This is a genomic window from Halosimplex rarum (assembly GCF_047715405.1).
Classification (GTDB): Archaea; Halobacteriota; Halobacteria; order Halobacteriales; family Haloarculaceae; genus Halosimplex; species Halosimplex rarum.
The window spans coordinates 2230771-2452661 of sequence record NZ_CP180412.1; the positions used below are offsets into that span (position 1 = coordinate 2230771).

The window sequence follows — 221891 nt, forward strand, 5'->3', positions numbered from 1 at the left end:
CCTCGGCGGTCTACCGCTCCACCGATGGTGGCGACTCGTGGGAGTCGCTGCCGCCGCTGACGGATCTCCCCTCCGAATCTGAGTGGTCGTTTCCGCCGCGGCCGCACACCCACCACGTGCGATGGCTGGAGGTCGACCCGCACGACTCCGAGCGGCTATACGTCGCGATCGAAGCGGGCGCGCTCGTCCGGACCGACGATGCACTGGCGAGTCGCGCGGGCGAAGCCGACGGCACGGAGACGTGGCAAGACCGACCCGACGGGGCGCGCCGCGACAACCACACGCTGGCGACCCATCCCGACGCCGAGGGGCGCGTCTACACCGCCGCCGGCGACGGCTACGCGCAGTCCGAGGACGGCGGCGACACCTGGACGTATCCGCAGGACGGGCTCGACCATCGCTACGTCTGGGGCATGGCCGTCCCGCGCTCGGACCCCGACACCGTCGTCGTCTCCGCCGCCAGGGGCGCCCGGAGCGCCCACTCCGTCTCGGCCGCCGAGGCGTACGTCTACCGGACGACGGGTGCGGCCGGCGGGCACGGAGACGAACGCGCCGACCGCGGTGATGAGACGGAGTGGTCCCTCGCGATGGACGGGTTGCCAGAGGCCGAGGGGACCGTTCGGTCGGTACTGGCCGCCGCAGGCGGGCCGGTCTTGCTCGCCCTCAACAACCGCGGGCTCTACCGCTCGGCAGACGCCGGCGAGTCCTGGGATCGGCTCGGCGTCGAGTGGCCGGACGAGTACGAGTCGCAGACGCCGCGCGGACTCGCCGTGGTCTGAGAGACGCCAGGGCGCGGAACGCCCTCACAGCGCCGTCGCGACGCCGTAGACGAGCATCGTGGTGACGACCGCCGCCGCCGTCGACACCGCGAGGACCTGGAACGCGCGCACCCGGTCCTGCTTGACCGCTTCTGCCTCGTCGATGGACCCCGCGTCGCCGCCCGACCCGGAGAGGTCGTAGCGCGCCAGCGCCCCGAAGGCGGCGCAAAAGCCCATCCGGTCCTGGACGATGCCGACGAAGCCGCCGAACAGCAACGGGAACGCACCCAGCAAGAGTCCCGCGGGTTGCCCCGTCCCGAGGACGAATCCCACGTACGCCGCGGCCGCGAGGAACGAGAGTGCGCCGGCTCTCCGGCGCTTCCGACGCTCGTCGCGCCCGATGTTACAGACGCCCGGCTGATACTCATTCATGGTCAGATCTGCGGGGTAGTCCCGGATAAAGCCACCAGCAAACAGCGCTGGAACCGCCCTCGACGGGACCGAAAGTTCCGTCGTCGCCGGGACGCGACCGACGGCCGCACCCCGGACTGAAAGATATTTCATCGCGACGCGCGACACCACGTCTATGTACGATTTCGTCGTCGTCGGCTGTGGCCCCGCGGGATCGCGGTTCGCCCGCCGCGCCGCCGAGCGGGGCCGCGACGTGCTCGCCTTCGAGCAGGGCGAGATCGGGAAACCGCTCGCCTGCTCGGGCCACGTCTCCACCGATATCTGGGACTACACACCCGAGGGAGCCCGCGACCGACTCCTCCAGAACGTCGTCTACGGCGCCCGGTTCCACCTCGGCGGCCCGCGCGGCGACCCGCCGGGCGACCCCAGGCGGAACGGCCACGCCGCGTCGGTTGCCGACGGCGACGCACGGACGTCCTCCGCCGACGCCCGAACCACTACCTATCCCTTCTACAAGGACGAACAGGTCTCGAACGTCATCGACCGCGTCGGACTCGACAAAGAACTCGCCGACGCGGCCCGCGAGGCCGGCGCCGACGTCCGCGAGAACCACACCGTCGTCGGCGTCGAGGAGCGCCCCGACCGCGTCCGCGTCGAGGTGAAGGGACCGGACGGCGTCGAGACCCACGAGGCCCGGATGGTCGCCGGCTGCGACGGCCCGAAGTCGCGCGTCCGCCGCGAACTCGACATGCCCGAACCCGACGAACTGCTTCACGGCGTGCTCGGGTTCTCCGACGAGGACGACGACACGGACTTCGTCGACGTCCACCTCACCGTGCCGGACTTCTTCGCGTGGCGCATCCCGCGCGGCGATGCCGGCGTCGAGTACGGCCTGGCGACCCCGCCCAGCGCCGACGTTCGCGAGCGGTTCGACCGCTTCACCGCCGACTACGGTGTCGAGACCGACCACCGGTGTTCGGGGCTGATCCCCGTCGGCCCGCCGGAGTCGGTGACGAGCGAGCGTGCGTTCCTGATCGGCGACGCGGCCGCCCAGACCAAGCCGTTCACCGGCGGGGGCATCCTCTACGGGATGACCGCCGCGAACCACGCCGCCAGCGAGATCGACCCGCGTCGGCCGGGGAGCCTGGCCGACTACGAGGACGCCTGGCGCGACGACCTCGAACGGGAGATCGAACTCGGCCACTGGCTCCGGCGGGCCTACTCGCTCCCGGAACCCGTCCAGCGGGCCGGACTCCGCGCCTTGTCCGGTGAGATCGGCGTCCACATGGACCGCCCGACCTCGCTGTTCTCCGTCGACCAGTTGAAGTCGCTGCTGCGCGGGTAGGCGGCCCGTCGTCGACCGCCGGCGCTCGGCGTCGACACCGCTCCCGCGCGGTCGGAACCGTCGAAATCCTCATTTGACAGCACTCCGAAGCGCCGCCATGGAATTCGACCTACCGAAGACGGCCGCGTTGTTCACCCTCGTTGTCATAGTCGGCGTTGGCGCACTGATCGGCGCGCCGATCCCGATGGAAACGTCGACCATCCTGATGATGGTCGCCCCGTCGATGGTCGCGTTCGGCCTGATCTGTCTCGGACTGGGCGTCCTGTACGGTGAACACCGGGCGACCAGCGCACACTGAGATCCCTCGTTAGTTCGCCGGCCCGCCGAGATAGCGACGGAACGCGAGCATCGCCGTCGCGAACGCGATCCCGAATATCACACCGCTGACGGCCGCCTCGCGCAGCCCTTCGTTCGTGACTGTCGCGAAGAGCACCCGCGCAACGACAGACGTCGCGACGAGCGCGAGGAAGTAGGCGAGCGTGTGCTCTTCGAGCCACTCGCCGGCTACTGCGAGCGGAGAGGTCAAGCGGGAGAGGGAGGGCACGCCAGGTCCGTCGTCCCGCGACCACTTGACGGCGTCGGCGGTCCCGGAAGATGTAACCCGCCACCGGCCCCACACCGGGATAATGACGGTCATCGAGTCGGTCCACGAGGACCACGGCGCGACGTTCGAGGAGCGCGGCGACCGCCGGGTCGCGGCCCACTACGGCCGGCCCGAACGAACCCACGCCGCCGTCCGGAACGTCGTCGGCGTCACCGAGCGCGGCTACGGCGTCCTCGTCGTCGAAGGCGAGGACCGCGTCGACTTCGTCGACAACGCCGTCTCCAACCGCGTCCCGAGCGAGGACGGCCAAGGCTGTTACGCCCTGTTGCTCGACCCCTCTGGCCGCGTCGAGACGGACATGTACGTCTACAACGCCGCCGACGGCGACCGACTGCTGCTCTTTCTCCCTCCGACCGAACACGAGCGTGTCGCCGACGACTGGCGCGAGAAGACGTTCATCCAGGACGTCGAGATCACCGACGCGTCCGACGACTTCGGCGTCTTCGGGGTCTACGGCCCGCAGGCCACCGAGAAGATCGCGAGCGTCCTGAACAAGGCCGCCTCGCCGGATCGACCGCTCTCGTTCGTCCGCGGCACGATGGGCGACGCCGGCGTCACGGTGATCCGCGACGACGGCCTCACCGGCGAGGAGGGATACGAGGTGGTCTGCGCAGCGGACGCGGCCGCGGACGTCTTCGACACGCTCGCGAACCTCGGGCAGGCGGCCGCCCCCTTCGGCTACCGCACCTGGGAGACGCTGACGCTGGAAGCCGGGACGCCGCTGTTCGAGTCGGAGCTGTCGGGGCGGCTCCCCAACGACTGCGGCGTCCGCAACGCGCTGGACTTCGAGAAGGGCTGTTACGTCGGCCAGGAGGTCGTCTCCCGGATCGAGAACCGCGGGCAACCCGGGACGCGACTCGTCGGCCTCACCGTCGAGGGGGTCCCCGACGCGGGCGCGGCCGTCTTCGCCGCCGACGCAGCCGTCGGCGAGGTGACCCGCGCCGCGGAGAGCCCGACCCGCGAGGAACCGGTCGCCCTCGCGGCGCTCGACAGCGATTCGGCCACCGGGGACGCCGACCTGACCGTCCGGGTCGACGGCGACGAGCGGCAGGCCGAGCGCGTCGCGCTCCCGTTCGTCGAGGGGAGCGACGACTCCGAGCGACGCCCGCGATATCCCGACCAGTGAGCGGATCGCGAACCCGCAGAACCGTTGAGTGGGCGCACGACGGCTTCGTGCGGGCCTACGGCGCCGTCAGGTCGAGCGGCGCGAGCGGTTTCACCGACCGAACGGCGTTCTCGCCAGTGATACTGGCACGAAACGCTCAATATTTGTGCTGTGCAAGGTGGTCGTAACCCCGCCCATGTCGGAATCAGTCATCGCGGACTTCGTCGCCTCTTTCAACTCCGAAGCGTCGGCTCGCGCCGAGCCGGTGAAAGGGCGGATCCTGCTGAGCGAGAAGCGGCTCGTGCTCGCCGGCGACGAGGGGAAGGTGACGATCCCCCTCTCCGCTATCTTCGACATCGCGGTCGGTCACGTCCCCGACGGGCTCGGGGAGTTTTTCAACTCGACGGTCACTATCGCGTTCGAGCGGTCGGGCCAGCGGATGGTCGCCGCCGTCGAGGCCGACGACGACAAGATCGAGAAGTTCACCACCGTCCTGTTCAAGGCCATCCTCAACGGCACCGACGTGACGGTCAAACACCCGGCGCGAGTCGGCGGGCGCGTCACCGACGAGTCGTTCGTCCCCGCCAAGCTCTTCCTCAAGCCGGGGAAGGTCCGTTTCCGTCGCGCCGACGACACCGTCGACATCGACCTCTCGACGGTCAGCGACTTCGAACGGACCACCCGCGAGATCAACGGCGCCGAGCAGGCCGTCCTCGCGGTCCGTCACCTCGACGACGGGCAGGCGGCCCTCTCGCTCGGGGCCATGGACTCCCCGCGAAAGATGTCGATCCTCGGTCGGTACCTCCGCCTGGAGTACAGCGACCTCATGGCCGACCTCGAAGACGTCTCCCTCTCGGAGGAACAGGTCGAACTCCTGGTCGCCGTCTACTCGACCGGCCCGGGCGTCTCGCTCGCCGGCGTCCTCGACATGGAGAGCAGCCAGGTGACGATGGTCCTCAACGACCTGAAAGCCGACGAACTCGTCGTCGACGCCGACGACGGCCCGAAGCTCACCCCCAAGGGTCGCGTCGTCGTCAGCAAACACCTCGAAGACGTCAACTCGTAGCCGACCCGGATCGGACGAACCGGCGCCTGTCCGCCGACGTAGCGGCCACCGAGATCCGGTTTCGCTGCCGAGGACTGGGGGGAGGAAGGCCGTTCCGGCGCCGTCAGTCGAGGTCGCCGCTGAGCGCCTTCGCCGCCGTGAGCAGGGGGTCCCAGCCCGGCCCGAACGGCGGCGAGTATCCCAGGTCGAGGTCGGCCACCTCGCCGACGGTCATCCCGGCGTGCAGCGCCGTGGCAACCGCGTTGACGCGGTGGGCGCAGCCCTCCTTTCCGACCAGGCCGGCGCCGAGTAGCCGTCCCGTCTCGCGGTCGGCGACCATCTCGACGGTGATGCGCGACCAGCCCGGGTAGTAGTGGGCCCGCGAGATCGTCGAGACCGTCTCGACGACCGGGTCGAACCCCGCGGACCGAGCCTCTTCCGGATTCAGGACGCCCGAAGACGCCACCTCCAGGTCGAACACCTTCATCGTGACCGTGCCGACGACCGGCCCCTGGCGGGTGGGCGTGCCCGTGACGGTGGTACCGACCGCCCGGCCCCCGCGGTTGGCGGCGAGACCGAGCGGCAGGTGGACCGGCCGGTCGAGGACGAGGTGGTGCTTCTCGGCGCAGTCGCCGGCGGCGTACACGCCGTCGGCGCTCGTCCGACCGTAGTCGTCGACGGCGACGGCGCCCGTCGGGCCCAGGTCGATACCGGCGTCCGCGGCGAGTTCGACGTTCGGCTGGACGCCCTCGTCGACCAGCACGGCGTCGGCCGGCACGCGTCCCCGTGCGCTCTCGATCGCCGTCACCCGGCCGTCCTCGCCGGCGAACCGCTCGACCGGGGCGTCGAGGTGCAGCGTGACGCCCCGCTCGCGGAGGTGCTCCTCGACGACACCCGCTGCGGCGGCCCCGAACGACGGCAGCGTCAGCGGGCCCGACTCGAAGACGTGCTCGCCGTCGTCGACGAGATGCACGTCGAGCCCGCGAGCGTCGAACGCCGCGACGAGTTCGAGACCGATCTTGTTCGCACCGACGACCGCGACCCGCTCGACCGCCCCGTGGAGGTGGTCCTGGAACTCCCCGCCGAGCGGCAGCTCGGCCCCGGGATGGTGGGACTCCCCCGGCTGCAAGTACTCCCGGAGGGCGCGCCCCTCTTCGAGACTGCGGATCGTGAACACGCCGTCGAGGTCCTCGCCCGGGACGTCGAGGTCGGCGCCGCTCCCACCGGTGGCCAACAGGAGATCCGCGTATTCCAGATCGTACCGCCCGTCCGCGGCGTCGACAGTGACGGTTCGATCCGCGGGGTCGACGGCGACCGCTTCGTGGTGGCGCCGCAGGTCGATACCGTACTTCCCGACGAGCTTCTCCGGTTCGGTCACGACTAAGTCATCGACGTCGGGGATCCTGCCCCTGACGTAATAGGGGATGCCGCAGGCACCGTAGGACACCCACTCACCCCGCTCGAGAACGACCACTTCCCGTTCGGGATCTTCACGGCGGGCTTTCGCCGCAGCGCTCATCCCGGCCGCGTCTCCTCCCACGACGACGAAGCGTTCGCTCATGCGCGGTGTACACGAGGTAGCAGGATGTAAGACCCGATTCGGGGAAGAATCTGGCAACCAATCGGATCGCCGTGTCGGGTTCGACACGACGGTTCCCCACCGGACCGGCCCGCGCCGAGCCGTTCGGGTTCGTCCCCTCTCTTCGACTCGGCGCGCGCAGCGTCCTTCGGGCGCGAACACTCCCGGAACAAACGGGCGGTCAGGCTTCCCAGGGCTCGCCGCTCGCCAGGTCCACGTCGTGGTCGAGCTTCGACGACGGACAGATGTCCTCGACGACGCAGGCGTCGCACTCGGGGTTGCGCGCCGTGCAGATCTCCCGCCCGTGGCTGATCAGCAGGTGGGTGTACCACTGCCACTCTTCCTCGGGAACGGTTGGGAGCAGGTCCTGCTCGATAGCGTCCGGCCGTTCCTCCTCGGTGATCCCGAGCCGCCGCGAGAGCCGCTGGACGTGCGTGTCGACGACGATCCCCTCGACGAGGTCGTGACCGTGCTGGAGGATGACGTTGGCCGTCTTCCGGCCGACGCCCTTCAGTTCGGTCAGCTCGTCCATCGTGTCCGGCACCTCGCCGCCGTGGTCTTCGACGATCGTCTGTGCCGAGGATTTGAGGTAGTCGGCCTTGCTGTTGTGGTAGGTGATGGAGTAGATGTCCTCGGCGAGTTCGTCGACGTCCGCCTCCGCGTAGTCCTCCGGGGTCTGGTACTTCTCGAAGAGCTCCGCGGTCACCTCGTTGACGCGCTCGTCGGTACACTGCGCCGAGAGCATGACGGCGACGAGCAGTTCCAGTCGGTTCGAGAAGTTCAGCGAGATGGTGGCGTCGGGGTACTCCTCCCAGAGCCGCTCGATGACTTCCTCGGCCTGCTCCTCGCGCGAGGGGAGTGGGGTGCCCATTGTGGACGGATCGTCGGCCGAATCTCGCTTCAGTGGTTCGGTCTCCGGCGCGGCTGAATAGGAAAGGAGGAAAAACTTCGACCGATCTCGCGTCGTTCGCGGCCGTTACTCGACGTAGGTGTACTTGCGCTCGCCCATCCGACCCCAGCCGTCGAAGACGAATTCCGCTTCGGGCGAGGTGAACTGGTCGGTGTCGCTGGCGCCGGCGTCCTCGTCGTGGTTGTGCACGTCGTGGACGTCCTCGTACTCCTCGAAGGTGAGTTCGTACCGAGCGTCGAGTTGCTCGTCGACGTCGAGGGCTTCGATCTCTTCCTCCCAGCCTGACTGGACCGTTTCAGCGTGGACCTCAGCCTGCGCGCCCGACCCGTATGAGCCGACGAGCAGCCGCTCGCCGGTCAGGTCCGCATCGTCCTCGTAGGCGGCCTTCAGGCCCGAGAGGCGGGCGACGTGGACCGAGCCGGTGTACCAGTTGCCGACCTCGCGGGAGATGGTGAGCGTCGGCTCGACCGTCTCGGCGTACCACGACTGGTAGGTATCGGTATCGGTCAGATCGTCGGTGTAGTCGGCGGCGGCCTCGCGGAACGCCTCCTCGCTGTCGAAGGCCTCCCGGCGGGGCTGGCGGCCGATCTCGTCTGCGAGCGCCTCTTCGATCTCCGTGTCGCGGCTGAAGTGACGGAACGCGAGCGCCGCGGCTTTGCGGACCATCCCCGGGAACGGGGTGTGGAACGGCCCAAGGACGTAATCGTCGGGGTGGATGGTCTCGGTGACCGACTCGAAGTCCTCGATGGCCTCGCGCATGCGGGCGAGGTACACCTGTACCGAACGCTTGCCGTCGACGCTCGGGAACTGCTGCTGGGGCTTGAGGAAGTCCGTCTCGTCGGCGCTGCCGTACCCCTGCTCGGTCGAGAGCTCGACCAGGTCGGGGTCTTCGGTGACCAGCAGTGCGACGGCGCCGGCGCCCTGCGTGGCCTCGCCGGGGTCGTCCCGGGCGTACAGCGCGGTGTCGGTCGCGATGACCAGCGCGGCTCGACCGCGATTGCGGCCAGCGCGGATCCAGTTGTAGGCGTCGTCGAGGCTCTGGGTGCCCGAGATGCAGGCGAACTTGCGCTCGCCCTTGTTGGCGTGGTGGAAGTCGCCGTCGTATACCTGTTCGAGACAGCCGGCGATGTACGTCGAGACGGGCTTGGAGTTGTCGAACGCCGACTCGGTGGCCACGTCGATCCGGCCGATGTCCTCGGGTTCGAGGCCCTTGCGCTCCATCAACTCGTGGGCCGCGTTGGCCCCCATCGTCACGATGTCCTCGTAGACGTCCGGGAACGAACTCGCAGTCAGCCCGAGCCCCTTCGTGTACTTCCCCGGGTCGTCGCCCTGCGCCGGCGCGAACGTCTCCGGCAGGTCGAGTCTGAGCTTCCCCGTCCGTATCTCGACGGCGTCGATACCGACCGATGTCATACCCCTCGATCCGTGTGACTCCTACAAGTGCCTGTCGACTATCCCATCGACGAGCGTCGAACGTACAGTAACCGTGGGAGGCGTCGGCCGAGCGCTTCGACGGTCACGAGCGTCGCGAGTACAGCAGTCACTGCGAGGACGGCGGCGTTACCGGACGCCCCGCCGCTGCCGTCGCCGGGAGACTGGAGCGGCGGCGCGGTCGCCGTCGACGTCTGGTCACAGTTTAGCCCGCTGGACGGACTTACCGTGTCGTAGACGTTCTGGATCGTCCCCGTACAGGTTCGCGTGTTTCCGGCGGTATCGTAGGCGGTCAGTTCGACGGAGATGTAGTTTCCGTTGCCGTTCATTCCCTGTTCGGGGTTGAGCGCGACGACTTCGTAGTAGAACGGAGGGTTCACCGTCGACTGACCGACCACGTTTCCGTTTTTGTCTCGTACGCGCAGTTCGACTCTGTCGATGCCGGTGTCGTCCTGAGCGTTCCCCTGGAAAGCGACGTAATCGGTGTTGCTCGTCCCGCCCTCGGAGTTCGACGCTTGCGCCTGCGTCCAGCTCGCGAACGTCGGTGCCGTCGTATCACCGCTCCCGGTGTCATCGTCCGAACCGCTCCCCGGCGCTCGTCCGCCCGCGGTACCGCCGCCGACCGCCTCCCCGATCACGGATATTTGGGGGTCGTCGATCAGCCACTCGTCGTTGGCGGCGTCGGCTCCCTGCTGGCGGAACCGTAGCGAGAAGTTGCCGTGGGCCGCGTCGCTCCCGAGTCGGACGACCCGCTGTCGCCCCGGGTCGGTCCCGGTTAGCTGGAGCGTGTCCGCCGTCCGCCACACCCCGCCCTCGTCCAGGTACTCCACGTACAGGGCGCCGTTACCGTCGTTCAGGTCACCCTCGTCACTCTCCTTCGCCCAGTACTGGACGATCACCATCTCCGCCCCGGTCGTGTCGTACTCGGTCGTGACGATCCCCCCGTCGTTCCCACCGGGCAATACGACGGCCGACGACCCGCTGTTCGCGTTCTGCGTCGACAGCTCCGGGTCGTCGCCGGCGAACGTGCCGAACACACCGTATCTCCCGAGGTCGGACTCGAAGCTCTCGTAGGAGGGCGTCGAGACGTTGCGAGTCGCGTTCGCGCCGGCGCTCTGCGTCCACAGCGTGGCGTTCCCTTCCGCTCGCTCGAACCGTACCGTCGTCGTCGCCGTCCCGTCCGAGTCGGTCGCGGTGACCCGCTTGAACGCGCGGACGATGCCGGTGTCGTTCGACCCGAAGCCGACCGGCGCGCCGATCTGCGGCCGCTCGGTCTCCGCTCGCATCGTGACGTTACACGCGTCCGACGTGGATGCGCACCCCACGCCGCCGCTCGTCGTCCCCGGTACCGTCGTCGCTGCCGTCCAGCGCAACGCGTAGCCCGCGCCGCCGCCCCCGCCGCCCCCGCCGCCGAGTCCACTTCCGTCGGTGTTCCGAACGGTCAGGTCCATGCTGACGTTCTCCGGTCTCCCGCCGGCGAAGGCTCCTGGCCCCGACCCCGGCGTCACTGCGAAACTCGCGTTCACCCTCCCCGCTACCGGCGCCCCGTCGACGTTCGCGGGAGCACGGTAGATCAGGCTCGCGCGCCCGTTGTCGCCCGTCTCCGCACGGGCCGTGACGGTACCGGTGCCATCGGTCGCCGCACGAACCGTCACCCCGCTCACCGGGTTGTTGTATCGGTCGCGCACCTCGACGACGAACTGCTCCGTTCCGCCCTCCGGAACGTACGTCCCGTTACCGCGGATCTCCGTGACGTACGCCGCCTTGGTCCCCGTCACCCGCGTCCCGACGCCCGCTTTCGCCATCCGGAGGTCGTACGTCCCCGGGACGAGGTCGACGACGAGCATCCGATACGTCGGTGCCGCCGGGAGCGGGTTCGTCCGCACGTCGGTCACGTTCCCGCCCGCGGCGACGAATTCGTCGGCCAGCAGTTCCTCCCAGCGCGATTCGCTCAGCCGCGTCGGCACGCGGACCGTCACGTTCGAGTCCGGGCCCGCGTTGCGGACGGCGACCGTCCTCGACGACGCGCTCACCGGGCGCACGTCGACCGATCTCGTCCCCGACGACGACTCGCTGATCGACCCGTTCAGCGCCACCAGCGATACCGTCGTCCCGTCCACCAGCGCCTGCCCGCTCCGCGTGACGGTCGACCCAGCGACGGAGAAGTCGTCGTACAGCACCGAGTTCTCGTATATCGTCGACGGCGGCTGCCCGTACTCGTTGTAGTTCGGTCGATAGACGATCCCCCCGGTGTCGTAGTCACGTCGCGTCCCGTCCCAGAAGTCGTCAGTCTCGTCGTCGAGTGCCGTCGCGTTCGCCAGCCCGAACGACACGTCGCCGTCGGCGGTCCCGACCGTCCGCAACTGCCCAGAGGCCGGCGGCGGATTCACCGCCAGGAGGCGCGGGGGGTACGTCGTCCCCAACGTCACCGACACCGACTGTTGTGCCGAGTCGCCGACCGTCGACACCACCGCGTTCCGGAGGTCCAGCAGCTCCCCCTGGATCTGCTGGCTGTGGTCGAACTCGGCCCGTTCGTTCTGCTGTGGGACGACCGCCGCCTGGTAGATCGACAGCAGGATGACGACCGCGGCGAACACCAGCACTGCGCCGATCTGGATAGACTGGCCCCTGTCGTCCCACGATTCCATGTGCCCGGAGTTCCGACCGGGCGTGCAAAAACCTGTGTCCCCGATTTTCCACCCTGATAACGACTCGACCGCCCCCCTCTACCGCCGGGGCGGCGGCCGCGTCAGTGAGCGAACCGGGGCGGCTGCGCCGACCGCCGCCTCACTCGTCTTCTTCTTCGACGACTTCGGGGTCTTTCATCGCCGTCTGGAGGCTGTCGAGCCCGTTGACCCACTGGACCACCAGGCCCGGCTCCAGTTCCTCGGCCATCGCCGGGTCGAACTCCGCCCCGTCGATGACGAGCGTCCCCGCCTGCACGCAGTACGACAGCGCCGCGTCGAGGTCCTCCTCGGACTCGGCGTCGGCCGCCGCGCTGACGTAGTCGCCGATGCCAGCGTCCTCGGCGGTCCCGCCCACGATGTACTCCTCGGCCGCGTAGAAGACACACACGAGGGAGGTCTGGACGCTGTCGACGAGCATGAGCGCCTGTTCGTCGTCGAACTCGGGCTCGGCGAGGACGACCTCGCGCATGTCCTCGATCTCGGCGAGCGCGCCCTCCTCGTCGAGCACGTCGTCCTCGAAGTCGGAGACGACCTTGACCACCGCGATGGCGGTGTCGTCCTGCATGTTCCAGAGCAGTTGGGCCGTGTCGTCGTCCTCCGGGTCGAGTTCTTCCTCGTCGATCCTGTCCAGCCAGTTCTGCCAGCGTTCGGGCGTGTAGTACTCCCCCGGCTGATTGCTCATATAACTCCGTTCGTCGCTCCGGTGATATGGCTTTCGACCCCGATCCCATGTTTTTGGCTCGGGGGGTCGCGCCACGCACGACCCCCCGAGCCAAAAACATGGGTCAAAAAGCCGCTCGCGCGAGCGGTGAACCGGCGCCGCAGGCGCCGGATGCGAGCGTGGTGGGCCTGCCCTTCCCCGAGTCGCGCGGCCCGCGCAAGAGCGCGGGCACGCGCTCCCGGCCACCGCACTCTGCGACCGTCCACGCTCAGTACGCTTCTTCCGTCTCGATGTCAGCGTAGAGCCTGAGCAATCCGCATTCGGGACACATCACCGTCTCGACCTCCTTGCGTTCGCTCATCCCGAGCTTGCCGAGCAGTCCCTCACGCTTCTCGTCGGTTCTGACGTGTGGAGGATTCCACGCGTCATTCATCCCGAACTCGACCTCTTCCATCGTCACGCCGCAGTCTGGACAGCGGTACTCCACGGGGTCCGTACCCACGCGCGTGACCTAAATACCGGTCTCTCGCCACCGGCGCCACGTTCCCGCTACGCTTATCGTATCAGTCCACGAACAGAGATCGAGATGACCCTCGCCGCGGCGGCCAGCGCTACTCTCGTCGGCGCCGTGCTCCTGGCGGTCGGCCTGTTCGGCGTGCTCCGACCGTACACGGTCGCGCTGTGGCGCGAGCGCATCGACGCCGTCGGGAGCACCCGATCGTGGGACGACGTCGAACCGACCGAGTGGCGGGTGACCATCGCCCGGTACACCTTCGCGATACTCCTCGGGGGCGGCGTCCTCTTCCTGTGGATGGCTGCCCAGCAGTGGCTGAACCTGACGTGAGACGGACCGCTTACTCCAGCGTCCCCGCGGTGTCGATGTCGTACACCGCGGCGGGCGTCTCGACGTGCGCACGCCGAACCGCCTCGTCGTGCCCCTCTTCGAGCAGCCATCGAACCCGCCGCGGGACCGTCTTGACCCCCAGGACCGCGCCGGGCCGGTCCGGGTCGTCGATGTAGTCGGTCTCCATCATGAACGGCTCGTCCTCCTCGATGGCGAGTTCGAGGTCCTCCTTGTTCGAGATGACGCTCTTGGTGATCCCCTGGAGTCGTCCGCCGGAGTAGTGCTTCACGACGCGGTCGGCCGGGAGCCCGCGGTCTTCCGCCCACTCGGCGACCTCCGTGAAGTCCTCGCCGCCCTCGGCGTGCAACTGGATGGCACAGCCCGCCTCCGCGGCGAGGTCGAACCCGCGCCGCATCACGTCGTTCGAGGCCTCCCAGACCGCGTCGGACACGTCGTAGTGGGGCCGCCCGGACTTGAGGCCCAGCGCCGGGCCGTCGGCGACGTACTCCGCCGCCGCGTCGAGGCCGGTCTGCATCAGGTCACGGGCCTCCGCAGGGTCGTGCCCGTCGTCGACGAGCTGGGATATCAGTGCGGGGTGAACGCCCAGCACCGGCCAGGCGCGGCCCGGCAATACCTCGCTGGCGCGCTCGACGACGTCGACGGTGAGGTCGAACACTTTCCGGAAGTCCTCGGCGTCGCTCGGCAGGTCGTCGAGCAGGTGCCACGACGGCTTGTTGACGACGAGCAGGTGCGTGCCGCCGTTGTCGGCGAACTCCGCGGCGGCCTCGACCCCGCGCCCGTGGACCGGGTCGAGGTGCATGTGGTCGTCGAGGACCGGCGTGTCGAGGGCTCCGTCCATGTCTCGCCGTGGGACCCGCCGGCGCAAAAACCGATCGCTCCGGGGCCCGCCCCGACACCGTCGCGGTCCGCAATCGGCCGGTCAGTCGCTCCCGTAGACGCCGCAGAGGTCGCCGGTCACGTACACCTCGTTGTCCTCGGTCGTCTCGATGCCGATGCCGATCCGGGTCGCGTTGGCGTACGAGAGGCGGTCGCGGTACGGTCCCGTCTCGGTCCACGACTCGAAGATCGCGCTCGCGATCGCCGACTCGTCGCCGTTGTACCGGGTGCCGTCGGCCGTCTCGTAGGTCCGGCCGGCGTAGGTCTTGCCGAGGACTTCCAGGCGGTTGCGCGTCGGCGTGACGATGTACTGCGCGCCGGACTTCTTGAACTGGCAGGTCTCGAACAGCGCCGCGTCGCGGTACCGCTGTGCGCTGGATCGGTTGTCGATCCGGTGGATGGTCTCGCCGCGGTCGGCCATGTCGACGCTGTGGCCCGTCGCCATCCGGTCGAGGCGCTCGACGAGACGCCCGTCGGGATTCCCGAACGGGCGGAGTCCGCGTTCCTCGCGCCAGTCGTTTAACATCCGCCGGAGGTCCCGCTCGATCGCCTCGGTGTCGAAGCGCCGGATCAGCATCGGCGTCCGCGTCGCCGTCGCGGTCGGATCGGGCGTGAGCGTCGGCGTCGCCGTGGACGTCGGCGTCGGAACCGCGGTGGGTGCGACCGTGGTCGCAGGCGTCGGTGATCGGATCGGCGTCGCGGTCCCTGTCGCGGCTTCCCCGGGGCTGGGAGTCGCGCTCGGTGCCGATGTCTGGGCGGCCGTCGGCGTCGCGATCGGACTGTCGACCCCGTTGTCGGAGTCACCGAACTGGCCCAGTCCGCCGCCGACGACGAACCCCAGGACCGCCCCGACGAGGAAGAGACCGAACACGGACGCGGCGAGGACGCGTCCGTCGATGCGGAGCATGTCCGAGGATTCCCACAGCCCCGGTTAAAGACTCGCCCCCAATTATCACGGCTTGAACGAGTACGGCGATGCGAGGGGCTCGAACGTCACACCACGCCCGCGACGACGAACCCGACGAGCAGACCGAAGGCGAGCGCGGCGACCAGTACGCCGACGAGGACGCGGTCGTCGATCCGGTACATACCGGACGATCCGGCTCCGCCGGGTTAACTGTTGTACCCTACCAGCGATCGGCCGTTGAGACCGCGCTCAACCGAGCGTGATGTCCTCGTGGGCGGTGTTCCGGAGCGCGTCGGAGCGGCCGTGCTCGCCGGGCGCGATGGCGATGGTCGCCAGCCCGCGCTCGGCGGCGGCCTCCAGCACCGGCTTGAAGTCGGTGTCCCGCGAGGCGACCGCGAGCACGTCGATGGCCTCCTCGACCGCCGCCGCCGTCGCGTCGACCCCCAGCTTGACGTCGACGTCGCCGCTCGTCGTCACGACCTCGAACCCGCGGGCTTCGGCCGCCTGGATGAGCCCCGCCGGCGCGTTCTCGTCGAGGTACAGGAGCGCGAACGAACACTGGCCATACCGTTCGGCGGCCGCCCGCACGTCGTCGAGGTCGACGTCGAACTCGTCGCGGAGCACGTTCGGCCCGTCGACGTACAGCCCCACCCGCGGCTGGTCGTGGCCGCGGGAGTCCGGGCCGGCGCCGTCGCTGTCGGCGTCCCCAGACTCCCGCCCGTCGCCGCCGAACAGCCGCCCCAGCAAACTCATGCCCCGCCGTTGGCCTCCGCCGAGTATAGGCGTGACGTTTCGCGCCGTCAGGACGGCATCCACCCCGGTCCAGGCGAAGGCGTAGACGGCCAGCACCCCACGGAGAACGGAACCATGCCGGACGAGGGCGACTCGATTGCTGTCCGCAACCTCGACGACGGCGAGCGCGCGGCCGACCGACCCGACCGCGGGTCGGGCCCGGAGTCGTAACGGAGTTAACCCAGACAGTCGCATGTGCGGGCAGATGCGACGAACCGTCCTCCCGATCCTCGTGGTCGCGCTCCTGCTCGTCGTCCCGGTCAGCGGCGCCGCGTCGGCGGCGACGACCGGCCACGACGGCGCCGAACTCGCGGCCGCCGGAGCCGCGCTCCAGGAGCGCCCGAACCCCTGCGTTGGAACGATGGAACGAACGCCCGACGGGACGACCCTGTTCTCGATCCAGGGCGCCCACGGCGGCGAGAAGACCTCCGCGATGGTCGTCGGCGCCCGCCCGGACGGCTCCATCGTCGGCGTCCACAACGACACCGCCGCCGGCCGCTGGTGGAGCTACGACGTCGACGTGCTCCCGAACGGCAACGTTCTGGAGGCGACGACCGACAACCGCGACACGCTGATCGAGGAGATCGACCCCGCGACCGGCGAGCACGTCTCCGAGCGCCGCTTCGAGAACGTCTACGACACCCACGACGTCGACCTGATCAACGGAGACGAACTGGTCATGAACGACATGAGCCAGGACGGCGAGGACCGCCTGCTCGTCTACAACCTCACCCGCGAGGAAGTGGTGTGGGAGTACTACTTCGCCAACTACACCGACCACTACCCGCACGACGGTGGCGGCGAGTTCGGCGGCGACTGGACCCACAACAACGACGTCGACCAGATCGAGGACGGCGTCTTCATGGTCTCGGTCCGCAACTTCGACAAGGTCGTCGCCATCGAACGCGACACGAAGGAAGTCCGCTGGACGCTCGGCGAGGACGACAACACCTCGATCCTCCACGAGCAGCACAACCCCGACTACATCGAGAGCGAGGACGGCAACGCCACGGTCATCGTCGCCGACAGCCTCAACGACCGCGTCGTCGAGTACGAGCGCGAGGGCGACTCGTGGAATCAGACGTGGAGTCTGCACGGCGGTGGCCTCGCCGAACCGCGCGACGCCGACCGCCTGCCGAACGGCAACACGCTGATCGCCGACCGCCGCGCCCACCGCATCGTCGAGGTGACGCCCGAGGGCGACGTGGTCTGGGAGGTGTACTCGCCGTACCAGCCCTACGACGTCGAGCGCGTCGGCACCGGCGACGAGTCCAGCGGGCCGACGATGGCCGACGCCGGCGCGACCGGCCGCACCGAGGTGACCGGCAGCGCGGACTTCGACACCGGGGACGTCGAGGCCTGCTACGACTACCTCACCTCGGTCGAGCGCACGCGGCTGATCCCCGACGACGAGATCGACGCCGTCACCGAATCGACCGCGACCCAGGACGGAACCGACGGCGCCACCGGCGGAACCGACGGGAACGACACGGACGGCGACGGCGAGTCCGACTCTGACACCGAATCGGCCGGAAACGGCGACAGCGTGCTCGGAACGCCGACCGCCGGGTCTGGCCCGTCGCCGCTCGGTCCCGCCCTCGCGCTCGCCGGCGTCGCAGCCCTGTTCGCCGGCGCAATCGTGCGTCTGCGACGCCGCTGAAAAAAGACGGCTGCGGGCGATTTCTTCCTCAGTCCTGCGCCATCGGCGCGTCGCGTGAGGCGGACTCGCGCCGGACTGCGTCGACGCTGCCGTGGTTCGCCCACGTGAGCAGCAGGCTCGGCAGGACGAACACGGCGACGACGAACGACAGCGACAGCGCGAGGACGACGAGCGTCCCGAAGCTCTGGATCTGCGGGTGCGGGTGGAGCAACAGCGCGCTGAACGCGCCGACCGACGTGAGCGTGCTCCCGAGCAACGCGCCGCCGGTGCCCGTGACGGCCGTGCGGAGCGCGCCGGTGACGGTCTGCCCGCGTTCGATTTCCTGGGCGAATCGGTCGCTGACGTGGATGTTGTAGTCGATGCCGAGGCCGATGACCAGGCTCAACAGCAGCGCGGTCAGGAAGGTCAGCGGCACGTCGAGCAGGTACATCCCACCGACGACCAGCGCGAGCACGAGCGTGATCGGGACGACCGTGACCGCCCCGAGGCTCGCGCTTCCCGTCGCGAGCCTGTAGACGACAGTCAGCAGGACGCCCACCGCCGCCAGCGCGATCACTAGCGTGGTCATGATGCTGTCGGCGGTCTGTGACAGTTCGGCCTCGTTGAGCGTCCCCGCGCCGACGGCGATGGCGCTCACGCCGTCTGCGTCGACGCTCCCCGCGACGGCCTGCATCGCGTCGCCCTGGGCGGTGTACGTCGCGGCGTCGCTGATGGGGACGATAACGCGGAGCGACCGGTACTCGCCGCCGGTCCGTTCGCTCTGCTCACTCCCCGACGAGCCTCCGGTCGCTTCGCTCCCGGAGACGCCATCGGTCCGCTCGATCACGCGGCTCGCCTGTTCGGGCGCCGCGCCGTACAGCGCGTCGTAGACCTCCGCGACGTTCCGGTCGGGGACGCCGTCGCCGTCGGTGTCGGCGTCGCGGTACACCTGTGCGAATTCTTGATCCGCGGCGGCGACCGACTGCATGACCGACAGCGGCGAGACCGCCGGGACGGACCCGTCCCGCTGGAAGATCGCGTCCTGCTCCGCTGCCGAATCGCGGACCGTCTGCACGGCCGCGAGCGCCTCCGGTGAAGTCACGTCGCCTTCGAGCAGCACCTGGGACCGCCGACGGTCGTCCTCCGAGGCCGCGCGGTAGCGCTCGTCGACGTATCGGCTCTGTTCCTCGGACTCGTGGGTGTCCCAGCCGAGCGGGCCCGGGAGGTCCTGCTTCCACTCGGCGATGGGTTCGTCGGTCTGCTGGACGGACTGGCGGTCCAGATCGGTCCAGGCGACCGCACCGGCCGAGCCGGCGACCAGCGCGAGGACGATCACGACTGGCGCGGCCCGCTTCGCGAGGCGCGCGCCGCTCGACAGGAACGGTTCGAGCAGGCGCGTCTTCCCCAACGCCCGCTTGCGCCGGTCGAAGCCGACCCGTTCGAGCAGGCCGTCGACGGTCACCTTCAGCGCCGGGACGAGCGTCAGCGAGATCACGAACGTCGAGACGACGCCGAGCGTGATCCCGATCGCGAGCTGCCTGATGACGGTGAACTCGTTCGTGGCGTTGGACATGAACCCGACCGCCGCCGTGACGGTGACGAGCCCGAGCGCGACGGCGACCGACGATAGCCCGCGGAACATCGGCTCGCGGATACCTTCGGCCTCACCCCGTTCTTCGCGGTACCGCATGAACACGTGGAGCCCGTAGTCGACGCTCAGTCCGACGATGAGGACGGGGCCGATGATCATCGTCATCCCGGCTGGGATCTGCATCCAGCCGAGGATGCCGAACATCCACAGCACGGAGAGGACGACGCCGGTGAACCCGACGATCACGTCTACCAGATCGCGGTAGGAGAACGCGAGCACGGCGAGGATCGCCAGCAGCGCGACCGGGACGATGAGTTCCGTCGTCTGCTGGCTGTAGTTCGCGTTGGACTCGGCGATCGCGTGTTCGCCCGTCGTGAAGTACTCGGGGTCTTCACGGTCCTGGGCGATCTCGTAGAGCGCCGCGGTCGCCGCCGTGCGCGTCTCGGCGGCCGACTCGCCGGCGTCCGCGCTCTCGAACCTGAACAGCAGCCGCTGGCTCTCGGCCGTCGCCGTCCCCGTCTCGTAGTCCCCGGGGAGCAGCGCTTGTGCCTGCGAGCCCTCGGTGAGCGTCTCCGCCACGAGGGATTCGACCTCGCTCTCGTCGGTCGACTCCAGCGCCGCGATCTGCTCGTCGATCGTCGCGTCCGAGGTGCCGGCCGCGCGCATCGCGATCAGGTTCGCGACGCCGACTGGTTCGCGGTCGCCGAGGCTCGCGGCGACCGATTCGTTTTCGAGCGCCGTTCGCTGGAAGCGCAGCGAGTCCAGTAGCGCGCTCTTCGAGAGGACGTTCCCGCCGTCGCTGCGAACGTAGACGGGAGCCGGGCTGACGGCGGTCGCGTTCTCGCTCTCGTCGTCGTGGCCGCCGTAGTTGGTCTGGATGTAGTCGAGTTTCTGAGCGACTTCGGTGTCGCCGACGGCGCTGCTCGCGTTCGCCTGGCTTTGGGTCTGCAACTGCCCGATTCCGGCGACGACGCCGGCCGTCGCCAGCAGCATCACCAGGAGCACGACGACGTTGTGCTCGGTGACGAACCGGAGCGGGCGTTCGAGGGCGTCCCTCACGGGGACACCTCCGTCTGCGTGTGCGGTGCGCCACCCGGCCACCGGCCGGGCGGGAGGGCGATCCGTCGGATCGACGCTTCGGGAACCATTGCGTTCGACGGGTCGCCCCGACGGATCATATAAACGGGATCACGGTTTCAGACCGAGAAACTGTGCGAAACTACGGGGGACAGTGTGGCGGACTTCGGACGGAGCGTCTTCGAGTCCCCGATTCTCTCAGTCCGACGGCGAGTCGCGCTCGTCGACGTCGATGCGTCCCATCTCGGGGGTCGCCTCGTCTCCGAGGGAGGTCTGGAGTTTCCCCACGGCGACGGCGGCGACGTAGATGGCGACCGCGACGAGGACGACGACCCCGCCGGCGGTCGCGCCGGCGTAGTAGGAGACGCCGATGCCGACCAGCACCGCCAGTTCCGCGAGGACGACCGAGACGAGCAGCGCCTCGTCGAAGCTCCGGGCGACCTGCGAGGCGGCGGCGACGGGGACGACGAGCATCGCGGCGACGAGGATGACGCCCATGATCTGCATCGCGCCGACGACGACCATCGCCGTCAGCATCACGACGATCCGGTTGTACCAGTCGACCGGGATGCCCGACACCTCGGCGGCCGTCTCGTCGAAGGTGACGTACAGCAGTTGGTTGCGCGTTACGCCGACGACGGCGACGACGATGGCGAACAGCACGAGCAACACCGCGGCGCTCTGGGAGGTAACCGTCGAGAGGTTGCCGAAGAGGTACTGGTCGACGCTGACGGTCAGCCCGCCCGCGTTGATGCTGATGAGCGTCGTCCCGAGCGCGAAGCCCGTCGAGAGGACGATGGCCATCGACACGTCGTTGTAGGCGTCGGTCACCTCCGAGATGAGTTCGATGCACAGCGCGGCGATCATCGCGACGACGACCGCCGTCAGGTAGGGGGTGACCCCCAGGTCGATGACCGCGTTGAGGAACAGTCCGACCGCGACGCCGGCGAAGGCGGTGTGGGCCAGCGCGTCGCCGATGAGCGCGAGCTGGCGGTGGACGAGGAAGGTCCCGATGAGCGGCGCCATCACGCCGATGCACAGCCCCACCAGAATCGCACGGTGCATGAACCCGTATTCGAGGACCTGCAGGCCGGTCTGCTTCGCTACCCAGCCCACCGCGCCCGACCAGAGGTCGAGTATCCAGTACAGCGGGGCGAGTACCGCGTCGAGCGGGCTCGACTGGAGGGCGGCGAGCGCGGGCCAGACGTCGACCGTCGGTCCCAGCAGTTGTGCGAGGAGTCGCGCGACGACCTGCGCGAGGAGCGGGTCGGTCATCCCGACTCACCCAGCCCCCTCGCCGCCGTCCCGAACGCGCGGACCAACGCGTCGCTGTCGACGAACTCGTCGGTCGGGCCGTCGAAGTACACCTCGCCGTCGAGACAGACGACGCGCTCGGCGTGTTCGGTCACGGCGCTCAGATCGTGCTCGATGAGCAACACGGTGATCCCGTCGTCGTTGAGCGATTCGAGCAGCGCGTAGAACGCCTCGACGGACTCGGCGTCGACGCCGACGGTCGGCTCGTCGAGGACGAGCAGCTCCGCCTCGCTCGCGAGCGCCCTGGCGATGAACGCCCGCTGGCGCTGGCCCCCCGAGAGCTGGGTGACCCGCCGGCCCGCGAACTCCGACATGCCGACGGTCTCGAGCGCGCGGTCGACGATTTCCCAGTCGTCGGCCGAGAGGAGGCCGAACCCGACGTGGGGGAACCGACCCATCTTCACGACCTCGCGGACGGTGATGGGCATCTCCTTCGAGGCGCTGGCGTGCTGAGCGACGTAGCCGACGCGGTCGCCGTCGTCGAAGCGGTGGGCCGGCTCGCCGAACAGCCGGACCGCCCCGGCGTCGGGTTCGAGCAGCCCCAGCATTAGCTTCATCAGCGTCGACTTGCCCGAGCCGTTCGGGCCGACCACCGCCACGTACTCGCCGGGATCGATGGTCAGCGAGACGTCTTCGACCACCCGGGTCGCGGTGTAGCCGAAGTCGACGTCTGCCACTTCGATCACCGGGTCCTCGGACTGGTGTGTCTGCTCGGTCACCGTCTCCGCCGTCGGCTGCCCGCTCATTCGAAGTTCCTCCACTCCTCGGTCCAGCCGTCGGGGCCGGCGTCTTCGGGCGCTTTGTTCCCGAGCACGACCTCGAAGGTAGGCATGTTGATGTTGTAGGCGATCTCCTCGTAGCCCCAGTCCTCGGCCACCCAGTCCTCGCGGACGCCCGCGTAGGGGGTCACCGGGAAGTACGCCGTTACCTGCGTCTCCTCCAGAAGCTGCTTGGCCGGTCGGCGCGCTTCGAAGACGCCGTTGGCGATGTAGTCGATGTCGTTCTCGTCGATGACCTCCTTCGCTCGTGCGATGTCCTCGGGCGCCACGTCGCCGCTGGCCGCGAGGTTGGTGACCAGCGGGCGCATCCTGACGCCGTAACGCACGCCGATGTACTGGAAGGCGTTGTGCGCCGCGAGCTGGACCACGTCGCGGTCGGCCGCGTCGAAGATGGCCTGGTAGTCGGCGTCGATCTTGTCGACCGTTTCCGTCTTGTACGTCTCCGCGTTGTCGCGGAGGGCGTCCTCGTGGTCGGGCGCGAGTTCGACCAGCCCCTCGACGATGTTGTCGACGGACGTCTTCGCGCGGTGTGGATCGAGCCAGAAGTGCGGGTCTTTCCCCTTCTGTCGTCCGACGCCCTCCTCGTCCGGATCGAGCGAAGCCGCCAGATCCACCAGCTCGACGCCCGCGCGAGCGTTGATCAGTTGCGTGTCGACGTTATCGTCTTCGAGCGTCTGGATGGCCCGATCCGCCCAGGGCTGGAACCCCGGGCCGACGTGGAGGAACGCGTCGGCCTCGATGATGTCCTGCGTGACGCTGGCGTTCGGTTGCCAGCCGTGACCGTGGAGGCCTGTCGGGACGAGGTTCTCGACCGTGATGGGCGTTCCCTCCGCGATATTCCGGGCGAAGTCGTAGAAGCTGAAGAAGGAGGCCACCACCACGGGGCCGTCCCCGTCGCCGCCCCCGCCGGGTCCGTCCGTTCCCGCAGTCGTTCCACCGATACATCCCGCGAGGCCGCCGATCAGGGCACTCGACCCCGCTGCGAGTACTTGTCGACGCGTCGGTCGCGGCCCGTCTACCGCTCCGCTCGTGTGAGTCATTACCTCGCCGTAGACACCGATAACACATTAATGCTTCTAGTCGAATCAGATTTTTAGATTAGTCTAATTCGAGCAGATTCCGGAGATTGGATCCCTCTAGCGTCCGAATCGTGGAAAGCCACTCTTTCGCGGTCTCCCATCGGAAGCCCGGAGGTGGACTGACGAGCCCGGACGAAGAGCCGATGCCTGAATCGGTGACCGCCGAGCGGTTTCGGCGTCGTTCGATATAGTCGCATGCAGTTGAGAGCGTCAGACGCGGGGTCGAGACGGGATGACCGCGCACGTGCGGGCGACGACAACAGTTACGTCGCTGGCGGGCGGATTCCGGGACATGACGCTCAGACAGCCGCCGCTCGCGGCGGCACACGAGGACAGCGGCGCGACGCTGACGGAGTTCGGGGGGTGGGAGATGCCCGTCGAGTTCGACTCGATCCGGCGCGAACACGAGGCGGTCCGCGAGTCGGTCGGCCGCTTCGACGTCTCGCACATGGGCCAGATCACCGTCACCGGCGACGACGCCGGCCGGCTCACCAACCGGCTGGTGACCAACGACGTCTCCGACCTGGACCCCGGCGAGTCGAACTACGCCGCGATCACCGACGACCGCGGCGTGATGCTCGACGACACCGTCGTCTACCGCCCGCCCGCCGATTGGTCGGTCGACGCCGACTACCTCGTGATCCCCAACGCCGGCCACGACACCGAGATGGCCGACCGCTGGGTCGAACACCGCGAAGCGTGGGAGCTCGACGCCACGGTCGAGAACCGCACGGATTCGCTCGGGATGATCGCGCTCCAGGGCCCGGTCGCCGAGGACCTGCTGGCCGACGAGACCGACGCCGACCTCGGGTCGCTGGCCCGCTTCGACTCGTTCGTCGCGAGCGTCGCCGGCGTCGAGACCCTCGTCTCCCGGACCGGCTACACCGGCGAACCCGGCTTCGAGCTGGTCGTCCCCTGGGAGGAGACCGAGACGGTATGGACGGCTCTGGACTGTCAGGCCTGCGGGCTCGGCGCCCGCGACACCCTCCGCCTGGAGATGGGGTTTCTCCTCTCCGGGCAGGACTTCGACCCCGGGGAGAACCCGCGGAACCCCTACGAGGCCGGCATCGAGTTCGCCGTCGACCTCGACTCGGAGTTCGTCGGCCGCGACGCCCTCGAAGGCGCCGACGTCCAGGGGGTCGACGAGAAGCTCCGCGGGATCGAACTGGTCGACCGCGGCGTCCCCCGCGAGGGGTACCCGGTCACCACGGCCGACGGCGACTCGCTCGGGGAAGTCACGAGCGGGACCTTGAGCCCGACGCTGGACGCGGGGATCGCCCTCGCGTACCTGCCAGTCGACCGGGTGAGCCCCGGCGACTCCGTCCGGGTCGAAGTCAGGGACGAACCGAAGAAAGCACGTATCACCACCACCCCATTCCTCGATAGATGAGCTTCGACGTTCCCGACGACCTGCGCTACCTCGAATCCCACGAGTGGGTGCGGGTCGACGACGACAGCGCGCGCATCGGCATCTCGGACTTCGCCCAGGACGAACTCGGTGACGTGGTGTTCGTCGACCTCCCGAGCGAAGGCGAGGAGATCGCGGCCGACGAGGACTTCGGCGTCGTCGAGTCGATCAAGGCGGTCTCCGACATCTACGCCCCCGTCTCCGGGACGGTGACTGCGGTCAATAGTGACCTCGCGGACGCCCCCGAACTGATCAACGAGGACCCCTACGGCGACGGTTGGCTGATCGACGTCGAACTGACCGACGACGGCGAACTCGACGACCTCCTGACTGCCGACGAGTACGAGGACCAGATCGCCTGAACGCGGTGTCCTCGTCTCGACGTCGCTGACCGCCCGTGAATAACCCGACCCGATAGCCCGATATCGGCCCGCAGAATCCTCGATCTATTCGATTGCTCCTCTCTCGCGCCTCGAACGGTCCGTTCGGTCCGCCACTAGTAAACCCATTTCCGCTATATGGAATGGCGGTAGGCCCGCCAGAGCGGGCCACAGTCGAGGCCGAACTCTGCGCGTACATCGCCTCGCAAGACGGCGACGACGGCCAGGAGCGGTCGGTCCGTTCGCAGACGCCGCCCAGTACGCGCAGTTCGCGCCCGTTGACGGCGTCCTCGACGACACCGACCACGTCGTCGACATAGAGACCGTCGCGTTCGTCCCCGCGGAGTTGACGGCAGAACGTCGCGGTCGGAAATTCGAGAATATTGGGATCAACTTGGGACAATAACTGATGCGATCGGGGTGTATCTGTCCGAAAATGGAAACAGAACAGCACGTTTCGCTGGCTACGCGATGGATTCCCCGCCTACTGCAGGCGTGGCTGTAGGCGGTACCAGCTGGAACTCGCCGACGTCGGAGCCCACAGACCGTGAAGTGGATGATTACAGTCGTAGTTGCGGCACAGCGGGTAGTTCAGAAACGAGATCTAACCAGTCCTGGACGAACGGCCCGGTATCGTCGAGGCTGAGATAGTCGAACCGCGGGTTCTCGTGGCAAGAGACGGCAATGTCACGGAGCGTATCGACGTACGATGGCCGTTCAACGTGCGGCGAGTCGTGCCGGGCGAGACTCAACACGTACAGCAATTCCCCCTTCAGCCAGTGACATCCGACACCGACGTCGTAGCTCGGGTCTATCTCCGCTTCCCGGCCGGTCACCTGTTGCCAGTAGTACTTCGGGAAGTCTGCGCCCATCCTGACACTCGATGCGAGTGACTGCCACATTCGGGGATTGATCTCCGCGAGCACGAACTCGCCCGTGTTCTCGTCTCGAAGATACTCCAGGCAGGCGAGGCCGTGCCATTCCAGATGATCCAGTAGGTCCGTCGCTACCGCTTCGAGTTCCGGAATCGCGACCGATTCGCGGTACGCGCCGCCGGATCCGACGTACGAAGTACCCCGGACCTGGCGGTGCTGGAAGACAACCAGCGGGTCGCCCCGGTCGTACAGCGCTCCGACCATGTATTCCTCGTCTGCCGGAACGTACTCCTGGACGATCGGGTCGTGTCCCATCTCCGCTCGAAGTCGATCGGTATCGGGCCGTTCACCGGGACGAACGTGCTCGATACCGTCGGGTGAAAGGGCTTCCTCCGGGCCGAGCCAGTCGCAGTAGGTCTCGGTGAGCAGGTTGTACCGCGACTTGATGAGTCGTTCCCCCGACCAGTCGTCGACGTCGTCCATGAGTTGGGTTTCGGGAACCGGGACACCGGCTGACTCGGCCGCCTCGACGAGTTCGACCCGATCGTGTGCCTGTCGGAGCGTCTCCAGTGGCGGAACGGCGAGGGAAACGTGGCGCTCGAACGACGACCGGTACCGGGAGAGGACGTAGATGTCGGTTTCGCGCACGGGAATTATCGTCTCGACGTCTCGACGGGACGCGACGTCGAGGAGCGCGTCCTTGTACGCCACGAGGTCCTTCTCGGGATCGGGAACCGCTACCATCTCGTCACAGTAGCTCGAGGAACTCCCCGTCGAGGATGCCTTCTCCGAGACCACGATGGTGTGGATCCCCGCCGACCCGAGTGAGCGGAGACACGCTACAGTACTCGGAACGGTAGTCGCTGGGACGACGACCGAAGCCCCGTCAGAAGTGACCTCTTGTTCCATCAATCGCTCTTTGCCCTGATTACTCCATAGTAAATCACGACGTATCTCCCGGAACGACTCGACTAACTGAGACGGGTAATATCGGGAAGAGAGAGGGAGACGGTCGTTCGCCCGCCGACCGCCCAAGTTTAAATATTCGGAGACGATTCAGTGGTCGCTTACCGTCGTTCGCGGCACGTTGAATGGGCCCGCTCGGATTTGAACCAAGGACGAAGCGGTTATGAGCCGCTCTCTCTAACCAGACTGAGATACGGGCCCGGTACATCCCACGATTTCGGACGCCGGCCCTTTAGCCTACCGGGTTCTCCCACAGCGGCCCCGGGACGGCATTTTAGGCCCAGCCGCCCCGAGTCCGAACATGGACTTCGACACCGTCCAGGGCGACATCGCCCGGCAGTCCGCCGACGCACTGGTCAACGCCGCGGGCACGACCCTCCGGATGGGCAGCGGCGTCGCGGGCGCGCTCCGCCGGGCTGCCGGCGGGCCGATCAACGAAGCGGCCACCTCGAAGGGACCGGTCGAGCTCGGCGAGGTCGCAGTCACCGACGCCTTCGACCTCGACGCCGAGTACGTCGTCCACGCCGCCGCGATGCCCCACTACGGCGACGGGCAGGCCACCCGCGAGTCCATCGCCGACGCGACCAGCAACGCCCTCGCTCGCGCCGACGAACTTGGGTGCGAGTCCGTCGTCCTCCCCGTTCTCGGCACCGGCGCCGCCGGCTTCGCGTTCGACGAGGGCGCCCGCATCGTCTGTGAGAGTGTCGACGAGTACGACGCCGATGGACTGACCGACGTGCGCGTCATCGCCTACTCCGACGACGAGTGCTCCCAGTTGGAGCGGATCGCCGACGAGATCCAGCACAGTTGATCGCCAGGTAACCGTTCAGCCGCGCCGAACCCGTCCGACGAGAAGCTTCACTCCTCGGCGGTCCGCCGGATAAGATCGGCCAGGTCGTCCCAGAAGCCGTCGACGTACTTGGAGGCGTCGTCGATGGTGGGACGGGCGTTGGTCTCGTTGACGACGCACCGCTCGTCGGTCACGAGCAGGTCCACGCCGAGGAACGGGATGTCCAGCACGTCGGCGGTCCGTTCCGCCAACTCGCGCAGTTCGGGGTCGAGATCGACCCGGCTGGCCTCGGCACCGCGGTGGACGTTGTGCTTCCACTGGCCGGCGGCGAGCGCGTCGTCGGGGAGGCGGCGCTCGACGGCACCGATGTACTCGCCGTCGAGGACCATCACTCTGTAGTCGGTCGCGCCGGGGAGGTACTCCTGGAGGAGGTAGGACTTGTCGCCGGTCGCGTGGAAGTCGTGGACGAGGTCGAGGTAGTCGACGACGCCGAGCAGCGAGTCCAGGTCGTGGGCCTTCGCGACGCCGACGCCGCGGGTTGTCGAGTTGGGTTTGACGACGACCGGTCGGTCGAAGCCCTCGACGGCGGCCGCGACTGTCGACTCGTCGACGGGGTTCGAGACCATCACTGTCTCCGGGACGGGAACCCCGGCGTCGGCCAGCCGAGTGATCACGTCGGCCTTGTTTCGCGAGCGGAGGATCGCCTCGCGGTCGTTGACCCACGGGACGCCCAGCGCGGCGTCGGCGACGCCGCCCTCCATGAGTCGCGGCGGGTAGACGAACCCGACGTCGAACTCACCCCACGGGGGGTCGGTGAGCGAGATCGTCCGCTCGCGCGACTGGACGTGGTCGGCCCGCACGTCGCGCGCGGCGAGCGGCTCGCGCATGCGCTCGTAGGTCTCGGCGTCTGTGGCGACCGCCAGCCGAAGCATGCCCCCTCGTTGTGACGAATCCCACTTAGCCCCTCCGCTCGCGCCGGAATCGAGGCAGCGAAGTCAGCCGGCGAGAACGGACTCGTCAGTAGGCCGCCGGAGAAAGCGAGAGGAAGGCCGCGTTACGCGATGAGGAGCTCTTCGCCGCGTTCGACCTTGATGCGGCACGGCGGCGTGATCTTGTTGTACGCGCGGCGGAACGCTTCCTTGACTTCGACGGCCTGGTCGACGTCGCAGTAGGCCGTAAAGAGCTGCTCGCCGGCCTGGACGCGCGAGGCGGTGCCGACGATCTTCCCGAAGGCCTGGCGCATACCGTCGGAGACGCGGTCCGCGCCCGCGCCGGTCGCCTGCTTGTTCTCCCGGATGACCTGGTGGGGGAACTTCCGGAGGACCATCTTGTAGTTGCCCTCGCCGAGTTCCTTGATCAGGTGGCGGTTCGCAGACAGGCGCGAGGCCTCCATCGAGCCGTGGCGCAGCTGAACGGACTCCTCGACGATGAGCGAGATCTGGACCGGGTAGTCGTCGGGGTCGGCGTTCTTGTCGCCCATCTGGTGCTGTGCGATCTTCGAACCGGGAATACCCGTGATGTACTCCCGTCGGGTGTACGCGGGCTTGTCGATGTCCCGGTACATCGAGGCTGGTTTCTCGGCCATGGTCTTGGTGTAGACGTGGCCTAGCGGTGGTAAAAGGGCTTCGAACCCGCGCGGGCGTGTGGGCCGCTCTGCCACACGCCGGTGACGCCTGTCGACGGCCGATCTCACGGAATCGAGACGCCGTGCGCGTCGATCTGGTCCGAGAGCGCGTCGGGCCCGACGACGCGGACGCCGCGGTCAGTCACCCGTTCTCGCGCCCGCTCCGGCAGGCAAGCGCCGGTGACGACGACTGCTTCGTCGAGCCCCTGGGCCCGTTCGACGGTCGCGGCGAACCGGTCGACGTCGTCGGGGCCGACCGCTGGCGCGCTCGACGAGTCGACCGTCAGGATCGCGGCGGTGATGGTCACCGGATCCGGCGTCGTCACCCGGATATCGTACGCGACGAGCGTGCTCCCCGGAGACTCGACCTCCCAGCCCGTCGACTCGAACAGGTCCGCGACGAGTTCCCGGAACCGCTCGGGGTCGAGCGACGCGAGGCCGTCGGTCGATCGCGTCGCGTCCGCGGATTCGGTCGATTCGGACCCCGACGGCTCGATGCGGGTCTGAGACTCTCTGACAGACTCTCCGGCGTCCGCGTCCCCGTCGTCGGACGCCGCGTCGCCGTCATCAGACTCTCCGCCGCTTCCCTCGGAGTCTGCATCGGTGTCCTCCGTCCGTTCGGCGGACATCCAGTCGTCGTCGGTCTCGTCGTCGACGAACACCCACCCTTCGCGGTCGGTATTGGGTTCGTCTGCCGACCCGACTGGAACGGGGTCGTCCGCCGAACCGTCTGCGTCGGGCTCGGCTTCTGATTTCACCGCGCCGGCTTCGTCGACGCCCGTACCCGCGATCGTCTCGTCGACGGCCTCCGCGATCGAATCGTCTACGTCGCCTGCCATCGCCTCCGCCAGTGCGTTGGCGATCTCCTCGTCGACGTCGCTCGGTGGGGCTTCGGTGCCGTCGCTCGGCGCGTCCTCGTCACCGGCACCTGTCGTGGCGTCGTCCCCCTCGGCCGCTGTGTCGTCTTGGACGTCGGTAGCCGGCGCTTCGTCCCCGTCGGGCGTGACCACCACGGTCTCCCGGGCGTCGTCGGACGGTTCGCCCTCGCTCTCTGATCGGGCGGCGCGGCGCTCGGCGAGTCGGTCCCGGAGCCGTTCGACGGCGTCGAGTTCGTCGGGGACGCGCTCGCGGGCGACGTCGTGGGCCGCGTCGAGCGCCGACGCCGCCCGCTCGTCCGCAGCAGCGGCCGCGTCCGGTGGCGCGTCCTCGGCCAGATCGATGGCCCGCCGAGCGCGCTCGCAGTGGGCCGCGACCAACTGCTCGGCGGCGATAGCGAGGCGCTCGCGGACCGTGTCGCGGTCGCCGGCGAACCGCCGCTCGCCGCGACCCCAGTCCAGCGCCCGGAGCGTCTCGTAGCGGTCGAGCGCGCGCTCCCACCACTCGACCGCCGTCTCCGGGTCGTCGGCCGCCGACGCCTTCTCGACGGCGGCTTCGGCGCGTTCGAGCGGCGCGCTCGTCAGCCGGTCGCGCTCGGTCGCGAGGCGGTCGCGGTGGCGCTCGATAGCGCGGTCGGTCGGCAGGCCCGCGTCGACCGACAGCGCCGCCGCGTAGCTCTCGTCGGCCCGTTCCAGCAGATCCAGCGCTTGCTCGTAGTCGCCGTCCTCCCGACGTGCCTGCGCCCGTTCGCCGAACGCTTCGGCCCGCCCCGCGTAGGCGCGCCGCTCGCAGTCCCGCAGCCGCCCCCTCGCAGATTCGAACCGGTCGGCGAGCGTCGCTGCCGCGCCGTCCAGCGACGCCGCCGCGTCACGGGCGGCCTCCAGCGCCTCGCGCGCCTCGTCGAGCGCCGGCAACACGCCCTCCGCGTCTCCCGAGCCGAACTGCGCGTCGGCGCGGTCGAGCGCGTCCGCTGCGGCTTCGAGGTGGCGCTCGGCGCGCGCCCAGACCCCCGCTGCGCCGTCGACGAACTCCCGAACCGCGTCGAGATCACCCCGCGTCGGAAACCGGTACTGCAGGCCGTCGACGGTGTCGACGACGAGTGCCCCCCCGAGGAACCCGTCCTCGGTCCGCGCGTCGACCACGTCCGACAGCGCCACCGACCGCGTCCGGTCGCCGTCGGCGCGACCGACCGCGAACAGCACTCGCGCGTCCGTCACCAGCGCCGCTGCGGTGTGGTCCCCGTCGGGAGCGAGCGCCCCCTCCGCGTCCCGCTCCCCGTCCGCGTCCCCCTCGTCTGTTCGTTCGATCGAGACCCCCCGTTTCTTGTTCCGGACGACGTACCGCGGCGTCTCCGCGGGTTCGACGTACTCGCCGAGCGGCCGGTCCGCGAGTAGCCCGCGCGCGATGAGTCCGCCGCTGCCGGTCTCCCGGAGCACCGCGGCGTCGCCGTCCTCGACTTCGATTACGTGTTCCATCGGCCCACCCGTCGTGACTGGCCCAACCATCGACGGGATGACACTAAACTCTTTGGTCAGCCCCGTCAGACCGGACGAACGGCGGGTTACACGCGGGTCACTGGGGTCCTTTTGGGCGTGGCGGCCCAACGGTGAACCGGCATGAACAAACTCGTCGACGGCGAGTGGCGGACAGACATCGACGACTACACCAACGACGACGGCGAGTTCGAGCGCCAGGAGTCGACGTTCAGGGACTGGGTCGAGGACGACCCCGACGCCCGCTTCCAGCCCGAAGCGGGCCGGTACCACCTCTACGTCTCCTACGCCTGCCCGTGGGCGCACCGCACCCTGCTGATCCGCTCGCTGAAGGGCCTCGAAGACGCCATCTCGGTCGACGTGGTCGACCCCTACCGCGACGACGACGGCTGGCAGTTCACCCCCGACAAGGAGGGCTGCACGCCCGACACCGTCAACGGCAGCGACTACCTCCGGGAGGTCTACCAGGCCGCCGACCCGGACGCGACCTGCCGCGTGACGGTCCCGGTCCTCTGGGACAAGGAAGAAGAGACAATCGTCAACAACGAGTCCGAGGAGGTCCTCCGGATGATCGACACCGAGTTCGGAGAGATCGCCGAGCGCGACGTGAACCTCTATCCCGACGGATACCAGGACGAGGTCGACCGGATCGTCGAGGACATCTACGAGCCGATCAACAACGGCGTCTACCGCGCCGGCTTCGCGAGCTCACAGGAGGCGTACGACCGGGCCATCGACGCGCTCTTCGACGCGCTCGACCACTGGGACGAGGTCCTCGCCGACCAGCGCTACCTCGCCGGCGACCGCCTGACGGAGGCCGACGTCTGCATGTTCACGACGCTGGTCCGCTTCGACCACGTCTACCACACCCACTTCAAGTGCAACGTGAAGGCGATCCACGAGTACGACAACCTCTGGCCGTACCTGCGCGACCTCTACCAGACGCCCGGCGTCGCCGAGACGGTGAACATGGACCACATCAAAGAGCACTACTACACGACCCATCCGGACGTCAACCCGAAGCGACTGGTCGCCCGCGGACCCGACCTGCACTTCGACGCCGGACACGACCGGGACGAACTCCCCGGCGGCCCGCCCACCGAGTTACTGCCGCTGGCGTAAGCGGCTAGGGAGCGGTCCGCGTCTTCTCAGTCGCCGCTCGAACTCGCCGACCGAGCGCCGCTACCGTCGGCGCGGGCCGCGAGTTCGCGTCCCAGCGGCGAGTCCGGACGGGTCCGCACGGCCACGGCGGAGCCGTCGTCGACGGTCGCGACGACCGTCCGCCGGCGCGTCCGGACGACCTCCAAGCCGTCGAACTCGTCGCTGCGCCGCACGGCGCGGACCACGAGCGCGAAGCTGCCGGCTATCGCGAGCGCGAACAGCGGCGCGAGCGGTCCGGCTTCGAGCCCGACGAGCGCGGCGAACGGCGCAAGTGCGACCGCGCCGGCCGCCCACAGCGCGAGCGGGTCGTCGCTCGCCCTCCCGCGGAGCCGTCGTTCGATCCCGGAGAGCGCGTCCGCGAGCGAGCCGGCCGGGCCGAACCGTCGAAGCCGGTCCGTCAGCGTCGTGCCGTTCACCGCGAGTCCCTCGCGGCGGACGTGGTCGAATGCCAACACTCCCCCGACCGTGGCGAGCGCGAGCGCCGGCGTCAGCGGGTTCGACGCGACGGCGAGCACGCCGAGGAAGGCGACGACGGAGAGGCCGTATCCGAGGCCGCCCAGCACGCGAGCGTCGCTACCGCGGACGCCGAACGCCGCGTCGACGGAGCTCCGCACTGCGCAGAGCCGGTCGAAGCCGACGCTGACGAGGCCGTCGTCCGTCGCGACGACGAGCCGGTCGTCGGTGAGGCCGGCCGTCGCCGGACCGCCGTTGTTCCCGAGCAGCTCCCCGGCCGCGACGAGCTGTAGCGACTCGTCTGACCGGAGCACCCGTCGGATCGGTCGCGCGTCCCCGTCCAGTTGCGAGAGCGGCGTCCACGCCTCGACCGTCGTGACGCGGTCGACGGCGCGGCCGATGGCCCCGCGGACCGCGCTCCCCCAGTCACCGTCGCGTCCCGCGTCGTCCTCGTCGTTCGGCGCCTCCCGTTCGTCAGTCGCCGCGTCCCGCTCGTCGATCGCCGCGTTCCCCTCGCCGGGCGCCGACCCGTTCTCGTCGATCACCGCCTCGCTCTCGGGGCGGTCCCACGTCTGCCGAGCGCCCGATGCCGTCCACCACTGTCCGTCCCGGTCCGACGCGGCGTTCGACCCCATCGCGTCCGTCTCGACGCGCCTCGCCGCGGTCGCGGAGCGTCCGGCGCCGACGTCCCCCCGGCTCTCGTCGGCGTCGTCGCGGGGGTCCTCTGTCGTTCGTCTCTCTCCCATGGGGGCGAGTACTCCGCGCCGACGGGATTGTAAATGACAGCTTATCGGCCCGATTGGCGGTTCTCGCCGATGGATCCGACCGCGGCTCGACGCGGGGGAGGCCGGTGGGGAGAGCCGACCGCGTCGCGGACTCCGGCGACGACCGCCGGTGTCGAAAGGCCGTAGGGCGGGGGACGCCTGGGGGGTGCCATGACGCGCGTCACGGTCGGCGGCCGCCTCCACGTCGGCTTTCAGAACCTCTCGCTGGCGCACAACCGACTCTACGGGGGCGTCGGCGTCGCGCTCGCCGAGCCGCGCCTGGTCCTGCGCGCCGAGCGCGCCGACACCGTCGACTGCGACGACGAGGCGGCGACCCCGTACGTCGAACGGGTCGTCGACTGCCTCGACGTGCCCGGGGCCGCCGTCCGCGTCGACGAACGCCTGCCCCGTCACTCCGGGCTCGGCAGCGGGACGCAGCTCGCGCTCGCCAGTCTCGCGGCCGTCGCCGGCGCGTACGACCGCGACGCGGACCCGCGCGAACTCGCTCCCGCGCTCGGTCGCGGCGGCCGCAGCGGCATCGGCGTCGCGACGTTCGAGCGCGGCGGGTTCGTCGTCGACGGCGGCCACCCGACCGAGCGGTTCACCACCGCGCCGCCCGCCGAGGGCGAGTGGACCGTTCCCCCCGTCGTCGCGCGCCACGACCTCCCCGACGACTGGCGGTTCGTCCTCGCCATCCCCGACGCGGGGCCGGGGCGGAGCGGCGACGAAGAGGACGAGAGCATGCGCTCGGTCGTCGAGCGGGCCGACCCCGGAATCGCCGAGGACGTCGCCCGGCTCGTCACGCAGCACCTCCTCCCGGCGGCGGCGACGGGCGACCGCAGCGACTTCGGGAGCGCGATCGCTCGCCTCGGTCGCCTCAACGGCGCCTGGTACGCCGACGAGCAGGGCGGCGTCTACCGGCCGCCCGCCGGGGCGATCATCGACCGGCTCGCCGACGAGCCGGCGGTCGCCGGCGCCGGCCAGTCGTCGTGGGGGCCGACCGTCTACGCGCTGACGAACGCGGACTACGCCGACGACGTGGCCGGGGCGGCCCGCGACGCGCTCGACGCGGTCGCCGACGGCGGACGCGTGACGGTCGCGCGGCCGCGCAACGAGGGTGCCAGGATCGAGCGGTCGTAGCGGCCGGTTCGACCAATCGGACGCACGGCCTGGACGGCCCCTCGTGCGTTTCAGCGAGCGAGAACTGCGGCGAAACAGGTAAGCGGGAGGGGGCGAATCCTCGGCGCATGGACCGGATACCCTTCGGCGTCCGCCAGCTGGACACGACCATCGGCGGCGGCGCGCCGACGGGAAGCGTCGTCCTCGTCGCCGGGGAAGGCGGCGCCGGGTCGCGAGAGTTCCTGCACACGAGCACGCTGATGAACGCCCTCGGGCGGACCGACGAGGACCTCCACAGCCTCTACTACGGCGACCTCGCGGCGAACGCCAGACCGCCGGACGAGGTGCACTTCGTCTCGTTCACCGCCGACGAGGAGCGCTTCGCCGACGAGGTGGGGATGACCGTGGGCGACGACATCGTCGACGCCGGCATGGACGCGGTCAGGTATCACGACCTCTCCGAGCAGTACTTCCACCGGAGCCCCGTCCCCCGGGACTGGTACGCCGAGGAGACCGCCGACATCAAGGACCTCCGGGCGCGCCAGGAGCGCGACGACATCCTCGGCGAACTCGGACGGTTGCTCGTCCAGCACGCGCCCGGCAACCTCGTCGTCATCGACTCGCTGTCGGATCTCATCAGCACCGCCGGCCGCGACGAGAACGTGAACTGGTCGGACGTCGTCTTCCTCATCAAGGGCCTCCAGAAGGGCGCCAACCGGTGGAACGGAGTCATCCTCGCCCACGTCGGCCGGGAGACGGTCTCGGACACCGAGTACGGCCAGCTCGTCGACAGCGTCGACGGGACCCTGGAGTTCCAGTGGGCCAGCGGCGGGTCGACCCGCGCCCGGACGCTCGTCGTCAAGCAGTTCCGCGGCGTCCTCTCGGGGATCGACGACGAGAACATCGTCCAGTTCGAGACCGAGATCGGCGACGGCGGCTTCGACATCAGCGACGTGCGCAAGATCCGCTGACGGAGCGACGTCGGCGAGATCCGCTGACTGAAACGATACCGCCGGCGAGGACGGAACGCGGCCGAGAGCGATTCTCCGCCGCGATCCCCAGATTCGATTTCCGAGAACCGGTGGCAAACGCTTAACTGTCTCGTCCGGACAACACAGGGTAATGGCGAGCGAGTCGTCGGACGACGCCGCGGTCTCCGTGTCGCTCCCCGCGGACGTAGAGGCCTGGCTGGACCGCACGGCCGACGACCTCGGAGTCGACCGCGAGGCGGTCGTCGTCCAGCTGCTCGCGTCTTACCGGGCCGCCGAGGAGTTCGGCGACGAGGGCGTGAGCGCGGCGCTCGGAACCGACGTGGAGACCGAGGTCAGGGAGGTGATAGCCGAGCAGCTCCCCGACATCGCCGACGCGGTGGCCGAGCGCGTCGACGGCGACGGCGGCGACGTCGAGGCCGTCGAAGAGGGGCTCAGCGCCGAGATCGACCGCGTCGAGGCCGACTTCACGGAGAAGATCCAGGACGTGCGCGAGCGGGTCGTCCAGGTCAAGCGGGAGGCCGACTCCAAGGCCGACGCCGACCACACCCACCCGGAGTTCGGCGAACTCGCGACGCTCTCTACCGCGGTCGACGACCTCGAATCGGCGCTCGGTTCGCTCGAATCCCGCGTCGAGGGCGGCGACGCCTCCGCGGACGTCGCGGACCGCGTCGACGAGGTGGAGGACCGACTGGACGAGATGGAGCGCGCGACGGACCGGCTCGACGAGATCGAGGAGCGGCTGCGGACGGTCGCGTGGGTCGTCAGCGACCTGCGGGAGGCCGAGCGAGCGCGCTCGACCGGGTCCGACGCCATCGAGCGACTGAAGGCCACAGCCGCGGAGCTCGACGCGGACCGGGCGGTCTGCGGGAACTGCTCGAAAGCCGTCGACATCGCGCTGTTGCACGAGCCGCGATGCCCCCACTGCGACGCGACAGTCAGCGACGTCCAGTTGCCGAGCGGCCTGTTCGGCAAACCGACGCTCACCGTTGCGCGCCGCCTCGAAGCCGGCGACGAGGAGGAGACAACCCGTTCGAACGTCCCCGACGCGGCCGAACGGGAGTGAGACTCGTGAGCGACGACTCAAGTTCGGATCGCGACGACGAGGCTACGGGAGACAACGGTGGCGCTACGGAAGCCGGCGACCGCGACCCCTTCGATTCCTTCGAGGAGCACCGCGATCGGAAGGGTGACCCGTTCGACTCCCTCGACGAGGACTCGCCGCAGGACTCGTCCGGCGAGGGGGCCGACCCCGACCCGTTCGAATACGGGGAGTCCGGGGGTAGCCCCAGTCGACGGGATGAGGACGGCGAGCGCGGCAGTCGCGGTGGTGACGGTACTGGCGACCCGTCCCGAGATGACGTGGACGACCTGCTCGCGGACGCGGACGACCCGCTCGCGGACGTCGAGGTGTCCGACGGAGACCCATTCGAAGCGAAGGCGAGCGCGTTCGAGCGGTCGGACGTCGAGGGAATCGATCCCGACGAGGTGTGGGCGCGCCTCACCGCCGAACCGGACGACAGCGACCCCGGAACTAACTCGGAATCAGGGGCGGGTGCAGGAGCAGACGAGGGTCCGTCGTCCGGCGAAGACGACGTCGCGGAGGTGTCGAAACACGCCTACTGCGAGGAGTGTGAGCATTTCTCGCCGCCCCCGGACGTGACCTGTACGAACGAGGGGACGGAGATCCTGGAGTTCGTGGCCGTCGACACCGTCCGCGTCGCCGACTGCCCGGTCGTCGCGGAGCGGCGGGAGCTCGAAGACGACCCGTAGGCGGTCGCTGCGGACCGTGGCGGGCTCGCGTGTGTCGGACGGCGAGGAGACGAGAAATTGATACGGCCGGGGGGACAACGACCGAGACATGCAGTTCTGCGACGACTGCGGTTCGATGATGCACGCCGACGGCGACGAGATGGTCTGCAAGAGCTGCGGGACGACCACCGGCGTCGACGAAGACCGCGCCGAGCAGTTCGTCAGTACCGACGAGCAGGCCGGCGACGAGGTCATCGAGACCGAGGAGGGGGCCGACTTCGAGGGGAAGCCGACGGACAAGAGCGTCACCTGCGAGGACTGCGGCCACGGCGTGGCCTGGTACACCATCAAACAGACCGGCGCCGCCGACGAGCCGCCGACGCGATTCTTCAAGTGCAAGGAATGCGGGTATCGCTGGCGGGAGTACAACTGACCCGGCCGACATCTCATCCGCGACCTATCGCGCGGTCGGCCCGCGACCGATCGCCCAGTAGGCGCCGCGGTGGCGAACCAGTCCCCTGTCTTCGAGGCGCGCGAGGACGACGCCGACGCTCCCGTGCGGGACGCCGGTCAGCTTGCAGATCTCGGCGGGCGTGAACGCCTCGTCGCGGCGCTCGGCGAGGAAGGCGAGGACACGGTCCGCGTTCTCGGCGCCGGCCGCAGGCGGGCGGAGCCGGGGTTCGGGCGTCGTCTCGAACTCGTCGATACTGATAGGCATACACGTCTCTACGTCGGACGCAGGCATATCCATGTCGGGCGTCGACCGGCCGCCGCGGCGAGACGGCCGTCCCCGGAAATTATACCGGACCGGTCGGTATCTCCAGCCATGAGCGACGAGACGGACGACCCGATGGAAGCCCTCATCGGTATCGTAGCGGTCGCGACGCTCCCGCTCACGGCGCTCGCGGGGATCTTCCTCGGGGAGGCGGCGGCCGCCACCGTCGCCATCACGGGATGGCTCTTCCTCGTGCCCGTCCTCGCCATCCTCTCGGACTACGTCGACATCGGGGAGTGGTGGGACAGCGCACGGTCGACGGAGAAATCGATTCGCGAGCGCGACCGCGAGCACGCCGAAACGGGTGACGCCGCTCTCCAGCGCCTGCGCGATCGCTACGCCGCCGGTGAGATCGACGACGTCGAGTTCGAGCGACGCCTCGAACGCCTCCTCGAAACCGAGGACGCGGAGGTCCCCGACCACGTCGATCTGAACGGGACCGCGGAGCACGATAGCCGCCGGGGGCGGGGCCGCGAGCGGACGCCCGAGCGCGAACCGGAGTGAAAGGCATTTGCCCGTCGGCCGCGGACGGGAGGGCGTGTCTGCAGACGCCCGCGTGGTCGAGGTTCACCCCGGCAAGGAGGCGGTCGTGGACTTCGATCCCGGTCTCACCTTCGAGTGCGTCGAGGAGTGCACGTGGTGTTGCCACCACGGCGTCCTGCTGTACGAGCCCGATTTCCTCGAACTCGCGAACGTCGCGAACCTCTCCGAAGCGACGACGCAGTTCCGCGGGCAGGACTTCGTCCGGAGGGAGGGGAAAGACCGCGCGGACCGCGTCGGCGAGGACGGCGCGGCCTGCTTCTTCCTGCGCGACGACGGCCTCTGCGCGCTCCACGACGAACACGACTGGAAGCCCGCGCGGTGTTCGGTGTTCCCCCTCGAAATAACCGTCGCAGAGGGCGACGCGACGGAGCGCGAGGGCAGCGATATCCACGTCTCGGTCCGCGAGGAAGCTCACGAGCACTGCGACGGCCTCGGCGTCTCGGAACGGCGGGTGATCGACCACCTCGACGCGTTTCTCCCGACGGTGTTGTGGGACCTCGATCAGCCCGAGACGAAACGAGAGCTCTAATGGACCACCGATCCACGATTCTGCGACTGGCGCGCGCTGTCGCGGGGTTCATCCCGCGACAGCATCGTGCGAGGGATGAGCGAGGGAGCGAAGCGACCGAGCGAATCGGCTGGGGAGGCGTGTGGCGCCGTGCGGTCACGTTCCGTGAATCCTGGCGGACTGAAAGGGCGAGACCCGGTCGCGCCGTCCTCGTGAGCGAAGCGAACGAGGATATCCCACACAGCGGCCGCGAGCGGGCCGAGGGCTTTCACCGCGTGTTGTCGATTGTTGTAGAGACGACTGCTAACGAGCGGGTCGCGGGGCGACGTTCGGAACTCGATCAAGAAAACCGAGTGAAACCGACAGATCAGGGAGCGACGACGAACCAGGCGACGACGACGGCAACCGCACCGACGACGGTACTTCCCACGGCGTGGACGCGCAACTGGTCGAGCAGCTCGTGGGACTCCTCGTGGAGCGAGCACACCTGGTCGATCTCCGAGCCGGCCTCGCAGACCGGCAGGAAGTCCATCGCGATGTGGAGGAAGATGCCCGCGGCGAACCCGAAGACGACGGCGTTGAGCGCGGCGACCTCGGGGACGGGCAGCGACGCCGAGGGGATCGCCGTGATCCCGACGCCAGCGGCGGGGAGCAACAGCGCCGAGACGGGTTTGCCGTTGCGCCGGAGCCGGCGCGCGGCGGCGTAGCCCGCGGGCCCCTTGTGCGAGACGATGGCGAGGCCGAGCAGGAGCCCGAGCGTGGGCATCGAGCCGTAGACGAGACCGATGATGAGGCCCGCGGAGAGGGCGTGCGCGGTGATCTGTGCGGTCGTCACGTCCATCGGGAGGTCCCGGTGAGTGAGTCGGTGGCCGACGACGTGGCCGCTGTACCCGACGACGATGCCGAGCGCGATGCCGATGCCGCCGATCTGAACGGCGCCCGCGGCGCGACCGATGTTGATGGCCTGCGGGACGAGGAACATCGCGGCGCTGGTGACCATCGCGCCGCTCGCTAACCCGTACCCCCAGACGAGACGCTGCGGGTCGGTCGCGTCGGCGCGACCGCCGAGGTACGCCCCCGCGACCATCGCCGCGAAGGCCACCCATCCGATGATGAAGACCTTCCACAGGTCCGTCACGACCGCCACCACGGACAGCGCGAGCAGCGCGACGACGCCCGCACCGCCCGCCAGCGAGAGACGCCCCGCCGAATTATTAACGCCAGATGCCTCGTTAATACTCATTCGTTGTGAACGCGGCGCTAGTTATTAATAAGTCTGTCGCTCACGCCGGCGGACACGCCCGAGGACGGCGACGACGCGGCCGGTGAGTCGGGAATCACGCGACCCGGGACCGACGATCGGGTGACGAACAGGGGTCTACCCGCGTGCGGCGAACGCGGGCGCGACCGGACGGGTTAGGTGTTCCCTTTTTCACCGCTCCGGCGCAACCACGTTCCAATGACAGGGCTCTCGGGACGGGCGGACGGCGTGTCGGTGACGGTGGTCGGCGGCGGCGTCGGCGGGCTCTCGTCGGCGGCGTACCTCGCGGACGCCGGCGCCGACGTGACGCTCGTGGAGAAGAACGACCAGCTCGGCGGCCGCGCCAGCCGGCTCGAAGCCGACGGCTTCCGCTTCGACATGGGTCCCTCGTGGTACCTCATGCCCGACGTCTTCGAGCGGTTCTTCGGCCACTTCGGGAAGGCGCCAGGCGACTACTACGACCTCGAACGGCTGGACCCGCACTACCGCATCTTCTTCAAAGGAGAGGGAGCGGCCGGCGGCGACGGCGAACGGATCGACGTCGCCGCCGACCGTGCGACCAACCGGGAGCTGTTCGAGTCCATCGAACCCGGTGCCGGCGAGGCGTTCGAAAAGTACCTCGCGACGAGCGAGCGCCACTACGGCACGGCGATGGAGAAGTTCGTCTACGAGGACCGCTCCTCGCTGCGGGACTGGATCGACCTGGACGTGATGCGCGCCGCGCCCGTCGGCCTCACGCTCCTGCGGTCGATGCAGGGCCACGTCGAGAACTACTTCGAGAACCCCAAGCTCCAGCAGATCATGCAGTACACGCTGGTCTTCCTGGGGGGTTCGCCCCGCAACACGCCCGCGCTCTACAACATGATGAGCCACGTCGATTTCAACATGGGCGTCTACTACCCCCTCGCCAGGGACGCCGACGACGACGGCAACCACCCCGGCGGCATCGGCGTCGTCGTCGACGCCTTCGTCGACCTCTGTCGCGAACTCGGCGTGTCCTTCGAGACCGGCGCCGAAGTGTCGGAGATCACCCGTCGCAAGCGGGGCTTCTCCGTCGTCGACGAGACGGGGGTCGAGCGCCGCCCCGACCGCGTCGTCGTCAACGCCGACTACGCCCACGCCGAGCAGGAACTCCTTCCCGAACACGAACGGCAGTACGACGCCGACTACTGGGACGACCGCACCTACGCCCCGTCCGCCTACCTCCTCTACCTCGGCGTCGAGGGCGACGTACCGGAACTCGCCCACCACACGCTCGTCCTCCCCGACGATTGGGACCCGCACTTCGACCAGATATTCGACGAGCCCGGCTGGCCAGACGAACCGGCCTACTACCTCTGTGTCCCCTCGAAGACCGACGACACCGTCGCGCCGGAGGGCCACAGCAACCTGTTCGTCCTCGCTCCCATCGCTCCGGGTCTGAAAGACTCTCCCGCTCAGCGCGAGCGCTTCCGCGAGCAGATCCTCGACGACGTGGCCGAGAACGCGGACACGGACCTGCGCGACCGCATCGTCTTCGAGGAGGAGTTCTGCGTCTCGGACTTCGTCGACCGCTACAACGCGACGCAGGGGACCGCCCTCGGACTGGCGCACACGCTCCGCCAGACCTCGCTCCTCCGCCCGCCGAACCGCTCGACGGCCGTCGACGGCCTCTACTTCACGGGGTCGTTCACCACCCCCGGTATCGGCGTCCCGATGTGTCTCATCAGCGGCCAGCACACCGCCGAGGCGCTCGTCGAGGACGTGAACTAACTTCCCCGCCCGCGTATGATCGACGACGCGATGGCCTCCGTGACCGCTCGCCTCGGCGCGCTCGCACCCCCCGACACCACCGTCGGGTATCTCCTCCGCCTCTCTCGGCCGCGCTTCTGGCTCTACCTCGCGGGCCCGGCAGCCGTCGGCGCCGTCTTCGCCACCCGCGAGACGGCCGAACTGTTCACGCCGCTGACCGTCGGGCTGGCCTGCTACTTCCTCGTCCCCGCGAACGTCTTCCTCTACGGCGTCAACGACGTGTTCGACGCCGATATCGACGAGGAGAACCCGAAGAAAGACGGGAAGGAGGTCCGGTATCAGGGCGACAGGGCCGTCCTCGCGGCGGTCCTCGTCAGCGGCGTCCTCGGCGTGGCGGTCCTCCCCCTTCTCCCGACGGAGGCCGTCGTCGCGATGGTCGCCTTCCTCGCGCTGTCGGTCCAGTACAGCGCCCCGCCGTTCAGGTTCAAGACCACCCCCTTCCTCGACTCCCTCTCGAACGGCCTCTACGTCCTGCCGGGTGTCGTCGCCTACGCCACCGTCGCGGGCCGGTTTCCGCCAGCGCTCGCCGTCGCCGGCGCCTGGCTCTGGACGATGGCGATGCACACCTTTTCCGCCATCCCGGACATCGAACCCGACCGCGCCGCCGGCATCGAGACCACAGCGACCGTCCTCGGCGAGCGGCGCACCTACGCCTACTGCTGTCTCGTCTGGGCGCTCTCCGCAGCGGTTTTCGCGCTCGTCCATCCGTTCTGGGGCGGGCTGATCGCGGTCTATCCGCTGTTCACCGCCGCCGTCGCGCTGACGGCCGTGTCCGTCGACCGCGCGTACTGGTGGTTCCCCGTCCTCAACACCGTCGTCGGGGCACTACTGACGATGGGCGGCCTCTGGAGGTACGTCTATGCCACCTGATCCGGCCGACGCCGTGGGCCTGCCCGCTCCCGAGCGGATGGACCGCGACTGGCTGGAAGCCCGCCTCGACCGCCTCGTCAGCGAGAATCGATTCACCATCGCGGTCGTCTTCCCCGTCACCGGCGCCGCGCTGTTGCTCGCCAGCGCGCTCGACCTGCTCCCGCCCGCGCTCGCGTTCAACCCGTGGCTCGTCCTCGTCGGCGTCGTCGTGATGCGCCTGCCCCTCGTCGCCGGCGTCGCGCCCCTGATCGACCGGAAGGCGACCCTCGCGCTGCTCGCGCTGGCGGCCTACGCCTACGGTATCGAATACGTCGGCATCACCACCGGGCAGCCGTACGGCCACTTCGAGTACGGCGTCGCCCTCGGGCCGATGCTCGGCGGCGTCCCCCTCGCGCTCCCGGTCTTCTTCTTCCCGCTCGTCCTGAATAGCTACCTGCTTTGCCTGCTGCTCCTCGGGGATCTGGCTCGGTCGCCGTGGGTCCGCCTGCCCGTCGTCGTCGCCACCGTCGTCGCTGTCGACCTCGTGCTGGATCCGGGGGCGGTGGCGCTGGGCTTCTGGACCTACGACGGCGGCGGCGCCTTCTACGACGTGCCGTGGTCGAACTACCGGGGCTGGGTCCTCTCCGCCGCGGTCGCGGTCGCCGCCTTCGACTGGGGACTCGACCGAGAGGCCCTGCTCGCGCGGCTCGACTCCTGCGAGTTCATGCTCGACGACATGGTGAGCTTCGTGATCCTCTGGGGAGCGATCAACGCCGCGTTCGGCAACTGGATCCCCGTCGGACTCGCTGCGCTGTTCGGCGCCGGCCTCGTCGTCACCGACCGGTTCGACGTGCCGACGCGGCCGCGGTGGCTGGAGTAGCGAGCGTGGCCGGCGACCGGTCGTGACGCGGCCGACAGCCCTTCTATCGTTATTTCCTGTGATACTCACGGGGCAACGCTTTTCGTCGGGTTTTCCTCTGAGACGGTATGGTCGAGACTACGGGCGGATCCGGGCGGGTTCGCTCCAGAATCGAGGGCTGGGAGGGCGTCCTCCGGGAGTTCGCCGAATACACGCCGAGTGGGGACTCCATCCCCGACGAGGTATGGCGGGGACGCCACCGGAACATCCTCGCGCTCCTGCTCGCGCACGTGCCGTTGTTGCTCTTGCTCGGGACCTACGAGGGGACGGAGTCCGCCGTCACGGGCGCGACGATCCCCGAGATCCCGCTGACCACGGTGCTCGTCGAAGTGGGCGTCGTCGTCTCGTTCGCGCTCCTCGCGGGCTGGTCGCGATTCGAACGGCGCACGCGGACAGCGCTCGCGACGATGGGGCTGGTGACCACGTCCGGGTTCCTCGTGCACTTCTCCGGCGGGTACATCGAAGCGCACTTCCACTTTTTCGTCGTCATGGCCGTCGTCGCCGTCTACGAGGACTGGCTCCCGTTCCTGCTCGGGATCGCGTTCGTCGCGGTCCAACACGGCTACTTCGGCATGATCGACGCGAGCCGGGTCTACAATCACGCGGCCGGCATCGAGAACCCGTGGGCGTGGTCGTTCATCCACGCGGCGTTCGTGCTGGCCCTCGCCGGCGCGCTGATGGGACACTGGTACTCTACCGAGCGGTCCCGCGAAGAGGCGAAGGAACGACTCCGGCAGGCCGACGAGAAGTCGGCGGAGGTCGACGACCTCGAAGCGAAGCGAGCGGAGAACGAGCGGGCCAAGGCGGAGGCCGAGGAGATGCTCGCCGAGGCCGAAGCGAGACAGAAAGAGATCGAACAGCTGAACGCCCATCTCGAGGCCAAGGCCGACGACTACAGCGACGCGATGGCGCGGGCGGCCGAGGGCGAGTTCCGCGTCCGAGTCGACGCCGAGAGCGAGAGCGACGCGATGGCACAGATCGGGGAGTCGTTCAACGAGATGCTGGAAAACACCGAGTCGGCGATGCGGGAGATCCAGACGTTCGCCGAGGAGGTCGCCGAGGCGAGCGACGGCGCGGCGGCCGGGGCCGAGGAAGTCGAGCAGGCGAGCGCCGGGGTGAGCGAATCGGTCCAGGAGATCGCCAGCGGCGCGACCGAGCAGCGCGAGATGCTCGAGACCGTCTCCAGCGAGATGGCGGACCTGTCGACGACCGTCGAGGAGGTCGCCGCGTCCGCCGAGACCGTCGCGGAGACCTCCCACGAGACCGCCGAGATCGCCGAGGAAAGCGAGCGGACCGCACAACGGGCGATCGACGACTCCCGGGAGGTCCAGTCGGCGATCGACTCGACCGTCGAGAACGTCGAGGTGCTCCACGGCCAGATGGACGAGATCGGCCAGATAGTCGAACTCATCGGCGACATCGCGGACCAGACGAACATGCTGGCACTCAACGCCAACATCGAAGCCGCCCGCGCCGGGACCGGCGCGGGCGCGAACAGCGGTGACGGGTTCGCCGTCGTCGCCAACGAGGTGAAGCAGCTGGCCGAGGAGACGCAGGCGTCGGCCAGCGAGATCGAACAGCTCATCGAGGAGACCCGGAAACAGACCGAGACGACCGTCGAGGAAGCCCGAACGGCCGAGCGCCACGTCGACGAGAGCGTCGCGGCCGTCGAAGACGTCGCGGAGGCGTTCTCGCAGGTGGCGACCAACGCGGAGGAGACCGACCGAGGCCTCCAGGAGATCCGGACGACGACCGACGAGCAGGCGGCGAGTACCGAGGAAGTCGTGTCGATGGTCGAGGAAGCGGCGGACATCAGCCGGTCGGCCGCCGACGAGACCGAGGGCGTCTCCGCCGCCGCGGAGGAACAGGCGGCGTCCACCTCGCAGGTCAGCGCCAACGTCCGGTCGCTCGGGGACCGGTCCGAACGGCTCCAGTCGCTGCTGTCGCAGTTCGCCGTGAGCGACGCGCAGGCGGCCGGTACCGGAGCGACGCCCGCGATCGAAGACGGCGGACGGCCCGAATAACCGGACGCGCTTTCTCTCTCCCACCGAGGCGGTCCGTCCCGGCCGACCGGAATCTCTCCCTTCCGGCAGTGCAACCCGACCGAGAAGCCGGAACCGCTTGCGGTCGCCGCACGATACTTCAGTGGACAGTCGTAACGCCGAACGATGACAGACCTGTTCTCCCCGCTCCAACTCCGCGAGACGACGATCCCGAACCGTCTGATGGTCTCGCCGATGTGCCAGTACTCCTGCGAGGCGCGCGACGGACTCGCGACGGAGTGGCACCACGTCCACCTCGGCTCGCGCGCCGTCGGCGGCGCCGGCCTCGTCATGGCCGAGGCGACGGCCGTCGAGAAGCGCGGTCGGATCACCCCCGAGGACCTGGGCATCTGGAACGACGGCCAGGCCCGGGCGCTCGAACGGACGACCCGATTCGTCGAGGAACAGGGCGCGGTCCCGGGCATCCAGCTCGCCCACGCCGGCCGCAAGGCCTCGAAGACCCGTCCGTGGGACGGGAGCCGCCCGCTGTACCCCGACGACGGAGGGTGGGAAGTTATCGCCCCGAGTGCCGATCCGTGGCCGTACGAAGCGGAGGACAAAGGCGACGCGCCGCCCACGCGGGAGATGACACAGGGGGACATCGAACAGGTCATCGGATCCTTCAGGCAGGCGGCCGAGCGCGCCCGCGACGCCGGGTTCGAGGTCGCCGAGGTCCACGCCGCCCACGGCTACCTGCTGCACGAGTTCCTCTCGCCGGTCACCAACCACCGCGATGACGACTACGGTGGCGACTTCGAGGGCCGGACGCGCCTCGCCCGCGAGGTCACCGAGGCCGTCCGCGAGGTGTGGCCCGACGAGAAACCGGTGTTCGTCCGCATCTCCGGGACCGACTGGTTCGACGACCGCGACTCGTGGACCGCCGAGGACTCCGCCCGGCTAGCAGACCGCCTCCACGAGGTCGGCGCGGACCTGATCGACGTCTCCAGCGGGGGCATCGCGCCCGGTTCCTTCCCCGATCAGGTCGGCCCGAACTACCAGCTCCCGCTCGCCGAGGCCGTCCGCGAGGGCAGCGAGAGCGACATCGCGATCGGGACGGTCGGCGGGATCACGACGCCGGAGCAGGCACAGGCGGTCGTCGCCAACGGCCGCGGGGATCTGGCCATCGTCGGCCGTCAGTTCCTCCGCGACCCGTACTTCGGGCTCCGCGCCGCCGACGTGCTCAACGCCACCGACGAGGTGTCCGGGCCGCCGCAGTACCGCCGGGCGTTCGGGTTCTGAGACGCCTCCGGCCTCCACTGATCAGTCCCGATCGAGCGCGACGCGCAGGTCTTCGCCGATGGCCTCGACGGCCTCGTGGGCGCGCTCGACGCCCTCGCTCTCGGAGAGCATGCCGACGAACCCGTGGACCATGGACGGGTAGTTCCGGAACCGAACGGACACGCCGTCGCCGACCAGCTTTCGGGCGTACGAGATGCCCCCGTCGCGGAGCGGGTCGAACCCCGCGGTCACCACCGTCGCGGGTGGCACGCCGGAGAGATCGCAGGCCCGCGTGGGGTCCGCGTACGGGTTTCGCTGGTGGACCTCGCTGCCGTAGTAGCAGCGGTCGAACCACCGCATGTCGGCCTCGGAGAGGACATAGCCGGCGTACTCCTGCATCGACGGCTGGTCCTCGCGGGTTCCAACGGCCGGGTAGACGAGCGCCTGGTAGTCGAGGCCGGGACCGCCGCGCTCGGCGGCCATCAGCGCGGCGACGGCCGCGAGGTTGCCGCCGGCGCTGTCGCCGGCGACCGCGAGTCCGCCATCGCGGTCCAGCACGGCGGGGTCGTCGGCCGCCCACTCCAGCGCGGCGTAGGCGTCCTCGACGGCGGCCGGGAACGGGTGTTCCGGCGCCAGCCGGTAGTCGACGGACACCACCTCGCAGTCGCTCTCCACCGTCAGCAGGCGACACAGGTGATCGTGGGTGTCGAGATTCCCGAGCACGAACCCGCCCCCGTGGTAGAAGACGACCGTCGGGTACGGCCCGGCGGTGTCCGGTCGATAGCGCCGAACGTCGATATCGCCGTCCGAACCGGAGATCGAGAGGTCGGCGACGGCGCCGACCGCCGGCGGGTCCCCGCTCTGGAGCCACGTGCCGAGCTTCTCGAGGAGGCGGATGCCGCGCGCGCCCACGGTCGACAATCGAGACCGACTGGAGCCAGCGACGAGAGTCCATCACCGCCTGGACGTCCGGATGCGGTTCGTCCGCCGCGAGCCGCGGTCCGTCGGCGTCGTCGTCCGCTTCCGGGCGCAGGAGGGAATCGCTCGCCATGCGCGCGAGTACAGCGGGACCCGCCAACAACGCACCGATATCGCGTGCTCGCGCCGCTCCCGGCTGGCCCACCTGCGGCCGACCGGCGACTCCGTCGGCCGGGCCGATCTCCCCGATTACACTCGTGTCCCCTGATTACTCGCACGTCCGCGAGCGTCTATTACGGCCGAATTCGTAGGGAGTAGCGACGCGTGACGAGAGTCACGGAGACACTACCAATGAACGTACTCCTACTCGGTGCGAGCGGCACGATCGGACAGCGTATCGCAGACGAACTCCTCGACCGCGACCACGCGGTGACGGGCACGTCCCGAAGCGGCGAGGTCGATGCGATCGACGGCGAGGACTTCGAGGCCGTCGCCGTCGACGCGACCGACGCCGACGAGATCGCCGACGCGGCCGCCGACCACGACGCAGTGGTCTCGGCGCTCGGCCCGAGCGACGACGCGGACCTCGATATTCTGGTCGAGATGGCCGAGGCCGTCGTCGACGGTGTCGGCGCAGTCGAGACCGAACGCCTGCTCTGGGTCGGCGGCGCCGGCAGCCTCTACGTCGACGAGGACACGCAGTTCATCGAGACCGACGCGTTCCCGGACGAACTCGTCCCCCTCGCGCAGGCGCACATCGACGCCTTCGCGGTCGTCCGCGAGGCCGACGACGTCGAGTGGTCGTACCTGGCACCGCCGGGAATCATCGAACCCGGCGAGCGGACGGGCGACTACCGCACCGTCGAGGGCGAACTGGTCGTCGACGACGAGGGCGACAGCTACATCACCGCCGAGGACTACGCGGTCGCGCTCGCCGACGAACTCGAATCCGGCGACGAGGTCCACACCCACCTCGGCGTCGGCTACTGACGACCGGCGCTCCCTCCCCACCGGCCCACCGCCCACACGAAGCCCCAGCCCACTCCGGATCCCCGAGTAGCCGCCTCAATCTCCGCCCTGCCCTGATCTCCTTCCCCCGCCGCCCACCACAAGACTGATTCCACCCATCTGCGAACTCGGTCTTGAATCCGTATTGATAGATGGCCCCCGACATCCGCCGGCACCTCGTAGACTGGGAGTTCTGGCACGCGCTGACGATGGCGTCGCTGGCGGTCTGGATACTCGCGCGGACGAGCCGGTACGCGCTGGTGGACTGGCTCTACGCGCTGGCCTGGCGCGGGGCCATCCCGTTCGTCTCCCGACTCGAACGAGACCAGGTCCGGCCGATCGTCGAGGTCTTCGTCGAGATGTGGCTTCCCATCGCTCTCGTCTCGTTCGTCTGTGGCTTCTTCGCCTTCCACGCCGACGCGGAGTCACGCCGGCGCGCCGAGGGCGACTGAGCCCGGCCGAAGACGGTCTCCGCAAGTGTTAACGCGGGGTGCCGAGAAGCGGCGGTCATGACGCGCGAGAACCTCGCCACAGCGAGCGACACACTCGAATCGGCGGCCGACGCGACGACCGACGACGATGCGGCCGAGCGACTGCAGAGCCTCGCCGACCAGCTCGACAGCCTCGCCACGCGCGACCGCGACCCCGACCACGGACGCCTCGCCCGCATCGAGAACGCGCTGCACGACCTCGAAGACACCGACGTGGCCGACCAGGTCACCGACGCGCACGAGTCCGTCGTCGCCTTCCGCGAGACGGTCGAAGGCGTATAGGGCATACGGCAAAAGAGCGGTTCCCGGCGGAACCGGGAGACAGGGGAAACGGCAAGCGATGGGGTGATGACGACGCTTCGGGAGCGGCGGGACCGGCTTACTCGACCACCTCGCCGTCGGCGACTGCGAGCGTCTCGCCGTCGTGGTAGACGACGACCTCGAAGGCCGTCCCGGACGGGATACCGGTCATGTTGAACCCGGCGGTGAACCGCCCGTCTTCGGTCACCGTGGCGGTGGCACTCTTGAGGAACGGATTTGCGCCGCCGGTCGACGCGACCCGGAGGGTCACGTTGGTCCCGGTCGAGAGATCCGTCTCGCCGGCGATCTGCTGGTCGGCCGCGGACTCGACGGTTAGCTCGTCGCCGCTGTAGTCGAGGGTCGTGTTGTGGTCCGCTTCGGCGACGCGACTCGACTCCGCGACGGTCCCGGTGCGGTTCGTCGGGGTCGGGTCGGCGGTGGGCTCCTCGTTGATCCCCCCGACGACGACGCCCTCGGCGGACGCGAGCGTCTCGCCGTCGTGGCGGACGACGGCCTCGAAGGCCGAACCGTTAGCGATACCGACGAGGTCGACCGGCGCGGCGAACGCGCCGTCCTCGCCGACGGTCGCCGTACTCTGCACGAGGAACGGCGAGGCGTCCGACGTAGCGGTGAGTCGGACAGTTACCTCGGAGCCGGCCGACAGGTTCGTCTCGCCGCGGATGGTCTCGTTTTCGAGCGCCGCGAGCGTGAGGCGGTCGCCCTCGTAGTCGAAGGCGGTGCCGGACTCCGAGTCGTCGTCGGTGGGCGTGACGCCCTCGACGGCGGTGACGCGGGCGCTCACGTTGGCGAGTTCGGCGCCGTCGCGGACGACCGTCGCCCGCGCGGCGGCGTCCTCGGAGACGCCCGAGAGGTCGACGGTCGCCGAGAACGCGCCGTCGTCGCCGACGGTCGTCGTCCGCGAGACGAGGAACGGACTCGCGGCGTCGTCGGAGACGACCCGTACCGCGAGTTCCGTCCCGGGCGCCAGATCGGTCTCGCCGGTGACGGTCTGGTTCGGCGTCCCGTCCAGCGAGAGGCGGGCGCCGTCGTGGTCGACGGTCGTGCCGTCGCCAGCGGGCGCATCCGTCGCGCCGGGCACGTCGGTCGCGTTCGCGGGGGCGCCGCCGAGCGGGACGCCGCCGGCCGACGCCGCGGCGACGGCGGCCACGAGGACCACCGCGACGACGCCGGCGGTGCCGTAGGTGCGGTTCACCGGATCACCCCCGTTGTGACGCGGGAGGGCTGTCCGCGGTCGGACCACAGGGGGCCGACCGCCTCGATTCGGTCGCGGGGTGGGCGGTCTGCGTGCATCCCGCTTCCGGCTACGACCGACCGGTAAGTATCCCCGACGGATGGTTAAATCTCAGTTTGAGCCGCGTCAGACGATCTACCGAGGCTTCGATCCCCGCTCACTCCATCGTGACGTGCTGGCAGTCCGCCTCGACCCGGATACCCGGGGACCCGTCCTCGTTCGTCTCGACCCAGACCTCGATCCCCGACCGGTTCGGGTCGTCGCAGGGGAGTTCCGGCTGCTCGAAACCGGGCCAGTCGCGCTCGAAGCGGGTCCCGTCGACGGTCACGGCGACGGTCTCGGGCTCAGCCGAGTCGGGGAACGGCGCGTCCTCGTCGGCCTCGTTGTCGTCCGAGAGGCTGTACTCCTTCTCGAAGACCGTCTCGCCCGCCTCGTCGGTGACCGTGACCGACACGTCGTGGGAGTCGTCGCGGTCGCCCAGGTAGACCGTGACCCAGTGGGCGAGCTGCGGGGACGATTCGACCGCGCTGCAGCCGGCGGCGGCGGCGACCAGCGCCGCCGTCGAACTCGCGAGGAACGAACGGCGATTCGGGGAGGGCATCGATCCGGATCTGGTGCTTCCCGCCCGTTAAAAACCGCTATGACGGCTATATAGACCGGTCCGCGAGGTACCGAGACGGTCGACGGATCGCCCCTCGTCAAGCGGACGCTACCCCTCGTCCAGCAGATGATCCGCCAGGATCGGCACGAAGGTGCCGATGTCGGTGACCATCCCGACGGCCTGGTCGCTGCCGCGGTCGAGCAGCTGCGTGACGGTCGCGGGGTTGATGTCGACGCAGACGGTCCGGGTCGTCGACGGCAGGCAGTTCCCGACGGCGACCGAGTGCAGCAAGGTCGAGAGCATGAGGACGAGGTCTGCCTCGTGGGCCTGCTCGCGGATGGCGTTCTGGGCCTCCATCGAGTCGGTGATGGTGTCCGGGAGCGGGCCGTCGTCGCGGATGGACCCGGCGATGACGAACGGCACGTCGTTCTGGACGCACTCGTACATGACGCCGGACTCGACGGTGCCGCTCTCGACCGCTTCCTCGATGCCGCCCTCGCGGATGATCTCCGAGATGGTGTAGATGTGGTGTTTGTGACCCTTCCGCGGGTGGTCGAGGCTCTCGGTGTCCATCCCCAGCGAGGTGCCGTAGAGGTCGCGTTCGAGGTCGTGGACGGCGAAGCCGTTGCCGATAGAGAGCATGTCGATGTACCCCTCGCGGACGAGACGGGCGAGGTCCTCGCGAGCGCCCGAGTGGATGAGCGCCGGGCCGCAGACCGCGAGCACGTCGCCGCCTTCGCGTTTGGTCTCCTCGATAGCGTCGCCGACCTGGCGGATGGTGGACTCGGAGGGGCGCTCCGAGGAGACGCCGCCCTGCATGAACCCGAAGGCGCCCTCGCGGTCGCGCGGTCGCTCCGGCGGGCTCACGCGGATGCCTGTCTCGCCGGTGACGACGAGGTCGTCTTCCTCGACGGCGCTGAGAACTTTCGTGTATGCGCGGGGGCCGTCCTCGCCGTCGTCGACGCCCTCGACGATGACTGCACAGTCCATCTCGATGTCCTCGACCTGGATCCACTCGCCATCGATGCGGACTTCGGTCGGGTGGTTGGTCGTCGAGTAGAAGCCGTAGGGGACGACCTTGTCCTTCGGAGCGCGCTGGAGCGTGACGTCCTTCGGGTCGGAGGGGTTGGCCCCGTTCTGGTGGAGTTCGTGAACGATGGACTGTAGGGTCTCCTCGTCCTCGGCCTCGACCAGCAGCCGGGCGTAGGACTCGTCGGTCTCGTGCCGACCGATCCGGAACTCCTCGACGTCGAAGGAGCCGCCCATGTCCATGATGATACCGAACGCGGCCTGCATCATCCCCGAGTCGATGATGTGGCCCTCCAGTTCAACTTCGCGCGCGGCGGTCATGCCCCCAGCATCGGCGGCGGCGAGTAAGTCGCTTTGGATGTGTCCGGCGTCTCGCCTCGCTTTTCCGAGCCCCGCATCGAACCGCTTACGTCCGTCGGCGCCTAAATCGGAGCGATAGATGGACCGCGGAGACCTCGCGCTCGCGCTCGCACTGCTCGTCGGGATCGCGCTGACGGGCCAGGTCGCCGGCCTCGTCAGGTCGGCCGGCTTCTCGACCGTCAGCGGACTCGTCTGGCCGATCGGCTACGGCAGCATCGTCCTCGCGGCGTGGTACGTCTGGATCCGCCCGATCGACCTGCGCGCGCCCACCCCCGACGACGCAGATCCGTGGGCGACGGACGGCGAGGAACACACCGATCCCGACCGGTAGCGCGAGTGGTTTAATAACTCGGGCGCGATCGACTAGTAAATCGTAACAGAAACACCGGGGTTCGTAGCAGCGGGGTTAATACGTCGCGATCGCCTAGCACCGAGTAATGACAGACCGAGGCCCGGAACGGACCGACGGCGGAGGTGACCCCGGCGGCGACGGGGCGGGCCGGTGCGGCGACGACGGCTGCTGCGGAGGCGCCGCAGTCGACGCGCCCACCGACGCCGCGGGCGCCGAGGCGTCGCTCTCGGTCCCGGACATGGACTGCTCGTCCTGTGCGAGCAAGGTCGACAGCGCGCTGGCCGACCGCGAGGGGGTCGTCGCGACGGACCTGCGCCCGACCACTGGAACGGCGACGATCACCTACGACGACTCGCTGATCTCGCGGGCGGACCTCGTCGCGGCGGTCGAGAGCGCCGGCTACGGCGTCGCCGATGCGGACGGCCGGGGCACCGAGGACGGAGCCGCAGGCGGGGAGAGCGTCTGGGAGACCGCGCGCGCCCGGAAGACGCTGGTCAGCGGTCTCTTCCTCGGACTGGGTCTGCTCGTCCAGTTCGGCCTGTCGGGGCTAAACGACCCCGTCCTGGCGGCCGCCGGTCGGGAGTTGCTCCTCGCGGACGCGCTGTACCTCGTCGCGGTCCTCGCGGGCGGCCAGGTGATCGTCAGGAACGGCTACTACTCGGCGAAGAACCTGAGCCTGGACATCGACTTCCTGATGTCGGTGGCGATCCTCAGCGCCGCGGGCATCTCGCTGGTCGTCCCCGAGATGCACTTCTACGTCGAGGCCGCCTCGCTCGCCTTCCTCTTCAACGTGGCCGAGCTACTGGAGCGGTACTCCGTCGACCGGGCCCGGAGTTCGCTGGAGGAACTGCTGACGCTCTCGCCGGACGTGGCGACCGTGCGCCGCGACGGCGAGCGCGTCGAAGTCCCGGTCGAGGATATCGCCGTCGGCGAGACCGTCCTCGTCGAGCCGGGCGAGAAGATCCCGATGGACGGGACGGTCACGGAGGGCGCGAGCGCCGTCAACCAGGCGCCGATCACAGGCGAAAGCGTGCCCGTCGACAAGGAAGTCGGCGACGAGGTGTTCGCGGGGACGATCAACGAGCAGGGCTTTCTCGCGGTCGAGACGACGGCGCTGGCGGGCGACACCACCATCGATCGCATCGTCGAACTCGTCGAGGACGCCCAGGCGAACAAGACCGAGCGCGAGCAGTTCGTCGAGCGCTTCGCCGACTACTACACCCCGGTCGTCGTCGCGGCGGCGCTGCTGGCGACGTTCGTCGCGCCGGTCGTCTTCGGCGGCGGCTGGGCGACGTGGTTCGTCCGGGGGATCTCCCTACTCGTCATCGCCTGCCCCTGCGCGTTCGTCATCTCGACGCCCGTCACCGTCGTCTCGGGCGTCACGAGCGCGGCGAAAAACGGCGTCCTGATCAAGGGCGGCAACCACCTCGAAGCGATGGGCGAGGTCGACGCCGTCGCCTTCGACAAAACCGGGACGCTCACGACAGGCGAGCTCTCGGTGACCGACGTGGTCGGACTTAACGGTAACACCGAGAGCGACGTGCTCCAGTGCGCTCGCAGCATCGAGCGCCGGAGCGAACACCCCATCGGCGACGCTATCGTCGCCTGCGCCGACGAGCGCGGCGTCCCGGACCGCGAGGTGTCCGACTTCGAGTCGATCACCGGCAAGGGCGTCCGCGCGGACCTCGACGGCCGGACACACTACGCCGGCAAACCCGGCCTGTTCGAGGACCTGGGCTTCGATCTGGACCACCTCCACCTGACGGGCGCGGAGCCGATGACCGACGGCGGAGTCGTCGTCGAGCACGCCGACCCCGTTTGCGACGGCCGCGACGACTGCGTCGACCTCGCGGAGACGATCCCCCGGCTCCAGTCCGAGGGGAAGACGGTCGTCCTCGTGGGGACCGACGAGGAGATCGAGGGACTGGTCGCCATCGCCGACGAGGTCCGGCCCGAGGCGCGCCGGACGGTCGAGCGCCTGCGCGAGCAGGGGATCGACCACCTCGTGATGCTCACGGGCGACAACGAGGGGACGGCTCGCGCGGTGGCCGAACAGGTGGGCGTCGACGACTTCGCCGCCGACCTGCTCCCCGACGAAAAGGTGGCCCGGGTCGAAGCGCTGACCGAGGAGTACGACGAAGTCGCGATGGTCGGCGACGGCATCAACGACGCGCCCGCGCTCGCGACGGCCACCGTCGGGATCGCGATGGGTGCCGCCGGCACCGACACCGCCCTCGAGACCGCCGACGTGGCGCTGATGGGCGACGACCTCTCGAAGCTCCCCTATCTCCACCGGCTCGCCCGCGCCGGCAACGGGATCATCCGGCAGAACGTCTGGGGCAGCCTCCTCGTCAAGGCCGCGCTGGCCGTCGCTATCCCGCTCCCGTTCGTCGCCGTCCCCCTGTGGTTCGTCGTCCTCGCGGGCGACGTCGGCATGACCACCGCCGTCACCGGCAACGCGATGCGGCTCGCGCGCATGCGTCCGGACGTCCCCGAACCGTCCCCGTGACGAGCCGGCCGCGGAAACTCGTTCCGTTCTTATCGGACGCGAGTATAGGAACATATCTGACCATTTTCCCCTTCAGTAGGACTTCGTTTCTAGATCTCCGCGAATTAGGGCCCCAAATGATTCTGATTCCTTCGGTACGGTCGATATTTATCGGCCGGAGACCGCGTTCGAGAACTCGAACCTGAAAAACTCGATTACTCGTCGGAGAGAGCGTTTACACTGGATTTCGCCGCCAGTATTCGATACGTAACTCAGATCGAGAACTACCATATTCATACATTAGTTCGATCAGTTATCTATCGGTGATCTCATGGATCGCGGCTGGCGAGTGGACCCGAGGCGACGCGTGGCGGTCGATCGGTCGGCGATGCGACCGGCTACCGGGACGAAACCCGGTCGTACCCGAGGAATTCGGGTTGGACGAACGGAAGACCTATCAGCCAGTCCGTGGTAGCCACCCGTACATGACGAACCGACAGGACGAGCGCCCGGACAACAAGGTAGAACGGGTCGTACGGAAGTACGACCTGGGTGACCTGGGTCGGGAACTGGAGCGCCGGTGGACGGGGGAGGGGCGGGAGCGCCAGAGCCTCCGCGACCTCGCGCACTACTTCAACCGGCGCGTGCTCGAGAGCGCGATGGACGAAGCCGGCGTCGTGACCCTCCAGGGCGAACTGGAGAACATCTACGAACTGCTCACCGAGGACGACGTGACCGAGGGCGCACGCACGCAGGCGCGCAACCGCCTCGAACGCGAGGGCATCGACGTCGACGAACTCAGCGGCGACTTCGTGAGCCACTACGCGATCCACACGTACCTGCGGGAGTACCGCGACGCGGAGTACGAGTCCGGCGACGACGAGAACCAGCGCGAGAAGTCCGTCGAGACGATACAGCGGCTCACCAGCCGATTGAGCGCCGTCACCCGGCGCAACGTCGAGAACCTCCGGTCGACGGACCGCCTCGACATCGGCCCGGTCGACGTCATCGCCGACGTCCAGGTGGTTTGCCAGGAGTGCGGCCGACAGGAAGACCCGATCGATCTCATCGAGCGCGGCGGCTGCCGCTGCCACGTCGACGACTGATTCATTACACTCGTATGTGTGTAATCGACGTCGCCGATCAAGAGCGAACGGCCACGGACGGGAGCGAACACCGCCAGCGAACGCGAAAATTACCACCCGAGAGACACTCATTGCAGTACATTTATAGACTGGTAAACGCACTCGGTACGTATGGGAGCGACTGATAGCATGGCGAAGTCTGTAGACGTCTCCGTGGAGAATGTGGGGGGGATCGACAGCACGTCGGTCTCGTTCACGTCCGGCGTGACGATCCTGACGGGACGCAACGCGACCAACCGAACCTCGCTGCTCCAGGCCATCATGGCCGGCCTGGGAAGCGACGACGTCTCGCTCAAGGGCGACGCCGACGAGGGGCACGTGGAGATGACCGTCGGCGACGAGACGTACACGCGGACGCTCGAACGAAAGAACGGGACGGTCGTCACCAGTGGCGACCCGTACCTCGAGGACTCGGAGATCGCGGATCTGTTCGTCTTCCTGCTCGAATCGAACGAGGCGCGCCGCGCCGTCGAACTGAGCGAGAACCTGCGCGACCTCATCATGCGGCCGGTGGACACGGCCGCCATCGAGGAAGAGATCGACGAGCTCCAGGCCGAGCGCGACGAGATCGAACAGCGCCTGGACGACCTCCAGTCGCTACGGCACACCCTGCCGGATCTCGAGGAGCGTCGCACCGAGCTCGAAGCCGAGATCGAGCGAAAGCGCGAGGAACTGGCCGAGAAGAAAGAGCAGATCGAAGAGGCGGACCAGGACGTCGGAACGACCCGCGACCAGAAGGCCGAACTCGAAGACGCGCTGGAGGCGTTCCGCGACGCCCGTTCGGATCTTGAAGACGTGCGCTACAACGTCGAGAGCGAGCGCGAGAGCATTGGCGCGCTCGAGTCGGAGATCGAGACCGTCGAGACCGAACTCACGGACCTGCCCCAGGAGGTCTCCGGCGACGTCACCGAGGTCGAAGACCACATCGAGCGTCTGCGCGAACAGCGCCAGGCGCTGGACTCGACCGTCAACGAGCTCCAGAAGGTGATCCAGTTCAACGAGGAGATGCTCGAGGGGACGAGTTCGGACGTCGTCGCGGCCCTGCGCGGCGGTGCCGACGCCGACCAGGTGACCGACCGACTCGTCGACGACCAGGTCGTCTGCTGGACCTGCGGCAGCGAGGTCGACCAGGCCGACGTCGAGTCCACGCTGGACCGTATCCGCGACCTCCGCCAGGAGAAGCTCTCCGAGCGCCAGGACCTCCAGTCCGAGATAGACGACCTGAAGACCGAGAAGGCGACCTACCAGGAACAGAAGCGCCAGCGCTCGCAGCTCGAAGACCGACTCCAGCGCGCCGAGTCCGAACTCGAACAGCGCCGGGAGCGCGTCTCGGACCTCGAAGACGAGCGCGACCGCCTCGAGGGGCGCATCGACGAACTCGAGACCGAGGTCGAACAGCTCCAGGACGAGACCCAGAGCGACCTGCTGGACCTGCACCGCGAGGCGAACGAACTCGAGTTCGAGATCAGCCGCCGCCAGGACGACCTCGAGGACGTCTCCGAGGAGATCGAACACATCGAATCCGAACTCGACCGCCGCGACGATCTCAAGGAAGAGCGCGAGGCGCTCCAGGACGAGATCGAGGACCTGCGGACGCGCATCGACCGGATCGAGGTCGAGGCCGTCGAGCAGTTCAACGAGCACATGGAGTCGGTCCTCGAGATGCTCGGGTACGAGAACCTCGAACGCATCTGGATCGAGCGCAAGCAACAGCGCGTCAAGGAAGGTCGTCGCCGCGTCGAGAAGTCCGTCTTCGACCTGCACGTCGTCCGTAGCACCGACGACGGGACGACCTACGAGGACTCGATCGACCACCTCTCCGAGTCCGAACGCGAGGTCACCGGCCTCATCTTCGCGCTCGCGGGCTATCTCACCCACGACGTCTACGAGACCTGTCCGTTCCTCCTGCTGGACTCCATCGAGGCGATCGACTCCGACCGCATCGCCCGTCTCGTCGACTACGTCTCGGAGTACGCCGAGTACGTCGTCGTCGCCCTGCTCGAAGAGGACGCCCAGGCGCTCGACGACTCCTACCAGCGCGTCACGGAAGTCTAGCGCGCCCCACCGCGGGGTTCTCCGCCGCCGTTTCGCTTTCGTCTTTCCTCGCCTCGATCTGGCCTTCCGTTCGTCGAATCGATCGCACTCCCTCCCGATCCCGAATATCGACTCGAACTCCCCTGAATGCGACGAACGCGCCGTTCTACCCACGAATCTAGATGTTTACTCGAACCGTAGTGAATGTTTAGTGGGTAATAGCTCGGTCGTGGCATAAGCGTATTGGTAGTTCTCCTCGGGGCCGTCGGCGCGGTGTGACAGGGCGCCGCGTGCGTCAGCAACACGTCATCTCGATGGGTCGTACCGGATCAGATAGGATTGCCGCGAAGCGGACTTTGGCGACTCAGCGGGTCTCGTCCCCTCCACGGCCGCGTGCGAAACGGTCGCCACGGCCGGCAACGACCGCTTCGAACGGACGTTCCGATAGGCGGGACGCACATTCGATTCGTTCACGGATTCGCTTGGAGTGGGATACCCATCAATAATATACGTATATATGTTATCTGAAACGACCGAGTGGGTGGAGATCGGGCGTCTCAGGCGCTCTCACTGCTGAAGTCGGCAGGGGAAGAGAGGGGGAGACGTCGCCAGGTGCGCGGTGGACGGAACGCTGCGGGTCGTCAGCGCAGTCGCACCGAGCGGAGGGCCGCGCGGGCGCGATCGAGCGGGGCGTACCGGGACCAGTACAGTTCCGACCCGGCCCAGCCGAGCGCGGTGAGGAGGGCGACGGCGCCGAACGCGAGGTCGGTGAACCTGACCCAGGACGGCGCGGCGTAGAGGAGGCCGTTGACGGCGATGCTCGGCGTCAGTTCCTTGAGCGTGACCCAGGCCGTCTCGACGACCGTCCGGTCCGGGTGGGTGATCCGGCCCGCGGGGGGAACGGCGCCGGAGTCGCCGTCGTCGCTGGCGGGTTGGACGATCGGGACGCCGACCCCGGAGCGCGAGCCCGAGCCGGCTTCGGTCGTGCCACGGGCGTTGCGGATAGAACGCATACTGTCGCCGCCCGAACTCTCGTCACCGGTCCCCAGGCGCTCCACGTCGTAGGGCATACCGACCGTGAGCGACCAGTTCACGCTCCCGTCCGGGGTGACCTCGGCGATGCGGTCGCCGTGCGTGTCGACGACCAGCGTGTTCCCGCTCGGTAGGCGGTCGGCGTCGCGGGGCCACTGGAGCCGGCTGTCGCGCCAACCCCACGAGCGGACCCACTCGCCGTCCTCGGCGGTCGTCACGTTGCCCGTCTCCGGGTCGACCCGCTGGTACTCCAGCACGCGGCTGTTCTCAGAGTCGGCGACGGTGATCGCGGGGCCGCCGTGCTCCGGCGGGATGTAGTCAGGATTGTGCTGCTCGTAGAGGACCGAGTAGTCGTCCTCGGCGCCGAGCGTCCAGTTCGCGTCGACGCCCTCGCCCGGCTCGACGAAGACGACGCGGTCCATGTTCCGGACGCTGACCATGAACCGCCCGTCCGGCGTGACCTCCACGTCGTTGATGTGCGTCCAGTCGCCCTCCGCGCCGCCGACGTCGGGGTCGAAGTGGGCCGACGCGTTCCACTCCCAGACGGTCTCGTCGGTCGTCGTGTTCACGACGCGGACGCTGTCGCGCAGGATGTCCGCGACGGCGACGTGCGTGTCGTTGATCCGGTCGACGTCGTGCCAGCGGGCCGAGTAGATGCGCGGCGTCACCTCGCCGTACACCTCCCGTTCCTCGCCCGTCGTCAGGTTCACTCGCTTGAACACGTTGTACGTGCAGCGCTCGGTCGAGACGTTCGCGCAGGCCGCGCCGTCGAGGTGCTTCGACGCGAGGAACTCGACCGTGTAGTCGGCCCCCTCGACGGGGTCCACGTCGAAGTACACGCGGTAGGTGTCGTCGTAGTACGCCACGTCGCCGTCCCGGTCGAACGCGACCAGCTCCGCCCGCTCGTCGGAGGCGTAGAACCCCTGCGTCCCGACGACGGTCAGGTTCTCCGGGTCGTGTTCGGCGGGGTCGACGAGCGTGCGACCGTCCGCGCCGCTCGCCGCGCCGCCGGACCACTGGTCGACTGCGCCGGTCGTCAGCGACCCGTTCGCGCCCGGATCCCGGTAGTCGGGCGGCCGCGTCTCGGGGGCAGCGACGCCGGTTTCGCCGGGGTTCCCCGCGTCGTCGAGCGAGCCGTGTGCCCGCGCGACGTTCGTCTCCGCCGTCGCGTAGCTGCTCGCCACCGCTCCCGCCGCGAGGACCAACACGACGGCGAAGAGCGCGCGAGCGTGACGTTTGGAGGGGCCGTTCATACCCAGACACTGGGTGAGCGTTCGTTAAGTTTCTTTAGATCCGCCGACAGGCGGCGCTCGACGCCGAGGATTCGCGAGGAGACGGCGTGACTGGGGACGGCCGGCGGCGGGCCGTCCCGGCCAACAGACGGGCCGCCGGACGGCGCGAGTCGGGAGAACGGAGCGCAAGCGAGCGAGCAGTCGATCGCCGAGCGGCGGGCGGGGCTACTCCGGGGAGACGAACACGTCGCTGTCGAGGAGGTCGGTGACGTGGTCGGCGAGGAGTCGGAGGTTCTCGGTGTCGTCGCGGTTGTAGGAGACGAGCGTCTCCAGCGCCTGCTCGTCGCCCCGCTCGTACTCCCGCCAGAGCCGCACGGCGTCCTCGCCGGAGAGGTCGGGTCGGTCGCGCTCGATGCCCGTCTCCGTCTCGATGGCTTTCAGCCCGCCCGTGAGACCCAGCCGCCGGCAGGGGTACATCAGGTCGACGTGCGGCACGTCGACGTCCACGTCGAAGGCCTCCTCGAGGAAGGGCACGTCGAAGCGCTTGCCGTTGAACGTCACGAGCAGGTTCGCGTCGTCGAGGCGGCGCTGGAGGCGCTGGGCGGTCAGGTCTCGGCCGGCGACGAACACCTCCGTGTCGCCGGGGGAGTGGACGCCGACGACGGTCACGTCGTGACGCCGCTGGTCCAGCCCCGTCGTCTCGATGTCCAGGAAACACGTCTCCTCGCGGAAGTTCTCGTAGCAGCGCCAGTGGCTGCCCGAAGGGAACCGCTCGCGGAAGAAGCGGGCGTCGCCGTCGTCCAGGCGCTCGCTCGCCTCCGCGATGAACGACTCGATGTTCTCGGCCTGTCTGGCGCCGACGGCCGACGGATCGAACGACTCCCACCGGGTGACCCCGGACTCCCAGAGGGAGCGCTCGGTCCGCTCGCCCACGCCCGTGACCGGTATGAAACTGTTCTCGATGCGCACACTCCTCCGGTTCGCCCGACCGCTCTTGGCTGTTTCGCTCACGGCCCGCCGATCGCTCGCGATTCGCCGGCTCGCGGAGGGGCGACCGAACCAGCGTCCCTCGGACAGGCGGGGAATCGGTGCGGACGCCTGCATCGCGGCCGCCACGCCGCTTATGTCCGTCTCGCCCCTACAGCAAACAATGATCCGGCGGGTCGCCGTCGTCGCGGCGCTCGCGGTCGTCTTAGCCGGCTGTAGCGCGTTCGCGCCGACAGACGGCGCCACGACACCGCGGGAGACGGTCACGCCGCTTCCGGTGCCGACCGACACGCCCGCGTCCGGCGACGCGTTCGCTCCGCCGCCGGGGGTCGCCGCCAACGGGTCGGTCTCGCCGTCGGCGCTCGGCGCCGCTCACCGCCGCGCGCTCGACGGCCGCTCGTTCACCTGGTCGGTCGACCACGAACGGCGCGACCTCGAGACCGGCGTGACCGTCGACGCCGTTTCGAAGCACCTGCGCGTCGGGAGCGACGGCTCGTACCTGTTCCGGACGGTGCGGTCGCCCGACCGGCATCAGTCGCTCTACGCGGGCGATTCGGGCGCCTACTCTCGGACGGTCCTCGGCAACACCTCGACGGTCCGCCGCCTCGCGAACGCCGTCGACTACCGCAACTACCTGACGACGTCGCGGTCACTTCAGGTGCACCTGCTGACGGAGGGAGCGAACGTCGCCCGGGTCGAAGAGGGCGGCCAGACGTTCTACCGCCTCCACGTCACCTCCCCACCGCCGCGAGTCCGCGACGGTCACCCCAAGCAGACCGTCCGCAACTACAGCGCGACCGCGTACGTGACCCCCGCGGGGCTCGTCGCGTCGCTCGTCGTCCGCTACGACTACGAACTCCGGGCGGACCACGTCGCGGTGTCGCTGCGCGCCGACTACGGACGCGTCGGCGAAACGACCGTCACTCGACCCGAGTGGGCGACCGGAACCGAACGTGACCGCGCCGCGACCGCGACCGAGCGCCCGACGAGTAACGCCACCGGGACCGCCCCGCCGCAGACCGACGCGACGCCGTCGGAGGACCGATGATTCGGCGACCGAACTGGATTCTCGTCGCGGTCGGAGCCCTAGTCGTCCTCGCCGGCTGTAGCGCTCTCGGACCGTCGACCGACGCGCCGGCCACGGAGACGATCACCCCTGTGCCCGTCCCGTCGGCCGTGGACTCCGAAGCGGCGACGCCGGCGGAAACGCCGACAGCCCGCGCGGGACTGGACGCGTTCCCGGGCGTCTCGGCCAGGAGGGGTATCGACGTGGAGCGAGTCCTGTCGGCGCACGTCGTCTATCTCTCGACCCGGTCGTATACGGTCGAGTGGGCCCGCTGGACGGCCGGGGGAACCGAGTCCGTCGCGGATCGCTTCCGGCGACGCGTCGAAGTCGCGGACGACGAGACCTACCTCCGCCGAGACCGGGGCGTGGGCGCCAGGAACGTCGCGTCGACGTACGTCGGTCCGGAAGGAGCCTATCGCCGGGTACTCGACGAGAACACCGCCGTCGTCACGCCGGTGACCGTCCGGGACACCGACCCCGCTCGCGAGCGCTTCGCGCACCTCGTCGCGTTCGAGGTGAGCTCGTTCCTCCGGAGCGGGTACGACGACCTCGACGTCGTCGAGCGGGACGGTCGCCGCTACGCGCGGGTGTTCACCACGCGACCGCCGCCGCAACTCGTACAGATATACGATGCGTACGCGCTGCGCAACTTCAGCGCCACGCTGTGGATCGCTCCCGAGGGGTACGTTCAGGCCGTCCACTACGAGTTCGACCTCGTGGGGGCGGAGCGCAGTTTCGGCGTCGAGTGGCGCTACGCCTACACCGATATCGGCGAGACGACCGTCGACCGACCGCCGTGGGTACCGACCGACGGGGCGACCGGGACCCCTGCAAACGTGTCGACGTCCGGCGCGCCGCCGACGGACGCGCCGACGCCCGATCCCTCCCGCGTTCCTCCCTCGACCGTCACGAACGTGACAGACGCCGCGTGACCCTCATTTGACCGATCGCGCTATGGCTGTGGTATCCCCTATCAAACCGCACGTTAGGCGCTCACGTGCCGGAACTTCTTTTTCGGTTCCGAGTTAATTTCTCTTAAAATATCGTGAAAAGAACTATGCCGGTGCCCGCCGAACGGATGGATATGATCCACGTCGGCGTCAACGGATACGGGACAATCGGGAAGCGCGTCGCGGACGCGGTGCGCGCCCAGCCGGACATGTCGGTCGCGGGCGTCGCCAAGACCAGTCCGAACTTCGAGGCGAAGGTCGCGCTCGAACGCGGCTACCCCCTCTACGCTGTCGACGAGGACCGGACCGACGCGTTCGCCGAAGCGGGCTTCGACGTCGCCGGCACCGTCGACGAGCTCGTCGCCGAGAGCGACGTCGTGGTCGACGCGACCCCCGCCGGAATCGGCGCCGAGAACGCCGACCTGTACCGCGAGCACGACACCCCGGCGCTCTTCCAGGGCGGCGAGGACGCCGACGTCGCCGAGGTGAGCTTCAACGCCCGCGCCAACTACGAGGCCGCACGCGGCGCGGACTACGTCCGCGTCGTCTCCTGTAACACGACGGGGCTCTCCCGGCTTCTGGCTCCGATCATCGAGGAGTACGGCGTCGAGAAGGCCCGAATCACGCTCGTCCGCCGCGGCGGCGACCCCTCGCAGACGGGGCGCGGCCCGATCAACGACACGCTGCCGGACCCGGTCGAGATCCCCTCCCACCACGGTCCCGACCTGAACACCGTCTTCCCCGAGATCAGCGTCGACACGATGGGCATGAAGGTGCCCGCGACGCTGATGCACACCCACGCGGTCAACGTGACCCTGGAGTCGGAGACGGACGCCGAGTCCGTCCGCGACCTGCTCGACGCCGAGTCCAGGCTGTTTGTCATGCCACCGGAGCTCGACATCGACGGTGCGGGCAAGCTCAAGGAGTTCGCACAGGACGCCGGCCGCCCGCGCGGCGACTGCTGGGAGAACTGCATCTGGGGCGACTCCGTCACCGTCGACGGCCGCGACATGTACTGCTTCCAGGCGATCCACCAGGAGGCCGACGTGGTGCCCGAGAACGTCGACGCCATCCGCGCCGTCCTCGACACCGCCGACCGCGAGGACAGCATGGCGCTGACCGAGGACGCCCTCGGCCTCGACGGTCAGATCGGACAGTCGATGCGCGATCCGGTCGCCCAGCCGCCGACGCTGGCAGACGGCGGCCGCGACGCCGACGACTAGCGACGGTCCGCCGTTTCTACGCCGATCCCGCGGACAGCTCGAATCGCTCTATCTCGCCGGTTTCCGTGTCGAGGACGACCGCGTAGTGCGGGCCGGGCGTCCCTTCGAACGGGATGCCGCCGGGGTTGATCCGGACGGTTCCGTCGCGGTCCTCGTGACCGAACTCGTGTGTGTGGCCGTGGAGGACGTAGTCGTAGCGGCCGCACTCCACGAGCGCGTCGACCACCGGCGCGCCAGTGCCGTGGTAGACCGCGATCTCGCTCCCGTCGAGCGTCAGTTCGCCCACCTCGTCGAGGTAGGTGCCGAACTCCGCGACCGTCGAGCGAAGTGCCCACTCGCCGTCGTTGTTGCCGCGGACGGCGTAGAAGTCGAAGGCGTCCGAGTCGAACGGCGTCGCCGAGAACGGGGCGACGATATCCCCGCAGTGGACGACGGCGTCGACGCCCTCGCGTTCGAAGACCGAGACGGCTTCCTCGACCGCGTCGAGGTTGTCGTGCGTGTCGGAGACGATGCCGAGTTCCATGGGCGAGTAGTCGGCCGGTCGCCCAATCAAGGCTTCCCCTCGGGAACCGGCGCGGACCGCTCCATTGCGCGGATTGAAGGCGAGCCCAGCCGAACGAGCGGTATGGACGTACTCATCACGGGCGGCGCGGGCAAGATCGGCACGGCGATCACCGACCACCTCGGGGACGGCGACCACTCGTTCACCAGCCTCGACGTCGAGGAACACCCGGATCCCGACGTCGAATCGGTCGTCGCCGACGCGACCGACCGTGACGTCGTCCGCGAACACGTCGCCGACGCGGACGCGGTCGTCCACCTCGCGCGCGTTCACATGGAGGTCGGCGGCACCAGCGACCAGACCGTCGTCTGGAGCGAGGAGCACCTGGAGAACCTGCGGCTCCACGCGTCGGTGTACAACGCCGCCCTGGAGACGGGGCTGGACACGTTCGTCTACGCCTCCTCGAACCACGCCGTCGGGATGTACGAGAAGACGAACATGCCGGACATCTACTACGGGTCGAACGTCGAAGTCGATCACACCGTCCAGCCCCGGCCGGACTCGATGTACGGCGTCGAGAAGGTCTACGGCGAGGGTCTGGGTCGGCTGGCCGCCGAGTCCTCGGACATGTCGGTGTACGCCCTCCGGATCTGCGCGGTCCGCGACCCGGAGTACGACCACCCCTTCGGCGACGCCGAGCGCGGCGTCGACAGCGGTCGCTTCGAGCGCGGCTCGGACGCCTACGACGAGCAGGTCGCCCGCATGCGCTGCATGTGGCAGTCCCGCCGTGACATCGCTCAGATGGTCGAACGCTGTCTCGACGAAGACACCGTCTCCTTCGACGTCTTCTACGGCGTCAGCGACAACGCGAACCGCTGGTTCGACATCGACCACGCCCGCGACGTGCTCGGCTACGAGCCCGAAGACTCCGCCGAAGAGTGGGACGAGCCGCCGAACTGACCGCCGAGAATCGAGCGCCCGTCCTCTCCGCTGGCTGCTCAGCACCGAGAGATTAACTCGCCGCCGAGTTATTTTATTTCACCGATCGTAGAAAGAAATTTAGTCGCAGCCGCCAAACGAGTGGGTATGGGAGACACCGGCGACGATTGGACGCGGCGGCACGCACGGCTCGGCGCGAGCGAGGACAGCGAGGAGAGTAATCGAAGCGAGAGCGTCGTCAGCGCCGAGCCGCCGGCGGACGACTGGGACGTCCGCCACGCCTGGTGTCGGCGGTAGCGGCCGAGAGACGGATAGAATCGATACCGAGTGCCGTTCTGTGGTCAGTTCCCGTCCTGCAGCACCTCGACGCCGACGAGCCGTTCCCCCGTGAGCGCGCGGATGTAGGCGCCGCCGGCGATGGAGACGTGGTCGAAGTCGTCCTCGCTCAGTCCGTACATCTCGATGGCGCGGGAGGTGTCGCCGCCGCCCACGACGGAGAAGCAGTCGGTCTCGGCGATGGCTTCGAGGACGCCGACGGTGCCGTCGGCGAAGCGCTCGTCCTCGAACAGGCCCAGCGCGCCCTTGACGAAGACGGCCTCGGAGTTCTCGACGAACGCGGCGTACTCCGAGACGGTGTTCGACCCGACGTCGAGGAACGCCCGGTCTTTCTCCTCGATGTCCCCCACTTCGATCTCGTCGCGTTCGCCGTCCTCGTCCTCGAACGCGAGGTCGAGCGCCAGGTGGATCTGGGTCTGGTACTCGTCGAGGAGGTGCTCGATCGTCTCCCTGTTTTCCTCCCACTGCTCGTCGAAGAGGTCCATCCCTTCGAGGTCGCGGCCGACGGGGACGTCCGCGGCCCGCAGGAAGAGTTCGCCCGCGATCCCGCCCAGCAGGAAGTCGTCGACCCGGTCGCCCAGCGCGGTCATCACGTCGATCACGTCGGTGGCCTTCGTCCCGCCGACGACCATCGTGACGTTGCCGTCGAACTCCCGCTCGGCGATGGCGGTGTTGGCCTCGTACTCGGTCTCCATGACCCGACCGGCGTAGGCCGGGAGCGCGAACGGGAAGCCCACGAGCGAGGCGTGTGAGCGGTGCGCCGCCGAGTAGGCGTCGTTGACGTAGGCGTCGAACTCCGGCGCCAGCGCGCGGACGAACTCCGTCTCCGCTTTGACCGTCGGTTCCTCCTCGGGGAGTTCCTCGTCGCACATCCGGGTGTTCTCCAGCAGCAGGATCTCACCGCCGTCGAGGTCGTTGATCGCCGAGATGGCGCGGTCACCGAACGTGTCGGGGACGAACTGGACCGGGTGGCCGACGTGGTCGGCGAGGATGTCGGCGTGCTGTTCGAGCGAGACGAAGGTGTCCCGACCGGGCCGGCCCTGGTGAGCCATGAGCACGACCGCGAAGTCCCGGTCGGCGAGTTCGCGGACCGTCTCGGCGTGGCGGTCGAAGCGGCGGTTGTCCTGGACCTCGCCGTCCTCGACCGGCGAGTTGAGGTCGAGGCGGACGAGGACGCGCTGGCCGTCGTCGAGGTCGTCGAGCGTCTTGAACGCGGGCATGGTTGGTGTTCGAAGCGTCTCCCGGCGACGAGAAAAAACCGCGTGGTCCGACCGAGTTCTAGTCGCAGGCGCGGCCTGGCGAGGTACGCCGGCACGGCCGGAGTCGTCTCTGCGGATGGATCACAGCCCTCCGAAATACTTGTGCCTCCGCGGACACGTCTTCCGGGCAGAAGCGGGGATCACCGATGTCCGATGAACTCGCCACGATCCTGAACGACCTGCACGAGTTGGGTTACGAGATGGTCGACCGTGTCGAGGGCTTCGAGAGCGAAGCGAGCGGTCGAGTGCCCCTATCCGAGGAACATCGCCGCGAGCGCGCGACCGGCTGGCGCCGGTATCTCCCCCGGATCCACTGCGACGCGGGCGACCCGGACCTCGTGCCCGACGACCTGCGGGCAGCGGTCGAGGCCCGCGGGTGGACCGTGCAGGCGATGGGGCGGAGCGACGACACGGTGACCGTGGTCGTCTCGGAGAACGGCGTCTAAACCGGGTGAAGAACCGCTGAACGCGAAGAAAAGCCGAACCGCGGGGTCGGTTCAATCCTCGGTGACGTACTCGGCGACGTCGAGCATGCGGTTCGAGAAGCCGAACTCGTTGTCGTACCAGGTGAGGATCTTCGTCATGCCGTTGACGACGTTGGTCGACTGCAGGTCGACGTACGAGGAGTACGGCGTCCCCTGGATGTCGGTCGAGACGACCTCGTCGTCGGTGACGCCGAGCACGCCCTCCAGTTCGCCCTCCGCGGCCTCGCGGAACGCCTCGTTGACGTCGCCCTCGGTCACCTCGTCGTTCAGGTCGACGACGAACTCCGTGATCGACCCGTTCGGGACCGGGACGCGGATCGCCATCCCGTCGAGTTTGCCCTCCAGTTCGGGCAGGACCTCGGTGGCGGCCTGCGCGGCGCCCGTCGAGGTCGGCACGATGTTCTCGGCGGCGGCACGGCCGCGGCGGGTCTTGGCCTTCGGGCCGTCGACGAGGTTCTGCGAACCCGTGTAGGCGTGGACGGTCGTCAGCTGGCCGGCCTCGATGCCGAACTCCCGGTCGAGCACCTTCGCGACCGGCGTGATGGAGTTCGTGGTACAGGAGGCGTTCGAGACGACGTCCTCGCCGTCGTACTCGTCGTGGTTGACCCCGTAGACGATCTGTTTGACCGGCTTGTCGCCCTTCGGCGGCGCGGAGATGACGACCTTGTCGGCGCCGGCCTCGAGGTGCTTGCTCGCGTCGTCGTAGGTGCGGAAGATGCCCGTGCACTCGAAGGCCACGTCGACGTCGAGGTCGTCCCACGGGAGCTGCGCGGGGTCGGTCTCCTCGTGGATCGACGCGCCGAAGTCCGTCCCGTCGACGGTGAGCACGCCGTCGTCGAGCGTGACGCCCTCCAGGCGGCCCATGACGGTGTCGTACTTCGCGAGGTACTCCATGTCGTCGTCGTCCATCACGTCGTTGATGCCGACGACCTCGACGCGCGGGTCCCCGAGCGACGCGCGGAAGACGTTGCGGCCGATGCGGCCGAAGCCGTTCAACCCGATCCGAACAGTCCCCTCGTTAGATCCGCTCATGCTGGCTAGACCGTGGAACGATGCGAGTATAGGGTTTTCGAAGACGAAACACGCTCCGTCTGCGTTCGGCATTGCGGATCGGGCCGGGGCGCCGCGGGCGATGTCGGCCCCTCGCAGAACGGGCCGACGCGCGCCCTGTCGACCGGTTACGGCCGCCCCTGCGGGATCCGAACTCGTCTCTCGGCCTCCGAGCGTTCCACGAGCCGCTGAACTCGCTCGTCCGTCGCCGGATGCGTCGACAGCATCCGCGTCAACGGCCCCTCCTCCTCGCCGTTGACGTACAGCGGCGACAGCAGCGACCACGGCGAGTTGCTCGCCCGTTCGATCTTCCGCAGCGCCCGCGCCAGCGCCAGCGGGTCGCCGGTCACCTCTGCCGCCCGGTCGTCGGCCGCGAACTCCCGCCGGCGCGAGTGCGCCAAAAGCGCCAGCGTCAGCGCGAAAAAGGCCAGCGACACCGACCCCGCCACCGCTCGCTGGACCCGCCCCGGGATCGTCCGTGACCACGCCTCCGGTCGCCCGCGGATCCACGCCACGCCCCGCGCGACGCCCGCGCCGACCACCAGTACCGGCGCGAGGACGAGCACGACCACGCCCGAAAGCGTCTGCAGGACGCTGTAGCCGAACGTCTGGACGAGGCTGTCCTTGCGCTCGATGTGCGCGAGTTCGTGGGCGCAGATCGCCGACAGCTCGTCGAGGGTGAGCAGCCCGAACAGCCGCCGGTCGACGACGACGTGGCCCGCTCCCAGCCCGCCGCCGAGCGCCAGCGCGTTCGGCTGGCCCATCTCCGCGACGAGCACGTCCGGTCGCTCGATCCCCATCCGGTCGCTGTAGGCGTCCAGCCGCCGATACAGCGCTTGCGCTCGCCCCTCCGGGAGCTGCCAGACCTGCAGATCGCGGAGGATCTGTGCCGTGCCCACCTGGTAGCTGACGAACGCGAACACGACCGTCGCGACCGCGAGATAGAGCGCCAGCGTGGATAGCGAGGGTCTGAGCGCCCACACCGACCGCGCGAACAGGTACACGAAGTACGCGCCGGCCAGGTACACCGCCAGGGTCACCACCCCGACGATCGCCATCAGCCCCCGCAGTATCCAGCGCATATCCGATCGTCCGTCTGCGTCCCTGAAAACCCTTCCTGGCTCTGTGTGGGAGAGGTGAGAGGTGTCTTTGACGCTGTGACTGGTACCGCATGGAACAGCGTGTTGTCCCTCTCATTCCCACCACACAGACTGTCGATCAATCGAAGCGGGTGGGAATGAAAGGGGCCGTCATCGGGCGGCGAAGCCGCCCGATTGCTCGGGAGAGCTTCGCTCTCCCGGTGTCCGCTCCGGGAAGACGGGCGTAGCAAGCACCGCAGGGAGTGAAACGACCGAGGAGCGCAGCAAGCCCCTCGACCGGAGCGGTCGGGGGCTTTCACGCTATTTGCGGTCGCAGTAGTCCTGTAAGCTGTCGTGCCGCTCTCGGTCACGTTTCTAAAGCCAGAGACAGAACCAACACCGACACACCCTCTCGTAGCCAGCACGCTGATTTAGCTGCAGCAGAGAGGTGAGAGCATGGATGGCGACACGGCGCTGAACGCGGTCGGGGCGGCGTTAGTGCTGGCCATCGTCGCCGGGCTCGTCGTGGTCGCGCTCAACTTCGCCGGGGGTGCCTCCGGGAGCGACGCGCCGGACGCCGACTGGACGGTCGAGCGGATCAACGACACCGCCGTCCGGGTGACTCACGCCGGCGGCGATCCGGTGCGAACCGACGAGATCAGAGTGACGGTCGACAGCGTGAGTCGGTCGACCGACTGGACCGACCCGGTCACCGAGAACGAGACGACCGTCGTCCAGGCGAGTGAGGGCTCGCTGGTTCGGATCGTCTGGAACGGCGGCCGCGGGGACCGCGAGGTCATGCACAGCGAACGGCTCTGAACGCCGAAATGCGAAAATACCGGCTCCTCAGTCGCTCTCGTCGGCGCGCGTGAGATTCGCCACCTGCTCGACGCCGTCGGGGCTGACGCGGTAGCGGGTGTCGGCGTCGACCTCGAAGGTCTCCTGCGTGCCGTCGGGCCAGGCCACGTGGAGGGTGGCCGTCTCCGCGTCGCCGACGCCGATGTGGAGCGCGCGGCTCTCCTGGGAGAGGAAGTCGCTCTGGTCGGTCTGGCGGACGACGGCCTCCTCCTCGCCGCCGGCGGTGACGGTGACGTTCGCGCCGAGGGCGGTCGCGCCGGTCCCGTCGACGACCTCGAACTGGACGGCGGCACCGCCGTCGACGGTGTTCTCGTAGAGCACCGTCGGTCCCTCGTACGTCGAGAGGACGATGTCGCGGTCGCCGTCGTTGTCGTAGTCGAGCGTCGTCATGCCGCGGCTGTCCTGGTGGGTCATGCCGTGGACGGACTTGTTGACGCGGGCGAAGCCGGTGTCGTTGCGCTGCCACACCTGCGGGACGGTCCACTTGGGGTCGTCGTAGTCGACCTTGACGGTGTGCTGGGTGCTGTGGATCAGGTCGCGGCGGCCGTCGTTGTCGAAGTCGGTCAGGCTGGCCGACCAGCCCCACCCGCCGTGGCGGACGCCGTACTCGCCCGCCCGGTCGACGAACTCGCCGTCGCCCTGGTTGATCAGGAGCGTGTTGCCCTTCGTCCGGCCGGACTTGATGACGAACGCGAGGAACCGCTTGAGGCGCTCGTAGCGCTCCTCGCCCATCTTCTGCTTGTCGATGGGGATGTAGATGTTCGTGACGAAGATGTCCATCCGGCCGTCGCCGTTGACGTCCGCGACCTCCGAGGACATACCGTTCCGGGCGGTCGCGCCGCCGAGCAGGCGCTGGGAGAACTCGCCGTCGCCCTCGTTGATGTAGACGGTGTCGTTGTTGTAGTCGTTCGCGACGTGGATGTCCGGCCTGCCGTCGCCGTCGAAGTCGACGAAACTCGCGGCGAGGCTCCAGCGGTTACCCTGGATGCCCTCGACGTCGACGCGCTCGAAGGTGCCGTTGCCCGTGTTCTCGTAGAGGAAGTTCGGGTTGCCGTTGTCGTCCGGGACGTGGCCGGACTGGTAGAAGTGGCCCTTGGGCTTGTCCTCGTGCCAGTCGCCGGACTGGTAGACGAAGAGGTCGGTGTCGCCGTCGCCGTCGTAGTCGGCCGCGGCGGCGCCGAGCGGGTAGGTCAGGTTACCGATGCCGACGTCGTCTCGCTCGAAGGTCCCCTCGTCGTTGTGGAGCGCGACCGGCGGCGCCTGCTTGCGGAAGAAGAGGAGGTCGTCCCACCCGTCGCCGTCGTAGTCGACGACGGAGGCGCTCTTGTGCCAGTCGGTCAGGTTCGGGAACGACGCGGCGCGCTCGAACTCGCCGCCCGTGTTCTCGTAGAGGACGGGCCGCTCGCCGCCCATGACGAGCAGGTCGTCCCACCCGTCGCGGTCGTAGTCGAGGACGTAGACCGCGTTGTTGCCGGCGCCGACGCCGGTGCCCGAGCCGTGGTAGTTCAGGCCGGCCTCGGCCGTCGCGTTCTCGAAGGTGAGCGGCTCGGAAGTTGGGGCGTCCTCCCCTCCACCGCCCAGGTCCCCGAGCGCACCGGAGCAGCCCGAGAGGACGACCAACGCCGCGACGGCGAGGACCAGTAGTCCGCGACCACGCACCGAAGCGAACCCAGAACCGGGAGCGGAATCGCGAGCCGAGCGGAGGGGGTCCATCGACTCACCCCTCCGGGAGCGCGCGGTTCTCGCGCGCCGGCACGACGTAGGTGCCGCGGTTCACCGTCTCGACGTAGTTCACGATGCCGTGGTCCTCGGGCGCCACGTCCACGTCGTACTCCTCGACGTTCATCGCCTTGCGGGCCTCCACGAACGATTCCAGTCTCCGCTGGACGGAAGTGAAGTTGAACCCAGTGTGCTCGGGCGCGTCGGTCGCGAACCCCTCCGAGCGCCGGAGGATTTTCGGCGAGAAGTCGTCCTCGCCGCGGGCGCGAGCGACCTTCTGGGAGTGACCGATCACGCCGTGTTCCTCGGCGTGGTCCTCGATGCTGTCGACGTCCTCCTCGGTGATCCCGCTGTCGCTCCCCAGGCCGGAGCCGTCGGGGCCGACTTCCTCGGAGGAGTGGGCGGGACAGAACATCCGGTCGGTGCGCTCCTCGTGGTCGTGGTCGTACCACTCGTCGAGGTTCAGCCGCAGGCGCGACAGCGCGAGCGTCGTTCCGCCGGCGAACGGCCCCTCCTCGATCTTCACGCCGTCCTCGCTGGGGAGGCTGTCCGTGAAGCCCGACTTGAATCCCATCGAGAGGGGCGCGCTCTCGGGTATCTCCTCGTGGTCGAGCTTCTCGGCGGGGATGCCCTTGCCGGCGAAGCCGGTCCGGCGCTCGGCGACGGAGAAGACGCCGTCGAGCGACCCCTCCACCTCGATCCCGTTGACCGTCTCCTTGCGGCCCATGAGCGCTTCCTCGGCGGCGAGGACGACCGATCCCACGTCGCTGGTCAGCACGACCGTCGCGTCGAAGCCGTCGGTCTTCTCCGGGTCCTCGCCCACTTCCTCCAGCATCCGCTCCGGCCACATCAGCGACTCGGGCACGTCGCCGAACCGCTCGAAGTAGCTCGGCGCGTAGCCGATCAGGTAGAGCAGGCCGCGGTTGAACGTCGCGCCCGTGCCGCCGCCGGTGCCCCACTGGAACGCCCGCTCCAGCGTCTCGAAGGCGGCGTCGACCTGTTCGCGCTCTTCCGCTGTCGGCGGGTCCGACCCCTCGTAGGAGAGCCCGAGCACCAGTTGCTGCTGGGGAGGGACGGTGTTGCCGTGGGTGTCGAGCACCAGGTACTCGCTCCACTTGTGGATGGCATCCGGGAGGGCCGTGGGGTCGCCCCGGGGGACCATCCGCGACTCCGGGCCCGCATCGGTCTCTGGCTCCTCCGCTGTCGGTTCCTCCGTCTCCTCGTCGCGGAGCAGCGACCGCTCGCGAGACAGGCACGCCGACAACGCGCTCGATCCCCCGATCGCCACCGCCGATCTGACGAACTGCCGTCGTGGTATCCCACGCTCCCGATCCGATTGCATCACTTCTGGTAACGATTCACGCGGCAAAACTCTTTTCCAAACTCACGCCCGCTCGCCGTCGGATCCGAGCGGTGTCGAGCGCCCGCCCGACTCGACGGCGACGGCCCGCCGCGCCGACGGAGTCCGTGTGACTGACCGCCACGTATATACGACTGCCGGGGGTGAGCAGTAGACATGTCTGACGGGTCTTCCGCCCCGCTCACGGGGGTCGATCTCGAATCGCTGACCGCGGCCGACGTCGACGACGAGGAGGTACGCGCCGCGCTCGAATCAGACGACCCCACCGTCCGCCAGCGGGGCACCCGCGTCTGTTCGGTGCTCGGGGCTCGTGACGCCGACGCGCTCAGACCGCTCGCCGACGACGTCCTCGCCCGACTGGACGACGATAGCCTGGCCGTCTCCCGCCACGCCGGCACCGCTCTCGTGTCCCTCTCGGAGGTCCACCCCGACTCGGTCCGCGGCGACCTCGACCCCGTCGTCGGCTTCGCCGAGAGCGACCTCGGCGGCGTCCGCATGGTCGCCGCGCGCGTCCTCGGCAACGTCGTCGTCGACCACCCCGACGCGGTCGCGCCCTACGTCGACCGCCTCGTCGGTGCCGTCGCCGACTCGGAGGGCACGTACGCGCAGTCCGACCTCGAGGAACACGTCGAGGCGGCCCGGGCCGCCGACGACGTCGCCACCGAGAACGTCATGCAGGCCAACAAGGAAGAGGCCCAGAAGCGCGTCGTCTCGCGGGCCGCCCTCGCCAACGTCGTCGTCGCCGTCGCGGAGGACGACCCCGGCGCGGTCGTCGGCCTCGTCGACGAACTGGCGGCGCTCCTCGACGACCCCGACCCGAACGTCGTCGGCGCCGCCCTCGACACGCTCAACGCGGTCGCCGAAGACGACCCCGACGCGGTGGCCCCGGCGATCGACCCCATTGTCGACTGCCTCCAGCAGGACGACGAGATGCTCCGCGCCCGCGCTATCAGGACGCTCGGCTTCGCTGGTGCGACTGGAACGGTCGACCGCCTCCGCGACGTCGCCGAGAGCGACGCCGACGAGGACGTTCGCGACCTCGCCGCGGAGACGGCCGACTACCTCGAAAGCGCCTGAGCGGCCGCGTCGCTTCCCGTCGGTTCTCGCACGGACGGTCCAGTTCTCGGCAACGACTCATCGGTTCTCAGATACGTCTCATCGGTTCTCAGATACGTCTCATCGGTTCTCCCTTGTGACTCAGTAGTTCTCTATCGGCACCCCGGCGTTCTCAAAAGCGATCCTCTCGTTCTCCGGCTACGACTCGTCTCGCTCGTTTCCGCCCTCTCTGTACCGCTCGCCGATGGTCTCCCCCTCGTCCATCTCGCGGCGTGTACAGTACCAGAACGTGCCTCCGAACAGAGCGAATCCGATGGCCAGTATCCCGGCGTCGACCAGCGCGATGTTGTAGGCCGGCGTCTCCGGTTCGAGGTAGAACAGCGAGAAGACGAGCAGTGCGGTGAGCACTGCGAGGACGAGCAGGAGCGGCTTGGCCTGCTGGCGCTGGCTGCAGGCCGCGTTCACGATGCTCTCGCGTGCGGACATACCCGACGGGAGGGGACGCCCCGCAATGAAGGTAGTGGGAAACGCGGACCGCGAAAAGAGTGTGCCGCTGGGTCGAGTCAGCGCCGGCGGGTCAGTCTTCGAGTTCGGGGCTCGACCAGTACTCGTGGTCCTCCAGCTCGCGGAAGCAGGCGGTGGCCTGTTGGGCGCCTTCGACCTCGTAGAGCGACGGTTCCTCGCTCACGCAGGCCTCGCGGGCCTCCGGACAGCGGGTGTGGAACCGGCAGCCGCTCGGCGGGTCCACCGGGTCCGGCACGTCGATCTTCCGCATGGGCGGCTCGCCGGCCTGCTCGGCGTCGAGGCCGAGGTCGGGCGTCGCCCACCGCAGGACGTTCGTGTACGGGTGGTGCGGGTCGTCGATCATCCGCTGGGCCGACCCGATCTCGGCGATCTCGCCGAGGTACATCACGCCGATGCGCCCGCCGCCGTGTTCGCTGAAGTAGCGGGCGTTCGAGAGGTCGTGGCTGATGAACACGTACGAGGTGTCGAACTCCTCCTGGAGTTCGAGCATCAGGTCCATCATCTCCACCCTGAGAGAGACGTCCAGCGCGCTGATCGCCTCGTCGGCGAGGATGACGTCCGGGTTCATCAGGAGCGCGCGACCCAGCGCGACGCGCTGTTGCTCGCCGCCGCTCAGCTGGTGGGGGTACCGGTCGGCGAAGTCCGCGGCCGGGTTCATCCCCACGCGTTCGAGCAGCGAGTAGATGCGCTCGCGACGCTGGCTCGACCCGAGGTTCGGGTGGGTCTGCTTGATCGGCTCGGCGAGGATCTCGACGATCCGCCGGTTGGGATTGAGCGAACTCCCGGGGTCCTGGTGGATGATCTGCAGCGACTTGCGGATCTCCGAGAACGGGACGTCCGCGTTCCCCCGCTTGGCTTCCCAGATGTCCGTGCCGCGGTACTCGACGGTGCCGGCGGTCGGCTCCTGCAGACCGATGCAGGTCTTCCCGAGCGTCGTCTTGCCGCAGCCGGACTCGCCGACCAGCGTGACGACGTCCTGGTCGTAGATGTCGAGCGAGACGCCGTTGACCGCCTGCACGACCTGGGGGTCCTCGCGGAACGACTCGATGATGCCCTGCTCCTCCTCGAAGTGGACCTCGACGTCGGTCAGCGAGAGGATCGGCTCCTCGTCGCGGTCGTCGATCGTCGCGCCGCTCGCGGGCTGTCTGGCGTCGCTCATCGTAGTTCACCCCCGTCGGACTCGTCGGACTCGTCCGACGTAGCTCGCGAATCTTCGATTCGCTCACCCCCGTCCGCCGCGACGTCGCTGTCGCCGCCGGTGTCCCCCGCGGACTCGAAGTTGAGGGGGATCTCGGCCTGGGCGGCCTCCCAGTGGTGGCAGGCGGCGCCGTGGCCGTCGGAGACGGTGTAGAACCCGGGGTCGTCGCTGACGCACTGGTCGTCGGCGAGCGGACAGCGCGGGTGGTACGAGCAGCCATCCGGCACGTTCACCGGCGCGGGGCTCTGGCCCTCGATGGGTTTCATCTCCTCCAGCGGCGCGTCGAGGTTCGGCGTCGCGTTCAGCAGCGCCCGCGTGTAGGGGTGGCCGGCGTCGCCGATGACCTCGTCGCGGGGGCCGATCTCGATCATCTGGAAGGCGTACATCACGCCCATGCGGCTGGCGAGCGAGGCGACCAGCGGCAGGTCGTGCGTGATGAACACCATCGTCAGGTCGTACTTCTGCTGGAGGTCCTTCAGCAACATGAGAATCGACCGCTGCATCAGGAGATCCAGCGCCGCCGTCGGCTCGTCCATCACCAGCACCTCCGGTTCGAGGACGATGCTCAGGGCGATGAGCGCCCGCTGTTGCATCCCGCCGGAGAGCTCGTGGGAGTACGAGCCGAGCACGCGCTCGGGGTCGAGGTAGAGGTCTTCGAGCAGTTCCCGGGCGAACCGCATCCCGTCGTCCACGTTCTTGTCGTGGGCCTTCAGCGTCTCCCGGAAGTGCGCCCCGACCTTCATCGTCGGGTTGAACGAGCTCATCGCGCCCTGGAAGACCATCGATATCTCCTCCCAGCGGAACTTGTAGAGCTCGTCGTGGTCGAGTTCGAGCACGTCGACGGTCTCGCCGTCGCCCCCGTGATAGAGGACCTTGCCGCTGAGCAGGCCGGGATCGGGGATCGCGTCGAGCATCGCCGAGGCGAACATCGACTTGCCCGATCCGGACTCGCCGACGACGCCGAGGATCTCCCGGCGCTCGATGTCCATGCTCACGTCGTCGAGGACGTACGTTTCGCCGTCGTCGTAGGTCACCTTGAGGTTGCGGACCTCGACGATCGGGTCGTCAGTCGTGAAGTGCGATTGTTGGTCTGTCGTAGCCATCTCACATCACCTTCCCGCCGAAGGTGTCTTCGTCTTCTTCGGACGCGGTCGATTCGGACTCCCCGGCCAGACGGGTGCGGACGCGCGGGTTGAACACGCGGTCGAGCCCCTGTCCGAGGAGGATCAGTGCCAGCGAGAGCAGGCCGATGGCGAGCATCGGCGCGAGCAGCCAGTGGGCCGCTTCCGGGGCGAACAGCGCGCCGCCGGAGTACGCCCGCTGGAGCGTGAGCCCCCAGTTGGTCTGCTGGTAGGGCAACACGCCCAGGAAGAACAGGCCGACTGAGGCGAACACGACGTACCGGGCCGCGAACACGAAGTTGACCGTGATGTACGGCATCAGGTTGGGGATGACGTCCTTCCGGAGGATCCGGGGCGTCGACACCCCCATCGTGCGCGAGGCCTCGACGTAGCTCTCCTCGCGGATGGTCAGCACCTGCGAGCGCAGCGACCGGCCGAGGCCGGCCCAGTAGTTGATGTTGATGATGATCCCGACGAAGATGGGGTTGCGCGGGTTGAACGTGAACGCGAGGATGATCACCAGCGGGAGGCCGGGGATCGCCATCACGAGGTCGGAGAAGGACATCAACACCCGGTCGATGGTCCCGCCCTTGTAGCCGGCGAGGGTGCCGACGGCGACGGCCAGGCCGGTCGCCCAGACGCCGCCGGCGAGGATCATCAGCAGCATCTCGTCGGTCGAGTGGATGATCAGCGCCATGATGTCGACGCCCGCGTTCGTCGACCCCAGCGGGTACGCCCAGTTCTGGAACGGCTGCATGTACCGCTCGGGCGCCTGGCTGGACGTCGGCGTGCGCCACAGACCGGTGACCGCAACGAACGCCATCAGCAGGTAGACGCTCATCAGCAGCAGTCCGATGCGGGTCCGCGTGTCGCTCCAGGCGACGACGGCGGGCTTGTAGATGCTCTCCTCGTAGAACTCCCGGGCGCGATCGCTCCGGGACAGGTCCGGCGCCGAGGAGTCGTCGCTGGTCCAGTCGACGCCGCCGACGGTCGAGTCCATCTCAGAACGCTTCATTGGACTCACCCGATTTGACCCGCGGGTCGATCTTGCCGTAGGTCAGGTCGGCGATATAGACGCCGACGACCAGCGCTACCGTGATGATGAGGAACGTGCCCATCATCAGCGGGTAGTCGTTGCTGTCCAGCGCGTCGAACAGGTAGTAGCCCAGTCCCGTATACGAGAAGATGTCTTCGAGGATGACCGTCCCGCCCAGGCGGAAGCCGAGCAAGAGCAGGAATCCGGTGTACATCGGGAGCACGGCGTTTCGCGCGACGTACCGCGTCGCGATCCGCGTGTCGGCGATACCGCGCAGTCGCGCGACGCGAACGTAGTCCTTCCCGAGGATCTGGATGCTGTTGCCCCGCATTGCGAGCATCTGGATCCCTGCTTCCGCGACTGTGTACGAGAGAATCGGCAGGAAGGCGTGCTGGAGCGCGCTGATGACGAATCCCACCGAGAGGCTCTCACCTCGGTACTCGGAGCCGACCGTCCCCGCGGTCGGCGTGATCCCCATCTGGTAGCTCAGAACGTAGAGCAGCAGGATGGCGTAGACGTAGAAGGGGATCGACATGACGCTGATCGACAGCACCGTCAGCGCGCGGTCGAACCGGGACCCCTCCCAGTAGGCCTGTAGCGCGCCGAAGACGATCCCGAAGCCGAACACGAGGACCGTCGAGACGCCGACGACGAATATCGTCCACGGGGCGGCCCTGGCGATGATGTCCGCGACCGGCTCCTGGTAGTGGATCGACTGGCCCAGGTTCCCCTGGAAGAAGCCGGCCATGTAGTCGATGTACTGTTGCCACAGCGGTGCGTCCGGGTTGATGTTCTGTAGCGCCTGAATGCGTGCCTCGATCTCCTGGGATGACATCCCCTGTCTGCGGAGACTGTTCCGCAACTGGGAGTAGGGTCCGCCCGGGAGCAGGCGGATCAGTCCGAAGGTCAGCGTCGCCACCAGATAGATGGTGACGAACACTCTGGCTGTTCGTCTGAGGTAGTAATTGCTCATGGTTTATGGTTGGCAGTTGCGCCAATAAAATTTATGTGAACGGTTGTCGTGGACCGTTTACTTCGCCTGCAGTTCGCCCTGCCGCGGCAGCCAGTTGGACGGCCACTTGATCTGGAGGATGTCCGAGCCTTCCTCGGGGACGTTCCATTCGTCGTTGGTCAGCCAGGACTGCTCGAGCTTCCCGACGCAGGACAGGAACGGGAGTTCCTGGTTGTTGTGGTAGGCCAGGTTCGTGATGAGGGTCTGGACCTCGTTCTCGTCGGTGGTCGTCGCGAGCGTCTCGACGGCCGACCCCGGCGTGATCGTCACCTCGCCGTTCGGGCCGCCCGAGAGGGTGACCTCCTGGTCGGCCGGGTAGTTGTGCCCGCCGTCGAACGCGGTGGCGAGCAGCTGGTGGCGCAGGACGAAGTACGGGAACGACGAGCGCGGGCCGCCCGGCGTCCACGGGCGAGCACCCATGCTGAAGTCGCCGTTGACGAACGCGTTCGTCCAGTCGCTGCCGGGCAGCGTGTTGACCGTCGCGTCGATGCCGAAGGCGGTGAGCTGGTCGACGACCGTCTCGGTGGCCGTCGTCCAGTCGGTCCAGCCCGCCGGCGAGATGAACTCGACGGAGAGCGTCTCGCCGTCCTTCGACCAGGAGCCGCCGACCTCACCCTCGTAACCGGCCTCGCGCATGAGTTCGGCCGCCTTTTCGTTCTGCGAGGCGTCGACGCCGTAGTCCTCGAAGCTGTCCATCGAGTCGCCGACCCAGCGCTCGATGTCGTCCGGCGTGATGCCGCAGGGGGCCGAGGTCGGGACCTTCGTGTTCGGCCCGGCGTTGTCGACGATGGCCTGTCGGTCGACGACGTGAGCGACGGCCTGGCGGACCTCGCGCTGGCCGAAGTGCGGGTCGTCGTGGTTGAAACAGATCCCGTAGCCCCACTTGGCCGGCGGGTTCGCCTCGACGACGTGGTCCGGGAAGTTGTTGACGACTGGCGGCGGCGCGAACAGGCTGATGTGCACGTCGAGCTCGCCGCCGAGCAGCCCCTGATGGCCCTGCTCGTTGCCTTCGCGGAAGAGGTACTGGTACTCGTCGAAGTTGATCCCGTCGGCGTCCGGGTGGTCACCGAAGCGGGTCAGCCTGGCCTGCTGGTTGTCCTTGCTGTCGAACTGCCACGGGCCGCTGCCGACGACTTCCTGGTCCTGGCCGTGCCACTGGAAGCCCTGTAGCCCCTCGGCGTCGCCCTCGAACTGCGAGAAGATCTCGGACTTCGCGTCGACGCGGAGCTGGGCCAGCTGGTGGAGCAGGATCGTCTCGTTCGTGTCGCCGGTCAGCTCCAGGACGACCGTCTTGTCGCCGTCGGCCTCCCAGCTGTCGACGAAGTCCGCGACGGGGTCGTTGACCAGGGTCAGCATCTCGAACTGCGTGAGGAGGTCCTCGGAGGTGACGTCGTCACCGTCGTGCCAGACGAGGTCCTCGCGGATGTTCAGCGTCACCGTCGTCCCGTCGATGGTGTAGTCGCTGATCGCGTACGGGATGAACTCCCCGTTCGCCGCGTCGTACTTCATGTACTGGTCGAACAGGTCGTACGTCATGTACGTCCCCACGTTCTGCGTCGCGTACGTGTTGAAATGGAGGTCCGACGGGACGCCGTTGTTCGTCGCACCGACGAGCGTGACGTCCTTTACGTTGGTCGATCCACCGTCTCCACCGTCGCCGCCGTCGCCGCCGTCGCCGCCGTCTCCACCGTCTCCACCGTCGCCACCATCACCGCCGTCGCCGCCTCCGTCACCGTCACTACCCCCGTCACCGGGAGTGTCCGTTCCGCCACCGCCACCACACCCCGCAAGCGCGGCAGCACCAGACACACCTGTCAGTTCGACGAATCGACGGCGGCTAATTACGTCGCTGTAGTCGCTGTTATCGCTTGCCATGACTCACTAAATTCCGTACATCCATAGTAAATAAATGTTGTGGATCATTCCCCCAATTAAGCCCCGAATGTCTCCCAATAGTCGCCCACAACTGCCCCAGATTCGGTCTCGAACGGGGAATTTCCGACGAGCAAACGCCCCGGTATCGAGTCCGTTCTGGGGATCACATATAAGTCTTTAGCTCGGGCGCGGGGCGGTCGACGGTCCGACGATCGTCGGGCCGATCGCGGTGGGAGGCGGCCAGCGTTCGAGTGAGGAGGACCGAGAACGGCTCGACTATCGATCCGACACTCTCCCGAGAGGCCCCGAAACCCGATTGTCGAGTTCGAAATCCCCGCGCAGTCCGAGTGAACGGCGCCGCGAGACGTTCGACAGCACCTCGCAATATTTATATAGGTGACAGATATCCATCCGAACATGCCAGAGAGTGGACGGGAGGCCGAGTATCAACAGTCGAATCTCCCGGTTTCGCGGCGCGTTTCGGATCTGCTCGAGCGCATGACGCTCGAAGAGAAGGCCGGCCAGCTCGTCGGGACGTGGGCGGGGACGATGCATCGCGAGCTCGACGTCGACGACGTGAAGGACCTGATCAGGGACCATCACCTCGGCTGTGCGGCTCCGTTCGGGTGGGGCGGATCCACCGGGACCGAAGTGGGCGAGATCGTCGACATCGTCAACGAGCTTCAGGAAGTCGCGACCGAGGAGACGCGACTCGGGATCCCGCTCTTCGTCAACGTCGACGCGGTTCACGGGCACGCGTACGTCGCGGACGCGACAGTGTTTCCCAACGGCCTCGGCGCGGCGGCGACGTGGGACCCGGAGGCCATCGAGGAGGGCGCGTCGGTCACCGCGACGGAGATCGCCGCGACCGGCGCCCACCAGAATTACTCGCCGACGTGCGACGTGGGTCGGGACCCCCGCTGGGGCCGCGTCTTCGAGACCTTCGGCGAGAGCCCCCGGCTGGTCGCCGAGTTCGCCGCGGCCAAGGTCCGCGGCTATCAGGGCGACGGGCTGGAAGCCGAGGACACGGTCGTCTCGACGGCCAAGCACTTCCCGGCCTACAGCGAGCCCGAGCGCGGCGAGGACGCCGCGCCGGTCGACGTCTCGGAGTACAAGCTCCGCAACACCTTCGTCCCGCCGTTCGAGGCCGCCCTCGACGCCGACGTCGAGTCGGTGATGCCCTGCTACAACTCGATCAACGGCGAACCCGTCCACGGCTCGGCGCGCTGGCTCACCGACCTGCTGCGCGGCGACCTGGGCTTCGACGGCACCATCGTCTCCGACTGGGGCGGCGTCCGCCACCTCACCGACGACCACAAGACGGCGGCCGACCTCCGCGAGGCGACCTACGACGCGCGGACCGCCGGCCTCGACGTCGCCTCCGTCGGCAACGACCTCGAAGCCGAGGAACTGGTCGACCTCGTCGAGTCGGGCGACCTCGCCGAGTCCGTCCTCGACGCCAGCGTCGAGCGCGTCCTCGACCGCAAGTTCCGGATGGGCCTGTTCGAGGACCCCTACGTCGACAGGCGCGAGGCCCTCGACACGGTCGGCGCCGCGGACCACCAGCAGACCGCGCTGGAGGTCGTCCGCGACTCGCTCACCCTCTGCAAGAACGACGACTTCCTCCCCCTCTCGGGCGACGAGGACGTCTTCATCGGCGGGCCGAACGCCGACAACCTCGTCCATCAGGTGGGTGGCTGGTCCGTCGAGGCCGAGGAACACGTCGATGGGACGACCATCCTCGAGGAGATCCGCGCCCACGTCGACGGCGACGTGACCCACGAGCAGGGCGCGGCCCTCCACGAGACGCTCGACGTCGAGGCGGCCGCCGAACGGGCCGCCGACGCGGACGTGGCCGTCCTCGCGCTCGGCGAGGGCTGGTACCTCCACGAGTTCGGTGCCGGCGGCCCGCGCACCGAGACGGGCGAGTTCCCGACCCGCGAGCAGATCGACATCCCCGAGGCCCAGCAGGAACTGGTCGACGCCGTCGCCGAGACGGGGACGCCCGTCGTCGGCGTGCTCGTCACCGGCCGCCCGCTGGCCGTCGAACGCCTCGACGAACAGGCGGAAGCGGTCCTGATGGCGTACTTCCCGGGGACGATGGGGGGGAAGGCCGTCGCCGAGACGCTCGTCGGCGAGAACGACCCCAGCGGTCGCCTCCCGATCACCGTCCCGCGCTCGGGCACGCAGGTCGACGTCCACCACGACTACCTCCACCAGCCACGGCCCATCGGCGACTCCGAACATCCCGACTCCTACGACCCGCTGTACCCGTTCGGTCACGGACTGACCTACACCGAGTTCGAGACCGGCCAGCTCGCCGTCTCCGAGGAAGTTCTCGGCCCCGGCGACACCGTCGAACTCGACGTGACGGTCGAGAACGTCGGCGACCGCGCCGGCACCGAGGTCGTCCAGGTGTACAGCACGACGGAGTCGAAGCCGCTCGTCATGCCCGAGCGCCGGCTTCAGGCGTTCGAGCGCGTCGCCCTCGACGCGGGCGAGGAAGCGACCGTGACGCTGGACGTCCCCGTCGAGCAGCTCGGCGTCTACGCGCCCGGCGACGGCCACCGCGTCCAGCCCGGCCACTACGATCTGGTCGTCGACGGCGAGGCCGTCACGGTGACTGTCGAGGGCGACTACATCTGAGCGACGACTGCCCGGTTTTTCGCCGCCCCAGCCGGCTCACGGGTCCGGCCGCGGAAGCGCCCGCTGCTCGCGGGGCGGCAGGAGGAAGTTCCCGCGCCGGCGCACGAAGACGTACTCCAGAATGCCGTTGTTGACCCGCTGTCGGACGGCAGGGTTGTCCGTCAGGTCAGTGCCGTTCATCGCCGATCGAGTGGCGACGAAGTCCGAGATGTCCTCCTGGAGGGCGAGGAAGTGCAGGCCGGCCTCGCCGCCGTCGGTCGAGTCGAAGTCCCGCCGCAGGATGATCGGCGAGCCATCCTCGCGGGCCCGGGCGTTCTTCTGTGCGTGGCCGACGCGGCCGTACTCCCGGGCGTGCTCCTCGATGTCGTCGACGCACTCGCCGACGCCGTTGTCGTCCCCGAGGTTCTCGCCGGTCCCCTCGACGCGGCCGTCCTCGGCGTGGACGGGGCAGAACATCTCGGCGACGCGGTCGTCGTGGTCCTGCTCGCCGTACCAGTCGTCCAGGCGCAGGCGGAGCTTCGAGACGTGCTGGGTGGTGCCCCCGGCGAACGGTCCCGACTCGATCGTCACCCGGTCCTCGCTGGCCTGATTCTTCTCGAAGCCGGACTTGAATCCCATGAACAGCGGCGCGTCGTCGGGAACTGACTCCGGATCGGGGATCCCCTCCACCTCCGCGTTCTCGGCAGGGAGGCCCGCGCCGATGAAGCCCGTCCGCCGCGCGCGGCCGTCCCCGGCCAGCGACGCCTGAGCGAAGATCCCCGACAGATCCGTCTCCATCTCGGCGCCGTTGACCTCGCTCCGGTCGCCGAGCAGCCCCTCCTCGGCGGCGAGCAGGGCCGATCCCCTGTCGCTGGCGAGGTGGACGAGGGCGTCGGGATCGTCGAGCGCGGGGTCCTCGAACGGCGAGAGCGCCTCGGGCGCGGGGAGGTCGACGCTGTCGGGGAGCGAGGCGTCGAAGCGCTCGAAGTACGCCGGCGCGTAACCGACGGTGAACAGCAGTCCGTCGTTGCGCCGGGCGAACGCGCGCTCCAGCGACCGGAAGGCGGCCTCGGCCCGCTCGCGGTCGTCGGCGGTCGGCGTCCCGTCGTCGGCGTAATCGAGGGACAGGAGGAGGTGGTGACGCGGCGGGACGTGGTTGCCGTGCTCGTCCGTCGTGAGGGCGTCGTTCCAGGCGTGCTGGCGGGAGGGGTGAGCCGACGGCTCCGCGCCCGGCGGCGTCGCGGCGTCGCTTTCGCGGTCGAGGCAGGCAGACAGGGCAGCGGACCCGCCGATGGCGACGGCGGCCTTGACGAACTCGCGCCGGGAGGGGTCGGGCGTGCGGGGAGCCATCACTGGAAGTACAGGACTGCTCGGAAATGGACGTTGCGATTCCAACCATACGCTCGGCAGGGGAGATCTGTAGACGCACGGCGTGACCGATGGAGATGCCCGGCGTGACCGAACCGCCGGTTACGTGCGACGCGAGCGTGCGGTGACGAGACCAAGTACGAGCCCCAGCACACCGACCGCGACGCCGAATCCGGGGCCGTCGGCCGCCGTTCCGTCGGGGCGGTCCGTCTCACCGGACGTCGGCCCTGAGGGCGATTCGATCGGGGGTGAGTCGGTCGCGCTCGGCGTCGCAGTGGCGGACGTGGTGCCGTTCGATGGATCGGGCGTGGCCGTCGCGCTCGGTGTGTTGATCACCGGGCCGTCGTCCGCCTCGGCGTCGGGCGAAACCGTGAGGTACGTCCCGACGGCCCGGTCGCCGGCCGTGATCGGCGGGTCCCCTGGACCGAAGACGCCGTCGCCGTCGTCGCGGTGGACGACGACGTGCACCCGGAAGTCCGACGACTGCTCGGCGACGTACGACTCGTTTATTCCCACGGTGACGTTGTCGTGGCTGCCGGCGTCGAGCGCCTGTGATCCGATGGTCGCGTTCGTCCCGACCGGGCGGACGGCGACGTGACCGGCTTCCGGGAGGTCGACCCGCCGGACCGTGAGCGCCCCGTCGCCCACGGGCTGCGGATCGAACTGCGCGCCGAGGACGCGCGCCTCCGCGCCGTCGCTCTTCCGGACGGTTATCTTCGTCTTCGCCGCGCGACTGCGGATCGCCGCCGAGGTGTCGGTCCCGATGTCGAACGCCTCGTTGCCGTCCATATCGTCGTGGAGGACCGCCCAGATCGTTCTGTTGCCGGACCAGTCGGCCCAGACGGACTCGCCGACGCCGACCGCGACGCTCGACAGGTACGTCATGTCGGGCGTCCGGCCGACATAGCTGTGGCCCAGCGGCTCGCCGGGTCTGCCCCCGTCGTCGGCGCGGAGGACGACGAATCCAGGCGTCAGCGCCGACACCGTCTCGACGACGACGGTGCCGTCGCCGGTCACCTGGGAGTCCGCGGCGACGTGGTCGCCGTGCGCGGACACCGTCGCCACCGCGAGCGGCGTCGCGAGGACGACGGCCAGCACGAGAACGGCCGCGACTCGTCGGGATGGGGTCCCCGCCATATCAGGCGGTGATCGTCGCCGGGTCCATCTGCAGGAACGCTCGTTCGTACCCCTCGTGGCGCGCCAACTGTGGCGGCGTGTCCACGGTGAGGGCGATCTCGTCGCCCGACTGGGGACTCTCGGGCACGGCGGCACCGTAGTGATACCCCAGTTCGGGGTCGAGCGTTCGCTGGAACGCGCCCTCGAATACCGTCTCGCCCCCGCGCGCGACGGTGGCTGACAGCCCTATCGCGGGCAGGACCAGCCGGTTGTACGGCGTCCGGGCAGATATCGCCAGGTAGGAGTTACCCTCGGTGAAGCGGCCCGCTGCGTCGGCGGACAGGTGCGTCGCGACGAGTTTCGCGTCGTCGCTGCGGCCCGTCCCGAGGACCGTCCCGGGGAGGGCGGCCGGCTCGGCGGCCCGCGGCTGGGGCAGCTCGCCCATCTCCATCGGGGCCAGCGCCCCGCGCTCGCCCGCCTCGTCGATCTGTTCGGTCTTCAGCTGCTCGCGGACCTGTTTTGACCACTCGAACTCGATTTCGGCGGTCTCGCCGTCGGCGAACCGGCCGGCGAAGTCGCCGGTCGTCCGCGCGCTCACGCCGCCGACGCTGAGCCGCGCGGTGTAGGTCCCGTCGCCGTCGAGCCCGAAGTTCGCGCCGTAGTGAAAGCCCATCCGCTGGGAGAGCATCGGGTAGATGACCTCCTGGGAGACCAACTCGCCGTCGCGGGCGATCTCGACCGAGAGGTTCGAGTCGGGCAGGACCGTCCCCGTCTCCGGGTCCCAGACCGCGGCCATCAGGTGCACGTCGTCGCCGTCACGGATGGGCGTCACCGAGCGGTCCGAGAGCGTCACGGTCCAGAAGCGGTGGGGGACCGCGACCAGCAGGGCGAAGCGGTAGTCGCCCGCCGTCGCCGTCCCCGGCATCACCATCGTCTCGCGGAACGACTGGACGTAGACGCCGCTCGGGCCCTCCGGCGTCGCGGTCGGCGACGCCGTTGGATCGGCGGTTTGCGTGCGTTCGTCGGTGGGGGACGTCGCGTCGGGCGACGAGTCGGTTCCAGCGGTGGCGGTCGGATCGGCCCCGCCGTCGCCGAGGCAGCCGGCGAGTCCGAGCGCCGCGGCACCCGTCGCGGAGTGGAGGAGGCTCCGTCGGTTCATCGCCGGAGAGTTGGGCCATGCGGCGGTTAACGGTTCTGGTATCTCGGTCGACACGTTCCGCGCGGCCCGCTCCGCGGAAGTGACACCCGGCGATGGCAACCGACGGTCGGACCCGGATAGACGGCCTGCCAGCGCGTCTCACTGCGGATTTAAGTGTCCGCGGGACGTGATATGCGTATGGTATTCGAGAACGTCACCCTGTTCGAAGTCCACCTCGACGACGCGCAGTTCGGCCCCGGAGCGGGGCGGGCAAGCGACGACGCACGCGACGAGGCGGTCGACGCAGTGCGCCGCGACGCGGACGAACGGGCGACCGGCAGCGAGCCCACGGACGAGGAAGGGAGCGGCCGCAGTCGGATCGCCAAGCTCGCGGTCGCGAGCGTAGTCGTCTCGGTCGTCGCGACGCTCGCCGCCCGGCGACTGACAGGTCGAGACGACGAGCCCGCGTTCGACGCCGGCGACGCGGACGAAGTCGAGCCCGCGCCGTACACGCCAGAGACGACGGACGAGGGCGAACCCGCCGCGAGTTCGGCGGCTGCACGCGACGAGTAAGCTCGTCTGTAAAATTCGCATTTTAGTTTTAGGTGTCATTATGTGCGGACGGTCCCTCGGTTGACGTGCGGTCGGCGCGCGCCCTCCACCCGGCGCTTGCCGTCCGCGTGCCCGACAACCCCACCCGCGACCCGACCCCCGACAGTGCCGCGCTGTCGGTGCCAGGCTGGCCCGTCTCCGACGGGGCAGTCGCCATCTTCACGCGGCCGGGCCTGTCACCCGCGGGCTCGGCCGATCGTTTTCGCGACGCGACGCTCCCGCCATCGGTGAGTTTCGCCGCCCCCGGAGTCGTCGTCCACGGCTCCCTGTACACCCACGAGTGATTCACAGCGAACCGTCGCGCTCCCGGTCATCGTCAGCGCCTGCTTTGCCGGGCTCGGCGGCATCGTGTTCCCGATCTTGTCGGACCGCGTCGCGGTCCCTGGCTTTTCGTCCGTCTCCGTAACGTGTGCCATGTTATCGCATCTCGGACGATCCCGCTTGGTCGGCGGCGTCTACGCCCACACGGGTCGCGCGAACCCCGAGACGGCGCGCCTCTCGGACGGCAACGTGACATCAGAGAATACAGATTTGAGTCTAGATGAGTCTCGATTTACATAGACATTATGTTAGGACTACCCCCTCGATCGAAGCTTACGAACGAAAAGCGGCACTAGGAGCGATATACTCCTCTGAGAAGGGGATCAGATCGTCGATTTTTGAGGCTCGATCGGTGATCTCGGATCGTGCTATCGATCGAGTGATTTCGGCTTCGTCAGCACATACATGCTGTTTGAATCAGGTTACTTCGACATCCGACCTAGCGCAGAGCGTTCATGATATAATATTTCCATATTTTTTCTTTGTATACATTGGAAAAAACAGGACGATCGTTCTCACGGTCGGATGGAGATCGAGTCGGTTATCCGTGGCCATCGGTGAGAGTGGATGTGACCTCCACTGACTCCGACGACCCGGCCGCGCCGGGCCCTCTGACGACAGACGCCTATCACGTCACCGTCGACGGCGGCCGCGATTCCTTCTTCGCCCTGAGCATCGAACGTGAGGACAGCGAGACCGCGTGGCTGATGTCCGACACCGTCGTCGCGCTCGACGAGATGCGGTGACCCGCCGCCCGACGTCCCGCTCCTTCTCGACACCACCGGCTTTGTTTCGCCGCGCCCGACTCACAGTCGCCTCCGAGCGTCGCCAATCCGACGGTTTGGCCGAAGCGCGTCTCCCGATTCAGTACCGCGAGAAGTTCTCGTCGGGATAGACTCGGCCGTCCGCGACGTCGACCACGTCGAGGGTCGCCAGCCGGTGCAGTCGCCGAACGGCGTCGTCCTCGTCGACGCCCAGTTCCACCGCGCGCTCGATCACCCGGTCTCTGGTCGGGACCGACTCGATCAATCCGTCGTCGTCGCTGACGGTCTCCTCGGCGACGATCGCCTTCAGTACCGCGCCGTGCTCGCGCTTGGAGGGCGTCTGCCTGTCGCCCGTCCACTCGACGCTCAACGACCCGTCGTCGTTGACGTGCGAGACGACGAATCCGCCCGGCAGCGACTCGGTCAGCGCGGCGACCAGCGCCGCCCGGTCCAGTCGCGCGGTGAACCGATGGCGGTGGCCGTCTCGGGAGCGCTCGGCGTGCCTGACGTTCACGCCTACGTCCGTCACCGCCGCGCCGACGTGCTCGGCCAACCGGTCGCCGACGTCTCCGGCGATCTCGTCGCGTTCGCGCGCTCGTTCGGCCGCTTCCTCCGCGGTGGTCTCGTACTCGCGCATCCGTTCGTGGAGCGGGTCGTCAGACATAGGCCCTCCACTCGACGCCAGCGAATTACGTGTTCCGGCCGTTTCGAGCGATGGGCCGCTCTCGACTCCCCCTCCGCTCTATCCCCACTCCGACCCCCCATCCCCGCTCCCGCGACCGATCCCCTCGCTCTTAAGATAGGGCCGGTCGCATGGGGGAGTATGCCCACGCAGCGCACACTGGAGGAGTTGCTGCCGACGGTCGCCGACTACACGCTCGGACTGGACTTCGAGGAGTTCATCCAGGGCGAGCGGCCGATGGTCATCCGCGGCCTGCTCGCGACCGACGACGACGAACACACCGAGATCGCCGAGGAGTACCTCGACAAGGCGGTCCGCTCGCAGTCGACGAAGGGCCAGCTGGCCTACGGCTCCATCGACGTCGTCCCCGAGTGGGACGAACACCGGATCTTCCGCCCGGTCCCGGACGCCGGCGCGTTCGGCTACCTCGTCCTCGAAGCCTACGAGGACGACGGCCCCGAGTACTTCCTCGACGCTGCCCGGCGGCAGTTCGAGTACCTCCACGAGGACGCCCCCCGCAGCGAAGCGGGCGGCATCTCCCACCACATCGACGACATCGAGCTGTGGATCGACGCCGTCTACATGATGTGCCCGTTCATGGCCCGCTACGGCCAGCTCACGGACACGCCCGAGGCCGTCGAAGAGGCCGTCGACCAGATCATCGTCCACCACGACCACCTCGTCGACCCCAAGTCCGACCTCTATCGGCACATCTGGCGCGAGACGCCCGACAGCTACCCCGACGGCTCGCTGTGGCTGCGCGGCAACGGGTGGATGGCCAACGGCATCCTCGACACGCTGGAGTACGTCCCCGAGGACCACCCCGAGCGGGATCGGTTGGAGGAGATCGTCACCGACCACCTCCTGAGCATGGCCGAGTACCAGGACCGCAGCGGGTTCTGGCACCACCTCATCGACGACACGTCGATGTACCTCGAAACGTCCGGCACGATGCAGTACGCCTACGCCTTCACCGAGGCCGTCGAGCGCGGCCTGCTCGACGAGGAGTACCGCGAGGTCGCCGAGCGGGCGATGAGCGCCGCGAAGACTGCAGTGACCTCGGACGGCGCCGTTCAGCGTAACGCCGCGATGCCCGGCGGGCCGGAGGCCCCCCAGGCCGTCAACCTCTACGGTCAGGGCTGGTTCCTGATCTCCGGGACGCGACTGCGCGAGTCCGGAATGGGCGACTGATCACCGGCTGCGCGGTTTTCGGGCAGTCGTCTCGTTCTGTCTGACGTGCGAACTGAGTGGTTGTTTCTATGGGTTTGGTTGTGGAATGAAGCCGAGTCGGAGCGACCGCAGCCAACAGCAGGCGTTGAAAGCCCTCGGCGCGCTCGCGGTCGCTGAGCGGGATATCCTCGCTGCGCTCGGATAGGGCCCGCGCAGACGACTACATGAACGCGAGCACACCTCGCCCTTTCAGTCCACCAGGAACCTTGACCGCACAGCACCGCGCCTCACACCTCCCCAGCCGATTCGCTCCCTGCGGTCGCTCATCCCTCGCACGGTGCTGTCGCGAGACAAGACTCGCGACAGCGCGCGCCACAGCAATTGTTCACCCTCCGGGCTATACTGAGCATCCGCGCCGAGCGAAGCGAGGCGCGGTTCACCGGTCGCAAGGGAGCGAAGCGACCACCGCGATCGGCCTTTTTCACCCATGTTTTTGGCTAGCGAGGGACCTTCGGTCCCTCGGACCATGCGAACGGGCGCGAAGCGCCCGTGAGCAGACGGGGGGTCGCGCGCGGCGCGGCCCCCCGGCGAAATAGATGGTTAGAGGTGACTCCGGAGCGCCTCGTTCATCACGTCGACGGGCGCGTCCTCGCCCGTCCACGTCTCGAAGGCGTCGACGCCCTGGAACAGCAGCATCCACGCGCCGTCGATCGTCTGGGCGCCGGCCGCGGCGGCGTCGCCGAGGAACCGTGTTTCGAGCGGTTTGTACACCGCGTCGAAGGCCACGCAGTCGCCGTGCCAGGCGTCGGCGGGCGCGACCGACTCGTCGGACTCCAGACCGACGCTGGTGGCGTTGGCGACGACGTCCGCCTCGGCCATCAGGTCGGGGAGTTCGTCGAGGCCGTGACCCGTCGCGCCGGGCACGTCCTCGGCGAGGTCGTGGGCCTTCGACTCGGTTCGATTGGTGACCGCCACGTCGGCGCCGGCCTCCTCGAACCCGAACGCGAGCGCGCGGGCAGCGCCGCCCGCACCGACCACCACGGCGTTGGTTCCGTCGAGTTCCACGTCGTGGTGCTCGAACGCCCGAAGCGTGCCGGTCATGTCGGTGTTGTACCCGATCGGGCCGTCGTCGGTGAAGTCGATGGTGTTGACCGCACCGACGCGCTCGACCGACTCCTCGGGGTCGACGAACTCGTAGGCGTCGTGCTTGAACGGCAGCGTGACCGTCAGGCCGTCGATACCCAGCGCCTCGGCGCCGCGGAACGCCTCCTCGATTCGGTCGGGGTCGGCCTCGAAGGTGACGAATCTGGCGTCGATCCCCAGGTGGTCGAAAGCGGCCTGGTGCAACGGCGGCGATAGCGAGTGTTCGACGGGATTCCCGATGATACCGTAAACGTCCATACGCGTGTGCTCGCCGGGGTGGGTAAAAAATGATCACGGTTCGGTCCCCCTGAGTGACCGGACGACGTACCCCGTCTCTCGACGGAGATACCAGACGCGGACCGGGCCACCAGCGAGAGCGACGTCCAGGGAGCGCGTGGTCGTCCAGATACGTCGCCCGCAACCTCCGCCTGCCGCGCCGTCAGAAGCGAGGCGGTGCGGGACAGGACCTATTGAGTCACGCGCCCTACGGTACGTATGGTCCGCAAATCGGCAGTCATCGCAGGTGCGGTAGGGGGCATCGCGGCGGCCGTGGGGGGCTGGACGCTCTACCAGCGGCGGACGACCGAGACCGTTCCTTACACCGTCGTCGCCCGTCTCGGCGACGTCGAACTCCGCCGCTATCCGGAACTCGTCCTCGCCGAGACGGTCGCCCCGTCCGAGAACGAAGCGTTCGGCCGACTGTTCCGGTACATCTCCGGTGAGAACGACGGTGGCGACGACCTCGAGATGACCGCACCGGTCGAAGTGACCGACCCCGGAACGAAGCTAGCGATGACCGCACCGGTCGAGGTAGCGCGGCCCACACCGGCGCGCTCGACGACGGCGGTCGAACCCGGCGCGGGCCGCGCCGAGAGCGGCGTCCGGATGGCGTTTTATCTCCCGCCGGAGTACGACCTCGACTCGGCCCCGAGTCCGAGTGACGACGTCGTCGACCTGGTCTCCGTCCCGGAGCGGACGCTCGCGGTCCGACGGTTCTCCTGGCGGCCCACCGACGACCGCGTCGACCGTGAAACAGACCGGCTGCTCGAAACGCTCGACGAGGCCGGCGTCCCCCTCGACGGTGAGCCGTTCTTCATGGGCTACGACGCCCCCTGGACGCTCCCCCCGCTCAGGCGCAACGAGGTGGCCGTCCAGATCGAATCGAGCGACCGGTCGTGACCAGTCGCTCGTCGGGTCGCGTCGTCAGAAGTGGGTTGGCCAGGAGTTGAACCTGGGGCCTGCTCCGTGTGAAGGAGCCGTCATAACCGGACTAGACCACCAACCCGGACACTCGGCGATAATCCGCCGCCCACCTTAAGAATTGCTTTCCGTCGGGACGCCTACCGAGAGCCGACGCGTCCGCGATACGACCCGACCGTCGCGCTGACCTGGTCGAAGCGGTCTCGCCACTCGCGCTCGACTTTCGTCCGGATCCGTCCGATCCGCCCCGGTTCGGGCTCCTTCTCCCGTCCGGTCAGCTCGCGGACCTTCGCCTCGGCGGGCGCGACCTCCTCGGTCACGCCCTTGCTGGCCGCTCGGACCGCCCGCTTCAGGTAGTACAGGGTGTCTTCGAAGTGCCTGTTCATATCTGTCCTCACGTCGGCAACAGAGATATCCTTTGCCCCATACCACCGCAACGCTTATTTCCTTTTAGGTAAACCTAAAATATGTCGGCGCGCGGTCGACCGTCCGGCCGCCGCCGTCTGTCTGTCCCAAACGCCGCCACGTCCGCACACGACGGTGGGCATCGCCGTGTGCCGACGGTTTTCGGTCCGAGAGACCCGCCACTCACTTACTGTCCCAACCGGTATCGGGAGACATGTTCGAACAGGTTCCCGTGCCGACGCCGTTCCAGGTCGGCCCCGTGAACGCCTACCTCGCCGAACGGACGCTCGTCGACCCGGGCCCCGACAGCGACGAGGCCTGGTCGCGCCTCACCGACGCGCTGGCCGAGCGCGACCTCGCACCCGCGGATATCGAACGAGTGCTCATCACCCATCCCCACCCCGACCACTTCGGGCTGGCCAGCCGGTTCCGGGATCTCGGCGCGTCGACCGTCGCCCACCCCGACGCCGCGGCGATCATGGCCGACTTCCCCGGCCGACTCGACGCCGAGCAGGCCTACTTCAGCGACTTCTTCGTCCGCTGCGGCATGGCGCCTTCGACGGCCGAGACCGTCACCGAACTCCCGGAGGCGTTCGTCCATTATGCCCCCAGCGTGGGCGTCGACCGCCAGGTCGGCGCCGGCGACACGGTCACGGTCGACGGCAGGGAACTCCGCGTCGACGACCTCGTCGGCCACGCGAGCGGCGAAGTGCTCTTCGCGTTCGACGGACAGGCCGGATGGGAGGCTATCGTCGGCGACAACGTCCTCGCGGAGATCACCCCGAACCCCTTCCTCCAGCCGCCGCCGGAACCTGGCGCGGAGCGCCCCCGGGTACTCCCGGCGTACAACGACTCCCTCGCGGTCCTGCGCGACGCGGGTTACGACCGACTGCACCCCGGCCACCGGGGCCTGATCGACGACCCGCCCGAACGTATCGACGACATCCTCGCCGAGCACGACGAGCGCACCGAGCGCGTGGCCGGCATGCTCGACGAGCCGACGACGCCCGTCGCGGTGATGAACGAGCTGTTCGGCGACCTCCCCGTGACCGAACAGTTTCCCGGGATGAGCGAAGCCGTGGGCCACCTCGACGTGCTCGAAGCGGCCGGACGCGTGACTGTCCGGGAAACCGACGACGCCATCCTCTACGAGCGCGACGAGTGAGCGAGTCGAGCGGGCGATCGCGTAAACGCTGCTGTGGAGCGCTCAGTACGAGGGCGCTTCCTCGCGGACGCCTTCGCGTTTGTTCACGACGCGGGCGAGCGTGAACAGCAGGTCCGAGAGGCGGTTGAGGTAAACGAGTGCCGCCTCGTTGACGCCGTCCTCGGCCTCGGCGAAGGCGACCGCGCGCCGTTCGGCTCGCCGGCAGACCGCGCGCGCCTGATGGAGTTTCGCGCCGGGCTCGGAGCCGCTCGGCAGGATGAAGTTCTCCAGCGGCTCCAGTTCCTGGTCGAAGTCGTCGATGCTGGCTTCGAGGCGCTCGACGTGTTCCTCGCGGACCCGAGGGTCGCCCTCGTCGGGGTCCGGGTTGGCGAAGTCGGCCTGGGCGACGTGGAGGTGGTTCTGCACCTCGCGCAGGAGGTCGTCGACGTCCTCGTGGCCGGTCGGGCGGACGACGCCGACCAGCGCGTTCACCTCGTCGACGGTCCCGTAGGCCTCGATTCGGGGGTTCGCCTTCGAGACGCGGGACATATCCCGCAGGTCGGTCAGCCCCTCGTCGCCGCGGCCGGTGTAGATCTTCATACGCACCGCTCGGACTGCCAGGGACTTAAACACGGAGCCGAACCGGTGAGCGGCCGAAAGCCGGGGCGGCGACGAGCCCGGCGCGTCGGCCGGCGAAAGATCAGCACGTTAAATTAGCGCCGTGCAGAAGGCGGAGACATGAGCGAGGTCCTGAAGCTCGAATGTCCGGTCTGTGAGACCGAGCGTGAGTTCTTCCAGGCGGCGAGCATGAACGTCCACATCGGAAAGAAAGTCAAGTGGCACTGCTGGGAGTGCGACTACGGGTTCGTGCGCATCGACGAGACCGTCGACACGAGCAAAGCCACGGCCTGATTCCGGCCAACTCGTTTTCGATCCGTCGTGACTCGATAGCATCGCGTCCCTCGGACGGGTCCCGTCGCTCACTCGTCGGCGGCCGTCAGCGAGAGCACGACCGCCGATCCTCCCAGATCGCTCTCCTCGAACCGCAGGCGGCCACCGCAGGAGTCGCACACCCAGCGGACGACCCACAGGCCGAGGCCGCTGGCGTGTTCCAGCTGGGTGATCTCGGTCGAGTCGTCGACGACCGCCCGTTCGTACTCGGGGATCCCGGGGCCGTCGTCGGCCACGCAGAGCGCGACTCGCCCGTCGTCGCGGCCGGACTCGACGGCGACGCGGACTCGACCGCCGCCGTACTCGGCGCTGTTCTCGAGCAGTTCTCGGAGCGCGAGTTCGATCCGGGCGTCGCCGACGACGGTCGCGTCGTCGACGTCGGTCGCGATCCGCAGGTCGGGGTACTCCTCGCGATACTCCGCAACTACGCCGTCGACGACGTCGCCGATCCCGACGGTCCCGTCGCGGAGGGACCCCTCGCGCATGGTCCGGTCGAGCGAGCGAGCGCGCTCGCTGAGCGAGGCGACGTCGGCGGCGGTCTCCGTGAGCGTCGCCGCCCATTCGTCGACCGTCTCGTCGTCGACCCGTCCGGCGATCATCTCGGCGTACCCCATCACGACGTTCAGGTCGTTGCGGAGGTTGTGTCTGAGAACGCGGTTTAACACCTGGAGGCGCCGCTCGCGCTCCTTCTGGTCGGTGATATCGGTGTAGATACCGAAGCTGTTGACGCCGTCCTCGCCCGTCTCGTAGGGGACGCCCCGGAAGAGGAAGTCGCGGTAGCCGTCCGCGGCCTCGCGGCGGACCTCGCGCTGGACGACCTCGCCGTCGGCCGCCTCCCGATCCAGTTGCCGGCCGCTCTCGCGCTCGTCGGCCGGCAGGATGTAGTCGTTGATCGGTTCGTCCGCGATCGTCGCGGGGTCGTAGCCGAAGACGTCCGCGAAGGCGTCGTTGACGGTAGTGACGACAGGCTCGGAGTCACCCTCGTGCGACGCCTCGACCACGGCGTCCGGCAGGTTGTCGAAGAGGTACGTGAACCGGTCGCGCTGGGTCTCGAGCTGTTCGCGCGTCTCGACGAGTTCGCTCCGGTCGCGGACGACGCCGACGGTCCCCGCGAACGCCTCGTCGGCGGGGAGCAGTGACACCTCCAGTTCGGCCGGGAGCGCCTCGCCGTCGCCCCGCCGGAGCGGCGTCTGGACGAGACTGCTTTCGACGCCTCCGTCCCGGACGTCCGCGACGGCCGCCTCCAGCGCCTCGCCGTCCCCGACGACCGACGCGACCGGCCGCCCGACGAGGTCCGCGCGCTCGACGCCGAGCCACGCGGCCAGGGGCTCGGTCACGAGGGAGAACCGGCCGGACTCGTCGGCGACGTACACCATGTCCTGGACGTTCTCGAGCACCGTCCGGTACTGGACGAGTTCGTCCTCGTAGGCCACGCGGTCGAAGGCGACCGCCGCGTTCGAGGCGAGGATCTCCGCGAGCGACCGGTCCAGGTCGCCGAGGGGGTCGTCGTCGGTCGCGCCGATGCTGACGACGCCGTGGTCGCCGAGCGGGACGTACAGCGCCTGTGAGAGGGTTTCGGGGACCCCATCGGGCCGAGTCTCGAAGTCCGCGGGCGCGGAGAGCGTCTCACCGCGCTCGAACGCGCGTCCCGGTCCGCCCTCGCCGACCGCGTAAACCGGCCGATTCGCGACCGAGGCTCCTTCGGCTCCGGCCCCGGCCACGGGTTCGAGCCGCTCTCGCTCCGGGTCGTAGATCCGGACGGCGGTGAGATCGTAGCCGAGCGTCTCGGCCACCGCATCGGCGACGATCTCGGCGACCCGCTCGCTACTGTGGGCGCCCAGCAGCGCCCGCGAGGTGTCCAGCAGTTCGGCGAACCGCTCGCGGGATTCCCGGAGCTCCCGCTCGCGCTCCTTCCGGTCCGTGACGTCGCGGATGACCCCCGCAGTCCCCTCGAAGCGCCCCTCCTCGTCGGTCAGCATCGTCATGTGGTCCTCCGCGTCGATAGGCTCGCCGGATCGCGGCTGGAGCGGGAGCTCGAACGTCGTCTCGACGGCGTTGCCGTGGACGAGTTCGCGGAGCTTGTTCTCCGCGAGCTGGACCGTCGGTTCGTCCTTGATCACCGAGGTGTGCTCGCCGAGCAACGCCTCGCGGTCGTACCCGGTCAGGTCGAGGAGCGCGTCGTTGACGACCTCGAAGTGCCCCTCGTCGTCGAGCGCGTAGACGCCGTCGTCCACGGCCTCGATGATCGACTCGTAGCGTTCGAGCTCCCGTGTCCGCTCGCGCCGATCAGTCACGTCGCGTATCACGCCGGCGAGACCGGCGAAGTCGCCGTCCTCGGTGACGAGCGTCGCGTGATCCTCCGCCGGGAACGGCTCGCCGTCCTTCGGGACGATCGTCGTCGAGACCGTCACCGCGGACTGCTCGCCCCAGACCAGTTCGTCGACTGCGTCGAGCGCGGTTTCGAGGGAGTCGTCGTCGAGTATCAGGTCCGAGTCCGCGCCGACGAGTTCGTCCGGTGCGTAGCCGGTCATGTCGGCAAGCGACTCGTTGACCACGACGAACCGCCCCTGCCGATCGAGGACGTAGACGCCGTCTTCGACGGCATCGAGCGCTGTCGCCGTCTCCTCGATCCCGACGTCGAAGTCCGCCTCTCGGGAGGCCAGGTCGGCCGCGCCGTCGGTGCGGTCCTCGGTGTCGTCGACGGTCCCCCCGTCCGCCGTCTCTGTCCGCGGTTCGTCGGGGAGATGCGCGAGCACCCGTTCGGTGAGCGACTCGTCGGCGGCCGACCCGGGGTGGTACTCGGTGATCCCCAGCCGGGTCGCGGCCGCCGCGAGCTCGCCGTCCGGTCGCGACGACGCCAGCACGACCGGGCCGTCGTAGCCGAACTCGCGGACGGTCTCGACGGCGTCGAGCGGGCCGATCCCCGAACTCGCTTCCGTCGAGTCCGTCCGGCCGTCGGATCCCTGCTCGCGCCCGTCGGGTTCGACGGCGACGACGCAGCCGAGGTCGAACGCCCCGAGGTTCGAGAGGGTCTCGCGTCTCGTCGTGGCTCGTTCGAGACGCCACTCCGTCGTTTCGAGCGCTTCGATCCACCCCGGGTCGATCCGTCCCCCGACGACGAGTACCCTCGGTCCCATTCGTGAACGGAGACAAGGGAATTCCCGTATATAGCGGCTTCCCCCCGATTATCGAATCCTGAATCGTTGACCCCGAGCGACGGCGAGTCCGCGGGGGCCGGGCCGCGACCGACTACTCGTCGAGCGCGTGCCAGGACAGGCGCGGTTCCCGCGCGGCGCTCACCTGATCGATCCGCCGGGCCGCGGTCCGCTCGGGCGCGGCTTCCAGCGTCGCGTCGTCCTCTGCCGCGACGGCGTTGAAGGCCGCCGCGAGGTCGTCGAGCGAGCCGCGCGTCTCGGCCTCCGTCGGCTCGGTCATCAGCGCCTCGTCGACGATCTCCGGCCACTTCGTCGTCGGCGGGTGGACGCCGTAATCGAGCATCCGCTTGGCCGCGTCGGCGGCGTCCTGGTCGCCCGCGCTCGCGACGAACTCGTGGTGGAAGGGCCCGTAGGGAACCTCGTAGTCGATCTGGCTCGCCAGGTAGTTGGCGTTCAGGACGGCCTTCGCGCTCGCGTCGGTGAGCCCCGCGTCGCCCAGGCGCGCGATGTACGCGTACGCCCGGACGAGGACGAGCCAGTTGCCCGAAAAGCCGTGGACCTTGCCGATGGACTGTTCGGGTTCGTAGCGCTCGTAGCCGCTGTCGTCGCCCTGCTGGCGGACGTGGGGGGTCGGCAGGAACGGCGCCAGTTCGTCGACGACGCCGACCGGCCCGGCACCGGGACCGCCGCCGCCGTGGGGCGTCGCGAACGTCTTGTGGACGTTGTAGTGCATCACGTCGAAGCCCATGTCGCCCGGTCGGGCCCGCCCGAGCAGGGCGTTGAGGTTCGCGCCGTCGTAGTAGAGCAGCCCGCCGGCGTCGTGGACGATCTCGGCGATGCGCTCGATGTCACGCTCGAACAGGCCGAGCGTGTTCGGGTTGGTGAGCATCAGCGCCGCGGTGTCCTCGCCGACCGCGGCCTCCAGCGCGTCGAGGTCGACCCGGCCGTCGTCGGCGCTGGGGAGTTCGACCACGTCGAAGCCCGACATCGCCGCAGTCGCGAAGTTCGTCCCGTGGGCGCTGTCGGGGATAACGACCTCCGAGCGCTCGTCGCCGTTGGCCTCGTGGTAGGCGGCGGCGATCCGGATGCCGGCGAACTCCCCCGCCGCACCGGCCGGCGGCTGGAGCGTCACCGCGTCCATCCCGCCGATTCGCCCGAGGTAGTCCTGCAGTTTCGCCTGCAGTTCGAGGGTGCCCTGGACGCTCCGACCCGAGCGGTCCGGGTGGACCGCGGCGTCGGGCAGCGCGGCGACCCGCTCGGTGAACTTCGGATTGTACTTCATCGTGCACGATCCCAGCGGGAACGGTCCGCTGTCGACGCCGTAGTTCATCTGCGAGAGGCGAGCGTAGTGGCGGGCGAGTTCCGGCTCCGCCAGCCCCGGCAGTTCCAGCGAGTCGCGGGTCAGGTCGTCAGGGAGGGGCGAGTCGTCGCCGATCTCGACCTTCGTCGAGTCCTTCTCCGACAGGAGAGGTTCGTACTCGCCGTCGTCGGTCCAGCGGGCCTGGTCGTACAGCGTGCCCGCCTCGGGCGCGTGGTCCGCGGCGCCGTCGACATCCTCGATATCTCCCGGATCGTCGCTCATCTCAGGCCACCTCCTCCACCGCCTCGACGAAGCGGTCGATCGCGGGCTCGTTGGCGTCGGTGACGCACACCTGGACGCGGTGGTCGCCGACGACGTGGACGGCGAACCCCTCGGCTTCGAGGTCGCTCGCCACCGCGGACGCGGGCTGGTCGGTGCGGGCCTGGAACTCGCGGAAGTGATAGCGGTCGTGGACCGGCGCGGCGATCCCCGACACGTCGTCGAGCCGGGCCGCGAGGTCCTCGGCCAGTCGCACGCAGTCCTCGGCGAGGTCGACGAGCCCGTCCGGGCCGAGCGTGGCGGCGTGGATGGCCGCCCGGAGCGCCAGCAGCGCCTGGTTCGTGCAGATGTTGCTCGTCGCCCGCTCCTTGCGGATGTGCTGTTCGCGCGTCTGGAGCGTCAGCGTGAACGCCCGCCGGCCCGTGGCGTCTCGCGGGTCGCCCCGCTCCCCGCTCGACCCGTCCGTGCCACTTCGCGGCACGCGTTCCTCGCTGACGCCGACGAGCCGACCGGGAACCTGCCGGAGGTACTCCTCGCGCGTCGCGAAGATGCCCATCCCCATGCCGTATGCGGTCCCGATCCCCAGGGAACTCGCCTCGCCCACGACAACGTCCGCACCGACGTCGGCCGGTCGCTCCAGCAGCGCGAGCGCGACCGGGTCGGAGCCGAGGACGAACAGCGCGTCGTGGCCGTCGGCGAGGTCGCCGACGGCACCGAGCGACTCCTCGATGGCCCCGCTGACGGTCGGATTCTCGGCGTAGACCATCGCCGCCTCGTCGTCGAGAGCGTCGGCGAGGCCGTCTACGTCGACGTTGCCGTCCTCGGTCGGGTAGGTCTCGACCGACAGGTCGGGGCCGTCCGCGTACTGCTCCAGGACCGCGCGCTTGCCCTCGCGCAACTGGTCGGGAACGAGGACCCGGTCGCCGGAGACCGAACGGACGCGCTGTGAGAGCGTCGCGGCCTCGCCGAGCGCGGAGGCGGCGTCGTACATCGAGCAGTTCGCCACGTCCAGCCCCGTCAGTTCGACCAGCATCGACTGGTACTCGAACAGCGCCTGCAGGAACCCCTGGGCGACCTCGGGCTGGTACTGCGTGTAGGACGTGAGAAACTCCTGGCGGCTCGCCAGGTCGTCGACCAGCGCCGGGACGTAGTGGTCGTAGTGACCCCGGCCCATGAACTCGGTCAGGTCGTCGTTGCGCCCGAGCGTCCGCTCGGTCTGCCGGCGGACGGTCCGCTCGCTGCGCGCTTCGATACCGAACTCGCCGTCGAAGCGGACCGACTCGGGGATGTCGAACAGGTCCTCCTCGCTGTCGGCGCCGACGGCCGCTAGCATCGCCTCGGTGTCGGCCGCGTCCTGAGGCGCGTACGGGCTCCCGCGCGTCCGCCGTGTCATTGTGGTCCCTCGCGTGTCATAGTGAGCTCCCCTCGGGAGTGATGGGCGACCCTATCGGCCCCTCGCACATGAGCCTCCCGTTCCGAGTGCGCCCAGACCGGCCGAACTGAGAGTGGGAAGGAGACGGCCGACAACGCCCGAGGAAGTCGTCTACTCGCCGACCTCGATCCGGGTCCCGGGCCGGGAATCGCCGTCGGCGACCGGGAGTCGAACGTGCAGCACGTCGTCGCGATAGGTGGCCGAGATGGACTCGTCGTCCACCGAGCGGGGGACCGAGACGTCGTGATTGTACACGCGCGTCTCCCCGTCCTCGGTCCGGTGCTCCGCGGAGACGTGGAGGCGCCCGTCGTGCCAGCGGAGGTCGACGTCCTCCCGGTCGTAGCCGGGGAGGTCGACGTACACCTCGTAGGCCCCCTCGTCTCTGAACAGTTCGACCTCGTGGTCCGGGTGGTGTGTCATGAGTGGGTCCCGTTCGGACCGTGGGGCGCGAGCCATTTGAATCGCCGCGCCGAACCCCCAGCGCGCTCGGCTGCGGGGCTGAACGCGGGGCGCTACGATCCCGCCGCGACCGTGGTACGACTTGACTAACGGGTCAGTCAGTCCGGAATCTTTTTGACTGACCGGTCAGTTAACCACATCAATGAGCGGAGAGACGGAGAGCGCCGCGGCGGCCGCTTCGGACACGTCGGAGGCCATCATGGAGGCCACTTACAGCGCGCTCTGCAAACACGGCTATGCGGATCTGACGATGCAAAACATCGCCGACGAATCTGACAAGAGCAAGGCGTCTCTGCACTACCACTTCGACACGAAAGAGGAGCTCCTGCTCGCCTTTCTCGACCACCTCTACGAGTCGTTCACCGCAGAGTTCGCGACGACCGAGGGCGCCCACGCCGTCGACCGGCTGATCACCTTCGTCGACGAGGTGCTCTGCAAGTCCGACGTAGAAGGCGCGGAGGAGTTCCAGACGGCGCTGATGGAGATCAAGGCCCAGGGCCCCTACGTCGAGACCTACCGGGAGGAACTGGAGCGGATCGACGCGTTCGTCCGCGACCGGGTGCGCGAGATCGTCGCCGACGGGATCGAAGAGGGGCTCGTCCGCGACGACGTTGACCCCGACGACACCGCGGCGTTCGTCGCGACGCTCGTCGATGGGGTCAACACCCGCCGCGTCGCGATCGGCGAGACCGACGGGAGCACCCGGAACATCTTCGTCGCCTACGTGCGCGAGAACCTCGTCGCACCGGGCGCCGACGTCGCCGTCGACGGCGAGACGCTCGGCGCGGTCTCGGAGGGTGAGGACTGATGCCCGGCGACCGCGTCGGCCGGCTCGTTCGCGCCGTCCGCGAACGGGTGAACGTGGTGTTCAAGAGCCGCGACGAGTTCGACCTGACCTCGGGGGGGATCGCCAGGCCGCTCTTCTACCTCTCGATCCCCATCGTCGTCACCAACCTCCTCCAGACGATGTACAACCTGGTGGACACCATCTGGCTCGGCCGCTACAGCACGGAGGCGCTGGCGGCCATCAGCTTCGCGTTCCCCGTCGTCTTCTTCCTCATCTCCCTGGGGCTCGGCGTCTCTATCGCCGGGAGCATCCTCGTCGCGCAGAACATCGGCGCCGACGACGAGCGCCAGGCGGAGTTCGCCGCTTCCCAGACCGTCACCTTCGCCATCATCGCGTCGCTGATACTGGGGACCGTCGGCTACTTCATCGTCGGCGACATCCTCCAGCTGCTCGGCGCGTCCGACGACGTCCTGCCCGGCGCGACGGCGTACCTGGAGATCATCTCCATCGGGATGGTGTTCATGTTCGCCTTCTTCGTGTTCATGTCGCTGATGCGCGGGTACGGCGACACGATCACGCCGATGCTGGTCATGTTCGTCACCGTCGTCGTCAACATGGTGCTGGACCCGTTCTTCATCTTCGGCTGGGGGCCGTTCCCAGAACTCGGCGTCGAGGGCGCCGCCTACGCGACCGTCTTCTCGCGAGCGCTCGCGACCGTCATCGGCCTCGGCATCATGTTCCAGGGGACTCGCGGCGTCAAGATCCGTCTCGAAGACATGAAGCCGGACCTCTCGTACCTGCGGAAGCTCCTCCGCATCGGCGTCCCGGCCTCCATCGAGGGGACCGGCAACGCCATCGCCGTCAACCTCATGCTCGTCATCGTCAGCGCGTTCCCGACCGTCGTGGTCGCCGCCTACGGCGTCGGCGTCCGGATGTTCTCGGTCATCTTCCTGCCCGCCATCGCGGTCGGCCGCGGCGTCGAGACGATGTCCGGCCAGAACATCGGCGCGAAAGAGCAAGAGCGCGCCGCGTCGGCCACGCACTTCGCCGCCCGCGCGATGTTCGTCGTCCTCGCCGCCGTCGGCGTGCTCACCTGGCTCGGCGCCGGCAACATCGTCGCCATCTTCTCCGACGACCCCGAGGTGGTCGAGGTCGGACGCCTCTTCCTCCGCTACGTCGCGCCCACCTTCGGTTTCACCGGGATCTTCCACTCCTACAAGGGCGGATTCCGCGGCGCCGGCCAGACGATGACCGCCGCGCTCATCTCCATCGGCATGCTCGGCGCTATCCGCCTCCCCGTCGCGCTCTTCGCCTCCCAGTCGCTCGCCTACGAGGGGTCGTGGGTCGCCGGCCTCGTCGGCGCCATCCCGTTCGACCCCGTCGCCGCCCTCGTTCGCGCGCCCATCGAGGCCGTCGCCGTCTTCGAGATGGGCTACGAGGGCATCTGGCTCGCCTTCGCCGTCTCGAACGTCTGCGGCGCCGCGCTGGCGTTCGCCTGGTACATGCGCGGCACCTGGCGCGACGCCGACCTCACCGAGGACACACCCGGAGTCGGCGCCGCCGGCGCCGGAACCGACGCCGACGCCGAGCCGACGACCGACGACTGACAGTTCGGCCCGCGGTTTCCGTTCGCGGCCCCGGCCTGCGCGCGAGAAGTTAAAAGGGATCCCGCCCTATCCCCCGGCGAGGCGACCACATGACGGCGCGCGACCCTTCGTTCGCGATCCCGGGCCGACCCGAGCGTACGTATCCCCGGAGCGGCGGCGTCGAGTACGAGGGCGAGACCGTCTTCGCCCTGACGCCCGACGCCGACCGCTCGGACGGCGACCTCGACGCACTCGTCGCCGACGTCCTCGAATCCGGCCCGTACCGCTCGGGCGACTTCATGGAGCTCCCGATGCCGCTGTACCTCGTCCGCGACGAGGAGACCACCGACGTGTTCCGCGTCACGGTGCGCAACTGCGCGATCCAGTTGCACGTACTCCCGGAGACCGAATCGGTCGGGCTGCGCCGTTTCTACGACCGGCTCTGCGAACGCTCCGAGTGCGAGTGGTCAGTCGTCTGCCGGACGGACTTCGGGTGAAGTCGTCGCTCACTCCGTGAGACTCCGGCGAACGGACAGCGACCGCCCGTCATAAGTTCTATCACGGCGTTGGGCAAGTTCGAGCTATGGCGACCTACCTCTCGTTCGAGTACGCGCACACCGACGACCTACCGGACGATGAGGACGGCGAGTTCCGGACGCCCGACGCCCTCGTCGAACACTTCCTGCGGGAGTTCACCGAGGAAGGCGACCGGGTGATCGACGTCTTCGCCGGTTACGGCACGACCCTCAAAGTCGCCGAGCGCCTCGACAGGGTCCCGTACGGTATCGAGTTCGACCCCGACCGCGCCGCCCACGTGAAAGACCAGATCGACGACCCCGACAACGTCCGACAGGGCGATGTCCTCGAGCTGGACGCGTCGTGGTTCCCGACCTGCGACTACTGTTTCACCTCGCCGCCGTTCATGGAGCGGACCGACGACCGCAACCCCTTCGAGAACTACGCCGGCGAGAGTACCTACGAGAAGTATCTGGACGACATCGAAGCCGCGTTCAGCCGTCTCGACACCGTTCTGGCTCCGGGCGCTCGCGTCGTCGTCGACGTCGCGAACATGAAATACGAAGGTCGAGTGACAACGCTGGCGTGGGACGTCGCCGAGCGCGTCGCGAACGTCTTCCACTTCGACGGCGAGGTCGTCGTCACCTGGGAGGGCCGCGACGACCCTGGCGACGGCCAGTTCGGATACGGTTACGACCACTCGTATTGCCTCGTGTTCGCGAAATCCGAAGCGTGACCGGACGTCGGAGAGCTGTCGCTCGTCGGTGTGAGTTCGCGAGAAGAGCCTAGGCCGGGATTTGAACCCGGGCTCTCGTCCTTACCAAGGACGCGCTTTACCTCTAAGCTACCCAGGCGCCATCCGTCAGTTGCCGCGATTCGTCTTTAGGCGTTTCGATTCTTTCGCCGGCGTGCGGGCTTGCCACATGGTAGACGGCGCCGGGACCATCGGCTCAGAACCGCTCGGCGAGCGCCGCCGGCGTCGCGTCGGAGAACAGGCCCTCGGCCAGGGGAAGCGCGCCCTCGGTTCGAGCCATCTCACCGACGTGGGCCCGCAGATCCGCGGTGGCCTCGCCGCCGGCCGCGGCCGCACCGGCGACCGCGGCGAGTTCGAACACGTCGACCTCCAGGTTGCCGTCGAAGGTCTCGTCGCCGGTGGTCCGGCGGCGCGTCTGGTCGCCGCCGAACGACCGGACGACCGCGACGGCCTCCGCCGCGGCCTCGGTGCGCGCGAGCAGGTAGAACCCCCGAGCGACCATCACGTCGGCGACGAGGATGTCCATGTCGGCGGCGTCGGCCTCGGTGGTCGCCACCGGATCAGCTGGGTCCGCTGGGACGCCGTCCGCGTCGGAGAGCGTCACGTCTCCGCCGTCGGTCCACTCGCGGTGCTCGGTCCCCGACGAGCCGCCGTTCACGCCGTTCTCGGGGACGCCGTCGGCGAGTTCGTCGCTCCGCGGACCCGCCGTCGCGCCGTCGCGCTCCCAGGGCGGGTCCTGCGAGAGCGTCCGCGTGAGTCGCAGGCCCTCGTAGATGAGTTGGACGCCCGCGCCGCGCTCGGCGACGGCGTCCAGCGATATCGAGGTCGCGTCGCCCTCCGGCGCTCGGCTCGCGGCGGCGCGGGCGCTGAGGACCGTCAGCACGCCCGGTGCCATCGACCCGTCTTCGAGGCGTTCGCGGATGCGCTCGCGGAGGCGGTCGGGCTCGACGTCGCCGACCGCGTCCGTCGCGGCCACGCGGACCGCCGCGGCTTCCTCCATTGGCGTCGGCTAGCGGGGGGAAGGGCAAAGACCTTTGGAAACGACTTACCGAACGACACCTATGCCGACGCCTGCGACGGTACACTCGCCGTTCCCGACCGATCGCCGTGCCATCGCGGGGTCCCGCGGTGATCGAAACCGCGACCGACGGCGGCGTGCGCGTGGTGACGCTCGACCGACCGGACCGCCGGAACGCCCTCACGCCCGCGGCGCTCGACGCCCTCGAAGCGGCCGTCGCGGGCGCCGATGTACCGGTCGTGTTCCTCCGCGGCGCGGGCTCGGCGTTCTGCGCCGGCGCGGACCTGGACGCCGTCGCCGCCCTCGACGGCCGTGACGCAGCCGCGGCGTTCGCTCGGCGCGGCCAGGAAGTGGCGTCGACCATCGCCGACGCCGACGCCGTCGTGGTCGCGGGGATCGACGGACCGGCGCGGGGCGGCGGCGTCGAACTGGCGTTGGCCTGTGACGTGCGCGTCGCGACGCCGGAGGCGACCTTCGCCGAGACCGGTGCGACCATCGGCCTGTTCGGCGCCTGGGGCGGTACGGCCCGACTGCCCGCGGTCGTGGGCCTCGGTGAAGCGATGGACCTGGCCCTCTCCGGACGAGTCCTCGACGCCGACGAAGCGCTCCGGACGGGGCTCGTCTCCCGCATCGTCGACGACCCGCGGGCGGTCGCCGCGGAGATCGCCGCCAACGACCCCGAAGCGCTGCGCGTCATCAAAAACCGACTGCGGGACGACGCCGAACGGGGCGTCCAGGAGCGCCGCGAGGCCGAGGCGTTCGCCGACCTGCACGCGGACTTCGAGCGGTAGCGGGCGGATCGGGTGCCACCGTCACGGGACTCTCGGTCGGCACCGAACTCTCGGCCGGCATCGAATTCTCGGCCGGCGCGGAGTCGTCGGCGGTCGGCCGTTCTGTCACCCCGAGAACCGAAACCGTTGAAAGCGCAGCCGACTCAGTGAGTGTATAATGCCGGATTGCGACTACTGCGGGGCGACGTTCGACGGGGAGGAGGCCTACCTGGACCACCTCGCCGCGGAACACGAGGGGGAACTGCGGTCGATCGACCAGCGGCGCGTCGCGGACCGCGAACCGGATTCCGAGGGCGGCTTCCCGCTCGGACCGGCCGTGCTGGTCGGACTCCTGGTGTTCTCCGGCGCGCTCGTCGTCTACGTCACCTTCCTGATGGGCGGATCCGGGGGGACCGCGTCGGCGAGCGGACTCCCCGACAGCGGCGCCGACTCGGTGATCTCCCAGGTCGAGACCGAGGAGTCGACCGGGCGGAACCACGAGCAGCAGGGGACCGAGATCGACTACCAGACGGTCCCGCCGACGAGCGGAGACCACTACGGCGGCACCTGGGAGAGCGCCGGGTTCTACACCGAACAGAAAGCGTACGAGTCGCTCGTCCACTCGCTCGAACACGGCGCGGTCGTCGTCTACTACGACCCGGCCGAAATTTCGGCCGGCGGCGAGGAGGGGCTGCGCGGCTGGGCGAGCAACCAGACCGGCCAGTGGCGGAGCTTCATCGCCGTCCCCAACCCGGAGGACGACCCCGAAGCGACGTACGTCCTGACCGCCTGGGAGAAGCGCCTGACGATGAACGAGTACGACGCCGGCACGGTCCGCGCGTTCGCCGCCGAGTACATCGGCCGCGGCCCGGAGAACCCGGTACGGTAACGCACGACCCGTCCCCCACTCCGTTTTCTGCCGCTCAGTGCAGCCGGTCGGGACCCGGCGGCGCCCGTCGCTTGTGCTCGCTCGCCTCGTAGAGCCCACGAACCGTTTCGATCGTCTCGGCGTCGACCCCGATCTCGTTCGCCGTCGCGGAGGTCGACAGCGGGCCGTCGACGTGGAGCGCGAGGATCGAATCGAGCGTGTCGTAGGCCATCCCGAGTTCGCCCTCGTCGGTCTGGCCTTCCCAGAGCTCGGCACTGGACTCCTTGCCTGCCAGGTCGTCCGGGACGCCGACGTGCCGGGCGAGCTGGCGGACCTGCTGTTTGTAGAGGTTGGCGATGGGGTGGCAGTCGACGGCGCCGTCGCCGTACTTCGTGAAGTACCCGACGAGCGCCTCGCTGCGGTTGCCCGTCCCGACGACCAGCCCGCCCTCGTGGTTGGCGACGAGGTAGTTCAGGACGCCGCGGACCCGCGCCCGGAGGTTCCCCGTCGCGGTCGTGTCCTCGGCGGCGTCGGGGTAGGCGTCGAGGAAGGAGTCGACGAGCGGGTTGATCCCGACTACGTCGTACTCCACGTCCAGCAGTTCGCTCGCCACGCGTTCGGCGTCGCTCATGTTCTCGTCGCGGTTGACCTCGCTTGGCTGGACGAGCGCGTGGACGTTCTCGGCGCCGACGGCTTCGACGAGGAGGTGCGAGGTGAGCGTGCTGTCGATGCCGCCGGAGAGGCCGATGATAGCCTGGTCGGCCCCCGCGGCCTCGTACTGGGATTCGATGAAGTCGGTGATGTGCTCGCGGTGGGCGTCGAGTTCCGCTTTCGAGAGGCGCAGGTCGATCGGGTCGTCCGCGCGGGCGATGGACTCGGTCGCAGTCATGGCAGGCGATTGGGGTGGCGGCGACTAATACCCTCGCGTCGGCGCTCATCGGTGACCGTCCGTCCACTCTCGCGAAGCGCTACGTTCAAGTGACCCCGACTGCGATTCTGACATGCACAGCAGGCGCCGTTGGTCCAGTGGTAGGACATTAGCTTCCCAAGCTAATAGCCCGGGTTCAATTCCCGGACGGCGCATGCGAGGCGCGAATAGTGAGGGACCGGAGGTCCCTCATACCGTGCGAACGGGCGGCGAAGCCGCCCGTGAGCAGACGGAGTGAGCGCCTCGGAATGCGAACGGCGAACGAAGTGAGCCGTGAGCGTATCTCTGCGGCGAACGTCACGGCGAGCACCGCGTAGCGTGTGCTCGTCCTCGTGAGCCGCGATTTCGGTCACGGGAAGTGAAGTAGACGAGTCACAGCCCGCGCAGGCGAACGGAGTGAGCCGAGCAGGAATGTCTCGGCGTGGTTCAATTCCCGGACGGCGCACTACCATCTTTTTCGCAGGCGGGTTTCCTCGCGGGTCACTGCGTTCCCCGCTCGCATTCGAGGCCTCGCGCTCGCTACGGGAACCCGCTTGCCAAAAACATGGGTGAAAAAGCCGGACGCGTCGGTCGCTCCGCTCCCTCGCGCCCGGTACAACAATCCACCATTTCCGCACGGCAAATCTGCCACCACACCGCACAGCACGACTGAAAGCAGGCACCGCACCGATTCGAACCTTCCCAGGCCGTGACGGTCCATCCGCCGATAGCCACCGTGGCCTCCGAACGCTGAACACCGGCGAGGACAGCCCGCCGGCCAGCTCCGCCGCCTCCGGCAATCCACCGCGATACTTGGGTTTAAGCCGCTCGGAGCGAAAGAGAGTGGCAATGTCAGGGAGTGGGCGGGTTCTCGTGGTCGCCCGCCGCCCCGAGCGCGCGGCGGCCCTCGCCGACGAACTCGGGGCGGACGGGTCGCTGTCCACGGAGACGGCGAGCGCGACGGGTCCGGCCGCGATCGACGGCCTGGGGGACGCCGACTGTCTCGTGTGGGTCGGCGACGCGACGGCCGAGAGCCTCGCGGACCTCGTCGAACGCGCGGGGGGCCGAGAAGCAACGGCGGTCGTGGTCGTCGGGGACGGCGACCCGACGCCGGAGACGGCCTTCGGCGCCGGAGTCGCCGACTACGTCCAGGCTGGCGACGGCGAGGCGGCGGTCCTCGCCCGGCGGGTCGAGCAGTTGCTCACGGAGACCGGTGAACCGGCCGACGGCGGACCCGCGACGGCCGCGGACGGCAGCGGAGAGCAGTCCGAACGGCTCCGCGGCGGTGTCGCATCGTCACCGGAGACGAGCGCCGAGCGGGTACTCGACCGCGTCGACCGCGGCGTCGTCGGCCTCGACGACGATCTGCGGATCACGTACCTCAACAGCCGGGCCGAGGATACCCTCGACCGACGGAGCGAGCAAGTGGTCGGCGAGGACGTCTGGGACGTGTTCCCCGAAGCGAAGGGGACGGTGTGCGAGCGGGAGTACCGCGAGGCGCTGGAGAGCCAGACCGTCCGGACCTTCGAGACCTTCGACGGGGCGACCGAGTCGTGGCTGGAAGTGACGGTCTTCCCGGCGCCCGACGGGCTCTCGGTGTCGCTCCGCGACGTGACCGACAGGAAGCGGACGAAGGCCGAACTGGAGCGCAACGAGCGGGCGCTCCGGGACCTCCAGCGGCTGGCCTCCTCGCGAGACCGCTCGTTCCCCGAGAAACTCGACCGGGCGCTCGCCGTCGGCTGCGAGCGGCTCGACCTCGAACTCGGCTACCTCACCCGGATCGAGGACGGCACGCAGACGATCGTCGCGACCTACGGCGACCCCGGGGCGTTCGAACCGGGGGCGAGCGCGCCGCTGTGCGAGACGTACTGCCGGCGGGCGCTCGACGCCGACGGGGTGCTCGCGGTCGAGGACACCGCCGCCGCGGGATGGGACGACGACCCCGCCGACGAGCGGTTCGGGCTGGCGTGTTACCTCGGGGGGACGCTGCTGGTCGACGGCGAGCGCTACGGGACGCTCTGTTTCGGGTCCGACAGGACCCGCGAAGCGCCGTTCAGCGACGCCGAGGAGACGTTCATCGAGCTGCTCATCGAGTGGGTCAGTTACGAACTCGAACGCCGCGAGCACGAGCGGGAACTGGGCCGCTACGAGACGATCGTCCGCTCGGTCGACGACGGCGTCTACGAACTCGACACCGACGGCCGGTTCACGTTCGTCAACCCCGCACTGAGCCGGATCACTGGCTACGAACCGGACGAACTCCTCGGCGAGCACGTCTCCGCCGTCAAGGGCGACGAAGAGACGGGAGACGCCGTCGCGGCGCTGCTAGCGGGCGAGGAGACCGAGCGGACGGTCGAGTCGGTCGTCCAGCGCAAGCGCGGGTCTCCGGTCCCCTGCGAGGACAGCATGACGGTCCGCACCGGCGGGGACGGCGAGGTCCGCGCCGTCGTCGGGGTCGTCCGCGACGTGACCGAGCAGACGGCCCAGCGGGAGATGCTCTCGGAACTGGTCACCTCCTCGCGGTCGCTGATGCAGGCCCGCGACCGCGAGGAAGTCGCGGAGATGGCGGCCAGGGCCGTCAGGGACGTGCTCGGGTTCGAACTGAACGTCGTCCGCCTGTTCGACCGCGACGAGGACCGACTGCACCCCGCCGGCACGACCGACGCGGTCGTCGAACGCGGGCTGGAGACGCCGAGCTACGACGTCGACGAAGGCGGACCCGGCCGGGCGTTCGTCGACGGCGAGATGGTCGCCGACGAGGGGTTGTCGACCCCAGCGGACGAACGAGGGGACGACCGCGAGGACGAGGTCGTCCGGTCGGCGCTGCACGTCCCGATGGGCGTCCACGGCACCATCAGCATCGGCTCCGAGGAGCCCGACGACTTCTCGAACGTCGACCGCCGGGCCGCCCAGCTGCTCGCGACCAGCGCGGCCGCAGCGGCCAACCGCGCCAAGCGCGAACAGGAGGTCCGCGACGCCCGCGAGCGCGTCGACACGCTTGTCGACCGGATCAACGGCCTCATCGAGAACACCGTCGAGGTGCTCGTCCAGGCCGGCACCCGAGAGGAACTGGAGCGCGGCGTCGTCGAACAGCTCGTCGTGACCGAACCCTACGCCTTCGCGTGGATCGGCCAGCCCGACCTGGCCGCCGATCGGGTCGAGGCCGCCGCGTGGGACGGCGACGTGCCCGAACTGGAATCGGCCGTCGAGTCGCTCTCGCTCGACCGGGCCGCGGCCCGCGACGCCGCCGACCCCGCCGCGCTCGCGCTGGACGACGAGACCATCCATATCGTCGACGACCTCGCGGACGCGCCCGCGGACGGCGTCCACGCGGTCGCCCACGAGGCCGGTCTCGGGTCGATGATCGCCGTCCCGCTCACCTACAAGGACGCGAGCTACGGCGTCCTCTGCGTCTACGCGCCGACGACCGACGCCTTCGCCGACCGCGAACAGGTCGTCCTCAGCGCGCTCGGCCGCGCGGTCGCCAACGCCGTCAACGCCATCGAGAGCGGACGTATCCTCTCGACCGACCGCGTCGTCGAACTGGAGTTCACCGTCCGTGACAGCGACCTCCTCTTCGGCCGCCTCTCGGCCCGGACCGACGCCGCCCTGGAGCTGACGGGGTCGGTCCACGAGTCCGACGGCAGCCTCCGGCTGTACGTGGCGGCGACCGGCGCCGACGCGGACGAACTCGAATCGGCGCTCGCAGCGGACGACGCGGTCGCCTCCGCGACGACCATCGTCGACCACGACGGCGACGTGCTGTTCGAGGCGGTCGTCGACGACTCGCTGGTCGAGGTGCTCGCCGACCACGGCGCGGTCACGCGGGCGGTCACCGCCGAAGACGGCGTGGCCCGGTACACCATCGAACTCCCCTACGAGGCCGAGGCCCGCGAGGTGTTCGAACTCGTCGCCGACCGCTACGAGGGGACGGACCTGGTCGGCTACCACGAGCACGAGCGGCCCGTTCGCACCCGTCAGGAGTTCCGCGAGGCCGTCACCGACCGGTTCACCAACCGCCAGGAGACCGCCATCCGCACGGCGTTCCTCGGCGGCTTCTTCGAGTGGCCCCGCGACGTCGATGGCGACGACCTCGCCGAGTCGATGGACATCTCCCGGCCCACCTACCACCAGCACCTCCGCGCCGCCCAGCGGAAGGTGTTCGACGAACTGTTCGACCCGCACTCGGGACGGTAGGTGCAGTGTTCGGTTTGTGTGCGAATTGATTGCTGGAGAAGCTGCCAGTTTCAATAAATATTTTGAGGGGCCTGCTACATAGGGCGCATATCTCGCACGCCTTTCCTCTGACTGATATTGTCCGTCGATTTCTCCTCACACCTCCGAACCTGACGGCCAAGTCCTATCCCGATCAACCACTATTTGGCAGTAGAGATGGCTCAGAATGCTGCCGATCGAATCGGCATCCTCTGTGCTGCGGATCAGCCAGTGTTCTCCGCAGTCGCCGAACGCCTGCGTGAATCCGGCATTACTGTTCGATTCTTCGATCCTCGCTCCAAGATCTCGCCGAGTAAACTCGACGAGCTCTCATTACTTGTCAACAAGCAGGCCTTCCCGGTTACACTTCCATCTCTCAATTACGCTCGGCGGACGGGTACACCACTGTGGAACAACCTCCCTGCAACCATAGCGTTTAGCTCTCGCCTGATCTGTCTGCAAGCGCTTGAGGAAGTAGGATTTCACACCCCCTCAGTGACGTTTGAGAAACCCGCCGGGGAGTGCGTTGCAAAGGACTACTACATCTGGAATGGAGACCCCGAACTGAATGGTGAGGGGGACTTCTATGAGGAACTCGTCCCGACGAAACCAGTCGATTACAAGTACTACGCCGTAGACGATGGGGAGTCCATTCAGACGGCGGGAAGGCGCGTCACGTCAAAGCTGTACGGCCCGAAGCGATTCCTCAGCAAGGCGCGGGCCAGACCGAGGCTTACCGCCCGCCTCCAACGTCTCGTCGAACGAACCGATCTTCGAGGTCTCGGGGTCGATTTCGTCCGCGATGATGAAAACCGATTCTGGGCTATCGATCTCAATCTCGCAGCGGGATACCGGAATACCGAGTTAGAACCTGCGATCTGTCGGTCTATCCGTGCGAGCCTTCCCGACCAATGATCTATCGCTGGGACACGACCTTTGTATCAGGCAGTTATTTTGTGTGGACGGTGGGAGAACTCACTGTATTCAGCACGCCACATATGACATATATTTTGTAGTTTACGACAGTCCCCGTTACGTTGTTCACTTGTACTGAGCATCACCACCAAATGGGATCATCGTTCCAGACCCACATCGACGGCGGCCGGCATCGTGACGCCCCCTGTCGCCGGACCGAGAGAGATGGATTGATACGCCGGGGTCGCCTACCGGGAGTCGATGGCCGACGAGTCCGAGGACGACGCGGCCGCGGCGGTCGAGGGGCCGCTGTGGACCGAGACCCACGCGCCGGCGCTCGAAGACCTCCCCCAGCCGACGGTGCGCGAGCACCTCCAGAGCGTCGTCGAGGAGCCGATGAACCTGCTCGTCCACGGGCCGAAAGGCGCCGGCAAGACCGCCGCCGTCCGCGCGCTGGCCGACGAACTCCACGAGAACCCCGACGCCGACCTCGTGGAGATCAACGTGGCCGACTTCTTCGACATGACGAAAAAGGAGGTCAGCCAGGACGACCGCTTCTCGCAGTTCATCGACTCGAAACGGCGCCGGGAGTCCTCGAAGGCCGACCTCATCAACCACGTCCTCAAGGAGTCGGCGAGCTACGCGCCCGTCTCGGGCAACTACAAGACCGTCCTGCTGGACAACGCCGAGGGCGTCCGCGAGGACTTCCAGCAGGCGCTGCGCCGCGTCATGGAGCAGTACTACGAGGCGACGCAGTTCGTCATCGCGACGCGCCAGCCCTCGGCGCTCATCCCGCCGATCCGCTCGCGGTGTTTCCCCGTCTCGGTCAGGAAGCCCACCCACGAGGAGACCGTCGCCGTCCTCGAACACATCGTCGAGGCCGAGGACGCCGACCACGACGACGAGGGCATCGAGTACGTCGCGGGCTACGCCGACGGCGACCTCCGCCAGGCGATCCTCGCCGCCCAGACCACCTACGAGCAGGAGGGCGAGATCACGATGAACACCGCCTACGAGGTACTCGGGTCGCTGGGCGCCGACGAACGCGTACAGGAGATGATCACCGCCGCCGAGGCCGGGGAGTTCACCGACGCCCGCAAGACGCTCGACGACCTGCTCGTCGACGAGGGCCACAGCGGCGAGGAGGTCCTCGAAGACGTGCTCACGGTCGCGCGCTCGCGCTATTCGGGCGCGGAGCTGGCGCGAGTCCACGAACTCGCGGGCGAGATCGACGTCGACCTCCACGAGGGGACCAACGACCGCATCCACGTCTCGCACCTGCTCGCGGAACTGGGCGAGATGCGCGCCGGTCGGTGAACGGCGACCGCGCCGGCGAACCGCACACCGGTACGTGGGATTGGTCCGGGCCGGCGCGAGCGCCCCCGGACCCTTCGACGGGCGTCGCTGGACGCGTTATTCGCTTCGAAATCCTTTTACCCGCTTCGGGGGGAGTATTGGACAACGAACCATGGACATCGACATCATCGCGGAAGACGAGAATCCGATGTTGCATCGGACGGACGTGCGCTTCGAGATGACCCACGACGAGGCGACCCCCTCGCGGCTCTCTGTGCGCGACTCTCTCGCGGCGAAGCTCAACAAGGACGCCGGCGAGGTCGTCGTCCACGAGCTCGACACGAAGTTCGGCATGCGCAAGACTGTCGGCTACGCGAAGGTCTACGACGACGCCGAGTACGCCCGCGACGTCGAGCAGGACCACATGCTCGAACGCAACAAGATCGTCGCCGAGGACGGCGAGGCCGAAGAGGCCGAGGAGGCCTGAGATGCCCCGACACGAGCTCTACGAGGACGACGGCACCACCGAGCGCGAACAGTGCCCCCGTTGCGGCGACACCTTCCTCGCCGACCACGGCGACCGCAAGCACTGTGGCAAGTGCGGCTACACCGAGTGGGAGTAGGCCCCGCCTTTTCCGCCGTTTTCACCGGTTCGTAGCCGCTCGCTTGGCGTCTGTTTCGGGTGGGATCGATAGCGACCGGATCCCGACGGAAGATTGATACCCGAGACGGTGGTCGTTCCGTTCGAGTGACTAGTCCCTCCACCCGAAAGCGAGCGGCCGGCGGATCGAGGATTCGGACCGCCCTCGCCGACGCACGGAACGATCCGTGGACGCTCCTCGCCGCGGTCGCTACCTTCCTCCTCGGCGCCGGTTCGACGTGGTACGCCCTGCGTATCTGGATCTGGCCGGCACTAACGGCCGATTTGGACGCCGTACACGAGATATCGGTCGTCGCCGTCGCGCCGTGGGACGTGATCCTCCTGCAGGCCCAGGCCGCGTTCGCCGTGGGCCTGGTGCTGGCGGGGGAATCGGTCTGTTACCGTGCCCGCGGGGCGCTGCTGGGCGAGCGCTGGTCACCGAGCGATCCGATCCCCGGCGCGATGCGCGCGCTCCTTGTCGCCGTTGGCGTCGCCCTCTTCCCGCTCGGTGCCGCACTCGGCTACGACCGCGTCGTCCCGGTCGTCCTCGATATCCTGGCGGGCCCCGGATCCCGATGGACGGTCGTCCGGTGGGGCCGCGTCTCCCTGCTGACCGCGGTCGTCTCGGGTATCGCAGCCCAGTTCGCGTTCGTCGGCACCGTTCTCAGCCTGTCGAACTGGCGGCGGTGACGCCCGTCTGACACTCGCCTCGGCGGGTGACCGGAGCGCCGACGACGTGCACGTGTTCGCAGATTCTTGGAAACGGCTGACACATTCATACGACCCGCGCCCGAACGTCGAACGGGGAGACAACCAATGGCAAACTTCGACGGTAAGACAGCGATAGTGACGGGCGCGAGCGGCGGTATCGGCGAAGCGGCCGCAAAGCGGTTCGCCGAGGAAGGAGCGTCGGTCGTCGTCGCGGACCTGAAGGTCGAGGAGGGCGAGGCGACCGTCGCCGACATCGAGGACGCCGGCGGCGAGGCGACGTTCGTGGAGACGGACGTGAGCGACCCCGCCGACGCCGGCGCGATGGTCGACGTCGCGGTCGACACCTACGGCGGCCTCGACTTCGCGTTCAACAACGCCGGTATCGAGGGCGAGCGCGAGGCGACGAGCGACCAGCCGGTCGACAACTTCGAGCGGGTGATCGGCGTGAACCTGAAGGGCGTGTTCCTCGGGATGCGCGCGGAGATCCCGGTCATGCTCGAATCGGGGGGCGGCGCGGTCGTCAACACCTCGTCGATCGCCGGACGGCTCGGCTTCCCTGAGATCAGCCCGTACGTCGCCAGCAAGTTCGGCGTCATCGGCCTGACGAAGACCGCGGCGCTGGAGTACAGCGGCGAGGGCGTCCGGGTCAACGCAGTCTGTCCCGGCGTCATCGACACGCCGATGGTACAGCGGTCGCGGGAGGAGGACCCGGAGATGATGGAGCAGACCGCCGCCGCGACGCCGATCGGGCGCCTCGGCGAACCCGAGGAGATCGGCGACGCCGCCGTCTGGCTCTGCTCGGAGGAGGCGTCGTTCGTCACCGGCGAGGCGATGACGATCGACGGCGGCTACACGAGTCAGTAGGAACGCCGGCCCTGTCAGCGACGCCGGCCCGCTGTCGGCGACGCCGGTAGACCGCGGCCGCGGCGGCCACAGACCGAAGTCGTCTTTTCCGTCCGGAGACGAGAATCGGGAACCACATGGCCGCGAGTCCGCCGAACGGGGACGGGAACGGAGCTATCCGGCGAGTGCTGGGCATCGAGGGGACCGCGTGGGCGGCCAGCGCCGCCGTCTACGAGGTCGGAAGCGACGAGGTCACCATCGAGAGCGACCCGTACCAGCCCGAGAGCGGCGGTATCCACCCCCGCGAGGCGGCCGAACACATGAGCGAGGCCGTCCCGTCGGTCGTCGAGACGGCAATCGAGGCGGCCCGCGAGCAGGCCGCGGCAGCGGGCGAAGACCCCGACGAGTCGCCAATCGACGCCGTCGCCTTCTCACGCGGGCCCGGCCTCGGTCCCTGCCTGCGGATCGTCGGCACGGCGGCGCGGGCGGTCGCCCAGCGCTTCGACGTGCCGCTGGTCGGGGTCAACCACATGGTGGCCCACCTGGAGATCGGGCGCCACCGCTCGGGGTTCGACGCGCCGGTCTGTCTCAACGCCAGCGGCGCGAACGCGCACGTCCTCGCCTACCGCAACGGCCGGTACCGCGTGCTCGGCGAGACGATGGACACCGGCGTCGGCAACGCGCTCGACAAGTTCACCCGCCACGTCGGCTGGTCCCACCCCGGCGGCCCGAAGGTCGAAGCGCACGCGAAAGAAGGAGAGTACGTCGACCTCCCCTACGTCGTCAAGGGGATGGACTTCTCCTTCTCGGGGATCATGAGCGCCGCGAAGCAGGCGTACGACGACGGGACTCCCGTCGAGAACGTCTGTCGCGGGCTGGAGGAGACGGTCTTCGCGATGCTGACCGAGGTGAGCGAGCGAGCGCTGTCGCTCACCGGCCGGGACGAACTCGTCCTCGGCGGAGGGGTGGGCCAGAACGAGCGCCTCCAGGGGATGCTCCGCGAGATGTGCGAGCAGCGCGGCGCCGACCTGCACGTCCCCGAGAACCGCTTTCTGCGCGACAACGCCGGGATGATCGCCGTCCTCGGCGCGAAGATGGCCGCCGCGGGCGATACCCTCGCGGTCGAGGAGTCGGCCATCGACGCGGACTTTCGCCCGGACGAGGTGCCCGTGACCTGGCGGGACGGAGAGCCCGTGCCCGTGCGATCGGACACGAGCGGCGTCGGAGGCGCGAACGGACACGGCCAGGCCGGCGAGACCGAACAGCAGGGCGCGGAGGCGACCGTCACCGTCGAAGGCGACCGCGTCGTCAAGCGCCGCCATCCGCGGTCGTACCGCCACCCCGCGCTCGACGAGCGGTTGCGCCGCGAGCGGACGCGGATCGAGGCGCGACTGACCAGCGAAGCCCGCAGACAGGGCGTTCCGACGCCGCTCGTGCGGGACGTCGACACCGCGTCGGCGACCATCGTCTTCCAGCGGGTTGGCGACCGCGACCTGGACGACGGGCTCTCGACCGAGCGCGCGGCGGCGGTCGGGCGCCACCTCGCGGCGATCCACGACGCGGGGTTCGTCCACGGCGACCCGACGACCAGAAACGTGCGCGTCGGATCTGCGGGCGACTCCGTAGCGGACACCGACCGCGTCTTCCTCATCGACTTCGGGCTGGGCTACCACACCGGCCACGAGGAGGACCACGCGATGGACCTGCACGTCTTCGCCCAGAGCCTCGCGGGCACGGCCGACGACCACGAGCGCCTGCAGGCCGCCGCGGAGGACGCCTACCGCGCGGTGAGCGAGCGTCCCGACGCCGTCCTCGACCGACTCCGCGAGATCGAGGGGCGCGGTCGCTACCAGTAGCGCGTCAGTGACGCCCGTCCGTCCGGCGCGACCCCCCTCACGGATGCACGACCCCGCGGCGGCCCAGTCAGACCCGGCGAGTCGTCGGCCGTGTTAGCCGGTACCACGGAGATTTAAATACCCGTCGGCGAACATACGAACTATGGAGCAACCACTGGTCGTGTACGACGACGAGAACTCGGAGCTGTTGAGAGAGGCGGGGGAACTCGCCGCGGGCGTCGACGCGACGCTGACCATCGTCTCGCTGATGACGTCCGAGGAGTTCAGGGACGCGCGCGAGGCGCTCGACGTCGTCGCGCAGGAGGAACACACGAGCTACGACGACAGCGTCGTCATCGACGCGGCCAAGCGGCAGGCCAGAGACACCGCCGAGGACGTCTTCGACGACGTCGACGTCGACTGGCAGGTCGTCGGCGCCCGCATCGGTGACAGCGAGAGCGAGGCCGACCGCATCCTCGAAGTCGCCGACGACAACGACGTCGACCACGTGTTCATCACGGGCCAGAAGCGCTCGCCGACCGGGAAAGCCGTCTTCGGCGACCGCGCGCAAGCGATCATCCTGAACTTCGACGGCCCGGTCACCAGCCTGCTCGGGTAACGGAAGACTTACTCCGCCCGACCCTCCTGTCCCGGATACATGGACGACCAGCAGACCCTGCGCCGGCGGGCCCTCCTCCGCCGCGCTGGGACGGGCGCGCTCGCGCTCGCGACGCTCGGTGGTGCGACCGGGACCGGAACTGTCGCCGCGACCGACGCTGACAGCAGCGGGTCCGAACCCGCCGCGCGCCGACAGCCGAGCGCGTCAGCGACGCAGTGGCCCCAGTTCCAGGCCGACGCCCTCAACAGCGGGTATACCGAGACGCCCGGACCCGCCGAGGGATCGGTCGCCTGGCGGTACGACACCGGCGACCCGGGAGCGGCGACCGCGACCCCGCCGGCGACCGGCACGCCGTTCGACGAGGCGCCCGACGACGCGCGAGACAACGTCGTCTCCTCGCCGGCGGTCGTCGACGGCACCGTCTACGTCGGCAGCAACGACGGCTTCCTCTACGCGATCGACGCCGTCAGCGGCGAGGAGGAGTGGGCCTACGAGACCGGTCAGGAAGTGATGTCCTCGCCGGCGGTCGCCGACGGCACCGTCTACGTCGGCAGCCACGACGGCCGCCTCCACGCCGTCGGCACCGACAGCGGCGAACGCGAGTGGGCCTTCGAGGCCGACGGCCCCGTCTTCGCCTCGCCAGCCTACCGGGACGGGACCCTCTACGTGGGCACGCAGGCGGGGTCGATGTACGCCGTCGACACCGCCGGCGAGGAGGTCTGGCAGCGCTCGGTCGCCGACCGCGTCGACTCGACCGCGGCCGTCGTCGACGACACCGTCTACGTCGGCCTGTGGAACGACGACCACACCGGGAGCGTCGTCGCGCTCGACGCCGCGACCGGCGAGCAGACCAAGGAGTACCCCGCGACCGGCGAGATCGCCTGCTCGCCGACGGTCGTCGACGGCGTCGTCTACTTCGGCGACTACGCACGCACGATCTACGCCGTCGACACCGGCACGGCCGAACTCGTCTGGGGACGGCAGTTCGACGGCGCGATCCTCGCCTCGCCGGTCGTCGTCGACGGCACCGTCTACGTCGGCGGGTTCGACGGCACGCTCTGGGCGATGGACGCCGCGAACGGCGACATCGAGTGGTCGTTCTCGACGGGGAATCAGATCTTCTCCTCGCCGGCCGTCACCCGCGACACGGTCTACGTCGGCAGCGCCGACCACTCGCTCTACGCCGTCGACCGCGCGACCGGCGACGAGGTGTTCAGCGTCGAGACCGACCGGCCCGTCCTCTCCTCGCCCGCCGTCACCGCGGGCGCCGTCTTCGTCGGCAGCAGCGACAGTCGCGTCTACGCCGTCGGCGACCCCACCGGCGGCGAGTCCGTGAGCGCGACGCCGCCGGAAGCGACCGACGATCCCACGGCGACCGGCACCGCCCCCGTCGGTGGCTCGGGCGACGGAACCACCGCGGACGACGGCCCCGGATTCGGCGCACTGGGCGCGCTGGGCGCGCTCGGCGTCGGCGCCTGGCGACGGTTCGGCGCCGCGGAGCGCGACGGCACTGCCGCCGACGGCGACGAGTGAGCGACTTGAGCGACGAGTGACGGGCCGGGACCGGCGGACGACCGGTCGCCGATCGGTGCGGAGCGGACTCCGGCGGCGGTCGCGCCGGCGCCTGCGGTGGAAAATCACTTAACCGGTCCGCCCCAATCGTGGCACATGGTCGACAAACCCACCTCGGGGTCGCTTTTCGGCATTCCGTACAACTTCGAGCAGCCGAGCCTCAAGCGCATGCTCTCGACGTACTGGCAGCCCGGCGAGGGCATGCTCGTCGAGAAGCCCTTCGGCGTCGGCTACACCCTGAACCTCGCCAGTTGGCGCTCGTGGGTCGTCCTCGGCGTCGCCGGCGCCCTCTGGTGGCAGCAGAGCCAGAGCGCCAAAGAGACGGAGTTCGAGGACGAACGCGAGGAACCCGTCGAAGTCGTCGTCGAAGACTGAGCGCGTGACTCCGCGGTTTTTCGCATCCGCCTTCGTCAGCCAGCGACTGCCTCGATAGACGACTGCAGGAGGACTGGAGCAAATTACAGCGTGAAAGGGGCAGTCGGCTCGACGGGGGCTTTCACGCCGTTCGCAAGAGCTTCGAGCAGGCGAGAGCGTACCCGGACATCGAATGGTGCGGCTTTCACGTCCGTCTCGACACCATCTGTAGCCGTCGATCGAACACAGAGACCCGAAACCAACGCACCTATGGCGAATCGAGCGCTCTCGTCGGACATGACCATCCGGTTCGTCACGACGAATCCCGGGAAGGTCCGCGAGGCACGGGAGTACCTCGCGGAGCCGGTCGAACAGCTCGATTTCGACACGCCGGAGATCCAGAGCGCCGACCTTGGTGCCATCGCCGCGCACAAGGCCCGAGCGGCCTACCAGTACGCGGACGAACCGGTCTTCGTCGACGACGCGGGCCTGTTCATCGACGCGTTCGACGGGTTCCCGGGCCCGTACTCCTCGTACGTCCACGACACCGTCGGCGTCGAGCGGGTCTGGCGACTCGCCAGCGAGGAAGACGACCGCGCCGCGAGCTTCCGCGGGGTCGTCGCCTACTGCGACGGCGGCGAGTTCGAGGCCACGCCGGAGCCCGTGGACAGGGAAGACCGACGCGGTCAGGACCTCTCGGCGGAGGAGCGCGCGGCGGCGACGACCGACGAACAGGTGCGCACTGCCGACGGTGACGGCGATGGCGACGGCCTGCCCGTGAAACTCTTCTACGGCGTCGTCCCCGGCGAGATTGTCGAGCCGCGGGGATCGGGCGGATTCGGCTACGACCCGATCTTCGCGTACGACGACCGCACGTTCGCGGAGATGGACGCCGAGGAGAAAAACGCCGTCTCCCACCGCGGCCGCGCGCTCGCGAAGTTCGCCGAGTGGCTCGAAACGCGCGCTTCGACCGAGTGAGCGGGCGGTGGGCGGTTTCCGGGTCTCTGCTACGCTCGCGGGTCGCGGTCCGGGCCGGGATACTCGCCGTCTTCGACCGTTCCGTACAGCGATTCGGCGTCGAACAGCGTCGCGAAGGCTCTCGGGTCCTTGACGCTAGTCTCGACGCGACCACGGACGGCCGCGCCGGCCGCCGCCGACTGGAGGGTCTCGTCGAAAGTCAGGACGTGCATGGCCCCGCCGTGGAGCGCCGAGGCGAGCGCCGGGTGGTCGCCCTCGGGGTGGTCGACCGGCTCCCGCAACTCCTCGATCCGGTCGCGCCAGTCCGCGGCGAGGTCGGCGTCGGCCAGGTCGCCGATGACCGCCTGGGCGTCGTCGAGGAGCGCATCGCTGGCGACGAGAGTCATCCACGAGTGCGAGCGAACGTGATCCATCGCCTCTCGGGCGTCGCTCCCAACGAGGAGGTCCGCCGCGAGCACGTCCGCGCCGACGACGATCCGTGCGGGGCTGGCGTCGGTCACGATCCCTCCCCCTCCCCCTCCTCGGTCCCGGCTCCTACTCCGGTCCCGTCTCCGTCCTCGCCGCCCTCGCGTCGCCGGGCGATCGCTTCTCGCACGTCTTCGACCGTCACCTCGCGGCCGTCCGCCCGTTCGAACAGATCGCGCCAGGGCATGTCCGAACTGACGGACTGCGGCGGGTAAAACGCACGGATCGAGCGGCTCCGTCTCCGATCGAACGGCGGAAAATCGCCGGACTGCAGCCGGTCTGACACGCGTCTGACGGGTGTTTACATAGACAGGTCGAGCAGTCACGCGTGGGCGCGCAGCGACGGCCTCACTTCCCATCCTCCCTACGGCGCGCCCGATCCGCAACCACTCCAAGACGCCCCGCGGTCGCGTCTCGCGACCGCGACTCTCACTGCGAACAGCGCTCGGCTCGTCAGGCCGCGGCTTCCTCGCCGCGGAGGAACGCCCGAATGTCGGGGAGATCGGCGGGAGCGGCCATCAGGGCGACGTCGTCGCCGGCCTCGATCTTCGTCTGCGGGAGCGGGATCTCCATCGGTTCGTCCGCGCGGCCGTGGGCGTAGATGTGAGCGTCGCCCTGGAGATCGACCTCGACGACGCGGCGGCCGATGAGCGGCGACCCCTCGGGGATGGCGACGGTCGCGACCGACAGCTCCTCGGTCAGGTCGGCGAGGACGTTGAAGTCGCCGCCGAGCAGCGCGGTCTTGGCGCCGGCGGCGCCGAGTCGCTCGGGGTAGATTATCTCGTCGACGTCCTCGGCGTACTTCTCGTAGATCTCCTGGCGGTAGTCCTCGTCGATGCGTAGCGCCGTCCGCAGCCCGTAGTGCTTGCCGAGCATGCACGCCGAGAAGTTGGTGTTGAGGTCGCCCGTCAGCGCGCCCACCGCGTCGGCGTCCTGGATGCCGGCCTCCTCGAGCGTCGCCTCCTGGGCGCCGTCCCCCTCGACGACCGTGAACCCCTCCTCCCTCGCGCGCTCGACCTTCTTCGGGTCGTTGTCGACGATGACGAGGTCGTGACCCTCGCTCCGAAGGATCCGGGCCGTGCGCATCCCGACGCGGCCGAAGCCGACGATGACGAATTTCATGATGGCTGGTAGGGCGCCCGCCCCCAAAACTGTACTCCCGAGCGACGCTTCGACGCCCGAGACCGGTCGTCAGTGGTCGCGGATCGACCGCTCGCTCACCGGCGTCTCCGTCACCGCCTCGAACCCGGGGTCGTCGGTGTCGTCGCCGACGCCCCCTCCCGCGTCCGACCCGTCGGCCTCGAACCGGGCGACGCCCACGCCGGCGACAGTCGCGAGCGTCGCGACGACGGCGGTCGAGACGACCGCGTTCGGAAGTGTAGCCGCGCCCGCCGCGAGACCCGGGTCGGTGTTTTCGGCCGCGAGAGACCACGTGATCGGTATCCAGGCGACCAGCAGCCCGCCTAGCGCGCCGGTCGCCACCGCGGCGACGAAGCGTCGCGCCGGGGCCGCGATTCCGGTCCGGCGGACCGCCAGTGCGCCCAGCGCGAGCCCGCCGCCGACGAGCGCGAGGTCGCCTGCGAGCTGACTCGCCAGGAGGTACGTCGTCACCGTCGTCCCGATAGTCCCGAACTGCGGAAGCCACGTCGGGACCCCGACGCCGTCGCCCGCGACCATGGCGAGGTCGCCCGCGGCGTTCAGCGCGTGCCCGGCCCCGGTCACGACGCCGGCGGCGAGCGCAAACGGGAGTAGGCCGCGCGTGGAGAGGGCTCGCGAGCCGCTGTCGCGCGTCGAGGCCACCGTGACGCCCGCCAGCGCGCTGACCGTGAGGACGCCGGGGATCGCGACCAGCGTCGCCGTTACGACGAGCGCGGTCAGAAACGGACTCGAACCGGCCGAGCCGTTCGCGACGACGGCCCCACCGAACATCAGGAGTAGCACTGTCGCCCCGGCAGCGCAGACGACTCCGACGTACCGCAGGTACGTCCGGCCGACGTCGCGGTGGCTGGCCTCTCGATACCCCAGTGCGAACGCGCCCGCGAGCACGGCGAGCGTGGCGATGGCGAGCCCCGTTTCTCGGTAGACGGCGACTGTGGCGGCCGTGGATTCCAGGGCCGGGAGCCACGCGGGAACCGAACCGCGTGCCAGTGCGATCGGGGGGAGGAACTGCGATGCGACGGCGACCACCGTCAGGACGGCCGGCAGGAGGACCGTGCGTGCGGAGCGGCGCATAGCGGCCGTTCGGCCGCCGGACGGATAAAACGTCGTCACGTTCACAGGTTCCCGCGGCGTCGGCGGTATCGGCGGTGTCCGTGACGGCGGCGCCGGGGTTGCCGGCGGTATCGGCGAGAGCGACTGTTCCGGCCGCGTCGGCGTCACGGAGCGGTCCGGGGGTCGCCGGGGGTCGTTGGACACAAGAGTTTCGCGGCCCTCCGCTCGCGTATGGGACGACAGATCACGGTCACCGGGATGAGCTGTGAGGGCTGCGAACAGAGCGTCGAAGACGCGCTCGAAGGCGTGCCCGGCGTGAACGACGCCGAAGCCGACCGCGAGTCCGAGACGGCCACGGTCGAGGGCGACGCGGACGAGGACGCGCTCGTACGGGCGGTCGAGGACGCCGGCTACGACGCGTCGGCGTGATACCGTAGGAGCGACGCTCAGAAACGCCAGGCGCGGAGAAGTCGGAGCGGGAGTCAGTCGTCGAGCGCGATGGACGCCAGTAGCGCCTCTAGCTGGATCCGCTCGTTCGCGCCGGTCGTGATCCGATACTCCGTCTCGCCGATGCGGTCGAGCAGGCGAACGGCCGCCTCGTCGCCGAGGTCGAACTCCCAGACCGAGCGGTGGAGCTGGTCGATCACGTCGCCGCCGGCGATGCCTTCCTCGGTCAGGAGGCGATCGAGCGTCGAGCGCGCCGCGGTGAAATCGCCGTCCAGCGCCTCGACGACCATCTCCTTGATCTCCTCCGGGCGGGCGGTCGAGGTCAGCGCGTAGACGGCGTCCTCGTCGACGACGCTGCCGGTGACGGAGGCGGCCTGGAGCGCGTTGATCGCCTTCCGCATGTCGCCGTCGGCGGCGTAGACGAGCGCGTCGATGCCCTCCTCTGTGAGCTCGATCCCCTCTTCGTCGGCGATGTGTCGCATCTCCTCGGCGACGGCCTCGTCCGACAGCGGCGAGAAGCGGAACACGGCGCAGCGCGACTGGATGGGGTCGATGATCTGGCTGGAGTAGTTACACGAGAGGATGAAGCGGACGTTGTTCGAGAACTGCTCCATCGTCCGCCGGAGGGCGGACTGGGCGTCGCTCGTCAGCGCGTCGGCCTCGTCGAGGAAGATGATGCGGTAGTTGTAGCCGCCGAAGGAGGTGCGCGCGAAGCTCTTGATCCGATCCCTGACGACGTCGATCCCCCGCTCGTCCGAGGCGTTGAGTTCGAGGAAGTTCTCCCCCCAGTCGTCCCCGTAGAGTTCCCGGGCGATGGCCGTCGCGCTCGTGGTCTTCCCGATGCCGGCCGGTCCCGAGAACAGCATGTGGCTGAGGTCGTCGCGGTCGACGTAGCTCTGGAGTCGCTCGACGATGTCCTCCTGTCCGACGATCTCGTCGAGTCGCTGGGGTCGGTATTTCTCGATCCAGACTTCCTCCCGTCCCGCCCGCGACCCGGACTCCTGATCGGCCTCGCTCATGGGATATCGGAAGCGCGGGCCGTCCGTAAACCTACCGAGTGGCCAGCGTCGAACCGTTTCGGTAGTTGCCTGGATGACACATTTATCGTCTCGCCGATCGTATCGACGATCCATGCGGCGCACAGCGATAGCACTCGGAGTGGTACTGCTCGTCGTTCTCTCGGTGATGCCCGGTGTGGCCGCTGCGGCGACGCGGAGCGGCGAGACCGTCGTCGTCGAGGAGGGCGAGACGATCGACGAGGACCTGCAGGCGTTCGGCGGGACCGTCGTCGTCCGCGGCACGGTCGAGGGCGACCTGCAGGCGTTCGGCGGGTCAGTTCTCGTGGCGGGGACCGTCGAGGGCGACGTCGAAGCGACCGCCGGGACCGTCCGGATCGGCGGCACCGTCGGCGGCGACGTCTCGGCCGCGGGCGGGAGCCTCACCGTCGGCGAGGACGCGCGGATCAACGGAACGCTCGAAGCCGGTGCGGGCAACATCGTCCTCTCCGGGACGGTCCTCGGTGACGCTCGCCTCGGCGCCGACACAATCACGCTCGGCGAGAACGCCCGGATCGCGGGCGACTTCGTCTACGACGGCGACGTCACCGGTCTCGACCGCGCGACGATCGACGGAACGATCACCCAGCGCGACGACCTCGGCGTGGGCCCCGGCGGCGACTTCGCGATCCCCGGCGTCTTCTTCACGATCTACGGGATGGCCGTCGCGGTGCTGTTCGGCGCCGTGCTCCTGCTCGTCTTCCCCGGACTCTCCGGCGACGTCGCCGAACGCGCGACCGCTGACCCGCTCCGGACCGGCGGGATCGGCCTGCTGACGCTGGTCACCGTCCCGGTCGTGCTCGTCGCTCTCGCGATCACCATCGTCGGCATCCCGCTCGCGCTCGCGGGCACCCTCGCGTTCGCCCTGCTCGCCTGGGTCGGAACCATCTACGGCCGGTTCGTCCTCGGCTCGTGGCTCCTCTCGCTGGCCGACGTCGAGAACCGCTGGGCGGCGCTCCTCCTCGGCGTGTTCGTCGTCGCGCTCCTCCGATTGATCCCGGTCGTCGACCCGCTCGTTCGCCTCGCCGTCTTCCTGCTCGGGTTCGGCGCGCTCGTCGCCGTCCTCGCCGACGGCTATCGAGACCGCCGCGGCCGCCGCGAACGGAGGGATCGGTCCCCGGACGTCGACGACTCCGGCGCCGAACCCGCCGACTGACCGGGCCGCGATACCGGTCCGGCCGACCGCGGGACGACACGCTCAAGCCCGCCCGTCCCGATCCTCGGGTATGCGCGTCACGGTCGCCGTCGCCGGCGAGGACACCCGCGAGGTCGAGATCGACGAGGGAGCCACCTACGCCGACCTGCTCGACCCGCTTCCGTACAGCGCCCACGAGGTGTCCGTCCTGGTCGACGGCCGCCCTGTCCCCGAAGACGCCCCCGTGGAGACCGACGCGGTCGAGGTGCTGCGACTCGTCAAAGGCGGGTGACCCGCGCGACCGTCGACGGCCCCGACGAAGGGGTTCGAGAGGGTGGCAACGCGCCCGTCGTTCACCCGTTCTTCCCGTCCGTTCCGTCGGGTTACTCATCCTGAAAGAAGGCCTTACAGCCCGCGAGACCGTACGAGGGGTGAGATGGTGCCTTCCGACGAGGGGGACGCGGGGCGCGAGCTATTTCGAACCCTTCTCGATCAGTCGACGGATAGCGTACTGGTCATCGACCCGGAGACGGCGGAGTATCTGGACGTCAACGAGACCGCCTGTCGCCGCCGCGGGTACAGCCGCGAGGAGCTCCTGCGGCTATCTGTTCCCGACGTCGAGACCGAGATCCCCGACCGGGAGGCGTGGCGCTCGTTCGTCGAGGGTCTGCAGACCGAGGGAGACCGCACCTTCGACGGGTATCACCGCCGGAAAGACGGGAGCACCTACCCGGTGGAAGTCAACGCGTCCTACGTCGAACTGGACCGTGCGTACGTCGTCGCCGTCGCTCGGGACGTGACCGAGCGCAGGGAACGCGAACGGGAACTCGAACAGTACCGCGCGCTCACCCAGGCGGCCAGCGACGTGATCGTCACGATCGACGAGCGGAGCGTCGTCCGGTCGGTGAACCCGTCGGTCGCGGACGTGTTCGGGTACGAGCAGTCGGAGGTGGTCGAGGAGCCGCTGACGCTGCTGATGCCCGACGAGTTCACCGACCAGCACTTCGAGGGAGTCGACCGGTACCTCGCGACCGGCGAGCGAACGCTCGACTGGGAGTACGTCGAACTGCCGGGCCGGCACGCCGACGGGTCGGAGATCCCGCTCGCGGTCTCGTTCGGCGAGGCCGAGTTCGGCGACGAGCGGTTCTTCACGGGCATCATGCGAGACATCTCCGAGCGCAAGCGGATCCAGCGCCGGCTCGAAGCGTCCAACGAGCGCCTCGAACAGTTCGCCTACGCCGCCTCACACGACCTGCAGGAGCCGCTGCGGATGATCACCAGCTACCTGATGCTGATAGAGCAGCGGTACGGCGACGAACTCGACGAGGACGGCGAGGAGTTCCTCGAATTCGCCGTCGATGGCGCCGACCGGATGAAAGCGATGATCGACGGCTTGCTCGAATACTCGCGCGTCGAGACGCAGGGCGACCCGTTCACCGCCGTGGACCTGGACGCCGTCTTCGACGACGTGCTGGTCGATCTCCAGGTCCAGACCGAGGAGAGCGGCGCCGAGATCACCGCCGAGTCGCTCCCCACCGTGGAGGGCGACCCCGCCCAGTTGCGCCAGGTGTTCCAGAACTTGCTGTCGAACGCCGTCGAGTACAGTGGGGACGCGCCGCCGCGGATTCACGTCGCCGCCGAGCGACGCGGCGCGGCGTGGACGGTCTCGGTCAGCGACGAGGGAGTCGGGATCGAATCGGACGCGACAGACGAGATCTTCGAGGTGTTCCGACGGCTCCACGGACGCGACGAACACGCCGGGACCGGTATCGGTCTCGCGCTCTGTCGGCGGATCGTCGAGCGCCACGGCGGCGATATCTGGGTCGAGTCCGAGCCCGGCGAGGGGTCGACGTTTTCGTTCACGCTCCCAGCAGTCGACGAGGACCCGAAGTAAAGCCGCCGTATCGAGCGGCCGCGCCGAACGAAAAGACGGTTGTTTTTGACGCGCGGGGGTGTATCGGTGGTCGATGAGTGGCACCCAGCCGGCCCCGGGCTTCGAGTTGCCGAACGTCGGCCCCGGTCCGGACCCGTGTTCGCTGACCGCGCTGGCCGACGAGGAGTCGTTCGTCGTCTTGCTCTTCCAGGACGACCACGACTGCGCGGAGTGTCGGTCTCAGGCGAAGCGGGCCGGCGAGCGGTTCTCGGCGCTGCGCGCCCGCGACGCCGTGGCCGTCTCCGTGCTCCCCGAGTCCCGCGAGCGCGCCGAGGAGTGGCAGGAGCGCTTCGAACTCCCCCACCCGCTGCTGGTCGACCCCGACGCGAGCGCCGGCGACGACTACGGCCAGCCCGCTCGACTGTCGTTCCTCGGCGAGTGGGTCCCGGTGTTCGGTCGCCTCCCCGCGGTCGCAATCGTCGACGCGCGCGGGCACGAACCCGTGGTCGCGTGGACCTACCGCGGCAGGTCGTCGTGGGACCACCCCTCGATGACGACCGTGCTCGACGCGCTCGACGGCCTCCGGGAGTGAGACCGAGATGACCCGCCAACACCTCAGATGACCCGCGACGTGACCGTCCGGCCGGCGACGGCCGAGGATCTGCCGGGCATCCTCGGCGTGCTTGACGCCGGCGCGCTCGAAACCGACGCGGACCGCGTCCGGGCGAGCATCGACCGCGGCAACGCGTTCGTCGCCGTCCGCGACGGATCCGGGTCCGACACCCCGAACGAGACTGTCCTCGGGGCGCTCGTGCTCGTCCGCCCGGGCGAGGAAAGCGTTCCCGGCGACACCGGTGAAACGGCCGAAATTGACGCGGTCGCGGTCCGTCGACGCCGGCGCGGACAGGGCATCGGCGGGGCGCTCGTCGCGGCGGCCGCCGACCGGTACGACCGACTCGTCGCGGAGTTCGATGCGAACGTGCGACCGTTCTACGAAGCCCTGGGATTCTCTGTGACGGCCCTCGACGCGAGCGATCGGTTCCGCGGCTCCTTCGAATGTACCGAGCGCTGACAGTAGCGACCGCGCCGCGCGCGGCGGACCGAGAGGCGAGCGTTCATCACCCTCGGGACGAAACCAGCGGTCGATGAACCACCCGCTCGCTGCGCCGGAGTTCCTGCTGGCGAACGTCAGCGCGGGGCCGGACCCCTGCTCGCTGGCGGCGCTCGGCGACGCCGAGTTCGTCGTCCTCGCCTTTCTCCGGGACTTCCACTGCGACCGGTGTCGGAAACAGGTGCGGACGCTGACCGACCGCTACGACGACTTCCGGGCCCGAAACGCGGCCGTCGTCGCCGTCCTCCCGGAACCCGCGGAGCGCGCCCGCCGGTGGGTCGACAGGTACGACCCGCCGTTCCCGCTGCTGGCCGACCCCGACGGCGCCATCGCCGACGCTTACGACCAGCCCACGCAGCTCGGCGGGCTCGGGGCCGCGAACGACTTCCTCGGTCGCCTCCCCGCGACGTTCGTCCTCGATACGCGCGGCGACGAACCGCGGTTCGCCTGGGCGCACAGGGGCGACTCGCCGCGGGACCGGCCCCCGGTGGACGAAGTCTGTCGGAAACTCGACGCGCTCCGCGGCAGACCGGAACAGTGAGAGAACGGGTCGAAACGACCGGCGCGACCGGTTCGACCGCAACGAGCGAGGCGACTCACACGAGCGGTTCGACCAGGTCGCGGCCGGCCGAGAGCAACTCGTCGACGCGGTCCTGCGAGCCCGCCTCGGCGTAGACGCGGAGTTTGGGTTCGGTCCCGCTCGGACGCATGAGCAGCCAGGTCCCGTCCGCGAGGAAGACCTTAAAACCGTCCACGGTCGAGACGTCCTCGACCGCTGCGCCGGCGAGTTCGTCGGGCAGCGCGTCCTCCAGTTCCGCCAGCACGGGCGCTTTCCGCTCGTCCGGGCAGTCGACGCTGACGCGGTCCTGGACGATCCCGCCGTGGCGGTCGAGGAGGTCGTCGACGCGCTCGTCGTAGCCCTCGGCGTCCGCGATGGCCGCCGCGAGGAGCGCGAACGCGACGCCGTCCTTGTTCCGGACGTGCGCGGTGAGACCGAATCCGCCGCTCTCCTCGCCGCCCATGACGGTGTTGTGCTCGTCCATCGCTTGGGCGACCCACTTGAACCCGACCGCGGTCTCGTGGACCTCCTGGCCGTGGTCCTCGGCGACGCGGTCGACGATGCTGCTGGTCGAGACGGTCCGCACCACGTCGTCGCTCGTCGTCGCCTCCGCCGACCACAGGTCTTCGTCGAGGACCGCTTCGTACGTCGCGGCGAAGAAGAGGTTCGGGTCGAGGACGCCGCGCTCGGGCGTGACGACGGTGATGCGGTCCGCGTCGCCGTCGTTGGCGACCCCCAGGTCCGCGCCGGAGTCGGCGACGCGGTCGGCGAGGTCGGTCAGGTGGTCGGCGGTCGGTTCCGGCGAGTCGCCGCCGAACTCGGGGTCGCGCTCGCAGCGCAGTCGCTCCACGTCGGCGCCCGCGCGTTCGAGGAGCACGTCGGTGACGCCGCGGCCGCTGCCGTGCATCGCGTCGTAGACCACCGAGAGGTCCGAGAAGTCGGCGTCGACGGCGTCGAGAACGCGTTCGGTGTAGGGGCCCACGAGGTCCGTCTCCTCGACGGCGCCCCACTCGCCATCGGGCAGCGGGTCGGGTTCGGCGAGGCGCTCGGCGAGCGCGTCGGTCACGTCGGGGAGCGCGGGCGCGCCGCCGCTGGGGAGGAACTTCACGCCGTTGTACTCGGGCGGGTTGTGCGAGGCGGTTATCATCAGGCCGCCGGCGAGGTCGCGCTCGCGGACGGTCCAGGCGACGACCGGCGTCGGGAGGTCGCGGCCGGGGACGAGCACGTCGAAGCCGTTCGTGGCGAGGACGCGGGCGAGTTCCTCGGCGAACCCGCGTGAACTCTCGCGGGCGTCGTAGCCGACCGCGACGGTCCCGGCCGCGCCGTCCGCGCCGGTTCCGTCGGCCTCCTCGCGCAGGAACGTCGCGACTGCCTGGCCGACCATGCGGACGCGCGGCGCGGTGAACTCGTCGAGCGTCGCCCGCCAGCCGTCGGTGCCGAAGTCGATGGCGTCGGCGTCTGCGGTCATGCCCGAAGGCACCGGTGCCGACCGGAAAAAGGTGTGTGCGTGGCGTGCTATCACGACGAACGGACCCGTCGGGAGCGGCGATCAAACGGGGTTCAGTGGGCGTCGTCGGCGAGCAGGGAGGCCGGCAGATCCAGCGCCGCGGGCACGCCCCCCTCGTCGAAGAGCCGTTTCTTGGCGGCCCGCGAGCGCTGTTTGATCTCGTACTCGCGGGACATCGCGGCGGACTGCGAGTCGAACCCCTCGACGTGGACGAGGCGGACGGGCGTCCGACCGCGGGTGTACTTGGCGCCCTCGCCGGCGTCGTGCTCGCGGACGCGGCGCTCGACGTCGGTGGTGTAGCCGGTGTAAAACGTGTCGTCACCGCACCGAAGGACGTACACGAAGTGATCGGCGTCCGGGGTCCGCAGGTCGGTCATGGGGCTGTGCGGGGACTACGCTTCGAGCGCGCGCTCTCTCGCGACTTCCGCGATGCCCGCGTTCGCCGAGCAACTGGGGCAGGCGTGGACGGCCCCGCCTTCGTCGGCGAAGACGCGAGCGAACTGGTCGGAGACGTGCGCGCCGCAGTGGTTACACGTTGGCATTGGTTTCTCCCGGCTGTCAACCGGTACCAGACGGTTGGCGTGCCCCGGATATAACGGGTATACCAACGTGGTTTGGTGTCACTCGCGTAACCGGCCGCTGGCCGCCAGCGCGGGCGTTGCGCGGTCACCGGTCGGCCCTCGCCTCGTCGATCCGCCGGGCGATCAGCCCGGCCTGCGCGCCGGCGGTGAAGCCGGCGTCGACGTTGACGACCGAGAGGGCGGTACAGGACTGGATCATCCCCGAGAGGGCGGCCTCGCCCTCGCCGGCGTGGCCGTACCCCGTCGAGACCGGGAGCCCGATGATCGGCACGTCGACGAGCCCGGCGAGGACGGTGGGGAGCGCGCCTTCGCGGCCGGCGGCGACGACCAGCACGTCCTGGTCGCGGAGGGTTTCCAGAGAATCCACCACACGCGCGAGCGACGCGACGCCCACGTCGTCCACGCGCTCGACCGTCGCGCCCATCTCCCGAGCGATGGCCGCCGCCTCGCCGGCGGGCACGGCGTCCGAGGTACCCGCGGTCACCACGCCCACCGACGCGTCTAGATCGGGACGCTCGAAATCGGGCATCCGAGCCACGACGACGCCCGACCGATCGTCGACGTCCACGGCGGCCGTCGGATGGTCCGCGCCGAGCACGTCGCGGACCGCCTCGGCGACCGTCTCGTCCGCCCGTGTTACGATAGCCCGTCCGGTCGTCTCGACCGACGTCGAGGCCAACGCCGCGACCTCCGCCGGCGTCTTGCCCGTCGCCAGCACGGCCTCGGGGACGCCGCTCCGGTCGGTGCGGGCGGCGTCGAATCGCCCCGCGTCGCCTGTGGCGTAGCCCGCGAGCTCCGCTTCGGCCTCCGCGGGCGAGACGTCGCCCGCCGCGACCGCTTCGAGTAGTTCGCGCATATCCCCCCTCTGTGTTCGACCCACTTGACCGTCCCCCTCCGCCACGGTCTCGGGCGGTGGCGCGCGCCCGGCCGCTCACTCGCCGCCGAGCGCGCGCGAGCGGTCCCACGGGGCCGTTGCGCCCCGATCCGGGCCGATCCACACTCCGATACTCCACAAGATACTTAAACACGCGTCGTTCCGACGGTCCGACAAGCCGGGAGCGGCGCTCAGACCCCCGACAAAGGCGGCGAGACTGCGTATAATTGGGAAAGTTTATAAACCATCCATTTGTTCAGACATCTTGTATGGCAGACCTCATTGTCAAGAATTCGGTCAAGGAAGCGCTCGAAGAGATGAACGTCTCCCGCGACTTTTACGACGCCCTCGACGAGGAAGTCGAAGAGCTCCTCGAGCGAGCGCAGCGACGAGCCGAAGCGAACGACCGCAAGACGGTTCAGCCGCGCGACCTGTAAGGTCGACTCAGTTTCGCTTTTTTGGGGGGAACGTCGTCACGGCTCGAAGACGGTGACGTCAGTCTCCGTGCCGACGTGTACCTCGTCGGCGAAGTCGACGAACAGCCCGTGCTCCACGACACCGGGCAGCGCCGACAGATCGGTCGCCAGCCCCGCCGGGTCGGGCATCGCTCCGAAGTCACAGTCGAGGATCAGGTTCCCGTTATCCGAGACGACGGGCCCGCTCTTGCGGTCTGCGCGCCTGAGTTCGGGCTGGCCCCCCAGGCGGCGGACGGCGTCGGCGGCGGTCGTCCGCGCGTCGGGTAGTACCTCGACCGGGACCGGGTAGTCCAGGACATCGGCCTCTTTGGTCGGGTCGGCGACCACCAGGAGGCGGTCGGCTGCGGCGTCGACGATCTTCTCGCGGGCGTGCGCGCCGCCCCCGCCCTTCACGAGGTCGGCGCCGGCGAACTGGTCCGCGCCGTCGATGGCGACGTCGACGTCGGCCTCGTCCAGCGTCGTCAGTTCGATCCCGACGTCGATGGCGATCTCCCGGGCCTGGAAGGAGGTCGGGACGCCTTCGATGTCGAGACCGGCGTCGACCTCGCGGCCGAGCGCCCGGATGGCGTGGGCCGCCGTGCTCCCGCTGCCCAGTCCGACCACGGTCCCGTCCCCGACCTCCGCGGCCGCGCTCTCGCCCGCGCGGCGCTTGGCCTCCTCGCGTTCGCTCTGATTCATGCCCGGGTCAAGGCCGCCCCCCGGCAAAACGCTACTGGCACCGCCCGGTCGCCCGCGACGGCGAACGCGTCTCCCTCCGGCGTGCACGAGAGGGGCACATCGGTCCGCCAGCCTATCGGCCGCTTCTACTCGATTAGCCGCTCCAGCCGCCGGCCACGTCGTCCGTGATCCGGTCGCGCCACGTCTCGAACTTCGTCTCGCAGTCCGGGCTCTCGGCCGTGTGGTCGACGAAGCCCGCGCCGGGCGAAGCGAGTTTCGCGCCGCAGAACGGACACCGTTCCGGGTCGCTCCAGGATTCTGTCGTTGCCATGTCAGCACAGCCGCCGTCTCCACAGGTAAAGGTTTCCGGTAAATACCTAAGGGCAGTGCTGTGATGATAATACACACTATTACAAATAGTGCCTATCGATTTTTACTCGATTCCGAGTTGATCATCCGTGGTAATCCATCACAACAATGGGAATAAGCGATGTAGGGCCGCGGACGGACGACCTTATATTCTCAAGTCAGAATAATAGGAACGCTTAAACGGGACGAGGAGATGTACGTCGATAATGGCAACCCAGCAGTACGCGACCGTCGGGGCCTTCACCTGTCCCGACTGCGACGGCGAGATAGCCTTCGAACACCAGTCCTGGCAGTGCGACGAGTGCGGCTACGTGCCGCGACACGGCGCCGACTAATCCGCGAGCGGGGGACGCGCTCGCGTCCCCATCCGTGAACCGACCGCGGTCGGGCGCCGCCGCCCGACGCGGACGGCCGAGTTTTTTGGTCCAGTCCTCCGACGGTCAGGTATGTTCGGAACCAGCGGCATCCGGGGACCCGTCGGCGAAGACGTGACCGCCGAGCTCGCGCTCTCGGTCGGACGAGCGATGGGCGTCGACGCCGACCGCGTCGTCGTGGGCAGGGACGCCCGCGACAGCGGGCGTCTCCTCGTCGACGCCCTCACCGCGGGCCTCCGGGAGTCGGGCACCGACGTGGTCGACCTCGGGTTCGCCGCGACGCCGACGGTCGCGCGGAGCGTCTCCCTGGAGGACGGCGACGCCGGGGTGGTCGTCACCGCCTCGCACAACCCCGCCCCCGACAACGGCATCAAGCTCTGGCAGCCCTCCGGCCAGGCGTACGACGGCCCGCTCCGCGAGGAGATCGAAACGCGCGTCCGCGAGGGAACGACCGACCTTCACGCCTGGGACGACCTCGGCGAGCGGGAACGCCGCGACGGCACCGACCGCCACGTTGACGCCCTCGTCGACGCGGTCGACGTCGTCGAACCGCTCTCGGTGGTCGTCGACCTCGGCAACGGCGCCGGCGGCGTCACCGTCGAGGCCCTCCAGCGGTTGGGCTGCGAGGTCGAGACGCTCAACGCCCAGCCCGACGGCTCGTTCCCGGGCCGGCCGAGCGAACCGACGGAGGAGAACTGCCGGTCGCTCGCGTCCCTGGTCGCCGCGAGCGACGCCGACCTCGGGATCGCGCACGACGGCGACGCCGACCGGATGCGCGCCGTCGCCGGCGACGGGACGTACGCCTCCGGGGACGTGACGCTCGCGCTCCTCGCCCGTGAGGCGGCCAGCGAGGGCGAGAGCGTCGCGGCCCCGGTCGATACCAGCCTCGCCGTCGACGACCACCTCGCCGACGACGGCGTGACCGTCGAACGCACGCGCGTCGGCGACGTGTACGTCGCCGAGCGGGCCAGCGAAGCCGGCGTCGCCTTCGGCGGCGAGCCCAGCGGCGCCTGGATCTGGCCGTCGGAGACGCTCTGTCCCGACGGTCCGCTCGCGGCCTGCAAACTGGCGGCGCTGGCCGCCCAGCGCCCGCTCGCGGACCGCATCGCCGACGTCGAAACCTACCCCATCCGGCGCGATTCGGTCGAGACCGACGAGAAGGCGGCGGTGATGGAGCGGGTGAGCGAGCGCGTCCTCGGGGAGTACGACGACGTGACGACGCTCGACGGCGTCCGCGTCGACCTCGGCGACGCCTGGTTCCTCCTGCGGGCCAGCGGCACGCAACCGATCGTCCGTATCACCGCCGAGGCCCGCGACGACGGCCGCGCCGAGGAGGTATTCGCCGAGGCGCGCGACCTGCTGGTCGACGCGGTCGACGAGTGAACGCGCTCGCTTCAGTGGCGACGCCGGAAGCCGTGGCTGGCCGGTGCGAGCACAGGAGAAGCGTTCTGACAACGATCCGGGTGTGCCCCCCGACTCGGCCAGTTCGCCTCCCCCCAGGATTACACGACGATACAGGACCCTATCCGCGACGGGTCGAGCGCGCCTCGCGAACGTCGGCCCCGTCGCGGATCTTGTCCTCGCACTGAGGACAGACGCGCGGCGACTCGACCCCGTTCGGCGTAAACACCCGTGCGTAGTCTGCCGTAACGAAGGAACCGCAGTTCTGGCATTCCGGCATACGTTGTATCCCTTCGAGTACTGAAACTTAATGGTTGGTGATTTGGTAGTAGCACGCACACCCCGCCGATTCCCGCGCTCATCGGGTGAACCGGCGGATCGAGCGCGAGCGGCAACTGCCGGACCGCCCGCCCCGACAGGACGCCCGTTACTGTTCGAGCAATCGTCGCCGGGATCGGTAGCGCGAGCCGGATCCCGGACGTGGACACAGCCGGCCAGGGGAGGTCAGGCGGGCGAGAGCGGTCGGTCAGGCGAGAGTGGTCGGACGGGTGAGAGCGGTCGTTCAGGCGGTATCGGTCGATCGGGTGGAAGCGGTCGGTCCCGGCGGCTCGACCGGTGGAGAGCGGTACGGTTATATCCGAGAGACGGCTGCACTCGGACAACCGGAACGCGCGTTCCCCGGGGGTCAATTTCATGGACAGGGATTCGCTCGCACTGACGCGACCGCTGGTCGCCCGCCTCTGCGTGCTCGCCCTCGTCGTGGCACTACTGGTGCCGTCCGGCGTCTCGGCGCTCACGCACGAACCGATCGAACTCCAGAAAGGGGCGATCGACGAACCCGCGAACGGCACCACGGTCATCGCCGTCCAGGGGTTCAAAGGTCGCGGCCAGAACAGCTCCAAGAAACCCGCCCGCCTCGTCGCCGTCGGCCCCGAGGGCGACCTGGAGTGGAACTACGAGCCCCAGAGCGACGTGACGTGGTTCTACGACGTCGACCCGCTGGAGGACGGGACTCTCCTCGTCGTCGGCGCCCGCCCCGGCGGCACGACCGTCTTCAAGTATGACCCCGCCAGCGGCGAGCGCGTCTGGACCGAACGCCTCGACACTCACGACACCCACGACGTCGACCTCATCAACGGCGACGAGCTGCTCGTCGCGGACATGCGCAACTACAACGCGACGTCCGAGCGAAACGAGGACCGCCTGTTCGTCTACAACCGCACCACCGACGAGGTGACCTGGGAGTACCAGTTCGAGCGTCGCTACGACCGCGACGACGGCGGCCAGTACGCCGGCGACGGCAACGACTGGACCCACGTCAACGACGTCGACAAGATCGGCGAAGGCCGCTACCTCGCCTCCCCGCGCAACATGGACGAGGTCGTCGTCGTCAACCGGTCGACCAAGGAGGTCGAACTCTCGCTGGGCGCTCCGGGCGACCACAGCGTCATGTACGAACAGCACAACCCCAACTACGTCGAGAGCGAGGACGGCACGCCCGCGATACTCGTCGCCGACAGCGAGAACGACCGCGTCGTCGAGTACGAACTGACCGGCCGCGAGAACGGCTCGGCGACGTGGGAGCGGACCTGGAACCTCGGCGTCGACGGCAACCTCAACTGGCCCCGTGACGCCGACCGCCTGCCCGACGGCAACACGCTCGTCACCGATTCGCTCAACCACCGCGTCATGGAGGTCACCCCCGAAGGCGAGGTCGTCTGGGAGTACTACGCCCCGTGGGGCACTTACGAGGCCGAACGCGTCAACCTCGGCGACGAACCCGGCGGGCCGACCATCAGCGACCAGGGCGCCAGCGGCGCCTACGGCCTCAACGGCAGCGCCGCGCTGACGCCCGGTTCGACCGAGCGAGCGACCTTCGCCGACTGGGTCTCCGGAACGTTCGCCGGGACGCCCATCTCGGAGCAGGCCGACTGGTTCGCCGAGCGCTGGGCGCACATCGCGCCGTGGATCCGCCCCGTGTGGATGAGCCCCTGGGCGTTCGTCGGCGCTCTCGGCGCGGTCCTGCTGACCCTCGGCTGGGCCGGCGGCGAGACGGTCTATCATCGCCGCTGGATCCGCGACCGACTCCGCGCCGGCTACGCCCGCCTCCGTTCTTCGGGCGACCGCGGCGCTTCCACTGACGCAGACGACTGACGCCGGCGCGGCTATCGACCGTTCTTCTCGATAGCGTCCATCGACAGGAGCGCCGCGCTCAGAAGTCGGCGGTGACCGAGCCGTCCTCGGAGAGGTCGACCACGCCGTCGAAGCGCGAGCGGAAGTCCTCCAGTTCGCCCTCGTCGTGGACCCCCTTCGCGAGGTGGAACAGCCCGACGGCGTCGTGTTCGTCGAGCAACTCCAGGATGGCGTCGACGGCCTCGCCCGCCCGCTCGGCGTCGGAGTAGTAGATCATCTCGGTGACGGAGTCGAGGCTGACGCGCCGCTTGCCCTCCGTGGATTCGAGAAACACGCGCGTCTCGTCGACGATACCGTCCAGGTCGTCCGGCGCGGAGACGTACTTGACGTTCTCGGACTGCCGACGGGTGTAGCCGCGCTCGACCGACAGCGCGTCGAGGATGGTCGCCCGCTCCTCGTCGACCTCGTAGTGTTCGAGCTTCTGGCGCACTTCCCGCGCCGTCGTCCGCGTCGAGATGACCAGCATGTGGTCGGTATCGGTACTCAGAAAGTCCGTGTCGATCCGGTCGGTCTCTCCCGTGCTCGGATGCACGAGGAGGATCCCGGTCCCGCCGGGAACCGTGTCCGGCGCGTTCTCGATAGCGAGACGGTAATCCATGTCCAGTTGAGAGGCTGGTATCGCCTTAAGCCTGCGGGACCAGATCCCATCTTGTTTCCATCTTTTTCGCCGGGGGGTTTCCTCGGTCGCTACGCTCCCTGCGGGAACCCCCCGCCCAAAAACATGGGTGAAAAAGCCGGTCGCTCCCTGCGGTCGCGACCGGTGTCCTCGTGAGCGCCAGCGAACGAGGGCACGTCAGCGCTTCGCTCTGACGGCGAATCGCGCTCACTACGTTCGCGCGAATGCTCAGTACCGTTTCTGTAGCCGGCACAGTGCGTTAATTTTCGATCTCTTCGAGCGAAACTCTGACTTTGTGATAGCATTTTAATTGAGCCGTTGATTCGTCGCCCCATCAGTGGATGTCTGCTTTCCTCCACGTCTGAACAATGTGGTTTAAATGTTCTCTGGGTGAATAGAACTGCGACTGCCGAGTTCCATGACTACCTCACGTTCATTTTCGTTCACGGCGATACTCCTCGGTCTTCTGCTCCTCTATATCGGACTGGCGAATATCGGCACCCTGTTCCCGCAACTCCTGTGTGAGGAAATTAATCCGAAGGGGGTCCACATCGGACCGAATTTCGCCCTGGTCTACAGCGGCGGATGCAATCCGTACAGTAATGCCCACATCATCTGTGGAACTGTGACACTGGCTGGACTCGCAAGCCTCGGGAGCGGCCTCCAAAGATTACGGCCCATTCGATACCTTCGCACACACAGATAATCCCTAAAACACGCTGTCGGCGGTCGCGGCGCCGACGACGCTGAAGATGGCGCCGACGCTGACGGCGCGGGCGGTGATCTGCGCGCGTTCGAACGTGGTTGCGTTCTCGACGAAGGTGCTCGGCGCTGTCAGCGTGAGTGCGAGGACGGCGACGGACCCGTAGGAGACCAGCATGAGCGAGACGAAACGGAGCGGGATACCCGCGACCTCGGCCTCGCGGTCGGGGTCGCGGTCGTCGTCGGCCTCGTAGAGGGCGCCGTAGCCGATGGCGAACACGACGGCAACGGTGGCGGCCACGTGCCACCACGTCATGTTCTCCGCCAGCGTCCACACCTCCTCGGTGACGACGAACGGCCCGGCGAGGAGGAACCCGCCGACCACCTGCTGGGCCGTGTCGGCGAGCTTGTACCGCGGCGCCCGTCCCATGACTCCGCGATTTCCCGGGCATCACCTAAATCCTGGCGTTCCCCGCCACGACGGCGGCGGCGATGGCGGCAGGGCGAGTCAGTTCGTCGCCGCCGAACGCCGTTCGGTCGCGGTCGAGGCCACCAGATACGCGGCGGCGAACGACCCGGCGAACAGCGGGAGGAAGTACAGTACCTGAGTGATCGGGTCCGGCGGCGAGAGGATCGCACCGACCACGAAGGCGGTGACAACTGCCATCGCGTAGCTGCCGGCCAGTCGCTCGCGTCGGGTCGGTGGGGCGTCGCGCGGTCCGGCGTCGCCGCGAGCGAACCGTACGTACCAGTAGTGGACGGTCCCGACGGCCAGCTGCATGTAGAGGAAGACGTCGAACGTCGACGACCCCTTCGCCCGCGCCTCGCTGCGCGCCCAGTAGGCGAGCACGAAGGGGTTGGCGATGACAACGAGGGCGGCCAGCCCGACCGCGACCGCTACCAGCGGCCGCTCGACCAGCAACGGAGGGGGTTGCACGGCCGGCCGTACCTCGCCGTCGGACATAGGTCTTCTCACCTCGCCGACATCCCGACCGGCGCGGGGCGTCAGCTTCCGGGCCGGCTAGACCGACACAGAACCGTTTTCATCGCGCCCGCCCACGGCCCGAACATGAGCGTCAGCGAGGAGTTCGACGAGTGGGCCCGGGACGGCCGCGACGAGGGCATGGAGGAACGCCACTGGCACACCGCCAAACACGCGCTCTCGCGGATGCCCGTCGAGGAGGGCGAGACCGTCCTCGATCTCGGCTGCGGGAGCGGATACGCCGGGCGCGCGCTCCGGGAGACCAACGACGCCGCGCGCACGTACGGGATCGACGCGTCGCCGGAGATGGCCCGCAACGCCCGGTCGTACACCGACGACCCTCGCTCGGGCTTCCTGAACGGCGACTTCGAGCATCTGCCCTTCGACGACGACAGCATCGACCACTGCTGGTCGATGGAGGCGTTCTTCTACGCGCGCGACCCAGACGCCGTGCTGGAGGAGCTACACCGGGTGCTCCGACCCGGCGGCACGTTCTACTGCGCGGTGAACTACTGGGAGGAGAGCGTCCACACGCACCGGTGGGAGGATCTGGTCGACGTGCCGATGATCCGCTGGACCGAGCGGGAGTACCGCGAGCGGTTCCGCGAAGCGGGCTTCCACGTCGCCGGTCAGGACCGCATCCCCGACACCGAGACCGAACTCCCGCCGGCCGGCGAGTTCCCGATCGAGGGCTTCGAGACGCGCGAGGAGATGGTGGAACGCTACCGCGAGCACGGCACCCTCCTGACCGTCGGCGTCGCCCCCTGAGTTTCGACGTCGGCCGTAAATCCCCCAGAACTGACGCGATCCGCAGCGAACGCGGACGTAGTCGGCAAGCCCGTGCCAAACGTTTTGTAGACCTCGGACACACGAAGTGGTATGGCATTGACGCGGCGCCAGCAGGTGCTGGGTGGGCTCTTCGTCGGGATCGGGCTCCTGACGCTCGGGATCCTCTCTCGGGTGCTCGGGACCGTCTTCTTCGCCATCACGGTGGCCTACGTGCTCTATCCGGTTCGGCGGGCCCTCGTCCGGCGGGGCGTCCCTCGCCGTCTCGCCGCCGCCGGCGCGACCGTGGTCGGGTTCCTGTTCGTCGCGCTCGTCCTCACCCCCATCGTCTACGCCGTCTACATCCGGCAGTCGGTGCTGTTCGGGCTGTTCCGCTCGATCCCGAGCGAACAGCCGATCTCGCTCTTCGGGGTGACGTACGTGATCGACGTGAGCGCCCTGCTGACGCAAGCGCGCGAGTCGATCCTCGACATCGCGGTCGACACGGCCAGCGCCGCGCCCGTCATCGCCCTGAAGGCATTCCTGTTCGTCTTCCTCATCTACGGCCTCCTCCTGCGACCGGGGAGCGTCCGCCAGGCGATGCTGCGCCTCGTCCCCGGCGAGTACCACGACGTGGTCCTCGCGCTACACCGGTGCGTGCGCGACACGCTCTACGCGCTGTACGTCCTCCAGGCGGCGACGGCGCTGGGGACCTTCCTCGTCGCCTACCTCGTCTTCTGGCTGCTGGGCTACGAGGCGGCGTTCACGCTCGCGTTCTTCTCCGGACTCCTCCAGTTCATCCCCGTCATCGGCCCGAGCCTGCTCATCGTCGCCGTCGCGACCGGACAGGCGCTCGCCGGCGAGATCACCGCGGCGCTCGTCGTCGCCATCGCCGGCCTCGTCCTCATCGGCTTCCTCCCCGACGCGCTCATCCGGCCGCGCCTCGCCTCGGTGACGACCGGGATGTCCGCCAGCCTCTACTTCGTCGGGTTCACCGGGGGGACGCTGAGCCTGGGCGTCGTCGGCGTCATCGCCGGCCCGCTGATCGTGGCGCTCCTCGTCGAAGTGGTCGAGATCATCACCGACGAACGCACGACCGTCCAGCAGACCTTCGACGGGAGTGCTGTCGACCCGACGGACGAGCCACCGTCGGATCCGCCCGCGGACGAACAGTCCGCTGCAAGCGAACGCTCCCGGACCGACGAACGATCCGCCCCCGACGACAGGCACGCGGACGACAGACCCGCGGACGACTGACCGGGGTCGAAATCGGCTCGCGGCAGTCGAACCGGTCCGGCAGCGACCGCTGTTCGCTCACTCGCCGGTTTCCAGTTCGCGGCCGGCCGCCTCCCACTCCGTGAGGCTCCCCTCGTAGAAGGCCAGGTCGGGGTAGCCGAGGTGTCTGAGGACGGTGTAGGTGTGGCTGATGCGCCGGGCCGTGTTGCAGTACAGCACCACTCGCCGGTCGGGGGTGAGTCCTCGCTCGTCGAGGATCGCCTCGATCTCCTCGCGGGGTTTGAGCCCGCGCGTCTCGTCGTCGACGAGTTCCCGCCAGTCCAGTCGGACGGCGCCGGGGATGTGTCCCTCCTCGTACTCCCAGGCCTCCCGGGTGTCGACGACGACGGTGTCGTCGGCTTCGATGGCCGCCGCGACCGCTTCGATGTCGACCAGCGGCGTCTCGGCGGGCGGGTCGACCGCGTAGTCCGAGGGCTCGAACTCGGTGACGTCGCTCGTCGTCTCGTGGTCGAGACGCCACGCGGAGAAGTCGCCGTCGAGCAGGTGCAGCCGGTCGCGGGGGTGGCCGTACAGCTCCGCGGTCACGAGGAAGCGGGCGGCGAACACGCCGTGGGTGTCGTCGTAGGCGACGATCCGGTCGTCGGGGGTGATCCCCGCTTCGCGCAGGAGGTCGGCGAAGACGTCGGCCCCGGGCAACATCCCCTGGTCGCCGCCCGCGTCGCCGGACGGGCCGTCGGCGTCGGACCCTCCGTCGCTCGCCTCGTCTTCGGCGGCGTGGGCGTCGGCGCGGAACGAGTCGAACGGGACGTTGACCGCACCGGGGACGTGGCCGATGCCGTCGAACTCCCAGGCGTCGCGCACGTCGACGATCCGGACCTCGTCGAGTCGGTCCGCGACCCACTCGGCCGAGACCACGATGTCACTCATGTCCCCGTGTCGGGCGAGGAGGCGCTTGAAGATGTCTGTCCCGGCCGGTCGGAGGTAGTGGCAAGTATGTCCGCAACGACCGGTCACCGCTCGCGTCATAAACCCCGCCCGCTCGGGCCCCGCGCCACCCCGGTGGCAGCCGTCCGCCGGTCGCGGCGACCCGTCGAGAGCACTATCGAGAGACCGTGAGAACCATCGGCACGGCCATCGTCGGCAACACTGTCCGCTATAGTCGTCAAGGGGCGGGACATGCCGAGAGTCCTAGGTGTATATAGCTGGTAGACTTACGGTTCTATGAATCATGAGCGACTACGCCAAAGACGTACTCGTCACCGCGGACTGGGTGGAAGAGCACCTGGACGAGTTCCAGAGCGACGATTCGGACTATCGACTGGTCGAGGTCGACGTGGACACCGAGCTGTACGACGAGAGCCACGCGCCGGGCGCGATCGGCTGGAACTGGGAGACCGACCTCCAGGACCAGGTCGAGCGCGACATCCTCGAGAAGGAGGACTTCGAGGCCCTGCTGGGTTCGGCGGGCATCAGCGAGGACACAACGGTCGTCCTCTACGGTGACAACGCCAACTGGTTCGCGGCGTACACCTACTGGCAGTTCAAGTACTACGGCCACGACGACGTGCGCCTGCTCGACGGCGGCCGCGACTACTGGGTCGAGAACGACTACCCGCTCACCGACGAGGAGCCCGACTTCTCCGAAGTCGACTACGAGGCCTCCGGCCCGCGCGAGTCCATCCGCGCCTACCGCGACGACGTCGAGAACGCCGTCGAAAAGGGGCTGCCGCTCGTCGACGTCCGGTCGCCCGAGGAGTTCTCCGGCGAGGTCCTGGCGCCCCCGGGCCTCCAGGAGACCGCCCAGCGCGGCGGCCACATCCCCGGTGCCAGCAACGTCTCGTGGGCGGCCGTGACCAACGACGACGGCACCTTCAAGACCGCCGACGAGATCCGCGACCTCTACGCCGAGGAAGGCATCGAGGGTGACGGCACGGTCGTCGCCTACTGCCGCATCGGCGAGCGCTCGTCGGTCGCCTGGTTCGCGCTGCACGAACTGGCCGGCTACGACGACGCCATCAACTACGACGGTTCCTGGACCGAGTGGGGCAACCTCGTGGGCGCCCCGATCGAGAAGGGCGAATAGGCGTAGTCCAGCGGTCGACGACTGAACGCGCGACGGGCCGTTCACGCGTTCGAATTTTTTCGACGTCACCGACACCAGCGGCGAGCTCATCCGGGGGACACAACGGTTTTCCATCGACGAACCGAACGTCCTGTCATGGAACTGTCGGCCCTCCACGAGCCGCTCACCCGGACGGAGACCGCCGGGCTGCTCGCCGCCGCCGTCGTCGTCGCCGTCACGCTCGGTCCGAACGCGATCACGCTCGCCGACGGCTCGTCGGCCCTGCTGTCGGCCGTCTCGGCGCTGGCGATGGGAGTGCTGGCGTTCGTCGTCGGAGCGCTCGCGCTCGGAGTGAGCAAGGTGGCACGGAGCGAGGAGTGACCGCCGGCCGACAGCCTGAACGCCCCGTCCGCGACGACGAGGATCGTCTCGTCACCGACTGTGTCGGTCGCATCGCCCAGCCGTTCGAGGCTCGCTCGAACTGATCGAACGTCCACGAAACGTCACCCTCTTGGTCGCCGATACGGACTCGCGGACGTGGACCGCCACGCCGTCCAGACGTCGCTGCACGCGGCCGCCCTGCTCGCGGTGACGGGCGTCGTCGCCTGGCTCACGGGCACGCCCTTCGTGTTCCCGAGCCTCGGGCCGACGGCGTACCTGCTGGCGACCCAGCGGACGCGGGCCCGCGACCGGCTGGTGCGTATCGTCGCCGGCCACGCGATCGGCGTCGCTGCCGGCCTGGCGGCCTATCGGCTACTGGGGTCCGGCGTCGTCGTCACGGCCGATCTCGCGCCGCGGTCGCCGGCGCTCGCGGCGCTCGTCGCCAGCGGCGTCATCGCGCTCGCGCTCACGAGCGCCGGAATGCTCGCGTCCGACGCCGTCCACCCGCCGGCGTGCGCGACGACGCTCATCGTCTCGCTGGGGCTGTTGCCGTCCGTCCGCGAGGGACTGCTCATCCTCGTCGCGGTCTCGGTCCTGGTCGGGGCGCACGTCCTGACGACGCGCGCGACGCCCGACGTCGCGACGTGACTCTCGACGAGAAGATTCATAGGTCGAGACTGACACGAACTACGTATGGAGGAAACGCTTCGCGACGCGCTCGAATCCGACGACGCGCTCGGGGACGCCGCCGCCGTCGTCCTCGACCGCGCGGAGTCGGGCGACGGCGCCGTCGCGTGGGTGGACGTGAGCGATGCTGTCCCGGCCGAACAGTGGGGGCGGCTCCTCGAACGCGAGGTCGTCGTCGCGACCGAGGGCGGGTTCGTCCTCGACGACCCCGACGCGGTGCGGGCGGCCGTCGGCGACCGAGACCTCGCAGATGCCGCAACCGCCGCAGCCGACGAAGACGCTACCGACGGCGAGACGGACGGCTGGTCGGCCGCCGACAAACTGGCCGGGGTGGCCGCGTTGAGTCTCATGGCGAGCTACCAGGTCCCGATGGCCCGCGACGCCGTCGGCAGCACGGCCCACCTCCTGCTCGGGCCGGTCGAGGCCGCGCTGCCGTTCGGTGTGACGGTCGCGCTGCTGGCCGTCGCGACGACGGTGGTCTCGACGACGCTCCGCCGACGCCTGATGGACGACAACCCGCAGGAGCGGCTCAAGGCGCGGATGGACACCGTCAAGGAACGACTGGACGCCGCCCGCGAGCGCGGCGACGACGAGGCCGTCGAGCGGTTGCAGTCGCGCCAGCAAGAGCTGATGGTCGAGCAGTTCGGCGCGATGAAACGGATGATCCGTCCGATGGTGTACGCGATGCTCGTCACGGTTCCCGTCTTCCTGTGGATCACGTGGCTCACCGTCAATCCCGCCGCGGCGATCACCCCGGCCGCGCAGGTGCTCCCGCTGGCGGGCCGGGTCGTCTGGACCGCGCGGCTCGTCGGTCCGATCCAGATGTGGACCGCGTGGTACATCGCCTGCTCAGTCCTGTCGGGCCTCGCGAGCAAGCGCGTCGCGAAGAAGGTCGGCCCTGTCGTCGCTGACTACCGCTCGGCGTTCTGAATCCCCTACCCCGCCGTTTTCTGCCGCCCGTCTCCGACTGTTCGCAACGGTAGCCGCCGAGACGATGGTTACAAGCCGGGGCCGTCCGACCCTTTTACCATGGATTCACAGGAGTTCGTCGAGACGGTCCGCGACGAGGCGGCGACGCCGCTCTCGCGGCTCGGCTCCTCGAAAGCGCTGTTCGCCGACACCGAGGGCGAGATGGAGGACGACGCCGTCCTGCAGGCGGCCGCCGACCGCGCGCACTTCGCGGCCGAACGCTTCGACGCGTGGGCCGGCGAGGAGGACGAGGTCGTCGCCGAACTGTTCGCCGACGCCGCCGAGACCGAGCGCGGCCACGCCGAGGCCGCCGCCGACGAGCACGGCGACTACGAACCCGGCGCCGAACCCGCCGTCCAGGCGCACCTCGCCGGCGTCGAGGGGACGGCCGAGCGACTCGGCGCGTTCGTCGGCTGGGCGCTCGCGGCCGGCAACAACGCCGACCAGGTGGTCGGCTACTTCGTCGGGCAGGCCAGCCCGCAGACGGCGAGCACGTTCCGCGCCTTCGGCGACGACTACGACGAGTACGTCGCGACGGCGAGCGACCTGCTGGAGGACGTCTGCGGCGACGAGGGCTGGGCCGACGCCGTCGAGGCCGCCACCGCGACGGTCGAGGCCGACTACGAGGCGTACTTCGAGACGCTGGAGTCGCTCGGCGTCAACCCGAAACCGGTCTGTTAGCGGGTACTGTCGGGGAGGCGCGTGGCGAATTGGCGCCGCAGACTGAGGGATGGCGTCGGGAGGCAGGACGGCGTCGACGGCGACAGCGATGGTTTGTCGTCTAGTCGGATGAGTAACTATTTTCACGACGGGCGTTCACGAGGAGCGTGTGCGACGGGTCCTGGCACTGGCGGTGCTGGGGATCGTCATCGTCGCGAGCGTGGGGGCGCTGGGCGCGAAGACGGTGGACGCCCGCGACCACGCCACCGCACCGCCGAACGGCTCGACGGACGAGACGGCCCCGCTGGGGGACGGAGCGGACAGCGACCCGCTTCTCGACAAACTCGACCAGTTGGCCTTCGTCTCGCAGTCCACCGAGAACGGGTCGGCCGACGCGTCCGGTGGGACCGACGCGGCGACGGCGACCGGAACTCCCCCCGGCGCGGACGGACCCGGTCCGGCGCCCGCCGCCTCCGGTGACGCGAACGAGAGCGCGAACGCGACGGATTCGGACGACGACGGACTGTCGGACGAGACAGAGCTGGATATCGGGACTGACCCCTTCGACGCCGACACCGACGGCGACGGCCTCGAGGACGGACGCGAGCGGGCGATCGGGACCGACCCGCTCGACCCCGACACCGACGGCGACGGCGTCTCGGACGGGAGAGAGGTCGAACGAGGTACCAGCCCGCGGTCGATCGACGCCGACGCGGACGGGCTCACCGACGAGCGCGAGCTCGAACTCGGGACCGACCCCTTCGACCAAGACACCGACGACGACGGCCTCGGAGACTGGCGGGAGGTCGAACTGGGGACCGACCCGCTCGACCCCGACACCGACGGGGACAACCTCCTCGACGGCTGGGAGTACCGGGGACGGACGGCCAGCGGCGCGAGTCTTCCCGCCAGCGACCCGCTCGCGATGGACATATACGTCCAGATCGACTACGCCAGCGGCGTCGACGCCCACTCCCAGGAGTTCTACGACCGGATCGAGGCGGAGTTCGCGGAGATGCCGGTACAGCGACCCAACCAGACGGGGATCGACGTCCACGTCCGGGAAGGCGACCACATCAACGAGACCGCCGTCTACACGGGCGACAACTTCTGGTCGCTCAAGGACGACCTCTACCGCGACCGCCTCGGCCCGCGGACGGGCCGCTACCACCACGTCGTCGTGACCGACTTCGCCACCGACGAGGTCGGCTACGGCGAAGTCGGCGGCCGCTTCTCCGTCGTCGACGCGGGGGCCTCCGACGGGACGAAACGCCACGTGATCGTGCACGAGCTCCTCCACAACGTCGTCGGCCGTATCGAGGCGCCAGGCGCCTGCGAGAGCGACCCGCACCACTACTGCGACGGCGGGTGGCTCACGCCCCGCATCACCCCCGGCGAAGGCGAGTACCTCCCCGAACCGATCGGCGCGGAGATCGAGCGGCAGGGGTTCCAGCCCTGAGCCGCCCGCCGCGTTCGCTCGGGGACAGCGGACCTACTTCGGCGGCTGCGACGGCTGCGGCCGAGTCGTCGCGCCCGCCGGCTGGTTTTGCGGTCCCTGCTGCGGCGGCGCGAGCCCGACCTGCGGCGTGACGCCCTTCGGAAGCACGTACCACAGCCGGTCGTGCGGGACGAACCCGACCTGCTGGGGTTCGTCTGTGTCGTAGCGCTCGCGTTCCTCCTGGTCCTCGGTCCCGTAGAGGACGAGCCCGTAGTCGTTGACCTCGTACCTCGCGCACTCGAAGACGGTCCCGTCGGTACAGTAGACGTGCATTGCGCCCGCGCTAGGGGCGCGATCCGGTTGAACCTGCTGTCGAGGGCGATCGTGTTCAGTATCGGTTGCGAACTGAGCAGTTGTTTCTGTTTGAGTTGGCGGGAGAGGAAGGTGAGTAGATGGGACCGCTACTGACAGCAAGGGATGAAAGCCCTCGGCGCGCTCGCGGTCGCTGAGCGAAATATCCTCACTCGCTGCGCTCGCTCGGATAGTGGCTCGCTCAGGCGACTATATAAACGCGAGCCAGCCTCGCCCTTTCAATCCGCCAGGAAGACAGCACCGCTACCGCACAGCACCGCGCCTCACACCTCCCCAGCCGATTCGCTCACTCCGTTCGCTCATCCCTCGCACGGCTTCGTCGCGGCATGAACGCCGCGACAGCGCGCGCCACCGCCATTGTCCACCCTCTGGGCTGTACTGAACGCCGTCGCGGTGATACCCCGGGGTATGCACATCCCTCAAGTCGCTCGCGGTTTCACCGTTCGCTGTCGAGGCGCGAAGCGCCTCGCACTCCCCGCTCGTGTATTCGTGGTCCTCGCTTTCCTCGCGGGTCGCTCCGCTCCCCGCTCGTGTATTCGTGTTCCTCGCTCCGCTCGGACCACGCTTCGCTCGGACCACGCTCCTCAAGTCGTTCCGGCCCTATCCCCGAGTAATGAGCGACACCGAGGGTCCCCTGTCGCCGGACAGACCGGAAGAGGAGAGCGACTTCCGCGTCGACGCACCCTTCGAGCCGGCGGGCGACCAGCCCGAGGCCATCCGGCAACTCGCCGACGGCTACCGGCGGGGCATGGACAAGCAGACCCTGCTGGGCGTGACCGGGTCGGGCAAGACCAACACCGTCTCCTGGGTCGTCGAGGAGATTCAGAAACCGACGCTCGTCATCGCCCACAACAAGACGCTCGCCGCGCAGCTCTACGAGGAGTTCCGCGAGTTGTTCCCCGACAACGCCGTCGAATATTTCGTCAGCTACTACGACTACTACCAGCCCGAAGCCTACGTCGAGCAGACCGACAAGTACATCGAGAAAGACGCCTCCATCAACGACGAGATCGACAAGCTGCGCCACTCGGCGACCCGCTCGCTACTGACGCGTGACGACGTGATAGTTGTCGCCTCGGTCTCGGCCATCTACGGCCTCGGCGACCCGCAGAACTACGTCGACATGAGCCTCGAACTCGAAGTCGGCCAGGAGATCGACCGCGACGAGGTGCTCTCCCGTCTAGTCGACCTGAACTACGAGCGCAACGACGTCGACTTCACACAGGGCACCTTCCGGGTGCGGGGCGACACCCTCGAGATATTCCCGATGTACGGCCGCTACGCGGTCCGCGTCGAGTTCTGGGGCGACGAGATCGATCGGATGCTCAAGGTCGACCCGCTGGAGGGCGAGGTGAAGTCCACCGAGCCTGCGGTCCTGCTCCACCCGGCGGAGCACTACTCCATTCCGGAGGAACGGCTCCAGCGGGCGATCGCGGAGATCGAGGACCTGAAAGAGGAGCGGGTGCGCTACTTCGAGCGCAACGCCGACCACGTCGCCGCCCAGCGCATCGACGAGCGGACCACCTTCGACCTGGAGATGATGCGCGAGACCGGCTACTGCTCGGGCATCGAGAACTACTCGGTCCACCTCTCCGAGCGCGACTCGGGCGACGCGCCCTACACCCTGCTCGACTACTTCCCCGACGACTTCCTCACCGTCATCGACGAGTCCCACCAGACGATCCCCCAGATCAAGGGCCAGTTCGCGGGCGACCGCTCGCGCAAGGAGTCGCTGATCGACAACGGATTCCGCCTCCCCACCGCCTACGACAACCGACCGCTCACCTTCGAGGAGTTCGGGGAGAAGACCGACAAGACCCTCTACGTGAGCGCGACGCCCGCCGACTACGAGCGCGAAGAGAGTGAGCAGATCGTCGAACAGATCGTCCGCCCCACCCACCTCGTCGACCCCGCGGTCGAGGTCTCGCCCGCCGAGGGACAGATCGACGATCTCATGGACCGCATCGACGACCGTGTCGAGCGCGAAGAGCGCGTCCTCGTCACCACCCTCACCAAGCGCATGGCCGAGGACCTCACCGAGTACCTCGAAGAGGCCGGCGTCGCCGTCGAGTACATGCACGACGAGACCGACACGCTCGAACGCCACGAACTCATCCGCTCGCTCCGACTCGGCGAGATCGACGTCCTCGTCGGGATCAACCTGCTCCGCGAGGGGCTTGACATCCCCGAGGTCTCGCTGGTCGCCATCCTCGACGCCGACCAGGAGGGCTTCCTCCGCTCGGAGACCACGCTCGTCCAGACGATGGGGCGGGCCGCTCGCAACGTCAACGGCGAGGTCGTCCTCTACGCCGACGACCCCAGCGACGCCATGGAGTCCGCGATCGCCGAGACCAACCGCCGCCGGCGGATCCAGGAAGAGTACAACGAGGAACACGGCTTCGAACCCACCACCATCGAGAAGGAGATCGGCGAGTCCTCCCTGCCCGGCTCGAAGACCGAGACCGGGAGCGCATCCTCGCTCGACCCCGACGACGACGAGGAGGCCGCTCGCGCCATCGAGCGCCTCGAAGAGCGCATGCAGGAAGCCGCCGACAACCTGGAGTTCGAACTCGCCGCCGACATCCGCGACCGCATCCACCAGCTCCGCGAGGAGTACGACCTCGCCGGCGGCGACGGCGAGGAAGGCGTCGTCCCCGAGCCCGTGACCGAGGATTTCTAAACCATCTTTTTCGCCGAGGGGGTCGCCGAAGGCGACCCCCTCGTCTGCTCACGGCGCCGAAGGCGCCGTTCGCATGGTCCGAGGGACCTTCGGTCCCTCGCTAGCCAAAAACATGGGTGAAAAAGGCGCGAGCGGCGAAGCCGCTCGCGTGAACCGCGCCTCGCTCCGCTCGGCGCGGACGTTTCCAGAAACCCTCACCGCCTGAACGCCCCACGACCGCTAACCGCTTACCGCTATCAGTCGCCTACTGTTGCCGTGACGTCCTCGTCTTCGGTGCTGAGATGGATCGAACCGCCGTACTGCGGATGGATCGTCGCCTCCGCCGCGGTGGGGGACGCGCCATCGGTCCGTACTCGCACGAGCATCGTGTCGGTCGTGACGTCGTCGGTGCCGCCCTCGCCCGGGTACTCGGACGTGAGGCTCACGGTCGATCCCTCGACCGCGACGTCCCGGAGTTCCAGATCCGGAACCGAGGAACTCCACCGGTCGTGGACGACGACGACCGCGGCCCGCGAGAAATCCGTCTCCCCGAGGAAGGCGCTCGCGTCCCCGCTCTGGAAGCGCTCCGTCGGGAACGCCGCGGCGTGGTCGCTCTCGGTCAACAGCGCGAGATAGTGGTCCTCCCCGTCGTGTTGCGGGAAGGGAGCGTCGACACGGTGGAGCCTGTCGGCGCCGTTGAAAGCCAGCGACGCGGCGCTGTTTCCGCGGTCCGGCGTGTCCGTCGCGCCCGTCCCGTCGTTCGGTGTGGGCGTTCCAGTGCCTCCCGGTCCCGCGGAGTCGCCGAGACAGCCCGCGAGAGCTGTCGCGACGCCGACACCGAGGCCGAGAAACCCTCGCCGCGTCCGTCCGTGCATGCCGTCCCTACACCGCCGACGTATAGAGCGGTTCTGAAGTCGCAAGCGGTCCTTTGACCGTTCGTTGTCGGTCTGGACGGGACTCCCGGCGTCGAACCGCCGACCGTAGGCCGAAGACATGGCACTCGTTCGCACACTCGGAGAAGCCTTTTCACTCGGTGACTACAGCGATCTAGCAATGAATTCCCGTTGCTGACCGGAGTCAGGGCAGTCGCGGTCGTCACGTCGACCGCTGTCGCGGCGGGGGTACAGCACCCCCGTACAGCCGTCGATCTCTGATTCCGGCGTCGCCCACTCCTGGCGCCCGCTCGGTCGCGGCGTCGCGGGCGACGGTTTTCTCGTACTCGGCCAGCGACGCGCATCGCCCGTCGACCGACGACACACAGCGAACGCAGATGACCGACCTCTCACGCGAGACGATCACTCGAACGGTACAGCGCATCGAACCGAGCTGGCGCGTCGAGGACGCGGCCCCCGCCGAAGACGGGCACCACCCGGTCTACTTCCTCGCCGTGTCGACGCCGGAGGGCGCACGAGAGGTAGTCCTCAAGGGGACCGCTCCCGACCAGTCCTCCTCATGCGACGACGAAGCGCGGTTGCTCGCCGTCCTCGACGCCCACACTGACTTGCCGGTCCCCGAGGTGCTCGGAGTCGTCGACGAGGCCGACGGGCTGCCGACACCGGCGTTCCTCGCGACCGCGCTGCCCGGGGGGAACTACAGCCGGACGGCTCTCGCGGACTTCTCGACGGAGCGGGTCCGCGAGCTGGCCCGCTCGACCGGCCGGCTGCTGGCCGAACTCCACCGACTGGACGCGGTCGACGCCTACGGGTTCGTGGGCGTCGACGCCGCCGAGCGCCTCGACGGCGGCCGACCGAGCGACGACCCCGGACAGATAACCGTGGGCGACCCCACCGAGTCGTGGACCGGGTACCTCCGCGGCGAGGTCGACCGGCTCGACGACCACCTCGCGGACACGCGATTCGCGGACCTCCGGGTGAACGTACTGTCGGCAGTCGACGCGCGAGTCGATGACCTCGCCGGCGAGTTCGAACCGGTCCTCGCTCGGGTCGACCAGTCGCTCGACAACTCGCTGGTCGACCCCGACACGGGGAGGGTGACGGGGCTGCTCGACTGGGAGTTCTGCGTCGCGGCGACGCCCGCCTACGACCTGGCGTTCGTCGAGTACACGCTCGTCGGCGGCCACTGGCGGCTCCTACCCGAGGGACCCGACCACAGCGCGGCGATCCGCGAGGCGCTCCTGGAGGGGTACGACGCGGCCGGCCCGAGCGGCGTCGTCGATCAGTTTCGCGCGAACCGCGCGTGCTACGCGCTGCTCGTCCGGGCCCACGAGATGGCGAACTTCGCGGCCTGGTTCGACGGCGTCGGCGCCGACTTCGACGACCGCCGCGACGAGGCCGCCCGGCGGCTCCGGGCGGAGATCGACCGACTCGTCTGATCGGGGCGGCCGCCCGGCGGCCGTGCGACAAGATATTTGACGGCCCCGGTCGACCACCCGGCAGAGGTCCGCTGGATGGACGACACGACCCCGCACTCAGACACAGCCCGCCTCGCTCCGACGCGGCGGCGATTCCTCGCCGGACTGACCGCGAGCGGTGTCGCCGGCTCGGCGCTGGTCGCCTCCGCCGCCGGTGATCGAGGGACGCTCTCCACTCGCGACGGCAGCGGCGTTTCCGACACGAAGTGGCCGATGCACGCCTACGACGCCGCCAACTCCGGCTACAGTAGCGCGAACGCCCCGAACACGGGGATCGCGGTCGGGTGGGACCGGGCGATAAACGCGACGGGAGAACCGACATTCGACAGCACCAACGCCTACGTTCGGAGCGCGGACGGCAGTCTCTACGCACTCGACCGGACGACGGGCGAAACCAGATGGCGATACAAGACGGACGGCACCAACGACGCGCCGACGGCCGCGGCCGTCGCCGGCGGGACGGCGTTCATGGACGACGGCGACGCCGTACTTGCCGTCAGAACCGGGTCGCAGTCGCGGTTCTGGCGCGCCGAACTCGACGGCAGCGTCTCGGCCCCGGTGACGGTCGCGGGTGACCGTGTGCTCGTCGCGACGAATGCCGGCACGCTCTACTCGCTCAGCCGCGACGCCGGCAGCGAGCGCTGGACGTTCGACGCCGGCGACGACGTCGTCGCGGCGCCGGCCTACGGCGGTAAACGTGTTTTCGTCGCCACCACTGACGGCACTGTCTCCGCGCGCGACGCCCAAGGCGGCAACAGCCGCTGGGAGTTCAGCGCCGACGCGGCCACAGAAAGCGTGACGCCGGTCGTCAAGGGCGACGCCGTCTACATCGGTGACACCGATGGGACCGTCTACGCCCTCGACAAGACCGACGGCCGCGTCCGCTGGCGAGTCGACCTGGACGACGCCGTGGTCGGCGGTCCGAGCGTCACGTCGAACACCGTGTTCGTGCCGACGGCGGGCGGGACGCTCTACGCGCTGAACACGACCGGTGGATACGAACGCTGGACGGCCGACATCGGCGCGGCGGCGAGTCAAAAGCCCGTCGTCACCGACGACGCCGTCTACGTCGCGACGGACGACGACGCCGTCGCCGCCTACTCGCGGAGCGGTGGCACCGAGAACTGGCGGGCGGAACTCCCCGTCGACGACCCGGCCCTGTCGGTGGTCGACGGGCTGGTCGCCGTCGTCGGCGGCCTCTCCGTCGGCATCGAACGGGGGTCCCAGACGGAGATAGCGCGCGGATCGTTCAGCGCGGTTACGACCCGATGGACGCACGAGACCGACGGGACCGCGACCGGGTCGCCGGCGCTGACCGACGACGCGCTCTACGCCGTCGACGACACCGACGCCTGTTACGCGGTCTCGCCGACCGAGGGCGACTCGCTGTGGCGATACGAGACCGACACGGACCTGGCCGGTCCTGCGGCCGGCCCCGACGGCGTCTACGTCGGCGGCGCCGACGGCACCGTTCGCGCCCTGGCAGCCGACGGCAGCGAGCGGTGGACCGCGGAGACCGACGAGCCGGTCCCCGCGGCGCCCGTTCGTCGGGGTGACGCCGTCGTCGCCCTCGACAAGGGCGGTCGACTGTACGCGTTCGACCCGAGCGACGGAACCCAGCGCTGGACGGGCCTCGTCGACAGCGGCGGGACCAGCCCGGCCGTCAGCGGCGACCGCGTCTTCGCGAGTTCCCCGAGCGGCGTCCTCTCCGCGTTCGACGCGGCGAGCGGTGAGGAGCTCTGGGGGTTCCGCGCGAGCGCCACCGTCGGCGAACCCGCGGCGGCCGACGGCACGGCCTACGTCGGCGACCGGAACGGACGGTTCTACGCGGTCGACGTCAAGAAAGGCGAAAAACGCTGGTCGACGGATCTGGGCTCGGCCGTCCGGGCCGCGCCGACGGTCGCCGGTGACGCCGTTTACGTCGGGACCGTCGACGGGAGGCTCCACGCGTACGACGTCGACGGCGACCAGCGCTGGACCGCCCAGGCCGGCGAGTCGATCCGGGCGAAACCCGGTGTCGCCGGCGACCTCGTCACCGTCGGGAGCGACGACGAGAGTCTCTACGCCTTCGACGCCGAGTCCGGTGAGAAACGGTGGTCCTACGACACCGCGGCGCCGCTCCGGACGACGGCGGCGTTCGGTAACGACTCGGTGTACGTCGCGAGCGCGGAGATCGTCGCGCTCGACCCGCCCGGCGCGGTTCAGACGCCGACACCGACCGCGACGCCGGACGACACTCCCACACCGACGTCGACGCCCACTGATACCCCCGGTGGAACAGCGACGCCGACCGCGACACCCGGCGGAACGACGCCGACCGACACGCCGACGACGACCTCGACCGGGGACCCGTCGACGCCGACGGCGACGCCGACCTCGACCACCGGATCCGGCTCGGCCGGGACGACAGTCCCCGCCGGGTCCGGCGGGACGGCCACGCCGACGGAGACTCCGACGGCGACGCCCACGTCCACGCTGACGACCGCACCCGGCGGGACCAACGGCGGCGGTGGCCCCCTCGACGGCGTCGCCGGCGAATGGATCCCATACGCGGGCGCCGGCGCCGTGGCGGCCGTCGTCGCGGTCGGCGCGCTCGTCAAGCGGTTCGCGGGCGGCGGTGCGACCGGCGGCAAGCAGGCCGACGCGCTGGACTGGGGCGGCGGCCTCGACGACGACGACAAGTAACCGGATGGCCGTTTTTCCGCGAGTAGTCCCACGTCGAGTAACTGCCGTCTCTCGCGTCCACCCCTCCATTCGATATCGCCGATATTGGTTTATCGCGAGTCGATCTCGAGTCCGTCGAGAACAGCGAGACACGCGACACGAGCGGTAAACGGCGACGAAACCGGATAAACTGCTCTCGATCGCGGTCTGGGGGCCCGCGATCAACGAGATTCCGAAGCGGCGCGACCGGATTCGTCGACGAACGCCGTGAGTACGGCCGATTCGGCCCGGCGGAGGAGTTCGCCGGCGTTGCTCCGGGCGCAGTCGAGCGCGGCCGCCACGTCGGCGACCGATCCCGTCCGGGGCACGTCGTAGTACCCGACGGCGACGGCGGCTTCGAGCGCCTCGCGCCGGCGGTCGGTCAGTGAAGCGGGCGCCGGCCACTGCCGGAACTCCCGCACTCGGACGAGTTCGGTCGGGAAGAGCCCGGCGAGGTCGTCGTAGAACGCCCCGATCGCGTCCGGCTCCCCCACGGCCTCGAACCGGACGACGCCGCTGTCCGCGAAACGGACCGGCGGAACGAAGACTACCCGCGACGCGGCGACGAGGTCCATCACCGGGTCGGGGAGTTCGTAGTCGGTCTGCCGGACAAACGCGTACGTTCCCCCCTCGGCGGCAACGAGGTGGGTCCGAGTGGCCGAATCGACGCCTTCGAGCACGTCCTCCACGGCCGACGGCGGCGCGTCGAACCAGGTGAGCGTCGTCACCTCCGCCGTCGGCCCCCAGATCAGGAGATCCGCTCGCGTGATCGGGCCGCCCGCCATCATCCGCCGATGGAACGGGTGGGCGGCGTCCTCCGGATACGTCGTCTCGAACGTGGCCTGCCGCATCGGTCGCACCCCCGCACCCAATATAAAAGACCGTATCGATCCGGGGAATCGTTCTGGCAGTCGGCCGGCGTACGGTCGGACATGGGCCGTGTACAGGCCGCCGGAGCGGGGAGCGGTGACGGATCAGACGGACGGAACGCGGAAGCGGACAGGGACGAGGGGTTCGAATCGGTCGAATACGGTGTCGAGAAACGGACGCTGTCCTACGCGGAATACGGCGACGCGGGCGGCGAGCCGTTAGTCGTCCTCCACGGGACGCCGGGATCGCGGCTTCTCGGCGAACTCTTCGACGAGGGGGCACGGGAACGGGGCGTCCGCGTTCTCGCACCTGACAGGCCGGGGTTCGGGCGGTCGTCGGCCTGGTCCGGGCGTCGCCCGACCGACGCGGGCACGTGGTTCGAGGCGCTCCTGACCGACGCCGGCGTCTCGACGACCTCCGTCGCGGCGTTCTCGGGCGGGTCCGTGGACGGGCTGTCGCTGGCCGCGACCCGCGGCGACCTCGTGGACCGCCTGGACGTCGTTTCCGGGGCCGCACCGCCGTCGATCGCTCGCGAGACGCCCCGACTCCAGCGAACGCTCGGTCGAGCGGCGGCTCGAACCCCGTCTCTTCTCGGAGCCGCGTTGCGTGGACAGACGTGGCTGGCCACGCGCGGCTCGCCGTCGACCGTCGTCGGGCAGTACACCGACGAACCCGGCGATACACCGACCGAAGTCGCTGAACTGGTGCGCCGAGACTTCGTCGAGAGCTGCGCGCGGTCGCGGAACGGCGCGGTGACGGAGCTATCGTGGGTGGTCGAGGGGTGGGGGTTCGACGTCGCTGACGTCGATTCCCCGGTGGCGCTGTGGCACGGCGAGCGCGACGCAAACGTACCGATTTCGGACGCTCGGCGGCTCTGCGACCGTCTCTCCGCCGGGCAGCTGCGGCGACTGGACGACGATCATCTGACGACTCTCTTGACGAGTCGGTCGGACGTTCTCGATCGGATCGCTCCCAGAGATTGAATGGGCGGGCGGACGACGCGCCGATATGGTCGACCGAACGCACCGGACGGCGGCCGTCGAGGGCCACCGCCTGCACTATCTCCAGGCGGGCGACCCCGACGCGCCGCCGCTGGTGCTCGTCCACGGGGGGATAATCGACGCCGCGCACGTCAGTTGGGGCGCCGTCATCGAACCGCTCGCCCGGGAGTACCGCGTCGTCGCGCCCGATTTACTGGGCTACGGTCGCAGCGCGAAGCCCGACGTGACGTATTCGCTCTCGCTCCACGTCGGCGTCCTCGATTCGTTCGTCGAGGCCGTGGGACTGGAATCGGCTGCCATCGCCGGGATATCGATGGGCGGCGGGGCCGCGCTCGGGCTCGCGCTCCGGTCACCGTCGGCGGTCGACCGGCTGGTGCTGATCGACAGCTACGGCCTCGGTCGCGAACTCGCAAACGGCCGACTGACGGCCCTCCTCGCCAAGACGGAGGTGTTCAACAAGGCGGCTATCGCGCTGATGCGCCGGAGCCGCGGATTCACCGCCGCGAGTCTCGGTAACATCGTTTACGACACGGACGCCCTCTCGGAGGACGCGATCGACGCCGTCTGGGAGGAGGCCAAACGCCCCGGCGTCGGCGAGGCGTTCCGGAGTTTCCGGGCCGCAGAGGTGACGAACGACGGGTACCGCACCGACTTCTCGGAGCGTCTGGACAGAATGGAGGTCCCGACGCTCCTGCTCCACGGAGAACACGACGAGGTGTTCCCCCATCGCTGGAGCGAGCGGGCCACGGCCCGGATTCCCGACAGCGAATACCACCTTCTCGCGGAGTGCGCCCACTGGGCACCGCGGGAGCGTCCCGGGACCGTGGTCGACCTGATCCGCGAATTCGTGCCCCGGTAGCGCCGAGGCCGGCCGAGACGCGAATCGCGTCAATTTGACGAACGGAATTGCCGCGATTGCCATCGTTCGAGCCGTTTCCGAAGAGTTCCGGCGAGCTACCGGGTCGTGTCCGAACCCCTCTCTATAAATTATATGTCGCGATATAAAATCGAAGGTGCGACGGCTACCCTGGAGACGGTGCAACCGACGAAAACCGGCTACAGCGCGTCCAGAAACGCGTCGAAGGCGCCGCTCTCGGGGTGGCAGTGGCAGTAGGTGCCGAGCGTCCGATACTCGATGAGGCCGTCCCGGCCGTCGGCGATGCCGTCGCCGCGTTCCACGTCGAAGGCGAAACGGGCATCGGTCCCGGGGTCGGCCGTCGAGTAGTGGAACTCGTGGCCGCGGCGGGCGCCACCCGCGGAGGCGGTGAGTGTGTCCTCGCGCGCCACGAGTTCGACGTGGTCGAGCGCCTGGTAGCGGTCGTGCATCTGTACGTCCGCCGGGAGCACGCCGGCCATCTCGTATGTTTCGCCGTCAGTCGTGGTGAGCGACTCAGCCAGTGCCATCAGCCCGCCGCACTCGCCGAGAACAGGTAGCCCGTCGGCGGCGCGGTCGGCCAGCGAGGAGAGCGCCGGGCTGTCGGCGAGGGCGTCGGCGTACCGTTCGGGGTAGCCTCCCGGGAGGTAGACGCCGTCGCAGTCGGGCAGGTCGTCGCCGTTCGCGGGTTCGAACGTGACGAGTTCACCCCGTTCGCCGAACCGTTCGAGCGTGGCCGGATAGACGAAACAGAACGCCTCGTCGCGCGCGACGGCGATCCGGGGACGGTCGGACTGGGACTGGGACTGGGACCCCGGCCGGCGACCCGTCTCGACGGAGTCGGGTTCCGGGGGCGTCGCGGCCGCCTCGCGCAGGCGATCGGTCCGGAGGTGTTCGGCGGCCGCGTCGAGCGCGTCGGGGTCGAGCGGTGCCTCCCCGCCCATGTGGAGTCCGAGATGTCGGTCGGGGATTTCGAGGTCGTCGCGGGGAGGAATCCGACCGAAGTAGGTCAGATCGTCGGGGAGCGCACCGCGGATTCCCTCGGCGTGGCGGCCGCCGTGGGCGCGCTGAGCGACGACGCCCGCCACCTCGATATCGCGGCCCGCGGTGTCGGCGTACTCGCGGAAGCCCAGGGCCGTTGCGGCGACGCTCTCCATCCCGGCGCTGGCGTCGACGACGAGGACGACCGGGAGGTCGAGCGCCTCGGCGACCATCGCCGTGCTCGACCCGTCGCCGTCGTACAGTCCCATGACGCCCTCGACGACGCAGACGTCCCCCTCGCCGCGGTGGTAGTTGCGACGGAGACCCGCCTCGCCCTGGAGCCAGCGGTCGAGCGTCCGCGACGGCCGGCCCGCTATCTGCTCGTGGTGGCTCGGGTCGATGAAGTCAGGGCCGGCCTTCGCCGGCTGGACGGCCAGCCCCTCGCGCTCCAGCGCCCGGACGACTGCGAGCGTCGCCACCGTCTTGCCGACCCCGGAACTCGTGCCGCCGAGGACGAACCCCTTCACGGCGTCGCCCCCGGAGCGTCGGCGTCCGCCCGCACGACCAGCACCGAGAGGTCCGAGAACGGCGTGTCGTCGGGGCCGGTGCCGCCGGCGTGCGTCGACAGCGCTTCCAGTGTGGTCTCGGTGACGGTCTCGTCGTCGTGCGTCAACCGCTCGTAGACCAGCGCGGACAGCGATCCGGGGGCGCCGGCTTCCAGTAGATCGGCGGCGACGTCGCCGGGCATCACGTCGTACGGGCGCGGCAGGACGAGCAGGTGGCGGTCGCCGGCGTCGGCGCGGAGGCGCTCGCGGTCGGCGGCGAGATCGCCACGCTTGTGGAGGGTGACGAACGTCGAGTCCTCCATGGGCGTGCGGGCGCGACTCGCGGCGATCTGGAGCGAGGAGATACCGGGGACGACGCGGACGGGTCGGTCGACCGCGGCCTGGACGCGCCCGAGGAACTGGTAGCCCGAGAAGTTCGGGTCGCCCATCAGGACCGCCGTGCCCGCTGCGCCGTCGGCGATCCGCTCGGCGAAGGCGGACAGGGTCTCGTCCTCGTCGTCGTACCCGCAGGCGAAGGGGTCCCCGTCGATTCGGTCGCTGACGAAGTCGACGACGGTCTCGAAGCCGACGACCGCGTCGGCTTCACGGATCGCCCGCTCGCCGCGCGGGGTGAGGTAGTCGAGGTTCCCGGGGCCGATGCCGACGGCGCGAACGGGGTCGTCGGCGTCCGGACTCTCGGGCGCCGCGACCGCGACGGCCTCGGGCGGCAGTTCGTCGAGGTCGATGTCGGATGTGTCAGTCACGCGTTGTCACCGTCCACGACCAGCGGCGGGTTGACTGTTCCGGACCGTCCGAGGGGAACTGTTTTGGCGATGCCCGTCGACCCCGCACGGCATGAACATCGGCGTCTGTTACTTCCCGGAGCACTGGCCCCGGGAGCAGTGGGAGGACCAGGTCGCACAGATGGCGGAGGCGGGCATCGAGTACGTCCGTATGGGCGAGTTCGCGTGGTCGCGCTACGAGCCCGAACCGGGCGAGTACGACCTGGAGTGGCTCGCCGACGCGGTCGACCTGATCGGCGAGCACGGCATGGAGGCGGTCCTCTGTACGCCCACTGCCACCCCGCCGAAGTGGCTCAGCGACGAACACCCGAGCATTCTGCGCGAGACTGCCGACGGGACGACGGAAGGGTTCGGCAGTCGCCGCCAGTACTGCTTCAACTCGCCGGTGTACCGCCGGGAGAGCGCCCGCATCGTCGAGCGGATGGCCGAGCGCTTCGCCGGCCACGACGCCGTCGCCGGCTGGCAGACCGACAACGAGTACGGCTGTCACGGCACGACGCGCTGTTACTGCGACGACTGCGCCACCGCGTTCCGCGAGTGGCTCCGCGAGCGTTACGACGACGTCGACGACCTCAACGAGTCGTGGGGCAACGCCTTCTGGAGCCAGGAGTACACGGGGTTTCACGAGGTCGACCCGCCCCGGTCGACGCCGGCCGGTCACCACCCCGCGCGCCTGCTCGACTACTACCGGTTCTGCAGCGACAGCGTGGTCGAGTTCAACCGCGAGCAGGTCGATATCCTCCGCGCGGTGGACGACGACTGGTTCGTCACCCACAACGAGATGAACCTGTTCGGCGCCATCGACGCCTACGATCTCGGCGACGATCTCGATTTCATGTCGTGGGACTCGTACCCGACCGGCCACGTCCAGCACGCGCCGGGCGAAGCGACGCCGGACGAACTGCGCGCTGGCGACCCGGACCTGGTCGGATTCAACCACTCGGTCTTCCAGGGGAGCGCCGACGGGGATTTCTGGGTGATGGAGCAACAGCCCGGCGGCGTCAACTGGCCGCCCCAGCCCACCCAACCGGGCGAGGGCGCGATGGCCCTCTGGGCGCACCACGCCGCCGCCAACGGCGCCGAGACGGTGAGCTACTTCCGGTGGCAGCGCTGCGATATGGGTCAGGAGCAGTACCACGCCGGCCTCCGCCAGCAAGACGGCTCGCCCGACCGTGGGTACACCGACGCGGCCCGCGCCGCCGAGGAACTATCGGGACTCGCGGCCGAACTGGACCCCGAGCGCGGCAACGACGCCCGCGTCGCGCTGCTCCACGACTACGAGAACCTCTGGGGGCTGGACATCGAGCCAGCGTCGGTCGACTTCGACTACTGGGACCACCTGCTGACCTACTACGCGGCGCTGCGCCGCCACGGCGTCGAGGTCGACGTGCTCCCGACCGACGCCGACCTCCGCAGCTACGACGCCGTCGTCGGTCCGACGCTCTACCTCGCCGACGAGGATCTGGCGGACCGACTCGACGCGTTCGCTCGCGACGGCGGCGAAGTACTGGTAACAGTCCGATCGGGCGTGAAGAACGAGCACAACCGACTCCGCCCGACGCTCCCTGGACCGCTCGGCGACGTGGTTGGCGCGAGCGTCGAGCAGTACGAGGGATACCGCGGCGACGCCGACCCCGAGATCGAGTACCGCGGCGAGACCTACGCGTTCCGGACCTGGGGCGAGTGGCTCGACGCCGACGACGCGGAGACCGTGGCCACTCACGAGACCGGCCCCGCGGCGGGAACCGCGGCCATCACGCGCAACGAGCGGGGCGAGGGCGGGGTCACCTACCTCGGCGTCTGGCCCGCGGAACCGCTCGCGAACGCCGTCGTCGGCGACTTCCTCGACGATGCGGGCGTCCCCACAACCGAACCGCTCCCCGACGGCGTCCGCCTGGCACGCCGGGGCGGACTGACCTGGGTGGCGAACTTCACCAGCGACGTCGTGCGCGTGGATACGCCGAGAGACGCGACGTGGCACCTCGGCGACGGTGACATCGAGAAGTTCGACGTCGCCGTGACCGACGCCCCGCTCGCCGACGTGAGCGTCGACGTGGAGTAAACCAGGGTTCGACGGAGAACACGAGATTTGTGGCGCGCGCTGTCGCGCGTCTCGTCGCGCGACAGTAGTCGTGCGAGGGACGAGCATCGCAGCGAACGCAGTGAGCGAGAAGCGCAGTCGGTTGGGGAGGCGTGAGGCGCGGTGCTGTGCGGTAGCTGTCCTGGCGTCCTGGCGAGCGAAGCGAGCCAGGGCTCAGGGACGATCAAAGCGAGTCTCCTGGCGGACTGAAAGAGCGAGGCGCGCGTGGCGGCGATAGCGAGGGAGCGAAGCTCCCCCGGACCGTTGGCGCGGCGAGGCCGCGCCAAGAAGCCGCCACGTTTTGCGGAGGTCGGCTCCGCCGACCTCCCTGTCGCGGGGTCTGCGCGGGCCCTATCCGAGGGAGCGCCAGCGATCGAGGATATCACGCACAGACCCCGCGAGCGGGTCGAGGGCTTTCATTGCTCGTCGTCAGTAGCGGTCCAGGCGACTAGCTCGTCTACGGAAAGAGCACTATCTACAGCCGCTCTTCGAGCGTCTGGGCGGTCTTCGAGCCGATGCCGTCGACGCGCTGGAGTTCCGTCTGCGACGCCGATCGAACGTTCTCGACGCTGCCGAAGCGCCGGAGGAGCCGCTTGCGGGTCTCCGGGCCGATCCCGTCGAGGTCGTCCAGCACCGTCGACACCTCGTCGCGCAGGGTCTGGTGGTACTGGACGGCGAAGCGGTGGGCCTCGTCGCGGACGCGCTGGAGGAGGTGCAGGTGCGAGGCGTCGTCGGGCCAGTCGTACACCCCTGAGGGCGTCACCACGAGTTCCTCGTCCTTCGCGAGGGCGATGGCGGGCACGTCCCATCCCGCCGCCGCGAGCGCGTCCCTGGCCGCACCCAACTGGCCCTCACCGCCGTCGATGAGGAGCAGGTCGGGGTCGGGGCGATCGTCGCGGCCCTCGACGGCCCGGTCAGCGCGCCAGCGGACCAGCGAGCGCATGTTCGCGTAGTCATCGTTCTCGTCGTCGAGTTTCTTCCGGCGGTAGTCGGACTTCTCGGGGCTGCCGTCGACGAACGTCACGTCGCTGCCGACGGCAGCTTTCCCCTGGGCGTGGCTCACGTCGAAGCCCTCGATGCGATTCACGCGGGCGTCGAGGCCGAGCGCGTCGGCCAGCGCCCGGCCCTCGTCGTCGCGACGGTCGCGACTGCGGGCGTTCTTCAGCGCGAGGTCGACGAGCGTCGACTCGCGGCCGGTGCCGGGCACCCGCAGCGCGACGCCCTCCCGGTCCAGCCAGGCTTCGAGGTCGGCGTCGTCGGGGTGATCGGAGCAGAGGATCGCGTCGGGCAACTCGCGTTCGGCGTAGTACTGGGCGATAAAGGCCGCGAGGACGGCCCCGGAGCGCTCGCCCTCGGGCGCGTCGAGGCGGTGGCGGTCGCGGTCGACGAGTTTGCCGTCCTCGCTGTGGAGGCGGGCGACGGTGCCGGTCTCGCCCTCGACGGCGACGCCGAGCACGTCGACCACGCGCTCGCGGTCGGCGTCCCCGTCCTCGTGGCGGCCTTCGCTGGCCACCGCGTCGCCCGATTCGCCGTGGATCGCCTCGACGGCGTCGAGGCGATCCCTGAGATTCGCCGCGCGCTCGAACTGCTGGTCGCCCGCGGCCGCCTCCATCTCCCGGCGGATCGGGTCGGCGAGGGCGCCGGTCTCGCCCTCGAAGAAGCGCTCGACTGCCTCGACGTCGCCCAGATACCCCTCACCATCGATCTCGGTCTCGGCGACGCAGGGGCCGGAGCAGAGGCCGATGTCGTGGTCGAGGCAGGGGCGGTCCCGGTTGGCGAACTTGTGGTCGGAACAGCCCCGGATGCCGTAGGTCTCGCGGACGGCCTTGACGACCGTCTCCAGGCGGCTCTTGTCGGTGAACGGGCCGAAGACGACGGCGACGGGTTCGGGGTCGCGCGTGATCTCGATCCGGGGGAACTCGTGGTCGGTCAGCTGGACGAGCGGGTAGGACTTGTCGTCTTTCAGCCGGACGTTGTAGCGCGGCCGGTGGCGCTTGATGAGGTTGGCCTCCAGGAGGAGCGCCTGGGTCTCCGTGTCGGTGACGGCCACGTCGACGGAGTCGGCCTCGGCGACCATCCGACGGATGCGCTGGCTTCGCGGGTCGGCGTACGAGCGGACTCGACTCCGCAGGTCGACCGCCTTCCCGACGTAGAGGACCCGCTCGTAGGAGTCATCCCCCGCCTTCGCAACCCCGTCGGTGAGGGGCGCGCCGGCCGCGCCGTAAACGGCAGTTCCCTCGGTTTCCTCGTCGCCGCCGGTCCCGATTGCGCCGCCGTCCTCCTCGGTTTCGTCGGTCCCGGCCCCGCTCCGTCCGCGAGACTCGCGGGCCAGGAACTGATAGACGCCGGGCTCTGCGGGGAGGTCGGCGGCTCGGTCCCGGACGGCGTCGGGATCCATCGCTCTCCCGTAGCGACTCGGAGAATTTGAACCCTGCGTCCGCCGATTCGCGAGGTCCGGCGAACCGGGGATCAGCCGTCGAACTCGAACGCCGATCCGTCCGCGGATCCGTCGTCACCGTCGGCATCCGCATCGACGTCTTCGTCCCATGCATCGGCATCGTCGTCCCACGCATCGGCATCGTCGTCCCACGCATCGGTATCGTCGTCCCGCGTCTCGGCGTCCTCGCTCTCCGCATCTGCATCGTCGCGCTCTCCCCCGACTACGTCGTCGATCGTCTCGGAGAAGTCCGTCCCGCTGGTCTCGCGGACGGCCCGTTCGACCTCTTCAGACACCGACTCGCCGGACTCGCTCGACGTCGACTCCGCCCCGCCGGTGATCCCGTCGCTCCTGACCGCGCCCGAGTCGGGGGCCAGCGGGTCCGAGTCCGCGCCTGTCGTGGCGCTCACACCCGCGCCGGTCTCGGCTGCCTCGACGCCCTCCGTCTCGACCCCACTGGCGTCGACGGTGGCACCGCCGTCGAACAGTGCGACTTCCAGATCCGCGACGGCGGCGTCGAGGGCGCCGTCCTCGGCGGAGACGCGGACGTCCCCCTCGTCGCCGGCGACGTCGACGACGAGGACGCGGTCGCGAGTCACCAGGTAGACGCCGAAGACGAAGACGGCGAACAGCACGAGGACCGCCCCGATCAGCCGGGCGAACTCGTCGATGCGCGCGATCACCCCGAGGAACTGCTGGAGCATGGCGAGCAGGCCGCCCATCCCGAGTTGCCCAGTCGCTCCCGTCTGCTGGAAGGCGTCGGTCGGGACGAACGCGCCGAAGTCGACGAAGACGCCGACGGCGAGCAGGACGACGCCGTAGACGATCGTCCGCCCGCCGATCCCGAGCAGGTTGCGCTCGCCCTCGTGGCCCGCTCGGACGCCTTCGACGTTCGGCAGGTCGACGCCGCGGTAGTTCTCCCCGTCGCTCCCGGGCGTGAACGCGAGCAAGCGATGGCTCGTCACGACGACGCGGTCGTCGCCGCCCAGTTCGACGCGCCGCTCGACGGTCTCCCCGTCGTAGAGGAGGTCCTCGACCGACCCCGCCCACGCCCTCCCGCCCCGCCCGCTGACGCGGTCGAAGAGCCGACCGAACAGAGACATGCCCTATGGAGGCGGACACACCGACTTAAACTGTGCGCCGCTGTCGCCGGCCCGGTCGCCCTCCGATGGCCGTTTGCCCGCCGCTGGGTGGTCGGCCGTGATCGGGGCGGTAAGCGGCGTATAACCAAGGTATCGACCCGGTGAACGCGAGACGTGCCTGACTGGGATCGGTTCCGGACGGAGCGGTTCGTGGCCGCCTGCCGCTGGGCGCTCGTGCTCGCGCTCACCGGTCTCGAAGTGGCGACCCTGAGCGTCTGGCTGGCGCTGGTCGACGGCGCGGCGCCGCTCTCACGGATGGCCGCCGTGGGCGTCGTCGTCCTCGTCGTCGGCCTGCAGGTGGAACACTTCCTCACTGACCTGGCCGCCAACGGACCCGCGGTCGGGTTCCCGCTCGGCCGGACGCTCGCGGTCAGCGTCACGGAAGCGCTGCTGTGGATCGGCTGGTTCGCCGCCGCGAAGGCGCTGGGCGAACTCCGGGGCGTCTTCGTCGCCGGCGTCGCCTTCGCCGTCGCGCTCGCCGTCCAGCACACCGTCGAGGCCAACGCCCTGCGCGGTCGACCGCTCGCCCACCGGCTGCTGGACTCGGCGACAGTCGGCTTCAGCCTCGTAACCGCCGCCGGCGCCTCCGTCTGGCTGGCGCTGTCGACGCCGGTCGCCGGCACCGAGCCGCTCGTCTCGTTCGTCGCGAGCGGGCTCGATCCGACGACAGCGGGCGTCGTCGTCCTCGCGGCCGCGCTGCTCATCGAACGGCTGCTGGTCGTCCGGTTCGCTCGCCGCGAGCGCAGCGAACGCACTGCCCCGGCGCGGCGCGCTCGCGGCTCGTGGTCCCGCGCCCGGTGAGCGATCCGGACCGCCGGCTACAAGCCTGCCCGGCGCCCACGGACGCGTATGAGCGACGACAGCGTCAGGTGCTGGCTGGTGGACCGACAGTCGCGCGACGAGAACCTCGTCACCCTGGTGTACGCGACGCCCGACGGCGAGCGCCACGTCACCAAACAGCTCTCGTTCCAGTTGCTCACGCGCAAGCCGACCACCGCAGCCATCGACGTCGACACGGACCGCCTCGAACCGACGCCCGACGACGAGCGCGACCGGTACGCCACCCAGGCCCAGTCGATGGCCGAACAGCACGACCCCGACGACGAGGTGTGACGCGCCGGGCGCCGGCCCGAGACTTATGAAAACCTATAAATGAGGGCGCGAAAGCCCCGGCCATGCCAGCCATCGAACTCGACGGACTGACCAAACGGTTCGGCGACGTCGCCGCGCTTCGGGGGGTCGACATGACCGTCGAGGACGGGGACGTCTTCGGGTTTCTCGGGCCGAACGGCGCCGGCAAGACGACGACGATCGACATCCTCCTCGACTTCGTCCGGCCCACCGCCGGGTCGGCCGAGGTCCTCGGGATGGACGCCCGCGAGGAATCGGAGGCCATCCGGGAGCGACTGGGCGTCCTCCCCGACGGGTACGACCTGTACGACCGCTTGACGGGACGCCAGCACCTCGAATTCGTCGCCGAGGCCAAGCGGGCCGACCCCGACGTGGAGGCGCTGCTCGACCGCGTCGGCCTCGATCCGGACGAGGCCGACCGCAAGGCCGGCGGCTACTCCCGCGGGATGCAACAGCGCCTCGCGCTCGCGATGGCGCTCGTCGGCGAACCCGATCTGCTGATCCTCGACGAACCCTCGTCGGGCCTGGACCCCAACGGCGCCCGCCTGATGCGGCGGATCGTCCGCGAGGAGAACGAGCGCGGCGCGACCGTCTTCTTCTCCTCGCACATCCTCGGGCAGGTCGAGGCGGTCTGCGATCGGGTCGCCATCCTCCAGGACGGCCAGATCGTCGCCGAGGACAGCGTCGAGGGACTGCGCGCGGCCACCGACACCGGCACGAAACTGGTCGTGAGCGTCGCCCCCGGCGACGCCGAACGGGCCGCCGACGCCGCCAGAGAACTCGCCGTCGTCGACGGCGCGACCGTCGAGGGCGACGACCTGGTGGTCAGCTGCGACGGTGACGCGAAGATGGACGTGCTGACGGCCATCGAAGACGCCGGCGTCGAGGTCGAGGACTTCGAGACGCGCGAGGCGTCGCTGGAAGACCTCTTCGCCGCCTACACCGAGGACCGCGATGGACCGGCCGCGGACGCCGAACCAGCGGGGGCCGACGCCGAGACGGCCGACGGCGAGACGGGAGACACCGACGCCGCGGCCGAGGAGCGTGGTGCCCGATGAGCACCGAGAGCCAGGGGCTCGACGGGGCGCTGCGCGACACCTTCGACTGGTACCCGGTCGCCAAGAAGGAGTTCCGCGACGCGATCCGCTCGAAGGGGCTGTGGATCCTGTCGTTCGTCTTCACGGCCCTGTTCCTGATCCCGGCCGGACAGGCGCTGTTTTTCGGCGGGAACATCCGCCAGGACGTGGCGCAGGTCGGGATGCAGCTGTTCATCTCGCGCTTTTACCTGAACATCGTGACGCTGCTCGTCCCGATCGTCGTCATCTTCGCCGGCTACGCGGCGGTTTCCGACGAGCGGACCAGCGGGTCGCTGAAGGTGCTCCTCTCGCTCCCGTTCTCCCGTCGGGACGTGATCGTCGGGAAAGTGGTCGGGCGGAGCGCCGTCGTCGGCGTCCCGCTGCTCGTCGCCATCGGGCTCACGGGGCTGTTTTTCGCCCTCTCGGACTTCCAGTTCAAGCTCGACGTGTTCGCGTGGTTCACGCTGTTCACGTTCGCGTTCACGCTCGTGATGACCGCCATCGTCGTCAGCATCTCCGGCGCGATGTCGACGAACCTCCGGTCGCTCGCCGGCGCCGGTCTCGTCTACTTCTACCTCTCGTTTGGCTGGAACTCGCTCGCGAACTCGATCGGCGACCTGCTGGCCGACTACGCGGGGATCGCCGGCGCGATCCGCTGGCAGATCGTCCTGGTCGTCAAGCTACTCAGCCCGACGCAGGCGTACAAGACGCTCACGAACTCGATGCTCGGCGAGGGGTCGGGCGCCGCGCTGACCGCCCGCTACAGCATGTTCCAGAAGGGTCCGGAGACGATGCAGACCATCTGTGCGGACGTGCTGGCCGGCAACCCCGAGACCGTCCAGAGCATGTTCGGCAACCGGACCGTCTGCGAGAGCGGCGGCTCGTCGATCCCGTTCTACCTCTCGGACCCCGCGGTCTTCCTGAGCTTCTTCCTCTGGATCGGCCTCGCCGCCGCGCTCAGCTACTACACGTTCGATCGCGTCGACCTGTAACTGTCGTTCGCTCCCGGTCGAATTCGGTTCGTGCGGACCTGTCGGCGACACTTCTCTCGGGAATCGACGAAACCGGGAATGCCGCGCCGTGCGGGTCGATATCCGTCCCACGAGCGCCCTACAGCGCCGCACCGACTATCCAGAGGATCATCTCGAGGAGAAAGTACGCGGCGGTGAGCGCGAAGAACCCGGCCACTGCGACGATGGCGACCGTCTGCAGGATCGAATCCCCTGACCCCGTCGCGTCTCCGTCGTCCCTGCCCACTTCGGCCTCGCTATCGACGTATCCCATCGACTGGAGGGTCCCCGACGCGGAGTCGTCCTCTGAATCCCCCTCCGTTTGGACCACGTCCCTCGTTCCAGCGGGGCTCAGTCCCCCTATCTCGCCGTCCACTCCGCTGGCGCCGTCTCCGTCCATGTCTGTTCATGTCAATGGAAGGCTATAATCCTTCTCCGGCGGTCGTCCGCGACTCCGCTCACGACGCCGGCGTCACGGCTGGACCTCGACGCCCTCCTCGCGCAGTTTCTCCTCGAACCCATCGACGCCGTCGAGCGTCGGGACGTCGTGTTCGGCGGCGTCGTCCCGCTTGGACTGGCCGGGGTTCTCGCCGAGGACTAGATAGTCCGTGTTGCTCGACACGCTGCTGGTCGCCGATCCGCCGGCGTGCTCGACCAGATCCTGCGCTTCGCTGCGGGTGTAGCCGTCGAGCGAGCCGGTGAAGACGAAGGTCAGTCCCTCCAGGGCGTCGCCGGTTGTCGTCTCGGCCTCCTGGGGGTCGACGTGGTCGAGCAGGCGGTCGAGCACGTCCGCGTTGGCCTCGCTATCGAAGAACTCCCGGATCTCGCGGGCGACGGTCGGTCCCACATCTTCCACTGCCTGCAACTCGTCTTCCCCGGCCGCGCGCACGGCATCGAAGGCTCCGAAGTGGCGCGCCAGCGAGGCGGCGACCGTCTCGCCGACCTCGGGGATGCCGATGGCGGTGAGGAAGTCCGCGAGCGGCGGCTCGCGGGCGCCGTCGAGTTCGGCGACGAGGTTTTCGGCGCTGGTCTCGCCCCACCCCTCCAGGTCGGTGAGGTCGTCGACGGTGAGTTCGTACAGATCCGCCACGTCGGAGACGAGATCGGCGTCGAGCAGTTGCTGGACGCGCTCCTCGCCGACGCCCTCGATGTCCAGTCCTTTTCGGGAGGCGTAGTGCTGGACCGACCGCTCGCGCTGGGCGCGACAGCCGAGGCCGCCCGTGCAGAAGGCCATCGGGCCGTCGCGCTCGACGGGACTCCCGCAGACCGGGCACTCCGCGGGGAACTCGAAGTGGTCCTCGCTGGCCGCGTCGGTGACTTCCGCCACCTCGGGGATCACGTCGCCGGCGCGGCGGACGCGCACCCCGTCGCCGATTCCGACGCCGAGGCGCTCGATCTCGGCGGGGTTGTGCAGAGAAGCGCGCGAGACAGTGACCCCGCCCACCTGCACGGGGTCCATGAGCGCGACGGGCGTGAGTCGCCCCGTCCGACCGACCTGGACGACTACGTCTCGAACGGTGGTGTGCTCGCTGCGGGCGGGGAACTTGTAGGCGAAGGCCCAGCGCGGCGCTCGCGAGGTGGTCCCCAGTTCGTCGCAGGCGTCGGTGTCGTCGACGGAGATGACGACGCCGTCGATCTCGTAGTCCAGGTCGTCCCGTTCCTCCAGGCGGGCGTCGCGATAGTCGATGGCCGCCTCGACGTCGTCGACGAGTTCGGTCCGCTCGCAGACCCGCAGTCCCCACTCGGGGAAGGTCTCGTGCATCTCCCAGCGGGTGTCGAACTCGGTCCCGGCGAGCACGTCGAAGAAGAACATCGAGAGCGGGCGTTCCGCGGTGACCGAGGGGTCAAGCTGGCGCAGGGTGCCGGCGGCGGCGTTGCGCGGGTTGGCGAAGGGGTCGTCGCCGCGCTCGACGAGGTCGCGGTTGTACGCCTGGAACGCCTCCTTGGGCATGTACACCTCGCCGCGGACCGCGAGGAAGTCAGGGTGGTCGCCGCGCAGGCGCTGCGGGACGCTCGGGATGGTCCGGACGTTCGCCGTCACGTCGTCGCCGACGTCGCCGTCGCCGCGGGTCGCCGCGCGCTGGAAGACGCCGTCCTCGTAGACGACCTCGACGGAGAGCCCGTCGAACTTCGGCTCGCAGTAATAGGCGATTTCCCCGTCGTAGCCGGTGGCTTCCAGCCCCTCGCGGACGCGGCGGTCGAACTCGCGGACCGCTTCGGCCTCGCCGCCCTGGTCGATCGAACGCATCGGCGCGACGTGTTCCACGTCGGGGAGTTCGTCGCGGGGCGCGCCGCCGACCCGCTGGGTCGGGCTGTCTTCGGTCTGGATGTCGAACTTCTCTTCGAGGTCGCGCAAGCGAGAGAACAGGGCGTCGTACACTCGGTCGTCGATGGCCGGGTCGTTCTCGACGTAGTAGCGGTGGTCGTGATAGCGGATCGCCTCACGGAGGCGCTCGGCCTGTTCGCGGGCCGCTCGCTCCGAGAGGTCCTCGACCGGGTCGAACTCCGTCGGCGGGTCGTCGACGTAGGGATTGTCCGCAGCAGTCTGGGCCGCCTCGTCCGTCATTACCCCTCTCTCGCGGCGGCACCCTCTTTGAAGGTTCGGTGCGGGCTGCGCTTCCCGAACGGTCCCCGGCTCAGAGGGTCACTTTCCAGGTAGTGCTGTCCGAGCGGCCCCACTGCTCGATCTCGAGCTCGCGCGTCCGCTCCTGCAGGAGTCCCATGTTGATCCCGACCTCCTTGGGCGAGAGGCCCAGTTCCTCGGCGATGTACTTCGCCTTGAAGTAGGCGGTCCCGTCGACCTGCTCGCGGAGGTGCGAGAGGATCTGCGACTGCGTCTCGGTCAGCGATGGGGCCGCGACCACACCGTCACGGCGGGTTGGCGTCGGCATACTCCATGCTGGGCAGGGATTGACCATTGTTATGCGTCGATTTCGGTTCGAAAACGCCGTTACGGTCCGTCTGCGGGGGAGCGAATCCTCAGTCGCCGGTCGCGCCCGCCCGGTCGCGGTCGGACTCCGAACTCACCGTGTCGATGAGCCCGTCGGTGGCCCCGTCGACCGCGATCGCGTCGACGTTCGCGAACAGGAAGCCCGCGAACCCGACGCGGATCAGCAGGTCCATGTACGCTCCCACGGTGCTGACGACGAACTCGTCGAACACCCGCGCGACCGAGAGCAGGGAGAACGCGATGAGCATCCCGATCAGGAAGAGGAGGAGATTCCGCGCCTTCCAGTGGAGGAGACGCTGCCGGTCGGGGAGTCGTTGAGCGCGCTCCCAGACCCGGCCGAGCAGGAGGTACGCGAACAGGACTTGCCCGGCGACCATCACGAGCAGGCCGACGAGCCCGGCGGTGCCGCCGAGGAGCACCCCGCCGTTGAACGCGACGACCTGGATCACCGGGACGACGACGAAGACGCCGACCATTCGGCGCGATTCGCCGGCGAGGAGGGCCGTGATCCCCCACAGAACGGAGTACGCGATCAGGTCGTCGGCGATCCCCGGCGCGTCGAGGCTGGTCCCGCCGACGTCAGTACCGACACCGAGCGCGATCAGCACCGTCCCGGCGAGCGAGACGCCGAGGACGAACAGGACGGGATAACAGTACCGCCTCCGGGACGCTGAGATCCCACGGAGCCAGCCGAGCAGGACGACGAGCGCGACGGCCTGCACAGCGGCCGAGACCCAGAAGACGACCGACGACTCAATCATCGTCGCCTCCCGCGAGCGTCGCGGCGCCGGGATTCGGCCCGTCTCCAGCCGCCCGCGCGCCCTCGCGCGTCTCGAAGACGGCGAGGCGGTCGAGCAGGTCGTCCGTACGGCCGGCCAGATCGTCGGCGCGCTCGCGCACGTCGGCCATCGTCCCGGCGGTCTCCGAGGCGGTGTCCGCGAGCGTGTGCGATCGGTCCGCGACCCGCCGGGCGACCTCGCCGACGGAGTCGACGGTCGCCGCGACTTCCTCGGTGGCGGCCGCGCCGTCGTCGGTGGCGCGGGCGATCTCGCCCATCGCGGCGTCGACGTCGTCGACGGTGTCGGTGAGCGAACCCAGGGTGTCGCCGGCGTCGGTCACGGTGTCGACGCTCGCGTCGATCCGTTCGCGCGTCCGGTCCATCTCGTCGGTCACGTCGTCGACGTCGGCGCGGGCGCCCTCGACGATGGTCTCGATCTCGTCGATGGCGGACTGGGTCTCCTCGGCGAGCTGTTTGACCTCGTCGGCGACGACGGCGAACCCGTCGCCGCCCACGTCGGCGTGAGAGGCCTCGATGTTGGCGTTCAGCGCGAGGATGTTCGTCTGCTCGGCGATGTCGTCGATGATGCCCGTCGTCGCCGCGACGTCGTCCATCCGGTCGTCGAGTTCGGTCACCAGCCGGTCGAGCTCGTCGACCGTCGTCTCGACCGTCCGGATGGCCTCGATGGCTTCCTCGGCGCGCTCGGCGCCGGTCGCCCCCACGTCGGAGGCCTCGGCGGCCTGGTCGGCGATCTCGTCGGTCGTCGCGGCGACCTCCTCGATGGTCGCCGAGAGGTCGTCTACCTCGGCGACGGCGCTCTCCAGCTGCTCGGCCTGGGCTTCCAGATCGGTCGCGAGTTCGCGGATGTCGTCGGCCAGTTGCTCGTTGAGTCGCTGGACCTCCGCGGACTCCTCGGCGACCGCCGTGCTCGACGCCTCGACGCGCTCGGCGAAGGTGCGGATCTCCTCGACCGTCTCGGAGAGGCCCCCGGCCATCTCGTCGTAGGCGTCGGCGATCCGGTCGACGGCGTCGACGTCGGTCTCGGTCGAGAGCTCCCGCGTGAAGTCGCCCTCGGCGGCCGCGGTCATCGCGTCGCCGATGCGCTCGGCGTGGTCGAGCAGTTCCTCGTTGAACGCCTCGGCCTGCTCGGTCGCCGCTTCCGCCTCTTTCCGGGCCTGCTCGGCCTCCCGACGGGCCTCGTCGGACTCGTCGAACGCCTCGCCGAGCGACCGGCGCATGCTGTCGAACGTGTGCGCGAGCCGGCCGAACTCGTCCGTCCGATCGACCTCGGCGGACGCCTCCAGGTCACCGTCCTCGACGGCTTCGGCCGCGTCCGTGAGCCGGCGGAGCGCGACGGCCGCGTTGCCGCCGAGCACGATCGCCAGCAGTCCGAGGTTGAGGACGAGAACGAACACCGTCCCCGCGATCCCGGAGACGCCGGCGCCCGGGTCGGTCGCGGACGCGACGTGACCCGCGAACAGCGCCCCCAGGGCGACGGTCACGGTCGCCGTCAGCGCGACCGCCGCCGCGATCCGCCGGCTGTAGTGGTCTCTGACCGCAGATACTGTCACCGTATTCATGGCTAGATCAGGATTTCGTGACCGCTCTCTTATTCGTACCTGACCGAGTATCCGAGATGATAACGACCAGTGAAATTAGCTCAGTAACGATTATTCGCACCACATACGAAGTCCGATAGAATCAATATAGATAACTACCCTCGAGAGGACAGGGATCCTGTCACTTCAGGAGCCGTCTGCGTGGGCGTGACCCCCGCCGCGACCGGCTGATATCGGCGACCGACGACCGCTTACCGCCAATCGCCGACCGTCGGTCGCCGGCCGACGCTCCCGCCTCCCGGACGCCGTCAGTCGTCGCTCAACACGCCTTCGGCGACCGCCATGTCCTCGACGTCGGGGTCGTCGGCGGTCGCGCGGAGGACGAACCGCTTGCGGACCAGATCCGCCGCGTACAGCGCAGTACCGGCGATGATCATCGTGTCACCTGGGAGGCGCGCCCAGAAGAGGTTCTGGACGATGGGCTGGTTGTAGAACGCGAGGCTCCGGCCGGCCGCGTAGCTCTCCGTGAAGATCGCCTCCAGTTGCAGGAAGCCGACCGGGAGCACGGAGACGAACACCATCAGCGCGAGGCCGACGTTCCACAGCCAGAACGCCCCGCGCAGCCAGGAGCCGTCCCAGTCGGCCGGGTCGATGGCTATCTGGAGCATGTAGGTGACCATCCCGAGCGCGAGGAAGCCGAACGCGCCGAACATCGCCGCGTGGGCGTGGCCGACCGTGAGGTAGGTGCCGTGTTCGTAGTAGTTGATCAGCGGGAGGTTGATGAAGAAGCCGAGCACGCCGGCGCCGACGAAGTTCCAGAACCCACTCGCGATGATGAACATGAACGGGAGCTTGTAGGGGAAAGACTCCCTGCCGCCGGCCATCGCGCGGTACTGGCCGATGGCCTCGTAGAGGATGAACACGAGCGGGACGAGTTCGAGCGTCGAGAAGACGCTCCCGATGGGCACCCAGAGGTCCGGCATCCCGATCCACCAGTAGTGGTGGGAGACGCCGATGACGCCCGTGGACATCACGAGCAGTGCCTGGAGCATGACCGCCTTCTCGGCGCTCTGGCGGGAGAGGAGGTTCATCGACACCAGGGTGAGCCCGACGATGGCGACGATGAAGAACTCGAAGGCGCCCTCCACCCACATGTGGACGACCCACCAGCGCCAGAACTCCGTGACGGCGATGTTCGTCTCGGGGGTGAACAGGAACCCGGCGGTGAACAGCAGGGCGATGGAGCCGCCGGCGTAGAGGATCATGTGGGCGAGCCCGTAGGCGGGTTCGCGGTCGAGCATCGGTTTGAGACCGCGGATCGAGAGCAGCGCCCAGAACCCGAAGCCGGCGAGCAGGCCGATCTGCCACACCTTCCCGACTTCGAGGTACTCCAGGCCCTCGTTGCCGATCAGCCACCAGAGCGCGCCGTCGAGGTAGCCGTTGGCCCCGAGCCAGATGCCGCCGAGGCCGCCGACCGTCACCACGACGATGGCACCCAGCAGCCCGTTCACGTACGTCGACTGCCGGCTGGGTTCGTGCCCGGTGAGCAGGGGTGGGAGGAACAGCCCGGCGCCGAGCCACGTCGCGGCGATCCAGAGGATCCCCAGGTCGATGTGCCAGGTCTTCGCGATGGCGAACGGGAGCACCTGCAGGATGTGGACGCCGAATAGCTCCTCGATCCCGAAGAAGCCGGCCCGCTCGATGTAGAAGTGCGCGAGCAGTCCCCCGAGCAATACTTGCGCGAGAAACAGTCCCGCGGCGACCGGAACGAATCGTAACGCGGCGCGCTGGCTCGGGAAGACGCTCACCTCGCCGGGTTCGGGGACGGAGATGCCTGCCGCCGAGGGCTCGGGGAGGTCCACCGCCTTGTAGAGCCAGATGGCTCCGCCGGCGCCCGCCACGAGGAGCACCATCGCGATGACGCTCCAGGTCATCGCGGCGGCGGTTGCGTCGTTCCCGGCGGCCGGCTGGTAGGGCCAGTCGTTCGTGTAGGAGTGGTCACCGGCGGGCCGGTCGGTGTGGGAGAACCACGCCGTCCAGAGCGCGAAGTCGGCGAACTGGCGGGCCTCCGTCTCGTCGTCGATCATGTCGACCGGGACGCCGCGGGCGTGGTCGCCCTCGTGGTAGCGCCCGACGTATGCTTCCCTGATCTGCTCGTGGGCGTACACCTCCGCGGCGGAGTACTGGATCGCGCCGCCGTCGTAGCCCTCGTCGAGGTCCGATTTGACCACGTCACCGACGGCCGCCTGCTCGGCGGAGTCGAGGTCGCCGTACTCGCTCCCGTAGCGCTCGCGGGCGTAGTAGTCGCGCATGTGCTCGACTTTCAGGTCGAGCGTGTCCGCGGTGTAGTCGGCGCCGTAGTAGGCGCCGTTACCGAGGATCGACCCGTGGTTCATCAGGCCGTCGCGCTGGAAGGCCTTCTTGCCCTCGCGGATGTCCTCATCGGTCATGACCGTCTCGCCGTCCGGTCCGACCACCTCTTCGGGGATGGGCGGCGCCTCCTGATAGGCCAGCCACGCGCCGCCGGCCATCACCACGAGGTTGAACACGAACACGGCTGCCAGCACCTTCGCGATGGTCGCACGCTTCACCTTCATGTGCGGCCGTTCGAACCCCACGTATAGGAGCGCCACACTGGTTCTCGACCGCCGACAGGGCGCCCGAACACGTTCGCCCGTCTCGACGTCGTCCGCGGGTTTTGCGGGTATCTGTCACACCCGAGAACGGGAGAAATCGCTCGCCGATTCTACTCGAAGGAGCCGCGGTGGGTGATCTCCTCCACCGACTTGCGGCCGCTGGGCTGTTCGCGCTCCCGCAGGTCCGCGGGGAGCGTCTCGGGGTCGGCGCGCTCGCCGATAGCGATCATCGCCTCGATGTCGAACTCGTCCTCGGGGACGTCGAGGGCGTCGTGAGCGGCCCCCCAGTCGAACCCGGCCATCGGGTGGACGGCGAGGCCGCGGCGCGACCCCTCCAGCGCGAGGTTCTGCCACGCCGCGCCGGTGTCGAACGAGCGCGTCGCAGCCGGCTCCCCGCTGTGCTCCAGTGTCGTCTTCGAGAACAGCGCGACGAGGACTCCGGCGTCGGCCGCCCACGACCGGTTGGCGTCGTTCAGGAGGTCGAGGAACGTCTCGAACTCGTCGTCCTCGCGGGTCGCGTAGACGAACCGCCAGTGCTGGTTGTTGAACGCCGACGGCGCCCAGCGAGCGGCCTCGAACAGCGGTAGGTACTCGGACTCGGGCAGCGACTCGCCGGTCATCGCGCGCGGCGACCACCGGTTGACGAAGATGGAGTCGACGTCGTGGTCCGGCCGGCGGTGCTCGGCGACGTCCTCGCGGAGGCCGTCTTCGATCTGCGTCTGCTGACTCATCGCCCCCGACTACGGACGCCAGACATATATACTGGATCTGACACGAGAGTTACCGGGTGGCACCGGTGTCATCGGGGGAGCCGTTCGCACGGGCCGGGGCGTTCCAGAAGGAAAGCGGACGCTCGAAGCGGTCGCCCGCTCAGAGGTCGGCCACGTCTTCGATGGCGTCGGTAAGTTCCTGAATGCTCTCGAGGTCGTGTTCGCCCATGTGGCCGATGCGGAACGTCTGTTCGCCGAGCTGGGAGCCGTAGCCGTTCGAGAAGACGAAGTCGTACTCCTCGGAGACGGCCTCGATGGTCGCGGCGACGTCGATGTCCTGCGTGTTCTCGATGCAGGAGACCGTCTGGGAGCGATAGCCCTCCTCGGCGAAGAGGTCGAAGTGCTCGCGGGCCCAGTCGTGGACGTACTCGGTCATCTCCTGGTGGCGCTGGTCGCGGGCGCGGTGGCCCTCCTCCAGCATGTACTTCATCTGCTTTCGATAGGCGAGCATGACCGGGATCGCGGGGGTGGAGTGGGTCTGGCCCTTCCGGTCGTAGTAGTCGAGCGTGCGCTGGAAGCCGCCGTACCACGACGCGGAGCCCTTCTCCAGTTCGCGCTCGTAGGCGTCGTCGCTGACGACGCAGACGGCGAGGCCGGGCGGCATCGCGAAGGCCTTCTGGGTGGAGGCGAAGATGACGTCGATGTCGTGCTCGTCGATGTCGACGTAGTCGCCGCCCAGCGCGGAGACGGCGTCGACGACGAAGTACGTGTCCGGGTACTCGGCGACCACGTCGCCGATCTCCTCGATGGGGTTGCGGACGCCGGTCGAGGACTCGTTCATCACGGTGGCGACCACGTCGTAGTGTTTGTCGCTCTCCTCGAGTTCGGCGCGGATGTCCTCGGGCTTGATGGCCTCGCCCCAGTCGTACTCGAGGCGGTCGACGTCCTTGCCGAGTCGCTCGGCGACGTTGGCGTGGCGCTCGCTGAAGCTCCCGCAGGTCGGCACGAGGATGTTCTCGTCGACGAGGTTGAGCGTCGAGGCCTCCCAGAACTCGGTGCCGGAGGCCGTGAGGATGACGACCTCGTTGTCGGTGCCGAGGAACTCCTTCGTGTCCTCGACGATGGTCGTGTAGAGGTCGGTCATCCGGTCCATCCGGTGGCCGAACATCGGCTGAGCCATCTCGTCGATGACGTCTTCGCGGACCTCGGTCGGGCCGGGGATGTACAGCGTCTTGTCGTCGTAGTCGCCTGTGTATTCCTGTTTCTTGGGCACTGGAACCACCGTCTGTTACCGAGAGAGTCGGAGCGGGAGGGTATGGTAGTTTTGATGCCGGCGCGACACCGTCGACGCAGTCGACACAGTCGACCGAAGATCGACGTCGCGGGCCGATCACTCCCCGCGCCACGGCGGCGAGAGGTGGACGTGGAACAGCTTCCCGCAATCCTCGTCCCCGCAGACCGGGCATTCGTCCGTATCGGCGGTCGCGGACTGCGATTCGGTGTCCCCAGACGCGGCCGCCGTCGCCGCGACGACGCGACTGCCGGCGTGGCCGAGTTCGTAGCCCTCCTCGGACTCGCGGACGAAGTACTCGCAGAGCCGTCGCAGGTGGTAGCTGAAGCGACCGGAGTCGCGGACGCCGGCGCGTTCGCGCAGGCGGGAGAAGGGGAGCGGCTCGTCGGCGTCGGCGAGCGCGCGGAGGATGGCGAGACGCGTCTCGTCGCCCAGCACGTCGAACGCGTCGACCGGATCGTCGACCGAGTCGGTCATGTCGGGCGCTCCGCACGCGCGGCTCCTGTACTTTGTGGCGCGACGACCGCGTCTGTAGGCAGGCGGACTCGAATCACGGACAGAAATCGAGAGACGTGCGGCTTCCGCCGCGGGAGCGACGACGCGGAGGGCGGCTCAGGAGAGGTCGATGTTGGCCGAGTCGTCGGCGCGGTCGAACGTGACCTCCAGGATGCCGTTGTTGTACGACGCCGAGGCGGAGTGCTCGTCGACGCGGGCCGGCAGACGGACTCGCTCGTGGTACTCGCGGGCGTCGCCGGCGGCGTCGAGGGTGAGCACCTCGCCGTCGCAGCGCAGGTCGATGTCCTGCTTGTCGACGCCCGGGATGTCCGCGACGACCCGCAGTCGGTCGTCTTCCTCGTAGACGTCGAGGTGGACGTCCGCCGCCCCGGGGTCGGAGGGGCCGGCCCCGGCGCCCGCACCGCCCCGAGCGCGCGCGTCGTCCATCACGTCGTTCATCATCCGCTCTATCTCCCGGAAGAACTCGTCGAAGGGGTCGTCGCGGTCGTCGCGTCGCATGCGAGATGCTATGTCGATCGATGGCAAAAGCTTTCGGCTCGCGGATCCGGAGCGATAGCCGTCCGCTGGGCGGCGGCGTCCGGGCGTCGAGCCGCCTGATCCCAGAGTATTTCCCGACGGTGGTCCATCCGTGGGACGTGCGTCTCGTCCAGATCACGATCCCGACCGGCAAACGGGAGACTGTCACGCGCGCGCTCGACGACGAGGAGGTCGACTACATCATCACGGACGAGACCAGCGACCGCGAGTACGCCGCCGTCGCGTACGTCCCGCTCCCGACCAACGCCGTCGAACCGGTGCTCGACACCCTCCGCTCGGCCGGCATCGACGAGAGCACGTACACGGTGGTACTCGACGCCGAGACGGTCGTCTCGGAGGACTTCGAGGCCCTCGAAGAACGCTTCAGCGAGGAGGAGGACACCGACCGGATCGCCCGCGAGGAGCTCGTCACGGCCGCGGAGGATCTGCTGATGTCGCTGCCCACGTACGTCGTGATGACCGTCGTCAGCGCCGTCATCGCGACCGCGGGACTGCTGCTCAACTCGCCGGCAGTCGTCGTCGGGTCGATGGTGATCGCGCCGCTGATTGGACCGGCGATGGCCGCGAGCGTCGGGACGGTCGTGGTCGACGACGAGCTGTTCGCCGAGGGCGTCAAGCTCCAGGCCATCGGCGTCGTCGTCTCGATCGCGGCCGCCGCCGTCTTCGCGTGGCTCGTCAAGACCGTCCACCTGATACCGCCGTTCACCGACGTGACGGCGATCCCGCAGGTCCGCAGCCGGCTCTACCCGGACTTCCTCTCGCTTGTGGTCGCGCTCGGCGCCGGGATCGCCGGCGCGCTCTCGCTGACAGCGGGGGTATCCTCGGCCATCGTCGGCGTGATGATCGCCGTCGCGCTCATTCCGCCCGCGGCGACCGTCGGCATCGGCATCGCCTGGGGGAAACCGATCGTCACGTTCGGGTCGAGCGTCCTCGTGCTGGTGAACCTGCTGTCGATCAACCTCGCCGCGCTGGTCGTCCTCCGGTACAGCGGCTACCGGCCGACCGATTGGTTCCAGCTCGACACAGCCCGCGGCGCGACGATCCGCCGCGTCGCCGTCCTCGTCGCGGCCATCGTCGTGCTGTCGGTGTTCCTCGGCGGCGTCACGTACGACTCCTTCCGCGGCGCGACGACCGAAGAGCGGATCCAGGACGCGACCGCGGACGCGATCAACGAATCCTCCGCGAACGCTGAACTGATCTCGCTCGAAGTCAACCGCAGTAGCAACTTCCTGCTGCGCCACCCCGTCGCCATCACCGTGACGGTCGGCGTCGAAGACCAGGAGTACCCGCGGATGGCGGACCCGATCGACCGCGCGGTCGAGCGCGCGATCGACCGCGAGGTCGAGACCCACGTCAGGTACGTCGTCGTCGACTCCGCCTGACAACCGTCCGTCACTCGGGCCCGAACGGGTAACCGCCGGACGAATCCGTCAGACGCTCGTCTGACGACGGATTCCGATCCTTCAAAGACGCGTTTGAGTTAACGTGATCCCTATCTGATAGCGGGTCGTCGGAACGGACGCATGAACTCACGAGTCACACTCGCCGGAGTGGCCATCGTCGCGGCCCTCCTGGCCACGGCAGGCGCGGCGACGGCGTTCACGTCCGGCGGCGCGCCCGTGCAGACCCAGCCCGCACAGGAGAACATGAGCGATACGATCACCGTCGGCGCCTCCGGCCAGGTCCAGGCCCAGGCCGACCGCGCGGTGGTCCGCGTCGGCGTCGTCGCGACGGGCGACGACATCGAGACCGTGCGCGAACAGCTCTCCAGCAACGCCAGTCAGATGCGCAGCGCCCTGAACGAGATCGGGATCGACAGCAGCCAGATCCGGACGGGCTACTACGACATCTCGACGAACCGCCGCTACGGCGGCGGCCAGAGCGAGGAGCCCGAGTACCGCGCCGTCCACTCCTTTTCGATCACGGTCGAGGACCCCGACAGCGTCGGTGAGGTCATCGACACGGCCGTGACCAACGGCGCCAACGAGGTCGACGGCGTCGAGTTCACCCTCTCGTCGGACAAGCGCGAGGAGCTGCGCCAGGAAGCGCTCACCGAGGCCATGGACACGGCCCGCGGTGAGGCCAGCACGATCGCCGGCGCCGAGGACCTGACCATTACCGGCGTCGACCGCGTCTCCACCACGGAGTACCACTCCCGGCCCTACGCGGTCGAAGCCAGCGCGATGGCCGGTGACGGCGGCGGGACCTCCATCGACAGCGGTCCGGTGACGGTCTCCGCGTCCGTCAACGTCGTCTACGAGGCGAGTTCGGACTGACGACCGGGTCGCTTCGCCCAGAATACACCGTCCCCGCTGACGCTCCGCGCGGCCCCCCTACTTCCCCCCTGACGCTCCGCGCGGCCCCCCTACTTCCCCCCTGACGCTTCCGTTCTCCCGTCACCGGTCGCCCGGTGACGTTCGCTCTTTTACCCCGTAGACCCGTCGCTCACGGGATTTCAGGACAGAGACGTCGCCGGGACCACGTCGACTACCGAGAATTGTCGAGGCCTACCGAGAATACCGAACCGGTTCCGTCCGCGGTTACTGCCCGTCGTAGGGGAGTTCCGGCTCGTAGTCGACGGCGTCGACGGCGGCGTCGAGGACGCTCTGGACGTTCTCGTCTTCGGTGACGCTCATGTACAGGTCGGCCTCGACGTCGCGCGAGCGGTCGGACTTGTTACAGACCGTCAGGACCGGCACGTCGAAGCGGGCTTCGATGTCGTCACGGAGTGCGAGCTGCAGATCGAGCGGATAGCCGCAGTCCCCGCTGGCATCGACGAGGACGAGGACGGCGTCGGCGAGGTGTTCGAGGGCGCTTGCGGCCTGGGCTTCCACGTCGTTGCGCTCCTCGGGCGCGCGGTCGAGCAGGCCCGGCGTGTCCACGATCTGATAGCGGATGTGGCCGTCGTCGAAGTGACCCACGCGGATCTCGGTGGTCGTGAACGGGTACGAGGCGGTCTCGTTGCGGGCGTTCGTGACCGCGTTGACGAAGGTGGACTTGCCGACGTTGGGGTAGCCGGCGACGACGATGGTCGGCTCGTCGGGACGGATGTCGGGGAGAGTCTTCAGGTCGTCGCGCGCGGCGCCGACCGCGGCGAGGTCGCCCTCGACCTCCTCGACAACGTCGGCGATGCGGGCGAACGCCTGCCTGCGGAGCTTGCGGGCGGTGTCGATGTCGCCGGTGGCGATGCGGCCCTGGTACTCGTCGCGGATCTCCGACGTCTTCCGGCTCGCCCAGTTGATCTCCGAGAGGTGCTGGCGGACGGCGTCGATGCCGCCGATGTCGGGCGCGTCGTCGTCGGTCGTGTTGGAGGCGATGACGGCGTCGGCGAGTTCCTCGTAGAACGGGTCCAGATCGTCGAAGTCCGGCCAGTCGGAGACGACGTTCTCCAGGTTGTCGGAAGCGATGTTGGAGGCGGTCTGCAGCATCGAGAGGGGGGCGTCGTGGCCGCTCTTGGCCCGCCCCGCGCGCGCGGCCCGCGAGAACGCCTTGTCCACCAGCTCCTCGGACGTCGGCGTCGTCGGCAGGTCCTCGAACGGTTGGCTCATTGCCCCCCGATAGACGGCCGGCGCGTAAAAGGCCGTTTACTCGTCGGCGCCCGCGACACGCCGTCACACCGGCGCGACCGCGCCTGCCGGCGTATCCCTGCGAGACGCCTATCCGTCCCCGCTGTCTACCCCGGGTCATGACCGACTGGAGTGCTGTCGTCTGGGGATTCGCCGCCGGTCTCGTCGCCGGCATCGCCGCCTTCGTCGTCCCGGTGGTCGGCCACATCGGTGCCGGGCTGATCGCCGGGTTCGTCGCCGGCTACCTCGCCGGCGGCGACCTCGGGAGCGGCCTCTGGCACGGCCTGCTCGCCGGCGCGCTCGGAGGGATCGTTCTCGTCGTCCTCACCGCACCGATCGCAGGCCTGCTCGGCGGCGCCCTCGGCGGCCCCATCGGCGGCGTCTTCGGGGGCCTCAGCGTCGTCGTCGTCGGCCTCGTCATCGCGTTCGTGTTCGCCCTCGACAGCGCCGTCGGCGGCGCTATCGGGGCGATCCTCGCCGACTGACAGGGCGCAGTCGAGCCATCTCCGGAGTCACGTTTTTCCCCGTTCCGTCCGCAGCCCGAGTATGGCGAACATCGACGCGAGCGAACTCCTCCCGAACGGCCACGTCCAGCAACTGGCAGCCGACGGGGAAATCACCCAGATGCATCGCGGCCACGAGTACGCCGAGGAGGGCGACATCTTCGAGATCGACGGACGGACCTTCGAAGTGACCGACGTGACCCGACGGACGCTCGGCGACCTCACCGACGAGGACGCCCGACGCGAGGGGTCCGAGGATCTGGAGGGGTATCGCCAGCGGCTGAACCGCGTCCACGACGAGTTCGAGTGGGACGACGACAGCGAAGTCGTCCGCCACCGCTTCGAGCCCCGAGAGTGATCGTTCCAGTCGACACGTCGCTACGGTACCAGTAGAAGTTCGGCGTCGGGAGGGCCGTTTCCCCTCCTACCGCCGCTCGGCCAGCTCGTCGCGCAGGTCCGCTAGATCCATGTCTTTCATCGCGAGGAGAACCAGCAGGTGGTAGACGATGTCGGCGGACTCGTGGGCGATCTCCTCGCGGTCGTCGTCCTTGGCGGCGAGCAGCAACTCCGTCGTCTCCTCCCCCAGTTTCTCCAGCACGGCGTTCTCGCCTTTCTCGTGGTCGAACAGCGACGCGGTGTAGGAGTCCTCGGGCAGATTCTCCTTGCGGTCCTCGATGACGGCGAACAGCTCGTCGAGCACGTCGTCGGTCATTACCCGCTACGTCGGCGCCCTGGGGTAAGTCCCCTCGGGTTTCCGGCCGTCGGCGTCGCGCTCGAAATACCGTGGCGCTCGCTACGCTCGCGCCACACGCTGCTCGCGGGTCACTTCGTTCCCCGCTCGCTAGCCGAGGTCGCTCACTGCGTTCGCGACCTCCCCCTCTCACGGGTCGCTTCGCTCCCCGTTCGAAATACCGTGGCGCTCGCTACGCTCGCGCCACGCGCTGCTCGCGGGTCACTTCGTTCCCCGCTCGCTAATCGAGGTCACTCACTGCGTTCGCGACCTCGCTTTCAAAAAACGCCAGATCGTGAATCCGGTAGTCGTCGGTCAACTCCGGATGGAACGAGGTCCCTACAACCGGACCGTCCCGCACCGCGACCGCCCGCCCGTCCCACTCGGCGAGCACCTCGGCGTCGCCCACCGAGTCGATCAGCGGCGCGCGGATGAACACGGCCGGGAACGGGTCGTCGAGACCCGTCACGTCCAATGGCGCCTCGAAACTATCCGCCTGCCGGCCGAACGCGTTGCGCTCGACGGTCACGTCGATCAGGTCCAGCGAGGTGACGCGGTCGTCGTTCGGGTCGGCCGAGGCGACGATGAGCCCCGCACAGGTCGCCAGGACCGGCTTGCCGGCCTCCACGTGGTCGACGATCTCGGGGGCGATCCCCTCCCGCTGGAGATGCCGGGAGATGGCCGTCGACTCGCCGCCAGGGAGGAGCAACAGATCGCAGTCCGGGACGACGCCGGACTGGCGAATCTCGATGACTTCCGCGGTCTCGTCGTGACTGCTGGCCGCCCGGCGGATCGCCTCGGCGTGTTCGCTCACGTCGCCCTGGACGGCGACGACGCCCGCTCTGATGGTCATACCCTCCGGTACCGGATGCGACGCGAAAAACCTCTCGCTCCGAAGGAACCCGCCCGTCGGTCAGTCGTCCGCCGATTCAGCCGGTTCGTCGTCCTCGTCCTCGTCTGTCGGCGGGGCGGAGTAGAGCATCCCGCGACTCGTGCTGACTCGTGTCATTACCCGCACGTCACCGACTCGCACTGATAACCATACCCCTGAATGAAATATGAGGTATTAAGCCACATCTAGGAGGTATAAGGTCGACCGTTCGTCACAGACAGCGGGTGACGCGCGACGTACGGCCAAACTGTTAGGGACGCGGAAGCCGTATGGCCGATCCATGTCAGATAGCCGGGACCCGGTCGAGGCGCGTGCGGAGAATGGACGGGACCTCTACGAGGTGTCGACCTGGGAGGTGCGAACGGGGTTCGACAGGCTGTCGGCCGGGCTCTACTCCGTCGGCGTCTCGGCGGCGCGGCTGTTCGTGATCCTCGTCGCCGTGGCCATCCTCGGCCTGCAGTTCGCGCTCGGCGGCCTGGGCGCCGTCACTGACCCGATCATCGGCGTCTTCGTGTTGCTGTCGGCCGTGCCGGCGCTGGCGCTCGCGGCCTACGTCTGGTACGCCGACGTGACGACGTCGGAACCGCTCGAACTGCTCGTCGGTACGTTCGTCCTCGGCGTGCTGTTCGCCGGTTTCGCCGGGATCCTGAACGGGATCGCCGACTGGGGGATCCAGTCGATGGGGCTGACGGTCGGGATCGTCGGCTTCGCCGCCCAGATCCTCTTTTTCTTCCTCGTCGTGGGACCGGTCGAGGAGACGGTGAAGCTCCTGGCGGTGTGGCTGTACCCCTATCGAAAGCCGGAGTTCGACGCCGTCGTCGACGGGGCGGTCTACGGCGCGATGGCCGGGCTGGGCTTCGCGACCATCGAGAACGCCCTCTACATCTCCGGACAGACGCAGGGGATCGCCGACCCGCTGAGTCTGATCGCTGCGGGCAGCAGCATCTCGGCCGTCCGCGCGCTCGCGGGACCCGGCCACGTCATCTACTCGGCGTTCGCGGGCTACTACCTCGGACTCGCGAAGTTCAACAGCGAGAACGCCGGTCCTATCGTGGTGAAGGGGCTGCTCATCGCCGCGCTCGTCCACGCGACGTACAACTCGCTTTCGAGCGTCGTCCCCGCCATCGTCGCGAACCTCACCGGGATCCCGTGGTTCGTCGCCTTCTTCGGGTTCATCATCCTCTACGACGGCATCTTCGGGTTCCTGCTCATCCGAAAGATCTCCCGCTACCGGAAGGCCTACCACGAGACTCACGACGACGCGCCGGGGGGACAGAAATCGGAACTCACCGAGTTCGACGGCTGATCCGGCGGTCTCTGCCGTCTTAGGGACCTATCGGTACTCGCCGAGCGCCTCTCGCACGGCGGCCACGTCGGCGCCGGCCTCGACGTCGCGGTCGGCCAGGCCGAGCATCCGCTCGACGTACTTCGCGAACACGTCGACCTCTACGTGAACCGCGTCGCCCGGTTCTTTCGCCGAGAGCGTCGTCTCGTGGTACGTCGTCGGGATGATCGCTACCGAGAACGTCCCCGCCGCCTCGTCCAGCGCGGCGACCGTCAGGCTGATCCCGTCGAGCGCGATCGAGCCCTTCTCGACGACGTACTGGGCCAGCCCCGGCGGTAGCTCGAAGGTGTACGCCCAGTCCTCTCCCACGCGCTCGACGTCGACGATATCGGTCGTCCCGTCGACGTGGCCCTGGACGACGTGGCCGTCGAAGCGCTCGTCGGCCGCGAGCGCCCGCTCCAGGTTGACCTCCTGGCCCTCGACGACGGAATCGAACGTCGTCCGATCGAGCGTCTCTGCGGCCAGGAACACCGAGAACCACTCCCCGTCCTCGTGCTCCTCGACGGTGAGGCAGGCGCCGTCGACGCTGACGCTCTGCCCGCCCTCCAGACCCGCATAGCTCGTCCCGATCCGGAGCCGGCGGCCGGCGTCCGTGTCCTCGATTCCGACGATCTCGCCCGTCTCCTCGACGATACCGGTGAACATACGACTCGGTTGGGAAGATCGTCACAAAAGGATTATCGTTCCCAGATGTGGAATGAGATCGGCGACCGCGGGTTCCCGGAGGCGGGGGGCTTTTGCCGATCGGGAGGGTATCCGAGCGCATGGCGCGCAGTATCCTCGGAATGGTGGGGCTCGGGGCGACGCTCGTATTCGCGATCCCGGTCGCGATGCTGGGGTTCGACTACCTCGTGCTCCAGGGGAAGACGGGTATCGGTGCCGCCTTGCTGGTCGCCGCGGGCCTGATGATCGCGATCGAGGAGTACGTCACGACGCCGGGCGACCTCGCGGGGACCGCCGTCGAGAAGACGCTCGGGACCGTCGTGAAGTCGCCGGACGACGACGAGAACTGAGACTGTCGGGACTCCGCGGTGGCGACCGGCGGCGGTCGCGGTGCGAGGGCAGTGCCGAACCGAAACAGATCCAAGCGTTAAAATCGTGAGGATGTGACACGGCGGATATGCGCCGCTCCGACTCCGAGTCACCCGCCCGCGACGAGTCAGACGACGCCGCGGACGCGCCAGAGTCCGAGCCCTCCTCTCGCGCCGATGCCGGCGACGGACGGGACCCTGCGCCCGATCCGGACCCCGACGACGGTGCCTCCCGGTTCGGTCGGTCCGACCGTCTCGACGAGGCGACTCGGTGGGTGCTCGGGATCGTCGTCGCCGGGTTCGTCGTCCGCCTCGCCTTCCTCGGTGCGCGCGTCGCGCACTACGACGAGGGGCGCGTCGCCTGGTGGGCCGATTACTTCCTCGACTCCGGCCAGTTCGAGTACCGCTACATCATCCACGGTCCGTTCGTCCAGCACGTCAACAAGTTCGTCTTCGACGCCTTGGGCGCCAACGACTTCACGATGCGACTGGTCGTGGTGGTGATCGGCGGCCTGCTGCCGCTGTCGGCGCTGCTGTTCCGCGAACACCTCGAACGCGACGAGATCGTGGGCGTCGCCTTCTTCCTGGCGCTGAACCCCCTGCTCGTCTACTACTCGCGGTTCTACCGGAGCACGCTGATAGCCGCCGCGTTCGCCTTCGTCGCGTTCGGCCTGCTCGTGCGCGCGTACGACGAGTGGAACGTCCGCTACGTCCACGCGGCCGTCGTCTTCGTCGCGCTCGCGTTCACTGCGAAGGAGAACGCCGCGGTCTACCTGCTGGTGTGGATCGGTGCGAGCGCCCTGCTCGTGGACCAGTTGCTCTTTCGGACCGGCGACGACCAGTCCGGCTTCGAGTGGCTCAGGGCCCGCGTCGACGAGACCGACCGGCGACCCCTCGCCGAGTACCTCGCCGACTTCGTCTGGCACTTCGCAGTCGCCATTTTCCTCTTCCTCGGCGTCACCCTGTACTTCTACGCGCCGCGGTCGCCCGGAACCGAGGCCGTCGGCTTCTGGCAGACCGTCTGGAACCCGACGCTGTTCCCCGAACTGTTCAACCGGACGCTCGACGACGTGGTCGAGGGGTACAGCTACTGGTTCGGCGGCGCGACCGACGCGGGCTGTCGGAAGGATAACATCGTCGACGCGTACCTCTGTTTCCTCGGGCAGGAGCTCCACGCGATGGCCCAGGCGGCGTTCGCCCTCACGGCGATGGCCGTCGTCGGCTTCATCGCCGAGCGCTGGGGCCGCGTCCGCTCGCGCGGCGTCGTCCTCTTCTGCGCCTACTGGGGCTTCGTCTCGGTCATCGGGTATCCGCTCGGGACGGACATCGCCAACGCCTGGATCGCGGTGAACGCGCTCGTCCCGCTGGCGGTCCCCGCCGGCGTCGGCATCGCGCTCGTCGTCGACCGCGCGCGCGACTCGCTCCACACCGGCTCGGTCCGCTTCGGCGTCACCGCGTTCGTCCTCCTGCTTATCGGCGGCTACATGGCCGCCTCCATGGCCGGAAGCGTCTACCTCGACCCGGCCAGCGACGACAACGAACTCGTCCAGTACGCCCAGCCCGCCGACGACTTCCGCCCGTCGATGCGGGTCCTCGAAGAACGCGCCGGGACGCACGAGGGGACCGACGTGCTCATCGTCGGGTCCAGTTACGTCCGTGAAAATCCCCGCAGCGGCGGTCTCGAACCGAGGTGTTCGAGCATCAGCAACACGCTCCCACTGCAGTGGTACATCGAGGCCTACGGCGCGACGGGTGACTGCATCCAGAGCGCCGAGGATGCGGTTCAGCAACTGCAAGGGGAGCCGCTCGACCCGCTCGTCGTCATCGCACCGGAGATACTGGAGAACGACCTCAGTCCGGCGCTGGAAGGCTACGACTCGGAGGTCCACCGCCTGCGCGCCTACGGGAGCGAGGCCGTCTTCTTCACCGACCGCTCGTCCGCCTCCGGGGCGTCCGCCGGGAACGCGACCGCGCCGCAGCCGGCGGGCGGGTGACCGACTGCGAACGCGCCGCTCCCGTTAGTCCACTTCTATCGCAGGTCACGCTCCCGTTCCCAACCCCGGAGGAGCGCCGTCAGCGTCTCGTTGACCGGGACCGGCCCCTCGGCCCGGTCGACGACGGCGCCGTTTATCGCGTCCACCTCGGTCCGTTCGCCGGCCTCGATATCCTGGAGCATCGACGACCGATTCGCGGCCGTCGCGTCGGCGACTCGCTCGACCGCGCTCGCGGCCGCCTCGTCAGAGAGGTCGATCCCGCGCTCGCGTGCGACCGCGGCCGTCTCGACGGCGGCCCGACGAGCCGGGACACCCGCCGGCCCCTCCGAGAGCGCGCCGTTCTCCGCCCGAACGAGCGCGGTCACGGCGTTGATCCCGGCGTTGACCGCGAGTTTCTCCCAGAGGCGCCGCGGCATGTCCGCGGCGACTGTCGTCTCCACATCGGCCGCGTCGAAGGCGGCGCCAACCCGGTCGGCGTGGGGCGAAGACCCACCGTCGGGCGGGCCGAGCACCACCTCGCCGCGACCGGTACACTCGACGCGGCCCGGGCCGCGCAGGCGAGCGCCGTAGGTACACGTTCCGGCCAGCACCGGACAGGCCAGCTCGTCGGCCAGTCGCTCCTCGTTGCCGAGTCCGTTCTGCAGCGAAAGGACGCCGCCGAGATCGGCGTCGGCGAGCGCCGCTGCGGCCGCGTCCGTGTCGAACGCCTTCACCGTCACGACGGCCAGATCGAAGCGCCCGTCGGGGACGGTCGTCACTGCCGCGGGTCGGACGCGGGCCAACACCTCCCCCTCGATGCGGAGGCCGGCGTCGCGGATGCGCTCGACGTGCGGGTCCCGGCCGATCAGCGTCACTTCGTGGGCGCGTGCGAGCAGTCCGCCGAGGAGGCTGCCGAGGCTCCCGGCGCCGAAGACGAGGACTCGCACGGGGTTCAGTCTTCGATCCAGTAGTAGATGTCCTCGCGGGCGGCGCCGCAGTTGGGGCACGCGTCGGGGAGGTCCTCGACGTCGCCCATCTCGCCGCACTCCCAGCAGCGCCACATCAGCTCCGCCTCGGCCGCCTCGCCGGTCGCGAGGTGCTCGCCCGACAGCGCCGCGATCCCCTCGTCCGTGGTCACGTAGAACCCGTGTTCGTCGAATCCACGGACCGTCCCCAGTTGGTTCCCCTCGTCGTCGTAGACCGCCTGGCCGAAGCCGATCTCGATCTCCTCCGCTGGCTGGCTCATACCGGATCTTGTCGCGACTCGCGCATAAAAGTACGTGACAGGGCTGCAAACGGGCCGTCACGCCAGCCACCGCGGCCGCTCACTCGTCGCAGACGTCCGGCTCCGTCCCGTCGGGCTCCTCCGACCCCTCCGACCCGTCGGGTGCGTTCGGACAGTCGCCATCCAGTTTGCGCTCACGTGGGGACAGAGCGGCGTCGAAGGCGGAAGCGTCGTCTATCCGCCGAAATCCGTCGGCGAGGTCGCGTCGAAGCCGGTCGATCTGTCGGTCCAGTCTGTCGCGTTTCGGCGCCGCGTCCTCGTCTTCGTCCGCGACCGCCGCCCGCTCCTCCGCGAGCGCGTAGTACTCCTCCAGCCGTTTCCGATACCGGGCGCGGGCCGCCAGTCGCGACACCGTCGCGCGAACCGCGTCCTCGTCCCACTCCGCGACAGCGTCGACCGGCACCTCCGGGCCGTCCCGGGGACTGTCCCGGTTCCGGTCTCGGTCCCGGCCCCATATCCAGTCGCTGTCCGCCTCCGAATCGAGAACCGCGATCCGCCAGCCCGTCTCGGAAGTCCGCAGCTCGGCCAGGATCGGTTCGAGCGGTCCGTCGCGGAGGTCGCTGCCGACGAGGACGACGTCGACTTCGTCGTCCAGCGTCTCACGGAGCCCCGCGGGGCTGTACGCCGTCCTGACCGTGCCGTCGCCGCGGAGCGTCGCTGCCATCGAATCCACCGCCCCAGCGTCGGCACCTGCGAGCACGACCAGGTGCCGTCCCGAAGTCATGTTCGGCGTCTCACCAGGGAGGTATAAAGAGCCACCCCTTTGCCGTCCCGCGATTTCCTCACCGGTCGACGACGGTGAACCGCGGCCCCTCCGACTGGACGACCGTGTCGCAGAGGATCCGAAACGTCTCCACGGTCGTCGGCTCGTGGGCGTCGGGGTCGAGGTGGAAGAACGCGACGCCGTCGACGCGCCTGGTCACCTCTCCGAGCGTGTAGACGAACTTGAACGCGGTCGACTCGTCGACGTGTCGAAGAATCCCGGTCAATGAGTGGACCGCGACGCCGACGTCGTCGCCCGCGTCGTCGGCGCGTTCGAGCACGTCGCTGATTCGCCGCCCGAGCGCCTCCAGGTCGGTCGGGTCGGAGACTCGCTCGACTGTCGCGTCCGTCGCACCGTCGGTCGCAACCGCCGCGGAGCGCGTGGTTTCGTCGACTTCGACGCACGTGACCGGTTTCGTCCCCGACAGCGTGCTGTGCGTCCACAGCGAGAGCCACTCCGATGCGGATCCCGTGAGCGTTACCGCGGCGACGCGGTCGATGCTGTCGTCGATTCGCCGGAACGCTCGCACGCAGGCGTCCATCGATCGGCTCTGTACGTCGGGCGCCAACAGGAGGACCGTCGTCGCGTCCGCGAGAGCGTCCCCATCGTCGGATCCGCCCGTCATCTCCCCCCCACCCTGTGTTCCCCTCTCACCATAGACATCTCGACAGCGGACCTACGTGACAATGAATCTTATTATTCTCTGACATCCTATCGTCCGAAGACCACTCTCTCCAGCCGAACCAGATTCCAAACGAGACGCCACGAGGCACCGATTTCTAATCTCTCTCGTAGATACTGATAATACAATGGTTAATTTATCTCTAATTTTTAGATAAATTCAATCAGGTAGCGGATAAATAAATATTTGGCTATGAGCCAAGAATCAACGCGACTCCGCGAATTCCTCGAAGAGAACCCCAAATGGATCGGCGTCATGTTCAGCGCGCTGTTGCTGCTCTCGCAGGCCGGCTCCGCCGCAGCGGCCAACGGCGGCTCGCTGACCGGTCCCTGAGTTACAAATCGGAAACGTCCATACTCCAGCAGAGAGAGTCGTTAATTTCTACTGGAATATCCTGCTTGTGGAGGAAATCGATAGTCTCTGGTGCTGTTAACGTATGTGTTCCCATCTGGCCGGAGTTTATGTAAAACGAGGTCACGCCGTCAATTTGAGGAATGAACACCGTACCCATCGGTGTTGACAGGGTTGGATATCCAAACAGCGTGAGGTCATAGGAATCCTCTGCCTTCTCGACAACGGCTTTATTCGGAGTCCCAGACCGATTTTCGACGATGGAGGCACTTGCGTCACCTACGACCAGATAATGATGACCAATCTGCTCGTACTGCTTGATTATCGACACAGTTGCTGCAAGCGAGAAGCCTTGGTTGAGTAACTTTGCGACGGTACGACCGACGGAGGTCGCTGCCTCGTTGACGATGTCGGTTACTGTCGCAATTCCGGCCATCGCCCCACTCTCCACTAGGCCCCGTCCTTGTTCATAGGAGTCACACGCATTGAGGAGGAAGGCACTGACATTAATCTCGGAGAGGTGTCGCGTATCGAGATATCCATCGGTACAACGGATGCCCTCGTCGTCGACGTGGCCGATATAGTGGAAGAAGTCGATGTCCGACTCCAGAACCTCGCGCATCTCCACTGTTGTCAACTGATCCTGGAACGAGATATCGAACTCGACCCAGTCACGCGTCCCGTAGATTTCTGAAACGACGTTCTCGTCGGTCATCTCTTCATCGTTGCAGACGACTGCGACCCGAATCTGTGGGTCAGTCGTCGGTTCGAACGTTAGCCGACGATAGTACGCGTCGACCGTCATCTTGCTCGCACCGACGGGGAGTCCATTACCGACGTACGCCTGTTCGATGCTGTCCGCAGGGTCGGGACGGAAGATATCCGTCTCAGCCGTAGAGGTTGAGGAGTTGGTCGACCGTGCTTTCGTGCTCCGACGTAGCGCCTGCGGGTTGTCGCGGAAGAACGACTCCACTTGCTCTGAAAGGTCCTCCAGCGCCTCGTCGTCCGAGGGGACCGCTCCCGGGCAGCGGACGATCGCGAGTTCGTTCGCGAGGAACGGAAGCGCGCTGACGTATTCGGCGTACGGCCGAACGTCGGCGGTCAGTTTCCACTTTGGGACGATATCTTCGAGCGACTCGTACGGGATTTCGAGATAGGCCCTGAGCTGTTCGGGAAGCGACTGGTCGTAGACGCTCGCGAAGTCGATATCCACTCGTTCTTCCACTTCTGCACGTTCGTGTAGGTCTACCTGATAGTATCCTTCCGTGCGCGTGGCGCAATCCAGCAAGAGGACCTGTTTGAGGGTTCGGGCGACAGCGGGTTCGAACCCATCATCGTCGTCCAGTGGATACGACCATTCGTCGGTAACGATTCGGGGAGACGGGCCCGGTTGTAGCGTCGCCCCGAGATAATACACGAGCGGGACGACGGGATAGATGAACTCCTCCACGGGCGGCACTTCGATAGCGACTCCGTTGTCCGGAGAATCGATCGCCTCTGGGATCGAGAGTTCATCTCCCAGTTCAATTAGCGGAGGGTGTCCCCGTAACGACGGGAACGATCGCTCACAACTGGTCGTTTTCAACGCCGACCCGAGCGTCGAAAGGGCAGCCATGATATCTTCAGGTTTCTCTGTTGTCGTAACAGTAGCCGCAGGTTGCTCGTGTACGGAGCGGGCGCCGACGTGTACGTGATTCGTCTCGGAGAACGACAAGCGGACGCAATCTTCCATCGAGGTGATTGCGATCCCGCCATCGACTGCTAACTGTAGTTTGACCTGCGTAGTTGCCAACTCGACGTTATAGCGGCCAGGAGGGAGGGTCACTGAATCGTGATCGTTGACTTCCGCGACGGTGTTCCCATCCTCGTCGCGAATCCACAGCGGAACGAAATACGGCGTCTCGATCGTGTCGGTTCGGATCGTCGCCGCGGTGTCTGCGGGGAAGTAGAAACGGTCGGTGTCACAGTCGGAGATGTCCGGTTGCTCGGGGGTGAGAAGCGCGAACTGGGTCTCCTGGATCGGGTCGACGATCTGCGCGCCGTCGCGACTCGGGTGCGGGCGGATCTGCGGGCGGGTCGCGTCCAGGTCGATTGTCATGCTGTAGAGGGCTCCTGCGCTCTCCCCGTGGGGCAACGGCAGTCCACCCGTGCCCGTCCCCCCGAGACGAGTATCCGAGCAAACGCAGTGGGGAGAAAAAAGCTTGTTGGCCCGGAAAACCCGTCAATCAGAGAACAGGCTCGTGTGAACCGGCGCGAACGACGGGTCGTCGTCCTCGGGGGGTTCGTCGGTGTCGGTGACGGCCGTCCCGTCGACGCCGTCCGCGAGGAAGTCCGCGAGCGGCGGACCCACGTTCTCGGGTTCGACGAGGAAGGCGTCGTGGCCGTGGTCGGACTCCACGACGTGGTGGGCCGCGTGTACGTCCGCGTCGCGCAACGAGTCGGCGAGTTCCTCGGCCTGCGCGGGAGTGAAGTGCCAGTCGCCGGTGAACGACATGACGAGCGCCTCGCCGTCGAAGGCCGCCAGCGCGTCCTCGTCGGACTCGAAGCCCGCCGAGAGGTCGTAGTTGTCCATCGCGCGGGTGAGATAAAGGTAGGCGTTGGCGTCGAAGCGGTCGACGAACGACTCCGCGTTGTAGTCGAGATACGACTCCACGTCGCGGTAGGGGAAAAAGCCCGCCGCGGGGTCGGTCGGGAACGAGCGCGCGGCGTCCCGGCCGGCCGCGCGGCGACCGAACTTCTGTTCCATCGAGGCCTTCGAGAGATACATGACGTGGCCGATCTGACGTGCGAGGGCGAGTCCGTCGTCGGGGCTTGGGCCATCGCCGTAGTAGTCGCCGCCCTGCCAGTCGTCGTCGGTGGTGATCGCCCGGCGGGCGATGGCGTCGAGCGCGAGACACTGCACGTCGAGGCGAGCGGCGGCGGCGATGGGGACGATGCGCTCGACGTGGTCCGGATGCTGTTTCGCCCATTCGAGGACGTTCATGCCGCCGACGCTACCGCCGACGACTGCGTGGAGATGCGGGATCCCGAGTTCGTCGAGCAGTTGTCGCTGGGCGTCGGTCCAGTCCGCGACGGTGACCGCCGGGAAGTCGGTGCCATAGGGCTCGCCGGTCTCCGGGTTCTCGCTGGCGGGACCAGTCGTGCCGTAACAGGAACCGGGGACGTTCGCACAGAGGACGTAGTACTCGCGAGTGTCGATGGCCTTGCCGGGACCGACGATGTCGTCCCACCAGGCGCGGGCCTGGCCGTCGGTCTCCTGGTCGGGGTGGCGCCCGGCGACGTGAGCGCTCCCGGTGAGCGCGTGACAGACGAGGACGGCGTTGTCCCCGGTGAACTCCCCGTAGGCCTCGTAAGAGACCTCGAGCTCCGGGACCGAGCGGCCGCACTCGAACTCGAACTCGCCGAGCGAGACCGAGTCGCGTTCGATCTCCATCTACGAGTCACCCGGTTCGTTCGCCCGCTCGATAGCGCCGTCGACGTCCGCGAGCACGTCGCCGACGTCCTCGATCCCGACCGAGAGGCGCACGAGGTCGGGCGTGACGCCGCTGGCGCGCTGTTCCTCCTCGGAGAGCTGGGCGTGGGTCGTGCTCGCGGGGTGGATGACGAGCGTCTTCGCGTCGCCGATGTTGGCGAGGAACTGGGCGAGGTCGGTCTCCTCGCAGAAGCGCTTGCCGGCCTCGAAGCCCCCGGTCAGACCGAAAGCGATCATGCCGCCGTAGCCCCCGCTCAGGTACTCGGTGGCGTAGTCGTGGGTCTCGTGTGATTCCAGACCCGGGTAGGTGACCCACTCGACACCGGGGTGGTCGGCGAGGAACTCCGCGACGGTCTGGGCGTTCTCGCAGTGGCGTTCCATCCGGAGTTCGAGGGTCTCGGTGCCCTGAAGGGTCGCCCAGGCGTCGAATGGTTTCTGGCCGTCGCCGAGCGAGCGGACGCCGCGCTGGCGAGCGGCCATCGCGAACGCCTTCTCGCCGAACCGTTCGGCGAAGGTGACGCCGTCGAAGGCGCCGTTGGGCGCGCCGATTTCGGGGAACTTCTCCGGATAGTCGGCCCAGGGGAACGACCCGCCGTCGACGAGGACGCCGCCGACGGTGGTACCGGAGCCGTGGATCCACTTGGTGGTCGACTCCCAGACGACGTCTGCGCCGTGGTCGAGCGGATTGCAGAGCGCGGGCGTGCCGAACGTGTTGTCGACGAAGACGGGGACGCCGCGCTTGTGGGCGACGTCTGCGATTTCCTCCATCGGGGGCGTGACCAGCGAGGGATTGCCGATGGTCTCGTAGTGGACGTAGGCGGTGTTTTCGTCGATGGCCTCGGCGTACGCCTCGGGGTCGAGCGTGTCGACGAAGCGCGTTTCGATGCCGCGGCGGCTCCCCATGTTCGAGAGGTAAGAGTGGGTGCCGCCGTAGATAGACGAGGCGGTGACGACGTTGTCACCGGCGCTGGCGAGGATAGAGGTGCCCGCGTCGAGCGCGGCCATGCCGGAGCCGGTGGCGACGGCGGCGGTGCCGTTCTCGAGGGAGGCGAGCCGGCGCTCTAGCGTGGAGACGGTCGGGTTGTCGAACCGCGAGTAGACGTTCCCCCCGTCGTCCAGCGCGTACCGGTCGGCCGCGGTGTCCGCGTCGTCGAAGACGTACGAGGTCGTCTGGTAGATCGGCGGGGCGCGGGCCCCTGTCGCCGGATCGACCTCCTGGCCGGCGTGGACGCAACGCGTCCCGAAGGCGTACGGATCGGTCATGTGTGTCGTGCATATATCCCCAAACATCTATAACCACGAGTTACGGCAAATATCTCAGTGATAACGGTTGGCACGACCGCTGCCGGCGCGTCAGTGTCGGTCGGTTTCGACGACGTCGAGCGAGCGGTCGACGGTCACGTCGAGGCCTTCTCCACCGGCTTCGAGCGGGACGGTCACGCGCAGCGGGTCGCGCTCCGTAACGGCGATATCGTCGGGGTCGCAGGCGTCGGCGGTCCACAGCAGATCCGTCAGCAGGTCGGGCGCGTTGGCGGCGACGAAGGGCAGCACGTCGGGGTGATAGACGAGCACCTCCGGGAGGTCCGTCGAGAAGAAGTTCTTGCAGTACGAGCAGTGGTGGACGACGGCGGGGCCGGGCATCGCGTGTTCGAGGTCGCTGGACTTCTCTTCCTCGGGGACCACGTCGTGGTACATCTCGCTGGCACAGGTCGGGCAGACGTCGCTGGCGACGGTCATGAGATCCCGGCGGGCGTAGACGCTCGCCGCCCACAGCACCGCGTCGGGGTCGTTCGACCGGATGGCGCCCGGCGGGAGGTGGTACTTGAACGCCAGGTCGCCGCAGTCCCGGCAGCGGACGACGAGCATGCTGTTCCGGTAGGTCGCTTCCAGTTCGCCGTCGCAGGCGACGCACGCCGAGTCGACGGGGAACGGGTCCACTGTCGTCCGGTCGGTGAAACTGTCGGCCTTGATCGCCTGGTAGAGGATGACACCGGGATACAGCAGGCCGTACCCCTCCGCTTTCTCGGTGACGAAGACGTCGAGCAGTTCCTGGAGGTGGTAGTTGAACCGGCCGCTGTCGGTGACGTCACAGCGGCGGCGCAGTTCCTCGAAGGGGAGCGGCCGGGGCTGGCTTCCCTCTTTGGCGTCGCCGAGTTCGAGGAGAATGGATACTCGCAGTTCGTTGCCGAGGAGGGCGAACGCCTCGGCCGGCGGAACGGACCGTTTCTCGGAGACCTCGAACGCGTCGCTCATGCCCACGCACCTCGGGGCGCACCCATTTATCACTGTCTCTCCCCGTGCAGCGGGGTAGGAAAGGTCGCCGCATGTTCGTCGGCGCATCGAGCGGTCGACTTATACTCGTCCGCGTCCGTCACTCGACCGACCGATGGCGCCGTGGTACGCCTGGACGCCGTGGGGCGGCGAGTTCTGGGTCGCCCGTTTGCTCCTCCAGCGCGGGATCGCGCTGACCTACCTCGTCGGCTTCCTCGTCGCCGCCCGGCAGTTCCGTCCGCTCGCCGGCGAGGACGGCCTGCTCCCGCTCGGCCAGTACGTCGAGCGCTACGAATTTCGGCAGAAACCGTCGCTGTTCTACTTCCTCGACAGCGACCGCGCGCTCGCCGCGGGCGCGTGGCTGGGTGTCGTTCTCGCCGCGCTCGCGCTCGTCGGAATTCCCGGCCGTTTCGGCACACCCGTCTACGTCTTCGTCTGGACGGTGATGTGGGGGCTGTACCTCTCGTTCGTCAACGCCGGCCAGACCTTCTACGGCTTCGGCTGGGAGTCGATGCTCTGCGAGGCGGGCTTCCTCGCCATCTTCCTGGGCGCCCCCGACCTGATCGCCCCCGCTGTCGTGATCTACCTCTTCCGCTGGGTGGAGTTCCGCAACATGCTCGGCGCCGGCCTCATCAAGATCCGCGGCGACGACTGCTGGCGCGAGCTGACGTGTATGGACTACCACTACGAGACCCAGCCGATGCCGAACCCGCTCTCGTGGGTCGCCCACCGCCTCCCCGACCGATTCCACCGCGTCGAGGTGCTCGGCAATCACGTCGTCGAACTCGCCGTCCCGTTCTTCTACTTCGGACCACCCCGCGTGGCTGCCGCCGCGGGAGTCGCCACCGTCGGCTTCCATCTCTGGCTGATGCTCACCGGCAACTTCGCGTTCCTGAGCTTTCTGAGTATCGTCCTCGCCGGGAGCCTGTTCGCCGACGTCGTCCTCGCCGGCGTCATCCCGTTCTCGGTCCCCGCAGCGGGGTCGCTCGCGCCGCTCCCGCTGTGGTACCAGGTCGCCGTCGCGGGCCTCGCCGTCCTCGTCGCCGCGCTGAGCTACTACCCCGTCAGGAACATGATCTCCTCGACGCAGGCGATGAACCGCGCGTTCGACCCGCTCAATCTGGTCAACACCTACGGCGCGTTCGGGTCGATCACCCGCGATCGCTTCGAACTCGTCGTCCAGGGGACCGACGACGCGGTCGTCACCGACGACACGGAGTGGGAAACCTACGAGTTCCCCGGAAAGCCCACCGACCCCGAACGCCTGCCGCCCCAGTGGGCGCCGTACCACCTCCGGCTGGACTGGCAGCTGTGGTTCGCCGCGATGTCGCCCTCGCCCGCGCGCCACCCGTGGTTCGTCCACTTCCTCGCCAAACTGCTCGCCGGCGACGACGGCGCGCGCTCGCTCCTCCGGACGGATCCCTTCCCCGACGACCCGCCGAAACACGTCCGCGCTCTGCGCTACCGCTACGGGTTCACCTCGTTCGGCGAACTGCGCGAGAGTGGCCGATGGTGGTCTCGCGAGCGCGTCGGCATCTACTACGGCCCCGTCTCGCTCGACGACTCGCGGTTCAGACTCACGCTCCAGCGGCAGGGCTGGGAGGTGCCCGAACCGGAAGGGAACGAGAGCGAGGAGCGCGAGGTCATCGCCCGAATTGCCGGGACTGAGTAGTTTGTCGGATGCGGTGGCGCGCGCTGTCGCGCCTCTCGTGGCGCGACAGCACCGTGCGAGGGATGAGTAGCGCAGGGAGCGAAGCGACCGAGCAACGCAGTCGGATGGGGAGGTGTGAGGCTGTCTGCGGTACCGTGCAGTGGGTGGGAATGAAAGGGGCGACCGGTTCGGCGAAGCACGGCGACGTAAGCACCGTGGTTCGAGAGAGCGAAGCTCTCTCGTCATCTGCTCACGGGCGGCAAAGCCGCCCGTTCGCAGGTTCGTGGGACTCTGAGAGTCCCACGCTCATCACGAAAGAGCGCAAAGCGCTCTTTCGAACGACAGCGGAACGAGGAGCGCAGCGAGCCGAATCAGTCGGGGCTTTCAACTCTGTTCAGTAGTCAATCGATCTAGTCGTTTTTCCAGAAGAAAATCTTCGTGCCAGTTGATTCCCTGACGTTGGTTGTTCTTCGGCTCCTCGTAGCGGATTTCCATTTTTCCAGTCGCCGCTTCGTCGATGTTGACGAGATATGACTCGTCGAGAACGGGATTGTAGACGGCGAAGTGATCGATATCGCCCTCGTACCCGTCGCGTTCGTACCCGTTACTTCGAACGCGAGTGCTGAGCGTCTCGAATTGAACTGTTCCAGAGGACCGCTGGTAGGCTGTTTTCGCCTGTATCCGGCTGAAGACACCGTCGAGTTCGACCACGAAATCGTACGGTTCGTTATCGAACTCAGGAACCAAGACAGGGATGTCGCGGACGGTGAACTCCATCTTCAGTATCGATTCGGTCGCCTGTCCGCGCTTTTGTGTCTCCTCTAACTCCGAAAACAGATCTGCTCTCTTGCTCATCCTGATGAGATGAATAGTTCATAGATTGAAAACATTCGGCCAGGAAGTGAAACTAAAAGAACGCGACAGCCAGCATCTTCGGGAGTGCGCGAAAAATAAAACGCCACCGCCAGGACTCGAACCTGGGACAACCTCGTGTCTGCGGCACGCAGGTGACCTGCGCACCCTAACAGCGAGGTGCTCTACCAACTGAGCTACGGCGGCACGCATCCATTCATAGCCGGAGTTATTGTATAGGGATTTCGCTTTGGACCCGCCGCGTCACGGAGTCACGCACCACGAGCCCCACCCAGATGTCAGCAGAGGTGATTTTAACCCTTCACCCGTCGAACGCGGTCGCATGTCGACAGCATCCGTCACTCTCGAAGTCGGAGACGACACCTATCCCGGACGACTGAACGAGCCCGAAAATCCCACAGAACGGGGCGTACTGATACTCCCCGGGATGGGACACGGGCCGTTCGGCGACGTGTTCGACCGGTTCGCGGAAGCGGCCGCCGACCGGGGACTGCTGGTTGCGCGCTTCGAGACCTGGACCGGTCAGGACGACCTCGCCGAGAAGAGCGAGGCGGACATGCAGCGGGAGCTCGATGCACAGATCGAGTTCCTGCGCGAGCGCGACTGCGAGCTCGTCTCCGTCGTCGCCAAGAGCTTCGGCGGGCGCCTGGCGCTGACGCATCTGTCGACCGAACACGTCGCGCGGATGGTCCTGTGGGCGCCCGCGGTGTTTTTCGGCGAGTACGACGACCGGCCGACGATCACCGTCGACGAACTCGCCGACGTCGAGCCACCAACCCTGATTCTCCAGGGCGATGCGGACGAGGGCCTCTCGGTCGAGAACGCCCGCGACCTCGCCGAGCACCTCCCCGAGGGCGCGGTGGTCGAACTCCCCGGCGAGGATCACTCGTTCCGGAACGACCAGAGCCGAATCGTCGACGAGACCCTCGATTCCCTCTCTAGCTGAGGTCACGATCGAACGTGAACTCATATACCCACTCAGAGAGCCGGCCGTGTCCCGATTTCACCGGCGTTCGGATCGACCGAATCCTCAGCTGAGATGACCGCCTCGCCCGTCATCGAGCGACAGGTAGCGCCACGCCGCGTAGGCCAGAACCGGGACGAGCGCGGCGAAGACGCCACCCAGTACCGTCCCCGGGATGAGAACCATGTAGGTGAACAGCCCGAGCGAAGCGACGGCGGTCGCGACCACCGCGAGTCGATTCGAAGTGACGTCCATGGGCGACAGTACCGACCAGCCAGTGATAACTGTTGTCTAAATGTTATTTCCGGCACCGCTCCGACGCGCGATTTAGACGCCACCGCGCATCAGACAGATTTTCACGGGTCCCGCCGAACCCACGCACATGAGCGACGAGTTCGACGCGGTCGTCGAGCGGGTCCGCGAGCGGGTCGAGCCCGACGCGGCCGAGCGCAAGCGACTCGACCGGGTCGCCGAGGAGTTACGCGAGCGCGCACGGGCGGCCATCGCCGACCTGCCGGTCGACGCCGAGGTGATCCAGGTCGGGTCGACCGCGCGGGACACCTGGCTTTCGGGCGACCGCGACGTCGACCTGTTCGTCTCCTTTCCGCCCGGAATCGACCGGGGAGACCTGGAAGCCTACGGACTGGAGGTCGGCCACGCAGTCCTGCCCGAAGGTCACGAGGAGTACGCCGAACACCCGTACGTCAAGGGGACCTGCGACGGGTTCGACGTGGACCTCGTGCCCTGCTACGCGGTCGAAGACGCGACGGAGATCCAGTCCGCCGTCGACCGCACGCCCTACCACACCGAGTACCTCACCGCGCGCATCGACGCCGGTCTCGCGAGCGAGGTCCGCGTCGCCAAGCAGTTCCTCACCGGCATTGGTGTCTACGGCAGCGACCTCCGCACGCGCGGGTTCTCGGGGTATCTGACCGAACTGCTCGTCCACGAGTACGGAGACTTCCACGCCTTCGTCGAGGCAGCAGCCAACTGGCATCCGCCGGTGGAATTCGACCCGGAAGACCACGGCCGGGAATCCTTCGAGGACCCGCTCGTGGTCATCGACCCGACGGACCCCGAGCGTAACGTCGCCGCGGTCTGCTCGGCCGAGGCCGTCGCGCGCCTCCAGCACTACGCGCGCGACCTCCTCGCGGATCCGCGCGAGGAATTGTTCTACCCCGCAGAACCCGACTCGATCGACGCCGACGCCGTCCGCGAGGCCTTCGAGCGGCGCGGGACCACCCCGGTCGCGATCCGGTTCGACGCGCCGGACGTGGTGGACGACCAGCTCTACCCACAGCTCGACCGGTCGCTCGGCGGCGTCACGAGCGAACTCGACCGGCGGGGATTCGACGTGCTCCGCGCGGCCGCGTGGGCCGACGATACCGCCGTCTTGCTGGCCGAACTCGAAGTCGCCGAGCGGCCGACCGTCGAGCGCCACGAGGGGCCGCCGGTTCACGTCCGCGACCACGCCGAGGGATTCTACCAGGCGTACGTCGACGACGAACCGGAGGCAGACGGCACGTACGGTCCGTTCCTCGACGGCGAGCGGTACGTCGTCGAGCGCCCGCGGGAGTTCGAGACGGCCGTCGCATTCCTGGAGAGCGACGCCGTGTTCGACGTGGCGCTGGGCGCGCACGTCGAGTCGGCGATGGAGTCGGGGTACGCGGTGCTCGCGGGCGGGGACGTGAGCGAACTGGCCGCTGCGTTCGGCGTCGAGTTCGGGCGCTATCTGGACCCGCGTCCCTGAGCGCGGCATAAAAGTCTCGACACGGTCGACCGGGACCGAGGGGTCACTCGGTGTCGATCGCGTAGAGTCGCTGGCGGGCGTCCGCCGGGTAGATCCGTTCCTCGACGAGGTCAGCCTCGGTCAGGTCCGACAGCGCGCTGCGAACGCTGCGCTGTGAGAGCCGGGTTTCCTCGGCGAGCGTTTTCTGGGTCAGCGGTCCCTCGTACTCGAGGACCGTGTACACGAACTTCGCGCTCGGTGTCAGGTCGTCGAGTTGCGATTCCCAGTCACGATACGTTTGTTCCGTACAGCAACACACGGGGTGAAGTCACCAAGAGACTCGTTCCGTGCACACACTTGTAATGGTTTCCGCCGTTCGTTGATATGTTGGCCGCTACCCGTCGACTGGGAGACATAGTTCACGCAGAACGAGCGGCCAGCCACCGCGCTCGTTGAGAGGGTCACCGCGACGGTCCCAGAAATCTGAACTGATAATAACCGGTCCCCGGCGAGCGCAGCGATCGGCAAACCCACGCTGACTGGGGTGGGTTTAGTTCACACGCCGGTAGTCCGTGGGTTCACTCACCGGCGAGGTCGAAGCCCTGCGTCTTCACGTCCTCGATGACCTCTCGGGCGGCGTCCTGAACGTCTTCGGTGGGATCGGCGGGGTCGTATCCGTCGAAGACGTCGTGGACGTTCCGGATGCTCTCTGTCAGCGTGTCGAGGCCGTAGCCGCCTTCGAGGACGAACCCGAGGCCGGCGTCGATCCGGTCGGCGAACGTCGACAGACGGCGGGCCATGCAGCCGTAGCCCTCGGTCGAGACGCGCATCCGCGAGATGGGGTCGTGCTCGTGGGCGTCGAAGCCCGCCGAGACGAGGAGGAGGTCGGGATCGAACGCCTCGAACGCGGGGACGATCAGGTCGTCCACCGCGGCGAGATAACCGGCGGTCCGCGTGCCGGGCGGGAACGGGACGTTCATCGTCGTTCCCTCGCCGGGGCCCGTCCCGATCTCGGTCACGTCGCCGGTGCCGGGGTAGATGCCGTCCTCGTGGATGGAGACGAAGAACACGTCCTCGCGGTCGTCGAAGATGTCCTGCGTGCCGTTGCCGTGGTGGACGTCCCAGTCGACGATGGCGACGCGGTCGACGTCGCGGTCGTCGAGGGCGTGCTGGGCCGCGACGGCGACGTTGTTGAAGAAGCAAAACCCCATAGCGTCGTCGTAGACGGCGTGGTGGCCCGGCGGGCGGCCGAGCGCGAATGGGGTGTTCCGGCCGTCTGCGCCGTCAAGGGCCTCGTCAGCGACCCAGTTGGCCATGCCGGCGGCCGCGAGCGCGGCGTCCCAGGTGGCCTCGACGGCGACGGTGTCGGCGTCCCAGTCGCCGCCGCCGTCCGCGCAGAAGTCCTTGACGTCCTGGACGTAGTCGGCGTCGTGGACGGCGGCGATCTGTGCCTCGGTCGCGTCGTCGGGGGAGACGTACCTGACGCCGTGGGACTCCGAGAGGCCCTGGCGGATGGCGCGCAGGCGGTCGGGGCTCTCGGGGTGGCGCTTGCCGGTATCGTGGTCGAGACAGGCCTCCCGGTAACCGAAGTTCATGACGGGCTTACTCGTAGTACTGTGCTAATCGAAAGTAGGCCTCGACGTCCTCCGCTTTGACCGTCCGCCGGTCGGCGTGGCGGGCCAGGTCGGCCGCTGCCGCCGCCACGCGGTCGGCGAAGACCTCCAGTTCGGACGCCAGCGCGACGCGGGCGTCCATGGAGACGCGGTAGTCGTCGATGTCGAGGCGGGCGATGCGGTCGACGGGCGCGATCGGCAGTTCGAGGTCGTCCTTGTCCTGCGAGACCTCGACGCCGAAGTCCGACGCCATCAGCGTCTTCCGCCCGTCCGCGGTCGCCACCTCGGCGGCCTGGGTCGCCAGCCCGGCCCCTCGCTGCTGGATGCGACGGGCGAGTTCCTCGGCGGCCTCGGCGCTGACCCGCAAACTCCCGGCGTTCCGCCGGATGATCGTATCCACCGGCGCGAACGGTAGCTCGACGCTCATACACCACAAGCGGTCTGTTCCGGCCTTAAGCGTTTCCGAAACCCGCTGTGTCGAACCGTCGGGCAAACACCGCCGGCGTGCCACCCCGCCACCGCGCTGGTCGATACTTCGAAAGGTCCGAATTCGGGGTCTAGCGCCGTCAGAACGCGCCCTCCCCGCCGGATCAGAACACGTCGTCCGCGTCCAGGCGGTCGTCGCGCACCGACCCGCGCGCGGTCACTTCCTGTCCGAGGGTGAGCGCCGCGTCCGTCTCGACCTGCATCGTCTCCTGGCCGTCGTCCAAGATTACGGGGTCGCCCGTCTGGACGACTGTCCCCGTGAACTCGACCTCTTCAGCCGCTGTGGCCGCGGCCCCGCCGTCCGCGCTGGCGCCGCTTGAACCGGATTCGGACGAACCGCCATCGGAGTCGCTCGCAGCGCCCGCACCGTCGCCATCACCGGTGAACGCGCCGAGGCCGGCCGACTCCGACCCGCTCGATCCCCCGGAACCGCCGTCGCCGCCGCCGGGCGAGGGCGCGGCCGCGCCGGCACCGGTGTTCTCGTCGAGGACGACCACCGTCGACTGCCAGCCCGCCGACGCTTCCAGGTCGTCCTGCCAGCCGTCCTGTATCTCGGCGTCGGCGACGAAGACCTCGTCGCCGGGCGCGATCTCCTTGTCGGCCTTCTCGCCCCACAGCGCGACGCGGATGTCGCCCGTGTCGTCCTGGACGCGGATGTTCCGAACCTGTCCCTCCGAGCCGTCGTCGCGGTCGAACGTGCGCTTGGGATCCGCCGAGCGCACGACGCCCGCCAGGTCGACCATCTGGTCCATCTCGACGGCGTCGATCGCGTCGGCCTCGGGCACGAACTCGACGGTCTCCTCGATCTCGTCGACCGCGCCGTGGTCGCCGACGTGGAGTTCGAGGTCGCCCTCGCGCTCGCGGACGTACCCGTCGACGATCTCGACGGCGGTCCCCGGCTGTATCTCCTCGACGCGGTCAGCGCGGTCGTCCCATAGCGTCACGCGCACGCGCCCCGTCTCGTCGCCGAGCAGGAAGTTCGCGACCTTCCCCTCCGAGCCGTCGTCGCGGTCGAACGTCCGGATCGACTCGGTCTCCAGCACGATGCCCGTGACGTTCACGTCGGACTGGCCCATCGTCAGCCCGTCGACGGACGACCCCGCGCCGAGTTGCACGTCGATCTCGGCGTCGTCGTCCGGTTCGGCCTTGTCGACGGAGACTTCGAGGCCGTTGTACCCGTCTTTCGGTCGGCCGGCGATGCGGAGGACCTGTCCTTCCTCCAGCATGCCGTCGGTGATGGCCTCGGCCTGCTGGTCCCAGAACGCGAGGCGGACGCTGGCGGTCTCGTCGGCCGCTTCGACGTTGACGACGCGGCCGTCCTCGTCTTCGCCGTCGCGCTCGAAGGTCCGCAGATCGCCGATAGAGACGACTTTGGCGAGGAACTTCACCTCCTCCATGCCGGGTTCGATGTCCGCGACGGTGTCGACTTCCCCTTCGTTGAGCTCGTGGGCGAGGAGCATCGCCGCCGTCTCCTCGTCGGCGAGTCCGCCCATCTGCTCGACCTTCTCCTCGACGGCCTCGCGGAACTCCTCCTCGGAGACGTCGGTCTCCAGATCCGCGTAGATCTCCTCGATCTCTCCCATTAGTCTAGCCGTTGGCACGGTATGTCGCCGCTTAAGCGTTGTCGTTGGCCCGGTACCCCGCCCGCGTACGGCGATTTCGCCGCCGTTGCGGCCGCGCCCTCGGCCGATCGGATCGCCCGCGCGCTCGCCGCGTTCGCTCCGTGCATGGGTCGGTGTGGTCGCCCCTTCGGGTATAAAATCACGGGTCAGACGCGGGGTCGTGTTCAGAACAGGTGATCCAGTGACCAACTGCAGTGGCGCGCGCTGACGAGCGTGCCGAGCGATAGCGAGGCCGCGAGCCATAGCCGTGCGAGGCGCGACCGCAGGGAGCGCCTCGACATGCGAACGGCGAACGAAGTGAGCCGTGAGCGAGCCCGCCGAGGGCTTTCACCGCTTGTGTCGCCCGCGGTCGCTCCCGATTCATTTCCATCCATCACTCAGCCACCAGAACCAACCACTCAGTTCGCACGCGAACCGAACACCGTCGCTACCGAATCCGGTTACCGGTCGGTCGACGTAACCCGCGTGTCCTCGCCGCCGTGTTCGTGGACGACCGTCACCGTCTCGGGGAGCGCGGCGTCGAGCGCGACCGTCGCCTCGTAGTCGATCTCGGTGATGCACTCTGCGCACGCGGTGTCGGTACCTGCATCGGACTCGGCGCCGACGACGACGGTGAGCGTCCCGCCGTCGAGGCGGGCGTCCGACAGGACCGCCGTGTAGCAGGCGTCGTTGCCCCAGATGGTCCCGGTGACCGTGACGGTCCCGCCGCTCTCGTCGAACGAGACGGACGCCTCGTCGGTCTCCGTGCCGCAGCCGCTGTCGGTCACCGAGAACGACTCGTCGGCGACGCCGCTGGGCGTCGCGGACGGTTCGCTGTCGGGCGTACCGCTCACCGTATCTGTCGGCGCGTCGCTCGGCGTGTCGCTGCCGTCGGGGTCGGGCTCGGTGACCGTGTCTCCGGGGCCGTCGCTCTGGGTGTCCACGGGGGAGTCCGTGTCGGTGTTCTCGCCCGAATCGTCGGTGGGTGTGGGAGCGTCAGTGTCCGTGGGCTCGTCGGTCGCCGTCGGCTGGCCGCCCGATCCGTCGGACAGACAGCCCGTCGCTGCCAGTGCGCCCGCGGCGGAGAGGCCGCGGAGGAGGGTGCGTCGCTTCACGGTTGGACGATAGGGGTGTCGGATAAAGGGTCTTCTCGACTATCAAGCGACCCTTTGACACTCGCCGGACGGATCGTAACCCCTTTACAATCAACCGCGGTACGTAGAAGTGAGTCCGGATAGGGTAGTGGACTATCCTCTTGGCTTGCGGAGCCAGGGACCGGAGTTCGAATCTCCGTCCGGACGTTTCTCTCCCGAAGCAAACCAGTGAGCACCGCGTAGCGTGTGCTCGCCATCGCTGAGGGAGATCACGGTCGCGGAGATTCGGGCACGATAGACGCAGCGCGACCAACGGGAGCGACCGTCTATCGGCAGTTCGAATCTCCGTCCGGACGTTCACTTCGTTCACGTCCGACGTGCCCAGCACTCGCTTCGCTCGTGCTGGACTCCGTCCGGACGTTTCTGTCGACGCAACTCGCCGAGCGACAGCGAGGCGACTGCGTCGACGTAACTCCGCGAGGAGATTCGAGCAGGGAAGTCGCAGCCCGGGAAGCGAACGGAGTGAGCGACCCGGAACGTCTTCGCGAGTTCGAATCTCCGGCAGACGCTCACTACGTTCGCGCCTGCCGAGCCCAGCGCTCGTTTCACTCGCGCTGGACTCCGTCCGGACGTTCCTTCCGACGGTTTCCCGCGAGCACTGCATAGGTTTGCTCGCCGTGTAGAGGTGATCAGCGTCGCTTCTCCGAATCGACCGAGAACCGCGCGCCGTCAGGCGATCTTGGTGACCAGGAAGCCGCCCAGGGCGCCGAGCGCGGCGTTGACCGCCAGACCGAGGAGTTCGCCGGCGACGACGATAGCGGCGAGGACGGCCCCACCCGCGGTCTCACCGATCGCCCCGGCGCCGGCGACGAGTCCGACGGCGAGGAAGACCAGTAGCGGGAGCGTCAGCGCCCACCCGACCAGTCCCGCCGCGGCGCCGACGCGCGTCTCGGAGTCACCGTGGAGGTACGCCGCTGCGCCGCCGCCGACGACGGCCGACCCGGGGACGAACGAGACGAGGGCCGTTATCGCCGCGCCGTAGACGCCGCAGGCCCAGAACGTGGCGGTCGTCCCGCCCGCACGGGCGACGCAGTCCCGCGTGCGCCGGCGCGCGACGACGAACGCCGCCGCACCGACGACGAATACGAGGCCGGTCAGGGCGATGCCGACGGCGAACCAGTCGACGAACGGCACCCCAGCGGTGATGGCTTCCGCGCGCGTAAGCCCGTTCACCTCCACCCCCTCGGCGGTAACGAATTCGGTGATCAGCGCCCGATCGACGCGTGTGTACAGCCCGATCCCGACGGCCGTCAGGACGAGGCCGACCGCCCCGGCGACAAGAGCGAGCAACCAGTCGACGACCGCCGGCACGGGGTCGCGTCCCGCTGTCGATCCGTCGGTCGAGACCCGTTCGGCGTCGTGGGCGGTATCTACGTCTGTCATATCTACCGATACGAAGACGAGCAGAGTATAGCCCGCGGCTCCGCTTCACGGTCGGTAAGGCGGCGAATCGTTTAAGTAGTTCGAGCCAGCTACGTCCGCCGAGTCACCTGATTCGGGTGGGCAAACCTGTTTCGGGCGGGCGACGTCGTCGCCGTCCACAGAGATTTGTATCGCGGCCCGGATCGGTCGGTATGGAACAAGTCAGCTTCGACGACGCCGAGACGTACGAACCCGACGAGGGGTGGCGCCGCGTCGCGCTCGCGGGCGACGACGACGTGAGCCTGGAGTGGTTCGAGAAACCGCCCGACCACAGCTCGCCGATGCACGACCACGAGAACGGGCAAGTGTGTCTCGTCCTCGACGGCGAGCTTACTATCCACACAGAGAGCGATATGGAGCGGTTGACGCGCTATGACTCGGTGTGGCTCGACCCCTGGGAGTCCCACCGCGTCGAGAACGAGGGCGACGAGACGGCGGTGGGTCTCGACATCTTCGTCCCCGGCCGCTCGTTCGACTTCTGGACGGACCGCGAGGAGTAACGGGCTGAGACACCACGGTCGCTGTATAGAGTACCGCACAGAACAGCGTGAAAGCCCCCGCTGGCTCGGCTCCCGCGGGTCGCTGCCATCGAACGCGTCGGGGCTTTCACACTGTTCGCCGCGGTGGATCGATCGGCTATCGCGCCATTCACGCAGCCAATAGCAGTAACGGAGCGAGTCGCAACGAGTTTCACCGGACAATCACAGTACGTTTAAGCCGGAACTCTCCGACCGAGTACCCGATGACACTCCGACACACGGCGATCCGGGTCGAGGACGTCGAAGCGAGCGTCGAGTTCTACGAGGACCTGTTCGGCTACGAGGTGCTCCGGGAGTTCGAGACCGACGACGGCACCCGCAACGTCTTCGTCGGCGACCCCGCCGACGAGGACACCGACGACCCCGCCGCGCTCCAGTTCGTCGAGGCAGACGGGCCGGTCGAGACGGGCGACTTCGAGCACGTCGCGCTCACCGTCGAAGACGTGGACGCGACACTCGATCAACTGGACGACGACCGGATCGAGGACGGTCCGATCACGATGGAAGAGTACGACTCGCGCGTGGCGTTCGTCACGGGTCCCGAAGGCTGGGGCATCGAACTGGTCGAAGACCTGTAGAGGACCCCACCCCACCGACTTTTCACGCCGACCGTCGAAGTCACGGTATGGACGACTCCACGCGAGCGCGGGCCTGGCGTGCGTTCTGGGAGCGCCATGCCAACCCCTGGAGCGGGTGGTCACGGACGGTGACGCTCCCGGCGCTGCTGTACGCCGTATACCACCGCCGGTGGCGATTGCTCGCCGCGACGGTGGCGTTCGCAGTGTTCAACCCGATCTTGTTCCCGAAGCCGGACGACGCCGACGCCTGGATGACGAAGGTCGTCCTCGCCGAGCGGTACTGGCGCGAGAGCGGCGACCGACTCGGCGTGCTCCAGTTGCTCAACGTCGGGAACGGCTTGACGACGCTCTACGCCTTTCACGCCGCGTATCGCCGCGACGTCGGGGGCGCGACGGTTGCGGGCGCGCTGGCGATGACGCTGAAGTTCGCGTTCGTCGCCGCCCTGGTCAGGCGCTACGAGGGGGAGATCGAGTGGCCGACGGATCCCCCGGGTTCATCCGACCCAGTCGAGGTGTGACCGCGACGCGGTCGCCATCTGCCGGGTCGTACCCCACGCTTATTGGGACAAACTACCAAGGTACGGACGTGTCGACCACAGTGCCATCGGAACGGCTCGCAGAGTTCCTCTGGGAACGGCACGCCAACCCCTGGAGCGGGTGGACGCGCGTGTTCGCGTTCCCGGTGCTGGTGTACGCCATCCTGACGCGGCGCAAGCGACTGCTCGTCGCGGCGGTGGCGGCCATCGCGATCAATCCGGTCGTCCTCCCGCAGCCCGACGACGCGCGGGCGTGGACGAGCGACGTGGTCCAGGCCGAGCGTTACTGGGTCGACCACGGGAAACACGGGGCGCTCCTCCGGTCGCTCGACGTCGCGACGCTGCCGGTCACCGTGGGCGCGCTCTACGCCGCCTACCGCCGCAAACCGAGAGCGACCGCCGTCCTGACCGCGCTCTCGATGGCGCTGAAGTTCGCGTTCGTCAACGCGCTCGTCCGTCACTACGAGGCCGAAACCGCGACCGAGGCCGGAGCCGAGAGCCCTTCCGCCGAGGGGCCACCTTCGTCGGCGGAGACGGACGACGGGACCGCTCCATAGGTGTTTTCGGCCCGGCGAGCGAACGCCCGGGCATGGACGCACAGCTCCGGGCGGGGGTCGCCGTCTACAACGCCGGCCGCTACCACGCCGCCCACGACGCGTGGGAGGGTCGCTGGCTCGACCTGCCCGAGGGCGACGACGAACGACTCCTCCACGGGCTCATCCAGTTCACCGCCGCCGTCTACCACGCCCGCGAGCGCAACTGGTCCGGCGCGACCGGCCTCGCCGACAGCGCCGCCGACTACCTCGCCGACCTCCCGCCCGACTACCACGACGTGAACGTCGCGACGGTGCGCGAGTACCTCGCCGCTCTCGAACGAGACCCTGAACGCATCGAGCGAGGGCCCGCGCCCGCGCTCACCTACGAGGGCGCCGCGCTCGGGCTGACCGATCTCGACGTCGACGGCGCCTTCGTCGCCGCGGGCGTCCTCGCCGAGGACCTGGGGTACGACGAGGAGGTGATCGAGCGAGCGACGCGCTACGCCCGCGCGGACCTAGAGGCGGGCGACGAGGGGAGCGAGTTCGTCACCTTCCTGCTCGATTTCGTCCGCGATGCCGACCACCGCGGCATCGTCTTCCAGCGACTCTCCGAACACGCCGACCGCCGCGAACACCGCGAGTCGGACGTCGACGGGCTGTTCGAGGAGCGCTGAGTCCGGAGAGTCCCCCGCGAGCGCGCTGGATTACGGTCAAGTGTTTTCCGCCGCCGCGCCCAACGTATCGACATGAGCGACAACGGCGACGAGACGCGTGACGCGGACGAGGCGTCGACGGACGACGACTCGAGACAGCGAGAATCGGCCAGCGGCGAAGCGTCGGCGGGCGGCGAATCGGCGGGGGACGCCTTCGAGTCGGAGCGCACGGCGACGCGGGCCGAGGCCGCCGCGGCCCTCCGCGGCCTCGCCGACGGCGTCGACGCGGGCGCGGTCAGCATCGGCGCCGGCGAGGACGCCGTCACGGCGGCGGTCCCCGACGAGTTCGACTTCGAGGTCGAATACGAGCGGGGCGACGACGAGGTGGAGATCGAGGTCGAACTGGAGTGGGCGTCCGAGGACGAACCGCCGATGAGCGACGCCCTTCCGGCCGACGAATCCGAAGACGCAGTCGAACCGGAGGGCGACGAGCCGGCAGGCGACGACGACGGGCCGGCCGTCGAGACGGCGACGGTCGAAGCGGCGAGCGAGGCCGTTCCCGCTGACGAGTCCGAGGGCGAAGGCGGTGCAGCAGCCGGCGGATCGGAAGACGAGGCAGCCGCGGCAGCGAGCGCGTCGGCGCCCGACGTCGTCGCGGAGCCTCCTATCGAGGCCGTCGCGCCGCTCGTGAGCCAGGCGCGGTTCGAACTCTTCCGGGACCGCGCGAACGAGTGGCGCTGGCGACTCGTCCATCGGAACGGGAACGTCATCGCCTCCAGCGGGGAGGGCTACACGCGGAAACACAACGCGGAGAAGGGACTGCGAAGCGTGATGCGAAACGCGCCCGACGCGGCGGTCACCGAAGACGAGTAGCCGGTCGGCGGGCCGAGTGTGGGAGAATTGGGCAGAACCGGATCGGCGCCTGAGGTAGCCGGGAACAGCTGCCTGACGCGGGTAAGCCGACGCTACACCGGGCGAGCGGCTTACGCACCGGCCAGCAGGTCGCCGACCGGCGAGACGGCGGTTTCCCCGGAGGCGACGGTCTCCGCGTCGAGATCGTAGTCGACCAGGCCCGCCTCGTCGAGTTTCGGGAGGTGGGCGTGGTGGAGCTGCACTTCGACGTCGCTGACGGCGCTCTCCGAGGGCGACCCGGACACCTCGCGAGCGGCCAGTTCGCGCGCGAGAGCGCGACGCGCCACGGGGCCCGGACGAGAAGCGAGGACGTCGAGGACCGCCAGACGGGTCTCGTCTCCCACGCAGGCGCGCACGTCGTCCCACTCGTCGCCGTCGGTGCGGAGGAGTTTCTCGAAGCGCCCGTCGTCGAGAAGCGGGTGGTCGACCGGTGCGACCGTCTCTCGGGACCGGTTCCAGGAGACGAGCCCCGCTTCCGCGAGCGCCGGCAGGTGCGCGTGGTAGAGCTCCGTGTGGACGGACCGGAGTGTCTCGCCGTCGACCGAGTCGGCGTCTTCGTCCCGCTCGTCCGCGACGAACGTCGCGGCGAGTTCTCGTTCGCTCACCGGCCCCGAGGCGTCGGCCA

At 68.6% G+C, this 221891-nt stretch carries 216 protein-coding genes and 6 tRNA genes (2 of these 222 only partly in view); 112 read left to right on the forward strand and 110 right to left on the reverse strand.

Annotation, left to right across the window (positions count from 1 at the left end; genetic code table 11):
- Window positions 1–779: the 3' portion of a WD40/YVTN/BNR-like repeat-containing protein gene (locus tag ACMGFH_RS10695; RefSeq protein ID WP_415383109.1), read on the forward strand. 295 nt of this gene lie to the left of the window's left edge; only the last 779 of its 1074 coding nucleotides appear in the window; the start codon falls outside the window, past its left edge; its stop codon occupies window positions 777–779.
- Window positions 780–803: 24 nt separating this feature from the next.
- Here the strand turns inward: ACMGFH_RS10695 and ACMGFH_RS10700 are convergent, their stop codons facing one another.
- Window positions 804–1190 (reverse strand): hypothetical protein, encoded by a 387-nt coding sequence (locus ACMGFH_RS10700; protein WP_415383110.1) that lies wholly within the window; start codon window positions 1188–1190, stop codon window positions 804–806.
- 154 nt (window positions 1191–1344) lie between these two features.
- Between ACMGFH_RS10700 and ACMGFH_RS10705 the strand changes: the two genes are divergently transcribed.
- Both ACMGFH_RS10705 and ACMGFH_RS10710 read left to right on the forward strand, forming a co-directional pair.
- A complete protein-coding gene (locus tag ACMGFH_RS10705; protein WP_415383111.1) occupies window positions 1345–2514 on the forward strand; it encodes a geranylgeranyl reductase family protein in 1170 nt (389 codons plus the stop codon).
- A 97-nt stretch (window positions 2515–2611) separates the two neighbouring features.
- Complete coding sequence (locus ACMGFH_RS10710) at window positions 2612–2812, forward strand: hypothetical protein (RefSeq protein ID WP_415383112.1); 201 nt, start codon at window positions 2612–2614, stop codon at window positions 2810–2812.
- A gap of 9 nt (window positions 2813–2821) precedes the next feature.
- On the opposite strand, the gene ACMGFH_RS10715 is transcribed toward ACMGFH_RS10710, so the two are convergent.
- Window positions 2822–3151, reverse strand: a complete 330-nt coding sequence (locus tag ACMGFH_RS10715; RefSeq protein WP_415383114.1) for a hypothetical protein — start codon at window positions 3149–3151, stop codon at window positions 2822–2824.
- Between ACMGFH_RS10715 and ACMGFH_RS10720 the strand changes: the two genes are divergently transcribed.
- On the forward strand, window positions 3141–4244 hold the full coding sequence (locus tag ACMGFH_RS10720; protein ID WP_415383116.1) for an aminomethyltransferase family protein: 1104 nt from the start codon (window positions 3141–3143) through the stop codon (window positions 4242–4244). The two genes, ACMGFH_RS10715 and ACMGFH_RS10720, sit on opposite strands and share 11 nt — an antisense overlap.
- A gap of 175 nt (window positions 4245–4419) precedes the next feature.
- The gene (locus ACMGFH_RS10725) at window positions 4420–5289 is read left to right on the forward strand and encodes a CheF family chemotaxis protein (RefSeq protein WP_415383117.1); all 870 of its coding nucleotides are present in this window, start codon (window positions 4420–4422) and stop codon (window positions 5287–5289) included.
- A gap of 103 nt (window positions 5290–5392) precedes the next feature.
- Here ACMGFH_RS10725 and ACMGFH_RS10730 read toward each other — a convergent pair whose 3' ends face one another.
- The 6 genes from ACMGFH_RS10730 to ACMGFH_RS10755 form a co-directional block, all read right to left on the reverse strand.
- Complete coding sequence (locus tag ACMGFH_RS10730) at window positions 5393–6829, reverse strand: FAD-dependent oxidoreductase (protein ID WP_415383118.1); 1437 nt, start codon at window positions 6827–6829, stop codon at window positions 5393–5395.
- A 199-nt stretch (window positions 6830–7028) separates the two neighbouring features.
- Window positions 7029–7718 carry an endonuclease III gene (gene nth, locus ACMGFH_RS10735; protein WP_415383119.1) on the reverse strand — a complete coding sequence of 230 codons (690 nt, stop codon included), beginning with the start codon at window positions 7716–7718 and terminating at the stop codon, window positions 7029–7031.
- 105 nt (window positions 7719–7823) lie between these two features.
- Window positions 7824–9170 carry a hydroxymethylglutaryl-CoA synthase gene (gene hmgB, locus ACMGFH_RS10740; protein ID WP_415383121.1) on the reverse strand — a complete coding sequence of 449 codons (1347 nt, stop codon included), beginning with the start codon at window positions 9168–9170 and terminating at the stop codon, window positions 7824–7826.
- 38 nt (window positions 9171–9208) lie between these two features.
- Window positions 9209–11836, reverse strand: a complete 2628-nt coding sequence (locus tag ACMGFH_RS10745; protein WP_415383122.1) for a hypothetical protein — start codon at window positions 11834–11836, stop codon at window positions 9209–9211.
- Between the two features lie 139 nt (window positions 11837–11975).
- Entirely contained in the window at window positions 11976–12557 is a 582-nt protein-coding gene (locus tag ACMGFH_RS10750) for a DUF2150 family protein (protein WP_415383124.1), read from the reverse strand.
- A 247-nt stretch (window positions 12558–12804) separates the two neighbouring features.
- Window positions 12805–13023 carry a hypothetical protein gene (locus tag ACMGFH_RS10755; protein WP_415383126.1) on the reverse strand — a complete coding sequence of 73 codons (219 nt, stop codon included), beginning with the start codon at window positions 13021–13023 and terminating at the stop codon, window positions 12805–12807.
- Between the two features lie 99 nt (window positions 13024–13122).
- Here ACMGFH_RS10755 and ACMGFH_RS10760 point away from each other — a divergent pair, with 99 nt between their 5' ends.
- Entirely contained in the window at window positions 13123–13380 is a 258-nt protein-coding gene (locus ACMGFH_RS10760) for a hypothetical protein (protein ID WP_415383127.1), read from the forward strand.
- Between the two features lie 10 nt (window positions 13381–13390).
- Here ACMGFH_RS10760 and ACMGFH_RS10765 read toward each other — a convergent pair whose 3' ends face one another.
- From ACMGFH_RS10765 to ACMGFH_RS10775, 3 genes are all read right to left on the reverse strand, one after another.
- Window positions 13391–14239 (reverse strand): TatD family hydrolase, encoded by an 849-nt coding sequence (locus ACMGFH_RS10765; protein WP_415383128.1) that lies wholly within the window; start codon window positions 14237–14239, stop codon window positions 13391–13393.
- An 81-nt stretch (window positions 14240–14320) separates the two neighbouring features.
- Window positions 14321–15184, reverse strand: coding sequence for a CAP domain-containing protein (locus ACMGFH_RS10770; RefSeq protein WP_415383130.1), 864 nt, complete (start codon window positions 15182–15184; stop codon window positions 14321–14323).
- 249 nt (window positions 15185–15433) lie between these two features.
- Window positions 15434–15937, reverse strand: a complete 504-nt coding sequence (locus ACMGFH_RS10775) for an NYN domain-containing protein (RefSeq protein WP_415383132.1) — start codon at window positions 15935–15937, stop codon at window positions 15434–15436.
- A 244-nt stretch (window positions 15938–16181) separates the two neighbouring features.
- Here ACMGFH_RS10775 and ACMGFH_RS10780 point away from each other — a divergent pair, with 244 nt between their 5' ends.
- Entirely contained in the window at window positions 16182–17636 is a 1455-nt protein-coding gene (locus ACMGFH_RS10780; RefSeq protein ID WP_415383133.1) for an aryl-sulfate sulfotransferase, read from the forward strand.
- A gap of 28 nt (window positions 17637–17664) precedes the next feature.
- Here the strand turns inward: ACMGFH_RS10780 and ACMGFH_RS10785 are convergent, their stop codons facing one another.
- The 4 genes from ACMGFH_RS10785 to ACMGFH_RS10800 all read right to left on the reverse strand — a co-directional run bounded on the left by ACMGFH_RS10785 (window position 17665) and on the right by ACMGFH_RS10800 (window position 23416).
- Window positions 17665–20265, reverse strand: coding sequence for an efflux RND transporter permease subunit (locus ACMGFH_RS10785; protein WP_415383135.1), 2601 nt, complete (start codon window positions 20263–20265; stop codon window positions 17665–17667).
- Window positions 20266–20481: 216 nt separating this feature from the next.
- Complete coding sequence (locus tag ACMGFH_RS10790) at window positions 20482–21558, reverse strand: metal ABC transporter permease (RefSeq protein WP_415383137.1); 1077 nt, start codon at window positions 21556–21558, stop codon at window positions 20482–20484.
- On the reverse strand, window positions 21555–22343 hold the full coding sequence (locus ACMGFH_RS10795; RefSeq protein WP_415383138.1) for a metal ABC transporter ATP-binding protein: 789 nt from the start codon (window positions 22341–22343) through the stop codon (window positions 21555–21557). The genes ACMGFH_RS10790 and ACMGFH_RS10795 overlap by 4 nt, the downstream gene beginning before the upstream one ends.
- A complete protein-coding gene (locus ACMGFH_RS10800) occupies window positions 22340–23416 on the reverse strand; it encodes a metal ABC transporter substrate-binding protein (RefSeq protein WP_415383140.1) in 1077 nt (358 codons plus the stop codon). The genes ACMGFH_RS10795 and ACMGFH_RS10800 overlap by 4 nt, the downstream gene beginning before the upstream one ends.
- A gap of 331 nt (window positions 23417–23747) precedes the next feature.
- Between ACMGFH_RS10800 and gcvT the strand changes: the two genes are divergently transcribed.
- Together gcvT and gcvH are read left to right on the forward strand one after the other, a co-directional pair.
- Window positions 23748–24845 carry a glycine cleavage system aminomethyltransferase GcvT gene (gene gcvT, locus ACMGFH_RS10805; RefSeq protein ID WP_415383142.1) on the forward strand — a complete coding sequence of 366 codons (1098 nt, stop codon included), beginning with the start codon at window positions 23748–23750 and terminating at the stop codon, window positions 24843–24845.
- A complete protein-coding gene (gcvH, locus tag ACMGFH_RS10810) occupies window positions 24842–25225 on the forward strand; it encodes a glycine cleavage system protein GcvH (protein ID WP_415383143.1) in 384 nt (127 codons plus the stop codon). Before gcvT ends, gcvH begins: the two co-directional genes overlap by 4 nt.
- A gap of 578 nt (window positions 25226–25803) precedes the next feature.
- Here the strand turns inward: gcvH and ACMGFH_RS10815 are convergent.
- Entirely contained in the window at window positions 25804–27153 is a 1350-nt protein-coding gene (locus ACMGFH_RS10815; protein WP_415383145.1) for a carboxylate--amine ligase, read from the reverse strand.
- 57 nt (window positions 27154–27210) lie between these two features.
- A tRNA-Ile gene (locus tag ACMGFH_RS10820) sits at window positions 27211–27285 on the reverse strand.
- 100 nt (window positions 27286–27385) lie between these two features.
- Here ACMGFH_RS10820 and ACMGFH_RS10825 point away from each other — a divergent pair.
- Complete coding sequence (locus ACMGFH_RS10825; RefSeq protein WP_415383147.1) at window positions 27386–27895, forward strand: macro domain-containing protein; 510 nt, start codon at window positions 27386–27388, stop codon at window positions 27893–27895.
- 47 nt (window positions 27896–27942) lie between these two features.
- Here the strand turns inward: ACMGFH_RS10825 and ACMGFH_RS10830 are convergent, their stop codons facing one another.
- From ACMGFH_RS10830 to ACMGFH_RS10840, 3 genes are all read right to left on the reverse strand, one after another.
- Window positions 27943–28806, reverse strand: a complete 864-nt coding sequence (locus ACMGFH_RS10830) for an ATP-grasp domain-containing protein (RefSeq protein WP_415383149.1) — start codon at window positions 28804–28806, stop codon at window positions 27943–27945.
- Between the two features lie 122 nt (window positions 28807–28928).
- Window positions 28929–29459, reverse strand: coding sequence for a 50S ribosomal protein L16 (locus ACMGFH_RS10835; RefSeq protein ID WP_415383150.1), 531 nt, complete (start codon window positions 29457–29459; stop codon window positions 28929–28931).
- Window positions 29460–29563: 104 nt separating this feature from the next.
- Window positions 29564–31849, reverse strand: coding sequence for a restriction endonuclease (locus tag ACMGFH_RS10840; RefSeq protein ID WP_415383151.1), 2286 nt, complete (start codon window positions 31847–31849; stop codon window positions 29564–29566).
- Between the two features lie 141 nt (window positions 31850–31990).
- On the opposite strand from ACMGFH_RS10840, the gene ACMGFH_RS10845 reads away from it, so the two are divergent.
- The gene (locus ACMGFH_RS10845; protein ID WP_415383153.1) at window positions 31991–32989 is read left to right on the forward strand and encodes a glutathione S-transferase family protein; all 999 of its coding nucleotides are present in this window, start codon (window positions 31991–31993) and stop codon (window positions 32987–32989) included.
- A gap of 26 nt (window positions 32990–33015) precedes the next feature.
- Here the strand turns inward: ACMGFH_RS10845 and ACMGFH_RS10850 are convergent, their stop codons facing one another.
- Window positions 33016–34227, reverse strand: coding sequence for a hypothetical protein (locus ACMGFH_RS10850; protein WP_415383154.1), 1212 nt, complete (start codon window positions 34225–34227; stop codon window positions 33016–33018).
- 189 nt (window positions 34228–34416) lie between these two features.
- On the opposite strand from ACMGFH_RS10850, the gene ACMGFH_RS10855 reads away from it, so the two are divergent.
- From ACMGFH_RS10855 to ACMGFH_RS10875, 5 genes are all read left to right on the forward strand, one after another.
- Window positions 34417–35385: a beta-ribofuranosylaminobenzene 5'-phosphate synthase family protein gene (locus ACMGFH_RS10855; RefSeq protein ID WP_415383156.1), complete on the forward strand. Its 969-nt coding sequence runs from the start codon at window positions 34417–34419 to the stop codon at window positions 35383–35385.
- Window positions 35386–35492: 107 nt separating this feature from the next.
- Window positions 35493–36335: an RAD55 family ATPase gene (locus ACMGFH_RS10860; RefSeq protein ID WP_415383157.1), complete on the forward strand. Its 843-nt coding sequence runs from the start codon at window positions 35493–35495 to the stop codon at window positions 36333–36335.
- 151 nt (window positions 36336–36486) lie between these two features.
- On the forward strand, window positions 36487–37419 hold the full coding sequence (locus ACMGFH_RS10865; RefSeq protein ID WP_415383159.1) for a hypothetical protein: 933 nt from the start codon (window positions 36487–36489) through the stop codon (window positions 37417–37419).
- Window positions 37420–37424: 5 nt separating this feature from the next.
- A complete protein-coding gene (locus ACMGFH_RS10870; RefSeq protein ID WP_415383160.1) occupies window positions 37425–38126 on the forward strand; it encodes a hypothetical protein in 702 nt (233 codons plus the stop codon).
- Window positions 38127–38214: 88 nt separating this feature from the next.
- Window positions 38215–38538, forward strand: coding sequence for a transcription factor S (locus tag ACMGFH_RS10875; RefSeq protein ID WP_415383162.1), 324 nt, complete (start codon window positions 38215–38217; stop codon window positions 38536–38538).
- 24 nt (window positions 38539–38562) lie between these two features.
- On the opposite strand, the gene ACMGFH_RS10880 is transcribed toward ACMGFH_RS10875, so the two are convergent.
- Window positions 38563–38823: a MarR family transcriptional regulator gene (locus ACMGFH_RS10880; protein WP_415383163.1), complete on the reverse strand. Its 261-nt coding sequence runs from the start codon at window positions 38821–38823 to the stop codon at window positions 38563–38565.
- A 108-nt stretch (window positions 38824–38931) separates the two neighbouring features.
- Between ACMGFH_RS10880 and ACMGFH_RS10885 the strand changes: the two genes are divergently transcribed.
- Together ACMGFH_RS10885 and ACMGFH_RS10890 are read left to right on the forward strand one after the other, a co-directional pair.
- Window positions 38932–39384 (forward strand): SHOCT domain-containing protein, encoded by a 453-nt coding sequence (locus ACMGFH_RS10885; RefSeq protein WP_415383164.1) that lies wholly within the window; start codon window positions 38932–38934, stop codon window positions 39382–39384.
- A gap of 34 nt (window positions 39385–39418) precedes the next feature.
- Window positions 39419–39952, forward strand: coding sequence for a YkgJ family cysteine cluster protein (locus ACMGFH_RS10890; protein WP_415383166.1), 534 nt, complete (start codon window positions 39419–39421; stop codon window positions 39950–39952).
- Window positions 39953–40298: 346 nt separating this feature from the next.
- Here the strand turns inward: ACMGFH_RS10890 and ACMGFH_RS10895 are convergent, their stop codons facing one another.
- Window positions 40299–41174, reverse strand: coding sequence for a ZIP family metal transporter (locus ACMGFH_RS10895; RefSeq protein ID WP_415383167.1), 876 nt, complete (start codon window positions 41172–41174; stop codon window positions 40299–40301).
- A 216-nt stretch (window positions 41175–41390) separates the two neighbouring features.
- Here ACMGFH_RS10895 and ACMGFH_RS10900 point away from each other — a divergent pair, with 216 nt between their 5' ends.
- From ACMGFH_RS10900 to ACMGFH_RS10920, 5 genes are all read left to right on the forward strand, one after another.
- Window positions 41391–42944 carry a phytoene desaturase family protein gene (locus ACMGFH_RS10900; protein ID WP_415383168.1) on the forward strand — a complete coding sequence of 518 codons (1554 nt, stop codon included), beginning with the start codon at window positions 41391–41393 and terminating at the stop codon, window positions 42942–42944.
- A 30-nt stretch (window positions 42945–42974) separates the two neighbouring features.
- The gene (locus ACMGFH_RS10905; RefSeq protein ID WP_415383235.1) at window positions 42975–43853 is read left to right on the forward strand and encodes a prenyltransferase; all 879 of its coding nucleotides are present in this window, start codon (window positions 42975–42977) and stop codon (window positions 43851–43853) included.
- On the forward strand, window positions 43843–44712 hold the full coding sequence (gene cruF, locus ACMGFH_RS10910) for a bisanhydrobacterioruberin hydratase (protein ID WP_415383169.1): 870 nt from the start codon (window positions 43843–43845) through the stop codon (window positions 44710–44712). The genes ACMGFH_RS10905 and cruF overlap by 11 nt, the downstream gene beginning before the upstream one ends.
- 107 nt (window positions 44713–44819) lie before the next feature.
- On the forward strand, window positions 44820–46775 hold the full coding sequence (locus ACMGFH_RS10915) for a methyl-accepting chemotaxis protein (protein WP_415383171.1): 1956 nt from the start codon (window positions 44820–44822) through the stop codon (window positions 46773–46775).
- A 144-nt stretch (window positions 46776–46919) separates the two neighbouring features.
- Window positions 46920–48032 carry an NADH:flavin oxidoreductase/NADH oxidase gene (locus ACMGFH_RS10920; protein ID WP_415383172.1) on the forward strand — a complete coding sequence of 371 codons (1113 nt, stop codon included), beginning with the start codon at window positions 46920–46922 and terminating at the stop codon, window positions 48030–48032.
- 21 nt (window positions 48033–48053) lie between these two features.
- Here ACMGFH_RS10920 and ACMGFH_RS10925 read toward each other — a convergent pair whose 3' ends face one another.
- Window positions 48054–48923, reverse strand: a complete 870-nt coding sequence (locus tag ACMGFH_RS10925) for an alpha/beta hydrolase (RefSeq protein ID WP_415383236.1) — start codon at window positions 48921–48923, stop codon at window positions 48054–48056.
- 357 nt (window positions 48924–49280) lie between these two features.
- Between ACMGFH_RS10925 and ACMGFH_RS10930 the strand changes: the two genes are divergently transcribed.
- The 3 genes from ACMGFH_RS10930 (at window position 49281) to ACMGFH_RS10940 (ending at window position 50710) form a co-directional block, all read left to right on the forward strand.
- Window positions 49281–49919 carry an NAD(P)-dependent oxidoreductase gene (locus tag ACMGFH_RS10930; RefSeq protein WP_415383173.1) on the forward strand — a complete coding sequence of 213 codons (639 nt, stop codon included), beginning with the start codon at window positions 49281–49283 and terminating at the stop codon, window positions 49917–49919.
- A 170-nt stretch (window positions 49920–50089) separates the two neighbouring features.
- Window positions 50090–50389, forward strand: coding sequence for a hypothetical protein (locus ACMGFH_RS10935; protein WP_415383174.1), 300 nt, complete (start codon window positions 50090–50092; stop codon window positions 50387–50389).
- A gap of 57 nt (window positions 50390–50446) precedes the next feature.
- The gene (locus tag ACMGFH_RS10940) at window positions 50447–50710 is read left to right on the forward strand and encodes a hypothetical protein (RefSeq protein WP_415383175.1); all 264 of its coding nucleotides are present in this window, start codon (window positions 50447–50449) and stop codon (window positions 50708–50710) included.
- A 97-nt stretch (window positions 50711–50807) separates the two neighbouring features.
- Here the strand turns inward: ACMGFH_RS10940 and ACMGFH_RS10945 are convergent, their stop codons facing one another.
- The 3 genes from ACMGFH_RS10945 to ACMGFH_RS10955 form a co-directional block, all read right to left on the reverse strand.
- Window positions 50808–51941: a BGTF surface domain-containing protein gene (locus tag ACMGFH_RS10945; RefSeq protein ID WP_415383176.1), complete on the reverse strand. Its 1134-nt coding sequence runs from the start codon at window positions 51939–51941 to the stop codon at window positions 50808–50810.
- A gap of 196 nt (window positions 51942–52137) precedes the next feature.
- Window positions 52138–52581, reverse strand: a complete 444-nt coding sequence (locus ACMGFH_RS10950) for a hypothetical protein (protein ID WP_415383178.1) — start codon at window positions 52579–52581, stop codon at window positions 52138–52140.
- A 108-nt stretch (window positions 52582–52689) separates the two neighbouring features.
- Window positions 52690–53931 carry a TIGR00300 family protein gene (locus tag ACMGFH_RS10955; RefSeq protein WP_415383179.1) on the reverse strand — a complete coding sequence of 414 codons (1242 nt, stop codon included), beginning with the start codon at window positions 53929–53931 and terminating at the stop codon, window positions 52690–52692.
- A gap of 118 nt (window positions 53932–54049) precedes the next feature.
- Here ACMGFH_RS10955 and ACMGFH_RS10960 point away from each other — a divergent pair, with 118 nt between their 5' ends.
- From ACMGFH_RS10960 to ACMGFH_RS10975, 4 genes are all read left to right on the forward strand, one after another.
- Complete coding sequence (locus ACMGFH_RS10960; protein WP_415383180.1) at window positions 54050–54301, forward strand: hypothetical protein; 252 nt, start codon at window positions 54050–54052, stop codon at window positions 54299–54301.
- A gap of 106 nt (window positions 54302–54407) precedes the next feature.
- A complete protein-coding gene (locus tag ACMGFH_RS10965) occupies window positions 54408–56831 on the forward strand; it encodes a heavy metal translocating P-type ATPase (protein WP_415383181.1) in 2424 nt (807 codons plus the stop codon).
- 464 nt (window positions 56832–57295) lie between these two features.
- Window positions 57296–57916, forward strand: a complete 621-nt coding sequence (gene rdfA / locus ACMGFH_RS10970) for a rod-determining factor RdfA (RefSeq protein WP_415383182.1) — start codon at window positions 57296–57298, stop codon at window positions 57914–57916.
- A 150-nt stretch (window positions 57917–58066) separates the two neighbouring features.
- The gene (locus ACMGFH_RS10975; RefSeq protein WP_415383183.1) at window positions 58067–60010 is read left to right on the forward strand and encodes an archaea-specific SMC-related protein; all 1944 of its coding nucleotides are present in this window, start codon (window positions 58067–58069) and stop codon (window positions 60008–60010) included.
- 620 nt (window positions 60011–60630) lie between these two features.
- Here ACMGFH_RS10975 and ACMGFH_RS10980 read toward each other — a convergent pair.
- Together ACMGFH_RS10980 and ACMGFH_RS10985 are read right to left on the reverse strand one after the other, a co-directional pair.
- On the reverse strand, window positions 60631–62274 hold the full coding sequence (locus ACMGFH_RS10980; RefSeq protein WP_415383185.1) for an aryl-sulfate sulfotransferase: 1644 nt from the start codon (window positions 62272–62274) through the stop codon (window positions 60631–60633).
- A gap of 204 nt (window positions 62275–62478) precedes the next feature.
- Entirely contained in the window at window positions 62479–63222 is a 744-nt protein-coding gene (locus ACMGFH_RS10985) for a ribonuclease H-like domain-containing protein (protein ID WP_415378460.1), read from the reverse strand.
- Between the two features lie 181 nt (window positions 63223–63403).
- Between ACMGFH_RS10985 and ACMGFH_RS10990 the strand changes: the two genes are divergently transcribed.
- The 3 genes from ACMGFH_RS10990 (at window position 63404) to ACMGFH_RS11000 (ending at window position 66479) form a co-directional block, all read left to right on the forward strand.
- Window positions 63404–64288 (forward strand): hypothetical protein, encoded by an 885-nt coding sequence (locus tag ACMGFH_RS10990; RefSeq protein ID WP_415378462.1) that lies wholly within the window; start codon window positions 63404–63406, stop codon window positions 64286–64288.
- Window positions 64285–65238, forward strand: a complete 954-nt coding sequence (locus ACMGFH_RS10995) for a hypothetical protein (protein WP_415378463.1) — start codon at window positions 64285–64287, stop codon at window positions 65236–65238. The genes ACMGFH_RS10990 and ACMGFH_RS10995 overlap by 4 nt, the downstream gene beginning before the upstream one ends.
- A gap of 152 nt (window positions 65239–65390) precedes the next feature.
- Window positions 65391–66479, forward strand: a complete 1089-nt coding sequence (locus ACMGFH_RS11000) for a type II glyceraldehyde-3-phosphate dehydrogenase (protein ID WP_415378464.1) — start codon at window positions 65391–65393, stop codon at window positions 66477–66479.
- 16 nt (window positions 66480–66495) lie between these two features.
- On the opposite strand, the gene ACMGFH_RS11005 is transcribed toward ACMGFH_RS11000, so the two are convergent.
- Window positions 66496–67002 (reverse strand): metallophosphoesterase, encoded by a 507-nt coding sequence (locus ACMGFH_RS11005; RefSeq protein WP_415378466.1) that lies wholly within the window; start codon window positions 67000–67002, stop codon window positions 66496–66498.
- A gap of 102 nt (window positions 67003–67104) precedes the next feature.
- Between ACMGFH_RS11005 and ACMGFH_RS11010 the strand changes: the two genes are divergently transcribed.
- Together ACMGFH_RS11010 and ACMGFH_RS11015 are read left to right on the forward strand one after the other, a co-directional pair.
- Window positions 67105–67941: an NAD-dependent epimerase/dehydratase family protein gene (locus ACMGFH_RS11010; protein WP_415378467.1), complete on the forward strand. Its 837-nt coding sequence runs from the start codon at window positions 67105–67107 to the stop codon at window positions 67939–67941.
- A 126-nt stretch (window positions 67942–68067) separates the two neighbouring features.
- Window positions 68068–68217, forward strand: coding sequence for a hypothetical protein (locus ACMGFH_RS11015; protein WP_415378469.1), 150 nt, complete (start codon window positions 68068–68070; stop codon window positions 68215–68217).
- Window positions 68218–68261: 44 nt separating this feature from the next.
- Here the strand turns inward: ACMGFH_RS11015 and ACMGFH_RS11020 are convergent, their stop codons facing one another.
- The gene (locus ACMGFH_RS11020) at window positions 68262–69476 is read right to left on the reverse strand and encodes a phosphoglycerate kinase (RefSeq protein WP_415378471.1); all 1215 of its coding nucleotides are present in this window, start codon (window positions 69474–69476) and stop codon (window positions 68262–68264) included.
- A gap of 185 nt (window positions 69477–69661) precedes the next feature.
- Between ACMGFH_RS11020 and ACMGFH_RS11025 the strand changes: the two genes are divergently transcribed.
- Window positions 69662–69961 carry a hypothetical protein gene (locus ACMGFH_RS11025; RefSeq protein ID WP_415378472.1) on the forward strand — a complete coding sequence of 100 codons (300 nt, stop codon included), beginning with the start codon at window positions 69662–69664 and terminating at the stop codon, window positions 69959–69961.
- A 51-nt stretch (window positions 69962–70012) separates the two neighbouring features.
- On the opposite strand, the gene gap is transcribed toward ACMGFH_RS11025, so the two are convergent.
- The gene (gene gap / locus ACMGFH_RS11030) at window positions 70013–71032 is read right to left on the reverse strand and encodes a type I glyceraldehyde-3-phosphate dehydrogenase (RefSeq protein WP_415378474.1); all 1020 of its coding nucleotides are present in this window, start codon (window positions 71030–71032) and stop codon (window positions 70013–70015) included.
- Between the two features lie 146 nt (window positions 71033–71178).
- Window positions 71179–72132, reverse strand: coding sequence for a M48 family metallopeptidase (locus ACMGFH_RS11035; protein WP_415378475.1), 954 nt, complete (start codon window positions 72130–72132; stop codon window positions 71179–71181).
- 453 nt (window positions 72133–72585) lie between these two features.
- On the opposite strand from ACMGFH_RS11035, the gene ACMGFH_RS11040 reads away from it, so the two are divergent.
- Window positions 72586–72948 (forward strand): type IV pilin, encoded by a 363-nt coding sequence (locus ACMGFH_RS11040; RefSeq protein ID WP_415378477.1) that lies wholly within the window; start codon window positions 72586–72588, stop codon window positions 72946–72948.
- Between the two features lie 27 nt (window positions 72949–72975).
- Here ACMGFH_RS11040 and ACMGFH_RS11045 read toward each other — a convergent pair whose 3' ends face one another.
- Both ACMGFH_RS11045 and ACMGFH_RS11050 read right to left on the reverse strand, forming a co-directional pair.
- Window positions 72976–74700, reverse strand: coding sequence for a CRTAC1 family protein (locus ACMGFH_RS11045; RefSeq protein WP_415378478.1), 1725 nt, complete (start codon window positions 74698–74700; stop codon window positions 72976–72978).
- Between the two features lie 4 nt (window positions 74701–74704).
- Window positions 74705–76048, reverse strand: a complete 1344-nt coding sequence (locus tag ACMGFH_RS11050) for a hypothetical protein (RefSeq protein WP_415378479.1) — start codon at window positions 76046–76048, stop codon at window positions 74705–74707.
- Window positions 76049–76222: 174 nt separating this feature from the next.
- On the opposite strand from ACMGFH_RS11050, the gene ACMGFH_RS11055 reads away from it, so the two are divergent.
- A complete protein-coding gene (locus ACMGFH_RS11055; protein ID WP_415378481.1) occupies window positions 76223–77143 on the forward strand; it encodes a HEAT repeat domain-containing protein in 921 nt (306 codons plus the stop codon).
- Window positions 77144–77320: 177 nt separating this feature from the next.
- Here the strand turns inward: ACMGFH_RS11055 and ACMGFH_RS11060 are convergent, their stop codons facing one another.
- From ACMGFH_RS11060 to ACMGFH_RS11085, 6 genes are all read right to left on the reverse strand, one after another.
- Complete coding sequence (locus ACMGFH_RS11060; RefSeq protein ID WP_415378483.1) at window positions 77321–77608, reverse strand: hypothetical protein; 288 nt, start codon at window positions 77606–77608, stop codon at window positions 77321–77323.
- A gap of 91 nt (window positions 77609–77699) precedes the next feature.
- Entirely contained in the window at window positions 77700–78806 is a 1107-nt protein-coding gene (locus ACMGFH_RS11065) for an oligopeptide/dipeptide ABC transporter ATP-binding protein (protein ID WP_415378485.1), read from the reverse strand.
- Entirely contained in the window at window positions 78803–79948 is a 1146-nt protein-coding gene (locus ACMGFH_RS11070; protein WP_415378487.1) for an ABC transporter ATP-binding protein, read from the reverse strand. Before ACMGFH_RS11070 ends, ACMGFH_RS11065 begins: the two co-directional genes overlap by 4 nt.
- Before the next feature lies 1 nt (window position 79949).
- Window positions 79950–80981 (reverse strand): ABC transporter permease, encoded by a 1032-nt coding sequence (locus tag ACMGFH_RS11075; protein ID WP_415378489.1) that lies wholly within the window; start codon window positions 80979–80981, stop codon window positions 79950–79952.
- Entirely contained in the window at window positions 80968–81975 is a 1008-nt protein-coding gene (locus ACMGFH_RS11080; protein ID WP_415378491.1) for an ABC transporter permease, read from the reverse strand. The genes ACMGFH_RS11075 and ACMGFH_RS11080 overlap by 14 nt, the downstream gene beginning before the upstream one ends.
- Before the next feature lie 57 nt (window positions 81976–82032).
- Window positions 82033–83889 carry an ABC transporter substrate-binding protein gene (locus ACMGFH_RS11085; RefSeq protein WP_415378492.1) on the reverse strand — a complete coding sequence of 619 codons (1857 nt, stop codon included), beginning with the start codon at window positions 83887–83889 and terminating at the stop codon, window positions 82033–82035.
- A gap of 417 nt (window positions 83890–84306) precedes the next feature.
- On the opposite strand from ACMGFH_RS11085, the gene ACMGFH_RS11090 reads away from it, so the two are divergent.
- A complete protein-coding gene (locus ACMGFH_RS11090; protein ID WP_415378494.1) occupies window positions 84307–86535 on the forward strand; it encodes a glycoside hydrolase family 3 N-terminal domain-containing protein in 2229 nt (742 codons plus the stop codon).
- Between the two features lie 36 nt (window positions 86536–86571).
- On the opposite strand, the gene ACMGFH_RS11095 is transcribed toward ACMGFH_RS11090, so the two are convergent.
- The 3 genes from ACMGFH_RS11095 to ACMGFH_RS11105 all read right to left on the reverse strand — a co-directional run bounded on the left by ACMGFH_RS11095 (window position 86572) and on the right by ACMGFH_RS11105 (window position 90157).
- Entirely contained in the window at window positions 86572–87864 is a 1293-nt protein-coding gene (locus tag ACMGFH_RS11095; RefSeq protein ID WP_415378496.1) for a Tat pathway signal protein, read from the reverse strand.
- Between the two features lie 120 nt (window positions 87865–87984).
- Window positions 87985–89019 (reverse strand): hypothetical protein, encoded by a 1035-nt coding sequence (locus ACMGFH_RS11100; protein WP_415378498.1) that lies wholly within the window; start codon window positions 89017–89019, stop codon window positions 87985–87987.
- A gap of 1 nt (window position 89020) precedes the next feature.
- Complete coding sequence (locus ACMGFH_RS11105) at window positions 89021–90157, reverse strand: iron transporter (protein WP_415378500.1); 1137 nt, start codon at window positions 90155–90157, stop codon at window positions 89021–89023.
- Between the two features lie 177 nt (window positions 90158–90334).
- Here ACMGFH_RS11105 and ACMGFH_RS11110 point away from each other — a divergent pair, with 177 nt between their 5' ends.
- The 3 genes from ACMGFH_RS11110 (at window position 90335) to ACMGFH_RS11120 (ending at window position 91815) form a co-directional block, all read left to right on the forward strand.
- Window positions 90335–90709 (forward strand): hypothetical protein, encoded by a 375-nt coding sequence (locus tag ACMGFH_RS11110; protein WP_415378501.1) that lies wholly within the window; start codon window positions 90335–90337, stop codon window positions 90707–90709.
- Between the two features lie 65 nt (window positions 90710–90774).
- Window positions 90775–91032 carry a hypothetical protein gene (locus ACMGFH_RS11115; protein WP_415378502.1) on the forward strand — a complete coding sequence of 86 codons (258 nt, stop codon included), beginning with the start codon at window positions 90775–90777 and terminating at the stop codon, window positions 91030–91032.
- 606 nt (window positions 91033–91638) lie between these two features.
- On the forward strand, window positions 91639–91815 hold the full coding sequence (locus ACMGFH_RS11120) for a hypothetical protein (RefSeq protein ID WP_415378503.1): 177 nt from the start codon (window positions 91639–91641) through the stop codon (window positions 91813–91815).
- Between the two features lie 118 nt (window positions 91816–91933).
- On the opposite strand, the gene ACMGFH_RS11125 is transcribed toward ACMGFH_RS11120, so the two are convergent.
- Window positions 91934–92497 carry a hypothetical protein gene (locus ACMGFH_RS11125; protein ID WP_415378505.1) on the reverse strand — a complete coding sequence of 188 codons (564 nt, stop codon included), beginning with the start codon at window positions 92495–92497 and terminating at the stop codon, window positions 91934–91936.
- Window positions 92498–92656: 159 nt separating this feature from the next.
- Between ACMGFH_RS11125 and ACMGFH_RS11130 the strand changes: the two genes are divergently transcribed.
- Window positions 92657–93706 (forward strand): glycoside hydrolase family 88/105 protein, encoded by a 1050-nt coding sequence (locus ACMGFH_RS11130; RefSeq protein ID WP_415378506.1) that lies wholly within the window; start codon window positions 92657–92659, stop codon window positions 93704–93706.
- Window positions 93707–94285: 579 nt separating this feature from the next.
- Here the strand turns inward: ACMGFH_RS11130 and aroE are convergent.
- Window positions 94286–95086 carry a shikimate dehydrogenase gene (gene aroE / locus ACMGFH_RS11135; protein ID WP_415378508.1) on the reverse strand — a complete coding sequence of 267 codons (801 nt, stop codon included), beginning with the start codon at window positions 95084–95086 and terminating at the stop codon, window positions 94286–94288.
- Between the two features lie 237 nt (window positions 95087–95323).
- On the opposite strand from aroE, the gene ACMGFH_RS11140 reads away from it, so the two are divergent.
- The gene (locus ACMGFH_RS11140; RefSeq protein ID WP_415378510.1) at window positions 95324–96007 is read left to right on the forward strand and encodes an SOUL family heme-binding protein; all 684 of its coding nucleotides are present in this window, start codon (window positions 95324–95326) and stop codon (window positions 96005–96007) included.
- A gap of 31 nt (window positions 96008–96038) precedes the next feature.
- On the opposite strand, the gene ACMGFH_RS11145 is transcribed toward ACMGFH_RS11140, so the two are convergent.
- Together ACMGFH_RS11145 and ACMGFH_RS11150 are read right to left on the reverse strand one after the other, a co-directional pair.
- Window positions 96039–96113 (reverse strand) — tRNA-Val (locus tag ACMGFH_RS11145).
- Between the two features lie 55 nt (window positions 96114–96168).
- Window positions 96169–96414: a hypothetical protein gene (locus ACMGFH_RS11150; protein WP_415378512.1), complete on the reverse strand. Its 246-nt coding sequence runs from the start codon at window positions 96412–96414 to the stop codon at window positions 96169–96171.
- Between the two features lie 233 nt (window positions 96415–96647).
- Between ACMGFH_RS11150 and ACMGFH_RS11155 the strand changes: the two genes are divergently transcribed.
- On the forward strand, window positions 96648–97598 hold the full coding sequence (locus ACMGFH_RS11155; protein WP_415378514.1) for an MBL fold metallo-hydrolase: 951 nt from the start codon (window positions 96648–96650) through the stop codon (window positions 97596–97598).
- A gap of 42 nt (window positions 97599–97640) precedes the next feature.
- Here the strand turns inward: ACMGFH_RS11155 and ACMGFH_RS11160 are convergent, their stop codons facing one another.
- The gene (locus tag ACMGFH_RS11160; protein ID WP_415378516.1) at window positions 97641–98177 is read right to left on the reverse strand and encodes a cob(I)yrinic acid a,c-diamide adenosyltransferase; all 537 of its coding nucleotides are present in this window, start codon (window positions 98175–98177) and stop codon (window positions 97641–97643) included.
- Window positions 98178–98315: 138 nt separating this feature from the next.
- Here ACMGFH_RS11160 and ACMGFH_RS11165 point away from each other — a divergent pair, with 138 nt between their 5' ends.
- A complete protein-coding gene (locus ACMGFH_RS11165) occupies window positions 98316–98489 on the forward strand; it encodes a hypothetical protein (protein WP_415378518.1) in 174 nt (57 codons plus the stop codon).
- Between the two features lie 68 nt (window positions 98490–98557).
- On the opposite strand, the gene ACMGFH_RS11170 is transcribed toward ACMGFH_RS11165, so the two are convergent.
- The 4 genes from ACMGFH_RS11170 to ACMGFH_RS11185 form a co-directional block, all read right to left on the reverse strand.
- Complete coding sequence (locus ACMGFH_RS11170) at window positions 98558–101665, reverse strand: PAS domain S-box protein (protein WP_415378519.1); 3108 nt, start codon at window positions 101663–101665, stop codon at window positions 98558–98560.
- Window positions 101666–101777: 112 nt separating this feature from the next.
- Window positions 101778–103265 (reverse strand): aminomethyl-transferring glycine dehydrogenase subunit GcvPB, encoded by a 1488-nt coding sequence (gene gcvPB, locus ACMGFH_RS11175; RefSeq protein ID WP_415378521.1) that lies wholly within the window; start codon window positions 103263–103265, stop codon window positions 101778–101780.
- A 1-nt stretch (window position 103266) separates the two neighbouring features.
- The gene (locus ACMGFH_RS11180; protein ID WP_415378522.1) at window positions 103267–104655 is read right to left on the reverse strand and encodes a glycine dehydrogenase; all 1389 of its coding nucleotides are present in this window, start codon (window positions 104653–104655) and stop codon (window positions 103267–103269) included.
- 150 nt (window positions 104656–104805) lie between these two features.
- Window positions 104806–105114, reverse strand: a complete 309-nt coding sequence (locus ACMGFH_RS11185; protein ID WP_415378524.1) for an Hsp20/alpha crystallin family protein — start codon at window positions 105112–105114, stop codon at window positions 104806–104808.
- 181 nt (window positions 105115–105295) lie between these two features.
- Between ACMGFH_RS11185 and ACMGFH_RS11190 the strand changes: the two genes are divergently transcribed.
- From ACMGFH_RS11190 to ACMGFH_RS11205, 4 genes are all read left to right on the forward strand, one after another.
- A complete protein-coding gene (locus ACMGFH_RS11190) occupies window positions 105296–105961 on the forward strand; it encodes a TetR/AcrR family transcriptional regulator (protein WP_415378526.1) in 666 nt (221 codons plus the stop codon).
- Window positions 105961–107547 (forward strand): MATE family efflux transporter, encoded by a 1587-nt coding sequence (locus ACMGFH_RS11195; protein ID WP_415378528.1) that lies wholly within the window; start codon window positions 105961–105963, stop codon window positions 107545–107547. The genes ACMGFH_RS11190 and ACMGFH_RS11195 overlap by 1 nt, the downstream gene beginning before the upstream one ends.
- Before the next feature lie 89 nt (window positions 107548–107636).
- The gene (locus ACMGFH_RS11200) at window positions 107637–108023 is read left to right on the forward strand and encodes a hypothetical protein (protein WP_415378529.1); all 387 of its coding nucleotides are present in this window, start codon (window positions 107637–107639) and stop codon (window positions 108021–108023) included.
- Between the two features lie 86 nt (window positions 108024–108109).
- Window positions 108110–108778: a DNA methyltransferase gene (locus ACMGFH_RS11205; RefSeq protein ID WP_415378530.1), complete on the forward strand. Its 669-nt coding sequence runs from the start codon at window positions 108110–108112 to the stop codon at window positions 108776–108778.
- A 46-nt stretch (window positions 108779–108824) separates the two neighbouring features.
- On the opposite strand, the gene ACMGFH_RS11210 is transcribed toward ACMGFH_RS11205, so the two are convergent.
- A tRNA-Thr gene (locus tag ACMGFH_RS11210) sits at window positions 108825–108896 on the reverse strand.
- Window positions 108897–108992: 96 nt separating this feature from the next.
- On the reverse strand, window positions 108993–109796 hold the full coding sequence (locus ACMGFH_RS11215; RefSeq protein ID WP_415378531.1) for a hypothetical protein: 804 nt from the start codon (window positions 109794–109796) through the stop codon (window positions 108993–108995).
- Window positions 109797–109924: 128 nt separating this feature from the next.
- On the opposite strand from ACMGFH_RS11215, the gene ACMGFH_RS11220 reads away from it, so the two are divergent.
- Together ACMGFH_RS11220 and ACMGFH_RS11225 are read left to right on the forward strand one after the other, a co-directional pair.
- Complete coding sequence (locus ACMGFH_RS11220) at window positions 109925–110605, forward strand: enoyl-CoA hydratase/isomerase family protein (protein WP_415378532.1); 681 nt, start codon at window positions 109925–109927, stop codon at window positions 110603–110605.
- 157 nt (window positions 110606–110762) lie between these two features.
- Entirely contained in the window at window positions 110763–111473 is a 711-nt protein-coding gene (locus ACMGFH_RS11225) for a DUF3105 domain-containing protein (protein WP_415378533.1), read from the forward strand.
- Window positions 111474–111507: 34 nt separating this feature from the next.
- On the opposite strand, the gene ACMGFH_RS11230 is transcribed toward ACMGFH_RS11225, so the two are convergent.
- Complete coding sequence (locus ACMGFH_RS11230; protein ID WP_415378534.1) at window positions 111508–112341, reverse strand: NAD+ synthase; 834 nt, start codon at window positions 112339–112341, stop codon at window positions 111508–111510.
- Window positions 112342–112464: 123 nt separating this feature from the next.
- Between ACMGFH_RS11230 and ACMGFH_RS11235 the strand changes: the two genes are divergently transcribed.
- The 13 genes from ACMGFH_RS11235 to ACMGFH_RS11295 all read left to right on the forward strand — a co-directional run bounded on the left by ACMGFH_RS11235 (window position 112465) and on the right by ACMGFH_RS11295 (window position 126337).
- A tRNA-Gly gene (locus ACMGFH_RS11235) sits at window positions 112465–112535 on the forward strand.
- 673 nt (window positions 112536–113208) lie between these two features.
- A complete protein-coding gene (locus tag ACMGFH_RS11240; RefSeq protein ID WP_415378535.1) occupies window positions 113209–116556 on the forward strand; it encodes a bacterio-opsin activator domain-containing protein in 3348 nt (1115 codons plus the stop codon).
- A 195-nt stretch (window positions 116557–116751) separates the two neighbouring features.
- On the forward strand, window positions 116752–117489 hold the full coding sequence (locus ACMGFH_RS11245; RefSeq protein ID WP_415378536.1) for a hypothetical protein: 738 nt from the start codon (window positions 116752–116754) through the stop codon (window positions 117487–117489).
- 261 nt (window positions 117490–117750) lie between these two features.
- Entirely contained in the window at window positions 117751–118806 is a 1056-nt protein-coding gene (locus ACMGFH_RS11250; protein WP_415378537.1) for an AAA family ATPase, read from the forward strand.
- A 151-nt stretch (window positions 118807–118957) separates the two neighbouring features.
- Window positions 118958–119272 (forward strand): 30S ribosomal protein S24e, encoded by a 315-nt coding sequence (locus ACMGFH_RS11255; RefSeq protein WP_415378538.1) that lies wholly within the window; start codon window positions 118958–118960, stop codon window positions 119270–119272.
- Between the two features lies 1 nt (window position 119273).
- On the forward strand, window positions 119274–119408 hold the full coding sequence (locus tag ACMGFH_RS11260; protein ID WP_415378539.1) for a 30S ribosomal protein S27ae: 135 nt from the start codon (window positions 119274–119276) through the stop codon (window positions 119406–119408).
- A gap of 125 nt (window positions 119409–119533) precedes the next feature.
- Window positions 119534–120115 (forward strand): hypothetical protein, encoded by a 582-nt coding sequence (locus ACMGFH_RS11265; RefSeq protein WP_415378540.1) that lies wholly within the window; start codon window positions 119534–119536, stop codon window positions 120113–120115.
- A 126-nt stretch (window positions 120116–120241) separates the two neighbouring features.
- Complete coding sequence (locus tag ACMGFH_RS11270; protein ID WP_415378541.1) at window positions 120242–121000, forward strand: glucose 1-dehydrogenase; 759 nt, start codon at window positions 120242–120244, stop codon at window positions 120998–121000.
- A 116-nt stretch (window positions 121001–121116) separates the two neighbouring features.
- Window positions 121117–122835 (forward strand): bifunctional N(6)-L-threonylcarbamoyladenine synthase/serine/threonine protein kinase, encoded by a 1719-nt coding sequence (locus ACMGFH_RS11275; RefSeq protein ID WP_415378542.1) that lies wholly within the window; start codon window positions 121117–121119, stop codon window positions 122833–122835.
- Between the two features lie 142 nt (window positions 122836–122977).
- Window positions 122978–123433 (forward strand): universal stress protein, encoded by a 456-nt coding sequence (locus tag ACMGFH_RS11280; protein WP_415378543.1) that lies wholly within the window; start codon window positions 122978–122980, stop codon window positions 123431–123433.
- A gap of 39 nt (window positions 123434–123472) precedes the next feature.
- Window positions 123473–124966, forward strand: a complete 1494-nt coding sequence (locus tag ACMGFH_RS11285; RefSeq protein WP_415378544.1) for a PQQ-binding-like beta-propeller repeat protein — start codon at window positions 123473–123475, stop codon at window positions 124964–124966.
- A gap of 135 nt (window positions 124967–125101) precedes the next feature.
- Window positions 125102–125380 carry a DUF5808 domain-containing protein gene (locus ACMGFH_RS11290; RefSeq protein ID WP_415378545.1) on the forward strand — a complete coding sequence of 93 codons (279 nt, stop codon included), beginning with the start codon at window positions 125102–125104 and terminating at the stop codon, window positions 125378–125380.
- A gap of 276 nt (window positions 125381–125656) precedes the next feature.
- Window positions 125657–126337 (forward strand): non-canonical purine NTP pyrophosphatase, encoded by a 681-nt coding sequence (locus tag ACMGFH_RS11295; protein ID WP_415378546.1) that lies wholly within the window; start codon window positions 125657–125659, stop codon window positions 126335–126337.
- A gap of 29 nt (window positions 126338–126366) precedes the next feature.
- On the opposite strand, the gene ACMGFH_RS11300 is transcribed toward ACMGFH_RS11295, so the two are convergent.
- The 4 genes from ACMGFH_RS11300 to ACMGFH_RS11315 all read right to left on the reverse strand — a co-directional run bounded on the left by ACMGFH_RS11300 (window position 126367) and on the right by ACMGFH_RS11315 (window position 129034).
- On the reverse strand, window positions 126367–126837 hold the full coding sequence (locus ACMGFH_RS11300; RefSeq protein WP_415378547.1) for a hypothetical protein: 471 nt from the start codon (window positions 126835–126837) through the stop codon (window positions 126367–126369).
- Window positions 126834–126989: a hypothetical protein gene (locus ACMGFH_RS11305; protein WP_415378548.1), complete on the reverse strand. Its 156-nt coding sequence runs from the start codon at window positions 126987–126989 to the stop codon at window positions 126834–126836. Before ACMGFH_RS11305 ends, ACMGFH_RS11300 begins: the two co-directional genes overlap by 4 nt.
- A 266-nt stretch (window positions 126990–127255) precedes the next feature.
- Window positions 127256–127924 carry a potassium channel family protein gene (locus ACMGFH_RS11310; protein ID WP_415378549.1) on the reverse strand — a complete coding sequence of 223 codons (669 nt, stop codon included), beginning with the start codon at window positions 127922–127924 and terminating at the stop codon, window positions 127256–127258.
- Between the two features lie 69 nt (window positions 127925–127993).
- A complete protein-coding gene (locus tag ACMGFH_RS11315; protein ID WP_415378550.1) occupies window positions 127994–129034 on the reverse strand; it encodes a hypothetical protein in 1041 nt (346 codons plus the stop codon).
- A 210-nt stretch (window positions 129035–129244) separates the two neighbouring features.
- Here ACMGFH_RS11315 and ACMGFH_RS11320 point away from each other — a divergent pair, with 210 nt between their 5' ends.
- Entirely contained in the window at window positions 129245–129442 is a 198-nt protein-coding gene (locus ACMGFH_RS11320; RefSeq protein WP_415378551.1) for a heavy-metal-associated domain-containing protein, read from the forward strand.
- A 53-nt stretch (window positions 129443–129495) separates the two neighbouring features.
- On the opposite strand, the gene ACMGFH_RS11325 is transcribed toward ACMGFH_RS11320, so the two are convergent.
- Complete coding sequence (locus ACMGFH_RS11325; RefSeq protein ID WP_415378552.1) at window positions 129496–130479, reverse strand: replication factor C small subunit; 984 nt, start codon at window positions 130477–130479, stop codon at window positions 129496–129498.
- A 112-nt stretch (window positions 130480–130591) separates the two neighbouring features.
- On the opposite strand from ACMGFH_RS11325, the gene ACMGFH_RS11330 reads away from it, so the two are divergent.
- The 6 genes from ACMGFH_RS11330 (at window position 130592) to ACMGFH_RS11355 (ending at window position 135175) form a co-directional block, all read left to right on the forward strand.
- Entirely contained in the window at window positions 130592–131671 is a 1080-nt protein-coding gene (locus ACMGFH_RS11330) for a bactofilin family protein (RefSeq protein WP_415378553.1), read from the forward strand.
- 70 nt (window positions 131672–131741) lie between these two features.
- Complete coding sequence (gene samp2, locus ACMGFH_RS11335) at window positions 131742–131942, forward strand: ubiquitin-like small modifier protein SAMP2 (protein WP_415378554.1); 201 nt, start codon at window positions 131742–131744, stop codon at window positions 131940–131942.
- A 144-nt stretch (window positions 131943–132086) separates the two neighbouring features.
- Window positions 132087–133544 carry a sensor histidine kinase gene (locus tag ACMGFH_RS11340; protein WP_415378555.1) on the forward strand — a complete coding sequence of 486 codons (1458 nt, stop codon included), beginning with the start codon at window positions 132087–132089 and terminating at the stop codon, window positions 133542–133544.
- Window positions 133545–133617: 73 nt separating this feature from the next.
- A complete protein-coding gene (locus ACMGFH_RS11345) occupies window positions 133618–134115 on the forward strand; it encodes a peroxiredoxin family protein (RefSeq protein ID WP_415378556.1) in 498 nt (165 codons plus the stop codon).
- Window positions 134116–134142: 27 nt separating this feature from the next.
- The gene (locus ACMGFH_RS11350; protein ID WP_415378557.1) at window positions 134143–134595 is read left to right on the forward strand and encodes a GNAT family N-acetyltransferase; all 453 of its coding nucleotides are present in this window, start codon (window positions 134143–134145) and stop codon (window positions 134593–134595) included.
- A 73-nt stretch (window positions 134596–134668) separates the two neighbouring features.
- The gene (locus ACMGFH_RS11355; RefSeq protein WP_415378558.1) at window positions 134669–135175 is read left to right on the forward strand and encodes a peroxiredoxin family protein; all 507 of its coding nucleotides are present in this window, start codon (window positions 134669–134671) and stop codon (window positions 135173–135175) included.
- Between the two features lie 55 nt (window positions 135176–135230).
- Here ACMGFH_RS11355 and ACMGFH_RS11360 read toward each other — a convergent pair whose 3' ends face one another.
- The 4 genes from ACMGFH_RS11360 to larB all read right to left on the reverse strand — a co-directional run bounded on the left by ACMGFH_RS11360 (window position 135231) and on the right by larB (window position 138137).
- A complete protein-coding gene (locus ACMGFH_RS11360; RefSeq protein ID WP_415378559.1) occupies window positions 135231–136661 on the reverse strand; it encodes a phosphoglucomutase/phosphomannomutase family protein in 1431 nt (476 codons plus the stop codon).
- A 92-nt stretch (window positions 136662–136753) separates the two neighbouring features.
- On the reverse strand, window positions 136754–137077 hold the full coding sequence (locus ACMGFH_RS11365; protein WP_415378560.1) for a GIY-YIG nuclease family protein: 324 nt from the start codon (window positions 137075–137077) through the stop codon (window positions 136754–136756).
- A gap of 15 nt (window positions 137078–137092) precedes the next feature.
- A complete protein-coding gene (locus ACMGFH_RS11370) occupies window positions 137093–137242 on the reverse strand; it encodes a hypothetical protein (RefSeq protein WP_274325719.1) in 150 nt (49 codons plus the stop codon).
- A 124-nt stretch (window positions 137243–137366) separates the two neighbouring features.
- On the reverse strand, window positions 137367–138137 hold the full coding sequence (gene larB, locus ACMGFH_RS11375; RefSeq protein WP_415378561.1) for a nickel pincer cofactor biosynthesis protein LarB: 771 nt from the start codon (window positions 138135–138137) through the stop codon (window positions 137367–137369).
- Window positions 138138–138424: 287 nt separating this feature from the next.
- Between larB and ACMGFH_RS11380 the strand changes: the two genes are divergently transcribed.
- A complete protein-coding gene (locus ACMGFH_RS11380; RefSeq protein ID WP_415378562.1) occupies window positions 138425–138592 on the forward strand; it encodes a DUF1931 family protein in 168 nt (55 codons plus the stop codon).
- 36 nt (window positions 138593–138628) lie between these two features.
- On the opposite strand, the gene rpiA is transcribed toward ACMGFH_RS11380, so the two are convergent.
- Together rpiA and ACMGFH_RS11390 are read right to left on the reverse strand one after the other, a co-directional pair.
- Window positions 138629–139309, reverse strand: coding sequence for a ribose-5-phosphate isomerase RpiA (rpiA, locus tag ACMGFH_RS11385; RefSeq protein ID WP_415378563.1), 681 nt, complete (start codon window positions 139307–139309; stop codon window positions 138629–138631).
- Between the two features lie 133 nt (window positions 139310–139442).
- Entirely contained in the window at window positions 139443–139619 is a 177-nt protein-coding gene (locus ACMGFH_RS11390) for a hypothetical protein (RefSeq protein WP_415378564.1), read from the reverse strand.
- A gap of 244 nt (window positions 139620–139863) precedes the next feature.
- Between ACMGFH_RS11390 and ACMGFH_RS11395 the strand changes: the two genes are divergently transcribed.
- From ACMGFH_RS11395 to ACMGFH_RS11405, 3 genes are all read left to right on the forward strand, one after another.
- Window positions 139864–139992, forward strand: coding sequence for a hypothetical protein (locus ACMGFH_RS11395; RefSeq protein WP_415378565.1), 129 nt, complete (start codon window positions 139864–139866; stop codon window positions 139990–139992).
- A gap of 111 nt (window positions 139993–140103) precedes the next feature.
- Entirely contained in the window at window positions 140104–141414 is a 1311-nt protein-coding gene (glmM, locus tag ACMGFH_RS11400) for a phosphoglucosamine mutase (protein ID WP_415378566.1), read from the forward strand.
- Between the two features lie 711 nt (window positions 141415–142125).
- Entirely contained in the window at window positions 142126–143586 is a 1461-nt protein-coding gene (locus ACMGFH_RS11405; RefSeq protein WP_415378567.1) for an aryl-sulfate sulfotransferase, read from the forward strand.
- Between the two features lie 58 nt (window positions 143587–143644).
- On the opposite strand, the gene ACMGFH_RS11410 is transcribed toward ACMGFH_RS11405, so the two are convergent.
- The 3 genes from ACMGFH_RS11410 to ACMGFH_RS11420 form a co-directional block, all read right to left on the reverse strand.
- Window positions 143645–144223: a hypothetical protein gene (locus ACMGFH_RS11410; RefSeq protein ID WP_415378568.1), complete on the reverse strand. Its 579-nt coding sequence runs from the start codon at window positions 144221–144223 to the stop codon at window positions 143645–143647.
- Window positions 144224–144950: 727 nt separating this feature from the next.
- Window positions 144951–145373: a DUF2391 family protein gene (locus tag ACMGFH_RS11415; protein ID WP_415378569.1), complete on the reverse strand. Its 423-nt coding sequence runs from the start codon at window positions 145371–145373 to the stop codon at window positions 144951–144953.
- A gap of 78 nt (window positions 145374–145451) precedes the next feature.
- On the reverse strand, window positions 145452–145880 hold the full coding sequence (locus tag ACMGFH_RS11420) for a hypothetical protein (RefSeq protein WP_415378570.1): 429 nt from the start codon (window positions 145878–145880) through the stop codon (window positions 145452–145454).
- A gap of 132 nt (window positions 145881–146012) precedes the next feature.
- Between ACMGFH_RS11420 and ACMGFH_RS11425 the strand changes: the two genes are divergently transcribed.
- On the forward strand, window positions 146013–146693 hold the full coding sequence (locus ACMGFH_RS11425) for a class I SAM-dependent methyltransferase (protein ID WP_415378571.1): 681 nt from the start codon (window positions 146013–146015) through the stop codon (window positions 146691–146693).
- A 111-nt stretch (window positions 146694–146804) separates the two neighbouring features.
- Entirely contained in the window at window positions 146805–147947 is a 1143-nt protein-coding gene (locus tag ACMGFH_RS11430) for an AI-2E family transporter (protein ID WP_415378572.1), read from the forward strand.
- Between the two features lie 57 nt (window positions 147948–148004).
- On the opposite strand, the gene ACMGFH_RS11435 is transcribed toward ACMGFH_RS11430, so the two are convergent.
- Window positions 148005–148853: a sulfurtransferase gene (locus ACMGFH_RS11435; RefSeq protein WP_415378573.1), complete on the reverse strand. Its 849-nt coding sequence runs from the start codon at window positions 148851–148853 to the stop codon at window positions 148005–148007.
- Window positions 148854–149154: 301 nt separating this feature from the next.
- Between ACMGFH_RS11435 and ACMGFH_RS11440 the strand changes: the two genes are divergently transcribed.
- The 6 genes from ACMGFH_RS11440 (at window position 149155) to ACMGFH_RS11465 (ending at window position 154144) form a co-directional block, all read left to right on the forward strand.
- A complete protein-coding gene (locus ACMGFH_RS11440; RefSeq protein WP_415378574.1) occupies window positions 149155–150009 on the forward strand; it encodes a sulfurtransferase in 855 nt (284 codons plus the stop codon).
- 135 nt (window positions 150010–150144) lie between these two features.
- Window positions 150145–150369 carry a hypothetical protein gene (locus ACMGFH_RS11445; protein WP_415378575.1) on the forward strand — a complete coding sequence of 75 codons (225 nt, stop codon included), beginning with the start codon at window positions 150145–150147 and terminating at the stop codon, window positions 150367–150369.
- A 156-nt stretch (window positions 150370–150525) separates the two neighbouring features.
- Window positions 150526–151017, forward strand: coding sequence for an HPP family protein (locus ACMGFH_RS11450; protein WP_415378576.1), 492 nt, complete (start codon window positions 150526–150528; stop codon window positions 151015–151017).
- Window positions 151018–151062: 45 nt separating this feature from the next.
- Window positions 151063–151986: a DUF106 domain-containing protein gene (locus ACMGFH_RS11455; RefSeq protein ID WP_415378577.1), complete on the forward strand. Its 924-nt coding sequence runs from the start codon at window positions 151063–151065 to the stop codon at window positions 151984–151986.
- A 99-nt stretch (window positions 151987–152085) separates the two neighbouring features.
- Window positions 152086–152706 carry a rubrerythrin family protein gene (locus ACMGFH_RS11460; protein ID WP_415378578.1) on the forward strand — a complete coding sequence of 207 codons (621 nt, stop codon included), beginning with the start codon at window positions 152086–152088 and terminating at the stop codon, window positions 152704–152706.
- 148 nt (window positions 152707–152854) lie between these two features.
- Complete coding sequence (locus tag ACMGFH_RS11465; protein WP_415378579.1) at window positions 152855–154144, forward strand: hypothetical protein; 1290 nt, start codon at window positions 152855–152857, stop codon at window positions 154142–154144.
- 33 nt (window positions 154145–154177) lie between these two features.
- Here ACMGFH_RS11465 and ACMGFH_RS11470 read toward each other — a convergent pair whose 3' ends face one another.
- On the reverse strand, window positions 154178–154456 hold the full coding sequence (locus ACMGFH_RS11470; RefSeq protein ID WP_415378580.1) for a hypothetical protein: 279 nt from the start codon (window positions 154454–154456) through the stop codon (window positions 154178–154180).
- Window positions 154457–155108: 652 nt separating this feature from the next.
- Here ACMGFH_RS11470 and uvrB point away from each other — a divergent pair.
- Window positions 155109–157175, forward strand: coding sequence for an excinuclease ABC subunit UvrB (gene uvrB / locus ACMGFH_RS11475; RefSeq protein WP_415378581.1), 2067 nt, complete (start codon window positions 155109–155111; stop codon window positions 157173–157175).
- A 236-nt stretch (window positions 157176–157411) separates the two neighbouring features.
- Here the strand turns inward: uvrB and ACMGFH_RS11480 are convergent, their stop codons facing one another.
- Entirely contained in the window at window positions 157412–158029 is a 618-nt protein-coding gene (locus ACMGFH_RS11480) for a hypothetical protein (RefSeq protein ID WP_415378582.1), read from the reverse strand.
- 395 nt (window positions 158030–158424) lie between these two features.
- Between ACMGFH_RS11480 and ACMGFH_RS11485 the strand changes: the two genes are divergently transcribed.
- Together ACMGFH_RS11485 and ACMGFH_RS11490 are read left to right on the forward strand one after the other, a co-directional pair.
- Entirely contained in the window at window positions 158425–159486 is a 1062-nt protein-coding gene (locus tag ACMGFH_RS11485; protein WP_415378583.1) for a phosphotransferase family protein, read from the forward strand.
- A gap of 75 nt (window positions 159487–159561) precedes the next feature.
- Complete coding sequence (locus ACMGFH_RS11490; RefSeq protein ID WP_415378584.1) at window positions 159562–162210, forward strand: PQQ-binding-like beta-propeller repeat protein; 2649 nt, start codon at window positions 159562–159564, stop codon at window positions 162208–162210.
- Window positions 162211–162410: 200 nt separating this feature from the next.
- On the opposite strand, the gene ACMGFH_RS11495 is transcribed toward ACMGFH_RS11490, so the two are convergent.
- Window positions 162411–163079 carry a helix-turn-helix domain-containing protein gene (locus tag ACMGFH_RS11495; RefSeq protein ID WP_415378585.1) on the reverse strand — a complete coding sequence of 223 codons (669 nt, stop codon included), beginning with the start codon at window positions 163077–163079 and terminating at the stop codon, window positions 162411–162413.
- Window positions 163080–163160: 81 nt separating this feature from the next.
- On the opposite strand from ACMGFH_RS11495, the gene ACMGFH_RS11500 reads away from it, so the two are divergent.
- Together ACMGFH_RS11500 and ACMGFH_RS11505 are read left to right on the forward strand one after the other, a co-directional pair.
- Complete coding sequence (locus tag ACMGFH_RS11500; protein WP_415378586.1) at window positions 163161–164081, forward strand: alpha/beta fold hydrolase; 921 nt, start codon at window positions 163161–163163, stop codon at window positions 164079–164081.
- 25 nt (window positions 164082–164106) lie between these two features.
- Entirely contained in the window at window positions 164107–164958 is an 852-nt protein-coding gene (locus tag ACMGFH_RS11505; RefSeq protein WP_415378587.1) for an alpha/beta fold hydrolase, read from the forward strand.
- 197 nt (window positions 164959–165155) lie between these two features.
- On the opposite strand, the gene ACMGFH_RS11510 is transcribed toward ACMGFH_RS11505, so the two are convergent.
- Window positions 165156–166481, reverse strand: a complete 1326-nt coding sequence (locus ACMGFH_RS11510; protein ID WP_415378588.1) for a cobyrinic acid a,c-diamide synthase — start codon at window positions 166479–166481, stop codon at window positions 165156–165158.
- The gene (locus tag ACMGFH_RS11515) at window positions 166478–167263 is read right to left on the reverse strand and encodes a cobalt-precorrin-7 (C(5))-methyltransferase (RefSeq protein ID WP_415378589.1); all 786 of its coding nucleotides are present in this window, start codon (window positions 167261–167263) and stop codon (window positions 166478–166480) included. The genes ACMGFH_RS11510 and ACMGFH_RS11515 overlap by 4 nt, the downstream gene beginning before the upstream one ends.
- A 91-nt stretch (window positions 167264–167354) precedes the next feature.
- Between ACMGFH_RS11515 and ACMGFH_RS11520 the strand changes: the two genes are divergently transcribed.
- Window positions 167355–169364: a beta-galactosidase gene (locus ACMGFH_RS11520; protein ID WP_415378590.1), complete on the forward strand. Its 2010-nt coding sequence runs from the start codon at window positions 167355–167357 to the stop codon at window positions 169362–169364.
- A gap of 493 nt (window positions 169365–169857) precedes the next feature.
- Here the strand turns inward: ACMGFH_RS11520 and ACMGFH_RS11525 are convergent, their stop codons facing one another.
- Together ACMGFH_RS11525 and ACMGFH_RS11530 are read right to left on the reverse strand one after the other, a co-directional pair.
- Entirely contained in the window at window positions 169858–171780 is a 1923-nt protein-coding gene (locus ACMGFH_RS11525) for an excinuclease ABC subunit C (protein ID WP_415378591.1), read from the reverse strand.
- Between the two features lie 71 nt (window positions 171781–171851).
- Complete coding sequence (locus tag ACMGFH_RS11530; RefSeq protein WP_415378592.1) at window positions 171852–172922, reverse strand: hypothetical protein; 1071 nt, start codon at window positions 172920–172922, stop codon at window positions 171852–171854.
- Window positions 172923–173075: 153 nt separating this feature from the next.
- Between ACMGFH_RS11530 and ACMGFH_RS11535 the strand changes: the two genes are divergently transcribed.
- The 4 genes from ACMGFH_RS11535 (at window position 173076) to ACMGFH_RS11550 (ending at window position 176160) form a co-directional block, all read left to right on the forward strand.
- A complete protein-coding gene (locus ACMGFH_RS11535; RefSeq protein ID WP_415378593.1) occupies window positions 173076–173762 on the forward strand; it encodes a hypothetical protein in 687 nt (228 codons plus the stop codon).
- Between the two features lie 48 nt (window positions 173763–173810).
- A complete protein-coding gene (locus ACMGFH_RS11540; RefSeq protein WP_415378594.1) occupies window positions 173811–174074 on the forward strand; it encodes a hypothetical protein in 264 nt (87 codons plus the stop codon).
- Window positions 174075–174136: 62 nt separating this feature from the next.
- Complete coding sequence (locus ACMGFH_RS11545) at window positions 174137–175150, forward strand: ABC transporter ATP-binding protein (RefSeq protein ID WP_415378595.1); 1014 nt, start codon at window positions 174137–174139, stop codon at window positions 175148–175150.
- Entirely contained in the window at window positions 175147–176160 is a 1014-nt protein-coding gene (locus tag ACMGFH_RS11550; RefSeq protein ID WP_415378596.1) for an ABC transporter permease subunit, read from the forward strand. Before ACMGFH_RS11545 ends, ACMGFH_RS11550 begins: the two co-directional genes overlap by 4 nt.
- A gap of 118 nt (window positions 176161–176278) precedes the next feature.
- On the opposite strand, the gene ACMGFH_RS11555 is transcribed toward ACMGFH_RS11550, so the two are convergent.
- The 10 genes from ACMGFH_RS11555 to ACMGFH_RS11600 all read right to left on the reverse strand — a co-directional run bounded on the left by ACMGFH_RS11555 (window position 176279) and on the right by ACMGFH_RS11600 (window position 187116).
- Window positions 176279–176578 carry a hypothetical protein gene (locus ACMGFH_RS11555; protein ID WP_415378597.1) on the reverse strand — a complete coding sequence of 100 codons (300 nt, stop codon included), beginning with the start codon at window positions 176576–176578 and terminating at the stop codon, window positions 176279–176281.
- A 72-nt stretch (window positions 176579–176650) separates the two neighbouring features.
- On the reverse strand, window positions 176651–178744 hold the full coding sequence (gene ligA, locus ACMGFH_RS11560; protein ID WP_415378598.1) for an NAD-dependent DNA ligase LigA: 2094 nt from the start codon (window positions 178742–178744) through the stop codon (window positions 176651–176653).
- 70 nt (window positions 178745–178814) lie between these two features.
- Window positions 178815–179069, reverse strand: coding sequence for a hypothetical protein (locus tag ACMGFH_RS11565; RefSeq protein ID WP_415378599.1), 255 nt, complete (start codon window positions 179067–179069; stop codon window positions 178815–178817).
- Window positions 179070–179157: 88 nt separating this feature from the next.
- A complete protein-coding gene (locus ACMGFH_RS11570) occupies window positions 179158–179889 on the reverse strand; it encodes a rhodopsin (RefSeq protein ID WP_415378600.1) in 732 nt (243 codons plus the stop codon).
- Window positions 179882–181486 carry a methyl-accepting chemotaxis protein gene (locus tag ACMGFH_RS11575; protein ID WP_415378601.1) on the reverse strand — a complete coding sequence of 535 codons (1605 nt, stop codon included), beginning with the start codon at window positions 181484–181486 and terminating at the stop codon, window positions 179882–179884. The genes ACMGFH_RS11570 and ACMGFH_RS11575 overlap by 8 nt, the downstream gene beginning before the upstream one ends.
- Before the next feature lie 287 nt (window positions 181487–181773).
- Complete coding sequence (locus tag ACMGFH_RS11580; protein WP_415383238.1) at window positions 181774–184062, reverse strand: nitric-oxide reductase large subunit; 2289 nt, start codon at window positions 184060–184062, stop codon at window positions 181774–181776.
- Between the two features lie 149 nt (window positions 184063–184211).
- Window positions 184212–184832, reverse strand: a complete 621-nt coding sequence (locus ACMGFH_RS11585; RefSeq protein WP_415378602.1) for a nitroreductase family protein — start codon at window positions 184830–184832, stop codon at window positions 184212–184214.
- Between the two features lie 139 nt (window positions 184833–184971).
- On the reverse strand, window positions 184972–186084 hold the full coding sequence (locus tag ACMGFH_RS11590) for a pyridoxal-phosphate-dependent aminotransferase family protein (protein ID WP_415378603.1): 1113 nt from the start codon (window positions 186082–186084) through the stop codon (window positions 184972–184974).
- A 117-nt stretch (window positions 186085–186201) separates the two neighbouring features.
- Window positions 186202–186579: an ArsR/SmtB family transcription factor gene (locus tag ACMGFH_RS11595; protein ID WP_415378604.1), complete on the reverse strand. Its 378-nt coding sequence runs from the start codon at window positions 186577–186579 to the stop codon at window positions 186202–186204.
- Window positions 186580–186714: 135 nt separating this feature from the next.
- Window positions 186715–187116, reverse strand: a complete 402-nt coding sequence (locus tag ACMGFH_RS11600; RefSeq protein WP_415378605.1) for an Hsp20/alpha crystallin family protein — start codon at window positions 187114–187116, stop codon at window positions 186715–186717.
- Between the two features lie 137 nt (window positions 187117–187253).
- Here ACMGFH_RS11600 and ACMGFH_RS11605 point away from each other — a divergent pair, with 137 nt between their 5' ends.
- Both ACMGFH_RS11605 and ACMGFH_RS11610 read left to right on the forward strand, forming a co-directional pair.
- Window positions 187254–188537: a TIGR00341 family protein gene (locus tag ACMGFH_RS11605; protein WP_415383239.1), complete on the forward strand. Its 1284-nt coding sequence runs from the start codon at window positions 187254–187256 to the stop codon at window positions 188535–188537.
- A 141-nt stretch (window positions 188538–188678) separates the two neighbouring features.
- Window positions 188679–189431: an SIMPL domain-containing protein gene (locus tag ACMGFH_RS11610; RefSeq protein WP_415378606.1), complete on the forward strand. Its 753-nt coding sequence runs from the start codon at window positions 188679–188681 to the stop codon at window positions 189429–189431.
- A gap of 264 nt (window positions 189432–189695) precedes the next feature.
- On the opposite strand, the gene ACMGFH_RS11615 is transcribed toward ACMGFH_RS11610, so the two are convergent.
- On the reverse strand, window positions 189696–190703 hold the full coding sequence (locus ACMGFH_RS11615) for an NOG1 family protein (RefSeq protein ID WP_415378607.1): 1008 nt from the start codon (window positions 190701–190703) through the stop codon (window positions 189696–189698).
- Window positions 190704–190840: 137 nt separating this feature from the next.
- On the opposite strand from ACMGFH_RS11615, the gene ACMGFH_RS11620 reads away from it, so the two are divergent.
- Window positions 190841–191206 carry a DUF5518 domain-containing protein gene (locus ACMGFH_RS11620; protein ID WP_415378608.1) on the forward strand — a complete coding sequence of 122 codons (366 nt, stop codon included), beginning with the start codon at window positions 190841–190843 and terminating at the stop codon, window positions 191204–191206.
- A 61-nt stretch (window positions 191207–191267) separates the two neighbouring features.
- The gene (locus tag ACMGFH_RS11625; RefSeq protein ID WP_415378609.1) at window positions 191268–191582 is read left to right on the forward strand and encodes an ASCH domain-containing protein; all 315 of its coding nucleotides are present in this window, start codon (window positions 191268–191270) and stop codon (window positions 191580–191582) included.
- 66 nt (window positions 191583–191648) lie between these two features.
- Here ACMGFH_RS11625 and hisE read toward each other — a convergent pair whose 3' ends face one another.
- Window positions 191649–191936 carry a phosphoribosyl-ATP diphosphatase gene (gene hisE, locus ACMGFH_RS11630; protein WP_415378610.1) on the reverse strand — a complete coding sequence of 96 codons (288 nt, stop codon included), beginning with the start codon at window positions 191934–191936 and terminating at the stop codon, window positions 191649–191651.
- 259 nt (window positions 191937–192195) lie between these two features.
- The gene (pdxT, locus tag ACMGFH_RS11635; RefSeq protein ID WP_415378611.1) at window positions 192196–192807 is read right to left on the reverse strand and encodes a pyridoxal 5'-phosphate synthase glutaminase subunit PdxT; all 612 of its coding nucleotides are present in this window, start codon (window positions 192805–192807) and stop codon (window positions 192196–192198) included.
- A gap of 319 nt (window positions 192808–193126) precedes the next feature.
- Here pdxT and ACMGFH_RS11640 point away from each other — a divergent pair, with 319 nt between their 5' ends.
- The gene (locus tag ACMGFH_RS11640) at window positions 193127–194152 is read left to right on the forward strand and encodes a PrsW family intramembrane metalloprotease (RefSeq protein ID WP_415378612.1); all 1026 of its coding nucleotides are present in this window, start codon (window positions 193127–193129) and stop codon (window positions 194150–194152) included.
- Window positions 194153–194179: 27 nt separating this feature from the next.
- Here ACMGFH_RS11640 and ACMGFH_RS11645 read toward each other — a convergent pair whose 3' ends face one another.
- Window positions 194180–194836 carry a riboflavin synthase gene (locus tag ACMGFH_RS11645; protein WP_415378613.1) on the reverse strand — a complete coding sequence of 219 codons (657 nt, stop codon included), beginning with the start codon at window positions 194834–194836 and terminating at the stop codon, window positions 194180–194182.
- A 119-nt stretch (window positions 194837–194955) separates the two neighbouring features.
- Between ACMGFH_RS11645 and ACMGFH_RS11650 the strand changes: the two genes are divergently transcribed.
- Window positions 194956–195204 (forward strand): hypothetical protein, encoded by a 249-nt coding sequence (locus ACMGFH_RS11650; protein ID WP_415378614.1) that lies wholly within the window; start codon window positions 194956–194958, stop codon window positions 195202–195204.
- Window positions 195205–195311: 107 nt separating this feature from the next.
- Complete coding sequence (locus tag ACMGFH_RS11655; RefSeq protein ID WP_415378615.1) at window positions 195312–197216, forward strand: flippase activity-associated protein Agl23; 1905 nt, start codon at window positions 195312–195314, stop codon at window positions 197214–197216.
- 35 nt (window positions 197217–197251) lie between these two features.
- Here the strand turns inward: ACMGFH_RS11655 and ACMGFH_RS11660 are convergent, their stop codons facing one another.
- The 4 genes from ACMGFH_RS11660 to ACMGFH_RS11675 form a co-directional block, all read right to left on the reverse strand.
- Window positions 197252–198142, reverse strand: a complete 891-nt coding sequence (locus ACMGFH_RS11660; protein WP_415378616.1) for a ketopantoate reductase family protein — start codon at window positions 198140–198142, stop codon at window positions 197252–197254.
- Window positions 198143–198147: 5 nt separating this feature from the next.
- A complete protein-coding gene (locus ACMGFH_RS11665; RefSeq protein ID WP_415378617.1) occupies window positions 198148–198441 on the reverse strand; it encodes a hypothetical protein in 294 nt (97 codons plus the stop codon).
- Between the two features lie 79 nt (window positions 198442–198520).
- The gene (locus ACMGFH_RS11670) at window positions 198521–199204 is read right to left on the reverse strand and encodes a hypothetical protein (RefSeq protein WP_415378618.1); all 684 of its coding nucleotides are present in this window, start codon (window positions 199202–199204) and stop codon (window positions 198521–198523) included.
- Window positions 199205–199262: 58 nt separating this feature from the next.
- Entirely contained in the window at window positions 199263–199868 is a 606-nt protein-coding gene (locus tag ACMGFH_RS11675) for a hypothetical protein (RefSeq protein WP_415378619.1), read from the reverse strand.
- A 249-nt stretch (window positions 199869–200117) separates the two neighbouring features.
- On the opposite strand from ACMGFH_RS11675, the gene ACMGFH_RS11680 reads away from it, so the two are divergent.
- On the forward strand, window positions 200118–200258 hold the full coding sequence (locus tag ACMGFH_RS11680) for a hypothetical protein (protein WP_415378620.1): 141 nt from the start codon (window positions 200118–200120) through the stop codon (window positions 200256–200258).
- Window position 200259: 1 nt separating this feature from the next.
- Here the strand turns inward: ACMGFH_RS11680 and ACMGFH_RS11685 are convergent, their stop codons facing one another.
- From ACMGFH_RS11685 to ACMGFH_RS11700, 4 genes are all read right to left on the reverse strand, one after another.
- On the reverse strand, window positions 200260–202374 hold the full coding sequence (locus ACMGFH_RS11685; RefSeq protein ID WP_415378621.1) for a hypothetical protein: 2115 nt from the start codon (window positions 202372–202374) through the stop codon (window positions 200260–200262).
- Window positions 202375–202497: 123 nt separating this feature from the next.
- Window positions 202498–203709, reverse strand: coding sequence for a homoserine O-acetyltransferase MetX (metX, locus tag ACMGFH_RS11690; protein WP_415378622.1), 1212 nt, complete (start codon window positions 203707–203709; stop codon window positions 202498–202500).
- Window positions 203710–205011, reverse strand: a complete 1302-nt coding sequence (locus ACMGFH_RS11695; RefSeq protein WP_415378623.1) for an O-acetylhomoserine aminocarboxypropyltransferase/cysteine synthase family protein — start codon at window positions 205009–205011, stop codon at window positions 203710–203712.
- 90 nt (window positions 205012–205101) lie between these two features.
- Window positions 205102–206001, reverse strand: coding sequence for a hypothetical protein (locus ACMGFH_RS11700; RefSeq protein WP_415378624.1), 900 nt, complete (start codon window positions 205999–206001; stop codon window positions 205102–205104).
- Between the two features lie 133 nt (window positions 206002–206134).
- Between ACMGFH_RS11700 and ACMGFH_RS11705 the strand changes: the two genes are divergently transcribed.
- Entirely contained in the window at window positions 206135–207691 is a 1557-nt protein-coding gene (locus ACMGFH_RS11705) for a lipase maturation factor family protein (protein WP_415378625.1), read from the forward strand.
- Between the two features lie 363 nt (window positions 207692–208054).
- Here ACMGFH_RS11705 and ACMGFH_RS11710 read toward each other — a convergent pair whose 3' ends face one another.
- Window positions 208055–208525 (reverse strand): group I intron-associated PD-(D/E)XK endonuclease, encoded by a 471-nt coding sequence (locus ACMGFH_RS11710; protein WP_415378626.1) that lies wholly within the window; start codon window positions 208523–208525, stop codon window positions 208055–208057.
- A gap of 101 nt (window positions 208526–208626) precedes the next feature.
- A tRNA-Asn gene (locus tag ACMGFH_RS11715) sits at window positions 208627–208729 on the reverse strand.
- 136 nt (window positions 208730–208865) lie between these two features.
- Here ACMGFH_RS11715 and ACMGFH_RS11720 point away from each other — a divergent pair.
- Window positions 208866–209489 carry an alpha/beta hydrolase gene (locus tag ACMGFH_RS11720; protein ID WP_415378627.1) on the forward strand — a complete coding sequence of 208 codons (624 nt, stop codon included), beginning with the start codon at window positions 208866–208868 and terminating at the stop codon, window positions 209487–209489.
- A gap of 84 nt (window positions 209490–209573) precedes the next feature.
- Here ACMGFH_RS11720 and ACMGFH_RS11725 read toward each other — a convergent pair whose 3' ends face one another.
- Window positions 209574–209762, reverse strand: coding sequence for a hypothetical protein (locus tag ACMGFH_RS11725; protein ID WP_415378628.1), 189 nt, complete (start codon window positions 209760–209762; stop codon window positions 209574–209576).
- Window positions 209763–209889: 127 nt separating this feature from the next.
- Between ACMGFH_RS11725 and cca the strand changes: the two genes are divergently transcribed.
- Window positions 209890–211257, forward strand: a complete 1368-nt coding sequence (gene cca / locus ACMGFH_RS11730; protein ID WP_415378629.1) for a CCA tRNA nucleotidyltransferase — start codon at window positions 209890–209892, stop codon at window positions 211255–211257.
- Between the two features lie 43 nt (window positions 211258–211300).
- On the opposite strand, the gene ACMGFH_RS11735 is transcribed toward cca, so the two are convergent.
- The 5 genes from ACMGFH_RS11735 to ACMGFH_RS11755 all read right to left on the reverse strand — a co-directional run bounded on the left by ACMGFH_RS11735 (window position 211301) and on the right by ACMGFH_RS11755 (window position 216051).
- Entirely contained in the window at window positions 211301–211480 is a 180-nt protein-coding gene (locus tag ACMGFH_RS11735) for a MarR family transcriptional regulator (RefSeq protein ID WP_415378630.1), read from the reverse strand.
- Window positions 211481–211814: 334 nt separating this feature from the next.
- Window positions 211815–212831 (reverse strand): histone deacetylase family protein, encoded by a 1017-nt coding sequence (locus ACMGFH_RS11740; RefSeq protein ID WP_415378631.1) that lies wholly within the window; start codon window positions 212829–212831, stop codon window positions 211815–211817.
- A 7-nt stretch (window positions 212832–212838) separates the two neighbouring features.
- The gene (locus ACMGFH_RS11745) at window positions 212839–213276 is read right to left on the reverse strand and encodes a histone family protein (RefSeq protein ID WP_415378632.1); all 438 of its coding nucleotides are present in this window, start codon (window positions 213274–213276) and stop codon (window positions 212839–212841) included.
- 163 nt (window positions 213277–213439) lie between these two features.
- The gene (locus ACMGFH_RS11750; RefSeq protein WP_415378633.1) at window positions 213440–214918 is read right to left on the reverse strand and encodes a single-stranded DNA binding protein; all 1479 of its coding nucleotides are present in this window, start codon (window positions 214916–214918) and stop codon (window positions 213440–213442) included.
- Window positions 214919–215397: 479 nt separating this feature from the next.
- Window positions 215398–216051, reverse strand: coding sequence for a hypothetical protein (locus ACMGFH_RS11755; RefSeq protein ID WP_415378634.1), 654 nt, complete (start codon window positions 216049–216051; stop codon window positions 215398–215400).
- Between the two features lie 113 nt (window positions 216052–216164).
- Here ACMGFH_RS11755 and ACMGFH_RS11760 point away from each other — a divergent pair.
- Window positions 216165–216237 (forward strand) — tRNA-Arg (locus tag ACMGFH_RS11760).
- A 522-nt stretch (window positions 216238–216759) separates the two neighbouring features.
- On the opposite strand, the gene ACMGFH_RS11765 is transcribed toward ACMGFH_RS11760, so the two are convergent.
- Complete coding sequence (locus tag ACMGFH_RS11765) at window positions 216760–217473, reverse strand: hypothetical protein (protein WP_415378635.1); 714 nt, start codon at window positions 217471–217473, stop codon at window positions 216760–216762.
- Window positions 217474–217664: 191 nt separating this feature from the next.
- Here ACMGFH_RS11765 and ACMGFH_RS11770 point away from each other — a divergent pair, with 191 nt between their 5' ends.
- From ACMGFH_RS11770 to ACMGFH_RS11795, 6 genes are all read left to right on the forward strand, one after another.
- On the forward strand, window positions 217665–218012 hold the full coding sequence (locus tag ACMGFH_RS11770) for a cupin domain-containing protein (RefSeq protein WP_415378636.1): 348 nt from the start codon (window positions 217665–217667) through the stop codon (window positions 218010–218012).
- Between the two features lie 242 nt (window positions 218013–218254).
- Window positions 218255–218629, forward strand: coding sequence for a VOC family protein (locus ACMGFH_RS11775; RefSeq protein ID WP_415378637.1), 375 nt, complete (start codon window positions 218255–218257; stop codon window positions 218627–218629).
- A gap of 47 nt (window positions 218630–218676) precedes the next feature.
- Window positions 218677–219147, forward strand: a complete 471-nt coding sequence (locus ACMGFH_RS11780; RefSeq protein WP_415378638.1) for a DUF6653 family protein — start codon at window positions 218677–218679, stop codon at window positions 219145–219147.
- A gap of 68 nt (window positions 219148–219215) precedes the next feature.
- The gene (locus ACMGFH_RS11785) at window positions 219216–219722 is read left to right on the forward strand and encodes a DUF6653 family protein (protein WP_415378639.1); all 507 of its coding nucleotides are present in this window, start codon (window positions 219216–219218) and stop codon (window positions 219720–219722) included.
- Between the two features lie 32 nt (window positions 219723–219754).
- On the forward strand, window positions 219755–220375 hold the full coding sequence (locus tag ACMGFH_RS11790) for a DUF309 domain-containing protein (protein ID WP_415378640.1): 621 nt from the start codon (window positions 219755–219757) through the stop codon (window positions 220373–220375).
- Between the two features lie 72 nt (window positions 220376–220447).
- Entirely contained in the window at window positions 220448–221227 is a 780-nt protein-coding gene (locus tag ACMGFH_RS11795) for an HVO_2922 family protein (RefSeq protein WP_415378641.1), read from the forward strand.
- Between the two features lie 110 nt (window positions 221228–221337).
- Here the strand turns inward: ACMGFH_RS11795 and ACMGFH_RS11800 are convergent, their stop codons facing one another.
- A protein-coding gene (locus tag ACMGFH_RS11800) for a hypothetical protein (RefSeq protein WP_415378642.1) crosses the window boundary here: on the reverse strand, window positions 221338–221891 show its 3' portion. It continues 94 nt past the right edge of the window; 554 of the gene's 648 nt are visible here — the last part of the coding sequence; its start codon lies off the right edge, out of view — the gene reads right to left on this strand; the stop codon is at window positions 221338–221340.

Bases quoted from the DNA above. Each gene is read 5' to 3' on its own strand.
- ACMGFH_RS11100 (WP_415378498.1), bottom strand. From the start codon at position 89,019: ATGGCGGGGACCCCATCCCGACGAGTCGCGGCCGTTCTCGTGCTGGCC.
- ACMGFH_RS11750 (WP_415378633.1), bottom strand. From the start codon at position 214,918: ATGGGAGAGATCGAGGAGATCTACGCGGATCTGGAGACCGACGTCTCC.
- ACMGFH_RS11320 (WP_415378551.1), top strand. From the start codon at position 129,245: ATGGGACGACAGATCACGGTCACCGGGATGAGCTGTGAGGGCTGCGAA.
- ACMGFH_RS11485 (WP_415378583.1), top strand. From the start codon at position 158,425: ATGACCGACCTCTCACGCGAGACGATCACTCGAACGGTACAGCGCATC.
- ACMGFH_RS10725 (WP_415383117.1), top strand. From the start codon at position 4,420: ATGTCGGAATCAGTCATCGCGGACTTCGTCGCCTCTTTCAACTCCGAA.
- ACMGFH_RS11225 (WP_415378533.1), top strand. From the start codon at position 110,763: ATGCCGGATTGCGACTACTGCGGGGCGACGTTCGACGGGGAGGAGGCC.
- ACMGFH_RS11655 (WP_415378615.1), top strand. From the start codon at position 195,312: ATGCGCCGCTCCGACTCCGAGTCACCCGCCCGCGACGAGTCAGACGAC.
- ACMGFH_RS11000 (WP_415378464.1), top strand. From the start codon at position 65,391: ATGATCCACGTCGGCGTCAACGGATACGGGACAATCGGGAAGCGCGTC.
- ACMGFH_RS11065 (WP_415378485.1), bottom strand. From the start codon at position 78,806: ATGAGCGACGCCAGACAGCCCGCGAGCGGCGCGACGATCGACGACCGC.
- ACMGFH_RS10900 (WP_415383168.1), top strand. From the start codon at position 41,391: ATGACAGGGCTCTCGGGACGGGCGGACGGCGTGTCGGTGACGGTGGTC.
- ACMGFH_RS11280 (WP_415378543.1), top strand. From the start codon at position 122,978: ATGGAGCAACCACTGGTCGTGTACGACGACGAGAACTCGGAGCTGTTG.
- hisE (WP_415378610.1), bottom strand. From the start codon at position 191,936: ATGACCGACGACGTGCTCGACGAGCTGTTCGCCGTCATCGAGGACCGC.
- ACMGFH_RS10715 (WP_415383114.1), bottom strand. From the start codon at position 3,151: ATGACCGTCATTATCCCGGTGTGGGGCCGGTGGCGGGTTACATCTTCC.
- ACMGFH_RS11025 (WP_415378472.1), top strand. From the start codon at position 69,662: ATGTCCGATGAACTCGCCACGATCCTGAACGACCTGCACGAGTTGGGT.
- gcvPB (WP_415378521.1), bottom strand. From the start codon at position 103,265: ATGAGCGACGATCCGGGAGATATCGAGGATGTCGACGGCGCCGCGGAC.
- ACMGFH_RS11520 (WP_415378590.1), top strand. From the start codon at position 167,355: ATGAACATCGGCGTCTGTTACTTCCCGGAGCACTGGCCCCGGGAGCAG.
- ACMGFH_RS11055 (WP_415378481.1), top strand. From the start codon at position 76,223: ATGTCTGACGGGTCTTCCGCCCCGCTCACGGGGGTCGATCTCGAATCG.
- ACMGFH_RS10775 (WP_415383132.1), bottom strand. From the start codon at position 15,937: ATGAGTTTGCTGGGGCGGCTGTTCGGCGGCGACGGGCGGGAGTCTGGG.
- ACMGFH_RS11670 (WP_415378618.1), bottom strand. From the start codon at position 199,204: ATGACTTCGGGACGGCACCTGGTCGTGCTCGCAGGTGCCGACGCTGGG.
- ACMGFH_RS10780 (WP_415383133.1), top strand. From the start codon at position 16,182: ATGCGACGAACCGTCCTCCCGATCCTCGTGGTCGCGCTCCTGCTCGTC.
- ACMGFH_RS11330 (WP_415378553.1), top strand. From the start codon at position 130,592: ATGCGGCGCACAGCGATAGCACTCGGAGTGGTACTGCTCGTCGTTCTC.
- ACMGFH_RS11190 (WP_415378526.1), top strand. From the start codon at position 105,296: ATGAGCGGAGAGACGGAGAGCGCCGCGGCGGCCGCTTCGGACACGTCG.
- ACMGFH_RS11070 (WP_415378487.1), bottom strand. From the start codon at position 79,948: ATGGCTACGACAGACCAACAATCGCACTTCACGACTGACGACCCGATC.
- ACMGFH_RS10700 (WP_415383110.1), bottom strand. From the start codon at position 1,190: ATGAATGAGTATCAGCCGGGCGTCTGTAACATCGGGCGCGACGAGCGT.
- ACMGFH_RS11405 (WP_415378567.1), top strand. From the start codon at position 142,126: ATGGACAGGGATTCGCTCGCACTGACGCGACCGCTGGTCGCCCGCCTC.
- ACMGFH_RS11490 (WP_415378584.1), top strand. From the start codon at position 159,562: ATGGACGACACGACCCCGCACTCAGACACAGCCCGCCTCGCTCCGACG.
- ACMGFH_RS11350 (WP_415378557.1), top strand. From the start codon at position 134,143: ATGACCCGCGACGTGACCGTCCGGCCGGCGACGGCCGAGGATCTGCCG.
- ACMGFH_RS10930 (WP_415383173.1), top strand. From the start codon at position 49,281: ATGAACGTACTCCTACTCGGTGCGAGCGGCACGATCGGACAGCGTATC.
- ACMGFH_RS11125 (WP_415378505.1), bottom strand. From the start codon at position 92,497: ATGTCTGACGACCCGCTCCACGAACGGATGCGCGAGTACGAGACCACC.
- ACMGFH_RS11780 (WP_415378638.1), top strand. From the start codon at position 218,677: ATGGACGACTCCACGCGAGCGCGGGCCTGGCGTGCGTTCTGGGAGCGC.
- ACMGFH_RS11275 (WP_415378542.1), top strand. From the start codon at position 121,117: ATGGCCGCGAGTCCGCCGAACGGGGACGGGAACGGAGCTATCCGGCGA.
- ACMGFH_RS11285 (WP_415378544.1), top strand. From the start codon at position 123,473: ATGGACGACCAGCAGACCCTGCGCCGGCGGGCCCTCCTCCGCCGCGCT.
- ACMGFH_RS11395 (WP_415378565.1), top strand. From the start codon at position 139,864: ATGGCAACCCAGCAGTACGCGACCGTCGGGGCCTTCACCTGTCCCGAC.
- ACMGFH_RS11725 (WP_415378628.1), bottom strand. From the start codon at position 209,762: ATGGACGTCACTTCGAATCGACTCGCGGTGGTCGCGACCGCCGTCGCT.
- ACMGFH_RS11150 (WP_415378512.1), bottom strand. From the start codon at position 96,414: ATGAACAGGCACTTCGAAGACACCCTGTACTACCTGAAGCGGGCGGTC.
- ACMGFH_RS11185 (WP_415378524.1), bottom strand. From the start codon at position 105,114: ATGACACACCACCCGGACCACGAGGTCGAACTGTTCAGAGACGAGGGG.
- ACMGFH_RS11700 (WP_415378624.1), bottom strand. From the start codon at position 206,001: ATGAGCGACGCGTTCGAGGTCTCCGAGAAACGGTCCGTTCCGCCGGCC.
- samp2 (WP_415378554.1), top strand. From the start codon at position 131,742: ATGCGCGTCACGGTCGCCGTCGCCGGCGAGGACACCCGCGAGGTCGAG.
- ACMGFH_RS11015 (WP_415378469.1), top strand. From the start codon at position 68,068: ATGGGAGACACCGGCGACGATTGGACGCGGCGGCACGCACGGCTCGGC.
- ACMGFH_RS11415 (WP_415378569.1), bottom strand. From the start codon at position 145,373: ATGGGACGGGCGCCGCGGTACAAGCTCGCCGACACGGCCCAGCAGGTG.
- ACMGFH_RS10730 (WP_415383118.1), bottom strand. From the start codon at position 6,829: ATGAGCGAACGCTTCGTCGTCGTGGGAGGAGACGCGGCCGGGATGAGC.
- ACMGFH_RS10745 (WP_415383122.1), bottom strand. From the start codon at position 11,836: ATGGAATCGTGGGACGACAGGGGCCAGTCTATCCAGATCGGCGCAGTG.
- ACMGFH_RS11160 (WP_415378516.1), bottom strand. From the start codon at position 98,177: ATGAAGATCTACACCGGCCGCGGCGACGAGGGGCTGACCGACCTGCGG.
- glmM (WP_415378566.1), top strand. From the start codon at position 140,104: ATGTTCGGAACCAGCGGCATCCGGGGACCCGTCGGCGAAGACGTGACC.
- ACMGFH_RS10860 (WP_415383157.1), top strand. From the start codon at position 35,493: ATGGACCGGATACCCTTCGGCGTCCGCCAGCTGGACACGACCATCGGC.
- ACMGFH_RS11545 (WP_415378595.1), top strand. From the start codon at position 174,137: ATGCCAGCCATCGAACTCGACGGACTGACCAAACGGTTCGGCGACGTC.
- ACMGFH_RS11060 (WP_415378483.1), bottom strand. From the start codon at position 77,608: ATGTCCGCACGCGAGAGCATCGTGAACGCGGCCTGCAGCCAGCGCCAG.
- ACMGFH_RS10840 (WP_415383151.1), bottom strand. From the start codon at position 31,849: ATGGAACACGTAATCGAAGTCGAGGACGGCGACGCCGCGGTGCTCCGG.
- ACMGFH_RS11795 (WP_415378641.1), top strand. From the start codon at position 220,448: ATGAGCGACAACGGCGACGAGACGCGTGACGCGGACGAGGCGTCGACG.
- ACMGFH_RS11345 (WP_415378556.1), top strand. From the start codon at position 133,618: ATGAGTGGCACCCAGCCGGCCCCGGGCTTCGAGTTGCCGAACGTCGGC.
- ACMGFH_RS11585 (WP_415378602.1), bottom strand. From the start codon at position 184,832: ATGAGTCAGCAGACGCAGATCGAAGACGGCCTCCGCGAGGACGTCGCC.
- ACMGFH_RS11435 (WP_415378573.1), bottom strand. From the start codon at position 148,853: ATGAGTGACATCGTGGTCTCGGCCGAGTGGGTCGCGGACCGACTCGAC.
- ACMGFH_RS10720 (WP_415383116.1), top strand. From the start codon at position 3,141: ATGACGGTCATCGAGTCGGTCCACGAGGACCACGGCGCGACGTTCGAG.
- ACMGFH_RS10975 (WP_415383183.1), top strand. From the start codon at position 58,067: ATGGGAGCGACTGATAGCATGGCGAAGTCTGTAGACGTCTCCGTGGAG.
- ACMGFH_RS11790 (WP_415378640.1), top strand. From the start codon at position 219,755: ATGGACGCACAGCTCCGGGCGGGGGTCGCCGTCTACAACGCCGGCCGC.
- ACMGFH_RS11050 (WP_415378479.1), bottom strand. From the start codon at position 76,048: ATGCAATCGGATCGGGAGCGTGGGATACCACGACGGCAGTTCGTCAGA.
- ACMGFH_RS11675 (WP_415378619.1), bottom strand. From the start codon at position 199,868: ATGACGGGCGGATCCGACGATGGGGACGCTCTCGCGGACGCGACGACG.
- rdfA (WP_415383182.1), top strand. From the start codon at position 57,296: ATGACGAACCGACAGGACGAGCGCCCGGACAACAAGGTAGAACGGGTC.
- ACMGFH_RS11440 (WP_415378574.1), top strand. From the start codon at position 149,155: ATGAGCGACTACGCCAAAGACGTACTCGTCACCGCGGACTGGGTGGAA.
- ACMGFH_RS11480 (WP_415378582.1), bottom strand. From the start codon at position 158,029: ATGCACGGACGGACGCGGCGAGGGTTTCTCGGCCTCGGTGTCGGCGTC.
- ACMGFH_RS10960 (WP_415383180.1), top strand. From the start codon at position 54,050: ATGGACCGCGGAGACCTCGCGCTCGCGCTCGCACTGCTCGTCGGGATC.
- ACMGFH_RS10875 (WP_415383162.1), top strand. From the start codon at position 38,215: ATGCAGTTCTGCGACGACTGCGGTTCGATGATGCACGCCGACGGCGAC.
- gcvH (WP_415383143.1), top strand. From the start codon at position 24,842: ATGAGCTTCGACGTTCCCGACGACCTGCGCTACCTCGAATCCCACGAG.
- ACMGFH_RS10915 (WP_415383171.1), top strand. From the start codon at position 44,820: ATGGTCGAGACTACGGGCGGATCCGGGCGGGTTCGCTCCAGAATCGAG.
- ACMGFH_RS11775 (WP_415378637.1), top strand. From the start codon at position 218,255: ATGACACTCCGACACACGGCGATCCGGGTCGAGGACGTCGAAGCGAGC.
- ACMGFH_RS11620 (WP_415378608.1), top strand. From the start codon at position 190,841: ATGACCGACTGGAGTGCTGTCGTCTGGGGATTCGCCGCCGGTCTCGTC.
- ACMGFH_RS11085 (WP_415378492.1), bottom strand. From the start codon at position 83,889: ATGGCAAGCGATAACAGCGACTACAGCGACGTAATTAGCCGCCGTCGA.
- ACMGFH_RS11305 (WP_415378548.1), bottom strand. From the start codon at position 126,989: ATGCCCTGGCGCGATCTGTTCGAACGGGCGGACGGCCGCGAGGTGACG.
- ACMGFH_RS11680 (WP_415378620.1), top strand. From the start codon at position 200,118: ATGAGCCAAGAATCAACGCGACTCCGCGAATTCCTCGAAGAGAACCCC.
- ACMGFH_RS10710 (WP_415383112.1), top strand. From the start codon at position 2,612: ATGGAATTCGACCTACCGAAGACGGCCGCGTTGTTCACCCTCGTTGTC.
- ACMGFH_RS11010 (WP_415378467.1), top strand. From the start codon at position 67,105: ATGGACGTACTCATCACGGGCGGCGCGGGCAAGATCGGCACGGCGATC.
- ACMGFH_RS10880 (WP_415383163.1), bottom strand. From the start codon at position 38,823: ATGCCTATCAGTATCGACGAGTTCGAGACGACGCCCGAACCCCGGCTC.
- ACMGFH_RS11565 (WP_415378599.1), bottom strand. From the start codon at position 179,069: ATGCCGACGCCAACCCGCCGTGACGGTGTGGTCGCGGCCCCATCGCTG.
- ACMGFH_RS11365 (WP_415378560.1), bottom strand. From the start codon at position 137,077: ATGACCGACCTGCGGACCCCGGACGCCGATCACTTCGTGTACGTCCTT.
- ACMGFH_RS11325 (WP_415378552.1), bottom strand. From the start codon at position 130,479: ATGAGCGAGGCCGATCAGGAGTCCGGGTCGCGGGCGGGACGGGAGGAA.
- ACMGFH_RS11295 (WP_415378546.1), top strand. From the start codon at position 125,657: ATGACCATCCGGTTCGTCACGACGAATCCCGGGAAGGTCCGCGAGGCA.
- ACMGFH_RS11240 (WP_415378535.1), top strand. From the start codon at position 113,209: ATGTCAGGGAGTGGGCGGGTTCTCGTGGTCGCCCGCCGCCCCGAGCGC.
- ACMGFH_RS10935 (WP_415383174.1), top strand. From the start codon at position 50,090: ATGGCCCCCGACATCCGCCGGCACCTCGTAGACTGGGAGTTCTGGCAC.
- ACMGFH_RS11505 (WP_415378587.1), top strand. From the start codon at position 164,107: ATGGTCGACCGAACGCACCGGACGGCGGCCGTCGAGGGCCACCGCCTG.
- ACMGFH_RS10885 (WP_415383164.1), top strand. From the start codon at position 38,932: ATGAGCGACGAGACGGACGACCCGATGGAAGCCCTCATCGGTATCGTA.
- ACMGFH_RS11380 (WP_415378562.1), top strand. From the start codon at position 138,425: ATGGCAGACCTCATTGTCAAGAATTCGGTCAAGGAAGCGCTCGAAGAG.
- ACMGFH_RS11645 (WP_415378613.1), bottom strand. From the start codon at position 194,836: ATGTTCACCGGTATCGTCGAGGAGACGGGCGAGATCGTCGGAATCGAG.
- ACMGFH_RS10980 (WP_415383185.1), bottom strand. From the start codon at position 62,274: ATGAACGGCCCCTCCAAACGTCACGCTCGCGCGCTCTTCGCCGTCGTG.
- ACMGFH_RS11580 (WP_415383238.1), bottom strand. From the start codon at position 184,062: ATGAAGGTGAAGCGTGCGACCATCGCGAAGGTGCTGGCAGCCGTGTTC.
- ACMGFH_RS10855 (WP_415383156.1), top strand. From the start codon at position 34,417: ATGACGCGCGTCACGGTCGGCGGCCGCCTCCACGTCGGCTTTCAGAAC.
- ACMGFH_RS11090 (WP_415378494.1), top strand. From the start codon at position 84,307: ATGCCAGAGAGTGGACGGGAGGCCGAGTATCAACAGTCGAATCTCCCG.
- ACMGFH_RS11355 (WP_415378558.1), top strand. From the start codon at position 134,669: ATGAACCACCCGCTCGCTGCGCCGGAGTTCCTGCTGGCGAACGTCAGC.
- ACMGFH_RS11665 (WP_415378617.1), bottom strand. From the start codon at position 198,441: ATGAGCCAGCCAGCGGAGGAGATCGAGATCGGCTTCGGCCAGGCGGTC.
- ACMGFH_RS11260 (WP_415378539.1), top strand. From the start codon at position 119,274: ATGCCCCGACACGAGCTCTACGAGGACGACGGCACCACCGAGCGCGAA.
- ACMGFH_RS11200 (WP_415378529.1), top strand. From the start codon at position 107,637: ATGACGGCGCGCGACCCTTCGTTCGCGATCCCGGGCCGACCCGAGCGT.
- ACMGFH_RS11045 (WP_415378478.1), bottom strand. From the start codon at position 74,700: ATGGACCCCCTCCGCTCGGCTCGCGATTCCGCTCCCGGTTCTGGGTTC.
- ACMGFH_RS11455 (WP_415378577.1), top strand. From the start codon at position 151,063: ATGGAGGAAACGCTTCGCGACGCGCTCGAATCCGACGACGCGCTCGGG.
- cca (WP_415378629.1), top strand. From the start codon at position 209,890: ATGAGCGACGAGTTCGACGCGGTCGTCGAGCGGGTCCGCGAGCGGGTC.
- aroE (WP_415378508.1), bottom strand. From the start codon at position 95,086: ATGGACGTTTACGGTATCATCGGGAATCCCGTCGAACACTCGCTATCG.
- ACMGFH_RS11155 (WP_415378514.1), top strand. From the start codon at position 96,648: ATGTTCGAACAGGTTCCCGTGCCGACGCCGTTCCAGGTCGGCCCCGTG.
- ACMGFH_RS11625 (WP_415378609.1), top strand. From the start codon at position 191,268: ATGGCGAACATCGACGCGAGCGAACTCCTCCCGAACGGCCACGTCCAG.
- ACMGFH_RS10770 (WP_415383130.1), bottom strand. From the start codon at position 15,184: ATGCTCCGCATCGACGGACGCGTCCTCGCCGCGTCCGTGTTCGGTCTC.
- ACMGFH_RS11540 (WP_415378594.1), top strand. From the start codon at position 173,811: ATGAGCGACGACAGCGTCAGGTGCTGGCTGGTGGACCGACAGTCGCGC.
- ACMGFH_RS10830 (WP_415383149.1), bottom strand. From the start codon at position 28,806: ATGCTTCGGCTGGCGGTCGCCACAGACGCCGAGACCTACGAGCGCATG.
- ACMGFH_RS11595 (WP_415378604.1), bottom strand. From the start codon at position 186,579: ATGACCGACTCGGTCGACGATCCGGTCGACGCGTTCGACGTGCTGGGC.
- ACMGFH_RS11470 (WP_415378580.1), bottom strand. From the start codon at position 154,456: ATGCACGTCTACTGTACCGACGGGACCGTCTTCGAGTGCGCGAGGTAC.
- ACMGFH_RS11005 (WP_415378466.1), bottom strand. From the start codon at position 67,002: ATGGAACTCGGCATCGTCTCCGACACGCACGACAACCTCGACGCGGTC.
- ACMGFH_RS10825 (WP_415383147.1), top strand. From the start codon at position 27,386: ATGGACTTCGACACCGTCCAGGGCGACATCGCCCGGCAGTCCGCCGAC.
- ACMGFH_RS11360 (WP_415378559.1), bottom strand. From the start codon at position 136,661: ATGACCGCAGACGCCGACGCCATCGACTTCGGCACCGACGGCTGGCGG.
- ACMGFH_RS11710 (WP_415378626.1), bottom strand. From the start codon at position 208,525: ATGAGCAAGAGAGCAGATCTGTTTTCGGAGTTAGAGGAGACACAAAAG.
- ACMGFH_RS11740 (WP_415378631.1), bottom strand. From the start codon at position 212,831: ATGAACTTCGGTTACCGGGAGGCCTGTCTCGACCACGATACCGGCAAG.
- ACMGFH_RS11310 (WP_415378549.1), bottom strand. From the start codon at position 127,924: ATGAAATTCGTCATCGTCGGCTTCGGCCGCGTCGGGATGCGCACGGCC.
- larB (WP_415378561.1), bottom strand. From the start codon at position 138,137: ATGCGCGAACTACTCGAAGCGGTCGCGGCGGGCGACGTCTCGCCCGCG.
- ACMGFH_RS11615 (WP_415378607.1), bottom strand. From the start codon at position 190,703: ATGAGCCAACCGTTCGAGGACCTGCCGACGACGCCGACGTCCGAGGAG.
- ACMGFH_RS11745 (WP_415378632.1), bottom strand. From the start codon at position 213,276: ATGAGCGTCGAGCTACCGTTCGCGCCGGTGGATACGATCATCCGGCGG.
- rpiA (WP_415378563.1), bottom strand. From the start codon at position 139,309: ATGAATCAGAGCGAACGCGAGGAGGCCAAGCGCCGCGCGGGCGAGAGC.
- ACMGFH_RS11080 (WP_415378491.1), bottom strand. From the start codon at position 81,975: ATGAGCAATTACTACCTCAGACGAACAGCCAGAGTGTTCGTCACCATC.
- metX (WP_415378622.1), bottom strand. From the start codon at position 203,709: ATGGAGATCGAACGCGACTCGGTCTCGCTCGGCGAGTTCGAGTTCGAG.
- ACMGFH_RS10950 (WP_415383178.1), bottom strand. From the start codon at position 52,581: ATGCCCTCCCCGAATCGCCGTTCGTTCCTCGCGAGTTCGACGGCGGCG.
- hmgB (WP_415383121.1), bottom strand. From the start codon at position 9,170: ATGACATCGGTCGGTATCGACGCCGTCGAGATACGGACGGGGAAGCTC.
- ACMGFH_RS11650 (WP_415378614.1), top strand. From the start codon at position 194,956: ATGGCGCGCAGTATCCTCGGAATGGTGGGGCTCGGGGCGACGCTCGTA.
- ACMGFH_RS11500 (WP_415378586.1), top strand. From the start codon at position 163,161: ATGGGCCGTGTACAGGCCGCCGGAGCGGGGAGCGGTGACGGATCAGAC.
- gcvT (WP_415383142.1), top strand. From the start codon at position 23,748: ATGACGCTCAGACAGCCGCCGCTCGCGGCGGCACACGAGGACAGCGGC.
- ACMGFH_RS11550 (WP_415378596.1), top strand. From the start codon at position 175,147: ATGAGCACCGAGAGCCAGGGGCTCGACGGGGCGCTGCGCGACACCTTC.
- ACMGFH_RS10995 (WP_415378463.1), top strand. From the start codon at position 64,285: ATGATTCGGCGACCGAACTGGATTCTCGTCGCGGTCGGAGCCCTAGTC.
- ACMGFH_RS11770 (WP_415378636.1), top strand. From the start codon at position 217,665: ATGGAACAAGTCAGCTTCGACGACGCCGAGACGTACGAACCCGACGAG.
- ACMGFH_RS11095 (WP_415378496.1), bottom strand. From the start codon at position 87,864: ATGGCTCCCCGCACGCCCGACCCCTCCCGGCGCGAGTTCGTCAAGGCC.
- ACMGFH_RS11250 (WP_415378537.1), top strand. From the start codon at position 117,751: ATGGCCGACGAGTCCGAGGACGACGCGGCCGCGGCGGTCGAGGGGCCG.
- ACMGFH_RS11205 (WP_415378530.1), top strand. From the start codon at position 108,110: ATGGCGACCTACCTCTCGTTCGAGTACGCGCACACCGACGACCTACCG.
- ACMGFH_RS10865 (WP_415383159.1), top strand. From the start codon at position 36,487: ATGGCGAGCGAGTCGTCGGACGACGCCGCGGTCTCCGTGTCGCTCCCC.
- ACMGFH_RS11105 (WP_415378500.1), bottom strand. From the start codon at position 90,157: ATGAACCGACGGAGCCTCCTCCACTCCGCGACGGGTGCCGCGGCGCTC.
- ACMGFH_RS11425 (WP_415378571.1), top strand. From the start codon at position 146,013: ATGAGCGTCAGCGAGGAGTTCGACGAGTGGGCCCGGGACGGCCGCGAC.
- ACMGFH_RS10760 (WP_415383127.1), top strand. From the start codon at position 13,123: ATGACCCTCGCCGCGGCGGCCAGCGCTACTCTCGTCGGCGCCGTGCTC.
- ACMGFH_RS10705 (WP_415383111.1), top strand. From the start codon at position 1,345: ATGTACGATTTCGTCGTCGTCGGCTGTGGCCCCGCGGGATCGCGGTTC.
- ACMGFH_RS11525 (WP_415378591.1), bottom strand. From the start codon at position 171,780: ATGGATCCCGACGCCGTCCGGGACCGAGCCGCCGACCTCCCCGCAGAG.
- ACMGFH_RS11035 (WP_415378475.1), bottom strand. From the start codon at position 72,132: ATGCGCTGGATACTGCGGGGGCTGATGGCGATCGTCGGGGTGGTGACC.
- ACMGFH_RS11340 (WP_415378555.1), top strand. From the start codon at position 132,087: ATGGTGCCTTCCGACGAGGGGGACGCGGGGCGCGAGCTATTTCGAACC.
- ACMGFH_RS10845 (WP_415383153.1), top strand. From the start codon at position 31,991: ATGAACAAACTCGTCGACGGCGAGTGGCGGACAGACATCGACGACTAC.
- ACMGFH_RS10850 (WP_415383154.1), bottom strand. From the start codon at position 34,227: ATGGGAGAGAGACGAACGACAGAGGACCCCCGCGACGACGCCGACGAG.
- ACMGFH_RS10765 (WP_415383128.1), bottom strand. From the start codon at position 14,239: ATGGACGGAGCCCTCGACACGCCGGTCCTCGACGACCACATGCACCTC.
- pdxT (WP_415378611.1), bottom strand. From the start codon at position 192,807: ATGACCATCAGAGCGGGCGTCGTCGCCGTCCAGGGCGACGTGAGCGAA.
- ACMGFH_RS11170 (WP_415378519.1), bottom strand. From the start codon at position 101,665: ATGGGACCGAGGGTACTCGTCGTCGGGGGACGGATCGACCCGGGGTGG.
- ACMGFH_RS11495 (WP_415378585.1), bottom strand. From the start codon at position 163,079: ATGCGGCAGGCCACGTTCGAGACGACGTATCCGGAGGACGCCGCCCAC.
- nth (WP_415383119.1), bottom strand. From the start codon at position 7,718: ATGGGCACCCCACTCCCCTCGCGCGAGGAGCAGGCCGAGGAAGTCATC.
- ACMGFH_RS11130 (WP_415378506.1), top strand. From the start codon at position 92,657: ATGCCCACGCAGCGCACACTGGAGGAGTTGCTGCCGACGGTCGCCGAC.
- ACMGFH_RS11245 (WP_415378536.1), top strand. From the start codon at position 116,752: ATGGCTCAGAATGCTGCCGATCGAATCGGCATCCTCTGTGCTGCGGAT.
- ACMGFH_RS11110 (WP_415378501.1), top strand. From the start codon at position 90,335: ATGGTATTCGAGAACGTCACCCTGTTCGAAGTCCACCTCGACGACGCG.
- ACMGFH_RS10990 (WP_415378462.1), top strand. From the start codon at position 63,404: ATGATCCGGCGGGTCGCCGTCGTCGCGGCGCTCGCGGTCGTCTTAGCC.
- ACMGFH_RS11570 (WP_415378600.1), bottom strand. From the start codon at position 179,889: ATGATTGAGTCGTCGGTCGTCTTCTGGGTCTCGGCCGCTGTGCAGGCC.
- ACMGFH_RS11255 (WP_415378538.1), top strand. From the start codon at position 118,958: ATGGACATCGACATCATCGCGGAAGACGAGAATCCGATGTTGCATCGG.
- ACMGFH_RS11230 (WP_415378534.1), bottom strand. From the start codon at position 112,341: ATGACTGCGACCGAGTCCATCGCCCGCGCGGACGACCCGATCGACCTG.
- ACMGFH_RS11195 (WP_415378528.1), top strand. From the start codon at position 105,961: ATGCCCGGCGACCGCGTCGGCCGGCTCGTTCGCGCCGTCCGCGAACGG.
- ACMGFH_RS11315 (WP_415378550.1), bottom strand. From the start codon at position 129,034: ATGCGCCGCTCCGCACGCACGGTCCTCCTGCCGGCCGTCCTGACGGTG.
- ACMGFH_RS10965 (WP_415383181.1), top strand. From the start codon at position 54,408: ATGACAGACCGAGGCCCGGAACGGACCGACGGCGGAGGTGACCCCGGC.
- ACMGFH_RS11460 (WP_415378578.1), top strand. From the start codon at position 152,086: ATGGATTCACAGGAGTTCGTCGAGACGGTCCGCGACGAGGCGGCGACG.
- ACMGFH_RS10750 (WP_415383124.1), bottom strand. From the start codon at position 12,557: ATGAGCAATCAGCCGGGGGAGTACTACACGCCCGAACGCTGGCAGAAC.
- ACMGFH_RS11165 (WP_415378518.1), top strand. From the start codon at position 98,316: ATGAGCGAGGTCCTGAAGCTCGAATGTCCGGTCTGTGAGACCGAGCGT.
- ACMGFH_RS11640 (WP_415378612.1), top strand. From the start codon at position 193,127: ATGTCAGATAGCCGGGACCCGGTCGAGGCGCGTGCGGAGAATGGACGG.
- ACMGFH_RS11720 (WP_415378627.1), top strand. From the start codon at position 208,866: ATGTCGACAGCATCCGTCACTCTCGAAGTCGGAGACGACACCTATCCC.
- ACMGFH_RS11020 (WP_415378471.1), bottom strand. From the start codon at position 69,476: ATGCCCGCGTTCAAGACGCTCGACGACCTCGACGACGGCCAGCGCGTC.
- ACMGFH_RS10940 (WP_415383175.1), top strand. From the start codon at position 50,447: ATGACGCGCGAGAACCTCGCCACAGCGAGCGACACACTCGAATCGGCG.
- ACMGFH_RS11410 (WP_415378568.1), bottom strand. From the start codon at position 144,223: ATGGATTACCGTCTCGCTATCGAGAACGCGCCGGACACGGTTCCCGGC.
- gap (WP_415378474.1), bottom strand. From the start codon at position 71,032: ATGAGCGGATCTAACGAGGGGACTGTTCGGATCGGGTTGAACGGCTTC.
- ACMGFH_RS11445 (WP_415378575.1), top strand. From the start codon at position 150,145: ATGGAACTGTCGGCCCTCCACGAGCCGCTCACCCGGACGGAGACCGCC.
- ACMGFH_RS11530 (WP_415378592.1), bottom strand. From the start codon at position 172,922: ATGTCTCTGTTCGGTCGGCTCTTCGACCGCGTCAGCGGGCGGGGCGGG.
- ACMGFH_RS11695 (WP_415378623.1), bottom strand. From the start codon at position 205,011: ATGACCGATCCGTACGCCTTCGGGACGCGTTGCGTCCACGCCGGCCAG.
- ACMGFH_RS11765 (WP_415378635.1), bottom strand. From the start codon at position 217,473: ATGACAGACGTAGATACCGCCCACGACGCCGAACGGGTCTCGACCGAC.
- ACMGFH_RS10800 (WP_415383140.1), bottom strand. From the start codon at position 23,416: ATGACTCACACGAGCGGAGCGGTAGACGGGCCGCGACCGACGCGTCGA.
- ACMGFH_RS11705 (WP_415378625.1), top strand. From the start codon at position 206,135: ATGGCGCCGTGGTACGCCTGGACGCCGTGGGGCGGCGAGTTCTGGGTC.
- ACMGFH_RS10895 (WP_415383167.1), bottom strand. From the start codon at position 41,174: ATGAGTATTAACGAGGCATCTGGCGTTAATAATTCGGCGGGGCGTCTC.
- ACMGFH_RS11075 (WP_415378489.1), bottom strand. From the start codon at position 80,981: ATGAAGCGTTCTGAGATGGACTCGACCGTCGGCGGCGTCGACTGGACC.
- ligA (WP_415378598.1), bottom strand. From the start codon at position 178,744: ATGACGGACGAGGCGGCCCAGACTGCTGCGGACAATCCCTACGTCGAC.
- ACMGFH_RS11555 (WP_415378597.1), bottom strand. From the start codon at position 176,578: ATGGACGGAGACGGCGCCAGCGGAGTGGACGGCGAGATAGGGGGACTG.
- ACMGFH_RS10905 (WP_415383235.1), top strand. From the start codon at position 42,975: ATGGCCTCCGTGACCGCTCGCCTCGGCGCGCTCGCACCCCCCGACACC.
- ACMGFH_RS10790 (WP_415383137.1), bottom strand. From the start codon at position 21,558: ATGACCGACCCGCTCCTCGCGCAGGTCGTCGCGCGACTCCTCGCACAA.
- ACMGFH_RS11575 (WP_415378601.1), bottom strand. From the start codon at position 181,486: ATGAATACGGTGACAGTATCTGCGGTCAGAGACCACTACAGCCGGCGG.
- cruF (WP_415383169.1), top strand. From the start codon at position 43,843: ATGCCACCTGATCCGGCCGACGCCGTGGGCCTGCCCGCTCCCGAGCGG.
- ACMGFH_RS10955 (WP_415383179.1), bottom strand. From the start codon at position 53,931: ATGACCGCCGCGCGCGAAGTTGAACTGGAGGGCCACATCATCGACTCG.
- ACMGFH_RS10835 (WP_415383150.1), bottom strand. From the start codon at position 29,459: ATGGCCGAGAAACCAGCCTCGATGTACCGGGACATCGACAAGCCCGCG.
- ACMGFH_RS11270 (WP_415378541.1), top strand. From the start codon at position 120,242: ATGGCAAACTTCGACGGTAAGACAGCGATAGTGACGGGCGCGAGCGGC.
- ACMGFH_RS11290 (WP_415378545.1), top strand. From the start codon at position 125,102: ATGGTCGACAAACCCACCTCGGGGTCGCTTTTCGGCATTCCGTACAAC.
- ACMGFH_RS11215 (WP_415378531.1), bottom strand. From the start codon at position 109,796: ATGGAGGAAGCCGCGGCGGTCCGCGTGGCCGCGACGGACGCGGTCGGC.
- ACMGFH_RS11600 (WP_415378605.1), bottom strand. From the start codon at position 187,116: ATGCGACGCGACGACCGCGACGACCCCTTCGACGAGTTCTTCCGGGAG.
- ACMGFH_RS11180 (WP_415378522.1), bottom strand. From the start codon at position 104,655: ATGACACGGCGGACGCGCGGGAGCCCGTACGCGCCTCAGGACGCGGCC.
- ACMGFH_RS11390 (WP_415378564.1), bottom strand. From the start codon at position 139,619: ATGGCAACGACAGAATCCTGGAGCGACCCGGAACGGTGTCCGTTCTGC.
- uvrB (WP_415378581.1), top strand. From the start codon at position 155,109: ATGAGCGACACCGAGGGTCCCCTGTCGCCGGACAGACCGGAAGAGGAG.
- ACMGFH_RS11430 (WP_415378572.1), top strand. From the start codon at position 146,805: ATGGCATTGACGCGGCGCCAGCAGGTGCTGGGTGGGCTCTTCGTCGGG.
- ACMGFH_RS11040 (WP_415378477.1), top strand. From the start codon at position 72,586: ATGGATGGCGACACGGCGCTGAACGCGGTCGGGGCGGCGTTAGTGCTG.
- ACMGFH_RS11370 (WP_274325719.1), bottom strand. From the start codon at position 137,242: ATGCCAACGTGTAACCACTGCGGCGCGCACGTCTCCGACCAGTTCGCT.
- ACMGFH_RS10795 (WP_415383138.1), bottom strand. From the start codon at position 22,343: ATGAGCGGGCAGCCGACGGCGGAGACGGTGACCGAGCAGACACACCAG.
- ACMGFH_RS11610 (WP_415378606.1), top strand. From the start codon at position 188,679: ATGAACTCACGAGTCACACTCGCCGGAGTGGCCATCGTCGCGGCCCTC.
- ACMGFH_RS10920 (WP_415383172.1), top strand. From the start codon at position 46,920: ATGACAGACCTGTTCTCCCCGCTCCAACTCCGCGAGACGACGATCCCG.
- ACMGFH_RS11685 (WP_415378621.1), bottom strand. From the start codon at position 202,374: ATGACAATCGACCTGGACGCGACCCGCCCGCAGATCCGCCCGCACCCG.
- ACMGFH_RS11140 (WP_415378510.1), top strand. From the start codon at position 95,324: ATGGTCCGCAAATCGGCAGTCATCGCAGGTGCGGTAGGGGGCATCGCG.